Origin of the sequence: Thioclava sp. F36-7 (assembly GCF_002020075.1) — a bacterium.
GTDB lineage: Bacteria > Pseudomonadota > Alphaproteobacteria > Rhodobacterales > Rhodobacteraceae > Thioclava > Thioclava sediminum.
Window position 1 is genome coordinate 332,086 of the sequence record NZ_MPZR01000002.1, and the last position, 223,822, is coordinate 555,907.

Sequence of the window (223,822 nt, forward strand, 5' to 3'; positions counted from 1 at the left end):
TCGCCACCTCCGCTATTGAGTGACACCACGACGTTCTTCTCGTTCACGCCAAGAGATTGGGTCTGGTTGAAAATCTCGCTGGCGTGCTCCGCTACGACCTCACTGAACTTCTCCGCGTCCCCGGTCTCGATCTCCCCCTCGATCCGGATGTGCAGGTAATCCTTGAAGTCGAAACTGTCGCCCGCGCGCACGGCATCCCCAAACGCTTCCTCCCCGAAAGGGAGCACGAATTCGTCGGTAATGGGCGGTGCCCAGTAGATGTCGGCCGCCTGGGCAGTCGGCGCGAAAGCGAGAGTGCTCAGCGCGGCGAAGGCAGGGATCAGTCGTCGCATCTGGCCTCCACGAAGTGCTGCAGGCCGGTCCCGAGCCCGGAAGTGCCGAAGGTCTCGCGCACTTGGGTGATCGGGCCTTGGTAGAGGTCGGCGAAACTGGCGGCGTAGCCACAGAAATAGTCAGTGGCGATCTGTGCGTCGCAGCGTTTGGTCGCGATGCACAGCTCGACCTGATCGAAGAAATTCGCCATTTCCGATACGGCCGCGAATTGCTCCTGGCGCTTTGCGGGGGGGCGTTTCTGGAAGAGCAGGTCAAGAAATTTTTGTCGCTGCGCGGGAGGGATGCCGCCTTTGATCGCTGTGACTTTGGCTAGGGCGTCCGAGTTCTGCCACCAGAACTGCGCAAGTTCGCGGCGGGCGCTTCCTGCATATTCGAGGTCGGAAAACCTAGCCACCATCTCGAGCGAGAGATCGGCCTTCCGGTCCTCGCGCCATTGGTAGATTTGCCCGGCGGTGAAGAGGAGGGCAGCTATCGTGGCGATCCAGGAGCCCATCTCGATCTTATCCCGGATGCTCATGGCCGTGTTGGACGCGACTTCGGGCGGGGCGGTATCCGCTTCAGGCGCGTCTCTGGGCACATTGGGGGCGTCTGCGGTAGCGGGCGGCGTTTGCCCCGCGCTCACTGCGGGCATCCCGAGAAATCAAGCTCGGCCACCGGAATTTCGGTCTTCTCGTCGAGCTTTGCGACCTGCTTGCGCGCGACGCTGTCGAAACTGTCGCGCAGGCATTCGAGCTGCGCACGGGTCAACACGAGCACTGCAGCTTTGGGATTGGCGGGGATGACCGCGCCGGATTGCAACCGCGGCAGACCTTCCGAGTCGATGGCGGAATTGCGGCTCGTTCCCTGTGCGATCTCCGCTGCAGTGGGGTCGAAAACCCCGTCTTTGCAGAAGCCCACGAAGAGGATTGACGGGAATGCCCGTTGCTCGAGGTAGTCGGTTGCATGATCGCGCAGGCACTCGGCCTGATCCCATCGCAGGGCGGGACCTTCACCGGAGCTTTGGGCATAAGCGGCGCCAGTCGATGCGAGGGCGATCCCTGCGACGGCAAGGATCGGAAAGGCAGAAAACTGATACGACGCAACGAACATGACAATGATCCGAACTGAGTTGAACCATTTCAACAGGCTAGCAAATCGGAGGGATTCGGCAAAGCGCCGCCGGGGGCGAGGCGAAACATGCTCGGGCGTTGCGCGGAGCTGTCGGTTTTTGTTCGGTTTTGGTCGAAGCGCGCAAAAATGCGCTTCACAAAATCGTGAGCAATGGATCGGCCTAACTTCGAGAAACTTCGAAATTCCTATGAAAAATAGGGATTGAGGAGCCACGGCTCCGCATCGGATCACGCGACCGAGCGTCAAAGCGAAAACGAAATCACTCTCTTGTTTTGTTCCTGTTACATCCGCACACTACGCCGCGTAGCGCGGAGGCTTCGCTTGGGGCCTCAGATCCATCCAACAATGAATCCCGCTACATATGGGAGGAAGACATGAAGAATTTTGCACTCGGTGCGGCGCTTGCGTCGGCCTCGCTCATTGCGCCCTTCACGGCCAATGCAGCGACGGAAATCCAGTTCTGGCACGCCTTTACCGGCCGTCTCGGCGAGCTCGTCGATCAGCAGGTCAAGGACTTCAATGCCAGCCAGGACCAGTATGAGGTCGTGGCGACCAACAAGGGCAATTACTCGGAAACGCTGAACGCCGGTATTGCCGCGTTCCGCGCCGGTGAGCAGCCCGACATCCTGATGGTGTTCGAGGTCGGCACGGCGACGATGATGGCCGCCAAGGGCGCGATCAAGCCGGTCTATCAGGTGATGGAAGACGCGGGCGTCGACTTCAATCCCGACGATTATATCGGCGCGGTGAAGGGCTACTACACCACCACCGACGGCAAGATGCTGTCGCTGCCCTTCAACTCCTCGACGCCGGTTCTCTGGGTCAACCGCGACATGCTCGACGAGGCAGGCGTGGCCAAGGATGCGCCGCTGACCACCTGGGAAGATGTCGGCAAGGTGCTCGACCAGCTGAAGGCTTCGGGCGTCGATTGCCCGATGACCACCGCGTGGCAGAGCTGGATCCAGCTCGAGAACCTCTCGGCCTATCACAACGTGCCGTTCGCCAGCCAAGAGAACGGCTTCGCCGGTCTCGACGCCAAGCTGGAATTCAACGGCCCCGTTCAGGTCAAGCATATCCAGACGCTGGGTGACTGGGCCAAGAAGGGCGAGTTCATCTACAAGGGCCGCCGCAACGAAGGTGGTGCGGACTTCCGCGCCGGCACCTGCGCGCTCTTCACCGAGAGCTCGGCCGGTTACGCGGGCATCAAGTCCGAAGCCAAGTTCAACTTCGAGGTTCACCCGCTGCCCTATTGGGGCGACGTGGACGGTGCGCCGCAGAACACCATCATCGGGGGCGCTTCGCTCTGGGTGATGTCGGGCAAGGATGACAGCCATTACAAGGGTGTCGCCGAGTTCCTGAGCTATCTCTCCTCGCCGGAAGTGCAGGCGAAGTGGCACCAGGATACCGGCTATCTGCCGATCACCAAGGCTGCGGCTGATCTGACCCGCGAGCAGGGCTTCTATGACGCGAACCCCGGCACCGATGTGGCTGTGAAGCAGATGACCGCGAATGCGCCGACCGAGAACTCGAAGGGCATCCGCCTGGGCAACTTCGACCAGATCCGCGGCATCATCGACGAGGAACTGGAAGCTGTCTGGGCCGGTGACAAGACCGCTCAGGACGCGCTCGACAACGCGGTGGAGCGTGGCAACCAGCTGCTGCGCCGCTTCGAGCAAGCCAACCGCTAACTCAAATCCGGCCGCGGGCGGGGGAAACCTGCCCGCGGCTATTTCTATTCGAAGGCCCCGATCCCGATATGGAAAAACGCGTAACCTTCAAGGGCTGGCTCTTGCCGATGCTGCTGCTTGCGCCGCAGTTGATCGTCTCGGGCGTGTTCTTCTTCTACCCGGCGGGCGAGGCGGTGTGGCAATCGCTGTTCATCCCCGATCCGTTCGGCCTGTCGATGCAATATGTGGGCCTCGGCAATTTCGAATATCTCTTCAACGACCCCTATTACCGCGCGTCCTTCGTGACGACGGCGGTGTTCTCGACCCTCGTGACACTGGTTTCGATGATCCCGGCACTGTTCCTCGCGGTGCTGGCGGATCGGCTGGTGAAAGGGGCGGGGACCTATCGCACGCTCCTGATCTGGCCCTATGCGGTCGCGCCTGCCGTGGCTGGCGTGCTGTGGCTGTTCATGTTCAACACGCGGATCGGTGTGGTCGCCTTCTATCTCAACCAGATGGGTTACGACTGGAACCATGTGCTCAACGAGCATGAGGCGATGGGGCTTGTCGTCGTGGCGTCGGCCTGGGGGCGGATCAGCTACAACTTCCTGTTCTATTTCGCGGCGCTGCAAGCGGTGCCGAAATCGGTGATCGAGGCGGCGGCGATCGACGGGGCGCGGTTCTGGCGGCGCTTCTTCACGATCGTGCTACCGCTCTTGTCGCCCACGACCTTCTTCCTGCTGGTCGTCAACATCGTCTACGCCTTCTTCGAGACCTTCGGCGTGATCCACACGATCACCTCCGGCGGGCCGCAACAGGCCACTACGATCCTCGTCTACAAGGTCTACGCCGACGGGTTCGTCGGTCAGGATCTTGGAAGCTCCGCCGCGCAATCCGTGGTGCTGCTCGTGGTCGTGGGCTTCCTGACGGTGCTGCAATTCAAATTCGTCGAGAAGCGGGTGCATTACTGATGGCTGACATGCACAACGAACCGCCCCCGGGCATGGTGGAAAAGCGCGGCTCCGGTCTTTGGTTGACCCATGTGCTGATGATCGTGGGCGTGCTGGTGATCTTCTTCCCGATCTGGCTGGCCTTCGTGGCCTCGACCCACACGCAGCAAGAGATCGCGCAGGCGCCGATGCCGGTGATGCCGGGCTCGCACCTGATCGAGAACTATTCGGATGCGCTGTTCTCCGGGGTGAACGTACCGGTCGCGACGATGCTGGTGAACTCGCTGGTGATGGCGCTGGGGATCGCGCTCGGCAAGATCGCGATCTCGCTCTTGTCGGCCTTCGCGATCGTCTATTTCCGCTTTCCGGGGCGGCGCTTCTTCTTCTGGATGATCTTCATCACGCTGATGCTGCCGGTCGAGGTGCGGATCGTGCCGACCTACGAAGTCGTCGCGGGCTTCGGGATGCTCAACAGCTATTCCGGCCTGATCCTGCCTCTGATCGCGTCGGCCACGGCGACCTTCCTGTTCCGCCAGTTCTTCCTGACGGTGCCGGACGAGCTGGCCGAGGCTGCGCGCGTCGATGGTGCGCGTCCGATGCGCTTCTTCTTCGATATCCTGCTGCCAATGAGCCGCACGAATATCGCGGCGCTCTTCGTGATCCTCTTCATCTATGGCTGGAATCAGTATCTCTGGCCGCTTCTCATCACCACCAATCCCGAGATGAACACCATCGTCATGGGGCTCAAGCAGATGTTCCCGTCGGGCGACGATATCGCCGATTGGCCGGTCATCATGGCGACCTCGATCCTCGCGATGATCCCGCCGGTGATTGTGGTGATCTCGATGCAGAAACTCTTCATTCGCGGCCTCGTGGACAGCGAGAAATAAGGGCAGACAATGGCGACCGTTGAACTCGAAAATATCAAGAAACGTTTCGGCAAGACCGAGGTTCTGCACGGGGTCTCGATCGACATCCAGGATGGAGAATTCATCGTCATCGTCGGTCCTTCCGGCTGCGGGAAATCGACGCTTCTGCGCATGGTCGCGGGGCTGGAGAGCATCTCCGAGGGCGAGATCCGCATCGGCGAGGCCCGCGTGAACGAGCGCGAGCCGATGGACCGCGACATCGCGATGGTGTTCCAGAACTACGCGCTCTACCCGCATATGTCGGTGCGCGAGAACATGGGCTACGGGCTCAAGATCGCGGGCATGGCGAAATCCGAGATCAAGCGCCGCGTCGACGAGGCGGCAAAGCTGTTGCAGTTGTCGGACTATCTCGAGCGCAAGCCGCGCGAACTGTCGGGCGGGCAGCGTCAGCGGGTCGCGATGGGCCGCGCCATCGTGCGTGAGCCCTCGGTCTTCCTGTTCGACGAGCCGCTCTCGAACCTCGACGCCAAGCTGCGGGTGCAGATGCGTGTCGAAATCCGCGAGCTGCAGCGCAAGCTGGGCGTGACCGCGCTCTATGTGACCCACGATCAGGTCGAGGCGATGACCATGGCCGACCGGATGATCGTGATGAACGGGGGCGTGGCCGAGCAGATCGGCACGCCGCTCGAAGTCTATGAGCGTCCCGTGACGATCTTCGCGGCGCAGTTCATCGGCAGCCCGTCGATGAACATCATCGATGCCGAGGTGCGCGCCGGACAGGTGATGCTGGGCCATGTCACGCTCGGCCCGACCGATCTGCCCGATCGCCCAGTTAGCCTCGGCATTCGGCCCGAACACCTGCATCCCGACGATAACGGGCCTCTGACGCTGAATGTCACCCTGTCCGAGCCGCTGGGGGCGAATACGCTTCTGCACGGCACGCTGGAAGGGCGCGGCGAGGCGATGACAGCGGCGCTGCCGGGCGTGCATATGGAGAAGCAGGCGGTGGGGCAGGTGCGGCTTTCGGTGAACGCCGAGGACCTGCATCTCTTCGATCCGAAAACCGGTCAGCGGCTGAATTAAGCCGCCCCGATCCGGTGGCTGATCGCTTTCGCGGCCTGAGCGACCGCTTGCCCGAGCGCGGGCAGGCGGCTATCGGGAATTCGCTGTACGGGGCCGGAGACGGAGATCCCCGCCACCGCGTCACCATGTGCGTCGAAGATCGGCGCGGCGATGCAGCGCATGCCCAGCGTGCGTTCTTCATCGTCCACCGCGTAGCCCTGCGCCGTGACCCGCGCCAATTCGGCGCGTAGCGTCGGCGCATCGCCGATGGTGTGGTCATTGAAACGCGTAAAGTCGTAATCCGCGAGGAGCTGGTCGAGCCGGTCCGGGGCATAGGTGCTCAGAAGCGCCTTGCCGATGCCAGACGCGTGCAGCGGCGCGACCGTGCCCGGCGGGAAGAACGCGCGGATCGGATCATGCGTCTCCACCTGCCCGGTAAACAGCACCTGTCCCGCCCGCTCCACGCCCAGATTTGACGTCTCCCCGGTCGAGCGCATCAGATCCTGCATCAGCGGGCGCGCGCGTTCGAAGACATTGGTGCGTCGCAGGAAGGCCGAGCCGATGCGGAAGGCCGCCGGGCCGATATGCCAGTCCTGCGCCTCGGGTTCCACGAAATCGCGGGCGTGCAGCGTGGCGAGAACCCGGTGCATCGTCGCCGGAGATTGGTCCAGCTCGCGCGCGATGGCGCTCAGCGACAGCCCGCCATGCCGTGCCAGCAGGTCCAGCACGTCGAGCGCCCGGTCCAGCGCGAGGATCGTGCCCTGCGCGGGGTCGGTGTTGAAGCCTTTCGGGCGGCCCTTCCGGCGGGGCATGGTCATCGGGCGCACCTATGATCTGCGAAAAGAAAATTTCTTATGCAGTATAAAGCAAAATCTAATTTCATTGTGTGAAAAAATCAAAGCCCTGAATTTCCTACAAATTCTCGACTGACGCGGTGCAAGCGCCCAAGAGCCGTAAAAATTTCTGCGTCAGCCGCGCCATGGTAGAAACGCTTCCGACACATGGAGGAGGCGTCATGATCCATCTCAATCCCGTTTTCATTCCGGGCCCGACCAACATCCCCGAGGCGCTACGCAAAGCCGTCGATATCCCGACGATGGATCATCGCAGCCCCGGTTTCGCCGATATCATCCACCCGGCGCTGGACGGCGTGAAGAAGGTGCTCAAGACGACCACGGGCGAGGCCTTCGTCTTCCCCGCGACCGGCACCGGCGGCTGGGAGACCGCGATCACCAACACGCTCTCGCCCGGCGACAAGGTTCTGGCCTGCCGCAACGGGATGTTCAGTCATAAATGGATCGACATGTGCCAGCGTTACGGGCTGGAGGTCGAGGTGGTCAGCGTCGCGTGGGGCGAGGGCATCCCGGTCGATCGTTTCGCGAACATCCTCGGCGCCGACACGGGCCACCAGATCAAGGCGGTGCTCGCCACCCATAACGAGACCGCGACCGGCGTGACCTCGGATGTCGCGGGCATCCGGCGGGCGATGGATGCGGCAGGGCATCCGGCGCTGTTCTTCGTGGATGGAGTCAGCTCGATCGGGTCGATGGAGTTCCGGATGGATGACTGGGGCGTCGATGTCGCGGTCACTGGCAGTCAGAAGGGCTTCATGCTGCCGCCGGGCCTCGCCATCACAGGCTTTTCGCAAAAGGCGCTGGAGGCGGTCGAGGGCGCGAAGCTGCCGCGCTGCTTCTTCGACATTCGTGACATGCGCACGGGCTACGCGGCCAATGGCTATCCCTACACGCCGCCGGTGGGGATGCTGAACGGGTTGAAAGCGTCCTGCGACATGTTGCTGGAAGAGGGGCTGGGCAATGTCTTCGCCCGTCACGCCCGGATTGCGGAAGGCGTGCGCCGCGCAGTGGCGGCCTGGGGGATGGAGCTTTGCGCCGTCTCGCCCGATCTTTACTCCAACAGCGTCAGCGCGGTGCGTGCGCCGGACGGGTTCGACGCGGGCCGGATCGTGGCGCAGGCGCTGAATACTTATGGCGTGGCCTTCGGGGGCGGGCTTGGCGATGTCGCGGGCAAGGTGTTCCGCATCGGGCATCTGGGCCTGATGACCGATGTGATGGCGCTCTCGGGGCTGGCCACGGCCGAGATGGCGATGGTCGATCTCGGCCTGCCGGTGGAGCTGGGCAGCGGGGTTGCCGCAGCCCAGGCGCATTACCGCGAGACCGCCGCCACCCCTGTGCGACAAGCCGCCGCGTAAGAGCGGTCAGGTTCGGGCGCTGGCGAGCCTCCCCAGCATCGTCAGCGCCTGATCCATCTGCTCAAGCGAGACGAATTCGTCGGCCTTGTGGGCCTGCTCGATCGAGCCGGGCCCGCAGATCACCGCATCCATCCCGAGCGACTGGAACAGCCCGGCCTCGGTGTTGAAGGCGACGCAGCCTGCGTGGTTCTGACCGGTCAGCGCGAAGACCAGATCACGCGCGGCATTGTCGTCCATCGGCTCGAGCCCGACGACCTCGCCGATGGTCTCGGTGGAGATCCCGGCCTCGGGCGCGATGGCGCGCATCTCGGGCAGCAGCGTGTCTTCGACGTAGCTCGCGATCTCGCCTTTGACGAACTCCATATCGGCGGCATTGATTGGGCGCATTTCCCAGGCCAGTTCGGCGCGGGGCGCGATCACGTTATGCGAGATGCCGCCTTTCAGCGCGCCCACGTTGAGCGTCGTCTGCGGCGGGTCGAAGCGCGAGCCTTCGGGGCAGCGTTTGACAAGTTCGGCGCGCAGGCCGAAGAGGCGGTTGATGTAGCGCACCGCATATTCGACCGCGTTCACGCCCTTCTCGGGGGCGGAGCTGTGGCCCGGCAGCCCCTCGAAGCGCACGGTATATTCGCAGCAGCCCTTGTTGCCGTCGAAGACCTGCATCGAGGTCGGTTCGCCAATGATGCAAAGCCCGGGTTTGACCGGGCGTTTCGCGAGCAGCTTCACCAGTTCCTGCGCGCCCAGACAGCCGACCTCCTCGTCATGGGTGAAGGCGAAATGTATCGGACGGCTCTTCGCGGCCTCGGCCAAGAGGTCGAGCGAGCCGAGGCAGGCCGCGATGAACCCTTTCATGTCGCAGGCGCCGCGCCCGTAGAGCTTGCCGTCACGCTCGGTCATGTCGAACGGATCACTGGTCCAGTCCTGATCGGTGACCGGCACCACATCCGAATGGCCCGACAGCACCAGTCCGCCGTCGCGTGGCGCGCCCAGTGTGGCGAAGAGGTTCGCTTTGTGGCCGCTCTCATCGACCATCACTTCCACCGCCGCGCCGACGGTTTCCAGCCGGTCCGCGATATAGTGAATGATCGGCAGATTGCTGTCGGTCGAAATCGTCGGATAGGCGATCAGGTCCGAGAGGATCGCGCGGGTTGTGTCGATCCGCATGGGCTCAGTCCTTGATGAACAGTTTGCGCTCGACGTTGCACAGGGGCAGGGCGGGGCCGTCCTCGGTGATCACGATGGTCTCCGTCGTCTCCATTCCCCAGTGATCCATCCAGAGACCGGGCATGAAGTGGAAGGTCATGCCGGGTTCAAGGATCGTCTCGTCGGTGTCGCGGATCGAGACGGTGTGCTCGCCCCAATCCGGCGGGTAAGAGCAGCCCACCGCATAGCCCGCGCGGTTGGGGCGTTCGATGCCGACCTTGGCGAGTTCTACATTCAGCGCGCGCGCGATGTCGCAGGCGCGGTTGCCGGCGCGGGCGACCTCGATCCCGGCGTTCAGCCCCTCGGTCAGGGCCTCGGACGCGTCGATCATGTGTTGCGGCGGTTTGCCGAGGAACACGGTGCGGCAGAGCGGCGCGTGATAGCGGCGGTAGCAGCCCGATTGTTCGACGAAGGTCGCTTCGCCCGCTTTCAGCGCCTCGCCGTTCCATGTCAGGTGCGGCGCAGACGCGTCGGGGCCCGAGGGCAGCATCGGCACGATCGCCGGGTAGTCGCCCCAGCTGTCTTCCTCGCCCTGCACGGCGGTGCGATAGAGCTCGCCCACGAGATCGTGCTTGCGCAGCCCCGGCTCGGCCAGTTCCATCGCGCGTTCGATCACCAGTTCGGAAATTCGTGCGGCGCGGCGCATGAAGCGCAATTCCTCGTCGGATTTGATCAGGCGCTGCCAGTTCACCAGCACCGACGCGTCGAGAAGCGTGGCCTCGGGCAGTCCTTCATAGAGCGTCGCATGCGCCTTCGCGGTGTAGAAATAGGTCTCCATCTCGACACCGATCCGGGCCTTGCCGTAGCCCATGATCCGCAGGTGCGAGGCGAGGTCTTCCATCGGGTGCATGATGTCGGATTGCACCATCGCGTCGTTGTAATGGAGGATGTGCTCCTCCTCCATCCAGACGGTGCGGCGCGCGCCATTGGCATCCATGAAGCGGCCCCACCAGTAGGGCGCGCCTTCCATCGGCAGGATTACCCCCTGATGGGTGTAGAAGGACCAGCCGTCATAGCCCGTCAGCCAGAACTGGTTCGAGGGGTTGGTGATGAAGAGAATGTCGATCTCGCGTTGCGCCATCGCGGCACGCACGAGCGCGATCCGGCGGGAATATTCGAGTTCGCTGAAGTGCACGTTTTCGATCGGCATTCGGGCTTCTTTCTGCTGGCGGTATTTCGCGCAGGTTGGGGCGCGCCCCCGAGCGAGGTCAAGGCCAAAACGAAAACGTGCGACCCCCGGGAGGGCCGCACGTTCGCGTGATTTGGGGCGGTGGATGTAACCGCTTACGGAATGAGCCGCTCGATGATCAGATCGGCCGCTTCCTCGGGGCTGATCGCGGTGGTGTCGATCCGCATCTCGGCATTCTCGGGCGCCTCGTAGGGCGAGTCGATGCCGGTGAAGTTCTTCAGCTGACCGGCGCGTGCCTTGGCATAAAGCCCTTTCACGTCGCGGGCCTCGGCCACTTCCAGCGGCGTGTCCACGAAGACTTCGAGGAATTCGCCCGGCTGCATCATCGCGCGGACCATGTCGCGCTCGGAGCGGAAGGGCGAGATGAAGGCCGTGACCACGATCAGGCCCGCATCGGTCATCAGCTTCGCGACCTCGCCGACGCGGCGGATGTTCTCCACGCGGTCGGCCTCGGTGAAGCCCAGATCCTTGTTCAGGCCATGGCGGACGTTGTCGCCGTCGAGCAGGAAGGTGTGGCGGTTCATCCGCGCCAGCTTCTTCTCGACGATATTGGCGATGGTCGATTTGCCCGAGCCCGAGAGGCCCGTCAGCCAGACCACGGCGGGTTTCTGGTGCTTCATGTTGGCATGATGCGCGCGCCCGATATCGGTCGCCTGCCAGTGGATGTTCTGAGCCCGGCGCAGCGCGAAGTTGATCATCCCCGCAGCCGCCGTCTGGTTGGTCATCTTGTCGATCAGGATGAACCCGCCCAGATCGCGGTTCTCGCCATAGGGCGCGAAGGGGATCTCGCGGTCGGTGGTGATGTTGGCCACGCCGATCGCGTTCAGGTCCAGCGTCTTCGTCGCCAGATGCTCCTGCGTGTTGACGTTCACCTCGTATTTCGGCTCGTGGACGGTCGCCGAAACCGTCTGCGTGCCGATTTTCAGCCAATAGGCGCGACCCGGCACCAGTTCGGTCTCATCCATCCAGACGAGGGTGGATTCGAACTGATCGGCAACCTCCAGCGGCTCTTTCGCGGCAACGATGACCTGACCGCGCGAACAGTCGATCTCGTCGGCGAGCGTGATCGTCGTGGATTCGCCTGCCACCGCCATGTCGCGGTCGCCCTCCAAGCTGACGATCCGCGCGACCGTCGAGGTCTTGCCCGAGGGCAGCACGCGGACTTCATCGCCCGGCTTCACGGTGCCCGAGGCCACCAGCCCCGAGAAGCCGCGGAAGTCGAGGTTCGGGCGGTTCACCCATTGCACGGGCATGCGGAAGGGACGCTCCTGATCGGAGGTCACGTCCACTTCGACCGCCTCAAGGTAGGGCAGCAGCGAGGGGCCCTTGTACCAAGGGGTGTTCTCGCTCGGGCCGGTGATATTGTCGCCCTTGAAGCCCGAGATCGGGATCGGGGTGAAGCCTTCGATGCCGATGCTGTCGGCGAAGGTTTTGTAATCGGCCACGATCTCGTCGAAGGTCGCCTGATCGTAATCGACGAGGTCCATCTTGTTCACGGCCAGCACGATATGGCGGATGCCCAGTTGGTGGACGAGATAGGAGTGGCGGCGCGTCTGGGTCAGCACGCCCTTGCGCGCGTCGATCAGGATCACGGCCAGATCGGCGGTCGAGGCACCGGTGACCATGTTGCGGGTATATTGCTCGTGGCCGGGCGTGTCCGCGACGATGAACTTACGCTTCTCGGTGGCGAAGAAGCGGTAGGCCACGTCGATGGTGATGCCCTGCTCACGCTCGGCGGCGAGACCGTCGACCAGCAGCGCGAAGTCGATCTCCTGGCCTTGGGTGCCGACGCGCTTCGAGTCGGCCTCGAGGGCTGCCAGCTGATCCTCGAAGATCATCTTGCTGTCATAGAGCAGCCGCCCGATCAGCGTCGATTTCCCGTCATCGACCGAGCCGCAGGTGATGAAGCGCAGCATGGTCTTGTGTTGATGCTCCTCGAGATAGGCGTCGATATCCTGCGCAATCAGCGCGTCGGTCTTGTAGATCGGATCGTTGGTCGTCATGTCGGCTCACCTGATAGGGTGGAAATGAAGGCGCGCGTGCGGCTCGGGAGAGGAGGGCTCAGAAGTAGCCTTCCTGTTTTTTCTTCTCCATCGAGGCGCTCTGATCGTGGTCGATCGCGCGACCCTGACGCTCGGAGGTGGTGGTCAGCAGCATTTCCTGAATGACTTCCGGAAGGGTCTGCGCCTCGCTCTCGACGGCGCCGGTCAGCGGGTAGCAGCCCAGCGTGCGGAAGCGCACCGAGCGCATCTTCGGCTCCTCGCCGTCACGTAGCGGGAAGCGGTCGTCATCGACCATCAGGATCAGCCCGTCGCGTTCCACCGTCGGGCGCGGGGCCGAGAAATAGAGCGGGACGATCTCGATCCCTTCGAGGTGGATATATTGCCAGATGTCCAGCTCGGTCCAGTTCGAGATCGGGAAGACGCGGACGCTCTCGCCCTTGGCCTTCTTGGCGTTGTAGAGGCGCCAAAGCTCGGGGCGCTGGTTCTTCGGGTCCCAGCGGTGATTGGCCGAGCGGAACGAGAAGACGCGTTCCTTCGCGCGGGATTTCTCCTCGTCGCGGCGCGCGCCGCCGAAGGCCACGTCGAAGCCGTGCTTGTCCAGCGCCTGCTTCAGACCTTCCGTTTTCCACATGTCGGTATGCAGCGAGCCGTGATCGAACGGGTTGATCCCCTTGGCCTTCGCCTCGGGGTTCTGGTGCACGATCAGTTCCATCCCCGCATCCTTCGCGGCCTTGTCGCGCAGGTTGTACATCGCCTGGAATTTCCACGTCGTGTCGACATGCATCAGCGGGAAGGGCGGCGGCGACGGGTAGAAGGCCTTTTTCGCGAGATGCAGCATCACCGCGCTGTCCTTGCCGACGGAATAGAGCATGACCGGATTATCGGCTTCGGCCACGACTTCGCGCAGGATGTGAATGCTCTCGGCTTCGAGCCGCTGCAGGTGAGTCAGGGTCTTGTTCATGAGGGAGGTCTCTGTCTGAACGCGGTTTTCCAAGATATAGGCGTCGGGTTTTGCTGGATAACCCCCCAAATGGGGGGTAAATACTGCTTATGTTGGGTCAGTCCGAAAACACACTGTTGATCAACGCGCTCTTCGCGGCGGCGAGTGAGGCGGGAAAGGCTGGCTGGGTGCGCTTTCTCGAGCGGCTCTGTTCGGTGGCTCATGCCGAGGGCGCGGCGGTGCAGATTCTCGCGAACGAGGGGGAGGGCGCGGGCTGGCAAGTCGGCAGGATCGCTTTGCCCGATGCTGCGCGCCTGCACCCTATGCGCCTTGACCGGGTTTATTCGCAGATCGACCTGCCGGGCGATATCGAATGGCCCGGACCGCTCCGCGCGCTGAAAGTTGCGGCGGGGGCGGCGGGTCAAACTGTGTTGATGATCGCGCGTCCGCATCGGGATTTCCGCGCGGCCGAGGCGCTGGCGCTCTCGACACTCGCGCCGCATCTGGGGCAGGCAATGATGATCCGCGAGGCGCTCGGTGGCGAGCGAGCCCGTGCTGCGCGTGATACTGAGGCTGCCGAAGCGCTCGGCGCTGGCTGGGTGGTGCTGACGCCTGCGGGCACGGTGCTCGCATTCGACCCGCGCGTGGCGGCGGAGTTCGATGCGCAAGGCTGGTTGCGGCTACGCATGGGCGCGCGCCCGGAATTCGCCGAACCCGACGCCGCACTGCGCTTTCGTCAGAACCTTGCTGCACTTGGAGAGGGGCGGGAGGTCGTCCGACCGATCCCGCTTGGTCATGACGGGCGGGGTGTTCTCCGTCTTGCGCTGGGACAATGGCGGGGCAGTCCCGCGCTGATCGGTCATCTGCGCGACATGCCAAGGGCCGGGACGTTGCCGGTCACGCGGATCGCAGGGGCGCTCGATCTCAACCGCTCCGAGGCGCGGCTTGCGGCACTTCTGTGCGATGGGGCGAGCCTGCGCGACGCGGCCGAGCGGCTGGGCTGGACGCTGGAGACCGCGCGCTCGACCTCGAAGCAGATCTACGCCCGCGCCGGGGTCAGCGGTCAGACGGGACTGTTGCGCAAGATGTTCGGCTCGGCGCTCTGGCTGGGTTAGCCGCGTGCAAAGAAGACCGCCGCCATCACCAGCCCGACCGCGATGATGAAGCCGCGCAGCAGCGCCATATTCGTGATCCGCTTCGACAGATGCGCGCCCAGATAGCCGCCGATGGCGCTCGCGATGCCCAGCACCACGACCGCCTGCCAGTCGATCAGCCCGGCCACTGCGTAGGTCACGACCGAGACCAGCGACAGCACCGCCGAGACGAGGTTCTTCAGCCCGTTCATCGCGTGCAGATCGGTGAAACCGATCAGGCCGAGGGCGGCGAGCAGCATGATGCCCAGCCCGCCGTTGAAATAGCCGCCGTAGATCGTCACCGCCATCAGCAGGGCAAAGGCGGACACGGCGCCCATCGTGCGGCCCGAGCGTTGCAGCGCCTTCAGCAGCAACGGCCCGAAAGCGAAGGCCGCCGTCGCCAGCAGCAACAGCCACGGGACCACGCCTGCGAACAGTTTCTCGGGGGTGACCAACAGCAGCAGCGCGCCGAGAAAACCGCCGGCGACGGCCGCGATCAGGATCGTGCGCAGCGCCATCGGGCCCTTGTGGCGCAGCTCGTGGCGGAAGGCCCAAGCGCTCGACAGATAGCCGGGCAGGGCCGCCAGCGTCGCGGTCGCATTCGCGGTGATCGGCGGCACGCCGGTCCAGACGAGCGCGGGGAAGGACAGGAAGGTCCCGCCGCCCGCGACCGCATTCAAAGCGCCCGCCGCGAGACCGGCGAGCGCGAGGATCAGAAAAGACAGCATTTTTTACCGTAATCAGCCGAGGTCAGGTGCGACCGGAACGACGATCCGTCCGCGGATCTTTCCTTCGAGGAATTTCGGCGCGGTTGCAATCACGTCTTCCAGTGCGACTTCGGTCTCCATCGCGGCGAGCTTGTCCATGTCGAGATCGGCGGCCAGGCGACGCCATGCCTCGACGCGGTCCTCGATCGGGCACATCACGCTGTCGACGCCTGCGAGCGTCACGCCGCGCAGGATGAAGGGGGCCACGGAGGTCGGCAGGTTCATTGAGCCCGCCAGACCGCAAGCCGCGACGGTGCCGCGATAGGTCATCATCGACAGGACATTGGCGAGCACCTCGCCGCCGACCACGTCGACAGCCCCGGCCCAGCGTTCCTTGTTCAGCGGGCGCGGTTTGCCCGAGACATCCTCGCGCGGAACGATCGACGATGCGCCGAGGCCCTTGAGATAGGCTTCCTCTTCGGGGCGTCCGGTGACGGCGGCGACGGTATAGCCCAGCTTGCCCAGAAGCGCGGTCGCCACGCTGCCCACGCCGCCGGTCGCGCCGGTCACGACGATCTCGCCGCTCTCGGGCGTCACGCCATGCGCCTCGAGCGCCATCACGCAGAGCATCGCCGTGTAGCCCGCTGTGCCGATCGCCATCGCCTGACGCAAGGAGATCCCGTCGGGCAGTTTCACCAACCAGTCGCCTTTCAGATGGGCGCGCTCGGCCAGCCCGCCCCAATGTTTCTCGCCCACACCCCAGCCGTTCAGAACGACCCGGTCGCCCTTGGCGAAATCGGGATGCTTGCTGTTGGCGACGATGCCCGAGCAGTCGATGCCCGGCACCATCGGGAAGCTGCGAACCACGGGGCCCGCGCCGGTGATCGCCAGCGCGTCCTTGTAGTTCAGCGTCGAGTAGGCGACGTCGACGGCCACTTGGCCCTCGGTCAGATCGGGCAGGTCGATTTCCTTGAGCGCGGCGCTCTGTGTCTCTTCGGGTTTCTCGATCAGGATGGCTTTGACCATGGGGTATCCTTTCAGCTTCGGGCGAGCCGCAGGAAGCCGTCGGTGAAACGGCGCAGCGGCTCGGGGTTGCGTTGAAGTTTCGTGCGCAGGACCGCGCCTTCCCAGCCGGTCCAGAACAGCTCTGCGAGCGCGTCGGGGTCATGATCGGGGCCGATTTCGCCCACCGCTTGCGCGTCACGCAGGCAAGTCGCGGTGAGGCTCTGCCAGCGCTCGAAGACCGCGATCAGGCGGGTGCGGAACTCCTCGGGCAGGCTGCCCATCTCCTGACCGAGATTGCCGATCAGGCAGCCACGGCGAAAATCGAACCGCGCCATGCCCGCCTCGGCATCTTCCGTAAAGGCGGTGAGCCGGGCGAGGGGGGAAAGCTCCGCGCGATCGAAAGCGCGGCGGAGCTTGTCTTCGAAATAGGCGCCATAGGCGTTGATCAGGGCCGCGCCGAAGGCCGCTTTCGTCGGGAAGTAATGGTAGAAACTGCCCTTGGTCACACCGGCGGCGGCGGTGATCTCTTCAAGGGCGACGCTTGCGTAGCCGCGCTCGGTCAATTGAGCCAACCCCGCTTGGATCAGCGCCTTGCGGGCGTCCTGATCCTCCGGTTTGCGGCGCGGGCGGCCACGGCGCGATGGGGCTGGCGTAGCGGTCATGCGGAATTAATATACCATGTGGTATGATAAATCAATTGCCGCGATTTCGCCTCGGCGGTTCGGTCTTTGCTGATCTCCGGCAGCGCTCCGAACAGAAGCGCACGCTCTCCCAATCCCGGGCCCATTTCTTACGCCACGCGAAAGGGCGGCCACAGCTGGCACAGAGCTTGGTCGGCAGGTCGGATTTGCGGCGCATCTTCATGCAGAGCGATACGCGGCGGGCGCGGCCCCGGATGACCCCGAGCAAAAGAAAAAGGGGCCGCCGCCGCGACCCCTCTCTCGTCCCTCTCCCCCCGCGATCAGATCGCCGAGCTGTGCCCGGCTTTCGACAGATCATAGGCATCGAAATGGCGCGCGATCATCCGGGTCAACGGGCGTGCCTTGACCGGAATGCGCAGCCCCTCCGCGCTCACCTGAACCATGTCGCCGAAATGCTCGGCGCAGGTGGCGAACAGCGCGGACAACTCTTCCGGGTCGGCGCCGAAGTCCTGCACCAGCTCTGCCGCGCTGACTTCGAAATCGCACATCAGCGCCTCGATCAGGCGCGCACGCATCTTGTCATCCGCAGTGAACCGATGCCCGCGCGAGGTCGAGAACCGATCCGCCCGGATCGCCGCGGTATGGGCCGAGGTGGCGGGCGCGTTCTGCGCATAGCCTTGCGGGAAGCGCGAGATCGACGAGGCGCCGAGCCCGACCAGCGCTTCGGCCTGATCGTCGGTATAGCCCTGGAAATTGCGCCGCAGCTTGCCTGCCCTCTGCGCGATCGAGAGCCCGTCCGTCGGCAGGGCGAAATGGTCGATGCCGATTTCGTCATAGCCGTCGGCCACGAACAATTCGCGCGCCACTTCGAACAGCTTCAGGCGTTCCTGCGGAGTGGGCAGGTGATCCGACGGGATCATCGTCTGGCGCCGCGCCATCCACGGCACATGCGCGTAGCCGTAAAGCGCCACCCGGTCGGGGCCGAGAGACAGCAGCTTCTGCACCGAGTCCGCGATCTTCGTCGGCGTCTGATGCGGCAGCCCGTAGAGAATATCGGCGTTCAGGCTTGCGACATCGCGTTCGCGAATCATGTCGACCGCGGCCTTGGTGATCTCGTAGCTCTGATCGCGCCCGATAACGCCTTGGATTTGCGGGTCGAAATCCTGCACCCCGATCGAGGCGCGGTTCATTCCGGATTCCACCAGCGCGTCGATGCGCTTGGCGTCGATCTCATTCGGGTCGATCTCGACCGAGAATTCTGCGCCGTCGCCCATCGGCACCGCATCGAAGACCGCATCGGCGAGGCGGCGCATCATCTCGGCGGGCATCAGCGTCGGCGTGCCGCCGCCCCAATGCAGTCGCGACAGCGTGACGCCGGGCGCCAACCGCTCCTTGAAAAGGCGCAGTTCGGCCAGCAGCGTTTCGGCATAGGCGCGCACCGGTTCTTCGCTTTGCGTGCCTTGCGTACGGCAGGCGCAGAACCAGCACAGCCGTCGGCAAAACGGCACGTGCATATAAAGGGAGATCGACGCACCTTCGGGGATCGCTTCGATCCAGTGCGCGAATTCCATCGGCCCGACATCGCCCGCGAAATGGGGGGCGGTGGGGTAGCTTGTGTAGCGGGGCACCCGTGCGTCGAAGAGCCCGAGCCGGGTCAGTTGCGATTCCTGTTCCATAGGCGTATCTTTAGATGTAAGACGCGCAACAGAATTTGACCCAGATCAAGCAATATCCACATGGCACATGATGACGTTCAGCCTGCTTCGCTCGCCTGCGGAGACTGCCCGATCCAACATCGCGCTGTGTGCGCACGATGCGATGCAGACGAGCTCGAACAGCTTGAGAAGATCAAATATTACCGAAGTTTCGAGGCAGGCCAGACGATTATCTGGGCCGGCGACCAGATGGATTTCGTGGCCTCGGTCGTCTCGGGCATCGCGACTCTGACGCAGACGCTCGAGGACGGGCGCACCCAGATGGTTGGCCTTTTGCTGCCCTCGGATTTCGTGGGCCGTCCCGGGCGCAACCGCGCCGCATATAACGTGACCGCGACCACCGACATTCTGATGTGCTGCTTCCGCCGCAAGCCTTTCGAGGAGATGATGGAGCGCACGCCCCATATCGCGCAGCGCCTGTTGCAGATGACGCTCGACGAACTGGACGCGGCGCGCGAATGGATGCTGCTTCTGGGCCGCAAGACCGCGCGCGAGAAGATCGCCTCGCTGCTGTCGATCGTGGCGCGGCGCGATGCGTCGATCAACATGAGCCCCAGCGCCCGGCATATGGTGTTCGATCTGCCGCTGACGCGCGAGGCGATGGCCGATTATCTCGGGCTGACACTCGAGACGGTGAGCCGCCAGATGTCCGCGCTGAAACGCGACGGGGTGATCGAGCTGCAAGGCAAGCGCCATGTCACCGTGCCGGATATGGACCGGCTGCTGCTGGAAGCAGGCGATGACAGCGACGGCGGCTTCCTCATCTGATCGACGTCGCGATCAGCCAACTGCGCACTGCCGATAGGTAAGGGGCTTCATCGAGTCCCGCGTGATATCCTGACGCGAGAGGTAGATGCCCGTGCTCGACAGGGTCAGCACGATGTCGCGCTGCCATTTCTGACCTTCGCCGGTGAAATTCCACGTTGCCCGCACCACGCGATCGGTCGCGCTGTCGATCTCGGTGAGCTTGGCCTGCGACTCGTAGAATTGCAGGCTGTCCGGCTTCACCACCATCAGCCCCTTGTTGTCATCGCGTGAGCTGTCGCAATCGGCCTTCGTCAGCCCCCAGCGCCCGACCATGCCCTCCGGCAGCGTCGTGGGCATCGCCCCGTCTTGTTTCGGCGTCATCTCCTGACAGGCGGCGAGCAGGGCGAGGCTGGCGAGAAGGGCGGGCAGGATGATGCGGCGGGTCATTGTGGGGCTCCGGTCTTTATTTAACCAGCCAACCCGTCAGCGCGACCGGAGTTCCGCGCAGGGCAGGGATGTCGCGACAAGGTCGCGAATTCGTGCGGGTTCTGCCCCGGTTTCGGCACTGTCGTTAGGTAAATAAGGGTAGGCCCAACGAGGGAGGTCGTTATGCGTATCCTGTTTGTCAGTGTCTTCCTCGTTGCCGCTCCAGGCCTGAGTGTGGCGCAGCCGTTGTCGCAGAGTATGGCGCAATGCTCGGGCCTGTTTCACGGCGTCGGCACGATGATGTCCGACCCCGCGCGGGCGGAAAAGCTCGACCGGGCGGGGATGATCTGGCGAGGCGCGGCGATCAAGCAGGCCGAAGCTGAAGGGCGCACGGATGCCGCCAGCTGGGTCGCGGTTCATCAGCGTGAAAGCTTTGACGACTGGCGTGGGCGCGGCAAGATGGCGGCCTTCTCGCAGGACTTCCGCGACTGGGCCAGCTATTGCCGCAAGCTCGGCAAGGCGAAGGGCATAAAGACTGACCTGCACCAATGAAAACGGCGCCCCGAGAGGCGCCGTCATCCGTCCTGAAAGGTGGCGCGCTCAGTGCGCCATGATCACCGGAACCTCGGCCATCTCGAGCATGTGGCGCGTCGCTCCGCCCAGGATCGCTTCGCGGAAGCGCGAATGGCCGTAAGCCCCCATCACGATCGCATCGGCCTCGCTGTCGCTGACATGACGGTTGAGCACGTCCGACACGCGCGGCATGGTCTTGGCCAGCACCGACACCTCGGCATGGACGCCGTGACGCGCCAGCATCTGGCTGAGTTGGCCGCCGGGGTCGGAGCGCTCAGGCCCATGCGCGGGCGGGTCGATCACGGTGATATCGACCAGATCGGCCGATTTCAGGACGGGCAGGGCGGCGCGCACGGCGCGCATCGCCTCATGAGATTGATTCCACGCGATAACGACGCGCTTGGCGGGCATGTCGCCGTTATACCCGTCGGGCACCATCGCGACCGGAACCTGACCCTCGAAGAGCGCGGCTTCGACAGCGGCCTCGATTTCCGGCCCGCGGCCCTCGCCATAGGGGCGGCCCATCACGACCAGATCGGCGAAGCGGGCGCGCTGCCCGACAACGGTCGGCATCGCGCCGATTTGCGAGACGACCGCATCGACGCCCCAGCGGATATCTTCGGCTTCGAGCCGCGCGCGAACCGCGGTCTCGGCATTGCGCGCATCGTCCTGCGCGCGATCCATCGTTTCCTGCTGCACGAAGGCGGTCGCGCCCGCGTAGTAATATCCGGTCTGCGTGCGGTCCACGCCGAGGCAGAGCACGTCGAGATGGGCGTCGCGCCGCCGGGCGACGGCCACGGCGGTATCGATCTGTGTCGCGGCCGCCTTGGGATCCGTGACGATCGTGAGAAGTGTCTTGTAAGCCATGGGTCCTGTCCTTGCGCCAAAAGCGAATAAGCATGTGAGACCAGAGACTAACCCGAAGAGATCGGCCGCACTTTGACGCGGATCAAGGGACGTGCCCGTCATATCACATAACTGCGACCGAATGGCGCACTGTGATCGCGAGCATTTGATGCAGATCAAGGCATCGTGCATACCCTCGGACCACAAGGACTCCAGTCAAGCCCAGGAGGATTCTCGGTTTACGAGGGTGCCGCAGGGGCAGACCAGACGAAGGGACGCACAAAATGTGGGATTATATCAAGCTGATCGCGCTTGGCCTTGTGGCGGTTCTGGCCGCCATTGCGGCCGGCTACGCGCGCGATCTTGCCTATCAGGTGAATGCAGTCGAGGTCATGCTGGCCGCGGCCATCGCATTCATCTGGGTGCTTCGCACCATGGGGAGCCGCCAGCCGGTGGCTCAGAACGAGTATTTCGACGGCGTGGTTCGCGCCGGGGTGATCGCGACGACCTTCTGGGGTGTCGTGGGCTTCCTGGTCGCCGTCATTATCGCCTTCCAGCTGGCCTATCCGGCGCTCAATTTCGAATGGGCTCAGGGCTATCTGAACTTTGGCAAACTGCGCCCGCTGCATACGTCGGCGGTGATTTTCGCTTTCGGTGGCAACGCGCTGATCGCATCGTCGTTCTACGTGGTGCAGCGCACCTCGGCAGCGCGGCTGTTCGGTGGCAACGGCCTCGGCTGGTTCGTGTTCTGGGGCTATAACCTGTTCATCGTGCTCGCTGCGACCGGCTACATCCTCGGCGCAACGCAGTCGAAGGAATATGCCGAGCCGGAATGGTATGTCGACATCTGGCTGACGATCGTCTGGGTCGCTTATCTGCTGGCCTTCCTCGGCACGATCTTCAAGCGCAAGGAACCCCATATCTACGTCGCCAACTGGTTCTACCTGTCCTTCATCGTGACCATCGCGATGCTGCACATCGTGAACAACCTGTCGATCCCGGTCTCGTTCTTCGGTTCGAAGTCGGTTCAGGTCTTCTCGGGCGTGCAGGACGCAATGACGCAGTGGTGGTACGGCCACAACGCGGTGGGCTTCTTCCTGACCGCAGGCTTCCTGGGCATGATGTATTACTTCGTGCCGAAGCAGGCTGAACGTCCGGTCTACTCCTACAAGCTGTCGATCGTGCACTTCTGGGCGCTGATCTTCCTGTACATCTGGGCCGGTCCGCACCACCTGCACTACACGGCGCTGCCCGACTGGGCCTCGACGCTGGGCATGACCTTCTCGGTGATCCTGTGGATGCCCTCCTGGGGTGGCATGATCAACGGTCTGATGACGCTCTCGGGCGCATGGGACAAGCTGCGCACCGATCCGATCATCCGCATGATGGTGGTGTCGGTCGGCTTCTACGGCATGTCGACCTTCGAAGGCCCGATGATGTCCATCAAGGCGGTGAACTCGCTCTCGCACTACACCGACTGGACGATCGGTCACGTGCACTCGGGTGCGCTCGGCTGGAACGGCATGATCACCTTCGGCATGCTCTACTTCCTCGTGCCGCGTCTGTGGGCGCGTGAAGGGCTCTACTCGCTGAAACTGGTCAGCTGGCACTTCTGGCTCTCCACCATCGGGATCGTGCTCTATGCCGCTTCGATGTGGGTCGCCGGGATCATGCAGGGCCTGATGTGGCGCGAAGTGGACAGCCAGGGCTTCCTCGTGAACGCCTTCGCCGACACCGTGGCCGCTATGCATCCGATGTTCGTGGTCCGTGGTCTGGGCGGTGTGCTCTACCTCACGGGTGGCATCATCATGGCCTACAATCTGTGGATGACCGTCGCTCGTCAGCCGCGCGTGGAATCGCGTTCGGTTGCCGCCGTGCCGGCTGAATAAGGAGAGGAACAGATGGGACTTCTCGACAAGCACAGTGTTCTTGAAAAGAACGCCACGCTCCTGCTGATCTTCGCCTTCCTGGTCGTCACGATCGGCGGCATCGTGGAGATCGCACCGCTCTTCTACCTCGAAAACACCATCGAGGACGTCGAAGGGGTGCGGCCCTACACGCCGCTGGAGCTCACCGGGCGCGATATCTACATCCGCGAGGGCTGCTATGTCTGCCACTCGCAGATGATCCGCCCGATGCGCGACGAAGTGGAGCGTTATGGCCATTACTCGCTGGCAGCGGAGTCGCAATACGACCACCCGTTCCAGTGGGGCTCGAAGCGGACGGGGCCCGACCTCGCCCGCGTCGGCGGCCGCTACTCGGACGCCTGGCATGTGGATCACCTGACCAATCCGCAGTCGGTCGTGCCGGAATCGGTGATGCCGAAATACGGCTTCCTGCTCAATCGCATGGTCGATCCCGCGCATATCGACGAGCGGCTCTCGACCGATGCGATGGTGGGCGTGCCCTATACCTCGGACATGATCGAGAACGCCAAGGCGGACTTCGCGGCTCAGGCCGATCCGATGAGCGACTATGACGGGCTGATGGAGCGTTATCCCAACGCGACGAACGTCCGTAACTTCGACGGTCGCCCGGGCATTTCCGAGATGGACGCACTCGTCGCCTATCTGCAGGTGCTCGGCACCATGGTCGATTTCTCGACCTTCGAACCCGTGGCCAGCCGGTAAGGGGAGCTGATCAATGGACTATCACATCTTCAGGGAATTCGCGGACAGCTGGTTTCTGATCTTCATGTTCGTCTTCTTCCTGGCCGTCGTGGCCTGGGTCTTCCGGCCCGGTTCGCGCAAGACCTACGAAGATACGTCCGAGATCCCGTTCCGGCACGAAGACAAACCCGCCAATGCCTCGGAGGCCGGCGAAAGCCGGTCCTCCAAGGACTGACGGCGCCACGTTGTAAGGAGGCGTGGAGAAAATGAGCAAGAGACCAAGCAAGCACAAGCACGAGGTCGAGACCACGGGTCACCAGTGGGACGGCATCGAGGAATACAACAATCCGCTGCCCAAATGGTGGCTGTGGACCTTTTATGCCTGCATCATCTGGGGGATCGGTTACTCGATCGCGATGCCGGCATGGCCGATCTTCAAATCCGGCGCGACGCCGGGGATCATGGGCTCGTCGACCCGCGCGAATGTGCAGGCCGACATCGACAAGTTCGCCGCGGCGAACAAGCCGATCCAGGAGAAGCTCGTCTCGGTCGATCTCGACCAGATTTCGAGCGATCCCGAGCTGAACAACTACACCCAGAACGCCGGTGCGGCCGTGTTCCGGACCTGGTGCGCGCAGTGCCACGGTGCGGGTGCGGGCGGCAACTCGAAGCTGGGCTATCCGAACCTTCTCGACAGCGCATGGCTGTGGGGCGGCACGATGGAGGACATCCATTTCACCGTCACGCACGGCATCCGCAACGAGACGGACCCGGATGGCGAGGCACGTTACTCGCAAATGCCCGCTTTCGGCACGGACGAGCTTCTCGAGCCCGCGCAGATCGATCAGGTCGTGCAATACGTCCGCAAGATCTCGGGTCAGGACCATGACGAAGCAATGGCCACTGAAGGCGAGACCGTCTTCATGGACAACTGCTCGGCCTGCCATGCTGAAGATGGCACCGGCGACCAGATGCAGGGTGCGCCCAACCTGACCGACGCCGTCTGGCTTTACGGTGGGGATGTGGACACGCTGACCTACACGGTCACCAACGCCCGCTTTGGCGTTATGCCGAACTGGAACGAGCGTCTGTCGGAAGCGGATATCCGCGCCGTGGCGGCCTACGTTCACAGTCTGGGCGGCGGCCAGTAACGGTCGAAAATACAGAGATCCCGCGGGGCTTTGGTCTGGCGGGTCGCACCGGCACCCCGTCCTGTTCGCGCGTTTCCTGGGGGTGCCGGTGCCCAATTTCAGAGGGCCCCCGTTGCGGGGCCCTCTCGTTTGTCGAGGGTTACCTGCCGTCTATCTTGGGGTCATCCTTGGGCAAAACAAGCTCCGCGCTTATCTTTGCACGCCGATGTGAACGCCGATGCGAGCGGGCCGCCGGCAGGCCGGGGCGCTGATCGAGGCCCGTGGCGATCGTGAAGCTCTGCGCCCAGATCCCGATCATTTCCACATCTCCCGCAAACGTTGGCGCAGTGAGGGACGCGGTGCGCGATGGCGCTTGCGCGAGTCTATCGGGTCCGGCAGGTGCGGCCAGTTGCTTTGCGGCGGATGGAGGTTCATACGGGCGAACAGCATCAGCGTGTCGGGCGTAACTCTATCTTTCATGTCTGATCTCCTGAAGGCGGGTCAACTCTGGTCAGAATGCTTTATTTGCGCGAAGATGCGACTCAGGAAACTTTCCAACATGTAAGGTGAAATTACATATATGGACTGGCGAACCCTTCCCTCCCTGACCGCGCTGCGGGCCTTTTCGGCGTTTGCCGACACCGGGTCGGTGGCTCAGGCGGGGCGTGCGCTCAACGTGTCGCATGCGGCCGTCAGTCAGCAATTGCGGGGGCTCGAAGAGCGGCTCGGTGTGACGCTTGTCGACCGGTCGGGGCCGCGGCCTGCGCTGACGCCCGACGGTCGACGCCTTGCGCAGGCGCTGCGCGACGGGTTCGGCACAATTGCCGAAGCGGTCGCTTCGCTGAGCGACACCGCCGACTCCCGCCCGCTGCAAATCTCCACCACGCCAAGCTTCGCCTCGGCCTGGCTGTTGCCCCGGCTGCCGGACTTTCGCGAAGCCCATCCCGAGATCGGTCTGACCATCGACCCTTCGGCGACCGTCTCCACGCTTGCGCCGGGCGGGGTCGAGATGGCGCTGCGCTACGGATCGGGGGACTGGCCCGGCCTCGAGTCGCGGCTTCTGGTGCGCTCGCCCATCGTCGTGGTCGCTGCGCCTGCGCTGGTGGGGGAGGGGCGATATGACTGTCCGGCGGATTTGCGTGGCCTGCCGTGGCTACAAGAACTCGGCACCTCCGAGTCGACCGACTGGTTCGCGCGCCATGGTGTCACGCAGGATCAGGCCAAAAGCCTGACAGCGATGCCGGGGAACCTTTTGCTCGAAGCGGCGCGCGGCGGGCAGGGGGTCGCGGTGACCGCGCTGGTCTGGGTCGCAGGCGATATTGCGGCCGGACGGTTGCGGCTTCTGTTTGAAGACAGTGAGGAAAAAGGCTATTACACGGTTACGCGACCGGGCGTGAGGCGACCGGCGCTACGCCAGTTCATGTCTTGGCTCTTCAAGCAAGCGGCGCATGCCGGTGATCAGTAAAAATACCAACCAGTGAAGATTTCCTGTATGGCAGACCTGTCTTTTTGACGCAGGTCAAAGCCTTCACGACTGTGTCATACCAGAAGAGCCTGTGACGCAGAGAAATATATGAACGGAGAGAGTCGTGAGCTCCACCGAACCAGTCGATCCCCCGCCGCTTTACGCCGCCCGCGAGCCGATCTTCCCGCGCCGCGTACACGGCCAGTTCCGCAACCTGAAATGGGTGCTCATGGCGGTGATGCTTGGCATCTACTACATCACGCCGTGGATTCGCTGGGATCGTGGCCCGGAACTGCCCGATCAGGCGGTGCTTCTGGACCTCGCGAACCGCCGGTTCTTCTTCTTCATGATCGAAATCTGGCCGCATGAATTCTACTTCGTCGCGGGTTTGTTGATCATGGCGGGCCTTGGCCTGTTCCTGTTCACCTCGGCGCTGGGGCGCGTCTGGTGCGGCTATGCCTGCCCGCAGACCGTCTGGACCGACCTGTTCATTCTCGTGGAGCGTTGGGTCGAGGGCGACCGCAACGCGCGTATCCGTCTGCTGCGTCAGAAATGGAACGCCGAGAAATTCCGCAAGCGCATCACGAAATGGGTGCTCTGGCTGCTGATCGGCGTCGCCACCGGCGGGGCTTGGGTGTTCTACTTCACCGATGCGCCGACGCTGCTGACCGATCTGTTCCACGGTACCGCCTCGCCGATCGCCTATACGACAATCGCGGTGGCGACGCTCACGACTTTTGCCTTCGGCGGTTTCGCCCGCGAACAGATCTGCATCTACGCCTGCCCCTGGCCGCGCATTCAGGCGGCGATGATGGACGAAGACACGATCACCATCGCCTATCGCGAATGGCGCGGCGAGCCGCGCGGCAAGCTCAAGAAGGGCCAGCACGATCCGACGCAGGGCGACTGCATCGACTGCATGGCCTGCTTCAACGTCTGCCCGATGGGGATCGATATCCGCGACGGCCAGCAGCTTGAATGCATCACCTGCGGCCTGTGCATCGACGCCTGCAACGAGATGATGGACAAGATCGGCAAGCCGCGTGGCCTCATCGGCTACATGGCGCTGAAGGACGAGGCGAACGAGCGCTCGGGCAATCCGGTCATCAATGTCTGGAAGCACATCATGCGCCCGCGCACGATCCTTTACTTCTCGATGTGGTCGCTGATCGGCATCGGTCTGGTGGTCGCGCTGTTCATGCGCTCGCCCATCGACTTCAACGTGACCCCGAACCGCGATCCGCTCTTCGTGGTGGAGCCCTCGGGCGCGATCCGCAACATCTACACGCTGCGGCTGCGCAACAAGGCGGGCGAGGCGACCGAGTTCAAGGTCTCCGTCAAAGCCCCCGATCCGGCCGAGCAAAGCACGCTGAGCGTGTTGCTCGAAGGTCAGGACGGAAACACCGTGACGGTGCCCGCAGATGAAACCATGACCCAAAGGGTCTATATTGTCGCCGAACCCGGTTCGTCCATCGCCACCAGCGAGCGTACCGAGCTGACGATGTGGATCGAGGACATGACCAATACTGACCGCGTGTCGGAGACGACCGTATTCAACGGAAGGGTACAATGACCGAGATGGCGAAACCGCTGACCGGAAGAAAAGTGCTGATGATCGCGGTGGGCGCCTTCGGGGTGATCATCGCGGTCAACCTCGTCATGGCATGGCAGGCCGTCAGCACCTTCCCCGGCCTCGAGGTCGACAATTCCTATGTCGCCTCGCAGACCTTCAACGAAGAGAAACTGGCGCAGGATGCGCTCGGCTGGACCGTGTCGCCGGAGTATTCCGACGGCAAGCTGAGCTTCGTGATCCGCGACGAGGACGGGCTGCCCGCGAGGGTGGCCGAGTTCAAGGCGCTCGTCGGGCGCACCACCCATGTCCGCGATGACATGACGCCCGATTTCGACTATGTCGGCGGCATCTTCACCACGAAGCTCGATCTTGCACCGGGCGTGTGGCTGGTGCATCTCGACGCGAAAGCCGCCGACGGCACAGAGTTCCGCCAGCGGATTGACCTGTTCGTGAAAGGCTGAGCCGATGTCGGTGTCGCCCGCTTCTCCATCGCATAGCGAACCGTTCGAGGACGAGCATGTCTCCGCCTCGGCCTGTCCCGCCTGCATCGCGGCCCCCTCGGCCGAGCAGATGGCGAAATCCGGCGACATCAAGGGCGCGCGGATCATGCTGTCGTTGCCCACGGCGCATTGTGCGGTCTGCATCACCGATGTCGAACGCGAGTTGATGAAGCAGCCGGGTGTGAAATCGGCGCGGGTGAACCTGACGCTGAAACGCGCCTCGGTCGACGCGGCGGGCGATGTCGAACCGGCGGGGCTGATCGCGGCGCTCGACAAGATCGGCTATGAGGCGCATGAGCTCGATCCCGGCATGCTGTCCGCGACCGAGGCCGACAAGCGCGGACGGGACCTCCTGATGCGCATGGGCGTCGCGGGCTTCGCGATGATGAACATCATGATGCTCTCGATCGCGGTCTGGTCGGGGGCGGAGGACTCGACCCGCGACCTCTTCCACTGGATTTCGGCGGCGATCGCGCTGCCCACCACGATCTTCGCGGGCCAGCCCTTCTTCGCCAATGCCTGGGCGAGCTTGCGCGGCGGGCGCCTCGGGATGGATGTGCCGATCTCGCTCGCGATCCTGCTCGCGCTTGGGATTTCGCTGTTCGAGACGATGCATTCCGGCGCGCATGCCTATTTCGAGGCGGCGACGATGCTCACCTTCTTCCTGCTGGTGGGCCGCTATCTCGACTATCGCACCCGAGCTGTGGCGCGCTCGGCGGCCGAAGAACTCGCGGCGCTGGAAGTGCCCCGCGCGACCGTTCTGCGCGACGGCGAAGAGGTCACGGTGCCCGTGGGCGAACTGGTGCCCGGCGATCTGATCCGGGTGCGCCCGGGGGGGCGTATCCCCGCCGATGGCGAAGTGACCGAGGGCCAATCCGAGAGCGACCGCTCGCTGCTGACCGGCGAAAGTCTGCCCGTGCAGGTGCTGCCCGGTATGACGCTCTCCGCCGGTGAGGTGAACCTGACCGGGCCGCTGACCCTGCGCGTGACGGCAGCCGGGCGCGACAGCTCGCTGCATCGGATGGCCGATCTCGTCGCGATGGCCGAGAGCGCGAAGACCAAATACACCTCGCTCGCCGAACGGGCGGCGCGGGCTTATGCGCCGATCGTGCATATCCTGTCCTTCAGTGCGTTCTGCGCCTGGGCCTGGATCACGGGCGGCGATTTCCGGCTGGCGGTGAATATCGCCGCCGCCGTGCTGATCATCACCTGCCCCTGTGCGCTGGGGCTTGCGGTGCCTGCCGTGGTGACCGCCGCATCGGGCAAGCTGTTCCGCAAGGGCCTGTTGATCAAGGACGGCACCGCGCTGGAGCGTATGGCCGAGATCGACACGGTCGTCTTCGACAAAACCGGCACGCTGACCATGGGCGCGCCGCGCCCGCAGAACCTCTCCGATCTCTCGCCCGAGGCGCTGTCTGTCGCGATGGCGTTGGCCGAAGGTTCGAGCCACCCGCTCGCGCGTGCCCTGCACGAGGCGGCGGCAGGGCAGGGCGTTGCGCCCGCTGCGCTGAGCGATCTGCGCGAAGTTCCGGGCTACGGCGTCGAGGGCGTCTGGCAGGGGCAGCGCGTGCGGCTCGGGCGGGCGAACTGGATCGGCGCCGAGGACGGCACGACCACAGCGACCCATCTCGCGATCGGCGATGCGACCCCGATCTCGATCCGTTTCGCCGACACGCTGCGCACCGGGGCCGAAGAGGCCGTTGCCGGTCTGAAAGCGCAGGGCAAGCAGGTCTGGCTGGTCTCGGGCGATGTCGAAGGCGCGGTGAGCGATCTCGCCGCACGCCTCGGGATCGACACCTACCGCGCCGGTGCCTTGCCTGCGGAGAAAGCGCAGCTCGTGAGCGATCTCACCCAACAGGGCCACCGCGTGCTCATGGTGGGCGACGGTCTCAACGACACCGCCGCGCTGGCTGCCGCCCATGTCTCGGTATCGCCCGCCTCCGCGCTCGACGCGGCGCGCACGGCGTCGGATATCGTGCTTCTGGGCAAGGATCTCGCGCCGGTCTCCGATGCCGCCTCGATCTCGGTGCGCGCCCGCCGCCGGATCAAGCAGAACTTCGGCATCTCCATCGTCTACAACATCGTCGCCGTGCCGCTCGCGCTGACGGGGCTTGCGACGCCGCTGATGGCGGCGCTCGCGATGTCGGCCAGCTCGATCACGGTCTCGCTCAACTCGCTGCGCCTGCGCTGAAAGGAGCCCCTCATGGAGGTTCTTCTCTATTCGATTCCGATTTCCCTGCTGCTCGGCGGGATTGGCCTCGGGGCATTTTTCTGGTCGCTGAAGAACAATCAGTATGACGACCCGAAAGGCGATGCCGAGCGTATCCTGTCCGACGAGTTCGACGACCACCCGAAGCAGGACTGAGCGCCCGACGGTAAGGACAGGGCCGGGCGGCCCGACCGCCTCAGATCCGTGCCCGCTTCGCCTTGGCACAAATATCCCCGCCGGAGGCTCCTGCCGTGGCAACCCGCGCGGCGGGTGCCCTAGGGTCCGGAAAAAGGAAAAGCCGCGCTGACCAAGCGCGGCTTTTCATATTTTGCCCCTAAGGGAAGACTCTCAGGGGCCGACCACTTTGCAGTCCATAGCGCGAGACTCGAGCCTTGCACAGGCCAGTTGTGCCATGTCTTGGGTCATTCCTACGAAATTCGCCTCATAACCGGTCTTTCGGGTGGCCACTTTGCGCAAAGCTTCGCCCAAAGTGTCGCTTTCCATCAGTGCCGTGGTCAGCATGTGGCGCTCTGCAGCGAATCGCGAGCCGAACAGTCCGAGGCTGACACCCCAGTTGCGCCCACCCGAGCTGGAGACGCGGGCGACCACGCGCGGTTTCTGCTCGGGGGCCGGGGCAGGGGGGGTGAGAGCGGCGAGGATGATCTCGCTTTTGCGCTTCTCGGGGGCTGCGGCCATCTGCGCGGTCTCGGGCTGCGGGTCCGTCGACTGCACGAAGCTGGACGGGGCCTTGCCGTTTTTGTCCAGATCGAGCGTATGTGCCTCGGCCAGCTCCATCGTCTCGGGCTGCGGCTGGGTGGACTGGACGAATTTCGGGCCGTCCGACGCGCCGGGCTCGTAGGAGGCAAGCTGCACGTCGCTCGGCTCTTCGCTGCCATCCGCGCTGGCCTTGCCGGCGGCAACGGCGGCGTCATGCGCCTGCGCCTGTGCCAGCGGGGTGGCCTTGGTCACCTCGGCAGGCAGCGCCTTCGTCGCGTCCGCGACCTGAATCTCGCGCGGGTTGCGCTGCGGGCGGGGGCTTGCGGTGATCTCCGCGCCGATCCCGAGCGTGCCGGCGTCAGCCACGACGACATCTTGCGTGTCCGCAGTAGCGTCCTGCGCGCCTTCGGCCACGTCTTCGGGGATGTCGGTGCTCTCATCCACCTGATCGGCCTGCACCGCGGCGGCGAGCGCCATCGAGATCGCATCGCTATCCGCAGTCGGCGCGGTCGGGCGGATATCGGGGCGCGGGCTCTTCTTCGGCGCGAGGTTGGCCATCAACATCGGCGATTGCGCGGGCTCGATATATTGCGGGATCCGGGGGCGGTTCGTCGGCGCGTTAGTCGGTGCGCGCTTGAAGCCCAGATCCAGCAGATCGGCCATTTTCGCGTTGCGCTGCGCGGTGGAGGTGCCGCCGAAGACGGTCGCGATGATGCGCTTGTTGCCGCGTTGAGCGGAGGCGGTCAGGTTGAAGCCCGAGGCCGAGGTGTAGCCAGTCTTGATGCCGTCCGCGCCCTTATAGGCTGCGAGGAATTTGCGGTTCGTCGAATAGACGGTGCGCACTTTCGCATCCGCCGAGCGGCGCGAGAAGATGTTGTAATATTGCGGATAGTCGAAGAACAGGTGACGGCCCATGATCGTCATGTCATGCGCCGAGGACAGGTGGCCCTTGCGGGTCAGGCCGTTGGCATTGACGAAATGGGTGTTCTTCATGCCCAGCTGCCGGGCGGTGCGGTTCATCCGCGCGGCGAAGCCTTCTTCGGAGCCGCCGATGTAATCGCCAAGCGCCGCAGCGGCGTCATTGGCGGATTTGATCGCAGCGGCGCGGATCAGGTAGCGCACGGCGATCTTCTGACCGGGACGCAGACCGAGACGCGAGGGCGGCTGGCTGGCGGCGTGCTTCGTCACGGTGACGATGGAATCGAGGCTGAACTCGCCATGCTCGATCGCCTGGAAGGTGATGTAGAGCGTCATCATCTTCGTCAGCGACGCCGGATGCAGCGGCGTGTCAGCGTTCTTGGAGTAGAGAACTTCGCCCGATCGCATGTCCATGACCATCGCCGCGTAGGGCGCGGCCTGCGCAGCGATCGGCGCAATGAGTGTCAGAAGGATTACGAATAGCCCATCACGGACCCAGCGCATCAGCGTGGTCACGGCTTCACCTATTTCACTGCCTCAATTTGACCCCTTTGCGGTACCGATCTTGAGCCGGTTTCCGGGGTTTATATTAGCGGGAAGCGTAGCACGGGTCTCTCAGGCTGAAAACTCCCTATTTTCAAGCGCTTTCACTGCGACATTCATGCAATACCGCAAGATGTGGTGGGGTGCTTGCGGCGGCCTGTCTATAGGTGGTGTATTTCGGACACAGGTGCGTGAGGTCAGCGGAGCATGACGCCACGCAATGCAGGGCTCAATCGGTGATTTTTGCGATCAGATCGGGCAATGCGCCGAGGTCGGGCAATTCCGCGAAGCGCGGATGTTCCATCGGGGGCTCGGCATGCTCGAAGGCCCATGTCAATTCATGGGGCACATGCACGCCCCAGCCGCCCGCCTCGATCATCGGGATCACGTCGGATTTCAGCGAATTGCCCACCATCAGACCGTGCTCCGCCCCTTCGGCATGGCGCGCGAAAATCTCGGTGTAGACCGGGGCCTTCTTGTCCGAGACGATTTCGACCGCGTCGAACAACTCGCCCAAGCCCGACTGCGCCAGCTTTCGCTCCTGATCGATCAGGTCGCCCTTCGTCACCAGAAGGATGCGGTAGTCGTCCGACAGCGCCTCGATCGTCTCGCGCGCATGGGGCAGCAGCTCGATCGGGTGGGAGTGCATCTCCCGCCCGGCCGCGAGAATCTCCGACAGGATCGTTGCGGGCACGCGGCCTTCGCTCACTTCGATCGCGGTTTCGATCATCGACAGGGTGAAGCCTTTGATGCCAAAGCCGTAATGCGCGATGTTGCGACGTTCCGCCGCGATCAGCCGCTCTGCCAGATGATCGGGCTCCGCGTGCTCGCGCAGCAAGTCGGTGAAGCGGTCATGCGTGAGTTGAAAGAAACGCTCGTTATGCCAGAGCGTATCATCCGCATCGAAGCCAATCGCCGTGAGCCGCATCGTCCCGCCTTTCTCGCCGGAGGTGTTGAAAGACTTTTCATATGTCACGAAGACCCTATATTCCGCCAGAGCCCCTCAACGATTCCTGATGCCGGAGCGCCCTTGACCGAGCCTCTTTACATGATGTCCGACGACGACCAGGACGACAGCGACAACGATGCGTCCCTAGCGACCAAGACGCGGCCGAAGACGCAGCGTCCGCCGATGTACAAGGTCATGTTGTTGAACGACGATTACACGCCGATGGAATTCGTCGTCCATATCCTCGAGCGGTTCTTCGGTCTGAACCACGCGCAGGCGTTCGAGATCATGCTGACCGTGCACAAGAAGGGCCTTGCGGTGGTCGGTGTCTTCTCTTTCGAGGTGGCCGAGACGAAGGTGGCGCAGGTGATGGATTTCGCGCGCCGCCACCAGCACCCGCTGCAATGCACGATGGAGAAGGACTAAAGGCCGCCCAAGCGGTTCCTTGCAAATTCAGTCGCGCCCGCCTATTCGGCGGGCTCGTTTCTTTCAGAGGGTTCCCTGCATGAGCCATCCGCGACTTTCGCTCGCTCTCGAGATGCCCGAGGCGCTTCCGCCCGAGGGAGACATCGCGCTGTTCGCGCCCGTGGGCACGCTGGACCTCGGCGGTCTGCCGGTCGATCGCCTCGTGGCGATCCAGCCCGAGAAGCCCGATCATGACGTGCTCGCGCAGCGCGGCGTTCGTGTCTCGCCGAGTGCCGAGGGCAGCTATGCCGCCGCGATCATCTTCGCGCCCCGCGCCAAGGCCGAAGCCCGTGCGCTGATCGCCGAGGCCTGCCAGCGAGTGGCGCCGGGCGGGCCGATCTATGTCGACGGCGTAAAGACCGAAGGGATCGACTCGCTGCTCAAGGAGTTGCGGGGACGGGTGGAGCTGTCCGCGCCGATCGCAAAGGCCCATGGCAAGATCGCATGGTTCTTCGCAGCCCCCGACCTGCTGACCGACTGGGCGGCTCAGGATATCCACCCGGTCGAAGGTTTCGTGACCCGTCCGGGCGTGTTCTCCGCGGATGCGGTGGATGAGGGCTCGGCGCTTCTGGCGGAATGCCTGCCCGATAGCCTGCCGTCGAAAGTCGCCGATCTCGGCGCGGGGTGGGGCTGGCTCTCGGCGCAGATCCTCGCCAAGAAAGGCGTTGAACGGCTCGATCTGGTCGAGTCGGATGCGGTCGCGCTGGACTGCGCGAAACGCAACATTTCCGATCAGCGTGCACAGTTCCTTTGGGCCGACGCCACGCGCCATGCGCCGGAAGAGCGCTACACGGCCGTCGTGATGAACCCGCCTTTCCATGGGGCCGCCCGCGGGGCCGATCCGGCACTCGGTCTGGCCTTCATTCAGGCCGCACGCGGGATGCTGTCGCTCTCGGGCACGCTCTGGATGGTGGCGAACCGCCATCTGCCCTATGCCGACGCGCTCGCCGCCGCGTTCCACGAGATTGAAGAGATCACGCCGCCCAGCGGCCCGTCGACCCGTTTCCGTATCATCCGCGCTGCCAAGCCGATCCCCGCCGGGAAGACCCCGGGGAAATCGGCGGGCATGCGCGCCACAGCCGAGCCGAAACGCAGCCTTGCCCCTCGCAAGCGGCGCTAAGCTCGCCTAACCTGCCTCAACATCCACGAGGAGACACCCAATGTCCCTTTCTGTTTCCGGCAAGACCGTCATCGTCACGGGCGCAGCCCACGGTATCGGTCAGGCCATCGCGCGCCATTTCGTCGATCGCGGCGCGCAGGTGATGTTTGCCGATATCGATGAAGAAAAGCTTGCCGCCGAACTGGGCGACACGGCCAAAACCGAAGGGCCGGTGCGCTATTTCTCGGGCGATCTGTGCGAGAAGCTGGCGGTGAAGAACCTGCTCTCGGCCACGGTGGACGCGTTCGACCGGATCGACATTCTGGTGAACTGTGCGCGTACCTTCGCGCCCTGCGACCCGCTCGAGCCGTCCGTCGAGGTGCTCGATTCGATGCTGTCGCAGAACATGAAATCGGCGCTGCGGGTCAGTCAGATGACCGCCAAGCGGATGATCAAGCAGGCCGAGGATGAGGGTCGGACCGAAGGCGAGATCGGCTCGATCATCAACGTCTCGACGCTGGCCTCGAACCGTACCCAGCCCGAGCTGATGGCCTATTCGATCGCCTGCGCGGCGCAGGATCAGGCGATCCGCTCGCTCGCCGTGGCGCTTGCGCCGAAGCGGATTCGCGTAAACGGCGTCAGCTTCGCCTCGGTGATGAGCCGCTCGCTGCAGGACGCGCTGAAGGAAAACGATGACTGGCGCGAGGCGATCTGCGAAGGCACGCCGCTGGGCCGGATCGCGCCGCCGTCGGAGCTGGCAGAGACGGTGCAATATCTTGCGTCCTCGGGGGCGAGCTTCGTAACCGGGCAGATCATCAATGTCGATGGTGGGCGCAGCCTTCTGGATCGCGTGCAGGTCCCGGCCTTCTAAGGCTCAGGAACGCGCCGCGCGCCGGTCCATCGCCCAGAGTGCGCCCGCGCCGGCCACGCCCAGAAGGGCTCCGGCGGCCGCGGCCAACTCATAGCCCGCAAGCGCCGTGCCAATGGCGAAGATAGCCGCGGAGAACCCGTCGCCTGCCAGCTTTTGCAGCGCCATCAGCGAGGCCCCCGCGCCGGGCCGGTTCGACAGCAGGTCCTGCAGATAGGCCATCGGCTGGGTCAGCACGACGGCGCCGCCTATCGCGCCGGGCAGGGCGAGAAACCAGACGTAAGGCGTCGGCGCCAGCACCGGGATCAGCCCCAGATGGGTCGCGTAGAGCGCAGCCCCGATCCAGATCATCGTCGTGCGCTCGATCCGGCCCAGAACCAGCGGCAGCGCCAGCATGAAAGGCACTTCCAGCCCCGCCATAAGGCCCGCGTATAGCGCGGTATCGGCCGCGCCGCGTCCCGGCGTCGCCTCGAAGACCAGACCCATCACGACAAGATAGAGCATGATCGACCCGTTGATCGTCCCAAGCGCCACGACGCGGGCGAGGATCGGCAGGTTCGCCATCTCGTGCAGGGATTGCCGGAAAGTCAGCCCCGATTTCGGGTCGGGCCAGCGGGTCGCCCCGTCGCGCGGCCAGAACAGGAAGGTCAGCGCGAGGATCGTGGCCCCAAGCGTCAGCGTCACCGGGTAAATCGAGGTCATCGCTGCGCCTCGGTCGAAGACCACCGACCAGATCGGCAGCACCACCACCCAGGGCAGCGCGAAGAGCGCGCGCAGCGTCGAGAGGATCGCGGGGCGGTCCTCTGTGGGATGGGTGGAGGCCGCCAGCCGCGAGAGCGCGAAGAGCTGGCCGAAGATCGATGCCGAGAGCGGCAGGATCAGCGCGTTGGCGATCACGAAGACCACCCAGTTGTCGCCCGCCAGCACCAGCCCCGAGCCCACGATCAGCATCGCCGAGGTGCCAAGCGCGATGGCCCGGCGGTTCGCGCGCTGATCGGCGAGGATGCCAAGCCCGACCGAGGCGGAGACCGACAGCACCGATGCCACCATCAGAACGCCCGAATACGCACGGTCCGAGAGGCCGAACACCTTGATCGCCAGCGCCGAGACATAGGGCCCCATCGTCGCCGCATGGGCGCCGAACAGCACCAGCAAAATGGCGGCGAGGCGCAGGGCAGGATCGGAGAGGACGAGACGGATCGGACGTAGCATGTCGCCGCTTTGCGCCTTCGGGCGTCCAAGTTCAAGAGGCAGCCGCGAAGCCTTACTCGTGGAGCTACAAAGGCTTAGCGAAATGCTCGGCGAAAAACCGCCACAGCCAGGGAACGGCGGCGCTGGAACGCTAGTTCAAAAGGCAGGGCGGGAGAGGTTGTACATGTAAAAGGAAGCATCATGCTCTCGCGTCATATCGCACTGAAGTTCGACAATGTGATCCGCAATATCCTGCTGCGCGCGGAGGTTCCGCCCGCGCAGGTGACGACCCCGCGGCTGGGCCGTCTGGAAGATGCCGAAACCGCTCTGGAACAGGAGTGCGCCCGCGTCGTGCTGGCGATGCCGCAAGAAGAACGCGGGGTTCTGAGCCTCACCTACGGCCTCAGCGGGCACGCCCCGATCCCGCCGCACCGTGCCGCCGACGTGCTCGGTTGGACGCTGATCCAGACGATGACGATCGGGGAGGGCGCGATCCTGCGGTTGCGCAATGCTCAATCCGCGCGTGCCGCGTTCGAGCCGCTTCTGGAGGCTCTGCATCCGCGCCTGCTCGCGGCAGCGGACGAGATCTACGAGATGCGTCTGGCCGATGTGCCGCGCAAGCGCCGCGACAAGGTGCTCAAAAACCTCTGGTGCGATATCAGCCCGCTGGAACGCCTTGCCCTGCGCGGCTTCGGTGACGGCGAAATCCCCGAGATGGAGCGGGCGCTGGAGCGCCGCGCCGCCGGTCAGCTTCTGTGCTGAGTGCTCAGCGCCAGTCGAAGAACCCTTCGCCCGCCTGAGACAGCAGATCGCGCGCGAGGTGTTCGCCCATCGCGGCGCCTTCGTCGATATTGCCCCAGCGCTCGCCCGCGAGCGCCTCGGAACCGTCGGGACGCAGGATCTGGCCGCGCAGCCAGAGCCGGTCGCCCTCGATCAGCGCAAGCCCCGCAATCGGCGTCTCGCAAGAGCCGTCCAGCGTCGCGAGGAAGGCACGTTCGGCCAGCAGCCGCTGCTCGGTCACCAGATCATGGATCGGCGCAAGAAGCGCCTCGGCGCGGGCATCGGCCATCCGGCGCTCGATCCCGATCGCGCCCTGCGCGACGGCAGGTAGCATCTCCTCGGGGGCGATGGGCCCACGCGCCGAGTCCTCCATCCCCAGACGACGCAGCCCCGCATAGGCGAGGAAGCTCGCCGCCGCGACGCCGTCCGCCAGCTTCTTCAGCCGGGTCTGCACATTGCCGCGGAACTCGACCAGTTTCAGATCGGGGCGCACATGGGCAAGCTGCGCCCGGCGACGCAGGCTGGACGTGCCGACCGTTGCACCTTCGGGCAGGGCCATGATCGAGTCGTATTCCAGACTGACGAAGGCATCGCGCACGTCTTCGCGCGGCAGGTAGCAATCGAGCACCAGCCCCTCGGGCTGCTCGGTCGGCATGTCCTTCATCGAATGCACGGCGATATCGATGCGGCCATCGACCATGGCCTCTTCGATTTCCTTCGTGAACAGGCCCTTGTTGCCGATCTCCTTGAGCGGCTTGTCCGCCGCGATCATCGCCCGGTCGTCGCCCGTGGTCTTGATCACCACGACTTCGAAAGCGTCTTCGGGCAGACCATGCGCGGCCATCAGCCGGTCACGGGTCTCATAGGCCTGCGCCAGCGCCAGCGGCGAGCCGCGGGTGCCGATCTTGAGCGGGGATTTCGCATCGGGCATCTGTGTCATGGCTCCGGAATATCCGCGACAGATGGACCTTGCAAGAAGGCCTGCGCTTGACATGACGCCACAGGTCGCGTCGAAGGGGGCAAAGAGGAGGCGCGAGAATGACCGACAAGACGATCCTGCGAGCTTTGAAAGGCGAAGTGCTGCCGACCCCTCCGGTCTGGATGATGCGGCAGGCGGGGCGCTACCTGCCGGAATATCGCGCGACGCGGGCGAAGGCGGGCGACTTCCTGTCGCTGTGCTACAACCCCGAACTGGCCGCCGAGGTGACGCTGCAGCCGATCCGCCGCTACGGCTTCGACGCGGCGATCCTGTTTGCCGACATTCTGCTGCTGCCGCAGGCTCTGGGCGCCGATCTGTGGTTCGTCACCGGCGAGGGTCCGCGCCTCTCGACCATCACCGGGGCGGAGGGCTTCGCCAAGCTCAAGACCAAGGACGATATCCACGAGACGCTCAACCCGGTCTATGAGACCGTCTCGATCCTCTCGGAAGAACTGCCGAAAGAGACCACGCTGATCGGGTTCGCCGGCGCGCCGTGGACCGTCGCGACCTATATGATCGCGGGCCGCGGCACGAAGGATCAGGGCCCGGCCCATGCGCTGAAGGCCGAAGACCGCGAGACCTTCGTGAAGATCATCGACCTGCTGACCGTCTCGACCATCGAATACCTGTCGAAACAGGTCGAGGCCGGGGCCGAGGTCGTGAAGATCTTCGACAGCTGGGCGGGCTCGCTCAAGGGGCAGGATTTCGAGGATTTCGCCGTCGAACCCGCCTGCAAGATCATCGCCGAGATGAAAGCGCGCTTCCCGGGGCTGCCGGTCATCGCTTTCCCGCGTGAAGCGGGCGAGGGTTATATCGGCTTCCATCAGAAGACCGGCGCCGATTGCGTCGCGCTCGACAATTCGATCACGCCGGAATGGGGCGCCGAGCATGTGCAGGTGTCTGGCTGCGTGCAGGGCAACCTCGCATCCTCGCATATGGTCACCGGCGGTCAGGCGCTGATCGACGAGACGCGCCATGTCGTCAAAGCGTTCAGCAAGGGCCCGCATATCTTCAACCTCGGCCACGGGATCACTCCCGATGCCGATCCGGAGAATGTGGCCCTGATGGTCGATACGATCCGCAACGGCTGACGCGCGGTTCCGACCGAGCGCGCGCGTCCGAGCTTTCGGGCGCGCAACCATCTCTTCCTCTTGGCGAAAATATCCCGGGGTGAATTCGCGCTAGCGAAGAGGGGCAGCGCCCCTCTTTTTTCCGTTTGCGCGCCTACGCGCGCGGGTGGCCAGCGCCCCTCAATACCACTTCGCGACGGGCGGCAGGCTCATCAGAACCGCATCGGCGTTATGCCCGGTCTCGAGCCCGAATTTCGTGCCCCGGTCATAGACGAGGTTGTACTCCGCATAGAGCCCGCGATGGCGCAGCTGGGCCTCGCGGTCCTCCTCGGACCAATCCTGTACCCGGCGCTTCTCGATCAGCGGCTGGAAGGCAGGCAGGAAGCCCGCGCCCACCGCTTGTGTGAAGGCGAAATCATCCTCCCACTCACCGGTGTTCAGATCGTCGTAGAAAATCCCGCCGACGCCACGCGCTCGGCCGCGATGGGGGATGAAGAAATACTCGTCCGCCCAGGCTTTGAAATGGTCGTAATAGGTCTTGTCATGGGCGTCGCAGGCGGCCTGCATCTCGGCGTGGAAATGCGCGGTGTCTTCGTCATACTCAAGACACGGATTGAGGTCCGCGCCGCCGCCGAACCACCACGCGCCGGGCGTCCAGAACATGCGCGTGTTCATATGCACGGCGGGACAATGCGGGTTCTGCATATGGGCGACGAGGCTGATCCCCGAGGCCCAGAAGCGCGGGTCGTCCTCCATCCCCGGCACGCCGCGTGCGGCCATCGCCTTTTGCGCGCGGGGCGCCAGTTCGCCCCAGACGGTGGAGATGTTCACGCCGACCTTCTCGAAGACGCGTCCGCCGCGCATCACGCTCATCTTGCCGCCGCCATGATCCTCGCCGTTCGGCCCCTTGCGCTCGGTCGGCGTCACCTCGAACCGGCCGGGCGTCTGATGGGAAAGCGGGCCTTGCGCATGGCTGTCTTCCAGTCCCTCGAACGCCGCCACGATCCGGTCGCGCAGGTCGGAGAACCACTGGCTCGCGCGGGCCTTGCGGGCGTCGAAATCCTCAACTGTGTCAGTCATGCGTAGGGCCTCCCAAATCTCTGGCGTGATCCTTATCAGGCGCGGACGAGTGCGGGAAGGGCGCGATTGATCGCGGTCGGAAGCGGGCGTAGGCTCGACCCATCAAGGAGATAGCCCATGCGCCACGCCCTCATGCTGATCCCGCTCGTCCTGCTCGCCGCCTGCGGCACGCCGCAGGAACGCTGCATCCGCCAATCCACGACCGAGCTGCGTCGCGTCACCGATCTGGTGAGCGAGGTGCAGGGTAACATCGCGCGGGGCTACGCGTGGCAGAGCTACGAGACCACGTCGAGCCGGTGGGAAATCTGCGGCTATGACACGATCACCAAGGGAGACAAGGTGATCCAGAAGCCGCGCATGTGCCTCGAGGATTACACGGTGACGCGACAGCGCCCGATCCCGATCGATCCGGCAGCCGAGAAACGCAAGCTTGAGGCGCTGCTAAAGCGGCAGGCGGAGCTGTCCAAGACCGCCGAGGCGCAGATCGCGGCCTGCAAGGCGGCCTATCCCGAAGAGGAGAGCTGAGCGCTCAGCTCCCCGGTTTCACCTTCGCCAGCAGTTCCAGCACTTTCGGCCCAAGGGCTGCGACCACCTTCTTCACCCCTTCGGGCGAGGGGTGGATATTGTCGGGCTGCATCAGGTCGGTTTTGGCGCGCTCCTCGATCGGGGTCTCCGTGATCGGAGCGAGCAGGTTGGGTACCAGAACGGCATCGTATTTCTCCGCCAGATCGGGATAGATCGCGTCGAAATCCTGCTGGTATTTCGGTCCGAAATTCCCCGGCGCGGGCAGCCCCGCCAGCAACGCCGGAATGCCCTTCGCCTGCAGTTTCGCCAGAATGCCGTCGAGGTTCGCCCGCGCCTGTTCGGGCGGCAGCCCGCGCAGCAGGTCATTGCCGCCCAAGGCCACGATCACCGCCTCGGGCTGCGGCGTCAGCAGCCAGTCGATCCGCGACAGCCCGCCCGCCGTGGTGTCGCCCGAGACGCCCCCATTGATCACCTTCACATCCTGCCCATGACCCTGCAGCCAGCCCTGTAGCTGCGGCACCAGCCCGTCCGCCGGATTATCGAGCCCATAGCCTTGGGTCAGCGAGTCCCCCAATGCGAGGATCGACACCTCCGCCATGGCGGGCACGGCCCCCAGCGCCAGCCCTGCGGCGAGAAAACCCGCCGCGATCCGCTTGCGTATCCCCATCCGCGGCCCATATCCCTTTGAAGCAAAAGAAAGACGGCGCATGAGTGACACGATCCTTGAGTTGAAAGACGCGCGGCTTGCGCTCGATGGCAATACCGGGCCGGTCGAGATCCTCAACGGGATCGACCTGAGCATCGCGAAAGGGGAAAGCGTCGGGCTCACGGGGCCGTCTGGATCGGGCAAATCGTCGCTCCTCATGCTGATGGGCGGGCTCGAACGCGCCACCTCCGGGTCTGTCACCGCTTTGGGCCACGATCTCTCGAAACTGTCCGAGGATGCGCTGGCGCGGTTTCGTCGGGGTAATATGGGGGTGGTTTTCCAAAGCTTCCACCTCATCCCGACGATGACGGCGCTGGAAAACGTCGCGATGCCGCTGGAAATCGCAGGCGTGGAGCGCCCCTTCGAGCGCGCCGCGGCAGAGCTGGACGCCGTCGGGCTGGCGCACAGGCTCGATCACTATCCCAGCCAGATGTCGGGTGGCGAGCAGCAGCGCGTGGCCCTGGCTCGCGCGGTCGCGCCCCGGCCTGCGATCCTGCTGGCCGATGAACCCACCGGCAATCTCGACAGTGCCACGGGCGAGACGATCATCGAGCTGCTCTTCGGCCTTCAGGAAAAGCACGGCGCGACGCTGGTGCTGGTGACACACGCGCCCGAACTGGCGGCGCGCTGCGACCGCATCGTGGAGCTGCGCGACGGCGAAGTCGTGGGCGATCACATTGCAACGGGCGCCTCCGCATGAGCCTCGCGCTCTCCATCGCCCGGCGCGAGCTGCGCGGCGGCATTCGCGGCTTCTGGGTGATGCTGCTCTGCCTGATGCTGGGCGTTGCGGCGATCGCCTCCGTGGGGCTGGTGCGCTCGGCCATCGAGCGCGCGCTGTCGGATCAGGGCGCGGTGCTGCTGGGCGGCGACGCGCAATACGAATTCACCTATCGCCGCGCCAAGCCCGAGGAACTGCAATGGATTGCCGACCGCGCCACCGCGGTCTCCGAGGTGATCGACTTCCGCTCGATGCTGTCCACCGGCACCGATTCCGCCGACCGCGCGCTGACGCAGGTGAAGGCGGTGGACGGGGCCTATCCGCTGACCGGAAAGCTGCAGCTTGATCCGCCCGTCGCCTCCGATGCGCTGAAGGGGCAAGGCGGTGTGCCGGGGATCTTCCTCGATCCGATCCTCGCTGATCGGCTGGGCCTGAGCCCCGGCGATAAGGTGCAGCTTGGCGGGCAGGATTTCGTGATGATGGCGCGGATCGTGCGCGAGCCGGATTCGACCGGCACCGGGATGGGCCTTGGTCCGCATTCCATCGTCTCGCTGTCTGCCATCGAGAACACGCCGCTTCTCTCGCCGGGTTCGCTCTTCGAGACCGAATACCGCGCGACGCTACCGCCCGATACCGACCTCGCCACCCTGAAACAGCAGGCAGAGACCCGGTTCGACGGTGCAGGCATGCGCTGGTCCGACCGCCGCCGCGCCGCGCCGGGGGCGGAGCGTTTCGTGCAACGGCTGGGCTCTTTCCTCGTGCTGGTCGGGCTGGCAGGGCTGGCCGTGGGCGGCGTCGGCATCTCCGCCACCGTCGCCGCATGGATCGAACGCAAGGCCCCCACCATTGCCACCCTGCGCGCGCTTGGTGCGACCGGCAGTACGATCCGCGCGGCGTTCCTGATCCAACTTGCCGCTCTCGGCCTCGCAGGCATTCTCGCCGGACTCCTCCTCGGCGCCGGTCTCGTCCTCGGCGCCTCCGGGCTGATCGAACGCTCGCTGCCGCTGCCGGTCGAGATCGGCCTCGATCCCGGCCCGCTGGGCGAGGCCGCGCTTTACGGCGCGTTGGTCGCGATGCTGTTTGCCCTCTGGCCGCTCTCGCGCATGTCGAAGATGCGCGCGGCGACGCTTTACCGCGACACCGGCGCAGGCCGCCGCCTGCCGGGCTGGCCCACGCTTGTGCTGACGGTGGCGCTTCTGACGATCATCGTCACCGTCTCGGCGTGGTTCTCGGGCCTCTGGACGCTGACGCTGGCGAGCCTCGGCGGCATCGCCGTGGCGCTTCTGATCCTGACGCTCGCGGCGAGCCTGATCCGCTGGCTGGCGCGCCGTGCCCAGCATAGCGCCCGAGGCCGCCCCGTGCTGCGAGCAGCCCTCGCCGCGATTGGCGGGCCGCGTTCCGAAGCGCGCTCGGTCATCCTCTCGCTGGGCCTCGGCCTCTCGGTTCTGGCGGCCGTGGGGCAGGTCGATAGCGGTTTGCGCGGGGCCATCGACCGCGATTTGCCGAAGGTCGCACCCGCCTATTTCGTGATCGATATCCAGCCCGACCAGATCCAGCCCTTCACCGATCTGCTGGCGGATATGCCCGAAGTCACCAAGGTCGAAAGCGTGCCGATGCTGCGCGGCGTGATCACCAAGATCAACGGCGAGGACGCGCGCAAGACGCATGGCGAGCATTGGGTGCTGCGCGGCGATCGCGGCGTGACCTATGCCGAGACCCCGCGCGAGAAGATCACTGCGGGCGAGTGGTGGCCGAAGGATTATAGCGGCCCGCCGCTGGCCAGCTTCTCGGCCAAGGAAGCGCAGGAGATTGGCCTGAAGCTTGGCGATAGCATCACGGTGAATATTCTGGGTCGCGACATCACCGCGAAGGTGACCTCGTTCCGCGACGTGGATTTCTCGACCGGCGGGATCGGTTTCGTCCTGACCCTCGATCCGGCGGCGCTGCGAGGTGCGCCCCATACGTGGCTCGCCACGATCTACGCGCCGGCAAGCGCCGAGGCGCAGGTGATGCGCGATCTGGCGGAGCGTTTTCCCAATATCACGGCGATCCGCGTGCGCGACGCCCTGCAGCGCGTGACCGATGCGCTCTCGGCCATCGCGCGGGCGACCTCGCTGGCGGCGGGCGTGACGCTGCTCACCGGCTTCGTCGTGCTGATCGGCGCGGCGGCGGCGGGCGAACGCGAGCGAGCCTGGGAGGCGGCGATGCTCAAGACGCTCGGCGCCACGCGCGGGGCGATCCTTGCGAGCTTCGCGCTGCGTTCGGCGCTGATGGGCGCGGCTGCGGGGCTGGTTGCGATTCTGTTTGGCGGGCTCGCGGGTTGGGCCGTGGTCGATCTGGTGATGGGGGCGGAGTTCCATTTCGCGCCGATCCCCGCGCTTCTGATCGTGACGGGCGGTGTGATCGCGACGCTGGTGGCCGGTCTCGTCTTCGCGCTGCGCCCGCTTGCGGCCCGGCCTGCGGGGGTGTTGCGCGCGCCTGAGTGAGGGCGGCATTGCCTGCAAAGGTTGGTTGCCTCCGGCGGGGATATTTCGGCCAAGCCGAAGGAAGGGCGCTTTGCTTCACCTTGGTTCAAATATCCCCGCGGAGCGTCCTTCGTTCGAGGATGCGCAGGTCGCAGGTCAGCGCAGCCCGGTTTCCCGGAGCAATCCGCGCCGTTTCGCCTCGTAATAATAGCCGCGCGAATACCATTTGACCGCGCGATCTTCCGAGCCATCCGAGACCAGCCACGCGCCGCGCAGGTATTTCACCGCGTATTTCAGGTTGGTGTCGGGGTCGAGCAGGTCATGCGGCTTGCCGCGAAACCCCATGCCACGCGCGGTCTGCGGCAGGATCTGCATCAGCCCGTAATAGGGGCCGTTGCGGGCATCGGCGCGGTAGCGGCTCTCGCGCTGGACCACGCGGTGGGTGAGGCTGCGCGGAACGCCATAATGGTCCGAATAGCGGTTGATCAGAGCGCGGATTTCCGGCGTCTCGTTGCGATGGAGCGGCAGGGCATAGGCCGGTTTCGCCATCGGACGCGGCGAGCCGCCACAGGCCGCGAGAGCGCCGAGCGAGAGTAGGAAGAGGCGACGAGTCAGCATGCGGGCGCTCCGGGTGGTGGGTCGAAAGCAGCTAAGCGTCCTCCTTGCCGCTTGGGAAGGGCGGAGTTCCAGCCTCGGCGCGCTCTCGCCGATCCGCGCCCGGATCAGCGCAGGGCGCGGCGCAGGCGCAGCGCGTTGGTGACCACGAAGACCGAGGAGAACGCCATCGCGCCCGCCGCCAGCATCGGGGACAGGCCGGGCCCGCCGAAGGGCACGAGGATGCCCATCGCGACCGGGATCAGCGCGACGTTATAGGCAAAGGCCCAGAACAGGTTCTGTCGGATGTTGCGCATCACCGCGCGCGACAGTTCCAGCGCCATCGCGACGCCTTTCGGATCGCCGCGCATCAGCACGACCTCGGCGGCCTCGATGGCCACATCGGTGCCGGTGCCGATCGCGAGGCCCACATCGGCGGCCGCCAGCGCAGGCGCGTCATTAATGCCGTCGCCCACGAAGGCGACCGGGCCGATCTGGCGCAGGCTTTCGACCGCGTCGCGCTTGCCGTCGGGCAGCACCTCGGCCTCGATCCGGTCGATGCCGAGATCGTGCCCAACCGCTTCCGCAGTGGCGCGGGTGTCGCCGGTGACCATCGCCACCTGCTTGCCCGCCTTATGCAGGGCGTCGACCGCTTCGCGCGCCTCTGCCTTGATCGGGTCCGACAGCGCCATCAGCGCGACGGGGCGATCGTCGAGCGACATCCAGACCGGGGTGCGGCCTTTCGCGGCCAGCCCCTTCGCGCGTTCGGCGAAGGGGGCGATATCGGCCCCAGCTTCTTCCATCGCACCGGCATTGCCGATCCAGAGCTTGGCGCCTTCGGCTTGCGCGCGCAGCCCCTTGCCGGACAACGCCTTGACGCGCTTGACCGGCGCGTGGGCGATGCCGCGCGTCTCGGCCTCGGCGAGGATCGCCCGGGCCAGCGGATGCTCCGAGCGCGCTTCGGCGCCTGCGGCCAGCGCGAGGATTTCCGCCTCGGGCAGATCGGCGAGCGGCTCGAGATCGGTCAGGGCGGGGCGACCTTCGGTCAGCGTCCCGGTCTTGTCGAAGCCTACGACCGCGACTTCCGAGAGGCGTTGCAGCGCGTCGCCACGGCGGAACAGCAGGCCCAGTTCGGCGCCGCGCCCGGTGCCCACGAGGATCGAGACCGGCGTCGCCAGACCCATCGCGCAGGGGCAGGCGATGATCATCACCGAGATCGCCGCGACGAAGGCATGCGAAAAGCCCATGCCCGCGATCATCCAGATCGCGAAGGTCAGGAGCGACAGCGCCATGACCACGGGCACGAAGACGCGGGTGACCTTGTCGACCAGCGCCTGCACCGGCAGTTTCGCGCCCTGTGCGGCTTCGACCATCGCGATGATCCGCGACAGGACGGTGTCGCCGCCGGTCGCGGTGACGCGGTAGCTGAGCGCGGATTCGCCATTCACGGTGCCGCCGGTGATTGGATCGCCTTCGGATTTCGCGACAGGGACGGGCTCGCCGGTCAGCATGCTCTCGTCGATATGGCCCGCGCCCTCGGCGATCACGCCATCGAGTGCCACGCGCTCGCCGGGGGCGAGCAGAAGGATGTCGCCGGGCACGAGTTCCTCGATCGGGCGTTCCTCGACACCATTTTCGGTCTGCACGCGCGCGGTCTTGGGCTGCAACCCGATCAGCCGCGAGATCGCCTCGCCTGCGCGGCCCTTGGCGCGCGCCTCCAGCCAGCGGCCCAGCAGGATCAGCGTGACGATGGTCGCCGCGGCCTCGAAATAGACGCCGCGCGCACTCTCGGGCAGAAGGCCGGGCGCAAGTGTGACGAGGGCGGAATAGATAAACGCGGCGAGCGAGCCCATCGCGACGAGCGAATTCATCTCGGGCGAGCCGCGCAGCAGGGCCGGGACGCCGATGCGCAGAAAGACGCGGCCGGGGAACGCCAGCACCAGCGCGGTGAGGATCATCTGCACCCACCAGCTTGCTTCGATCCCGATCGTATTGGCGATCAGGTGATGCATGCCGGGGATCATATGCGCGCCCATCGCGAGCACGAAGACCGGTGCGGTCAGCGCGAGCGCGGTCAGGAACTGACGCTTGAGCTGGCGCGCCTCCTGCATCTGGCGCTCGGCTGCGCTGGGGCCGTTGGCCATCTCTTCTTTCAGACGGCCCGGATAGCCCGCCTGGTCGAGGGCCGATTTGAGGCTTTCGAGATCGGCAGGCCCGTCGAATTCGACATGCGCACTGCGCGCCATCAGGTTGGCCGAGGCGTTCTGTACGCCGGGTTGTGCCATGAGTGCGCGTTCGACCCGACCGGTGCAGGCCCCGCAATGCATGGCGTCGATGATAAAAGTGGCTTCGCTCATAGGGCGTTATCTGATCCTGCACGGGGCTGCGGTCAAGCGTCGCGCGACATATGCAATCAATTGAATTTGTCGTGAGGAACTGTTATATCTTCTGACAACGTAACCTTTTTCGTGGAGTACCCTCGAATGAACCTCGACCGTGCGATTTTTGCCTTTGCTGGCGTGATGATCCTGATCTCGCTGCTGCTGGCCGTTTATGTCTCGATGTACTGGCTGTGGTTCACCGCCTTCATCGGCGCGAACCTGCTGCAATCGGCGTTCACCGGCTTCTGCCCGGCTGCGATGATCTTCGGCAAGTTCGGCATCAAATCGGGCTGCGCTTTCGGTAAGTAATCGACAAAGCGGCAACGATTGGCGCTGGCCTTTTTCTGACCCGAGACCAAATTCTTGAGAGGGTGGGGCGGCTTTGCTAGCCTCACCCTTGGTTTGTCGAACGCTTTGCCGGGAGACGCCGCAGGATTTTGCAGGAGTTTGATAATGGATCGCCGCGCTTTTCTTCTCTCGCTGGCCGCCTTGCCCTTCGCAAGCCTGCCCGCCTTTGCCGCAACCGAACCCGCGCAAAGCGTCGAGACCGGGCCGGCCAAGCGCTGGCCGATCGGGTCGCAATATTATCCGACGAAAGTGGCGGTGAAGCCCGATCTGCCGGTGGGCTCGATCATCATCGTCTCGGATAAGTTCTTCCTTTATCACATCACCGCGCCGGGCGTGGCGATGCGTTACGGCGTGGCCGTGGGCAAGGATGAGCTGAAGTTCCGCGGCACCGCGACGGTGGCGCGCAAGGTCAAATGGCCGAGCTGGACGCCCACCCGCGAGATGATCGAACGCAATCCGGCCTACAAGAAATACGAGGACGGCATGAAGGGCGGGCCGCAGAACCCGCTCGGCGCGCGGGCGATGTATCTGTATCAGAACGGGCGTGACACGGCGATCCGCATCCACGGCACGACCGAACCGGGTTCGATCGGGCACGCGGTCTCGAACGGCTGCATCCGGATGGTGAACGATCATGTCATCGATCTGTTCAACAGCGTTCCCGTCGGCACGCAGGTCACTGTCTACTGATGAAACTTACCTCGATTGCCGAGGTCGCCGCGCTCGATTTCGACACGATCATCGACGTGCGCTCACCTTCGGAATTCGCCGAGGATCATATCCCCGGCGCCATCAATCTGCCCGTGCTCGACGATGAGGAGCGCGCCCGCGTCGGCACGATCTACAAGCAGGTCGCGCCTTTCGATGCCCGCAAGATCGGCGCGGCGCTGGTGGCGCAGAATGCAGCCAAACATCTGCAGGGTCCGTTAGCCGACAAGGAAGGCGGATGGCGTCCGCTGGTCTATTGCTGGCGCGGCGGGCAGCGTTCGGGGTCGTTCGCGACGATCCTGAAGCAGGTCGGTTGGCGCGTGGAGCTTGTCGAGGGCGGCTACAAGGCTTTCCGGTCGCTGGTCGTGGAGGCCGGGCTTGCCGAGATGCCCTGTCCGGTTGTGGTTCTCGACGGCAATACCGGCACCGCGAAGACCGACATCCTGAAAGCCGCGCGGGCGCAGGGTGCGCAGGTCATCGATCTGGAGGGGCTCGCCAATCATCGCGGCTCGCTCTTCGGGGCGATGGAGGGTGGCCAGTCGAGCCAGAAGGATTTCGAGTCGCGGCTGATCATGGAGATCGCGGCGCTCGATCCGACGCGGCCGGTGCTGCTGGAGGCGGAAAGCTCGAAGATCGGCGATCTGCAACTGCCCGCCGGGATCTGGGCCGCGATCAAGGACGCGCCGCGCCTGCGAGTGCGTGCGCCGCTGTCGGAGCGGGCGCAGTATCTCGCGCGGGCCTATGCGGATATCACGGCGGATGCCGATCGGCTGCTGGCGGTACTCGATCAGCTGCGGCCCTTCCAACCCGCCGAGCGGATCGCAGCGTGGCAGGCACAGGCCACGGCGGGGGAATATGCGGCGCTGGCGGGAGAACTGATGCGCGACCATTACGATCCGCGCTATGAGAAGCACCGCGCGCGCCATGTGGAACATGAGCGGGTGATCGAGGCGGAAAGCCTCGCGCCGGAGGCGATCGAAGGCCTGGCAGCGCAGGTGGTGAAAGAGGCGCAGGAGATGGCGGAGCGCTGAGGCCGTGAGCCCTCGGCGCGGGCGAATAGCCCGGGCCGCGCCCGACCCTCCCCCCGGGAGGGCGCATTGGCGATGTCATCGCGAGTAGGAATGTCGTCCGGACTTGCGTGATAAAGCGCCAAGCCACCGACCGGTCAAAGCGCCCACCCAAGGCTCGGGCGCGACCCTTTTCTCACCGCACCCGCAGGAACGCCGGACCCTCCGCAATCACCCCGATCTGCGCGGCGCGGTAGCCTGCCGCTTCCAGCTTTGCCAGAACCTCCGCAGCCTGCGCCGCGGGCACGCTGGCCAGCAACCCGCCCGAGGTCTGCGGATCGTGCAGCAGCTCCGTGCGTGGCCCCGGCGGCGCGGTCATCCGGCCTGCGCAATTGGCTATGTTTTGCGGCAAGAGCGTCGAGTGCTCGCCTGCCTCGGCCAAAGCCTCGGCCCCATCGAGCAGCGGGATCGCGGCGAGGTTCAGCTCTGCCGAGACGCCCGACGCCTCGCACAGACCCAGCAGATGCCCCGCGAGGCCAAAGCCCGTCACATCCGTCATCGCAGAGGCCACCGGCGCGAGGATCACGGAGGCCTCGGCAGAGCTGCGACCCATGCTCTCCAGCGCGCCTGCCACCACCTCGCCGGGCGCGTGTTTCGCCATCTCGGCGGCGAGGATCACGCCGGCCCCGAGGGGCTTCGTCAGGATCAGCACCTCGCCGGGCGTCGCGCCGTCTTGACCCAAAGGCCGCTCGGCTAGCCCGGTCACGGTGAAGCCCAGCGTCAGCTCCGCGCCCATCGAGGTATGACCGCCGACGAGATCGCAGCCTGCTTCCCGGAACGCCTCGGACGCGGCCCCCAGCATCTCGCGCAGAGCCCGCGCGCCCAGTTCCTCGGATTGGCGGGGCAGGGTGACCTGCGCCAAGGCCGCCTGCGGCGCCGCGCCCATCGCCCAGGCGTCGCTCATTGCATGCAGTGCCACGATCCGGCCCAACAGCCACGGGTCCTCGGTGAAGGCGCGGACGTGATCGGTGGTGAAGACCTGCGTCTGCGTGCCGCAAGACAGCACGGCGGCATCGTCGCCCGGACCGCTCAGCACATCGCCGCGCGTGGGCGCGGGCAGATCGGACAGTGCCTCGCGCAGCGCCTGACCGCCGAGCTTCGCGCCGCAGCCGCCGCACATCGGTTTGCTGCCCAGCACTTCCGCGATCCCCTGCGCGTGCTCGCGCGGCAGAGGCGGCGTCGGCATCGCGGGCAGATCATGGACCTTCGCCATGAACTTGCGGTCGATGTGGTCCTTCCAGCGCCAGAGCCATTTCCCGTTCAGCGGCAGGCCCCATTTGTCGGCCACCGCCTGCTTGCCGCCCGTGGAGATCAGCTTCAGATAATCGCGCTGAGGCTGATAGGTCTTCATCGGTCCGCCTGACGCCGCCGCGCGCAGGTTGGCGAATAGCGGCTTGGCCTCGCGCACCGCATAGACGCCCGCCTTGGGGCGCGGCGCGTGGCTGAGATGGGCGATGTCGCCTGCGGCAAAGATCGCGGGGTCAGAGCTTTGCAGCGTCGGGCCGACCGTGACGAAGCCGTCGGTCAGATCGAGCCCGGACTCGGGCAGCCAGTCAGCGGGTTTCGTAGCCCCCGTGCCTATGATGAAATCGGCCGCAGCCGCGCGGCCCCCTTCCAGAAGGAGCCGCCCTTTTTCCGCGCCGATCAGCGCCGCGTCGGTCTCGATGGTCACGCCAAGCCGCGCGCAGTGCTCCAGCATCGCGTTCCGAGCGCCGGTGCCAAGCGCACGCAGTGCCTCGGGGGCGGCCTCGTAGACCGTGACCTGCGCCTGCGGCAGCCGATGCGCGCAGGCCATCGCGAGCTCCACCCCTGCCACGCCGCCGCCGACCACGGCGATCTTCGGCGACTCGGGCGGATTGGCGGCGAAAGCGTCCCAGGCATCAGCGAAAGCGTCGAGCGGTTTCGCAGGCACGACGTGGTCGAGAAAGCCCGGAAGTTGCGGCATCTCTGCCGTGATCCCGATATCGATCGAGGCTACGTCATAGGCGATCGGCGCGCGCCCCGGCACTTCGATCAGCCGCCGCGCCCGGTCGATCCCCGTGGCGCGCCCCAGAACCAGCCGCGCGCCCGCATGCCGCGCGAGCTTCACCAGATCGAGCTGCAGCTCGTCGCGCGTGTAATGCCCCGCCACATGACCCGGCAGCATTCCCGAATAGGCCGCGGAGGGGGTTGGGTTGATCACGGTCAGCCGCACACCCGGCAACGGGTTCATCCCCCACATCCGCAGCACCAGCGCATGGGTATGACCGCCCCCGATCAGAACGATATCGCGTGTCAGGGGCAGGGCAGGGGCGGCGTGCATGGTCTCTCCTTTTCCCCTCATGCCTAGCCTTTGCGCGCGGCTTCGCCAATTCCCAATATGCCGCAGCGAAATGGGGGCAATTTTCCCGCAAAACGTCCTTGACTGGACGATCCGCTTTGCCTAGTTAGCCCCCCAGTGGCTAGGTAGCTCAGCTGGTTAGAGCACACGACTCATAATCGTGGGGTCGGGGGTTCAAGTCCCCCCCTCGCCACCACTCCTCCCCCTCTTTCGGGAGAGATGCGAAAAGGGCGCCCCGCAGGGCGCCCTTTGCTTTTGTCTCTGGCTCAACCTCAGTTCGAGGCGGTACGCAGAAGATCGGTGATCCGGCGCACGACGGCGCGGCGGTTGGCTTCCGAGGCACCTTCGGTCTGCACCTTCAGGTCCTGCTCGCCATAGCCCTGCACCACAAGGTTCTCGGCGGGGACGTCGAAATACTCGCTCAGAGCCAGCGCAACCGATTCCGCGCGACGGTCCGAGAGCGCGAGGTTGTAGGCGGCGCTGCCGACGGCGTCGGTATGGCCTTCCACGAGGAACAGCTCGCGCGGGTTCTCGTCGATGCGCTGCTGGATCGCCTGACCCAGAGCCGAAAGGGCCTGCGCCTGATCGGGCTGGATCGCGGAGGAACCGGTCTCGAAGTTGATATTCTCGACCGAGATCGCCGGGGCGAGATCGCGAACCGGGGTGATGTTGCGCACCTGCGAGAGCGTGAAGGTACGGTCGATGCCGCTCTGACGGGTCAGCGCATCGCGCAGAGCCTGCTCGTTGCTGGACGAAACCGTCGCGACGGGCTTGGGCTTGGGAAGCGCCGAGACGTCGACCGGATCGGCGCCGCGCGCGTCGTCGACCAGCAGGTACTGCGTACCGTCGGGCTGGACCAGCGTCCGCTTCAGGATCTGACGCTGGGCGTCATAGACGGTCACGATCTGGCTACCATCGGGCTTGGTCACGATCGTGCGCGACGAGCCGTCCGCGTAGTCCTGCGTACGAATCTTCGAGCCGGGCTGACGCAGCAGCGCGTTGTCGTCCTTCACCAGTTGGTAAGAACCATCGGGCTGTTGCACCACGACGCGGTCGCCCGAATTCACGGCCACTTTCGAGCCGTTGTTCAGGATCGCCCCCACGGCGAGCGCACCGAGACCCGAGAGGGCTGCGGTTTCCAGCGTGCTCAGACGGTCTTTCTTTTTCTTCTTCGACGAGTCGGTCTGCGCGGTTGCCTGCGCCTGAGCGTCGGGCTTGGCGTCGACCGAGGTCGAGAAGTCTTCGGATGCGCTGCGCGCGGTCTCTTCGGTCACCGTCTCTTCGGTGGCATTGGCGGTGTCGGTGCTGTCGGTCGGCGCGTTGAGCGCCTCGTTCTGCACGGCTTCGCCTTCGATCGCGGCTTTCGTATCGGTCAGCGCGTTCTCCAGCAGCTTCGTCGCCTTGGTGGCCGCCGTGTCTTGGCTTGCCTGCTGATCGGTTTCGGCATTTGCGGTCGTGTCCGCGCTGGTCGAGCCGTCTGCCGTCGCGTCGGCATTGGCAGCCTCTTCCGGCTGGATCACCTTCGGTTCGACTTCGGAGCCGGACCCGCCGTTGCCTTCCTGCACGACCTGCGTGTCGGAGGTGGTGTCCGTCGAAGCCTCGCCTGCAGGTTTCGCCTCGGGCTCTGCCGTCGCGGTGCTGTCCGCCTGGGCCTCCGAGTTCTGCATCGCGTTTTCGGTGGTGTCGGTCACCGGGGCAGGGGCGTCCTGCGAGGTGGTGTCGGGGCTGAGCGTGCTCGTCGCCTCGGCGTCCGTCTGGCCGTCGGTCGCGGTGGTGGCATCGGTCGAGCCATCAGCCGTTGCGGTGGTCGAGCCATCGGTTTCAGCCGTAGCGGAGTTGTCGGTCTCAGCGGTGGTCTCTGCGGTCGTATCCGCCGAGGTCGAGCCATCGGTGTTTGCGGTGGCCGAACCGTCGGTCTCTGCCGGTGCCGCAGCATCGGGCTGTGCGTCGGTCGCAGCGGCTGCGTCGGTCTCGGCAGAGGCATCGGCATTCGCATCGGTATTGGCATCCGTCGTCGCAGCGGCGGCCGCGTCGGCGTTGGCATCGGTGCCCGTGGTCTCGGATTGAGTGGTCACATCCGCGCCGCCTTCGACTGCGGCTTTCGCGCTGGCGTCGGGGGTGTCACCGCTCGCAGCCGGGTCCTGATCGGCGGGCGGGGCTGCGCCTTCGATCGCGGCTTTTGCGGCCTGATCGGCTTCGCTGTCGCTCATCGGCGCGTCGGCATTCGCCGGATCGGTGCCTGCCGCAGCTTCGGCGGAGCCATCGGCATTTGCCGCGTCGGCCTCGCAATCGGCTTTCGCCTTCTCCATCGGGGTGCCATCGGCGACCGCCTTCGCGATGCATTCAGCGGCGGCGGTATTGCTATCCTGGGCAAGCGCACTGAACGGCAGGATCGCCGGGCTCAGCGCGGCAAGGCCGGCAACGAGCGCAGTGGTCGTCTTCAACGTCTTCATGTCGTCTCCCTTTCATGCGGCATCTGGCCGCGTATCGGGGGTCCAAACGTTTCACGAGGCTGTGTGTTCCGGCGTCCACTTGGCCATCGGCGTGAATCAGCACGGGGCGGACCTGCAGGCCCGCCCCGTGATTTGGGAAGAAAAATCTGTGCCGGTGCGGCTTAGTGGGTCTTCTTGACCGCTTTCAGCTTGTCGATGCCGAGCATCTTCATCGCGGTCTTCTCGTAGAACGGCTCCGAAGTGCCTTTGCGCAGTTTGCGCATGAAATATTTCTCGAAACCGATCTTGGCGAGGTGGACCCATTTGCCCTGGCTCGACCAGTTGACGTTGCGCGGCGGAAGCTGCGGCTGGGCCACGAAGGCGATGCCGCTGTCGCCGAAATCGGCCAAGCAAATCGCGTTCCAGGTGCCGGTCTCGTCGGGCTCCTGACCGCGCACGATATTGCCGAGGTTATGCGCGGTGGCGGTGACCATCGACTCGATCATGAAGCCGGTTTTCGGCACGCCGCAGGGCACCGGGGTCGGGCCCATCGGCGGGATCGCGATGCCGACGCCGATCCCGAAGACATTCGGGTATTTCGGGTTGCGCTGGTGCTTGTCGACGATGACGAAACCGCGCGGGTTCACGAGACCTTCGAGCCCCATCACCGCCGGGATGCCACGGAAAGGCGGCAGCATCATCGAGTATTTGAACGGCATCTCGTGGGTCGCCTTGACGGAGCCGTCATCGGCGATCTCTTCGACATGCATCACGCCGTCTTCGACTTTCTTCACGCGCGACGAGGTCATCCACTTCATGTGCTTGTCGCGCATCGCGCCTTCGAGAAGACCCTTGGTGTCGCCGACGCCATCGAGGCCGAGATGGCCGACATAGGGTTCGGAGGTGACGAAGGTCATCGGCACTTGATCGCGGATCTTCGCCCGGCGCAGCGCGGTGTCGAGGATGAAGGCGAATTCATAGGCTGGGCCGAAGCACGACGCGCCTTGCACCGCGCCCACGATGATCGGGCCGGGATCTTCGCAGAAGCGCTTGAAGGCGGTGCCGGCATCCTCGGCGTGATCGACATGGCAGACCGAGTGGGTGAAGCCGTCGGGTCCGAGCCCTTCGATCTCGTCGAAGGCCAGTTCCGGCCCGGTGGCGAGCACGATGTAATCGTAGGAAACCTCGCGGCCATCCTCCAGCTCGACCTTGTTGTCATCGGGGTGCAGGCGCTTTGCCGCGACCGGAATGAACTTGATGTTCTTCTTCTTCATCGTCGGTTCGAGATCGACGGTGATGTCCTTGCGGTCGCGCCAGCCGACGGCGACCCAAGGGTTGGAGGGCACGAAGTGGTACTTCGGGTCCTTGGTAATGACGGTGATTTCGTCTTCCTTGCGGACTTGGTCACGCAATTCATAAGCCATGATTGCGCCGCCAAGACCTGCGCCGAGCACCACGATATGTGCCATTTTGTTCCCTCCCGTTACCCGGTCATCAACTTGTCACGTCTAACTCGATAGATGCAATTGTTTGAATGTGTCAAGAAGACCCGCCTTTCAAATCCTGCGACGAATCAGCCTGTGGAACAAGTCTGACGCTAACGTGAAGTGAAAAGACACTTGCGAAACAACGAAAAAGGGCCGGCGCGTGGCCGACCCTTTCCCATTCGCATCAGTAGGACTGACTTACTTCGGCGGTTCTGCCGTGATCCCCTCGACGTAGAAGGTCATCGAGTGAAGCTGATCGTCGGTCGCCATTTCGCCATCGGCGAGGAAGGCCGTGCCGTCCTGCTTGTTCAGCGGACCGGTGAAGGGATGGACCTTGCCCGAGCCGATATCTTCCTTGAGCTGCAGCGCCTCTTTCTTGACGTCGTCCGGCACGGCCGAGGAGATTTCGCCGATCTCCACCATGCCGCTGTCGATACCGCCCCAGGTGGCTTCCGACTTCCACGAACCGTCCATGACCGCACCGACGCGCTCGATGTAATAGGGCGCCCAGTTGTCGATGGTCGACGCGACGCGCGGCATCGGCGCGAAGCTCGACATATCCGAGGCCTGACCGAAGGTGATGACGTTGCCGGCTTCCTGAGCTTTCGCCTGCGGCGCGGTCGAGTCGGTGTGCTGCAGCAGCACGTCCACACCATCGGCGATCAGGGCTGCGGCCGCGTCGGCCTCTTTCGCGGGATCGAACCAGGTGTAGGCCCAGACCACTTTCATCTCGATATCCGGGTTCACCTTCTTCGCGGCCAGATAGGCGGCGTTGATGCCCTGATAGACCTCCGGGATCGGGAAGGAGCCAATATAGCCGATCTTGTTGGTCTTGGTCATGCGACCGCCGATCGTGCCCTGAATGGCGCGACCCTGGTAGAACTTGGCGTCGTAGGTGGCGACGTTGTCCGCGAGCTTGTAGCCGGTGGCGTGCTCGAATTTCACGTCGGGGAATTTCTTGGCGACGTTCATCACCGCGTCCATGTAGCCGAAGGAGGTCGCGAAGATCAGCTTGTTGCCGTCCAGCGCCAGCTGGGTCAGCGCGCGCTCGGCATCGGGGCCTTCCGGCACGTTCTCGATGAACGAGGTCTTCACCTTGTCGCCGTATTTCTCTTCGATCGCCTGACGACCTTGGTCGTGCTGGTAGGACCAGCCCATGTCGCCGACGGGGCCGACATAGATGAAGCCGATTTTCAGCGGCTCGTCAGCGGCGAAAGCCGGGACGCCGGCGCCCGCGACGACGGCCGTGGCGGCGGTGGTTTTCAAAAAGGATCTGCGGTTCATCGCGTTACTCCAAGTTGGGTGGCGGGCCTCTTGATGGGGCCCTTCGAGAGATGCCTCAGCTCGAGGCGTGGAAAGATTTGCCGAGGCTGGCAGGCGCGGCCTGCACGCCGTGGCGGTGAATGGCGGACAGGATGACCAGCACCACTATGGTGATGACATAAGGGGCCATCGAGAGGATATGCACCGGGATCGCGTAGCCTGCGGCCTGCAATTGCAGCTGCAGCGCGGTGATGCCGCCGAAGAGATAAGCGCCCAGCAGCACCCGCCACGGGCGCCAGCTTGCGAAGACGACGATGGCCAGAGCGATCCAGCCCGCGCCTGCGGTCATGCCTTCGGTCCATTGCGGCACGCGCACGAGGCTGAGATAGGCGCCGCCCAGACCGGCCAGCGCCCCGCCGAAGGCCAGTGCGGCAAAGCGCACGGCGACGACGCGGTATCCCAGCGCGTGGGCTGCGTCATGGCTCTCGCCCACCGCGCGCAGGATCAGCCCGGCGCGGGTGGAGCGCAGCACGTACCAGACCACCGCGACGAGGATCAGCGAGAGATAGACGATCCAGTCATGCGAGAACAGGATGCGGCCCAGCACCGGAATATCCGAGAGCGGCCCGAAATCGATCTTGGCCGTCGGCGGCGGGCGCACGCCCTCGTAGCCCTTGCCGATCAGCGCGCTCAGGCCCAGCCCGAACAGCGTCAGCGCAAGGCCCGTCGCGACCTGGTTCGACAGCAGCTTCTGCGTCAGGAAGGCGAAAAGCGTCGCCAGCAAAGCACCGGCGATCGCGCCCATCAGGAAGCCCAGAACCGGGCTGCCGGTCGCGACGGCGGCGGCGAAGCCTGCGACCGCGCCCATGATCATCATCCCCTCGACGCCGAGGTTGAGCACGCCCGATTTCTCGGCGACCAGTTCGCCGGTCGCGGCCAGCAGAACCGGGGTCGATGCGCCCATCAGCGTCGCCGTCAGGGTGATGATATCGATGCCGCCCACGATCATAGTGCGCCTCCATGTCCCCAGAACAGAACCGGCCCCCAGGCCAGATAACCGCCGACGAGGCCGACGACGAGCCCGGCCACAGAGGCGTAACGCTCGCGTCCATGCAGGGTGGGGCGGCGGGGCTCTTCGCTGTCGGGTCGCGCACCGATGCGGTAGATCACCGCCCGCGAGGCTCCCAGCGCCAGCTCGAACACCACCATCATCACCACGCCGATCACGACGAAGGCCCAGAACGCCTGCGCCACCGCGAGCAGGTAGTACAGGCCAAGCCCCATGACGGTGCCGCCAAGGAAGATGATCATCAGGCGTAGCGAGGGGAGTTTCTGCGTCATGCCGCGACCCTCCCGAAACGGATGCGGAAGTTGGTCAGCACATCGAAGGCCAGCAGGAAGAACAGCAGCATCCCCTGGAAGACCTGGATCGCCGCCGAGGGCAGGCCGAGCATCAGCTGCGCCATGTCGCCGCCGATATAGGTGAGCGCCATCAAGAGCCCCGCCAGCAGGATGCCGATCGGGTGCAGGCGGCCAAGGAAGGCCACGATGATCGCGGTGAAGCCGTAGCCCACGTTGAAGCTGTCGGTGATCTGGCCCGAGGGGCCGGAGACCTCGAACATGCCCGCAAGCCCCGCGAAGGCGCCGCCCATGCCAAGCCCGAGCATCACCAGCCGCGCCGGGATCACGCCCGCGAAACGCGCAGCCCGCGGAGCCTCGCCTGCGACACGGATGCGGAAACCGGTGATGTGGCGGTGCATCAGGCCATAGGTGAAGATCACCGCGATCAGCGCCGCGACGACGCCCCAATGCATCCCCGTGCCTTCGATCAGCTCGTGATTGAAGGCCGAGCGGTAGTCTTGCAGGTTGCGCGAGCCGGGAAAACCGAAGCCCTCAGGGTTCTTGAGCGGGCCGAAGGCCATATAGGCCAGCAGGTTCTCGGCCACGTAGACCAGCATCAGCGAGACGAGAATTTCCGAGGTGCCGAACAGCACCTTCAGCACCGCCGGGATCATCGCCCAGAGGAAGCCGCCAAGCGCGCCCAGCGCGATCATCGCCGGGAACAGCCAGTGGCTCTCAGCCGGGTACATCTTCAGCGCCAGCCATGCCGAGAACAGCGCGCCCATGATGTATTGCCCTTCGGCGCCGATATTCCAGATGCCCGCGCGAAAGCCCACGGCGAGCCCGCAGGCGATCAGGATCAGCGGCCCGGCCTTCACCAGAAGCTGGCCACGAAAATAGCTGGCATTGCCGCCGAAAAGCGGGTCCCAGAAGATCACGCGGATCGCCTCGACCGGGTGTTTGCCCAGTATCGCGAAGAGAATGCCGCCCGCGATCATCGTGGCGATCACGGCGAGGAGCGGCGTCGCGTAGGACCAGAATTGCGACGGGGTGGGGCGTCGGACGAGGGTGATCATACCGCGGCCTCCTGCATCCCGTGCGCACCGCCCAGCATCATGCCGATCTCTTCGATCGTCAGCCCTTGGGTCGGGCGCGAGGCGCTCAGACGGCCTTCGTTCAGCGCCGAGAAGCGGTCGGAGATTTCCATAAGCTCATCGAGGTCCTGGCTGATCGCGATCACCGCAGCGCCTTTCGCCGCGAGGTCCAGCAGCGCCTGCCGGATCGACGCGGCGGCGGCGGCATCGACGCCCCATGTCGGCTGGTTCACCACCAGCACGGCGGGGTTTTGCAGCACCTCGCGGCCGATCACGTATTTCTGCAGATTGCCGCCCGAGAGCGCGCGGGCCGCGACATGCGAACCCGGTGTGCGCACGTCGAAGGCCTGAATGATCTCATCGGCGAAGGTCTTCGCCGCGCCCTGATCGACGAAGCCGTTGCGGGTCAGCGGTTTGCGCATCGTGCCGGTGAGGATCGCGTTCTCGGTCAGGCTCATCGCGGGGACGGCGGCATGGCCCAGCCGTTCCTCGGGCGCGGCCAGCAAGCCCTTCGCGCGGCGTGGATTGGGCCCGAGGCCGGAGATGTCCTCGCCCATCAGGCTGACCGTGCCGGGGGCGGAGGGGCGCTCGCCCGACAGGGTCGCCAGCAATTCTTCCTGACCGTTGCCCGCGACGCCGCCGATGCCCAGCACCTCGCCCGCGCGCAGCTCCAGGCTCAGATCCTTCAGCGAGGGGCCGAACTGCGACAGCGGCGCGAGGGAAAGGCCCGAGACTTTCAGCACGACATCGCCCAGTTTGCGCTCGGCCCGGTCGGTGACTTTCAGTTCCGCGCCGACCATCAGCTCCGCCAGCTCGCGCGCGGTCTTTTCGCGCGGATTGCAGCTTGCCACCACCTTGCCCGCGCGCAGGATCGTCGCGCCTTCGCAAAGCGTGCGGATCTCTTCGAGCTTGTGGCTGATATAGAGGATCGCAGTGCCCTCAGCCGACAGCTTGCGCAGGGTGTGGAACAGGATCTCCACCTCCTGCGGCGTCAGCACCGAGGTCGGCTCGTCCATGATCAGAAGCTTCGGGTCCTGCAGCAGGCAGCGCACGATCTCGACGCGCTGACGCTCGCCCGCGGAGAGGTCGCCCACCAGTCGCGCGGGGTCCAGCGGTAGGCCGTAGGCAGTGGAAATCTCGCGGATACGCTTGGCAAGCTGGCGCATCGGCGGCGGGTTTTCCATGCCAAGCGCCACGTTCTCGGCAACGTTAAGCGCCTCGAAAAGCGAGAAATGCTGGAACACCATCGCGACGCCAGCGGCGCGCGCGGCGCGCGGATCGGCGGGCGCGAAGGATTGGCCCGCGAAGTGCATCGTGCCGGAATCTGGCTTCACCAGCCCGTAGATCATCTTCACCAGCGTCGATTTGCCGGCGCCGTTTTCGCCCAGCAAGGCGTGGACTTCGCCCGGACGCACCGAGAAGCCGACGCCGTCATTGGCCACGACCCCAGGATAGGCTTTCGTCAGCCCGTCGATCTTGAGCAGCTCCGTCACCCGGCGCGTTTCCCTTTCCCCGTCGCCGCTTGCGCGGCGTTCAGCTCTTTCACTAGCCCGGTCGCTACCCCAAGGGCAATGGCTTGAGGATGCTTCCCCAAGGTCGGATCGCCTATCGGGCAGGCAATGCGCGAAATTTGTGCATCCGAATGCCCGAGCGTGGCGAGGCGCTTGCGGAAGCGGACCCATTTGCTGTCCGACCCGATCAGGCCGAGCCCGCCGAAGCCATGGGCGAGCAGCCGGTGGCAAAGCTCCAGATCGAGAGAATGTGAATAGGTCAACACAAAGTGGCGGGCATCAGTGGGGGCGAGGGTGACCAGATCTGCCGGGTTCTCGGCGATCAGCGGTGTGACGCCCTCGGGGATCATATCGGGAAACCGCTCTGTCCCACTATCGGCCCAGGATAGGGCAAGGCCGGGCAGGGGGGACAGCGCGCCGATCAGCGCACGACCGACATGGCCTGCGCCCCAGACCCAGACGGGCGTAGCGGGCGGCGCGACGCGTTCGATCAGCCAGTTCTCGACCAGCAGCGGCGGTGTCTCGCCGCGATCGCGGGCGCGGGCCAGCGCGCGGGTGACGGCCAGCGGCTCGGGCGTGCCCGGCGTCAGTGGACGGGCGTGCCAATCGCCCGTGATCTGCGCAACGGTGGTCTGGTCCATCCGCTCATACCCCAGCACCACGGCCCCGCCGCAGCATTGATTCATCGCGGGGCCGAGCGGGATTTTCTCGATCCCCGTCAGCCCGCCCCGTGCCTTCGCGATGGCGGAGAATTCCAGCGCGCCGCCGCCGATCGTGCCTTCGACATGATCCGCCCAGACCAGCATCTCCGCCCCGTATTCGCGCGGGGTGGAGCCTTGGGCGCGCGCGACCACGACGCGGGTGAAGGGGCCGCGGTCTGCCGCGCGGGCGAGGGCTGCGGGATCGAGGCTCATGCGTCCCCCCTTGCCCGGTGCACGGCAGCCAGAACCGCCTCGGGCGTGGCGGGCGCCTGCAGATCGGGCCAGTTCGGGCCGCAGGATTTGCAGGCATCCTGCAGCGCGAGGAAAGCCGAGATCGCCAGCATGAAAGGCGGCTCGCCCACCGCCTTGGAGCGATAGATCGTGTCCTCGCGGTTCGGCTCGTCCCAGAGCGCGACATTGAAGACGCGCGGTCGATCCGAGCAGGCGGGGATCTTGTAGGTCGAAGGCGCATGGGTGCGCAGGCGGCCCTTGTCGTCCCAGACCAGTTCCTCGGTCGTGAGCCACCCCGCGCCCTGCACGTAGCCGCCCTCGATCTGGCCGATATCGATGGCCGGGTTCAGCGAGGCCCCCGCATCATGCAGGATGTCGGTGCGCAGGATGCGGTTTTCGCCGGTCAGCGTGTCGATCACCACCTCGGTCACTGCCGCGCCATAGGCGAAGTAGAAGAACGGGCGGCCCTGACCCTTGATCCGGTCCCAGCTGATCTTCGGCGTGGCGTAGAAGCCGGTCGAGGAGAGCGATACCCGCGCCTCGTAAGCGAGCTTCACCAGCTTCGCGAAGGGCAGGGCGTGATCGCCCGCGCGCACCTCGCCGTTGGAAAACGTCACGTCTTCCACCGCAGCGCCCGCGCTTTCGGCCATGAAACCCGCCAGCCGCGCCTTGATCGTCTCGCACGCGGCCTTCACCGCCATGCCGTTCAGATCGGCCCCGGAGGAGGCCGCTGTCGCGGAGGTGTTGGGCACCTTGTCGGTGGCCGTCGCGGTGATGCGCACATCCTCATCCGTGACGCCGAAGACCGATGCCGCGACCTGACAAACCTTGCGATGCAGGCCCTGACCCATCTCGGTCCCGCCGTGGTTCAGCTGGATCGAGCCGTCGGCATAGACATGCACCAGCGCACCCGCCTGGTTCAGCTGGGTCAGCGTGAAGGAGATGCCGAACTTCACCGGCGTCAGCGAGATGCCGCGCTTCAGGGTCGTATTGGCGGCGTTCCACTCAGCCACGCGGGCCTTGCGCGCCGCGAACTCGGCAGATTGCTCCAAACGCTCGGTGATTTCGGGCAGGATGAAATCCTCGACCGGCTGGCCGTAATGCGTGCTCTGCCCGCCCTCGGGGTCGTAGTAGTTGCGCTTGCGCAGATCGAGCGGATCGATCCCCATCACATGGGCGAGGTGATCGAGCGCGGCTTCCGTGCCGATCATGCCCTGCGGGCCGCCGAAGCCCCGGAAGGCCGTCGCGCTTTGGGTATTGGTGCGCAGCCGGTGGCTCTCGATCTTCACATTCGGCAGGTAATAAGAGCTGTCGGTATGCAGCATGGCGCGGTCGCAGACCGGCAGGCTGAGATCGGGCGACCAGCCGCAGCGGGCGAGATGGGTGAACTCGGCCGCGACGATCTTGCCCTCGGCATCTGCGCCGAGCCGATAATTGATCCGGAAATCATGGCGCTTGCCGGTGATGACCATGTCGTCGTCGCGGTCGTAGCGCATCTTGCAGGGCCGCCCGGTGGCACGTGCCACCACCGCGCAGGCGATGGCGAGCGCGTTGCCCTGGCTCTCCTTGCCGCCGAAACCGCCGCCCATCCGGCGCATCTCCACGCGGACGTCATGCATCGCGCAACCAAGCGCGTCGGCCACCTTGTGCTGGACCTCGGACGGGTGCTGCGAGGAGCAGCGGATCACCATGCCCTGATCGTCGGGCAGCGCGAGGGCGGCCTGACCTTCGAGGTAGAAATGTTCCTGCCCGCCCATGTCGAAACTGCCTTCGACGATATGCTCGGCCTGCGCGAAGCCCGCGCCGGTATCGCCGCGCGCCCATGTGACCGGGCCGCCTTCGAAATGGCTTTTGGCCTCCAGCGCTTGTTCGACGGTCAGGATCGCCGGGCGGGGCGCATAGTCGATTTTCGCCAGCCGTGCCGCCTTGCGCGCCGCATGATGGCTGGTCGCCGCGACCACAAAGATCGGCTGGCCGACGAAATGCACGATGCCCTCGGCCAGAACCGGTTCGGGCTCGGGCGCGGGCGAGGCGTTGTTGGCGAACGGCATATCCTCGGCGGTCAGAACGGCGACCACCCCCGGGGCGCTCCGCACCGCACTCAGATCGAGCGAGGCGATCTCCGCATGAGCCTCGGTCGACAGGCCGAAAGCGAGATGCAGCGTAATGCCGGGGCAGGGGATGTCATCGACGTAGCGCGCTGCGCCGGTGACGTGCAACTGCGCGGAATCGTGGGGTTTCTTCGTGCCGACGCTCATGGTTGCACCTCCAGAATGGAGAGGGCGCCTTGGGCATTGCGGACGTATCGGATCAGCATCGCCTTGGCCGCCTCCATCCGGTAGGCATCCGAGGCGCGCACGTCGGTGAGCGGCGTGAAGTCCTGCTCCAACGCGGGCAGGGCGGCCGTGATCGCCTCTTCGGTGAAGGGCTGACCTTCCAGCGCGGCCTCCAGTGCCGCGGCGCGTTTCGGGATACCCGCCATGCCACCAAAGGCGATGCGCGGCGCGCCGATCTTGTCGCCATTGCACGGGATGTTCAGCGCGCCGCAGACGGCGGAGATGTCCTGATCGAAGCGTTTCGAGAGTTTGTAACAAGCCAGATCGGGCGCGGATTTCGGGAAGCTGACGCTTTCGACGAATTCGCCGGGCGCGCGGTCCTGTTTGCCGTAGTCGAGGAAGAAGCTCTCCAGCGGAATCGTGCGGCGCGCCTCTCCCTTGCGCAGCGTTAGTTCCGCGCCCATCGCGATCAGGACGGGCGGGCTGTCGCCAATGGGCGAGCCGTTGGCGATATTGCCGCCGATGGTCGCCGCCTGACGCACCTGTTCTGAAGCGAAACGGCGGAGCAATTCGGCAAAGCTCGGGAGCGTGTCGCGGATCGCCTCGCGCAACGCGGCCAAGGTGACGCCCGCGCCGACGATATAGCGGTTGTCGGTTTCCTCGATGCTCTGCAAGTCCGTGCAGTTGTTGAGGAAGGCGACCTCTTTCAGCTCGCGCAGCTGTTTCGTGACCCAGAGCCCCACATCGGTCGCGCCCGCGATCAGCGTGGCGTCGGGATGGGCGACATACCACTCCGCCAGCGCATCCACGCTGTCGGGCAGGAAGACGTGATCGGCCTTTGGCGCGACCTCTGCCAGATCGGGCAACGTGTCGTGCATCCATGCGGGTACGGCTTCGTCCTGCGCCGCCTCGGCGGCGCGGATGATCGGCGCGTAGCCGGTGCAGCGGCACAGGTTTCCGGCAAGCAGATCGTCGTGATCGCGGCGCCCGTTGAGATGCCCCGCCGCCATCGAGGCGATGAAACCGGGCGTGCAGAAGCCGCATTGCGAGCCGTGATGATCGACCATCGCCTGCTGGACCGGGTGCAATTCGCCCTTCGGCCCGGCGACGCCCTCGACGGTGCGCAGCGCGCGGCCGTGCAGATGGGGCATCATCATCAGGCAGGCATTGAGCGGTTTGGCGCCCTCCGTGTCGGTCACAATGACCGAGCAGGCCCCGCAATCGCCCTCGTTGCAGCCCTCCTTGGTGCCGGTCAGCCCTTCGGCGCGCAGCCAGTCGAGCACAGATTGCGTCGGATCGGTAAGCGTCACCGTCCGGGTTTCTCCATTGAGAAGAAACGTGATCTCCATACGAAAAATCCGCCGCCTTACCAGTCGTCCCTGCGGTCCCCCTCGATGCGGCGTAGAACGGGACCGGCCCAGCAAAGCCGATGCGGACAGGCTTTGGCAAGGGATTCGCGGCGGTGCGTTGCCCGAAACTTGATCCGGTGATCAAGAATTGGGCGTTCAGCCGCGCTCAATGGCTTCAGCGATCTCGGCCATCTGCCTCGCGACGGTGCCCCAACCTTCATGGAAGCCCATCTCCTCGTGGCGTTTGACGCTTTCCGCGCTGCCATGCCGGGCGATGACATTGTATTCGCAGCCCTCCTCGGTCTCGATGAAGTTCAGATCTGCGGTGAAAAAGGGTTGTGCCGAAGGACGGAAATCGGCGCTTAGGCAATCGGTGAAGACGAGCCGCTTTGCCGGTTCGACGATCAGGTAACAGCCCTCGGATTCGATCTCGCCGTACTCTTCGAAGACCATCTTCGTGTAGAACGCGCCGCCTGGGCGGACGTCGAGCTTGGCGTCGACCGTCTTGCCGGGTTTCGGAGCGAAGAACTGTTTCAGCAACTCTGGTTCGGTCCAGCAGCGATAGACCGTGGCGGGGCTGGCGGCCACGCGCCGGGTCAGGGTCAGGTCGAGTTCGGTTGTCATTGCGCATCTCCCTTCGTGTCATGCTCCAAGGCCTCTGCCAGCGTATCGAGCCGGTCGAGGCGGTCCTCCCATTGCCGGCGCAAGGTGGCCAGCCAGTCTTCGGCGGCGCGGACCGGCAGCGCCTCGATCCTCGCCATGCGCACGCGACCGCGCTTCTCGGTCACGATCAGCCCGCCGTCTTCCAGCACCCGCAGGTGGCGCAGAAAACTGGGCAGCGCCATCTGATGCGGCGCGTGCAGGTCGGAGACCGAAGCGGGCCCCTGCGTCAGCCGCTCCAGCACCGCGCGGCGGGTCGGGTCGGCCATGGCGGCGAAATAGCGGTCGAGTGCCTGTGTGTCGAAATGCTTAGCCATGTGGCTAACTGTTTGCGTATTGCCGATTCGAGTCAATGGTTAGTCTGATCGCTAAGTTTTTCCCGCTTTCTGCAGCGCGCCCGACCCGCTAAATCTGGTGGCATGACCAGCCCCCGATTCATTCATCTGCGCGTCCATACCGAGTATTCCCTGCTCGAAGGCGCCGTGCCCGCCAAGAAACTCGTGAAGATGTGCGAGTCGGCGAAGATGCCCGCCGTCGCCGTGACCGACACGAACAACATGTTCGCGGCGCTCGAATTTTCCGTAACCGCGACGGGGGCGGGGCTGCAGCCGATCGTCGGCTGTCAGGTCTCGTTGGAGTTCGATCCGGCCAAGCCCGGCGAGCGTCCGCGCCTGCCCGCACCGATCGTTTTGCTGGCCCAGACCGAGCGCGGCTACGAGAACCTGATGAAGCTGAACTCGTGCCTCTATCTCGACAAGCACGGGGCGCTTATTCAGGTCACGCTGGAGGAGCTGGAGCGGTATTCCGAGGGGCTGATCTGTCTTTCGGGCGGCCCAGACGGCCCCGTCGGGCGGCTGATCCGGAATGGCGCGAAGGACCGCGCCAAGGCGCTGCTGCAACAGCTTGCCGGGATTTTCCCGAGCCGCCTCTATGTCGAATTGCAGCGCCACCCGGGCGAGGGCGGCACGCTGACCGAGGCCGAGATCGCGACCGAGCGGCCTTTCGTCGAATGGGCCTATGAGCTGGGTCTGCCGCTGGTCGCCACGAACGACGTCTATTTCCCGAAGCCCGCGATCTACGAGGCCCATGACGCGATGATCTGTATCGCGGAAGGCGCCTATGTCGATCAGATCGAGCCGCGCCGGCGTTTGACCCCGCAGCACTATTTCAAATCCGAAGGTGAGATGGTCGCGCTCTTCGCCGATCTGCCCGAAGCGGTGGAGAACACCGTCGAGATCGCGAAACGCTGCGCTTTCTCGACCTATAAGCGCGCGCCGATCCTGCCGAAATTCGCAGATGACGAGGTGGAGGAACTGCGGCGTCAGGCATGGGACGGGTTGCGCAACCGTTTGGATGTGATCCCGCATGCAGCCCCGGTCGAAGATTACGAGAAACGTCTGCAATTCGAGCTCGACATCATCGAGCAGATGGGTTTCCCGGGCTACTTCCTGATCGTTGCCGATTTCATCAAATGGGCCAAGGATCACGACATTCCGGTCGGGCCGGGGCGGGGCTCCGGTGCGGGTTCACTCGTCGCTTACGCACTGACCATCACCGACCTTGATCCGCTGCGCTATTCGCTGCTGTTCGAACGCTTCCTCAACCCCGAACGTGTCTCGATGCCGGACTTCGACATCGACTTCTGCATGGATCGCCGCGAGGAGGTGATCCAATATGTTCAGAATAAATACGGGCGCGAGAAGGTGGGCCAGATCATCACCTTCGGCGCGCTTCTGTCCAAGGCCGCCGTGCGCGACGTAGGCCGGGTCTTGCAGATGTCCTACGGACAGGTCGACAAGCTCTCTAAGCTGATCCCGGTCGAGGGCGTGAAGCCCGTCAGCATCGAGAAGGCGCTGGCCGACGAGCCGCGCCTGCGCGAGGCGGCTCGCAACGAGGAGGTCGTGGCACGGCTTCTCGACTACGCGAAGGCGATCGAAGGGCTGCTTCGGAACGCTTCGACCCACGCGGCGGGCGTCGTGATCGGCGACCGTCCGATCGACGAGTTGGTGCCGCTCTATCAGGATCCGCGCTCGGACATGCCCGCGACCCAGTTCAACATGAAATGGGTCGAGCAGGCGGGGCTGGTGAAGTTCGACTTCCTCGGCCTGAAGACGCTGACCGTGATCCGCTCCGCGATGGAGTTGATCTTCAAATCGGGCCGTCCGCTGCATGTCGATGCCGCGGGCAACCAGCTCTACGAGCCGGCCGATGGCGCGGAGAACCATATCAACGCGATCCCGCTGGACGATGAGAAGACCTACAAGCTCTACGCCGATGCGAAGACGGTCGCCGTGTTCCAGGTGGAATCGGAAGGCATGAAATCGGCCCTGCGCCAGATGAAGCCTACCTGTATCGAGGACATCGTCGCACTGGTGGCGCTCTATCGTCCGGGTCCGATGGAGAATATCCCGACCTATTGCGAGGTGAAGAACGGGCTCAAGAAGATCACCTCGGTCCACCCGACCATCGACCATATCCTCGAAGAGACCCAAGGCATCATCGTCTATCAGGAGCAGGTGATGCAGATCGCGCAGGTCATGGGGGGCTACTCGCTTGGCGGCGCGGACCTTCTCCGCCGCGCGATGGGTAAGAAGATCAAGGAGGCGATGGACGCCGAGCGCCCGAAATTCGAGGCGGGCGCGGCCAAGAACGGGGTCGACAAGAAGAAGGCCTCGGAGGTGTTCGACCTTCTGGAGAAATTCGCCAACTACGGCTTCAACAAATCCCACGCGGCGGCCTATGCGGTGGTGTCCTATTACACCGGCTGGCTGAAGGCGAACCACGCGGTCGAGTTCATGGGCGGCGTGATGAATTGCGATATTCATCTGACCGACAAGCTCGCGATCTATGCCGACGAGGTGCAGAAGAAGCTCGGGATCGAGATCATTCCGCCTTGCGTGAACCGCTCGCTTTCGACCTTCGACGTGGTCGATCAGAAGCTGGTCTATGCGCTGGGCGCGCTGAAGAATGTCGGCGCGGACGCGATGCAGATGATCGTGACTGCGCGCGGCGACGAGCCGTTCAAGGACCTCTTCGATTTCGCCCGCCGCGTCGACATGAAGCGCGTCGGTAAACGCCCGCTGGAGATGCTTGCGCGGGCAGGGGCCTTCGATCTGCTCGATCCGAACCGCAAGCGCGTCTTCGAGTCGCTGGAATCGCTGATGGCGTGGTCGGGCGCGGTGATCGAGGCGCGCGAGTCGGCGCAGGTGTCGCTGTTCGGTGAGGCGGGCGACGATCTGCCGCCGCCGCGTCTGGCCGATACCGACGACTGGCTGCCGGGCGAACGTCTGGCCGAAGAACACAAGGCCATCGGCTTCTACCTCTCGGGCCACCCGATCGAGGATTACCTGCCCGCGCTCAAGCGCAAGAAGGTGCTGAGCTGGGAAGAGGTGCAGCAAAAAGCCGTGGGCGGTCCTTTCGTGACCAAGATCGCGGGCGAGGTCGCCTCGGTGCGCGAGAAGAAATCCGCCAAGGGCAACCGCTTCGCCTTCGTGGCACTCTCGGATGCGTCGGGGCCCTACGAGGTCGCCTTCTGGTCCGAGGCGCTGGAAGCCTGCCGCGATGTGCTGGAAACCGGCAACCTTCTGGTGCTGACCGTGAAGGTCGAGGTCGACGGCGAGTCGGTGCGTATGGTCGCCACTTCGGCCCAGACCGTGGAGAAGGCGACGGCGGATGCGGGCTCGTCGGGGCTTCTGGTGCATATCGACAACAATGACGCGGTCGCCTCTGTCGCGAGCCTCGTCGAGCGCGTCGCCCGCGAAGGGAAGGTGCATTCGCGCGGTCCGATCAGCTTCATGGTCTATGACAATGAGCGCGGCTGCCGCTACCAGATCACCGCGATGCCCGAGGCGCCGGTCAATGCTCAGGTGAAAGGCGCGTTGCGCTCTTTGCGCGGGGTGAGCGAGGTCGAAGAGGTCTGAGCCTCACAGGCTGCGCGCCACCCATGCCAGTCGCAGCGCGATCGCGGCGGCAAGGGCGGTGGCGAACTCGCCCCAGCGCAGCAGCGCCACGCCGCGCAGCAGATCGGGCTCGTTGATCCCGTCGCGCACCGCACCGGAGATCATGCCCATCTCCAGCCACGCCGCCGCGCCCAGCACGGCGGTTGCCAGAAAACTCATTGAGACCAAAATCATGGCCTGCCGATGGCTGCGCAGCCGCCAGATCAGCCCGCACATCAGCGGCACGGCGAAGAACACCTGCATCGCAAGGATGCCGCTGCCCTGCCACAGCTCGAACCGGTCGAGTGTCGAACGAAGGTCGATGCCCGGGGGCCAGATCAGCAAAGCGGTGTAGATGAGCGCTTGGGCACTCACGAAAACACCGTTCAGCCCCCAGAGCGCCGCGTCCATTACCAGTGCGGCGGTTTCTGGTCGGCCAGAGGGATCGCGCTGCCGCTGTCATATTCGCGCTCGGCCTCGCGCTCCATCAGCAGGCCCAGATGGCGCTCCAGCCGTTCGATCTGACGCGCCTGCGCGGCCGCGACATCGGACAGCTCGTCCACCGTTTGCGTCAGATAGGCGATCTGTTCTTCCGCCCGTTCCAGCCGTTCCTGCATCTGCCGTTCCTATTGCTTGCCGGGGCCAGCCCCTTGGGCTACACCCTCGCGCGAGATAAGATCAGGTGCAAGCCGATGGCGAAACAGAAAAAGCAGCCCCGTCCCAAAGCAGAGGCCCCGAAGGGCTTCCGCGATTATTTCGGGACGGAGGTGACCGAGCGGGCCGATATGCTGGCGAAGATCGCAGAGGTCTATCGCACGCATGGCTTCGAGGCGCTTGAAACTTCGGCCATTGAGACGGTCGAGGCATTGGGCAAATACCTCCCCGATGTGGACCGCCCGAACGCGGGCGTCTTCGCGTGGCAGGAGGAAGATGACGGCAAGTGGCTGGCGCTGCGCTACGACATGACGGCGCCGCTGGCGCGGGTCGCGGCGCAATATCGCAACGACCTGCCGACGCCCTATCGTCGCTTCACGATGGGCCCCGTCTGGCGCAACGAAAAGCCCGGTCCGGGTCGGTTCCGCCAGTTCTATCAATGCGATGCCGATACCGTGGGCGCGCCCTCCGTGGCGGCTGACGCCGAGATTTGCGGGATGCTTTCGGACGCGTTGGAGGCCGTCGGCATTCCGCGCGGCGATTACGTCGTGCGGGTGAACAACCGCAAGGTTCTGAACGGCGTGATGGAAGTCGCTGGCGTCCTGGATCCGGCCGACCCCACGAAGTTCGAAGAGGAACGCGGCATCGTCCTGCGCGCCATCGACAAGTTCGACAAGTTCGGCGAGGAGGGCGTGCGCCTTCTGATGGGCGAGGGGCGTCTGGACGACTCCGGCGACTTCACCAAGGGCGCGGGGCTGTCCGAGGCACAGGCCGATACGGTCATGGGCTTCATGGAGGCCAAGCGCGAAGACAACGCCGCCACCGTCGCGCGGCTGCGCGAGTTGGTCGAAGGCTCGGCGCTGGGTGCGGAAGGCGTGGACGAACTCGAGCAGATCGCCTCGCTTCTCGACGCGCAGGGCTACGGCCCCGACCGCATCGTGATCGACCCCTCGGTCGTGCGCGGTCTGGGCTATTACACCGGCCCGGTTTTCGAGGCCGAGCTGACCTTCGAGATCACCGACGAAAAGGGCCGCCCGCGCCAATTCGGCTCGGTCGCAGGCGGCGGGCGCTATGACGATCTGGTCAAGCGCTTCACCGGTCAGGTCGTTCCGGCCACCGGCGTCTCGATCGGCGTCGACCGCCTTCTCGCCGCGCTCCGCGCCAAGGGCCGCATCGGCGGCTCCGCGCAGGGCCCGGTCGTCGTGACCGTGATGGATCGCGACCGGATGGCCGAATACATGGCGCTGGCCTCCACGCTGCGCGGGGAAGGCATCCGCGCCGAGGTCTATCTGGGCAACCCGAAGAACTTCGGCAACCAGTTGAAATACGCCGATAAACGCGAAAGCCCGGTGGCGATCATCCAAGGCTCGGACGAGGCAGACCGCGGCGTCGTCCAGATCAAGGATCTGATCCTTGGCGCGAAGATCGCGCAGGACGCGACGGTTGAAGAATGGAAATCCCAACCGGCGCAATTCGAGGTTCCGACCGGGGAAATGGTCGCAAAAGTGCAAGAAATCCTTGCGCGCTACGAGGCCGAGTGATGGCGGACAAGGCGCAAGCGCGGGGACAGGCAGGCCGTCTGCTGGAGCAATTCCTCAAAGCGGGTGCGGTCGAGGTTACGCCTGACATCCTGCAACCCGCCGAGGCGCTTCTCGACCTTTACGGCGAGGATATCCGCGCCCGCGCCTATGTCACCGCCGACCCGCTGCGCGGCGAGATGATGCTGCGCCCGGATTTCACCGTGCCGGTCGTGCAGGAGCATATGGCCAATGGCGCCGAACCTGCGCGCTACGCTTACGCGGGCGAGGTGTTCCGCCGTCAGGATCATCGCGGCGCCGCGCGTGCCCATGAGTATTTTCAGGCCGGGTTCGAAATCTTCGACCGCGCCGATCCCGAAGCCGCAGATGCCGAGGTTTTCGCGCTGTTCGCGGGGCTTCTCGCCAAGCTGAACCTGTCCGCCACGATCGGCGATATGGGCCTGCTGCGCGCCGCCGTCGACGGGCTCGACACGCTGCCCGAGCGCAAAGCCGCGCTCGCCCGTCACATCTGGCGTCCCAAACGCTTCCAGCATCTGCTTGCGCGCTATTCGGGGCAGGTCGAGGTGCCGAAAGCCCGCGCCGATCTGCTGACCGGCCAGCGCTCCGGCGCGCCGTGGATCGGGCTGCGCTCGCGCGAGGAGATGGAGGCGCGGATCGCCACGCTCGCCGCCGACGCTGCCGCTGCGCCGATCCCGACCGATGCGGTTGCCGCGATGGGCAAACTGGCTGAGCTGCGCTGTGCTGCAGATCAGGCGCCTGCCGCCCTGCGCGCGCTCGGCATTGAAGCGATCGAACCGGCAATCGCGCGGCTCGAAAAGCGCCTCGATGCGCTCGCCACGCGCGGCATCGACCTCGCCGCGATCACCTTCGACGCGAGCCACGGGCGCTCGACGATGGAATATTACGACGGCTTCGTCTTCACCTTCACCGCAGCCGATCCGGCACTGCCGCCGGTCGCCTCCGGCGGGCGCTACGACGCGCTGACCCGGCAACTGGGGCAGGGGCGCGAAATCCCCGCCGTGGGCGGCGTGATCCGTGCAGGGTTGATGGCCGATCTGGAGGCGCAAGCATGAGCGAGGCCATGATCAAACTCGGTGTGCCCTCCAAGGGGCGTCTGATGGAGAAGACCTTCGACTGGTTTGCGCAAGCGGGTATCACGCTCAAGCGCACCGGGTCGGAGCGCGAATATGCGGGCGCGGTCGAAGGGGCCGAGGGCGTGCAGCTCGTGCTGCTCTCAGCCGGAGAAATCCCGCGCGAACTGGCGGCGGGGCGTATCCATCTGGGCGTCACCGGTTCCGATCTCGTGCGTGAGAAGCTCGCCGATTGGGAGAGCCAGGTCGCCGATCTCGCGCCGATGGGCTTCGGTCATGCCGATCTGATCATCGCGGTGCCGGCCTGCTGGTCGGATGTGGACAGCCTCGAAGACCTCGACGCCGCCGCCCACCGCTTCCGCGCCACCCACGGCTTCCGCCTTCGGATCGCCACGAAATACCACCGCCTCGTGCGCGAATTCCTGACCCGCGAGGGCGTGGCCGATTGGCAGCTCGTCGACAGCCAGGGCGCGACCGAGGGCACCATCGCGAACCTCACCGCCGAGGCCGTGGCCGATATCACCTCGAGCGGGGAGACGCTGCGCGCGAACCATCTGAAGATCCTCTCGGACGGGCTGATCCACCAATCTCAGGCGACGCTGTTTGCCTCGCGTGCCGCCGATTGGTCGGGGCAGGAAAGCCGCCTTGCGGGTCTCGCGCAGCAGCTCGGACTGCCCGCGCCAACGCTCTGATCTTCCTCTTGGTCGAAATATCCCACGGGGGGCCGGGGGTGTGAAACCCCCGGCCTGCGCCGCTCAATAGCCCCGCGACCGGTCCACGAGATAGAGGAACGGCTCGCCCGCTTCGCCCCGCCGGATATTCTCCGCGATGACCTCCGAGGCGGTCTCAGCGCGGCTCTCGGCGGCGATATGGGGCGTCACCGTCACGTGGGGATGCGCCCAATAGGGATGCTCGGGGGGCAGGGGCTCCACGCGGAAGACGTCGAGCGTCGCATGGCCGATCTGGCCGCGATCCAGCGCTGCGAGCAGCGCGTCGTCGTCGATCAGCGTGCCGCGGCCCGGATTGATGATCCGCGCACCTTTCGGCATCTGCGCCAGCGTGTCCGCGTTCAGAAGCTCGGTGGTCTCGGGCGTGTCGGGGAGGATCGAGACGAGGATCTCGGCGCGCGTCAGCGCTTCGCGCAGCCCATCGTCGCCGCACAAGCAGCTGATCCCGGCGATGTCCTTCTTCGTGCGGCTCCAGCCGGTGACCGCAAAGTCCAGACCTGCGAGTGCTTCCGCGCAGGCCTTGCCCAAAGCGCCCAAGCCCAGCATCACCACCGAGCGGTCCCGCGCAAGGGGCGGCACGCCGCCGTCATGGCGCCAGACACCGTCCTGCTGGGTCAGCGTCGCGTCGATCCCGAGGTGATAGCGCAGCACATGGCCGGTCACGTAATCGACCATGCCGCGTTCCAGTCCCGCATCCACCATCCGGCACAGCGGCTGGGTCAGGGTCTCGTTGCCGACCACGCGCTCCACCCCGGCCCAGAGATTCAGCACGGCCTTCACGCCGGTGAGGGCGGTGAAATCCTGTACCGGTCCCTGCGGAGAATAGACGACATAGTCGACCTGCGCGGGGTCGATCTCGTCCGGCTGGACGATCTGCGCCTCGACGCCAGTGGCCGCGATGGCCTCGGTCAGCGGGCGTTCGTAACGCGCCCAGTTCTCGGGCTTGTCGGCGAAAAGGACGCGGATCATCTTTGCCTCGGTCTATGGACATGGGCGCTTTGCACCAGCCCGAAGGCCGCGAGCAGGATCATCATGGCGGTGCCTCCGTAACTCACCAGCGGCAAGGGAACGCCCACGACAGGCATCAGCCCCATCACCATCGCCATGTTGATCGCGAAGAAGAAGAAGAACGTCCCGGCGACCCCGAAACTGAGCAGCGAGGCGAAGCGGTCCTTCGTTGCCATCGCGGTATAAAGCGCAAAGCCGATGATGCCGGTGTAAAGCATCAGGAGGGAGAAGGCGCCGACGAAGCCGAACTCCTCGGCGAGCGTGGTGAAGATGAAGTCCGTGTGCTTCTCGGGCAGGAAGTTCAGGCGACTTTGCGTGCCCTGCATGAAGCCGCGCCCCGACCAGCCGCCCGAGCCGAGCGCGATCTGCGCCTGCATGATGTTGTAGCCCGCACCAAGCGGGTCGGAACCCGGATCGAGGAAAGTGTCGATGCGCTTGTACTGGTAGTCGTGCAGCAGCTGATAGTCCGTGCCGCGGCTTTCCATCACGCCGAAGACAAGCCCGACGACCAGCGCGATCACGGTGCCGAAATACCAAAATGACACCCCGGCTGCGAACATCACGAAGGCCCCGCCCAGCACCAGCATCACCGCAGTGCCGAGGTCGGGCTGGGCCAGCACGAGGAAGGTGGGCGCGAGAATGATCACCGCAGGGATGAACACCCAGAGCGGGCGCGAGACCTTCTCGACCGGCAGCCAGTCGTAATAGGCGGCCAGCAGCATCACGAGGGTGATCTTCATCAACTCGGAGGGCTGAATGCGCAGCGGGCCGATCTCCAGCCAGCGCTGTGCGCCCATGCCGATCGCGCCGAAGAACTCCACCGCGACCAGCAGCAAAAGCGCCACGAAATAGGCCAGCGCCGAGACATTGCGCCAGAACCAGACCGGGATGAAGGCGACAGTGAACATGGCGATCATACCGAGCGCGAAGCGTTTCATCTGCGGCTCGGCCCAGGTATGGATATTCCCGCCTGCGACCGAGTAGAGCATCAGAAAGCCCGCGCAGGCCACCGCCGTCAGCAGGATCACCAGCGGCCAGTTCAGATAGAAGATCTTGCGCCATCCCGTCGGGACGGTCTTGAGATTGCTCTCGAGATAGCTCATGCGCGCGACCTCGATTGCGGCTTCTGCACGGTGTCGGGGTCGACCAGATCGAGCGTTTCGTTCAGCTCCTTGGCCTTCGCGCGGGCGAAGGACGGGTAGGCATCGTCCGGGGGCAGGCCGCCCGCCAGCGCGAACAGCAACACGTCGCGCGCGATCGGGGCGGCGGCCGTCGAGCCGCCCGAGCCGTGTTCGACCACGACCGAGACCGCGTAGCGCGGATTGTCGATGGGGGCGAAAGCCACGAAGAGCGCGTGGTCGCGCCGGTTCCAGGGAAGCTGCTCGTTGCGGATCACGCCGCGGGCACGTTCGGCCTTGGTGATGTTGCGGACCTGGGAGGTGCCGGTCTTGCCCGCCATCTTCCATTCCTTCATCGCGATGCGCGAGCCGCGCGCGGTGCCGCGCGAGGAGTTCACCACCGCGGTCATCCCCTTGCGCACGCTGTCGAGATAGACCTTCTCGACGCCCAGATCGTCGGTGACGCGGATCGGTTGCTCGACCCCGTCACGGGCGCGGATCAGACGCGGCTCGACCTTTTTCCCGCTGGCGATGCGCGCCGCCATGATCGCGAGATGCATCGGCGAGGCCAGCACATAGCCCTGACCGATCGCCGCGTTCGCGGTGTCGCCGATCAGCCAGTCCTTGCCGTAACGCTCCCGCTTCCACTCCTTGGTGGGGGCCACGCCCTCCTTCACCGCCGACATCGGCAGGTCGGGCCGGACGCCCACGCCCAGACGCTTGGCCATGTCGCTCATCTTGTCGATGCCAACGCGCTGCGACAGCTCGTAGTAATAGACGTCGCAGGACTGCTCCATGCTCTTGGTCATGTTCACATGGCCGTGCCCCGCGCCCTTCCAGCAGTGGAAGCGGCGGCCCGCGATCTCGACATAGCCGGGGCACCAGATGGTTTCCTCGGGCGTCACCAGCCCCGCCTCCAGCGCGGCGAGCGCGGTGACCATCTTGTAGGTCGAGCCCGGCGGGTAGAGGCCCTGCACGGTCTTGTCGGCCAGCGGGCGGTGATCGTCCTGCGTGAGGCGCTGATAATCGGCGACCGAAATCCCACGCACGAAAAGGTTGGGGTCGAAGCTCGGTGCGGAGGCGCAGGCGAGCACGTCGCCATTGGTCACATCCATCACCACGGTCGCGGCGGATTCTTCTTCCAACCGCTGCAGCGCATAGTTCTGCAGACGATAATCGAGCGTCAGCTGAAGGTTCTCGCCGGGCTGGCCGGGTTCGCGCGACAGCTCTCGCATCTCGCGCCCGGCGGAGTTCACCTCGACACGCCGCTGACCGGCCGCGCCGCGCAGCACGCTTTCCTCTTTGGCCTCGATCCCGGTTTTCCCCAGCTGGAATTTCGGGATTAGCAGCAGCGGATCGGGGTCTTCCATCTTGCTCAGATCGTAATCCGAGACCGGGCCGACATAGCCGATCACATGGCCGAAATCCTCGCGGCGCGGATAGAGACGCGACAGGCCGACATCGGGGCTGACACCGGGCAGCGAGGGGCCGTTCACCGCGACGCGCGAGAACTCGTCCCATGTCAGGCGGTCGGCCACCGTGACCGGCGTCGTCGGCGGGCGGCGGCGGATATCGTGCAGGATGTCTTTCGTATCGCCATCGGTGATCGGGATCAGACGGCGCAACGCGGCCAGCGTCGCATCGACGTCATCGGTATCCTCGCGGGTGATGGTCACACGGTAATTCTGCTCGTTGCCCGCAAGCATGACCCCGTTGCGATCGAAGATCAGACCGCGCGCTGGCGGGATCAACCGGATCTTCACCGAGTTGCCCTCGGCCAGCAGCCGGTATTGCTTGGCGTCTTCTAGCTGCATCTTGCGCATCCGCGCTGCCAGCACGGCTACCACCGCCGCCTGCGCGCCGCCCAAGAGCAAGCCGCGTCGCGTGATGCGGCGGGTGCTGACTTCGGTCTCTTTCGGGGATCGTCTCATTCTGGGCCCCCTCACATTCGATGTCCGTAGGCGTCGACCTCGCCCGGTGCCGCGCGGCGCAGGCCGAAGGCCACCCGCGACACCAGCACCACCACCGGATAGGCGGCCAGCGTCACCAGCATCTGGAACAGCTCCAGCCCGAGGCTCGGCTGATCGACCATAGTGACCAGCAGGACGATGCGCTTCACTGCCACCATAGCGATCAGCAGCCCCGCAACCAATGCCCATTCCAGCGCGAAGGGCAGATCGCGCAGGCTTTGCTCGCGGCGGCGCAGGAATTCGGTCGCGCCGAGGACGATCAGCGCCCAGAGGCCGATGGGCCGCCAGAACATGATGTCTTCAAGCAGGAAAACCAGAACGATCAGCAGCGCCGGGGCGTATTCGGGGCGCCGCAGCACCCAGGCCAGCGTCAGGGCCAAGGTCAGGTCGGGGCCGGGCAGGCCGCCCGGCGAATGGTCGACCGGCATCAGGCGCACGAAGATCAGCACGAGGCCAATCACGACGAAGAGCGTCCGGTAGCTGAGGCGGCGGCGGGTGATGGGGTCGATCATTGGCTGCCCCCGTTGCCGTCCTCCGACCCGTCATCGGGTTCGAGCGCGCCCTCGGCGGCCTCCGAGCGCGCCTTCTCGGCGGCTTCCTGTTCGATGACCTTCGGGTCGGGCGCGATCAGCCCGCCTGCATTCTCGATCCGCTCGGCCGGGTGCGAGCGCAGCACGCGCAGGAAATCGAGCCGCTCGTAATCGGCCGCGAGGCGCACGCGCAGCCGCTTGTCGCGGCCCTGGAAGACCTGACCGACCAGCAGCCCCGCCGGGAAGACCCCGCCATCGCCCGAGGAGATCACGCGGTCGCCCGGGCGCACGCGGTCGGGATGTTCGAGGAAATCCACGAACGGGTAGGGGGAGTTGTCGCCCGCGAGGATCGCGTTCTGCCCCGAGGCCGGGATCGAGACCGGGATGCGGCTCGAGGCGTCGGTCAGCAGCAGCACCCGCGAAGTCGAGGAGCCCACGCCCGAAATCCGGCCCACAAGGCCCAGCCCGTCCATCGTGGCCCAGCCATCGACGATACCGTCGCGCTTGCCGACATTCAGCAGCACCGATTTGCGGAAGGGCGAGCCGCTATCGGCGAGCACGCGCCCCGACACGGAGGTCAGCTTCGGATCGAGCCGCACCTTGTTCTGCGCCAGAAGTTTCGCGTTTTGCTGTTCCAGCTGAACGGCGGCTTCTTTCCACGCCTTCATCTGCTGCAGCTCGCGGCGCAACTCCTGGTTCTGCTCGTAGATGCGGGAATAGGATTGGAAGCCCTCGACCATGTCGGTCAGTTTCGTGACCGGCGCCATCGCCCAATCGAAGCTGGGCACGAAGCGATCCACGAGGGCAGAGCGGAACCGCTCCATCCGCGGGCTGTCGATGCGCCAGACGAGGAAGAGCGCGAGCAACACGACGACAAGAACCGCAACGCCCAGTCGGCGCAGCGGTCCGATATAGTCTTGGTCGTCGCGATTTCTGGCCAAATCCGTCTCCGGTCAGATCACTGGCCGGGCGTGGTGCGATCCCGGCCCCGTCTCAGCTGTCGTAATCAATGACGTGGCGAAGCTGCTTTTCATATTCAAGCGCCTTGCCGGTGCCGAGGGCAACACAGTTGAGCGACTGATCGGCGATCGAGATCGAGAGGCCCGTCTGCTCGCGCAGGGCCAGATCCAGCTCGCCCAGCAGCGCACCGCCACCGGTCAGCATCACGCCACGGTCGACGATGTCGGCGGCGAGGTCGGGCGGGGTGGTCTCCAGCGCCTGCATCACCGCGTCACAGATCGACTGGACGGGCTCGGACAGCGCCTCGGCGACCTGCGCCTGCGTGATTTCGGTTTCTTTCGGCACGCCGTTCAGCAGGTCGCGACCGCGCACGTGGAGCGACATGCCGCGCCCGTCATCGGGCATCCGCGCGGTGCCGATCGTGGTCTTGATCCGCTCCGCGGTGGATTCGCCCACGAGAAGGTTCTGGTTGCGGCGCAGGTAGGAGATGATCGCCTCGTCCATGCGGTCGCCGCCCACGCGCACCGAGCGCGCATAGACGATGTCGCCCAGCGAGAGGACGGCCACCTCGGTCGTGCCGCCGCCGATATCGACCACCATCGAGCCCGTGGGGTCGGTGATCGGCATGCCGGCACCGATGGCCGCTGCGATCGGTTCTGCGATCAGGCCGGCGCGGCGCGCACCTGCCGAGAGAACCGACTGACGGATCGCGCGCTTCTCCACCGGGGTCGCGCCATGCGGGACGCAGACGATGATCTTCGGCTTCGAGAAGGTCGAGCGCTTGTGCACCTTGCGGATGAAATGCTTGATCATTTCCTCGGCGCTGTCGAAATCCGCAATGACGCCATCGCGCATCGGGCGGATCGCTTCGATCGAGCCGGGGGTCCGGCCGAGCATCAGCTTGGCGTCTTCACCGACCGCCAGCACCTGCTTTTTGCCGTCCTTGACGTGATAGGCGACCACCGAGGGTTCGTTCAGCACGATCCCCTTGCCTTTGACATAGACCAGCGTGTTCGCCGTCCCGAGGTCGATCGCCATGTCCGAGGAGAAGATCCCACCAACCATATTACGCCTGTCCCATCCCAAATTTCTTAGAAACACCGCGACTCGCGCCAAGCCACGGCCCGCGCCTCGTATAGTCAAAGCGGCCCTTACGGGGAAGCGGATTTGCGCCACAGGCAAGCCCCCCCTGCGGTTATCCGCTGAGGCTAGGCCAAGGGATTGACCTTTTTCAACATTTTGGGCGGATTTCGCCCGGAAAAATTGCTTGAAATTACAGATATGCGATACGTCACGAAATCGTGCTGAAATCGGGGAATTCGCGGGGGCTGGATTGAAAACGGGCAGCCCTTCGCGGGCTGCCCGAAAGCTGTGCAATTTGTGGTCGGCTCAGAGCTTGTAGCTCACCGTTTTCACATCCGCGTCGGGCGCGGTTTTCTGGCTGCGGAAGCGCAGGCGGTTGAGCGCGCCGACATAGGCCTTCACGCTGGCGAGGATCGTGTCGGTGTCCGACGCCGCCCCCGTGCCGATCCGCCCGTCTTCTTCGAGGCGGACCGAAACGGTCGCCTGCGCGTCGGTGCCTTCGGTCACGGCATGCACCTGATAGAGCTTCAGCTTCGCTTGCGTCGGGTAGATTTCCTTGACGCAGTTGAAGACCGCATCGACCGGGCCGTCGCCTTGGCACTTGCTGGATTTCTCCTCGCCGTCGACGAGCATCTTCAGCTCGGCTTCCTGCCCGTCCGAACCGCAGACGACGCGCAGCCATTTCACCTGCAGGTAGTCATCGGCCGTGTTCGCGGCGCTGTCGGTCATCAGCGCGATCAGGTCCTCGTCGTAGATTTCCTTCTTGCGGTCGGCCAGCGCCTTGAAGCGAACGAAGACGTCCTTGAGCTGGTTGTCGCCCAGCTCGTAGCCCAGATCCTTGAGCTTCGCGCGCAGCGCGGCGCGGCCCGAGTGTTTGCCCATCGCGATATTCGCCTCGTTGAGGCCGATATCGGCGGGCTTCATGATCTCGAAGGTCTCGACATTCTTCAGCACGCCATCCTGGTGGATGCCGCTTTCGTGCAGGAAGGCGTTCTTGCCGACGATCGCCTTGTTGAACTGCACCGGGAAGCCCGAAACCTGCGCCACGCGGCGCGAGATGTTCATGATCTTCGTCGTGTCGATATGGGTCTGGTAGGGCATGATGTCCTGACGGACCTTCATCGCCATCACGACCTCTTCGAGCGCGGTGTTGCCCGCGCGCTCGCCCAGACCGTTTATCGTGCATTCGATCTGACGCGCACCGGCATCGACCGCGGCCAGCGCGTTCGCCGTCGCCATGCCCAGATCGTTGTGGCAGTGGGTCGCGAAGATGATCTCGTCGGCGCCCGGCACACGCTCGAGCAGCATCCGGATCAGATCGGCGGATTCGGTCGGCGCGGTATAGCCTACCGTGTCGGGGATGTTGATCGTGGTTGCACCCGCCTTGATCGCGATCTCGACGACGCGGCAGAGGTAGTCATGCTCGGTCCGGGTCGCGTCCATCGGCGACCACTGCACGTTGTCGCACAGGTTGCGCGCGTGGCTGACGGTCTCGTGGATGACGTCGGCCATCTCGTCCATCGTCAGGTTCGGGATCGCGCGGTGCAGCGGCGAAGTGCCGATGAAGGTGTGGATGCGCGGCGATTTCGCGTGCTGCACGGCCTCCCAGCAGCGGTCGATATCGGGCAGCTTGGCGCGGGCGAGCCCGCAAATGGTCGAGAACTTGGCGCGTTTCGCTATATCGCTGACGGCTTCGAAATCGCCCTCGGAGGCGATGGGGAAGCCGGCTTCGATGATGTCGACGCCCATTTCGTCGAGCAGATCGGCGATCTCGAGCTTCTCGTCATGGGTCATCGTCGCGCCCGGCGATTGCTCGCCATCACGCAGGGTCGTGTCGAAAATCAGAACGCGGTTTTTGTCGATCATGGTCTGGGCCATCTGCTAGTCTCTTTCGTCTTGGCTCTTAGCGTTACTTGGTCCCGAAGGCCAGCATTGCGCGGTGGCTTTCGGAAGTTGTCCGGGCGCTGGTTACCCCTGAGCGTTCGCGCCCGAAGGCACGCTCAGAGGCTGCTAAGAAGAAGGAGACCACGGGGCATCGCGCCTTGGGCGAGAGCCCCGGCTGCGGTGAGTTGAATATGCTTAACCCGTGTCATGGGGGGCACTATAGGCGCCAAGTGATAAATGAAAAGAAAAAAAGGAACCGCTCGCGGCGGGGGCGCGTAGCCTTTTGGCGCATATGACGGAGGACAAGGTGGCGGGTCAGGCAATCGTGATCGGAGATACGGGCGGGATCGGTTCGGCGATCCGGGCAGAGCTGGAAGCGCGCGGCTTCGCGGTGAAGGGGTTGTCGCGGTCGCGCGATGGATTCGTTGTGACGGATGAGCGTTCGGTCGAGGCGGGGCTGCGCGGGATCGACGGGTCGGTAGATCTGATCTTCGTGGCCTCCGGCGCGCTTGGCACGCCAGAAAAGGCGCTGTCGCAGCTCACGCCCGACGAATTGCAGAACCAGTTCGCCGTGAATGCGATGGGCCCGGCGCTGGTGCTGAAACATGCGGCCCGCCTATTGCCCCGCGATAAGCCTGCGCGGTTTGCGGCGCTCTCGGCGCGGGTCGGCTCGATCGGGGATAACGGCTTGGGCGGCTGGTATAGCTATCGGACCTCGAAAGCGGCACTGAACCAGCTGCTGCACGGCGCGGCGATCGAACTGGGGCGCTCTCACAAGCAGCTCGTGGTCGCGGCGCTGCATCCCGGCACGGTCGACACCCCCTTTACCGCCGATTACCCGCGCGACAAGCTCGCCCCGGAAGACGCGGCGCGCCGGTTGTTGGATGTACTGGACGGGCTGACGCCCGCGCAATCGGGCGGCTTTTACGATTACGCAGGCAAGGAGATCCCATGGTAACCCGAAACGCCATCGTCACCGGCTCCGCGCGCGGGATCGGCCGCGCGATCACCGAGGCGCTGCTGGATCGCGGCTGGCAGGTCGCGGCGCTCGATCTGGATATCGACCCGCTGGAGGCGCGCGAAGGGTTGCAGGCGATCCGCTGCGATCTGGGGCGCGGAGACGATATTCGTGCGGCCGTCGCGGAGGCCGGGTTCGAGACGCTCGACCTGCTCGTGAACAATGGCGGGCCAGCCAATCCCGAATGCGGACCGCTGGAGGACCTGACGCTGGAGGCGTGGCACAGGTGGATTGACCCGCATCTGACGGGAACGTTCCTGATGACCCGCGATGCTTTGCCAGCCTTGCGCAAGGGGCAGGGGGCGGTGGTCAACATGGCCTCGACCCGCGCGCTGCAATCCGAGCCTGACACTTTCGCCTATGCGGCGGCGAAGGGCGGTGTCACCTCGCTGACCCACGCAATGGCGGTGAGCCTCGGGCCGGAGGTGCGGGTCAACGCGATTGCCCCCGGCTGGATCAATTCGAGCGGCGAGGCCTTGGGCGAAGAAGATCACGCGCAGCATCCGGTGGGCCGGGTGGGCGACCCGAAGGATATCGTCGAGGCCGTGCTCTACCTCGCGGATGCAGGCTTTGTGACGGGCCAGGTGTTGGTCGTCGATGGCGGCATGACCCGGAAGATGATCTATGACTAAGCTGATCGCGGTGCTGGGCGACCAGCTGAGCCATGATGGCGCAGCTTTGCGCTGCGGCGACAAGGATGCGGATGTGGTCGTGATGGCTGAGGTGCGCGAAGAAGCGACCTATACTGGCCATCACAAGCAGAAGCTCGCCCTGACCTTCGCCGCCATGCGCCGCTTCGCCGACGAGTTGGGGCGCGACGGCTGGCAGGTCCGCTATACGAAGCTTACCGATGACGACAACGCGGGCTCGCTGGTGGGTGAATTCGCGCGCCGCGCCGAGGAAGAGGGGGCCGAGGAGGTGGTGACGCTCGCGCCCGGCGAATGGCGGCTGCGTCACGCCTTCGAGAGCGCGCCGATCAAGATCCGGCAACTGCCTGACGACCGCTTCATCTGCTCCGAGAAACGCTTCGCCGACTGGGCCGAGGGGCGCAAGGAATTGCGGATGGAGTGGTTCTACCGCGAGATGCGCCGCGAGACGGGCCTTTTGATGGAGGGCGACGATCCGGCAGGTGGTGAGTGGAACTTCGACAAGGAGAACCGCAAGCCCGCCCAGCCCGACCTGTTCCGTGAGCCCGCGCCGACCTTCCGCAAGGATGCGCTGGTGCAGGAGGTGCTCGATATGGTCGAGGCGGAGTTCCCCGACAATTTCGGATCGCTCGACGAATTCAACTGGCCGGTCAGCCGCGCGCAGGCCGAACGCGCGCTGGAGCATTTCATCACTCATAACCTGCGCGATTTCGGCACCTATCAGGACGCGATGCTGGCTGAGGACCGGCTGCTGCACCACTCGATCCTGTCGTCGAGCATCAATCTCGGGCTGCTCTCTCCGCTGGAAGTCTGCAAGGCCGCGGAAGAAGCTTACAAGGCGGGCGATGCGCCGATCAATTCGGTGGAAGGGTTCATCCGGCAAATCCTCGGCTGGCGCGAATATATGCGGGGCATCTACTTCCTTGAGGGGCCCGATTACACCTCGCGCAATGCGCTGCACCACAAGCGCGACCTGCCGTGGTTCTACTGGTCGGGCGAGACCGACATGGCCTGCATGAAAGCCGCGATCGGGCAAACCCGCGATCTGGCCTATGCCCATCATATCCAGCGTCTGATGGTGACGGGCAATTTCGCGCTGCTGGCCGGGATCGACCCGCGCCAGGTGCAGGACTGGTATCTCGCCGTCTATATCGACGCCTATGAATGGGTGGAGGCGCCGAACACGGCGGGGATGAGCCAGTTCGCCGATGGCGGGGTGGTGGCCTCGAAGCCCTACATTTCCTCGGGCGCCTATATCGACAAGATGTCGGATTACTGCGCGGGCTGCGCCTATGACGTGAAGGCGAAGGACGGGGAGAAAGTGTGCCCGTTCAACAGCTTGTACTGGCATTTCCTCGACCGGCATCGCGACCGCTTCGAGGGCAATCCGCGCATGGGACTCGTCTATCGTAACTGGGACAAGCAGAAGAAAGAGACGCGCGACGCCAAGCTGAAGACCGCGGAGGCGGTGCTCGCGAAGCTCGACAAGGGCGAGGCGCTGTAGCGCGCCTGCCCAGCAAAGCGGATCAGTTCGCGGAAGGCTCTGTCGCCGCCGGTTCGTTCGCCGGGGCAGGCGGAGTCTCGGCGCTGGCATCGGGCGTGGGCTGCGTCGCAGGCGCGCTGGTATCCTGCAGCTTGTCGTTCGACCATTCGCCGCTTGCGACATTCCCGGAGGCATAGGTCATCGTGCCTTGCCCTTCGCGTTTGCCATTCGAGAAGCTGCCCACATAGGTGTCGCCATTGGCATAGGTCGCGCGGCCTTGCCCGTCGATCGCGCCGTTGCGCCACTCGCCCTCATAGGTGAAACCATCGGGCATGGTCAGCTTGCCGGTCCCGTCGCGCTGGCCGTTCTTGAAGGCGCCCTCATAGGTCGTGCCATCGGCATAGCGCGCGATGCCCTGGCCCTCGCGCTGCCCGTTCACCCAGTCGCCCTCGTAGCTGTAGCCGTCCGGGTAGGTCATCTTGCCCTTGCCGTCATTGCGCGCGTTCTTGAACTCACCCTCATAGACGAGCCCGTTCGCGTAGCGCGCGGTGCCGGTGCCCTGAATGACGCCATGCGCCCAGCCGCCCTCGTAGCTGGAGCCATCGGGATAGGTGATTTTGCCCTGACCGTCGGGCAGGTCGTTCTTGAAGCTGCCCTCATAGACCGAGCCGTCGGGGTACTGCACCTTGCCCTTACCCTCGATGCGGCCTTCCTTCCATTGGCCGGTATAGACATAGCCGTCCTTGCCGCGGAACGTGCCGGTGCCGTGGCGCTTGTCGAGCAGGAATTCCCCCTCGTAAGTATCGCCATTGGCATAGGTGACCTTGCCCGAGCCGTGGCGCTTGCCGTTGACCATCTGACCTTCGTAGACATCGCCATTGGGTTGGGTCAGCTTGCCGCGGCCGTTCATCTGGCCGGCTTTCCAGTCGCCGACATAGGTCAGCCCGTCCGCCATCGTCAGCGTGCCGGTGCCGTCGCGCTGGCCATGCGCCATCTGGCCCTCATAGGTGGAGCCGTCGGGATAGGTGATCTTGCCGTTGCCCTGCTTGACGCCGCCCAGCCAGTCGCCCTCGTAGCGATAGCCGTTCGCGCTCTCCAAGGTGCCCTTGCCGTCATGCATCGCGTTGCGGAACTGGCCCTGATAGACCGAGCCGTTCGCGTAATGCGCGGTGCCGGTGCCGGTGATCTGACCGTTGAGCCAGTCGCCCTCGTAGGTGCCGCCATCGGCGAAGGTGATCTTGCCCTTGCCGTTGGGTTTGCCGTGGTCGAACTCGCCCTCGTAGATCGAGCCGTTGGGGAAGCGCGCGCGGCCCTTGCCCTTGATCTCGCCCATCACCCATTGGCCTTCGTATTCGTAGCCCGAGGGCAGCTTGTAGCTGCCATAGCCGTCCTGCTTGCCATCGGTGAAGGTGCCCTCATAGAGGCCGCCGTCATCGTATTGCTTGGTGATGACCTCTTGCGCCGGCGCGATCTGCGCGGTCCAGCCGATCAGAACTGCCAATGTCGCGATGCGAAGCTGCGCGCCTGCCATGCGTGCCCCCTGATGGTGCTGCCTGTGCTCCGGTCTCGCGAGCGCGTGGATTCGCGCTCTGCCGTGCTTGGGGAAAGGTTAATTGCGCGGGGGTAGCCTGACAAGCGGGCAGGGCGGTCCGTGTCGGGGGCGCGGAAGGGAAGGGGCGGCAAATGCAGGGCAGCCATCCCCTTTTCACCCCAGCGTTTTCTGCTAAATGAGAGGGCGATAACAGCCCCGAGGACGCTTATGGCCGATCGTTTCCGCCTCACCATGGCCCAGCTCAACCCCACCGTGGGCGCGCTGGAGGCCAATGCCGAGAAGGCCTTCGCCGCTTGGGAAGAGGGCAAGCGCGCGGGCGCCGACATGGTCGTGCTGCCCGAGATGTTCCTGACCGGCTACCAGACGCAGGACCTGATCGCGAAGCCCGCTTTCGTGCGCGACGCGGTCGCCGCGATGGAGGCGCTGGGTGCGCGCATCACCGATGGTCCGGCGCTGGGCATCGGCGGGCCCTACTGGACCGAGCAGGGGCAGTATAACGCCTATTGGGTCTGGAAAGACGGTGCGCTGGTCGCGCGGATGCTCAAGCACGATCTGCCGCATCACGGGATTTTCGACGAGTATCGCATCTATGATACCGGTCAGATCTCGGGGCCCTACGCGATCGCCGGCGTGCGGGTCGGGACGCCTATCTGCGAGGATGCGTGGCACCCCGACGTGGCCGAGACGCTGGCCGAGACCGGAGCCGAGATCCTGATCGTGCCGAACGGTTCGCCCTATCACCGGGGCAAGCTTGACGTGCGGATGACCCATATGGTTGCGCGCGTGGTCGAGGCCGGGCTGCCGCTCGCCTATCTCAACTCTGTCGGTGGGCAGGACGATCAGGTCTTCGACGGGGCGAGCTTCGTGCTGAACCGGCATGGCCAGCTGGCCGCGCAATTCGCACCTTTCGACGAGATCATCGACCATGTCGATTTCGAGCGTGATGACGAGGGCTGGGTCTGCATCGCGGGCCGCGACGATCCGCAGCCTTCCGAATGGGAGCAGGATTACCGCGCCATGGTCGAAAGCCTTGGCGATTACCTGCGCAAGTCGGGCTTCTCCAAGGTCGTGCTCGGCCTGTCGGGCGGGATCGATTCCGCGCTGGTGGCGACGATCGCGGCGGATGCGCTGGGGCCGGAGGCCGTGCATTGCGTGATGCTGCCCTCGGAATACACCTCGCAGGGCTCGCTTGATCACGCCGCCGATCTGGCAAAGCGGCAGGGGATGCGGCTCGATACCGTGCGGATCGACGGTGCGCGCGATGCGGTCTCGGATGCGCTTGCGCATCTGATGGAGGGCACGAAGCCCGACGTGACCGAGGAAAACATCCAATCGCGCCTGCGCGGTGTGATGCTGATGGCGCTGTCGAACAAGTTCGGCGAGATGCTTCTGACCACCGGCAACAAATCCGAGATGGCCGTGGGCTATGCCACGATCTATGGCGACATGGCCGGCGGCTACAATCCGATCAAGGATCTCTACAAGACCCGCGTTTTCGAGACCTGCCGCTGGCGCAATACGAATTACCGCGACTGGATGAAGGGTCCGGAAGGCGAGGTGATCCCGCGTGAGATCATCGACAAGCCGCCCTCCGCAGAGCTACGGCCCGACCAGAAGGACGAGGACAGCCTGCCACCCTATCCGGTGCTCGATGGCATCCTCGAAGGTCTGGTGGAGCGCGACGCCTCGGTCGCCGATCTCGTGGCCGAAGGCTACGAGCGCGAGACGATCAAGAAGGTCGAGCATCTGCTCTATATCTCGGAATGGAAGCGCCACCAGTCCGCGCCGGGCACGCGCCTGTCGAGCAAGGCGTTCTGGCTAGATCGCCGTTATCCGATCGTCAATCGCTGGCGCGACCACGGCTGAGCGCGGCGTTCGCGCTGCCGCTCAGTCTGCGTCGCTCCACGTCAGACGTGCGACGCGGGGGCGGGTGACGATGAAATTGTCGAACGAGATCGCGTCGTGGAAGCCGACGAAATGCTTGGTCGGATCCTCGCCGATTGACGTCAGATAGGCCTTGTAGGCTTCCGACAACTTGAAGGGGAGGTCATAAGCGTAGGAGGTCTCCACGATGAGCGCCTGATCGCCCGCCGCGAGGACCGGAATGCGATCCGCCTCGAGATCGAGCGCCTCTTGCGTGTAGCTTTGCGCCAGACCGGTCGCGTAGGAATCGTCCAGCTTCACCTTTTTTGCGTCGCTGCCTTCGGTGGGATCGTTGCAGGCGTGTCCCAGATCAAGTGGATCGTCCCAGCAACTCACCAAGGTCACACGCATCCAACTACGCGACGGGTCGCTATTGCCGGTCGCAAAATCGTAGACCTGCTTGATGCCTGCGACGAATTTCGGACCGATTGGATCCCGTTCGCGCGAGATCAGGTCCGAGACCGTTACATTGGCCCGTGTCGCGGCACCGCGAATTTTGAACACGTCATACATTTCGATCGACAGGATCAGCCAGCCCGACAGCATGATGAAGGCCATCAGCCCTTCGATCGGGATGGATCCGGTCTCGTCGTCGCGGAGGCGGCGGAGTAAATTGCGCATCTTTGCCATGACCATCGCTCAGGTCCCTCCTGCAGCAGAGGCGACTGCCGGTTCGATCACGATCGCGGTCGTTGCCACCAAGGCATAATCGCCATCCGCGCCGACCGGCGATGCTTCGAGGAAAGCTTGCGCAATGAAATCTTCCAGCAGCATCGGCTTTTCGCGCAGGCAGACCCGCACGAGGATCAGTTGATCCGGGGCGGCGGATTCCAGCGTGCCGGCGGGTGGTGGCTTGGTTACGTCCGAGAAATCCTCGCAGCGCACCGGGTGATTGGCGATCGATGAGGTCCAGTTCGTCTTGTCGACCTGAAACATCTCGACCGAAACCCGGTTCATGCAGCTGCTCCCGAAGAAGCCCGCCTGTTTGCAGATTTCGTGGCGCAGCGTTTTCTCGTCGATGCTGGAGTAGTTCCCGATGCGGATGATCCGGCTCGTGGCTTCGGTCGCGCGGGTCAGCAGGGTCTGCTTGATGAAGATCACGCCCAGCTCGATCCCGGCGAACATGAAGAAGATCAGGAACACGATCCAGAGCAGGGCGGGGATCGTCACCGCCCCGTCCTCCGCCCTCAGGAAGGCTCGTTTATGTGTCAGCCTCAGTGCCATGCTCTGCGCTCTCCGGTCAGTTCGTCAGGCGCAGGGTCGAGATCTGCGTCGCGATCGAGGAAAATGCATCCGCGAGATTGGCGGAGTCGACGTCGTACTGATAGCTCGGACCCGAACTGCAGTCGGCGAGCGCCGTCTTGCCGCTCTGCGGTGCATCCACGGCTACGGTGAAGACGATGATGTCCTTGCTTTTCCCGGCCTGGCACACGTCGTGCAGGTTCTTGTCCTTCTCCGAGAACATCGAGGAGATCGCCATCTCGTCGTAGATCGAAGCCACGGATTCTTGCGGGTCTAGGCGCTGGCGCGGCGGCAGAAGGAAGGTCTGGATCACATATTGCAGCGTCCATCCCTTGCTCCAGACGGTGCGCCAGTCGATCGCATGCAGGTCGCGATGCTCGAACTGTTCTTCCTGGTACCAACCGTAATCGCAGTATTCGCGGCCCCAACGGTCGGTCGTGCAATATCTTCCATAGACCCACTTCGTGGTGGTCGCGCCGATGTCCTCCGGCGCGTACCAGTTGCGATCCGCGAAGGAATAATAGGGGGGCTCGCCCAGATTCGCGCGGTCCTGCGAGAACCAGTACATGTGCGACATCGTCGTGCTGTCGTCATTGAAGGCCGTCGAACTGTCGACAGAGAACAGGCCGGAATCGCCCGTCCGATACTGCATCCGCATCGAGAAGGTGCGTGTGTTCTGACCGTCGGTCATCAGGATCATCACCTTCATCGAGCGTTCGTCGATGCTCTGACCGGTCGCGGGATAGGGCAGGGGGCGGTCGTCCACATCAGCGGAGATCGTCCCGTTTTGGACCAGAGCAGCCGAGACCGGTTTGGCCGAAGGGTCGAGCAGCGCGAAGCCCCAGCGAGCGCCGATGTCGATCGCTGTGTCACCTCCTGCACGCAGCGACGCAATCTTGTTCACGACGTCGTTCTGGTTGTCCTCGAAGGCCATGACGTCGGAATAGCTGTGATCGTAGCAGTTCTCGCCGGAGTTGCTGAGGTATTTCCGGACATACATGTTCTGGCCGATGAAATCGTAGCTCCAGCCATACATGGTGCGCTGCAGGCCGGTGGTCGGCAGGCTCACGCTGTTGAACCCCTGAAGCTGCACGTCTGCGCAGGTGTTGTAGCTGTGATCGGACGACAGGTTGTAGACCGAGGCCAGAGCCGGGCCGAGCGAGACCTGCTGATTGTACGGCACGATCGAGATCGAAAGGCGTCCGGAAGGCGCGCCCGGGGGTTGGACATTGTCGAACATCTTGTTGGTGAAATTCGTCGCGGCATCGCGCAGCGAGGCGATCTTCGTCTCGCCATAGTAGGAGCCGGAATCCGTCTGGCCCATGGAGCCGGAGACATCGAGCACCATTGAGATTTCGACATTGCCGATGGATTCCTCGGCTTGGGCCTGGGTGTTCGAGCGGAAGGATTTGACGCCGAAGCCGATCAGGTCACCGAAGATCGTCGGCATGTCGTCCTGCGCGGTCATTGCCACGCGGCGGTATTCCTTCTGCTGGCCCTCTTCGACCACGGGTTCAATATTGAGATAGTCGAGGCCGCTGGTGGAGAGGTAGTCTTTCGCCACGGTCGCGGGATCGAGCGTCTGATCCAGATTGGCCGCGGCGAGCGCGGCTCGGTCGAGCGAACTTTGGATAAGCGTACGGCGTTCGTCTTGGCGGACGAAATCAATCGCAATGCCGCCAATGACCATCAGCACGATCAAAACCTGCAGGCTGAAGATGAAAACCGCTCCATCCTCATCCTGCGCGAACCGCCCCATTCGGGCGCGCGCGGCTTCGATACGGCGTGCCAAGCCGTTTTGTTCGGTTTTGTCCCTCATCCCCGACCTCCTTCTCCATTTCAGATGGCATCGCCGCCAGCGGAGAAAACTCACAAAAATCACCGTGTGAAACTGCATAATTCCTGCGGCGAAATTAAGGCAAAAGAGTGTCTAACTTCATGGAATTGTTGTGCTTTAAATATGGAATGCCGCAGCGGGTGTGAAATAGTTTCCCAATCGGCCACCAATCTGAGGGGCTTCTGACGCTGGGCGTCGTCTTAGAGACTGAGTCGTTTAAACTAGGTTAACTCGCCTCAAGGGGCGGATTTCTCACCTTCGGCTGACGCGAAGTTTTCACCACCCGAGGGGCCGAAAGCTGTGGGTAGCTCAGCGGGTCCTCTCGACTCTGCCGCACATGGAGACAATATAGAGAGCATGAGCCTGCCACCCGGATTTCTCGACGAATTGCGCAGCCGTTCCTCGATCGCTCAGGTCGTGGGGCGCAAGGTCATTTGGGACATGCGCAAGTCGAACCAGGCCAAGGGCGACATGTGGGCGCCGTGCCCCTTCCATCAGGAAAAATCGGCCTCGTTCCATGTCGATGACCGCAAGGGCTATTACTACTGCTTCGGCTGTCATGCGAAGGGCGACGCGCTGAGCTTCGTGCGCGAGACCGAGAATGTCAGTTTCATGGAGGCGGTGGAAATCCTCGCCCGCGAGGCCGGGATGCAGATGCCCGCGCGCGATCCGATGGCGCAGGAGAAGGCCGATCTGCGCACCGAACTGGCCAATGTGATGGAAGAGGCGGTGAAGTATTTCCGCCTCCATCTGAACACGCAGGCCGGGAGCGCCGCGCGCGACTATCTGGCCGGGCGCAGCCTGAACAAACCCGCCGTGGACCGCTTCGAGATCGGCTTCGCCCCGCCCGGCTGGCAGGGGCTGCGCGATGCGCTCAAGGCGAAGGGGATTTCCGACGAGCTGATCAAGGGCGCGGGGCTTGCGAAGGACAGCCAGAAGGGGCGCGAACCTTTCGACGTCTTCCGCAACCGTATCATCTTCCCGATCCGCGATCCGCGCGGGCGCTGCATCGCCTTCGGCGGGCGGGCGATGGATCCGAACGATCCGGCGAAATATCTCAACTCGCCCGAGACCGCGCTATTCGACAAGGGGCGCTCGCTCTATAACCATGGCCCCGCGCGCGAAGCCTGCGGCAAGGGCGCGCCGCTTGTGGTTTGCGAAGGCTATATGGATGTGATCGCCATGGTCGAAGGGGGCTTCGGCGGGGCGGTCGCACCGCTGGGCACCGCGATTACCGAGGATCAGCTGCGCCTGATGTGGCGCATCCATGACGAGCCGATCATCGCGCTCGATGGCGACACGGCGGGTCTGCGCGCGGCGCTGCGGGTGATCGATCTGGCGCTGCCGCTGCTGGAGGCGGGGAAGGGCGTGCGTTTCGCGATCATGCCGCCGGGGCTCGACCCGGATGACGTGATCCGCAAGCAGGGCCGCGAGGCGATGGAGACGATCCTCGCCGAGGCAAAGCCGATGGTCTCGCTGCTCTGGCAACGTGAGACTGAGGGGAAAGTCTTCGACAGTCCCGAGCGCCGGGCGGCCCTGGACAAGAGCCTGCGCGCCGCGATTGCGCGCATTCAGGATCCCTCGATTCGCGGCCATTACGGGGACAAGATCAAACGCCTGCGCTGGGAGCTGTTCGGCACCGGTCCGCAGGCTGGCCCACAGGGCGGCGCGCAAGGATCCCGCGGGGGCTTCACGCCGGGCGGTTTCGGCCCCGGCGGCAAGCGCGGCAAGGGCCGCTTCGGTGCGCCGCCGCCAGCCTTGCCCGAGACGCGCTCCTCGCTTCTGGCGACCGCGCCGAGCGACGTGGCCGAGCATCTGCGCGAGGCGATGATCCTCGGCATCTGCGTCACCCACCCGGCGCTGATCGCCGAATTCGAGGCGGAACTGGAGGCCGTGCCGCTGCGCGACGCGACGCATGATCAGCTGCGCCACCGGATGCTCGCCCATGTTGCCGCGCCCGCCCCGGAAATCGCGAAAAACCTTTACGCGGAAATGGCGGCCGACCTTGAAAAACTGTTGAACCTGCCCCATTTGCGCTCTGCCCCTCCGGTTCGCAACGCTGAGAACCTCGATTTGGCGCGGATGTGCCTGACCGAGGAACTGGCCAAGCTGGACGCCGCTCGCGCCGTGCGCGAAGAGGTCGCCGATGCGATGGAGGATCTGGCGGGGCTTGCCGACGAAGGCGTGACATGGCGTCTGGCGCAAGCAGCATCGCTTCGCCATCGTGCAGAGAGATCGAAACTGGAGGACTCCTCCGATATGGGCGAAGATCAAGCGGCGCTGTCCGCAACGCTTCAGGCCATGATCGACGGGGAAATCTGGCGTAAGAAACATTGAGCCGGATGGCTGCGGGCCAACGGATTACGGAAAAGCGAATTGTTGCGGACACATTCAGAATCAACTTTCTGTCCACAGCCCTCGCGCCCCTGTGATTCGCCGCCGCGATTCGATACACAGACGAGATATGATTCGCTTTCGTCATAGCTTGAGCCCAACCAAGCCCTGACCGAGGAGCCCACATGGCCGCCAAAGACATCGACGACAATAAATCCGACACCCCGAGCGACGACGCGACGTCCTTCGATATGAGTCAGGCCGCCGTGAAGCGGATGATCGCCGAGGCGAAGGAACGCGGGTTCATCACCTATGACCAGCTCAACAAGGTGATGCCGCAAGATCAGGTCTCGGGGGACCAGATCGAAGATGTCATGTCGATGCTCTCGGAAATGGGCATCAACGTCATCGAAGCCGAAGAGGCCGATGAGGAAGAAAGCAGCAGCCAGGGCGGCGAAGTCGCGACGACGGCTTCGGGGTCGCGCGAAGTCGCGGTCTCGACCACCAGCTCGGAAACGCTCGATCGTACCGATGACCCGGTGCGGATGTATCTGCGCGAGATGGGCTCGGTTGAGCTGCTGTCGCGCGAGGGCGAAATCGCGATCGCCAAGCGCATCGAGGCTGGCCGCAACACGATGATCGCGGGCCTCTGCGAGAGCCCGCTGACCTTCCAGGCCATCACGATCTGGCGCGACGAACTTCTCAACGAAGAGATTCTGCTGCGCGACGTGATCGACCTCGAGACCACCTTCGGCAACTCGCTCGAAGGGGTCGAAGGCGAAGAGGAAGAGATCGCACCGCCCACCGTCGGAGCCGAGGCGACGACAGAGGGCAGCAAGAAGTCCGAGGATAGCGGCAATTCGGAGCCTGAGCTCGACGCGGACGGCAACCCGATCCAATCCGACGATGACGACGAGGACGAAGGCGCGAACCTTTCGCTCGCCGCGATGGAAGCCGCGCTGAAGCCGCGTGTTCTCGAGACGCTCGAACTGATCGCGCGCGACTATGCTCAGCTTGCCGAAATGCAGGACCTGCGGATGTCGGCGACGCTGAACGAGGATGGCTCCTTCTCTGTCACCGAGGAAGCCGCCTATCAGAAGCTGCGCTCCGAGATCGTCGAGCTGGTGAACTCGCTTCACCTGCACAACAACCGGATCGAAGCGCTGATCGACCAGCTCTACGGCATCAACCGCAAGATCATGTCGATCGACAGCGGCATGGTGAAGCTCGCCGATCAGGCGCGCATCAACCGTCGTGAGTTCATCGAAGAGTATCGCGGCTACGAACTGGACCCCAGCTGGTCCGAGCGGATGCAGGCGAAGTCGGGCCGCGCTTGGCAGTCCCTGTTCGAGCGTTCCGCCGACAAGGTGGAAGAGCTGCGCGGGGAGATGGCTCAGGTCGGACAGTATGTCGGCGTCGACATTTCCGAATTCCGCCGCATCGTCCAGCAGGTCCAGAAGGGCGAAAAAGAAGCCCGTCAGGCCAAGAAAGAGATGGTCGAGGCGAACCTGCGTCTCGTGATCTCGATCGCGAAGAAATACACCAACCGCGGCCTGCAATTCCTCGATCTCATTCAGGAAGGCAATATAGGTCTCATGAAGGCCGTGGATAAGTTCGAGTATCGTCGCGGCTACAAGTTCTCGACCTATGCGACGTGGTGGATCCGTCAGGCAATCACCCGCTCGATCGCGGATCAGGCGCGCACCATCCGTATCCCGGTCCACATGATCGAGACGATCAACAAGCTGGTCCGCACCGGTCGCCAGATGCTCCACGAGATCGGCCGCGAGCCGACGCCGGAAGAACTGGCCGACAAGCTGCAGATGCCGCTCGAGAAGGTCCGCAAGGTGATGAAGATCGCCAAGGAGCCGATCTCGCTCGAGACGCCGATCGGCGACGAAGAAGACAGCCAGCTTGGCGATTTCATCGAGGACAAGAACGCCGTTCTGCCGCTCGACTCCGCCATTCAGGAGAACCTGAAGGAGACGACGACACGGGTTCTGGCCTCGCTCACCCCGCGCGAGGAGCGGGTTCTGCGGATGCGCTTCGGCATCGGCATGAACACCGACCACACGCTCGAAGAGGTGGGTCAGCAGTTCTCGGTCACCCGCGAACGTATCCGTCAGATCGAGGCGAAGGCGCTGCGCAAGCTCAAACACCCGAGCCGGTCGCGCAAGATGCGTTCGTTCCTCGACCAGTAATAGCATTCGATCAGGACGCCCCCGGTTTCGGGGGCGTTTTCATGTCATCCGGGGGAGGGAGCATGAAAGTCTTCACTACGTTCGTGGCTGTAGCCCTTCTGGTCGCTGGGTCCGCCAGCGCCGCCGAGCGCGCGCAATTCTACATTCCCGACAAGCCCGCCAAGCTGGTCTATCTCTTCACTTGCGAAGGGGAGAGCCAGGAGGCGATCGCCGAGAATTGGGAGAAGGCCAAGGCCGTCTTCGCCAGCGATCATCAGGCCGAGGCCGCGCGTCTGGAGGCGAAAACCACGGCGCAGCGCGAGTCCGGCCACGCCCCGAGCCAAGAGGCGATCGACGCCCATAACGTCGAATTCAACGCGCATAAAGCCGCGGTCGAAGCCGATCTTGCTCCGCTGGGCTGCAAGATGAACGGTCTCGTTCACGTGCCGTGACGGAGGGCGGTCCGCTTGCATTGCTGCGTCAAGGCGGCGGCCCCTAAACCGCATATTTCGCACATTTCTTGAGCATTTCGGGGGGTGGAACGGCTTTTTCGTCCCTCAAGTTGCTGGAAAGTTTGAAATTCCCCTGATCGTGTTATCGTCACCTTGCGGACAATTGGGGTGTTCGTTGGGGGGAGTTAAATGCGGCTGCGCAATTACGCGCCAGCCCTGCTGAAACCGTTCAATGACGAGTTAACGCGAAAGTTTCTGTTCGCTTTGCTTTTCGTGGATGCAGTGCTGCTGGCTATTTTCATCACTTACAACGTCTTGGGGCTCAATCATGGCGACGGGCTGATCGCCGAACAGTTCTGGCGGTTCGATATCGGTCTAGACCTCAGCTTTTCCGAGAATTTCGGGTTCTTCAAATGGACCGCGATCATGGTGTTTATGCTCGCGTCGTTCCTGAAAAAGCCGAACGCCACGAGCGTGTTCATATTCGCCGTCTTCGCCATTCTGCTTGCCGATGACAGCAAGCAGTTGCATGAGCATGCGGGCCGTTTTTTGAGAGAAGGGGCATTTGCGCAAATCGTCTCCGATCCCCATGCCGCGCAGGCGATCGGAGAGCTCGTCTATCTTGCGGGGCAGGGTCTCATCGTGGTCGCACTTCTCTGGCTCGCTTATCGCCTCGGGGCGCCGGAGCAGCGCCTCTATGTGCTTCGCTTTTCCGCTTCGATCTTCGGTCTCATCATCTGTGGAGTGGGGTTCGACGCCATCCATAGCGTGTTCGAGGGCGCTCCGCTCTCATGGCTTCTCGGCTTGATCGAAGATGGCGGTGAGATCATCTTCGCCTCCATCGCCTGCGGCTACGGTTTCAGTTACCTGCTCGCGCAGTTCCAGAGTGCCGAGGTTTCCCACGCGTAGTGGCGGCCTAATTCGTGTGGCGCGCGTGGGCGAAAGGCATTGCCTGTCGCATTGCGGCGGTCCAAATTGAGGCGACCCAATAACCGGAGATACCATGTTCAAGTTTGCGCCTGCCTTGCTCGCCCCTCTCGTTCTCGCTGCCTGTCAGGTCGGCACGATGCAATCGGGCACGCCGCGCATGGATCAAGCAGGCACCTGTTTCCTCTATGTGCAGGAAGAGGCAGGCGGCACCTATTCGGTGGTCTCGGGCGTGGGCGACGGCACGCCGCAACCCAAGGCCATGGTCAAGCGCGGGCTAAGCGGCGCGCAGGCCGATGCGGTGTGGGCGAAAGAGCGCAAGATCATGGACATCAACCCCGAATGCCTCGCGATCGTCGCGACGGATCGCTCCGAGGCGCGTCCCGCGCCGAAAAGCTGATGCATCGCCGGTTCGAGATCGCAACATCGGGCCCGGGTCTTTACGAATTCACGCGTGACGTGGCGGCTTGGGTCGCGGGCGCTGATGCGGAGGAGGCGTTGCTCACGCTGTTCATCCGTCACACCTCGGCCAGTCTCGCGATCCAGGAAAATGCCGACCCGGAAGTGCGCACCGATCTGAAGGAATTCTTCCATCGGCTCGTGCCGCCCACGACCGATCCCAGCATGTCCTACCTGACCCATACCTATGAGGGGCCGGACGACATGCCGGCCCATATCAAATCGGCGCTTTTGCCGGTCAGCTTGCAGATTCCTGTCATTTCGGGGCGTATGGCGCTCGGAACGTGGCAGGGAATTTACCTTTTCGAACATCGCGGCCGCGCGCATCGCCGCGAGGTCATGGCGCTCCTGCGCTGAGTCTCATTCGCCACAGGCAACCGCCACATCTGGGGTCGAAAGATTTTTCCTACCCAAACCATCGACGCTAGGCTAAGGTCTTGTGGATAAGAGGGGCATGCAGACCCTATCGTGAGGCGGGACAACGAACGGGGGAAAGCGAATGCGCTGCCCATTTTGCGGAAATGTCGATACTCAGGTGAAAGATAGCCGTCCGGCGGAAGATCACGTCGCGATCCGGCGACGTCGGTTCTGCCCGGCCTGCGGCGGTCGTTTCACCACTTACGAACGCGTCCAGCTGCGCGACCTCGTGGTGATCAAGACCTCCGGCAAGCGTGAGGATTTCGATCGCGACAAGCTCGAACGCTCGATCCGGATCGCGATGCAGAAGCGCCCGGTCGAACCCGAGCGGATCGACCAGATGATCTCCGGCATCGTGCGGCGTCTGGAAAGCATGGGCGAGACCGACATCTCCTCGAAGGTGATCGGCGAGATCGTGATGGAGACGCTCGCGCGGATCGACACGGTCGGCTATGTCCGGTTCGCCAGCGTTTACAAGAACTTCCAGGAAGCGGACGACTTCGACAAGTTCGTCTCCGAATTGCGTCCGCCGGGAGCGGGCGACCCCGAGTGACCGAAGAAGACCGGCGGTTCATGTCGATGGCCCTGACGCTCGCGCGCCGGGGCCTTGGCAATGTCTGGCCGAACCCGGCCGTGGGCTGCGTGATCGTAAAAGAGGGCCGCGTCGTCGGGCGCGGCTGGACCCAGCCGGGCGGGCGGCCCCATGCGGAAGTGCGTGCGCTCGCGCAGGCGGGGGAGGCGGCGCATGGCGCCACGGCCTATGTCACGCTGGAGCCTTGCGCCCATTACGGCAAGACGCCGCCCTGCGCGATGGCGCTGCGCGAGGCCGGGGTGGCGCGTGTCGTCTCGGCGATGGAAGACCCCGATCCGCGCGTTTCGGGCGGCGGTCATGCGATGCTGCGCGACGCGGGGATCGACGTGGAAACCGGGCTCATGGAGGCGGAGGCGCGCGATCTGCAGGCGGGGTTTCTCAGCCGTGTGACCCGCGCGCGGCCGTGGCTCGCGCTGAAGCTTGCGAGCAGTTTCGACGGGCGTATCGCGACCTCGACCGGCGAGAGCCAGTGGATCACCGGGCCGCAATCGCGCGCGCTGGTCCATGCGATGCGCGCTGAATTCGACGCGGTGATGGTGGGCGGCGGGACCGCGCGGGCCGACGATCCGCTGCTGACCGTGCGCAGCTTCAAGCCGCTGCGCCAACCTCTGCGGATCGTGGCATCGGCGATGCTGGATTTGCCGCGCAAGCGGCTTGCCGGGTCGCTGGACGTCGCGCCGCTCTGGCTGATCCATGGGGCTGATGCTCCCGATGAAGCGAAAGTTTACTGGCGCGAGGTGGGCGCGGAGCTGATCGAGGTGGCCGAGACAGTTGGCGGCGGTCTCGATCCGCTGGCGCTGATGGAGGCTCTGGCCGGGTTCGGCCTGACCCGCGTGTTCTGCGAGGGCGGCGGTAAGTTCGCGGCCTCTCTGATCAATGCCGGGCTGGTGGACGAGCTGATCGGCTTCACGGCGGGCATGGTGCTGGGCGCGGATGGTCGCGCCGGGGTCGGCGATGTGGGGCTGAGTGCGCTGGCCTCTGCGCCGCGCTACACGCTGGTCGAAAGCCGCCCCATCGGCGACGACCTGCTTCACCGCTGGCGGCGCCAGAGCCACGCGTAGGACGCGAACACGCCTTGCAGCTTTGCACCGATCCGGTTGAGCGGCCCACGCGGTAGGGCGCGGCCCTCGCTCAGACGATCCAGCGCGACCTCGACCGGGCAGGGCAGCCCGCTGACCGGGTCGAGATAGCGGGGATAGGCGATCAGCGTGGCATGGGTGAGCTGCAGCAGATCGGGGCGCGCCGTTCTGCGCGCCGGAACAGACCCGAGATCGCGCGTGAGCCCCCAGCCTGCATAGAAGGGTGTGCCGAGGGTGGTGACGGCTTTGCCGCGCAAGAGCGCCTCGAAGCCGAGGCCGGAAGTCATCGTCCAGACCTCGTCGACCGCATCGATCAGCGCAGCGGTGTCGGCTTCGGGCAGGATCAGATCGGCATATGTCTCCGCTACGTCATCGGGTACGACGCCGGAACGCAGACCAGCGACGACATCGGGGTGAGGTTTGAAAAGGATAACTGCGTCGGGGTTTTCGACCCGGGTTCTCTCCAAAAGCATCGCATTTGTGCAAGTTTCCCCCGCGCCGAGCCGGATTGAGGCATCGTCTTCGACCTGACCGGGCACGAGGATCTTATGGCCTTGGGGTAGTTTGGGAAGCGCGCCGCCGAGATTGTATTTCGTCAGACCTTCGGTCGTGATCCGTTGGATGAGCTTGCGCGCCCGCACCTCGCCGCCCGGCGGCAGAGGCCGCGCGATCAACGCCTCCAGATCACTGGGATGGGTCGGGTCGTAGAAGATGCCAGTGCGATCCGCGATCAACGAGAGCGGCGGGACGAGTTCGGCGCCGAGGCCGCGTGAGCGCAGAAACCCGTCTTCGACGCGGATAGGGTCGCGGTCGTCGTCTGGGGCCGCGCGCGTGGCCCAGTAGAGAAAGGGCCGAGCAGGGTCGGGTGTCTCGCTGAACCGCAGCGACCCGTGATGTCCGAAGAACTTGCGCAGATGCGGGCGTTTCCACAGCGACATGCCGCCCGCGACGTAGCCCTGCCGATCCTCGCGATAGGCGCGGGTTTCGGCCTCGAGCTGATCCACCGCCTCCTCGAAGCTGCACAGGCGCTTGCGGCAAGGATCGTACCAGATCGGCGCGAGGATATGCGACACCGCGAAAATCTGCGCGCGGGTCAGGCTGCGCGATCTGCGGGGTGCGGGGTTTTCGTCCTGCGTGAGCCCCCATCCCCCATAGAACGGTTGGCCGAAGACGCGCGGCTTGTGGCCTGCGAGGATCGCCTCGTAGCCCATGAGCGACGACACGGTATAAACCGCGATCGCGCCTTCGAGCAGGGTCCATGGTGAGACCGGCGCGTCGTAAATCTCGGAATTCGCATCGCAATCTTCCGGCCCGTAATGGCCGCCCCGCAGCCCGGCGCGGGTTTCGGGATGGGTCTTGATAAGGATGTGCGCGCCGGGGTTTTCGATCCGCGCATAGGCCAGCATTTCGCGGAACGTGGCGGCGCTCGCCCCGCCGTGGGTGATCGAGGCATCGTCCCGCGTCTGGTCGATCACCAGAACATAGCCGGGATCGGGGACGGGCAGGTCCGGGTCGAAATCGTTGTATTTCGAGAGCTCCGAGGTTTTCAGCCGGGCGATCCCGTCGCGGGCCCGCTGCAGGACGGCGCTATCGTCGAGCGGCTCGGTCGCGAGGAGATGTTCGAGCCGCGAGGGCTGGGCGCTGTCGAAATGCACGCCCATCGGGTCGAGGATCAGGCCCAAAGGTGGCGCGCCGGTCCGGCCCGGGCGGATCGAGCGCAGAAACGCATCCTCCACCCGGATCAGCGGCACGCCGCGCTTGGCGGCCACCGCCTCGCCACGTGCCGCATAGGGCGAGCGGCCCCAGACCATCACGCCATCGTCGGGGCAGGGCAGGCCGAGGCGCGGCGCATGGCCCGCTGCTCGCAAAATCTCGCGCAGGCGCTTCTGGCGCAGCACACCGCCATTGTAGAAAAAAAGCCGCCGGGGGATCGCCCCGGCGGCCTTGTGGTCACTGTCGCGGGGCATCAGTTCCCGGCGAGCGTATTGAGCGTGTTGACCGTACCCAGCGGCTGGGTCAGAGCCGAGAGCGTCTTCTGCCACTGCACGAAGGGCGCCTCGGTGACATAGACCGTGTCTCCGTCGCGGATCGCGAAATCGCGCGCCATGAACATGCCGTTGGGCTGGGTCAGGTCGAGCACGTAGATCATGCGCTGATCGCCGACGAGGTCGGTGCGACCAAGCACCTTCATCGCGATATCGGCCGGCTCGTTGCGCAGCACGAAGACGCCGGTCGGATCGGCGAGGTTCGACTGCAAGCCGCCCACCGTTGCGATGGCCTCCAGCGCCGAAAGCGTCTGGGTCTCGAAGGGCACGCGGGCCTGCTTGCCGGTTGCGCCGAGCGAGGTGAAGGCGCGCTGGTCCTTCTCGACGAGGATCACGTCGCCATTGCGCAGCGCGATGTCCATCTTGGGGTTCTCGTAGAGATCCTTGAGCCAGATCGAGCCCGACATGCCGCCGCGCGTCACGGTGATCTTGGCGACCTCGGGGGGGATCGCCACGCCGCCCGCCTTGGCGATCATCGCCGAAAGCGTCCGGGTCGGCCGCTCGATCGGGTAGACGCCCTGGCCGTTGATCGCACCCATGACCGACACCGTCGCGCCATCGCCTGCCACGCGGGTCACGAGAACCTGCGGGTCCGGCGTTTGCGCGTCGAGCTTGGTGGTGATGATGCGGCGCAGCCCGTCGGGCGTGTTGCCAGCGGCTTTGATGCGGCCCGCATAGGGAACGAAGATGAAGCCCGCGCCATCGACCTGCACCTCTTGCAGCTGGGTCGCGTTGGCGCCTTTGCTGGCGAGCAGCCCGTCATCGACGTTCTCCCAGATCGTCAGCGAAAGCGTGTCGCCCGGGCGGATCGTATCGGAGCCGATCTGGCCGGCATTGATGAAACTGGAGGTAAAGCCGAGCGCCGGTTGCACGGCGGTTGCGCGGGTGACGAAGTCGTTCACCTTGACGACGAAGGCATCGCCCTGGCGCATCACGGAGCCCGCGAAGAGTTCGCGCTTGTTGGGGCCGGAGCGCGGAAGACCACAAGATGCGGTCAAAAGCGTGGCGGAAAGGCCCGTCAAAACGGCCCTACGGGAAGGGGTCATGGTCACTGCTCGAGCTCCTCGTTCGGGATGCTGCTTATCGTTTTGCGACCAAGCTACCGAAGCCTCGGGAAAAAAACGAGAAAAATTATCGTACCACCTGCAACTGTTGCCGTGGGGCCGCGTTGCCTGCGACCAGCGCATCATAGGGATCTTCGGCGGCCAGCATCATGTCGACCACCTGTCGCAGCAGGGCGCGGCGTCCGCGCGCGGAGTAGAAGCCGCCCGGCACCTGGCTCGTTTCCAGAAGGTAGTGACGGTAGTCGCGATAGGCGCGGCTGTCGGGGCGGGCCGGGCTTGCGAAGAAAGCCTCGAGCGGTTGCGCGGAGGTGAATTCCGGCTTGTCGAAGATCGCACGACCCAGCGATTTCAGCGGCAGCCCGCGCCACAGCGCCTGCTGCGCGGCGGTCGAATTGACCGTGACGGCGGAGCGCGCCTGCGCCAGAAGCCCGGCCAGCTTGCCGCCGCGCACGAAATGCACGCGCGACGCCAGGCCATGCGCGCGGGCGGCCTTGCGGATCGTTTCGCGTATCGGGGCGCGCCCGTCTTCGAGCGGATGGGCCTTGAAGACGAGGTGATGATGGGGCGGCGCGCCTTTCGCGAAATTCTCCATCACCAGATCAATGAACTCGGTCTGGCTGGTGAAAGGTGAATGCATCCGGAAGCTGGAATCGTGTTCCAGCTGCAGCAGCACCAGATGATAGGGGAAGCCGCCATGCCGGATGCGCCGCGTCGCGAGTCTGCGCTCCAGCATATGCAGCGGCATCAGCAGCAGGCGGCGCAGCCAGAGGCGGAATTCCTGAAACACGGTGATGTCGCGATGCGGCCGGAAGCGGCGATAGGGGCCGGGGCGGAGCATCACGAAAAAATGGTAGAGCGCGCCGTAGAAAACGTGGTGGCGCATATCGCCCCAGCGGGGCGGCGCATCGGGAAACTCGATCTCGGATTGGGCAAGCGCGGTGCGCATCTGCGCCACCGACATCTCCATCAGCCGGGAATGCCCGTTCGAGCCGCCGCGCTCGTAGGTCACCCAATAGGGGCGGACGTACCCCTCTTCGAAGACATGCACGCACAGGCCCATCGCCTTCGCGACCTCAACCGCCTGCGCATGGATCGGGCGGGTGTCGCCATAGAGCACGAGATCGGTGACGCCTTTCTCCGCGATCAGGGCGCGCAGGTGATCGGCCCAATCCTCCGGCGGGGCGTCGAAACGCAGGTAGGAGGCGCGGTCGAACCAGAAGACCTCATCCCCGCGATTGAAGCCCACGCGCCAGACCGTCGCCCCCGCCTGCCTGAGCATCGCGCCGAGCTGATGAAAGAAGGGGCCGTGGGGCCCCTGCAGCATCAGGAAGTGGCGATTTTCGAAACGGTTCATCCAGTCGTGGGTCCTTGGCCTGCATCCGTGATTGCGCAGGATGCGCGCGAAGTCACGGAGTTTGTGGGGTAATCCCTTAAATATTGGACAATTTTAGGGCAGGCGCTGTGCGGGGCTGCGCAGAGTGTGACGGGACGGCGAGGCGCTCATCTCTTGCGAAGGCGCGCCCTGCGGGCTAGCTAAGGTCCGAAATCTGAGGGGATATGCCATGTTCACCGGGATCGTGACCGATATCGGAGAAATTCTGGAGCTGGAGCAGCGCGGCGATCTTCGCGCGCGGATCGGCACAAGCTATGACGTGGGCAGCATCGAGCTGGGCGCGTCCATCGCCTGCGACGGCTGCTGCCTTACCGTGATCGCCACGGGCTCTGAGCCGAAAAACTGGTTCGACGTGGAAATCTCCGCCGAGAGCCAGGCCAAGACCAATATCGGCGGCCGCGGCAACGATGCCAGCGGCGGCTGGCAGGTGGGCCAAAAGATCAATCTCGAACGCGCGCTGAAAGTGGGCGACGAGCTGGGCGGCCATATCGTGTCGGGCCATGTCGATGGCGTGGCCGAGATCGTGGCGATGGTGGATGAGGGCGACAGCACCCGCTTCACCTTCCGCGCACCGGAGAGCCTCGCGAAATACATCGCGCCGAAAGGCTCTGTCGCGCTGAACGGCACCTCGCTGACCGTGAACGAGGTCGATGGCGCGACGTTCGGCGTCAACATCATCCCGCATACCAAGCAAGTCACCAACTGGGGCCATGCCAAGGCGGGCGACCGGATCAATCTCGAGATCGACACGCTCGCGCGCTATGTCGCGCGGCTGCAGGAGTGGAACGCATGACCACCGACGGCAAACCCCTGACCCCGGTCGACAAATCCGGCACTCATGACGTGCCCGGTGAGGTCGAGGAAAGCCTGCGCCACGTGATCGCGCCCGCCGAGGACATTATCGCCGAGGCGAAGGCCGGGCGCATGGTGATCCTCGTCGATCACGAGGATCGCGAGAACGAGGGCGATCTGTATATTCCGGCCGAGAAATGCACCCCCGAGGCGGTGAACTTCATGGCGACCTACGGGCGCGGGCTGATCTGCCTGCCGCTCACCTCCGATCGCGTCGACCAACTGGGCCTTGCGCCGATGGTGCGCGCCAATTCGATGCGCCACGAGACCGCCTTCACCGTCTCGATCGAGGCGCGCGAGAACATCACCACCGGCATTTCCGCCCATGACCGGGCGCAGACGATCAAGGTGGCGATCGACCCGAGCAAGGGGCCGCAGGACATCGCTTCGCCCGGCCACATCTTCCCGCTGCGTGCGCGCGACGGTGGCGTTCTGGTGCGCGCGGGCCATACCGAAGCGGCCGTGGACGTGGCGCGTCTGGCCGGGCTCAAGCCCGCTGGCGTGATTTGTGAGATCATGGGCGATGACGGTCACATGCTGCGCCTGCCGGGGCTGATCGAGTTCGGCAAGAAACACGGGCTGAAGATCGGTACGATCTCGGATCTGATCGCCTATCGCCGCCGTCACGACAATCTCGTGCGCGAGGGCCTGCGCCAGATGGTCACGTCGAGCCATGGCGGTGAGTGGGAGATGCGTGTCTTCACCGATATGGCCGAGGGCGTCGATCACATCGTTCTGGTGAAGGGCGATATTTCCACGCCCGAGCCGGTTCTGGTGCGCACCCATTCGCTCAACATTCTCGACGACGTGCTGGGGATCGGCCCCGGTCCCGCCGACGAGGTGCGCCGCGCGATGGAGATCGTGGCCGAGGAAGGCCGCGGCCTCGTCTGTTTGTTCCGCGACCCGTCGAACCGCCTTCTGCGCGAAGAGGATCAGGGCCCGCGTACGATCAAGCAGATCGGTCTGGGCTCGCAGATCCTATCCTCGATGGGGCTGCATGACATGATCCTTCTCACCGACAATCCGCAGACGAAATATGTAGGCCTCGACGCTTATGGCCTGCGCATCGTCGGCACACGCCCGATCACGGAGTAAGACATGGCCGGAATCTCGCATTACACGCTCGACCTGCCGAAATTCGACAGCGCACCGCGGCTGCTGATCGTGGTCGCGCCGTATTACAAGGATATCGCGGACAATCTGATCGCGGGCGCGAAAGCCACGGTCGAAGAAGCAGGGGCCCATGTCGACGTGATCGAGGTGCCCGGCGCCCTGGAAATCCCGACCGCGATCGCGATGGCCGCGCGCATGGCTGATTACGACGGGTTCGTGGCCCTTGGCTGCGTGATCCGCGGCGAGACCACCCATTACGACACCGTCTGCAACGACAGCTCGCGCGGGCTGACGCTGATGGGGCTCGAAGGGATTTGCATCGGCAACGGCATTCTGACGGTCGAAAATTACGAGCAGGCGGCCGTGCGCGCCGACCCTGCCGATCAAAACAAAGGTGGCGGTGCGGCGGCTGCGGCCTTGCATCTCATCTCATTGTCGCGCAAATGGGCGCGCCGGACGAAGGGTATCGGGTTCAAACCCGCCGAATCCTTCCGTATCGCCGGCGACACTGACGGATCGAACAACGCATGACCGACGACGCCTCCTCCGACGCGCCCCAAGACGCCCCGAAACCGCGCAAGCTCACCCAAGAGGAGAAGCGCCAGATGAAATCCGCCTCGCGTCTCTACGCGGTTCAGGCGCTGTTTCAGATGGAAGCGGCCGGGCAGGGCGCCGACAAGGTGCGCCGCGAGTTCGAGGATTTCCGCTTTGGCGCCGTGGATGAAGACGGCACCGAAATGGCCGAGGGCAATCTCGACCTGTTCCGCCGTCTGATCGACGATGCGGTGACCTGGCAGGCGAAGATTGACCAGGCGACCGACCGCGCGCTGGTGGCGAAATGGCCGATCGACCGGATCGACCCGGTGCTGCGCGCGCTTTTCCGCGCCGCCGGGGCCGAGCTGATCACCCCCGCGACACCCCCGCGTGTCGTCATCACCGAGTTCGTCGATGTGGCCCGCGCATTCTTCCCCGAAGGCAAAGAGCCGAAATTCGTCAACGCGGTGCTCGATCACATGGCGCGCGCGCTGCAGCCCGACGCGTTCTGAGCGCGCTCACTCGCGACACCATGCCACGGGCAAACACCCGCTTATCTCTCAATCGCCGCCCGTTTCCCTGTTTGAAACTTGGGAATATGTACTAGATTGTGAGGTAAGCAGGAGGATTTTTCATGCCCGAACTGGTCCGGCTCTACATCAAGAACGTCGTCATCGGCTTCTTCATCGCGCTCGCCTTCGTTGGCCTTCTTCTCGGCTTCAATGTCGGCAATCTTCGCCACCTGATCTTCACGTCCGATATCGGCTATATCGCGATGGCGCTGCTGGTCGTGTTCAACACGATCGTCTTCTCCGGCGTGCAATTCGCGATCGCGGTGATGCGCATGGCTGAGGATGACGACAGCTCCGGCGGCGGTAAGCGCGACGGCATTCCCACCGATATGGCGGCCGAGCATCTGGCGATCCCGGTTCCGGTCGATACGCCCAAGTCGCGCCAGCAGATGCAGTTGCGCCGCTGACCGCATCCACCTCCCGAGACGACAAAAGCCCCGACCGATCCGGCGGGGCTTTTTGCTGTCTTGCGATGGGTAGAGTGACGGAAACCGCAGCAGACGTGTAGACGAGAGTTCCCGGAGACCTGAAAAGTCAGGTGGGCGCCAGATACCGAGGCCAGGACCCCGGCAGAGCCAGCTCCCTCAGGAATGGTATAGGCCACTGGAAAAGGGTCTTTCACAGAAAGAGCAGTAACCGTCAGACCCCCAGATAGGGGTGAAATCGGGTTCCGACAAGGGGGGAGAATGAACAGCGCCACTCGAGCGTCCTAGGTGCGGCGGAGAAGGGCGCGCGTGCAGGGCGACTGGACTTTTGTTCACACTTCGTTCATGTTTGTCCGCATGACGCAGATTCCGCTTTCCGAACTTCAGCCGGGCCAGGTGCTTGCGCGTGGCACGGCCCGCGCGCTGTCCGAGCTGGGGCTCGACAGCTTGCCGGAAATGGTGCTGCGCCCAAGGCTGCGCGCCGATCTTATGGCGATCGACCGGAAGGGCGAAATCTGGATCGTGGAGTGCAAGTCGAGCCGCGCCGATTTCACCTCGGATCGGAAATGGGACGGCTATCTGGACTGGTGCGACCGCTATTTCTGGGCGGTGGACCAGGATTTCCCCACGGATCTTCTGCCCGAGGGGACGGGGTTGTTCATCGCGGATGGCTACGGGGCCGAGATGATCCGCGAGGCGCCGCTGTCCAAGCTTGCGCCGGCGCGGCGCAAGGCGCTGACGCTCGATTTCGCGCGCGCGTCGGCACGGCGGTTGCAGCGGCTGTGCGATCCGGGCGCGATTCCGCCCGGATTTTGAGGCTCAGCGCTTCTTGCCCTTGCCGCCCTTGCTCATTTCGCGTGCGGCTTCGGCGGCGGCCTGCAGTTCTTCGGCGATTTCCATCGCCTCGTCGGGATCGAAATCGAGCGGCAGCTCGACGCCTTCGCCCTCGACATAGATCCGCACCATCCCGAGCGAGGTCGGGCCGATTTGAAGATTCGCGGAGATGTCGCTTTCCTTGTCGATGCTCATCGAAAACTCCTGAGAGGTTGGATGGAAAATGCACCTAACCCCCGTGACGTGCGCAGGCAAGACTTGGTGCGAATTTCTCGTCATCGGACACTTGCATTCCGCGCGCGAGGGGGCTAAATCCCGCGCCAGTGCCGCCTTAGCTCAGTTGGTTAGAGCGCTGGATTGTGGATCCAGAGGTCCCCCGTTCAAGCCGGGGAGGCGGTACCATCCCCCCCCCTTCAGATACGTTAATCGGTGGTATTTCGCCGCGCGCGCTGGACTTTTCCGTGCAATGATCAATCTTGTTTTCTCAAACGCAGCGGAGGCTTCATGCCTGTTTACACTGATTACGAACTGCCGGAGACGCTGGTCAGCTATTGCGACAAGTCGAATGTCGCGCTGACCATTGCCGCGGCCGATCGTGAGGATGTGCCGCTTGTCTACGTGAATCAGGCGTTTCTCAATCTGACCGGCTATTCCGCTAAAGAGGTGCTGGGGCAGAACTGCCGCTTCCTGCAGGCGGGGGCCGCGACCGAGGAAGAACGCTCTGCGATGCGGGAGTTCATCGACGACGAGGACATCTCCGCGGGCCGTTTCCGCGTCACCAACAGCCGCGCGAATGGCGAAACCTTCCAGAATTTCGTCTTCATGACGCGTCTGCGCGAACCCAATGGAGAGACGCGCTTGTTTCTCGGGTCGCAGTTCGACCTCACTTCCGCGGCAGAACGTCAGAACGTGAAGGTCGACATCGCTGCGCATGACGAGAGCCTGCTGCGCAATGCCGACGATCTCGCCGCGATGTCGCGCGGATTCGGTCTCGCGATGATCGGCTCTGCGAAGGTTCTGTCGGAGAGCCTCTCCACGATGGCCACGATTATCTACCGCGAGGGCTAAGAATGGCTGCGGCCACGGTTATGTGTTCAGTACTATGTCAAATGTTATTGCAGGGCCCTGAGGCTAGTGACACCGATCTCCGGATGAACTGCAAAGAGAACTATAGAGAAGGGCGCGCAGGCCGCGCCCTTTTGGACGCGCGCTGCGCGGATCGGCGGGCCGTGCAGTGACGGACGCCCTCGAGGATCTATACGTTGTCGGCATCGGCGCCTCCGCTGGTGGGCTTGAAGCGCTTCGCGATTTGCTGGAGCCCGCGCGGGTGGATGACCCCAGCGCCTATGTCGTAGTTCAGCATCTCGATCCGAACCACGAGTCGCTTCTGGCGGAATTGCTCGGCCGGTCGACCTCGCTCGAAGTGCTTCAGGCCGAAGATGGCGCGAAGCTGGAGGCCGGGCATGTCTACACGATCCCGCCGGGTTACGGGCTGGAGGTCGAAAACGGGCGTCTGAAGCTTTCGGAATTCGCCCAGCCCCGTGGTCTGCGCCGTCCGATCGACGATTTCTTCGTGTCGCTGGGGCAGGACCTCGGGCGCCGCGCGGTCTGCGTGATCCTCTCGGGCACTGGCACGGACGGGTCTGTCGGGCTGCGGGCGGTGAAAGAGCATGGCGGCTTCTGCATCGCGCAGGATGCCACGGCGCGTTATGATTCCATGCCGAATTCGGCGGTCGCGACCGGGATGGTTGACGTGGTCAGCGCGCCCTCTGACGTGATCGCGCGGATCACCGAATTCCGCAATGTCGACCCGGATCAGGTGAACACGGCGCCGCCGGTTTCCGGAACGCTGGATGAAATCTGCGCGGCGCTGAACCGTCTGACGGGGCATGATTTCGCGCAATACAAGCGTTCGACACTCGAGCGTCGGATCCAGCGCCGGATGCAGGTCGTGGGTATTCTGCACCCGCGCGAATATCTCGAACGGCTCGAACGCGAAGAAGACGAGCCTCTGGCGCTGCTCGGCGACCTGCTGATCAATGTCACCCGCTTCTTCCGGGACAGCGCGCATTTCGAAGCGCTCAACGAGACGGCGATCAAGCCGATGGTCGAGAAGGCCGACGATGGCGGCGCGCTGCGCATCTGGGTGCCGGGCTGTTCAAGCGGCGAAGAAGCCTACACGCTGGCGATGCTCATCGACCGGGCGATCCATGCGAGCGACAAGGAGATCGATTTTCAGATCTTCGCCACCGATATCGACGAGCGGATGCTCGCGATCGCGCGTGAGGGGCGCTATCCGGTCTCGGTCCTGCTCGACCTGCCCGAAAGGTACCGCGATCTCTACACGATCGGGCGTGAGGGCAATTTCCAGATCACCGCCGCGCTGCGTGACCGGGTGCGCTTCTCGCCGCATTCGCTGATCAAGGACCCGCCGTTCTCGCGGCTCGATCTGGTGTCGTGCCGCAATCTGCTGATCTATTTCGGAGAGAAGTTGCAGGCGCGGGCACTGCCGATCTTCCATTACGCGCTCAATCCGGGCGGCGTTCTCTTCCTCGGCCCATCCGAGACGATCGGGCGGCATGAGGAACTTTTCGATCCCATAGATGGCGCGATGCGCATCTTCCGCAGCATAGGGCCCCGGTCTCCTTATCCGACCGAACTGCCGATGCGCTCCGACCCTCATGCGCGACTTGCGCCACTCCGACCGAAGACGACTGACAGAAGAACCAAAGACTGGAACACGACCTTGGCCAGTAATCGTATCCTCGATCTTTATGCGCCCGCGACGCTGAATGTCGATCGCGACGGGGCGATCCTCGCCGCGACAGGGCGCTTGGGCAAGTATCTTGAGATCGACCCGTCCGAAACCGGGCAGGGCTATGCACAATCGCTCGCGCGCGCGGGCCTGCGCGAGGCGCTCTCCGCCGTGATCCGCGAGTCGGCGGAGCTTGGCACGCGCAAGATCGTGCGCGATGTCGAAGTGATCTCGGAAACCGGGCGGCAGCGTGTCGATGTGCTGGCTGATCCGCTCTCCGACGATACGCTGCTGATCGTCTTCCGCGACCGTGGCCCGTTCGAAGCGTTGGACGAATATGATTTCGACGAGATCGCGCCGTCGGAAAGCCATGTGCAGGTGCTCGAGGCCGAGTTGCGCGCGACCCGCAACCGCCTGCGCACGACGGTCGAAGAGCTGGAGACCGCCAACGAAGAGCTGAAATCCTCGAACGAGGAAATGATGTCGATGAACGAGGAGTTGCAATCGACAAACGAAGAGCTCGCGACGGTCAATGACGAACTCAAGACCAAGGTCGAGGAGCTTTCGACCGCGAATGCCGATCTGCGCAACATCTTCGATTCCAAGCTGCATGCGCTGGTGACGGTCGATCGCAAGCTGCGCCTGCGCAACTTCACCGATGGCGCGAGCGAGATGATCCGCCTGCGCGGCAGCGATCGCGGACGTCCGCTCGACGACATTCAGAACCTGCTCGACACGCCCGAGGTGATGATCGAATTGATTAATACGATCCTTGAAGGCGAATTGCCGCGGCCGCGCCGGGTCAAGTCCACCGAACTCGGCAAGGTCTGGTCGCTCTCCGCGACGCCGTATCTGAATTCGCGTGGCGAGGTGGAAGGCGCGACGCTCGTCTTCACCGACATCACCGAGGCGTTGCGCCTCGAAACCGAGCTGACGCTGAAGGGCGAGCGGCTGCAACTCGCACTGGAGATCGCGCAGATCGGGGTCTGGTCGATTATCGAGCCGAGCGGAGACGTTGAAATCGACGAATCCGTCGCCGCCTTCTTCGAACTCGACGCGGCCGGTACCTATCCGATCGCGCGGTTCTTCGAACGTGTCGCAGAGCATGACCGTGCCCGAGTCGAACAGGCGGTGCGCGAGGCCCGCGACAACGGTTCTGAACTGGAAGTCGACTACGAGCTCGACCTCCCCTCCGGCACGAAGCGCCATCTGCGCGCGACGGGCCGGATGATGGGCGAAGGCAAGGAGCACCGCCTGCTGGGGCTCAGCGTCGACATCACCGCCGATGAAGAGGCGGCGCAGATGCGCGAGCTGATGCTGCGCGAGATGAACCACCGGGTGAAGAACCTGTTCTCCATCGTCTCGGGCATGCTGCGCATCGCGGGGCGTTCGGCGGCCAGCCCGCGCGAGTTGGTCGAGGATGTGGGCCAGCGGATCAACGCGCTGGCGCGCTCGCATGATCTGGCACGCACCCGAACCTCTGGTGCGGCGATCCCGCTGCGCGAGGTGATCGAGACGACTCTGGCCCCTTATGACGACCCGTCGAACTTCCTGATCGATGGGCCGGATGTTGATGTTCCGACGCATCACCTGACTGCTCTTGCGCTGATTTTCCACGAATGGAGCACTAATGCCGCTAAATATGGGGTATTGGGGCCGCGAGAGGGTGATCTCGAGATCACATGGTCGATGGAAAACGACGATACCGTGATACTTTCGTGGAACGAGCGGTACCGTGAAGCGTTGCAACTCGACACGAACAAACAGGGCTTCGGCTCGACGTTGGTCGATATTTCCGCAAGCCAGATATCGGCGCGGGTCGACACGCGTCAGACACCGGAAAGCCGTTGCAACAGGATTATCTTCGCGCATGAAATCGATGGCGACGCTGACTGAGAAAGCACCGAGCGAGGTGCTCCTTGTCGAAGATGAAGCCGTCGTCGCGCTTGATCTTCAGTTCATGCTCGAGGATCTCGGGATGGAGGTCTGGGGACCGTGCGCCACCGTGCGTGCGGGGCTGGACCTGGTCCGAGATCGTTTGCCCGGCGCTGCGATCCTCGACGTGATGCTGGCCGATGGCGAAGTCTACGAACTGGCCGATCATCTTCACAAGGCGGGCGTGCCGCTCCTGTTCCATTCCGGCCATGCCGAAGCCAATCAGCTACGCGAGCGCTATCCCGGCGCGGCTGTCTGCCCGAAGCCCGCGCTCCCCTCGGAGATCGAGGCGAAGCTCGCGAATTGGTTCATTCCGTCTGAGTGAGATCGTCCAGCTGGGACTGATCGATCCGTGCCAGCAGGTCGCGCGTGGCGTGGCTGACATGGTGGTCGCGGTGACGCAGCGCATAGAAGGGCCGCGGCGCGAGGTGCAAATCCCAGTCCCGGACTGTTCCAAGGCTTAGCGACCGCGCGACGACATGGGCCGAGAGTATGGTGATCCCGGCCCCTGCCTCGACCGCGCTCAGCACCGCCTCGTTCGAGGGCAGGACCAGCGCGGCTGAGAGCGCGCGCGGCGCGACACCCAGATCGGCGAGGGCCGCTTCCGCGGTAGAGCGCGTGCCAGAGCCCGGCTCGCGCAGCACCCAACTCGCCGCGCTCAACGCCCGCGCATCCAGCTTGCCGGGGGGCGGCGCGGCACTGACCAGCATCAGCCGATCCGCCCCGATCTGAACCCGCTCCAGCTTCGCATCCTCGACATCGCCTTCGACAAGCGCGAGATCGTGCAGGCCCGCGCGCAGACGCTCTGCCGCTTCCTGCGTGTTGCCGATCTCCAGCGTGACCTCGATCCCCGGGCGGGCTTGCCGGAAAGCGGCGAGGTAGGGCGGCAGCCAGTAGCCCGCGATGGTCTGGCTGGCGATCAGGCGGATATGCCCGCGTTCGAGGCCGCGGGTCTCGGCGAGCATCGCCTCCGCCTCGGCAAACCGTGCCAGCACCGCGCGCGCCTCGGGCAGAAAGGCGCGGCCTTCCTCGGTCAGCGAAATCCCCCGCCCGATCCGGTCGAACAGCGCGATCTCATGACGCGCCTCAAGCGCCGCGATGGCGGCTGAGGCCGTCGATTGCGTCATGTTCAGCCGGGCCGCAGCGCGGGTCATGTGCTGCTCTTCCGCCACCGCGACGAATACGCGGAGTTGTTCGGGGGTCATGCATGTCTCCGGCTCTATTGATCGACAAAAACGATCATATCGACAAAAACATTTCGTTTGAAGAATGAATTGGCGCGGGCAAATACAGGACAAGACTTGACGATAGGAGGCCGCCGTGCCGCACCATTCGACCCTTGCCTGCAGCCTTTCCCGCCCGCGGCTTGCGCTTCGCGCGTTCGCGCCGGGGCTTGGGTTGAGCATCGGCGTCGCCGCGCTCGCGGCCTTGGGCGGTTTGGCGGAGCACGCGCTGTTCGGCGCGGCATGGCTGGAACCGCTGGTGTTGGCGATCCTCATCGGTGCGGTGGTGCGCTCCCTCTGGACGCCGCCTGCGCGCTTCGATGCCGGTATCCGTTTCGCGGCCAAGACGGTGCTGGAGATTGCGATCGTGTTGCTTGGCGCCTCGGTGAGTGCGCAGACGCTTCTGTCGGTGGGGCCGGGGCTTCTGGGCGGCATCGTGGCGGTAGTCGCGCTGATGGTGCCCGCGGCCTACCTGCTGGGGCGGGCCCTGCGCCTACCGGCCCGCATGGCGCTGCTGATCGCTTGCGGCAATGGCATCTGCGGGAACTCCGCCATCGCCGCCGTCGCCCCGGTGATCGACGCCGATAGCGACGATGTCAGTGCCGCAATCGCGTTCACCGCCGTGCTGGGCGTCGCGGTGGTGCTGTTGCTGCCCGTCGTCGGTCATGTCGGAGGTATGAGTGTGAACGGCTATGGCATCCTGTCGGGGATCACGGTCTACGCGGTGCCGCAGGTTCTGGCTGCCGCCTCGCCGATGGGGGCCGCCGCAATTCAGCTCGGCACTCTGGTGAAGCTGGTGCGTGTCCTGATGCTGGGGCCGATCACGGTGGTTCTGTCGCTTCTCGCGCCGCATCTGCCGACTGATGGGCGCTCTGCCGCGCCGGAGGGCCGCGTACGGCGCGGGCTGATGCCGCCGCTCTTCATCCTCGGGTTTCTCGGGATGATCGTGCTGCGCTCCGCCGGGGCACTGCCGGAGGAGGCTCTCGCGCCGATGGGGCAGGTGGCGTCCATCCTGACGGTGATCGCGATGGCCGCGCTGGGGCTTGGCGTCGATGCGCGGGCGGTGGCAGCCGCCGGGCCGCGTGTGATCGCGACGGTGACGCTGTCGCTGGTGATGCTGGTGGGCGCAGGTCTCGGGCTTGTGACCTTGCTTTCCGCCTGAGCGTGAACGCTGAATGACAGCGCGATCCGGGGCCTTTCGCAATTTCGCACGGCCCCCTGTGCGGGCGGCCTGTGTTGATCCTCGCGACCCAGAGGATATGTGGGATGGGACGAAAACGTTAGCAGGCTAACTTTATTCCCGAGGCCCCCATGTCCGACCGCGCCGCTCTTACATCCGTACCCACCGAAGCCGCCCGCCGCGACCGTGCCGAGTTGACGCGCACGATGATGCTGCTGGCGCGGTCGGTGCGCGCGATGTTCGACGCGCAGGCGCGGGATATGGGCCTGACCTTTGCGCGGGCGCAGGCGATTCTGGCGATCTCGCGCGACGAGGGACTGAAGCAGACTCAACTGGCAGAGACACTGGCGATCGAAACGCCGACGCTGAACCGGACCCTCGATGGGCTGGAGAAGCTCGGTTTCGTGGAGCGCCGCGCCGATCCCGACGACAAACGCGTCCGCCAGATTTTCCTCACCGAACATGCCCGCGCAAATGCCTCCGAGATCGAGACCTTCGTCGAGGCGCTGCGCGCGAAACTCTACGACGGTATCGACGCTGACGAGGTCGCCCGCGCCCGCAAGACGATGGAGCGGATGCAGGCCAATCTCGAGAGGATGCGCGGCCAATGAATTTCCAGATTCGCGACATCAACGGCCCGGATGCGCGTCCGACGGCCGCCGAACCGGTATCGCCGCGCGAGCGCGTGCGGCCCGAGGCGGCTCCGGTCAAAGTGGCCGAGGTCGCGCAGAACGAGGCCGCAGAGGCGGAGACCGTCGAGACGGAGGCCGCGCCCCAGCCCGCCGCGCCTTCGGAGCCCGACCATTCCGCAGGCAAGCGGATCGTCTATGCCAGCGCCGCCGTCTTCGTGGCCCTGTCGCAGTCGCTTGCGACCGGCTTCGTCTCGGCCAATCTGCCGCAGCTGGCGGGCGATCTGCACGCAACCACGAACCACACTTATTGGGTGATGGCCGCCTTCATGGCGCCGCGCGCCTCGATGCCGCTGATGCTGATCCGCATCCGCGACCAGTTCGGTCTGCGCCGCTTCGCCGAGGTCGGTATCGTCTGCTTCGTGCTGGCGATGGTGCTCAATCTCTGGGTGGACGATCTGCATTCCGCGGTCATCGTGGCCTTCCTGAGCGGCTGTGCCGCCGCCCCGTTGTCGAGCCTCGGCTTTCTTTACATGCTGGAGGCCATACCCGCCGCTCAGCGCCTCAAGGTCGCGATCCCCGCCGTGCTGACGATGATCATGGTGGGCAGGCCCTTGGCGCGGGTGCTGCTGCCCGAACTCACCGCGAATGCCAGTTGGCACGCGGTGAGCCTGTTCCAGATGGGCATGGCGCTGGTGGCGCTGGCACTGATCTTCGCGCTGCCACTGACGCCGCGCCCGTTGCAAAAGGTTCTCAAGCCGCTCGATTTCGTCTCCTTCAGTCTGCTCGCGGTTGGCTTCGGCGCGTTCACCAGTGTCTTCATGTTCGGTGCGCTCGACTACTGGACGCAGACCGAATGGCTGGGCGTGGCGCTCGTCGCTGCGATCGTGATGGTCGCGGGCGCGGTGCTGATCGAAATGCAGCGGGCTAATCCGCTGATCGATTTTCATTGGCTGCTAAGTCCGCCGATCCTGCACCTGGCGGGGACCCTGCTGGTGTTCCGTATCGCGCTGGCCGAACAAAGCGCGGGCGCCGTCGGTTTCCTGCGCACGATGGGGCTGCAGCCCGGGCAGGAGCAACTGCTGTTCGGGATCATCGCGCTGTCGATGCTGGCCGCGACCGGTGTCCTGATGCTGACCAATAGCGGAGCGCGCGCGCCGCTGTTCCACGGGATTGCGCTGGTGCTGATCGCGGCAGGGGCGTGGCTCGACTCGCAATCGACCGCGCTCACCGGGCCCGAGCAGATGTATCTCAGCCAAGCGATGATCGGCTTTGCCGGTATCCTGTTCCTGCCGCCAGCGATGGCGAAAGGGTTGGGAGCTGCCTTCGCGAAGGGGCCGCACTACCTGCTGAGCTTCGTCGTGCTGTTTCTGGCCACGCAATCCATCGGCGGGGTTATCGGCTCCGGTCTGTTCCGGAGCTTGGTGGTCGACCGCACCGCCTATCACATGGCGCAGCTTTCGCCGCAGATATCGGCCGACAACCCGATGTTGAGCCAGACCCTCGCGCAGAGTGCCGCATCGCTGGGCAGCCAGACTGCGGATGCCGGGGCGCGGGCAGGGGCCGCGCTGTCTTCCGTCGCCTCTACGGTGCAGCAGCAGGCAACCATTCTCGCCTATGACGATGCGTTCCGCGCCGTGTTCTGGTTCGCGCTGGCGGCCTTGGCCGGGCTGATCGCCCATGTCGCCCTGCACCGAAGCTGGCCCCTCCCGCGCCTGCGCCTCACGCCCTCCACCCCTGTTTCTACGAGTTGATCCGATGTCACAGACCCGCCGCTATCTCGCTTCCGCCCTGATCCTTCTCATTGCGCTCGCCGGTGTCGCGACCGTGCTCTATGCATGGCGCCTGCCGCCGTTCCGCTCTGACGTTGCCTGGACCGACAATGCCTATCTGCAAGGCAAGGTCACCCCGATCTCTGCGCAGGTCGCGGCCGAGGTCACGGCGGTGCCGGTCAGTGATTTCGAAGAGGTCAAGAAAGGCGACGTGCTGGTGCGGCTGGATGATCGTGCGTTGAAAGCGGCGGTGGAGCAGGCGCAGGCTGCGCTGGAGACGGCGAAGGCCGCGCAGTCGAACGGGGCGCAGGCGGTGAATTCGGCGAAGGCGACGCTCGAGGCGAAGCAGGCTTCGCTCGCCTCGGCGAAAGCAGCGCAAGCCACGGCGCAGACCGCGCGCGACCGGGCGTCGAAGCTGACGAAGAAAAGCTATGTCTCGCAATCGGATGCCGATCAGGCGCAGCTTACGCTCGATCAGGCGAAGGCGGGCGCACAGGAGGCGCAAAGCGCCATCGACGTAGCCGAGCAGGCGGTGCAGACGGCACAGTTGAACAAACGCTCGCTCGCCGCGAAGACCGATGCGGCTCAGGCCGCGCTGGATGCGGCGCAGGTGGCGCTCGATCACGCGGTGATCCGTGCGCCCGAGGATGGGCGGTTGGGCCAGGTCTCGGCGCGAGTCGGCAAATTCGTCAGCGCCGGGAGCACACTGGTCTCGCTCGTGCCCTCCGATCTCTGGTTGATCGCGAATTACAAGGAGACCCAGCTTGCGGGACTGCAGATGGGCGAGCCTGTGACCTTCACCGTCGATGCGCTGGGAAAGACGCAGTTCAAAGGCCATATCGAGCGGTTCTCGCCCGCGACGGCGGGGCAGTTCAGCCTGTTGTCGGGCTCTAATGCGACCGGGAATTTCATCAAGATCGCACAGCGTGTGCCGGTCCGGATCGCGATCGACCCCGATCAACCGCAGGCCCAACGACTGGCCCCGGGTCTGTCGGCCGAGGTCAGTGCCCCGCAGCACGGATCGTGATCCGCCGTCAGCTATGCGGAAGGCGCAGCGCGGCTATGTCGAATAAGCTGTTTCTGCGGCGCAGCATTTGTGCGAAAAAGATTTCAACGCAGCGAACAAATCGTTGCAACAGTTCCTGAGGCTCTCTCCTCCTCCCTGAGCCTCGGAAATTGGCGGTGGCCTCTCTCCTCCTCCCTGAGGTCACCGCCTCCTCCTCCCCTTAGATGACCGACATGCGCCACCAAGCGGCGCCGTTTTCAATCGTGAAAACGCGTTCGAGCTGTTGTTCGGCGCGACCACATGAAGGTCCGGTTGGAATAGTTGGTCAGCGTGATTCCGGCGGCGAAGTGAAGCCGTCCTTCCTCGAGCGAAGGGGGCTGCGATTTGTGGCCGTCGTTTGGGTCGAGAGAGCGCAGCTCTGGAGACGTCGCGTCGCCGCCGCGTGTTACCAAGCCGAGCAGACGTCGATTTCACGGCCTGAGCGGCCAGAGAAACCTAAAATAATTCAGTTCTACTGAGAAAAGTGGCTGGGGCGGTAGGATTCGAACCTACGGTGCGCGGTACCAAAAACCGGTGCCTTACCACTTGGCTACGCCCCAACGTGGGGGGGTATGTAGCCAAGTGGGCGCGGGGCTTCAAGAGGAAAATCCGACAAATTTCGATTGCGCGTCACGCGCCGCTACGGCAAGCGAGATGGCATGGAAAATTGCGATGTTTTAGTGCTTGGCGCAGGGGCTGCCGGGCTGATGGCCGGGATCGAGGCGGCGCGGCGCGGGCGCTCGGTGCGGGTGCTCGACCACGCGCGGCGCCCAGGCGAGAAGATTCGAATCTCTGGCGGCGGGCGGTGCAACTTCACCAACCGTCTCCTGACCCGGCAAAACGCGACCGAACGATTCCTGTCGCGCAATCCCCGCTTCGCGCTCTCCGCGCTGTCGCGCTACACGCCCGCGGATTTCATCGCGCGGCTCGATGCGGCGGGGATCGCCTGGCACGAGAAGCATCTCGGACAGCTCTTCTGCGACGGGAAGGCCACGCAGATCATCGACCTGCTGCTGCGCGATCTGCGCGCGGCAGGCGGCGTGCTGTCGCTCGAGACGGAGATCGAGCGGGTGGAACGCGCGGGCGACGGCTTCCTCGTCACAACCTCGCAGGGCCCGATCCGCGCGGCTTCGGTGATTGTCGCGACGGGCGGCAAGTCGATCCCGAAGATGGGCGCGTCCAGCCTCGGCTACGAGATCGCGCAGACCTTCGGCCTCGATATCGTGGAGACTCGGCCCGCTCTGGTGCCGCTGACCTTCGCCGAGCAAGATCTGGCGCGCACCGCGCCGCTGTCGGGTCTCGCGCGGCCCGTCGATCTGCGCCTCGGCAAGACGCATTTCGCCGAGGATCTGCTGTTCACCCATCGCGGGCTGTCCGGCCCGGCGATCCTGCAAATCTCCAGCTATTGGCGCGAGGGTGACACGCTCAAGGTCGATCTCGCGCCGGGCAATGACATCGCGGCGGCCCTGTCGGAGCAGCGCGACGCGGCGGGCCGGCAGGCGCTGCACAATGCGCTCGCGCGGCATCTGCCGGAGAAGCTCGCGCATTTCGTGGTGGCGGAGGCGAAGCTATCGGGGCGGCTGGCCGAGCAATCGAACAAGGACCTCGCCAAGCTCGACGATCAGATCCATCGCTGGCAGGTGCGGCCGGTCAGCTCGGAAGGGTATCGCACGGCGGAGGTCACGCTAGGCGGCGTGTCGACCGATGCGCTCGATGCGAAGACGATGGAGGCGAAGCAGGTGCCGGGGCTCTATTTCATCGGTGAAGTTGTCGATGTGACCGGCTGGCTGGGCGGTTACAACTTCCAATGGGCCTGGGCCTCGGGCTGGGCTGCGGGGCAGGTGGCCTGACCACGCGCCTCTTCCTCTTGGAAGAAATATCCCCGAGGGGCCCGAAGGGTGGGGGCAGAGCCCCCTCCCTCTTAAGTTATGTCGCCCTCCGGCGACGGAGGCAGAGCCCCCTCCCTCTTAAGTTTTGTCGCCCTCCGGTGACGGGGGCAGAGCCCCCTCCCGGATCGATTTCTATGCCGTCAGGGCTTACCGCCCGACCGCCACGTAATCCTCGAAGCCCGCCTTCCTGACGTCCTTCTCGGCGTAGATGTTGCGCAGGTCGGCCATGCGCGCGGTCTCCATCGTCGTGGCGATCTTCTGCAGATCCAGCGCGCGGAACTCGTTCCACTCGGTCAGGATCACGACGCAATCGGCCTTCTCGGCTGCCGCATAGGCATCGTCCATCCAGGACACGCCCGGCAGCAGCGCCTCGCCCTCGCGCTTGCCCTGCGGGTCGACCACGCGGACCTTCGCACCGCCGCCCACCAGTGCGGGCACGATGGTGAGTGCAGGGGCCTCGCGCATGTCGTCGGTGTTCGGCTTGAAGGTCACGCCATAGATCGCGATCGTCTTGCCATTGACCGAGCCGCCGCAGAGATCGACGACCTTCTCGATCATCCGGCGCTTGATGTCGTCATTCACCTTGATGACCGTCTCGACGATCTCCATCGGGCAGGAATAGTCCTGACCGATCCGCGCGAGCGCCGCAGTGTCCTTCGGGAAGCACGAACCGCCGTAGCCCGGGCCCGCATGGAGGAACTTGTTGCCGATCCGGCCGTCGAGCCCCATGCCGCGCGAGACCTGCTTGATATCCGCGCCGGTCTTCTCGCAGAGCCGCGCGATCTCGTTGATGAAGGTGATCTTCGTCGCCAGAAACGCGTTGGCCGCGTATTTGATCATCTCGGCGGTTTCCAGATCGGTATAGAGGATCGGGAATTCGCGCAGGAAGAGCGGGCGGTAGATCTCGCCCATCACGGCCTCGGCCTTCTCCGAGGTGGTGCCGACGACGACCCGGTCGGGCCGCATGAAATCGTCGATCGCCGCGCCTTCGCGCAGGAATTCGGGGTTCGAGGCCACGTCGAATTCGATGTCGGGGCGGGTTTTGCGCACGACCTCGGCAACCTGACGGTTGGTGCCCACCGGCACGGTCGATTTCGTCACGATCACCGCATAGCCGGTCATCGCGTTTGCGATCTCCTCGGCAGCGGCCATCACATAGGTCAGATCCGCATGGCCATCGCCGCGCCGCGTCGGCGTGCCCACCGCGATGAAGACGGCATCGGCACCGGCGACCGCGGCCTTGAGATCGGTGGTGAAGGTCAGGCGTCCGCCTTCCACGTTCTTCACCATCAATTCGTCGAGCCCCGGCTCGTAGATCGGCACGCGGCCGCCCTCGAGCATTTCGATCTTCGCGGGGTTCTTGTCGACGCAAACGACCTCATGGCCGAAATCGGAGAAACACACCCCCGAAACAAGGCCAACATAGCCCGTGCCGATCATCGCGATTTTCATATTCTCGTCCTTGCCTGTGCTGTGTCGGTGCCTTGATTCCCGGGCGGCGAAATTGCAAGCCGGTTCCGGACAAGTTCTCGTAATTCTTCTCAGAATCCGCGTCGCTCCAGAAGCGCGGAATGGTTGCCTGTGCCGCGTTAGACACGAATTCTGGGCATTTCATGCAAGAAAAGTGCCAAAGTGCAACAGTCTTCGCCTCTGCGTGAATGGGCCGTGTATTTCACTCTTTGCAATCCCGGGAAGCTGTGTAAGTCTCGCCGGGAAGCTGCCAGAAAAGTCCGGCGGCTCCCTACGGTAATGACGGAGATTACTATGAAAAAGATCGCTACCATCGCCCTGGCCCTCGGCCTCACCGGTTCGACCGCTTTTGCTGGCGGCTACACCGCTCCGGTCGTCGAGCCCGAGCCCGTTGTGGTTGAGCAGTCGTCGTCCTCGAACGCCGGCATCATCATCCCGGTTCTGCTGCTGCTCGGCGTTGCTGTCGCAGCCTCGAACAACTAATTTCGGGTAACACCGAATTGGAAGGGGCCGGACGTACGCGTTCCGGCCTTTTTCATTTCCGGAGATACGGGGTAGGGCCTGACGCTCCGGGGACAGGAAAAACCCGCGCTTGGCGCGGGTTTTTCTTTTGCGGGAAGGAGCGGATTTGCCATGCGTCGAGTGCCGCTGCTGTGGCCGCACGACAGGTCCCGTCATCTCGCGAAAAGCAAAACTGGACGTTGGGGGCATCCGCCGGGTAAATCCGCTTTGGACCGCGTGAGAGGGAGACCCGCATGAGCCAGAGATTTACCCGCCGTGAGAGTTTCGCCCTTGCCGCCGGTGCCGCCGCCTTGGCCGCGCCGCCTGTGCTGGCCGCGGAGCCCGAGGTCACGCTGCGCCTGCATCAATTCCTGCCGCTGACCAGCTTCGTGCCCGCCCATATCCTCACCCCTTGGATCAAGGCAGTCGAGGAGGCGTCGCAGGGCCGGGTGCGCATCCAGCATTACCCCTCGATGCAGCTTGGCGGGAAGCCGACCGATCTTATCGATCAGGTCACTGACGGGGTTGTCGACATTGTCTGGACGCTGCCGGGCTACACGCCGGGGCGGTTTCCGCGCACCGAGGTGATGGAGCTTCCCTTCCTGGTCGCCGAGGCCGAGGCCGCGTCTGCTGCGCTGTGGGAGCTGGCGCAGGCGGAGATGGTCGATACGGATTTCCGCGACATTCACCTGCTGGGGACCTGGGTGCACGGGCCGGGCGTGATCCACGCGAACAAATCCGTGCGCGCGATCCCCGATTTCGAAGGGCTGAAGCTGCGCGGCCCGTCGCGGGTCACGACGAAGCTGCTCGAGCATTTCGGCGCGACGGCTGTCGAGATGCCGGTCCCGGCTGTGCCCGAGGCGCTCTCGCACGGGACGATCGACGGGGCGCTCTTGCCTTGGGAGGTCTCGGCCTCGCTGCGGATCGACGAGCTGGTCCATCACCACACGCAATTTGCAGGCCCCTCGATCTACACGGCGAGCTTCATTCTCGCGATGAACAAGGACCGCTACGCCGCGCTTGACCCCGATCTGCAGGCCGCGATCGACAGCGTCTCGGGCGTTGAGTTCTCGGCGCAGGCGGGACACCTGCAGCAGGCCGAGGATATCCCCTCGCGTCAGGTCGCGATGGATCTGGGCAATGAGATCATCACGATCCCGGCCGAGGATACGTCGATCTGGAAAGACGCGTCGCAGCCGGTGATCGACGCATGGGTTGCCGAGATGGAAGAAAAGGGTGTGCCGGGTGAAGAGTTGCTGAGCTCTGCCCGCGCCTTGATCGAGAAACATTCGTTCTGAGGATGAGGCGCGGTGAGCTGGTTCGTGGGCGCCGATCTGATCCGCATCGCGCTGATCGTGGCGGTCCCGGCGCTCGCGCTTCTGCCACTCTGACGCAGCTCCGCAAAAGAGCGGTGATTTCTGCGCGCTTCTGTGCGAGCATGATGCCGAGGAGGACCGCCCATGACCGAGATTACCAGCGATTTCAAAGGGCAGACCGTGATCTGCACCTTCGAGATGACGCCCGCCACAGCCGATGAGTTGATGGAGAAGCTGCAAGCCGCCTATTCCGAGGTGATCTCGAAAGCGCCCGGTTTCATCGGCGCGGGCCTGCATATGAACGACGCGCGCACGCGGATCGCGACCTATTCGAAATGGAACGAGCGGGGCGACTATCAGGCGATGCTGCGCAGCCCCGAGATGATCTCGCGCAACCGCGTGATCTACACGCTGTGCCGCAATTTCGAGCCGGTGATGTACGAGGTCTCGGCCGATTTCTGACGGGCGGGCGTGCGGATTGCTGCGCTGCCGAAATAGGCGCGTGAGGAGGGAACTTCAGGGCGCGCCTCGCGTTGATGTGAAAAGACATATCGGAGTGACATCATGGAAAGCGTTCTGCAAGCAATCGGCACGGTCGGGCTGATCCTTCTCGTGCTCGCAGGTCTTCTGGCGGGCTGGATCGCGAGCGTCGTCTCGGGTGGGCGTCACAAAGCCGCCTATCTGGCGATCGGCGTGGTCGGCGCCCTCATCACCCCCTTCATCGTGGCTCTTCTGGGCGGGGCGGTGCTGGCGGCGGGCGGGCTGCTTGCGATCATTGCCATCGCGCTTGTCGGCGCAGTCATCGTGCTGGTCATCGGCAAGATGATCCTCGACTGACGCGGGCCGCGCGGATTAGGGCGAAGGCCCACCGCGCGCCAGCCACCATCCCAGCTTCAGGTAGGCGAACCCTTCGCGGGCGCGGGCCTTCGCGCTCGCCCGGTGCGGCGGACAGTCCGCGCGCGCCCGCAGCCCCATCTGCCGCGCGATCATCACCGCGCGCGGCGCGTGATAGGGATCGGTGACGATGATCACCTCGTCGCTCTCCAGATGCGCCCGGGCGAAGCCGATATTCTCGTAAGTGCTGGTCGAGCGATCTTCGAGAGAGATCGCCTCAGCCTCCACGCCTTCCGCGCGCAAGATCCGGGACATCACCTCCGCCTCGCTCGGCGGATGCCGCCCGACACCCCCGCAACAAATCACCCGCTCCGCCGCGCCTTCGTGCCAGAGCGCCGCCGCATGACGGGTGCGCCGTTGCAAGCTGGGTGAGGGGAGGCCATCTGCCCAAACCGCTGCACCAAGGATCAAAATCGCTCTCATTTCGTTGAGCTAAAGGTCCACACCGCCGGCGACAAGGCTGGCAGTCGTGTTATGATCACGAAAAAGGGAGGGTAACATGCGTTTCATTTTTCTTGCCGCGCTGCTGGCTGCCGCGCCTGTTTTGGTCGAGCCCGCTTTCGCCGAGCCGGTCAATATTCGCCCCGACGTCATGTCCGTCACGGTCGACACTGCCAAGGGCCCGGTCGAGATCAAGCGGATTCAGGATAACGAGAACAAGCTCGAGGGCGATTGGGCCAAGACCTCGCGCCCCTGTCCGAGCTTCTGCATCCAGCCGATGATCCCGGCCCCCGGCGTGACCCCGGTAGGGGAGCTGGAGATGCTGGAGTTTCTCAAGGATCCCAACGTGGTGGTCGTTGACGGGCGGGTGACCCGCGACTTCGAGGGCGGCGCGATCCCCGGTGCGATCAACATCCCCTATATGGAAGCGCCCGACCGTCTGGGCGAGCTTGGCTGCCAACCCGATTTCGAGGGCTTCATCTGCGACGGAGAGGACGTGAAATCGGTCGCGCTTTACTGCAACGGCCCGTGGTGCGGCCAGTCGCCCACTGCCGCACGCCGCATGATCGAAGCCGGTTTCCCGGCGGAAAAGATCTATTACTACCGCGGCGGGATGCAGCAATGGCGGCTGCTGGGCCTGACGGTCAGCGGGGGCTGATCCCTATTTGTCGGGTTCCGCGCAAGGGTAGGCCTCGCCATCGGGTAGCCGACAAAGCGCGTCGAAGAAGCTGCTGGAAAGCCGATCATAGCTGAGCATTCTGTGTTCCCGGTCGCGGGACTCGAGATAATCGCTGCACGACGCGAGGTAGTATAGCTCGCGTCGTTCGTCATTCGCGTACCACTGGGTGAAAGCGGCGCTGGCCGCGCTGATGAGATCGTCCGAGCGGCCCATTTCTGTCTCGAAGGCTGCGGCGATGTCGTCCTGCATCGGCCATCCTGCAAGCGCGTCCCAGGCGTCGGGCATCCCGGCTTCGCGCAGATCCCAAGCCACAGCGAGGCTGAAGGTCGTCGCATCCGCCTCCATCGCGAAGATCGCGCGGGCATTTTCCTTCATCGACAGGTTCGGATCGGGACAGGAGCCGTGGAATTTCTGCTCCAGATGGCGCAATTCATGAATCAGAACTGCCTTTTGCAGGGCGGGTGCCATGTCGGTGGCGATCACGAGTCGGGAGGAGCGCGGCTCAAAATAGCCACGTGCGTCGTGCAGCGTGTCGGCGAGACACAGCTCGCCAGCGTCTTGAAAGAGCGCGACATGCAGGCTCGGCCAGCGGTCGAGGGCGGGGCGCAGCTGTGTGACGAGCGCTGCGATTTCGGGTGGCTTATCGAAGGGTGGGGCGGCGCAAGTGAGGATCTGGGCGTGCGCCGGTCCGGTCATCACACCGAGCCAGGCGCTCAGGACGATGTGCCGGACGAGCCTCACCGCCCCTTCTTCCGCTTCACGCCCCCGCGCTGACCCGGCCGTCCCGCAGTCGACCGGCCCTGCGCCTTGACGGCGGCCTCGCTTGCAGCCTCCACCGCCGATTGCCGCGCGAGCGGGTCGTCGTGGACGGCGAGGTCCACCGCTTCCAGACGTTTCACCTCGTCGCGCAGGCGGGCGGCTTCCTCGAATTCCAGATCCTCGGCGGCCTTGCGCATCTTGGCGCGCATGTCATCCAGATGCGCCTGCAGGTTTGCACCGGGCTTGACCGCATCGACCTTGGCGGTGACGCGCGACATGTCGGTGTCGCCCTGATAGAGCCCGGCCAGAACGTCATCGACATTCTTCTTGATCGTCTCGGGCGTGATGCCGTGTTCTTCGTTATAGGCGATCTGCTTGGCGCGGCGACGGTCGGTCTCGTCCATCGCGCGCTGCATCGAGCCGGTGATCCTGTCGGCATACATGATGACGCGGCCCTCGGAGTTCCGCGCGGCGCGGCCGATGGTCTGGATCAGCGAGGTCTCCGAGCGCAGGAAGCCTTCCTTGTCGGCATCGAGGATCGCGACCAGCCCGCATTCGGGAATGTCCAGACCCTCGCGCAGCAGGTTGATCCCGATGAGCACGTCGAAGGCGCCCAAGCGCAGGTCGCGCAGGATTTCGATCCGCTCGATCGTGTCGATGTCAGAGTGCATGTAGCGCACGCGAACGCCCTGTTCGTGAAGGTATTCGGTCAGGTCCTCGGCCATGCGTTTGGTGAGCGTGGTGACCAACGTGCGATAGCCGCGCGCCGCGACGGTGCGGATTTCGTCGAGCACATCGTCCACCTGCGTCTCGACCGGGCGGATCTCCACGACCGGGTCCAGAAGGCCCGTCGGGCGAATGACCTGTTCGGTGAAGACGCCGCCGGTCTGTTCCAGCTCCCACGCGGCGGGGGTGGCCGAGACGAAGACCGATTGCGGGCGCATCGCGTCCCATTCCTCGAATTTGAGCGGGCGGTTATCCATGCAGGACGGCAGGCGGAAGCCGTGTTCGGCCAGCGTGAACTTGCGCCGATAGTCCCCGCGATACATGCCGCCGATCTGCGGCACGGTGACGTGGCTCTCATCGGCGAAGACGATGGCGTTGTCGGGGATGAACTCGAAGAGGGTGGGCGGCGGCTCGCCGGGCGCGCGGCCGGTGAGGTAGCGCGAATAGTTCTCGATCCCGTTGCAGACACCAGTCGCCTCCAGCATCTCCAGATCGAAATTCGTGCGCTGTTCGAGGCGCTGCGCCTCCAGCAGTTTGCCTTCCTCTTCCAGCTGCTTCAGCCGGAGCGCCAGCTCCTTGCGGATGCCCTTCGCGGCTTGCTGCAGGGTCGGGCGCGGCGTGACGTAGTGGCTGTTCGCATAGATGCGGATCTGATCGAAGCTGTCGGTCTTCGCCCCGGTCAGCGGGTCGAATTCGGTGATCGCCTCCAGCTCCTCGCCGAAGAAGGAGAATCGCCAGGCGCGGTCCTCCAAGTGGGCGGGCCACAGATCGACCGTATCGCCCTTCACCCGGAAGGCGCCGCGCTGGAAGGCCGCATCGAGTCGCTTGTATTGCTGCGCCACCAGCTCGTTGATGAACTTGCGCTGCTCGATCAGATCGCCGGTCTTGAGGTCCTGCGTCATCGCCGAATAGGTCTCGACCGAGCCGATACCGTAGATGCACGAGACCGAGGCGACGATGATCACGTCGTCACGCTCCAGAAGCGCCCGGGTGGCCGAGTGGCGCATCCGGTCGATCTGCTCGTTGATCTGCGATTCCTTCTCGATATAGGTGTCCGAGCGCGGCACATAGGCTTCGGGCTGGTAGTAGTCGTAGTAGGAGACGAAATATTCCACCGAGTTGTCGGGGAAGAAGCTCTTGAACTCACCGTAGAGCTGCGCGGCCAGCGTCTTGTTCGGCGCGAGGATGATCGCGGGGCGTTGGGTTTCCTCGATCACCTTGGCCATAGTGAAGGTCTTGCCCGTGCCGGTCGCCCCGAGCAGCACCTGATCGCGTTCGAGCGCCTCGACGCCCGAGGATAGCTCCGCAATCGCGGTCGGCTGGTCGCCGGCCGGGTTAAACTGAGTCTGCATCACGAACCGCTTGCCGCCTTCCAGCTTGGGGCGGGTGAGCACGTCGGGGCGTTCGGAGGGCAGATTGGTATTGTTGTGAGGCATCGCGCAGACCTTTTGCTTGCTCCCCAAAGTTGTCCTCTTTTCGTTCGCATTCAAGGGTTTGCGAAAGGCGTTACGGAAGGCTTAACGCAGAGTTTCGAATCGTCTATATTTAACAGGGGCTTGCGTCTCTGTTTGGCTTGAATTCATGGCGGGTCGCGCGCATCTTGCCTTTTGCAAGCAGCATCAGACTGCCGGCCGGCGCACCACCCCCACCCCTTGCTCCCCAGCCGGTCGGCAGTTCCTCAACTTGCGGGGGGCCTTCGGTATCCTCCCGGCGCGGCGGGCGGCGGCGTCATCGAAGGGTCCGGCATGCCATGCACAATCGTCGCGCATCTTTCGCCTTTGCGCTCCGGGGCTTGCGATTTGGCTCAGATGCACTAAGAAAAGTCAGAGGTATCGCAGAGGAGTTTGCCCATGCGCGCGCGCATCTACCAACCCGCCCGCAACGCCATGCAATCGGGCACCGCGAAGACGCGGTTCTGGTATCTCGACTATGTCGCCTCCGACGCGCGTGAGATCGACCCGCTGATGGGTTGGACCAGCTCCAACGACACGCAGGCCCAAGTGCGGCTGCGCTTCGAGACCCGCGAGGCGGCGGAAGCCTATGCCAAGGAAAAAGGCATCGATTACGTCGTGACGGAGCCGCATAAGCGCGCCCCGAATGTCCGTGCCCGCGGCTATGGCGAGAACTTCGCGACCGACCGCCGCGCGAACTGGACGCACTGAATACCTGCGCCAGCGGCGAAAGCTGTCCCGGCTAAGGGGGAGCTTTTCCGCACCGCGACCCCGCGCATTCCACGTGAATGAAGCTGGCGCGTCAGGCTGCGTTTCGGTTTCCTCCAGCTTTCCAACCTGTGCCACCGACGGTCTCGCGCAGGTTCGAACGTGGTTCGAATTTCCGACGTAGCTCTGCGTTCCATCCAAAGAGCCCGTCGCTTTGTTCCTTGGCATTATCGCGCTCACGATCTTCGACGTTTGAGCAGAGTTTTTCCGAGCCTGCTCGCGCTCAGGAACGGTGACTTCGCTGCAGTGTTCTCTGTCTGCCGGCTGACGGTCGGCGCATGAAATGCAAGGAGAACACTATGACCTACACCATCAAGTCGATCGCTCTCGCAGGTATTCTGGCCACTGCCGCGCCCGTTGCGGCCCTGGCTCAGGCTGACGTATCCACCGGAACGGACGCTGGCGCATCGGTCTCGGCGCAGGCTGCAGGCGCTGATGTCGGCGCAAGCGCGGATATGGGCGCATCGACGGACGCCGCAACGACTGCGGGCTCGAATGGTGGAATGGGCCAAGATGGGTCGGTGAAGACCTATGGTCAGCTCGTCGCGGACCTTCAGGCCAATGGCGCTGCGTCCACCGACCAGTTCGCCGATTATGAAGTGGGAACCGATGGCGAAGCCAAGATCGTCGCTCTGTCCGATCTGAAGGGTAAAGGCGCTGAGAATGGCTCCGCGGCACTCGAGAACGCAATGGGCGCCGACGTGGATGCCGATTACAGCCAGCTTCCGTCCAGCGTCTTCGATGGCACCGACTACACGCCCGAGGATGTCGCTGCCGCGTATATCAACGCCGAAGGCAATCTGATCGTCGTGGTCGACAACAACGCCTGATCACCTGCGACGATACATGATCCCGAAGCCCCCTGTCCTCCGCGGCAGGGGGCTTTTTTGTGCCTGACATCTACTGATAATGCAGGGCGTCAATCGGATCGAGCCGGGCTGCCCGCCGCGCGGGAAAGTAGCCGAAGACCATCCCCACCACGGCGGAGAAGCCGAAGGCGAGGGCGATGACGTCCAGGCTGGGCGAGAAGGGGATCGCCATGATCTGCGCCGCGACATAGGCGAGGCCGAGGCCGCAGAGGATCCCGATGATCCCGCCCAGAACCGACAGCACCACCGCCTCGACCAGAAACTGCATCAGGACCTGATGCGCCTGCGCGCCGACCGAGAGGCGGATGCCGATCTCGCGGGTGCGTTCGGTCACCGAGACCAGCATGATGTTCATGATCCCGATCCCGCCCACGAGCAGGCTGACCGCCGCGACGGAGGAGAGCAGGCCGGTAAGAACCGAGTTGACCGAATTGAGCATCGAACTCAGTTCGGCCATGTCGAAGACCGAGAAATTGTCGTCTTCACCGATGGCGATGCGGCGGCGCTCGCGCATCAGGGCCTCGATATCGGAGGTCGCCCGTTCCACGGAGGCCGTCCGGGCCACCTGAAGCGAGATTGAAGAGACGTCCTGACTGCCCATCAGCCGCCTTTGCACCGTTCGGACCGGCATCAGCACGAGGTCGTCCTGATCCTGCCCGAAGGACCCGGCGCCCTTGGATTTCAGCACGCCGATCACCTCGCAGGAGATCGACTTGATGCGGATCTTCTCGCCGGTCGGATCGGTCGCGCCGAACAGGGTTGTCCGCACGGTCTCGCCGATGATGCAAAGATTGGCGCCGCTGCGGTCCTCCGCCGGGGTGAAGCTGCGCCCGAGCGCGATCGTCCAGCCGCCGATCTCGAGATAGGGCGACGTCGTGCCGGTGATCGATGTCGTGCGATTGTTGTTGCCGAAGACCGCCGTGGCTGCGGTCGAGACGACAGGCGCGACGGCCGAGAGGCTGCTCAGGTCCTCCAGCGCTTCTGTATCCGAAAGCTTGAAGGGCGGGGCGGTATCGCGCGATCCGGGCCCCATCATCCGCGCCCCCGAGCGCAGGACCAGCACATTCGTGCCAAGCGATTCCACATTGGCCGAGACCTGTTCGGAGGAGCCTTGCCCGACGGTCACCATCGCGATGACGGCGGCAACCCCGATCACGACACCCAGCACGGTGAGAAAGGACCGAAGCGCGTTGCGGATGATCGCTGTCAGCGCGAGGCGGATGGTTTCCCAGAGCATCACAGGGCTCCTTCGTGCATCTTCTCGTCGCGTACGACGCGGCCATCGGTGAAGACGACGAGACGGGAGGCATAGGCGGCCATGTCCTCCTCATGCGTGACCATCACGATGGTCAGCCCGGACTCGCGGTTGAGGTCCTGCATCAGGTTCATGATCTCGACGCTGCGTTTGGTGTCGAGGTTGCCCGTGGGCTCGTCGGCAAGCATCACCATCGGCTCGCCCGCAAGCGCCCGCGCGATGGCGACGCGTTGCTGCTGACCGCCCGAGAGCTGCGACGGCGTGTGATCCTCGCGCCCCTCGAGCCCGACCCGCGCCAGAGCCTGACGGGCCCGCGCCACACGTTCGGCCTTGCGCATTCCCTTATAGATCAGGGGAAGCTCGACATTTTCCAGCGCGGTGGTGCGCGGCAAGAGGTTGTAGCCCTGAAAGACGAAGCCGAGGTAGTGCCGGCGCAGAAGCGCGCGTTGATCGCGGTTCAGGGTCGCGACCTCGACACCGTTGAACAGGTAGTTGCCCGCGGTCGGCCGGTCGAGACAGCCGATGATGTTCATCGCGGTCGACTTTCCTGACCCCGAGGGCCCCATGATCGCAAGGAATTCCCCCGGTTCGACGCGAAGATCGACGCCATCGAGGGCGCGCACGAGGGTTTCGTCGTGGCCATAGTGGCGCTCGATTCCGCGCAGCTCGAGAAGCGGCTCACTCATCGCGACATATCCCGCTGATCGGTGATGACCTGATCGCCGACGGCCAGATCGCCCGCGGTGACGATCGTGAACTTGCCGTTCGTCGCCCCCGGCGTGACCGCCACTTCGACGGGGGTGCCGTCGCGAAGAACCCAGACGGATTTTCCGCTCGCGGTGCCGCTCTCCGAACTCGGTCGGCTCGGCATCACGAGGCCGACGAGCCCGCTCGCGCCATTGCCCGCATCTTCGACCTCTTGCGGGGGCGCGTAGCGCAGCGCCGCATTCGGGATCAGCAGCGCGTCCTTGGCCTCGTCCACGGTGATCGTCGCAGTCGCGGTCATGCCGGGGCGCAGGAGAAGATCGGCATTGTCGACCGCCAGCACGCCCTTGTAGGTCACGACATCGTCGGTGGTCTCGGGAGCGTAGCGAACCTGCGTGATCGTCGCCGGGAAGGAGCGACCGGAATAGGCGTCGACGGTGAATGTCGCGTCATTGCCGACCGCGACCTGACCGATATCCGCCTCGTCGATATCGACCAGCAACTGCATCCGGCGCAGGTCCTCGGCCAGCGTGAACAGGGTGGGCGCGGACAGCGAGGCGGCCACGATTTGACCGGCCGAGACATTGCGGTCCAGAACGACGCCGTTGATCGGGGAGCGGATGACCGATTTCTCCAGATCGTCCTTCTCCAGGGCAAGATTCGCCTCGGCCAGCGTCAGTGACGCTTTCGCGGCCTGAACCGAAGCTACGGCGCGATCGCGCTCCGCGATATAGGTGACGAAGGTGCTATGGGTCGAGACACCGCGCCGGTCCAGCTCGGCCTGAGTCTCATAGAGCGCCGTCGCTTCCGTCTGGGTGGCCTCGGCCTGCGCGAGCTGCGCCTTGGCGGCCGCAAGCGCGGCTTCGGCATTGGCGACCTGCGCCTTGAATTTCGTGTCGTCGAGCCGCGCGAGGACCTGACCCACTTTGACCTCGTCGTTGTAATCGACGTCGATGCTATCGAGCGTGCCCGACAGCTCCGAAGAGACCTCAACCTCCGTCGTAGGCTGCACCGTGCCGGTCGCGGTGACCGTGACGGTCAGATCGCCGCGCGTGACGGCTTGCGTCACATAGCTCGTGCCCGTGGTGTCACCGGAGGGCGCAAGCCAGAGCCACGCTCCGATCGCGATCACGACGGCACCCGCGCCGAAAGCCCAGAGTCGCCAAGGGCGTCCGCTCTTCGCAGTGGACAGCATTTTTTCGATTTCGTCGCGGCTCTGGCTTGGCATAGGTCTTCCGTTCCGGTGTCTCTTCCCGCAGGGCAGGGCAGGTTTACTACGTGCCGGAGCATGAACCCCGTCGCCCGCTATGGCTTTGCTCTAGAACAAGAAAGGAAAAAGAAACGCGCTTGTGATCGTCGGAATGATGAATTTGTGACCTGTCTTCGCCCTCGACGCGGAAAGCCTGCGCAGGAGAGTGTCAAAGGACGGTGCGTGTGAGGGTCTGGATCACCGTCTGAGAATAGCCGTCAGCTTCCACGGTGCTCATCTCCAGATCGAAGCGGCTGCGGCTCCCGTCGGGCGCGAGGACCGTGAGGTCGTCGATATCCGAGGCGCGCTCCATCTGGTGACGCGCATATTTCGCGCCGCGCAGGTTCGGCGGCAGCTTCGCGTTGATGAGCCCCGCGATCTCGTCCGCGCCGGTCAGCACGCCGAAGGGAGAGGCGGTCGACCAAACCCCGTCGGGGTGAAACAGCTTTGCGGCCGCCGCACCGTCGCGCCGGTCCACGCAATCCAGAAAGCGCATCAGCAGCGAGCGCTCGGAATGTCTGGCGGCGTAATGGGTGTGAAGCAGACGGTGCGCGGTCGGGGAGTTCGGCGCACCCAGTTCCGAGGCATAGAGCGCCTGCACATCCGCATTCTCATAGGAGCGACGGCGCGGTGCCTTCGCGTCGACGCTGTAGATCGCCTTGGCGCGTTTTTGCAGAATATGCGGGTCCATGGATTTCGGCTCGCCGCCGCCGCCGAGGCAGCCGCCGACGCAGGCCATGACCTCGATCGCGACATAGTCGTCGCGCCATGCCTCGTCTTCGAGCATGCGCTGGGCCGACGCGATCCCGTTGCACACGGCCACGGTGCCGACGCCGGGAATGGTCGCGGTCTTCACGCCCTCACGGACGCCGCGCAGCGCCTCCCATTCCAGCGGCAGATCGTGCTCGACCCCTTTGAAATGCGCAGCCGTGCGGACCATCGCCTCCATGACCCCGCCGGAGGCGCCGAATATCTGGGCGGCCCCGGTGCTCTCGCCCAGCGGGCTGTCGAATTGCCCGTCCTCGGAGAGCGCCCCGAACGGGATCCCGCGCGACCGGATCATCCGCGCCAGTTCGCGGGTGGTGAGCACATGATCCACATCGCCGGAGACGCCGGGGCGCTGGGCTTCGTCCTTCTTGGCGGTGCAGGGCATCACGCTCACGACATAGGGCTCGGCTTTGCCGTCCGCGAAATCGGGCCCGAGCGCGCGTGCGAAGCGGCCCCGCTTGGCAATCGCGCCGTGCATCTGCTGCGGGGATTTGGTCGTGCTCAGATGCGGCAGAAGATCGGGACGGTTCAGCTCGACCCAATTCACCCAACCCGGACAGCAGGAGGTGAACAGCGGCAGCTCCGTCCCGGCTTTGAGCCGCGACAGAAGTTCGGTGCCTTCCTCCATGATCGTGAGATCGGCGGCGAAATTGGTGTCGAACACGTAATCGAACCCCAAAAGCCGCAGCGCATTGATCAAACGCCCCGTGCTGACAGTGCCAGACTCCAGCCCGAATTCCTCGCTGATGGCGATGCGGGTCGCCGGGGCCACCTGAACCACGGAGACGCGCCGATGGGCGTCGAGCGTTTGCAGCACCGCGTGCCAATGCGGCGCCTCGATCAGCGCGCCGACAGGGCAGACAAGCGTGCACTGGCCGCAGGAGATGCAATTGGTCTGCGACAGCGGCACGTCGAAGACCGTGACAGGGCGGCGGTCGAACCCGCGATTGGCGAACCCGATGACATTCTGGTTTTGGACGGCGTCGCCGCAGACCTCCGCGCACAACCCGCATTCGATGCATTTCGACAGATCGCGCCAGATGCTGGGGGAGGTGTGATCGGTCGCGAGTTCTTCCGAGGCGGCAGGCGCCCCGGCGGGCATCTTCGGCCAACGCTCCTCCCACTGGTTCTCATGGACGAGACGCTGGAGCTGGCACGCCCCGTTCACCTCGCAGCGCATGCAGTCATTGGGGTGACGCGCGAGCAGCCATTGGGCATCGGCTTTCCGAAAGGCCGCCAGCGCCTCGGTGTCCGTCGCAACGACATCGCCCTCCTTCGCAAGGGTGCGGCAGGCCGGTTGCGGATTATGGCTGCCCTCGATCTCCACGAGGCACATGCGGCACACGGCATGGGCGGGCAAGCCGGGGTAATAGCACAGGGTCGGGACATGGATGCCAGCCTGCTTCGCCGCCTCCAGCAAGCTGGTGCCCTCATCGACTTCGACGTGCCGCCCGTTGATCGTAAGCGTGATCATGCGAAGGGACCTCCCATCGTCGCAGTATAGCAGAGGCATGGCTCGCGGCAGAAGTCCCGCCTTCGGCCCGCCCGTAGTCGCGTCCTTTCCAGCAGTTTCCCAATTTTCGGGCCAGCTGTGCTACACTGAAAGCCGATGGTGCTCGAAAGGACGACGTAAATGGCCCGAGCCACCCGGATATTTCAGCCCGCCTCACACTGGGGTCTCGGCAGCTACTGGCAGGGCGAGTGCCCGCCTTGGATCGCGCTCGTCGTGGTGCTGATCGGCGGACGGTTGGCTGTCGCCGAGCTGTGGCAAGCTTTGTCGTCGCCGCTCTCGATGCCGTTTTTCGCGTTGCTGTTCCTCGCGGATATGACACTGGCGCTGTGGCAGCTGGTGGGCGCGTGGCGCAGCCTGTCGCATTGGATCGATGCGCGGGCGCGGGGCCATGTGCTGCTCGCGGGGCGCGTGGCGGTGGTGGCGGTCGCGGTGGTGACGGTGACCCATGCGCTCGATCAGGCCGCGCGGCAGACAGCGGCCTTGGTGCCGGCCGCCTATGCCGGGCCGCAGCCGCTGGAGGTGCGCAACGGCGTCGCTTATCTGACCGGCGATATCGGCTACGATCTTCTGGCGCGGTTCGAGGCAACCCCGGCGACGGGCGTCGCGGCGGTCGATCTCGACAGTGCCGGCGGGCAGGTTTTCGCCGCGCGGGCGCTGGCGCAACGCGTGCTGGCGCGGGGGCTGAGCACGCAGGTGACGAAACGCTGCTATTCCGCCTGCACGTTGATCTTCATGGCAGGCGCGCATCGCGATCTTGGGCCGGAGGGCACGCTGGGCTTTCACGGCTATAGCTTGAAAGCCTACCCGCTGCCGATAGACGTCGCGAAAGAGGAGGCGATCGACCGGGCCTTCCTGCGCGATCGGGGCGTGAGTGCCAGCTTCTCCACGCGCGCCTTCGCGACACCGCATCGCGATATCTGGCGCCCGGACCGCGAAGTGCTCGCCGCCGCCGGTGTGCTGCGCGACTAAGGCTCGGCCTCGACGTCGCTCTGGTGCCATGCCGGAAATCCCGCTAGTTTTCAGTGATGAAAACCCTCCTCTCAGCTCTGTTTTTCTGTGTCCTCGCGGGGGCGCTGAACGCGCAGCCTGCGCGGGCGATGATCGGGCCTCCGGCGCCCGATCTGCGCTGCACCGAGGACGGGCGCCGCTGCATCGGGTTGAAAGATTATTTCGCCGATACCTGCGGGCTTATCGAAAACGCGGCGCAGGAGGCAGGGATCGACCCGGGCTATTTCGCGCGGCTTCTCTGGCGCGAAAGCCGGTTCGATCCGGCGGCAATCAGCCCGGCCGGGGCACAGGGGATCGCGCAATTCATGCCCGGCACGGCGCGGCTGCGCGCGCTTGCCGACCCGTTCAACCCGGCCGAGGCGATCGAAGCCTCGGCGCGCTATCTGGCCGAGATGGCGACGCGCTTCGGCAATCCCGGCCTCGCGGCGATCGGCTATAACGGCGGCGAGGACCGTGCGGCGGGGTTCATCGCGAAGACCGGTGGGCTTGCGGGCGAGACCCGCGCCTATGTGCGCGCGATCACCGGCCATTCCGCGGAGGATTGGCGCGACACGCCGCCCGAGGAGGTGGATTTCCGCCTCGATGGCGATACGCCGTTTCTCGTGGCCTGCACCACATTGGCGAAGGGCAGGGCGATCCGGGAGTTCCGCGATCCGGTTCCGCCTTGGGGCGTCATCGTGGCCGCCGGGCGCACCCAGCGGTCGGCTGAGGTCTTCGGGAAACGAGCCGCGGCGCGTCATTCCGGCGCGATTGGGGACGCCAAGCTGCGCTTCGTGCGCGCGGTGCTGCCGGGTTTTGGGCGGCGCGCGCAATACACGGCGCAAGTCCCGGCAGGTTCGCGCAAGGAGGCGCTGGCGACCTGCGAGAAAATCCGCGGACAGGGCGGGTTCTGCAAAGTCATCCGCAACTGAGGCGTTTTCGCGCTGGAGGCTGGCGCGCGCCGCGCCTAATCTGCCGCCGACACGGATGAGGGTGCCCCATGGAAGACACGATCGAAATCGCGCGCGAAACCCCGCTGGGCGCGGATCTTGCAGAGCTTCACGCCCGCCACGCGGCGGCGATGCATGAAGATACGCCGCCCGAGTCGATCCATATGCTGCCGCCAGATGCGCTGGCTGCGCCCGGCATTTCCTTCTTCGTGATGCGTCAGGCGGGGCGCCCGGTGGGCATGGGCGCGCTGAAGCGCATCGCGCCCGATGAGGGCGAGATCAAATCGATGCATATCCTCTCCGAGATGCGCGGGCGGGGGCTCGCACGGCGGATGCTGGAGCAGCTGATCGCCGCGGCGCGAGACGAAGGTATGGCGCGGCTCTATCTCGAGACCGGATCGCAGGACTCCTTCGCCCCGGCGCGCCAGCTTTACCTGCGCGCGGGCTTTGCGGAATGCGGGCCCTATGTCGGCTACCAGCCCGATCCGAATTCCGTCTTCCTGATGCGCGCGATCTGAACTTGCACCACGCGCGCCGATCGCGCATTTAGGGGCCACGCGGTCCCTTAGCTCAACTGGATAGAGCAGCTGACTTCTAATCAGCAGGTTGAGGGTTCGAGTCCTTCAGGGATCGCCAAAATCCTCGCTTCTTGCGACGCGGCCTCCGCCTGCGACTTATTCAACCTCATTGTCCGAAAACAAGGAAACGCGGTCTGAATCGCGGCAAGCTTCTGTCACGCCCGGATGTCACAGACATGCGGCGGAGCTACCATGGAGGTTCAAAATGCGTATTTTTCTTCTTGTTCTGCCTGCGGCGCTGAGCGTTGCCGCCTGCAACCCGACGCCGGGTCCCTATGCGAACGGTCCCTATACCGGTCCCGGCCCCGGCCCGCGCACCACCTACAGCTATGACAGCATCGAATATGGCCGCATCGTTTCGGTGCAGCCGGTCACGATGCGCCGCACCAATGACGGCGACCAGATCGTCGGCGCGGTCACGGGCGGCCTCGTCGGCGCGGTGATCGGGCACCAGTTCGGCTCCGGAACCGGCAAGGACGTGATGACCGGCGCGGGCGCGATCGCGGGCACAATTATCGGCAGCAATATCGCCAGCCAGGGCGGCACCTACACGTCCTATGCGTGGACCGTGCGGCTCGACAATGGTGGCTCGATTACGGTCATCCAGATGTCGAACCAGTTCCGCGTCGGCGACAGGGTGAGCGTCGTGCGTAGCGGCAATCAGGTCTACCTGCGATAGTGCTGGTGGGCACAGGTTCGGGTGAGGGGGCAGGCTTGCTTTGCGCCTTCACTTGGGCCTGATCCGAAGAGCGCGCAGGGCGTTCAGGATCACTGCGACGTCGATCGCCTCTTGCAAAATGGCGCCCTCCACAGGCGTGAGGTAGCCATAGGCGGCCGCGATCATGCCGAGCACCGAGAGGCCGATCCCGGCGGCGACGCTCTCAAAGGCGATCCGCCGCGAGGAAGCGGCGATTTCAATGCCCGCGCGCAACTGATCGATCCGGTCGACGAGAAGCACGACATCGGCCGCTTCCGCTGAGGCGGCGGCCCCGCGCGCGCCCATGGCGACGCCGACATCTGCCGCGGCGAGCGCGGGCGCGTCGTTCACGCCGTCGCCCACCATCATGACCGGCCCGTGTTTGCGCTCGGAAAGCACGAGGAGAACCTTTTGGTCCGGTGTGAGGCCCGCGCGCAGCCCGTCGAGGCCGAGCCCCTCGGTCACGCGTTCAGCCACATCCGTCCGGTCGCCGGTGGCGAGCAGAATCCGTTCGATCCCCTCGTGACGCAGCCCGTCGAGCATGGCGCCCGCATCGTCGCGCAGTGGATCGGCCATCACCAGATGCCCGGCCATACGCCCGTCCACGGCAACGGCGACGAGAACCGCCCCGGCAGCCATCGTCGGGTGGTCCCCCGGTTTGCGCCCGACGCGTGCCGCCACGAAGTCGTCGCCACCGACGATGACCTTGCGCCCTTCGACATGGCCCACGACACCTTCGCCTGCGATTTCCGCCACATCCGACGGGACGGGCAGGGTGAAGCCGCGTTCTTTCGCGGCGGTGACGATCGCCTGTGCCACCGGGTGTTTCGAGGCCTGATCGAGGGCTGCGGCAAGGCGCAAAATCTCATCCTCCTCCATCCCGTCGTGACTGTCGATCGACACGATCTGCGGGCGGCCTTCGGTCAGAGTGCCGGTCTTGTCGAGGACCAGCGTGCCGATGCGCGCCATCGTCTCGAGCGGTCCTGCGCCCTTGATCAGCACGCCGTAATGCGCCGCGCGCGAAAGGCCCGCCACCAGAGCGACCGGCACGGCGAGGATCAGCGGGCAGGGCGTGGCGACCACGAGCACGGCGACGGCCCGGATCGGGTCTCCGGTGAACCACCACGCCGCGAAGGCGATGGCGAGCGTGACCACGAGAAACCCCAGCGACCAGCGATCCGCGAGGCGCGACATCGGGGCCTTGGAAGCCTGCGCTTCCTCGACCAGCCGGACGATCCCGGCATAGGTGCTGTCCTTTGCGGGCCGCACCGCCATCAGATCGAACGCCTCGCCTGCGTTGGTCGAGCCGCTCATGACGTCGGCCCCATGCGCCAAACGAACCGGCAGAGACTCCCCGGTCAGTGCCGAGGTGTCCAGAAAAGCTGTCTCGGAGGCCAATGTCCCGTCCACCGGCACCACGTCGCCTTGATGGATCAGCAGCCGATCCCCGGGGGCGATTTCGTCGAGGGGGATATCCTCCAGCCCGCCATCGCGATGCCGCGTCGCGGTCCGTGGGACACGCGAGAGCAGGTCGTGCATTTCGCGCCGGGCGCGGCCCTCGGCGAAGCTCTCAAGAAAGGTGCCGCCGGAATACATCACCGCGACCACCGCCGCGGCGAGGGTCTCGTCGAAGACAAGCGCGGCAGTCATCGAGAGCGCGGCCACGATATCCAGACCGACTTCGCCGCGGCGGAGGCTGCGAGAGATCTCAAAAACAAGCGCGGCAAGGGTGGGCACGACGCCAACGATCCAACTGGCTTTCGCCAAGGCGTCCGCGCCAGCCGCCCAGAAGGCGAGGCCCACCACCAGCGCCGCTACGGCGAGCGCGAGGAGGGCGAGTTTCAGACGGTCGGTTCCGCGCTGTTCCATCCGGTCTGTGGTCCTTCTGCACGTCTCACGGTCGATGGCGCCTCACATCTCCAAAGCGTGCGCGCCGTCACCGTGATAGCGCATCCCCGCAATCGGTCCAGCCTCCAATTCGGTTTCGCGAATGTGCTTCGGTCAGCGCAAAGGCGCGCGGCTGCGATCCGGAGTGAAGACGAGCGCGATCACAGCGATCAAACCCGCCACGAGCATGTAAAGCGCGGGGGCGGTGACCATGCCGGTCGCGGCGATGAGGCTCGTGGCGATCATCGGGGTGAGGCCTCCGAAGATGCCGAGGCCGATATTGAAGGCGACGGAATAGCCTGACAGCCGGTCGCGCTCGGGGAACATCTCCGCGAACAGGGCGGGGCCGGAGCCCAGCGGCACGGCCAACAGGAGGAAGGTCACGGCATGTGCTACGACCACGGGCAGCAATGCGCCGCCCGACACGAGCATCCATTCGTGCAGCGGCCATGCGACCAGCGCCAGCAGTCCGATCGCCAGAGCGATCCAGACCCGGCGCGGCACCCACCGGTCGCCCACGATCGCCGCCAGCGGCATCGCCGGGATCACGAGGACCGTCATCGCGGTGTTGATCAGCAGGGCCGTGTCCCGCGGCATCAATCCCTGACCCGACAGCCATTCCGGAAGATAGACGAAGGCGATGTAGTAGCAGGTGCCGTAACTGGCCGCGAAGGCCACCGCCAAAAGCGTTTCCCTGCGGTTCGTCGTGAAGGCTTCGAGCAGGGGCGATGTGTCGTCGCGCCCCGCCTGATGCTGCTGGAAATGCTCTGATGTGTGCAGGTTGCGGCGGATCAGGATCGCCACCGTGCCGAGGAGCGCGCCTCCGAGGAAGGGCAGGCGCCATGCCCAATCCGCGAGTGTCTGCGGATCGAAGAGGTTCGTTACGAGCGCCGCCGCCCCGACCCCCAGTAGCGAGCCCGACATGGAGCCGATATTGGCCCAGCTCCCTGTCAGGCCGCGTTTCTTCAGGGGTGCGGTTTCGACGAGATAGGTCGCCGAGGACGAGAACTCACCGCCGACCGACAGGCCCTGCAGCAGCCGCACCAGAACCAGAAGCGCCGGCGCCAGAACGCCGACCTGCGCATAGGTCGGCAATATGCCCAGAAACAGCGTCGGCATCGCCATCATCACGACCGAAATCTGCATCGTGCGTGCGCGCCCATAGCGGTCGCCGAACCACCCGAACACAGCCGCGCCAAGCGGACGCATCAGGAAACCGGCCGCGAAAATCCCGTAAGTCGCGATCAGGCCCGCGGTCGGGTCGTTGGACGGAAAGAAGACCGGGGCTATGACGCCTGCAAGATAGCCGTAGAGCGCGAAATCATACCATTCGACCACGTTGCCGATGAAACCGGCCATGATCCGATGCCGAAGCTCCGCCGGTTTGGGGGTGGTTTCGTCCGGTGTCATCGCCGAGCCTCGCGATTTTTCTGCTATCTCCGCGACATACGTAGCCTTTTCTTCGAGTTGGGCGCAAATCGCGACACCCGAAACCCAAATCGCAGGGCCATCTCCGCGCCCGGCGGTCTCACGACATCTGCGCTACCATGGTCAGATCGAGATCCAACGCCGCGACCAATCCTTCTGGCGTGAATTCGCGCGAGAAGCTGCCGCCAAGCGAGGTGGATACGGTAAGCCGGCAAAGCGACGTGCCGAACCCTTTGTTTTCGTCCTTGCCGGATCCCGCTTCGGTGATGCCAGGCTCTTTCCATGCGAGCCTGAAGCGCCCGTCCTCGATCTCCGCGCTAATCTCGACGCCGTGGCCGCTCTGCGACAGGCCCCCATATTTCACCGAATTCGTCGCGAGCTCGAAGAGAACGAGGGTCAGCGGCGTGATCGCAGCAGGGCGCACCTGAATATCCGGAAGCGAGGTCTGAACGCTCGCCCCTTCGCTGAAGGGTTTCAGGATCGTGCTGACGAGATAGGAGAGCGGCATGCCATCGGGTTGTTCACCCGAAGGGTCGTTCACGGTCATCGAGTTGAGCGACGCGATCGCGTGAAGGCGGCTGCGCATCTCGTTACTGAGTTGCTCTGCGCTGTCCGCCTGCCTGGCGGCCACGGCAATCAGGGACGCCGCCACGGCGAAGGCGTTGCCGACCCGGTGGCGCATCTCGGACAGGAGCAGTCTCTGCTGCTCCGCCAGTTGATGCTGCAAGGTGATGTCGCGCGCGATCTTCGACGCGCCGACGACTTGGCCATCGGCATCGCGCACGGGCGAGACGGTCAGAGACACCGGAACGGGGCTGCCGTCCTTGCGCTGGCGGATCGTTTCGTAATTGGCGATCCGCTCTCCGCGCCGCAGACGGGCGATGAAATCGACCTCCTCATCCATCCGGTCGTCGGGAAAGATGATCGTGATCGGCTGACCGATGGCTTCTTTGGCAGTGTAGCCGAACAGGTTTTCCGCGCCGCGATTCCAGCTCAGGATGATGCTGTTGAGGTCCTTGGTGACAATCGCATCTTCCGAGCCTTCCACAATCGCAGCCAAATGCTGTTGGATGCTTTCTGGTGAGTCCATGACTGGTCTGGCCTCCGTGCTCCTCGGGGGACACACATACTAAAAGGTGCATATCAAGTATAGCCCATCGCGGCCGGGTCGGGTGCGCGCGCGATGGCTTTGAAAAATCACGTCATTTCGCCGGGGTAAGCGGCGGCGCGCTCACGGTCGTTCCAGAACGAAATCCGGAACGATGCCGCAGGAGGAGATGGCCGCCTGCGCGTCTTCGCCGCCGAAGAAGCCATATCCCGCGATTAGGGCAGAGCGGATTCCGGTCGCCTGTGCGCCGAGAATGTCGGTGTGCAGGCTGTCGCCCACCATCAGCACGCGCGCGGGATCGACCGGACCGAGACGTGCGAAGGCGATGTCGTAGATATTGTTGAAAGGCTTGCCGTAGAACTCCGGCGCCACACCCGTCGCATCGGCGAGCCTATGCGCGAAGTGACCCGGCTCCTGCGAGAACCCGACCTCACGGGGCGCGACGATATCGGGATTGCCGACCCAGACCGGGCGCGGGTTGTCGCGGAGGGTCGCTTCGAGCAGGCTCTGCCGCTCTTCGGTCCAGTCCGCCGCGCCGATCAGCAGAAACCCTTCGGCCGCGTCATAGGCAGCACGGTCTTCGGCGAGCCATGTCACGTCGAACTGATCCAGCTCGTCATCGCTTGCCGTCTCGCTCGCCATCAGGCCCCATGCGCGGGAAGGGGTGGAGCGCAGCGCCGCGACAATGGCGGTGCGGCTGGTGACGACGTCCTCGGGCGCGAAGGCATAGCCGAGCCGCGTGTATTTCCGCATCAGGCCGTCATGCGGAACACCGGCAGCGTTCGACACGACCATCACCCGCTTGCCCGCCGCTTGCAGCGCCGCGACGCGCTCGGGCGTGCCTTCGATCGCCGTCTCGCCGATATTGAGCACGCCGAACGCATCGAGCAGGAAGACGTCGAACAGATCGGCAAGCTCCGAGAGGTCGCGCGCCATCTGGCTTTTCGTACCCGCGCTGGGGGAGGGCAGTCGGTGGCGCGCGCGTTCATAGGCTGCGAGCGCTTCCTGCGCGGTCATTGTCATCAGAAAATCGTCCCTTGCACCTTCGCCGATATCCGTTCGCTTACCACTCCTGCGGCAAGGATCACCAGCAGGTTCAGGCGTGCGGCGCGCTGGCATTCCTGCCCTTCTCAGAGGCGTCACTTCGCGAGCAACACCTCCACGGCGTTCTCGCGCAGCGCCTCTTTCAGATCGGCGGGCGGCGCGCGGTCCGCCACCACCGAGGCGAGCGCGCCTAGCGTGGCGGCGCGGGTGAAGCCGTGAATGCCGAATTTCGACCCGAGGATCAGCAGCATTCCGGCCTGCGCCTGCGCGAGCATCACGCGTTTGATCGCGGCGAAGCCCGGAATGGTCTCGGACACGCCCTCGATCGAGAGCGCCGTGGCCCCGATCACTGCGCGGTCGACGTGATGGCGCGACAGGAATTCGAGCGTCTCTTCGCCCACGACCGCCGATTCCGTCGGCAGGTAATTCCCCGGGGCAAGGATCACCTCCGCCCCCTCGCTACCGCCCAGAAGCATCGCGATGGGCAGGGAATTGGTGATGACGCGGCAGGGCGTGCCTGCCATGGCGAGAAACCGGGCCATCTGCTGCGTGGTGGAGCCGGAATCGATCATCAGCGTCTCGCCGGGGGCTACCTGTGCTGCGGCCATGCGCCCGATCCGCTCGCGTTCCTGAAACTGGTCGCGTTCGCGCTCGTCCAGCGTCGGATAGTGACCCGGATGGGGGCGCGAGGCCCCGCCATGCGCGCGGTCGATCAGCCCCTTCTCCTCAAGCGCATCGAAATCGCGCCGGATCGTTTCGGTCGAGACCCCGAACCGCGCCGCGAGTTCCGAGATGCGCAGGTGGGGGCGCAGCTTCAACTCGAACAGGATCTGCTCGCGCCGGTCGCGTTTGCGCAGTCGCTGTCCCTCTTGTTTCACGCTCGCATCCATCGCTTTTCCTGAAGGTGATAAAGCTCACCTAATTCTAAAATTGATGTGGCCTATGTCGCATAAATTCAAGAAAAATGTTGCGAAAACCACATTTTGATGCAGTTTAACGGGGTAGAACCGCGTGGCCGTGGAGGGCATCCGAAGCCGAACGCGGGATTTGGGAGAGCGCATGATCTATTTCCTGATCAATCTCGCGGGCGCGGTGGCGCTGCTGCTTTGGGCGGTTCGTTTGATCCGCACCGGGGTCGAGCGCGCCTTCATGGCCTCGCTGCGCCAGTTCCTGCGTCGCACGGCAGGCACGCGGATCAGTGCGATGGCGGCGGGGACGGGGGCGGCGATGCTGCTGCAAAGCTCGACCGCCGTCGCGATCCTGACTGCTGGTTTCGCCGCGAGCGGGACATTGGCTGCCGTGTCGGGTGTGGCGCTGGTGCTGGGCGCCGATCTGGGCTCGTCCATCGTGGCGCAGATCCTGCTCTCGCCGATCCATGTTCTCGTGCCCGCGCTCCTCGTGATCGGGGTGACGCTGTTTCTCAAATCAAAAGCCCGGCGACCGCGCCAAGCGGGGCGCATCTTCGTGGGGCTCGCGCTGGTCCTGCTCTCGCTGGGTCTGATCGGCGAGGCGACGGCGCCCCTGCGCGACAGCGAACTGGTAGACGCGGTGCTGACCCGGCTGGGCAGCGATCTCGTCTCGGCTTTCGTGCTCGGGGCTTTGTTGACATGGGCGATGCATTCCTCGATCGCGGCGGTCTTGATGTTCGTGACCTTCGCGGGCCAGGGCCTTTTGCCGGGGACGGGCGCTGCGGCGATGGTGCTGGGTGCGAACCTCGGCGGGGCGATCATCCCGGTGATGCTCACGCTGTCCGCCGATCCGATCCCGCGCCGCATCATGGTCTCGAATTTCGTCCTGCGCGGGGGCGGGGCCGCGCTGGTGCTTATCGGTCTGATGGCCTTCCCGCATGCGCTCGATTATCTGGGTGCGACGACGGCGCGGCAGGTCATCAACCTGCATCTGGTCTTCAACCTCGGCGTCGCGATCCTGTCGCTGCCGCTGATCCCTGGGGTGTTGCGCCTTGCCGAGGCGGTCGTGGTCGAGCGCAAGGACCTGTCGCCTTCCCGGATCACTGCGCTCGATGAAAAGGGGCTGGGGGACGCGGGCCATGCCCTTGGCAATGCCGCGCGCGAGTTGCTGCGCATGGGCGAGCAGGTCTTGGAGATGCTGCAGCCGGCGCTCGGACTTTTCGTTCGCTGGGATCCGGAGGTCGCCGGCCGCATCAAGCGCAACGAGAGCGAAGTCGACCGGATGCATTACGAGATCAAGCTTTATGTCGCGCGGCTCAATGAGACGCGGCTGAGCACCGAGCAATCCCGGCGCGCGATGGAGATCGCGATGGTGGCGAACCATCTCGAAGATGCGGGCGATCAGATTTCGACCAATCTCGTCGATCTCGCCCAGCGCATCCACGAACGCGGTCTGACTTTCTCGGAAGAGGGGCTGCGGGAGCTGACCGATTTCCACGACCGCGTCACCTCGAACACGCGTCTGGCTCTGAACGTCCTGATGTCGGGGGAGATCGACGATGCGCGCCAGCTCGTGGAGGAGAAAGACCGCACCCGCGCCGCCGAGGCCGATTTGCAGGCAGCCCACCTTGCCCGGCTGCGCGCGAATAACAGCGCCTCTATCGAGACCACGAATATCCATCAGGAAACCGTGCGCGCGCTGAAGCAGATCAACACGGACGTGACCTATGTCGCCTATCCGATCCTCGAACAGGCAGGCGATCTGCGCGCGACGCGCCTGACCGGGTGAACCAAGCGGATAGGGATGTGGGGACGTGGTTGCTGTCTGAGATCAGCTTGCCTGCCCCGAAAGCTGCAGCAGCTCCTCCCGAAGTCTGAGCGCGAGCGGCGAGAGCGGGCGGCGGCGCAGGCCCAGCAGGTAATAGGACGACACCCGAAATTCCTGCTGGGTGCGCAGAACCGCGAAGCCCGCGTTGACGGGCTCGCGGATAAGAAGCTGCGCGACCTCTTCCGAGACGGCGGCCACGGCGTCGCTTTGCGCGAGATAGGCGATGGTGAACAGCAGCGACGGGCTGTTCACGCAGTCGCGCGGCTCGGACAGGCCCAGCGCTGCGAAGGCCTCGAAGGTCGCCTCGCGGATTGGCGCGCCGCGCTGCTGCAGGATCCATTCGTAATCCCCCAGTTCGGTCATCGTGACGAAGGGCGAGCGGGCCAGCGGGTGATTTGCGCGCACGAGAAAGACGATTTTCTCGTCGCGCATCGGTGTGATGTCGAAAAGCTCGCTGTCGAACTCGGGCAGAACCCGGGCGAGGATGAAGTCCATCTCTCCCGCCGCGAGATAGCCCAACAGATCGCGTGACGGCAGAACCTCCACGGAGATATCTGTCTCCGGGGACGAGCGTTTGACGGCGCGGATGGCGGGCACGAGATAGCCCACCGCAGGGCCGGTCACCGCGCCGATCCGCACCCGCCCGGCATGGCCGCTGCGCAGCGCCTCGATGTCGGAGCCCATGCTCTCGAGTTCGCGCAGAACGGCCCTGGCGCGGCGCAACACGGCCAGCCCGATCTCTGTCGGCTCCATCCCCTTGGGCATCCGGTTGAACAGCGGCGCGTCGACCCGACGCTCCACCTCGGCCAGCATCCGGGACGCGGCCGGCTGCGTCATGGCGCAGCTTTCAGCGGCGAGCTGGAGTTGCCCGGACTCGGCTACCGCCCGGATCAGCCGCAGCTGCGCCGGTTTCAGCATCAGGTGAGAAAGGGGCATATCACTTTCGGTATGCAGATTGCGTTGAATGTAATTTTATCATCATGCTCCCACATTGCTAGTGTTTCTCCCACGCCCGGTATCGGGCTGCGCGAGGAGGACAGACGGGTCGCGCACCGTCACAGGGAGGACACCATGAAAATCAAAACCGCCGCCGCAGTGCTGGCGATCGGCACCGCTTTGCTCGGTTCCGGGGCTTGGGCCGAAACCGTAGGCATTTCGATGCCGACCAAATCGTCGGCTCGCTGGATCTCTGACGGCAACTCGATGGTCGAACAGTTCCAGGAAGCTGGCTACGACACTGACCTGCAATATGCGGAAGACGATATTCCGAACCAGCTCGCTCAGGTCGAGAACATGATCACCAAGGGCGTGGACGTTCTGGTGATCGCGGCGATCGACGGCACGACGCTGTCGAACGCACTGGCCAACGCGAAGGCCGCCGATATCAAGGTCATCGCGTACGACCGCCTGATCCGCGACACCCCGGATGTCGACTATTACGCGACCTTCGACAACTTCAAGGTTGGCGTGGAGCAGGCCAATTCGCTGGTGCAGGGGCTCAAGGAGCGTTTCCCCGACACCAAGCCGTGGAATGTCGAGCTGTTCGGCGGCTCGCCGGACGATAACAACGCCTATTTCTTCTATAACGGCGCGATGTCGGTGCTGCAGCCGCTCATCGACTCGGGCGATGTCGTGATCCCGTCGGGCCAGATGGGCATGGACACGGTCGGCACGCTGCGCTGGGACGGTGCCGTCGCACAGTCGCGCATGGATAACCTTCTTTCGGCCAATTACACCGACAAGCAGGTGCAGGGCGTGCTCTCACCCTATGACGGGCTGTCCATCGGCATCCTGTCCTCGCTCAAGGGCGTGGGCTATGGCTCGGGCGACATGAAGATGCCGATCGTCACCGGTCAGGACGCTGAAGTGCCGTCGGTGAAATCGATCCTCGCGGGCGAGCAGTACTCGACCATCTTCAAGGACACCCGCGAACTGGCGAAAGTCACCGTCGGCATGGTCAACGCGATGCTCAAGGGCGGCGAGCCCGAGATCAACGACACCGAGACCTATGACAACGGCGTCAAGGTGATCCCGTCCTACCTGCTCCAGCCGGTGCCGGTAGACAAATCGAACTGGGAAAAGGTTCTGATCGGCTCCGGTTACTACACCAAGGATCAGATCGAGTAAGCCGGGCCTCCCCGCCTTGCCACTCGCTGGTCGCCCTTCGGGGCGGCCAGTCCCCCAACTCGATTTGACGCCGGAGAGGTCGGATGACCACCCTTCTTGAAATGCGCAACATCACCAAGACCTTTCCTGGTGTGAAAGCGCTCGACGACGTCTCGATCGCGGTCCGTGACGGTGAAATCCACGCGATCTGCGGCGAGAACGGCGCGGGAAAATCGACCCTGATGAAAGTGCTCTCAGGCGTCTATCCCGCCGGCAGCTACGAGGGCGAGATCGTCTATGACGGCGCCGCTGCCGAATTCCGCGACATCCGCGACAGTGAAGATCGCGGCATCATCATCATTCACCAGGAACTGGCGCTCGTGCCGCTGCTGTCGATTGCCGAGAACATCTATCTGGGCAATGAACGCGCCCAGAGCGGCGTGATCAACTGGCAGGAAACCTTCCAGCAGACCGAAGGCCTGCTGAAGAAGGTCGGGCTGCGCGAGGCGCCGGGCACGCTGGTGGACAGCCTCGGCGTGGGCAAGCAGCAACTTGTCGAGATCGCGAAGGCGCTGTCGAAGAACGTGCGCCTCTTGATCCTCGACGAGCCGACCGCGGCGCTGTCGGAATCCGACAGTCAGGCGCTGCTGGATCTGCTGCTGGAGCTGAAGGCGCAGGGCGTCACCTCGATCATCATCAGCCACAAGCTGAACGAGGTGAAGCGCGTGGCCGACAGCGTGACCGTGATCCGCGACGGCGCCACGATCTCCACCATAGACGCGCGCGGTGGCGATCTCACCGAGGACCGCATCGTGCGCGACATGGTGGGCCGTGACATGGCGCATCGCTTCCCCGACCGGACCCGTCGTGCGGGCGAGGTGCTGTTCGAGCTGAAGAACTGGAACGTGCGCCACCCCGAACATCGCGACCGCCAGATGATCCGCGACCTGTCGATGCATGTGCGCGCTGGCGAGGTGGTCGGCATCGCCGGGCTGATGGGGTCGGGCCGCACGGAACTTGCCATGAGCGTCTTCGGACGCAGCTACGGGCGCGATATCTCGGGCGAGGTGCTGATCCACGGAAAGCCCGCCGATGTCTCGACCGTCGACCGCGCCATCGCGGCGGGGCTCGCCTATGTCACCGAGGACCGCAAGAGCCTCGGGCTGATCCTCGAAGAGACGATCCAGCGCAACACCAGCCTCGCCAATCTCGGCGCGGTGGCGAAGAACGGCGTCGTCGAGGACTTCCGCGAAACTGAAGTGGCCGAGAAATACCGCCGCGACCTGAATATCCGCACGCCCTCGGTCTTCCAGAAGGTGATGAACCTCTCGGGCGGCAACCAGCAGAAGGTCGTGCTCGCGAAATGGCTCTTTACCGAGCCGGAGGTGCTGATCCTCGACGAGCCGACGCGCGGCATCGATGTCGGCGCGAAATACGAAATCTACGGGATCATCAATGAACTGAGCGCGGCCGGGAAGGCCGTCATCATGATCTCTTCGGAGATGCCGGAACTTCTGGGCATGTCCGACCGGATCTACGTGATGAACGAGGGCAGCTTCGTGGGCGAGTTGAACGCCGACGAGGCGAGCCAGGAGCGCATCATGTCCTTGATCGTTAGGGAATAGGGAAAGTCATGGACCAGATCGAACAAGCAAATTCCGAGCCTTCGGGAGGCCTTGGGATCGGCGCCTACATCGCGCGCCACATCCGCGAATACGGACTGCTGTTTGCGTTGATCGCGATCATGCTGTTCTTCCAGATCGTCACGGGCGGCACGCTGCTCAAGCCGGTCAACATCACCAACCTGTTCCTGCAGAACAGCTACATCATCATCATGGCGCTGGGCATGTTGCTGGTGATCGTGGGGGGCAATATCGACCTCTCGGTCGGCTCGGTCATGGGCTTCATCGGGGCCTTTGCCGCGGTGCTGATCGTGTCGATGGACCTGCCGGTCGCGGTTGCGATCCCGGCGTGCCTCGTGATGGGCATGGCGATCGGCGCGGTGCAGGGCTATTTCGTGGCCTATTGGAAAATTCCGTCCTTCATCGTGACGCTGGCGGGGATGCTGGTATTCCGCGGGCTGTCGCTCTGGCTGCTCGAAGGCCAGTCGATCGGCCCCTTCCCGAAATCGTTCCAGGCACTGTCGACCGGGTTCATCGCCGACCCGTTCGGCGTGGGCCGTCCGAACATGCTGGCACTGGCGGTCGGTGTCGCGGCTGTGGTGCTGCTCGTGTGGCTGGGCCTGCGGGCGCGGTCCCGCGATGCGCGCTACGGGATTGAAGGCGAACCGCTTGGCCTCTTCGTGCTGCGCAATGCGATCGTCGCCGTGGCGCTTCTCTTCGTGACGTGGAAGCTCGCATGGTTCCGTGGCCTGCCGAACGTGCTGCTGTCGATGGTGATCCTGACAATCATCTATGTGTTCGTGACCGAACGCACCACGCTGGGCCGCCGGGTCTACGCAGTGGGCGGCAACTCCAAGGCGGCCAAGCTGTCGGGCATCCGCACCGAGCGGCTGACCTTCCTGACCTTCGTGAACATGGGCCTTCTGGCCGCGCTCGCCGGTCTCGTCTTCGCGGCACGCCTGAACACCGCCACGCCGAAAGCAGGCTTTGCGGTGGAGCTCGACGTGATCGCGGCCGTGTTCATCGGGGGCGCCTCCATGTCGGGCGGTTCCGGCAAGATCATCGGCGCGGTCGTCGGCGCCTTCATCATGGGCGTGATGAACAACGGGATGTCGATCCTCGGGATTGGCATCGATTACCAACAGGTCATCAAGGGACTCGTGCTGCTCGCCGCCGTCTTCTTCGATGTCTACAACAAGAACAAGGAAGCCTGAGATGTTGCTCTCGCAATTGACCCTTGCCGACGGATCGCGCGCCGTGGCCGTGCGCGACAACGGCCCCGCGCATCTGGTTCCGGGTGTCACCTCGACCCGCGATCTGGCGCTGGCCGCCATCGCCGCCGGGCACGATCTGGCTGCCGAGATCGCCGCGCGCGGGCAGGGGGACGAGGTGGACCTGGAGGCCGCCTATGCCGAGGGGCGGATGCTGGTGCCGCTCGATCATCCCGATGCCGCGCATCTGCATCTGACCGGGACGGGGCTGACCCATCTGGGCTCCGCCTCCACTCGCGATGCGATGCACACCAAGGTCACCGAGGAGATGACCGACAGCATGAAGATGTTCCGCATGGGGCTGGAGGGCGGAAAGCCCGCCGCTGGCTCGGTGGGTGTCCAGCCCGAGTGGTTCTACAAGGGCAACGGTCTGGCGGCAGTCGCGCCGGGCGCTGCGCTGACCTCGCCGAGCTTCGCGCTCGATGGCGGCGAGGAACCGGAGGTCGCGGGGCTTTACGTCATCGCGCCCGACGGGCAGCCGGTCCGCGTGGGCTTCGCGCTGGGCAACGAGTTCTCCGATCATGTGACCGAGCGCGGGAACTATCTGTGGCTTGCGCATTCAAAGCTGCGCCCGGCGAGCTTCGGCCCCGAGATGCTGGTGGGCGATCTGCCGGATAGCGTCGAGGGCACCAGCCGCATCCTGCGCGATGGCGAGGCGCTATGGGAAAAGCCGTTCCTGTCGGGCGAGGCGAACATGTCCCACTCCATCGCCAATCTCGAACATCACCACTTCAAATACGCGCCCTTCCGCGATCCGGGCGATGTGCATGTGCATTTCTTCGGCACCGCGACGCTCAGCTTCGCCGACGGCATCAGCGCTGCGCCGGGGGACGTGTTCGAGATCGAATGCCCACAGTTCGGTCTCGCGCTCCGCAATCCGCTCGTCCGCAATTCCGACGCGTCGGCCCCCGTGGCCGTCGCCAGCCTCTGAGGTCCGATATGGCTTTCACACCCGCCCCTTGGCCCCGCAAACTGCGCTCGCAGGAATGGTATGGCGGCAATACGCGCGACACGATCTATCACCGCGGCTGGATGAAGAACCAAGGCTATCCGCATGACCTGTTCGACGGGCGCCCGATCATCGGTATCCTCAACACATGGTCCGATTTGACGCCTTGCAACGGGCATCTGCGCGAGTTGGCCGAGAAGGTGAAGGCGGGCATCTGGGAGGCTGGTGGCTTCCCGGTCGAAGTGCCGGTCTTCTCGGCCTCGGAGAACACGTTCCGCCCGACTGCGATGATGTTTCGCAACCTCGCAGCGCTCGCGATCGAAGAGACGATCCGCGGCCAACCGATGGACGGCGCGGTGCTGCTGGTGGGCTGCGACAAGACCACGCCGTCGCTGATGATGGCGGCGGCGAGCTGCGATATTCCATCCATCGTCGTGACCGGCGGGCCGATGCTGAACGGCTATTTCCGGGGCGAGCGCGTGGGCTCGGGCACGCATCTGTGGAAATTCTCCGAGGCCGTGAAGGCGGGCGAGATGACGCAGGACGAATTCCTCGAAGCCGAGGCCTCGATGTCGCGATCCTCGGGCACCTGCAACACGATGGGCACGGCTTCGACGATGGCGAGCATGGCCGAGGCGCTCGGCATGGCGCTGTCGGGCAATGCCGCGATCCCGGCGGTGGACAGCCGCCGCCGCGTGATGGCGCAGCTTTCGGGTCGGCGCATCGTTCAGATGGTGAAGGACGATCTGAAACCCTCCGACATCATGACCAAGCAGGCTTTCGAGAACGCGATCCGCACCAATGGCGCGATCGGAGGCTCGACCAATGCGGTGGTGCATCTGCTCGCGCTGGCGGGGCGCGTCGGCGTGGATGTCACGCTCGACGACTGGGACCGCTGCGGGCGCGACGTGAAGACCATCGTGAACCTGATGCCGTCGGGGAAATACCTGATGGAAGAGTTCTTCTACGCAGGCGGTCTGCCGGTCGTGCTGAAACGTCTTGGCGAGGCGGGGCAGCTGCACAAGGATGCGCTGACCGTGTCCGGCGGGGCGATCTGGGACGAGGTCAAGGACGTCGTGAACTGGAACGAGGACGTGATCCTGCCCGCCGACAAGCCGCTGACCGATCAGGGCGGCATCGCGGTGGTGCGCGGCAATCTCGCGCCGAAAGGGGCGGTGCTCAAACCCTCTGCGGCGAGCCCGCATCTGCTGACCCATCGCGGTCGCGCGGTCGTCTTCGAGGACATCGACGACTATAAGGCGAAGATCAACGACGACGCGCTCGATATCGACGAGACCTGCGTGATGGTGCTGAAGAATTGCGGCCCCAAGGGCTATCCCGGCATGTCCGAGGTCGGAAACATGGGCTTGCCGCCGAAAGTGCTGAAGAAGGGCATCACCGATATGGTCCGCATCTCGGATGCGCGGATGTCAGGCACCGCTTACGGAACGGTGGTGCTGCATACCTCGCCCGAGGCGGCCGCCGGTGGCCCGCTCGCGGTCGTGCAGAACGGCGACATGATCGCGCTCGACGTGCCGAACCGGAGCCTGACGCTCGAAATCTCGGACGCGGAACTGGCCGAGCGCCTTGCCAAGTGGCAGCCGAGTCATGAGCGGCCGGACGGTGGCTACGCGTGGCTGCATCAGGCGCATGTGATGGGTGCCGATACCGGGGCGGATCTCGATTTCCTCGTCGGCTGCCGGGGCAACCCGGTCGGAAAGGACAGTCATTGATGAAACTCGCGCTCGTCGGCATCGGCAAGATCGCTCTGGATCAGCACGTGCCCGCAATCGCTGCCAGCTCCGATTGGGAACTGGCCGCGACGGTCTCGCGGCATGGGACGGTCGAGGGGGTGCCCGCCTATACGCAGATCGAGGAGATGCTCTCCGCCCATCCCGAGATTGAGGTGGTGAGCCTCTGCCTGCCGCCCGTGCCGCGCTTTCTGGCTGCGCGCGCAGCGCTTGAAGCCGGGCGGCACGTGATGCTCGAAAAGCCGCCCGGGGCCACCTTGGCCGAGGTGCATACGCTTGAGGCGATGGCCTCTGCGCGGGGCCTCACGCTGTTCGCGACATGGCATTCGCGCATGGCCCATGCGGTGGCCGCCGCCAAGGCGTGGCTGTCCGATCGCAAGGTTCAGTCGGGCCGGATCACATGGCGCGAGGATGTGCGCAAATGGCATCCCGGACAGGATTGGGTGTTCGAACCCGGCGGCATGGGCGTCTTCGATCCTGGCATCAATGCGCTTTCGATCCTAACCGAGATTCTACCCGCGCCGGTTCACCTGACCTCGGCGGAGCTGGAATTTCCCGCCAACCGACAGGCCCCCATCGCCGCGCGGCTGAATTTCACCGGCGAAATTTCCGCCGATTTCGACTGGCGGCAGGAAGGCCCGCAGACCTGGGATATCGCGCTGGAAACCGATGCCGGACCGATAGCGTTGCGGCTTGGCGGCAACGTTCTTGAGATCGGCGGCACGAAAGCCGAGGGTGCCGAGAGCATCATGGAAGAATACCCCGCACTCTATGCCCGCATGGCGGAGCTGGTGCGGCAAGGCGCATCCGACGTGGATCTCGCGCCGATGGTGCATGTGGCCGACGCGTTCCTGCTGGGCCGCCGCACCGCTGTTGAAGACTTCGAATTCTGAAGGATACCAAATGACCTATACCCCGCATGGCAAGCATCTGATCGCAGGCGATTGGGTAAAGACAGAGACCCGTTTCAACTCTGACCCGGCGCACGGGCCCTCGCATGAGTTCTGCATGGGCACGGTCGAGATGGTGAATGCCGCCTGCGAAGCGGCCGAGGAGGCGTTCTGGGACTATGGCTATTCGAGCCGCGAGACCCGCGCCAAGTTCCTCGAGACGATTGCCGACGAGATCGAGGCGCGCGGCGAGGCGATCACCGAAATCGGTACGCAGGAAAGCGGCCTGCCCGAAGCGCGTCTGAACGGCGAGCGCGGGCGCACCACCGGCCAGCTGCGGATGTTTGCAGAGCATATCCGCAAGGGCGACTATCTGGATCGCCGCCACGACAAGGCGCTGCCCGATCGCCAGCCGCTACCGCGCCCCGACCTGCGGATGATCCAACGTCCCATCGGCCCGGTCGCGGTGTTCGGCGCGTCGAACTTCCCGCTCGCGTTTTCGACGGCGGGCGGCGACACGGCCTCGGCGCTGGCGGCGGGTTGCCCGGTCGTGGTGAAGGGGCATCCGGCTCATCCCGGCGCCGGAGAGATCGTGGCCGAAGCGATCAAGGCCGCCGTCGAGAAATGCGGAATGCCCAAGGGGGTGTTCAGCCTCGTCCAAGGCGGCTCGCATGATGTGGGGCAGGGGCTGGTGCAACACCCGCTGATCAAGGCGGTGGGCTTCACCGGCAGCTTGGGCGGCGGCAAGGCGCTTTACGACCTTTGCGCGCAGCGTCCCGAGCCGATCCCCTTCTTCGGCGAACTGGGCTCGGTCAACCCGATGTTCATGCTGCCCGAAGCGATCAAAGCGCGCGGTGAGGATCTGGGCGTGGGCTGGGCGGCCTCGCTGATGATGGGGGCGGGCCAGTTCTGCACCAATCCCGGCATCGTGGTCGTCAGGGAAGGCACCGAGGGCGAGAGTTTCGTGAACGCGGCCCTCGCAGCGCTCGAGGCCGGTGGCTCGCAGGTCATGCTGACCGACGGCATCGCCGAAGCCTATACCAAGGGCGCCGCGCGGTTCGAGGAAGCTGGCGGCGTTCAGCAATTGCTCACTCAGGTCTGTGACCGGCGCGAGGCTAAGCCCTACCTGTTCCGCGTCTCCGCCGCCGACTGGCTGGAGAACGAGGTTCTCTCTGAGGAGGTGTTCGGCCCGCTTGGTCTGATCGTGACGGTCAAGGATGACGACGAGATGGTGAAGGTCGCGCGCAGCTTCTCGGGGCAGTTGACCGCGACGCTGCATATGGATGACGGCGATGCGGCGCTGGCCGGACGGCTGCTGCCAGTGCTGGAGCGCAAGGCGGGCCGGGTGCTCGCGAATGGGTTCCCGACCGGCGTGGAGGTCTGCGACGCGATGGTCCATGGCGGGCCGTATCCGGCGTCCACGAATTTCGGCGCGACCAGCGTCGGCACGCTCGCGATCCGGCGTTTCCTGCGGCCCGTTTGTTTCCAGAACATTCCCGAGAACCTCTTGCCCGAAGACCTGCAGGGGTGAGAGGCTTCCGCAAATTGCGGGAGGATTCATATGAGCGTGTTTGACGACAGGGTTTGCGAACTGGGGGAGGGGCCGTTCTGGCATCCCGAGCGCAGTCAGTTCTTCTGGTTCGATATCCTGAACCGCAAGCTGCTGACGCGCGATGCCAGCGGGCCGCTCGAATGGCAGTTCGAGGGCATGGCCTCGGCGGCAGGCTGGGTAGATCGCGAGCGGATGATCCTCGCGACCGAGACCGGCCTGTCGCTGTTCCATATCGGCGAGGGCACTCTGGAGCCGCTCGTCGAAGTGGAGGCCGACGATCCCGGCACCCGCTCGAATGACGGGCGGGCGGATCGGCAGGGTGGCTTCTGGTTCGGCACGATGGGCAAAGAGGCCGAGCGCGGGCGCGGCACGATCTATCGCTATTACCGGGGTGAGCTGCGCCATCTCGTCTCGGGGATTTCGATCCCAAATGCGATCTGCTTCACGCTCGATGGTCGCACGGCTTACTACGCCGATACGCCCAGCCATAAGGTCTGGTGCCAGCCACTGGATGCGGAGGGCTGGCCCGAGGGCGAGAGCCGGCTGTTTCTCGACCTCTCGTCCGAGGGCCTCTACCCTGACGGGGCAGTGGTCGATGCAGAGGGTGGCCTCTGGTGCGCGCTTTGGAGTTCGGGGCGGGTGGCCCGTTTCGATGCGGAAGGCCGCATGACCCATCATCTCGATCTTCCGGGGAAGAACAGCACCTGTCCGGCCTTCGGGGGCGCGGATATGCGCGACGTGCTGGTCACGAGCGCGCTGGAGGGCATGACCGACCCCGATGCGGATCAGGGGCTGTCCTATCTGCTGCGCGCGCCGGTCGTCGGTGTGCCCGAGCCGCGCGTGATCTTGTAACTTTTGTCGCGAGTCAGCTCGTGCGGCGTTCGCTCGCCGCACGCCGACTCTGAGTCGCGAGGGCAGGGCAATCCGGCCTTCGCGACCGCTTCGTGACACCGAAACCGTCACAAAAACCGCCTGCAGGCTGTCATTTTCTCGGCGAAATTTACGTAGGGGGCGCCGTATGCGCCCCATGCCTCGCGGCCTTGCGATAATGGCGTGATCGCCGGAGTCGTGTGAAAGGCCCTATGGAGCTTCCGTTTTCGGGGTTTCTTGCCCAAGGCGTGTCGTGATCCAGAAGCCCCTAAAAACGCCAGATTATCACGCCCTGTCACGCCATCGCGACTGTTACATAGCTGTCAAAAAGCCCCGTCATGAGTGCACCCAGCGGACGGGACGAGTTTCGTTACCGCGTTCATAGCTTCCGAATTCTGACAGCGAGGACTGTTCAATGTTCATCACCCGCCTCACCCTCACCGCCGCGATCGCCGGTGCGACGCTGGCTTCGGCCGCCGCGGTGCAGGCCGCCGACATCTCCGGCGCCGGCGCGACCTTCCCCTATCCGATCTACTCGGCTTGGGCGAAAACCTACAAAGAGAAGACGGGCACGGGCCTCAACTACCAGGCCATCGGCTCGGGCGGCGGCATCAAGCAGATTGAATCCCGCACCGTGACCTTCGGCGCGTCCGACAAGCCGCTGGGCGGCGACGAGCTGGAGAAGAACACGCTGGTTCAGTTCCCGACCGTCATGGGCGGCATCGTTCCGGTCGTGAACGTCGAAGGCATCAAGCCGGGCGAGCTGGTTCTCGACGGCGAGACGCTGGCGAAGATCTACGAAGGCAAGATCACCAAGTGGAACGATCCGGCCATCGCCAAGCTCAACGAAGGCGTGAAGCTCCCCGACGCGGCGATCGCCGTCGTCCACCGTTCGGACGGTTCGGGCACCACCTTCAACTACACCTATTACCTCGCCTCGGTCGATGAGACCTGGAAGAACGACATCGGCGTCTCGACCGCTGTCGAATGGCCGGTGGGCCTTGGCGCCAAGGGTAACCAGGGCGTGGCTGCGAACGTCGATCAGACCAAGAACTCGATCGGCTATGTCGAATATGCCTACGCGCTGCAGAACAACATGACCTACACGGACATGATCAACAAAGCAGGCAAGAAAGTCGCGCCGAAGGCCGAAGCCTTCGCCGCAGCCGCCGCCAATGCCGACTGGTCGAGCCAGCCGGGCTTCGGCGTCATCCTCGCCAACCAGCCGGGCGACAAGACCTGGCCGATGACCGCGGCGACCTTCATCCTGATGCACAAGGATGCCAAGGACGGTGCGGCTTCGACCGAAGCGCTGAAGTTCTTCGACTGGGCCTATGCGAACGGTGGCGATGCTGCCGCCAAGCTGGACTACATCCCGATGCCCGAAAACGTCGTGGCTCAGATCAAGAAGGAATGGGGCCAGATCAAAGGCAAGGACGGCAAAGCTGTCTGGTCGATGAACCACTGATCCTTCCTGCCATAAACACCTTCGGGGGAGGGCTGCATCTGCGGCCCTCCCTTTCTGCGATTTTGAGTGGAGTGCGCGATGACGGCGACAAGCGATTACGACAGCGGCGTGAAGAGCACGCGCCCGGTGGCCCAGTCCGACCGGATATTCGGCTCTTTGACGCTGGCCGCCGCGGTGGTGGTGCTGCTGGTTCTCCTGGGCGTGTTCGCCTCGCTCGTCATGGGGGCGTGGCCGGCGTTTAAGGAATACGGGCTGCCGTTCCTGTGGACGGCGAAATGGAACCCGGTGACCGACAAGTTCGGCGCGCTGGCGCCGCTTTACGGCACGGTCGTCACCTCGATCATCGCGATGGTCATCGCGGTGCCGGTGGGGCTTGGCATCGCGATTTTCCTGACCGAGACCTGCCCGCGCGTGCTGCGCCGACCCTTGGGGATCGCGATCGAGCTGCTCGCGGGCATCCCCTCGATCATCTACGGCATCTGGGGCCTCTTCGTCTTCGCGCCCTTCATGCAGAGCTATATCCAGCCTTTCCTGATCGACACGCTGGGCCATGTCCCGGTGATCGGCACCCTCTTCGCGGGCCCGCCCTACGGGATCGGGATGCTGACCGCGGGGCTGATCCTCGCGATGATGATCCTGCCCTTCATCGCCTCGCTCGCGCGCGACATCTTCCAGACGGTGCCGCCGATGCTGCGTGAAAGCGCCTACGGCATGGGCATGACCCGCTGGGAGGTGAACCGCCATATCGTGATCCCGCATGTGCGCACCGCGCTGGTGGGCGGCATCATGCTGTCGCTCGGCCGCGCGCTGGGCGAGACGATGGCCGTGACCTTCGTGATCGGCAACGCGCATCGCATCTCGGGCTCGATCCTCGCTCCGGGCACCACGATCTCGGCGGCGATCGCCAACGAATTCACCGAGGCCACGACGCCGATCTACACCTCGTCGCTGATCGCGCTGGGCCTCGTTCTGTTCATCCTTACCTTCATCGTGCTTGCCGCAGCCCAGTGGATGCTCAAGCGCATGAAGCAAAAGTCGGGAGCGTAAGACATGGCTTCGATGACCCGCAGAAAGACCGTCAACGCGGTGATGATGACGCTGTCCACGGGGGCGGCGGCGCTTGGCCTGTTTGTGCTGGCCGTGATCCTGCTCTACCTGCTCTACAAGGGAGCGAGCGCGCTGAACCTTTCCGTCTTCACCCAAGACACGCCCTCGCCGATGGAGCCGGGGGGCTTGCGCAATGCGATCCTCGGCTCGTTGATCATGTCGGCGATCGCGGTGGCGATCGGGACGCCGATCGGCATCCTCGCCGGGACCTACATGGCCGAATACGGGCGCTATGCGAAGCTGTCGAAGGTGATCCGCTTCGTGAACGACATCCTGCTGTCGGCGCCTTCGATCATCGTGGGCCTCTTCGTCTATCAGGTGCTCGTCGTCAGCCTCGGGCATTTCTCGGCGCTCGCGGGCTCGGTCGCACTGGCGATCCTCGTGATCCCGATCGTCGTGCGCACCACCGAGGACATGCTGCGCCTCGTGCCCGACCAGCTGCGCGAGGCGGGGCTTGCGATGGGTTGGCCGCGCTGGATCGTGATCCGCACGGTCGCCTACAAGGCGGCGATGGCGGGGATCGTGACCGGCGTGCTGCTGGCCATCGCCCGGATTTCGGGCGAGACCGCGCCGCTTCTCTTCACGGCGCTGTCCAACAATTTCTTCAGCCTCGATTTGACGCAGCCTATGGCTTCGCTGCCGATCACCATCTTCCAATTCGCGCTCTCGCCCTATGACAACTGGCAAGCCCTTGCCTGGGCTGGCGCGCTTCTCATCACCGTCGCGGTGCTGGCGCTGTCGATTGTCGCCCGCCTCGTCACCTCCAAGAAGGAGAAACACTGATGGATACCCTCATTCGCGACCGCTCGCCGATGACCTTCGACGGGGTCGATCCTGCGCCGAAACCGCGCATCTCGATCAAGAACCTCGATTTCTTCTACGGTGATTTCAAAGCTCTGAAATCGATCAATCTCGACCTGCCCGAGAACCGTGTGACGGCTTTCATCGGCCCGTCGGGCTGCGGCAAGTCCACGCTCTTGCGCGTGCTCAACCGGATGTATGATCTCTATCCGAAGCAGACCGCGACGGGGGAGGTGCTGCTCGATGGCGAGAATATCCTTGGCAAGAAGGTCGATCTGAACCGGCTGCGCGCGAAAGTGGGTATGGTGTTCCAGAAACCCACGCCCTTCCCGATGACGATCCACGAGAATATCGCTTTCGGCCTGCGCCTTGCGAATTACGCGAAATCCGAGATCGACGACCGGGTGCAGGCGGCGCTGAAAGGGGCGGCGCTCTGGGACGAGGTGAAGGACAAGCTGCAAAGTTCGGGCCAGTCGCTCTCGGGCGGCCAGCAGCAGCGCCTGTGCGTCGCGCGCACCATCGCGGTGGAGCCGGAGGTGATCCTGCTCGACGAGCCGGCTTCCGCGCTCGATCCGATCTCGACCGGCAAGCTGGAAGAGACGATCCACCAGCTCAAGGAGCAGTTCACCATCGCCATCGTGACCCACAACATGCAGCAGGCGAGCCGCGTCTCCGACCGCACCGCCTTCATGTATCTGGGCGAGCTGATCGAAGAGGGCGAGACCGCGCAAATCTTCACCCGCCCGCGGGTCGAGCGCACCTCGGATTACATCACCGGGCGGTTCGGCTGACCGAACTGCTGCCTTGTTCTTGCAGGGACGCGGGCGTAGAACGCGGCCAGTATTCAGCGGAGTGGTGACATGGCTTTGAACAGACGGCGTCTTCTGCAACTCGGTGCGGCTTCGATGGCGCTGGCGGCCAGCCCGCGCGGTGCGATGGCCGCGTTCGATCCCAAGCCCACGGGCTGGCGCAGCTTCGAGCTGGTCACCAAGGTCAGCCTGCCCGGCGGTGGCGAGACGGCGCAGCTTTGGGTGCCGGTACCTTCCGTGCATGGCGACGGCTGGATGAAGCCTGGCGCGGTGAACTGGGAAAGCGATGCGGACGAGGTGCAGATCGTGAATGCGTCCGACACCGGCACGCCGATGGTGCATGCGGTCTGGGGCGCCTCCGACGGCCCGCGTACGCTGACCCTGACCGCGCAGGCGCAGACGCAGGACTTCGTGGTCGATCTGAGCAAACCGGGCGACGTGGAGCCGCTGGACGAGGTCGAGCGTGCGCGCTTCACCGCCGCGACCAAGCTGCTGCCGACCGACGGGATCGTGAAGCAGACCGCCGACTCGATCACCCGCGGGAAGACCGGCGATCTGGAGAAAGCCCGCGCGATCTACGAGTGGATCGTCGAGAACACCGTGCGCAACCCGAAGACGCCGGGCTGCGGTCTGGGCGATATCTCTTTCATGCTGACCTCGGGCGACCTGTCGGGCAAATGCGCCGATCTCAACGCGCTCTTCGTCGGGCTGTCACGTGCTGCCGGTCTGCCTGCACGTGACGTCTACGGTATCCGCGTCGCGCCCTCGCGCTTCGGCTACAAGAGCCTCGGTCTGAAATCCGAAGATGCCACCGGCGCGCAGCATTGCCGCTCGGAAGTCTGGCTGAGCGGCTTCGGCTGGGTGCCTGCCGACGCGGCCGATGTGCGCAAGGTGATGCTGCAGGAAGGCGAGGGCCATCTGGGGCTCAAAGATCCCAAGGTGGTCGACGTGCGCGCGAAGCTGTTCGGCGCATGGGAAGGCAACTGGGTTGGCTATAACTACGCGCATGACGTGGACCTGCCGGGGTCGGACGGGCCGGAGCTGCCCTATCTGATGTATCCGCAGGCCGAGATCGACGGCAAACGCCGCGATTATCTAGACGCCAAGGACTTCACCTATCAGATCACCGCGCACGAACTGTCGGCCTGAAGTCTCTCGTATCGGTGACAATCGCGCACTTTCCCTTGGCGCCCTGCGGCGCTAAGGGCGTTTGCAGGAGGTGCGCCAGATGCGTGTTTTCATAAACGGGTTCGGACGGATCGGTCGCTCGGTGCTGCGCGCCTGGGCGGAGGCACCTGCGCGCTGGCCGGGGCTCGAGATCGTGGGCGTCAACGATATCGAAGCGCCCGAAATGCTCGCTTACCTCTTCGAATATGACAGCGTGTTTGGCCCGTGGCGCGGGAGTGTCACGCTGGAGCCGGGCGCGCTGGTGATCAACGGCACCCGGATCGCGCTGCACCGGGCGGATGATATCTCCACGCTCGATCTGTCGGATGTCGATCTGGTGATGGAATGCACCGGCCGCGCCGACAGCCCGCAGATCGCGGGGCAGGGGATCGCGGGTGGCGCGTCTCGCGTACTGATTTCCGGACCTGCGAAAGCGGCCGAGATCACGGTGGTTCTGGGCGCCAATGACGCGGCGCTGAACGGGCAGAAGATCGTCTCCAACGCCAGCTGCACGACAAACGCTCTGGCGCCGCTTGCGCGGCTGATCGACGCGGAATTCGGGATCGGCACCGGTTCGATGACGACGGTGCATTGCTATACCGGCTCGCAGCCCACGGTCGACAAGCCTCGGGGCCCTATGGAGCGCTCGCGCGCGGCGGCGCTCTCGATGGTGCCGACGACGACCTCCGCGGGCAAGCTGATGGAAGAGGTGCTGCCCGACCTCGCCGGTCGCCTGATTGCGCAGGCGGTGCGGGTGCCCACGGCCTCCGTCTCAGCGGTCGATTTGGCGGTGACGGTGAAAAAAACCGCTACGGTCGAGCAGGTCAACGCGGTGCTGCAAGGCGCGGGTGGCGTGATCGGCACGACCGGGAAACCGCTCGTCTCCACCGATCTGCGCGCGCGCCCCGAGAGCATCGTCATGGCGCTGCCCGAGACGCGGGCGACCCAGCATGGGCTGATCCGGGTCTTCGGCTGGTATGACAACGAGTGGGGCTTCTCCAACCGCATGCTCGATATGGCGCTGCGGATGGGCTGACATGAAAAAGCCCCGCCGGTTGGGCGGGGCTTCGTGTCGTGTTCGCTTGGGCGCGGATCAGTTCCGGTTGCCCATGAATTGCAGCAGGAACATGAACAGGTTCAGGAAGTCCAGGTAGAGCTGCAGCGCGCCGATGATGGCGGCCTTGCCCATGAACTCCGAGTCGCTGGCTGCGAGCTGCAGATAGGTGTTCTTGATGTTCTGCGTGTCGTAAGCCGTGAGGCCCGCGAAGATCAGAACGCCGATCACTGAGATCGCGAAGGCCATCGCCGAGGAGGCGAGGAAGATGTTCACGATCGAGGCGACAATCAGGCCGATCAGACCCATCATCAGGAACGAGCCCATCGCGCTCAGGTTACGCTTCGTGGTGTAGCCGTAAAGTGAAAGACCCGCGAAGGAGATCGCCGTCACGAGGAAGGTCTGCGCGATCGAGATGCCGGTATAGGCGGCGAAGATGAAGCTGATCGACAGCCCCATAAGCGCGGCATAGACGAAGAACACGATCTGCGCCGTGCTGGTCGACATCTTGTTGATCATCGCGCCGAAGGCGAAGACGATCGCCAGCGGAGCCAGCATCACAACCCATTTGAGGCCCGAGCCGAAGATCGCGGCAACGAGCGCCGGGTTCGTACCCACACCAAACGCCACGGCCCCGGTCACCAGCATCGCCAGCGACATAAGCCCGTAGACCTTGTTCATATGTGCGCGAAGACCCTCGTCAATCGCAGCCTGACGCGTGCCCGCCTGGGGGGTCCGCATCGTTTCGAAATCAGCCATCAGCACCTCCAACTATATCTCCCGGTCGTCCCTCGGACCGGTTTCGGTACCGATATTGGCAGAGCAGCCCCGAAATTCAAGATTTGGGGCTGCCTGAAAATGCGCCCTTTCACACTGTTTTCACGTCTTTTGTCTCAGCGGCCCGCGCGCCAGTGATCGGGGGCGTCCCAAATCCGGCGCCGTGCCTCGAATGCGGCCTCGGTCTTGCTCAGCCCGAGGTCGTCGAGAAGCCTTGAATCAAGGCGCTCGAGCGCCCGGCGCGACCGGTGATAGGCGGCCATGCGAGCGAGGGTCGCAAAGAGGCCGCGCCGGGCGGGACGGGCAGGGGCGCAGCAGGCGGCGTTGCGCCGGGTCAGGAAGGTCATCGTCTCATCCTCCGTGGCAGATCGTTCCTGCAATGAAAGATGGCGCAAGTTTATTGATGATGAAAACGAATGATTGTGCTATTGAGCATCACGAAACGTGATGGATGGGTGGCATGGCGCAAAACCTCGATATCGCGGCGCTGCGGGCGCTTCTCACGGTCGCCGAGACCGGGTCGGTGACGCAGGCGGCGCGACTTCTGAACCTGACGCAATCGGCGGTCTCGATGCAGATCCGTCGCTTGGAGGAGGCGCTCGACAAGGGGCTCTTCGACCGGGCGAACCGCAAGATGGCGCTGACCCGTGCGGGGCGCTCGCTGCTGGACCACGCCCGCCGCATCTGTGCCGAGAACGATGCGGCGCTGGCGCGACTGCGCGCGGCGGATGCCGAGGTGACCGTGCGGTTCGGTCTGCCCTATGATCTGGTCAGCCCGCAAATGCCGGGCCTGCTGCGCGCGATGGCCGAGCAATGGCCGATGGTGCGCCTTCAGCTTGTCTCGCGCCGTTCGTCGGTGCTGCGCCGGATGTTCGATGCGGGGGAGCTCGATATTATCCTGACCACCGAAGACAAGCCCGGACACGAGGCCGAGGTGCTGGCTTCCGATGACCTGGTCTGGATCGGCGCGCAGCTCGGGCGGGCCTTTTGCGAGCGCCCGCTGATGCTGTCGATCGAGGAAAGCTGCGCCTTCTATGACGCGGCACTGGAGGCGCTTGAATCGGTCGGGATCGAGGCGAAATCCGCTTTCGAGGGACAATCCGACGAAATGGCGAGCGCAACGGTGGCGGCCGATATGGGCGTCGCGGTGCGGCTGTCGCGATATATCCCGCTGGGCTGCGTGGCCCTGGGGCCCGAGAGCGGCCTGCCGGCGATCGGCCGCTCTCGCATCTGCTTCTATGACACGGGACGATTGACCGGCGATCCGGTCGATGCGTTTCGCGCCATGCTCCGCGAGGCCTATGCCTGAGCGCCGATCTCGATGACCAGCTTGCCGGTGGAGCGGCGCGCGCGCAGATCCTCCAGCGCGTCGGGGATCTGCTCCATCGGATAGGTCGCGCCGATATGCGGGTTGAGGCCGCCCTGCGCGAACCAGTCGAAGAGCCGCGCCATCGAGCCGGTCAGCACCTGCGGGTCGAGCTTGAGATAGCCGCCCCAGTAGAGCCCGTGGATCGCGATATTCTTCACCAGCGCGTGGTTGAGCGGCAGCTTCGGCTGGCTGCCGCTGGCGAAGCCGATCACGAGGTAACGCCCGCCGGGCTTCAGCGCGCGGAACGCCGCTTCGCCCGCCGGGCCGCCGATCGCGTCATAGACCACGTCACAGCCGCCAAGCGCCTTGATGGCCCCCTTGAGGTCGTCGCTCTCGCTGTCGAGCGTCTCATCGGCCCCGGCGTCGCGCGCGATTTGCTGCTTCGCCTCGCCGCGCGCGCAGGCGATCACCCGTGCGCCCATCTTCTTGCCGATCTCGACCGCGGTGAGGCCGACACCACCAGCCGCGCCCAGAACCACCAGCGTCTCGCCCTCGGCAAGCGCTGCGCGCGTCTCCAGCGCCACATGGCTGGTCCCGTAGGCGATCTGGAAGGCCGCAGCCTGCGCGTAGCTCATCGCGTCCGGCATTGGGGTGCAGCGGGTTTCCGGGAAATTTCCCGACTCGGCCAGCCCGCCTTGTCCTGCGAAGACGGCGACGCGGGTGCCCGGGGTGAGGGTGCAGCCCTCGCCTGCCGCGATGACCTCTCCCGCGAGCTCCATCCCGAGCGTGAAGGGCGGGGTGGGGGTGTCTTGATATTTCCCCTCGATCATCAGCAGGTCGGCGAAGTTCAGGCCGCAGGCCCGGATGGCCACCTGCACCTCGCCCGGCCCCGGCGCGGGCAGGGGGATTTCGGTCAGCTCGGGGCGTTGCCCGGGGGCGGTCTGAACATAGGCGCGCATCGAATGCTCCGGCAGGTTGTGTCTTGAGGCGGGTCGGCCAAGCGGTTGGACCCTTCGTTGCCCGTGATAAACCGCGCGAGAGATCAGGACCAGCCCGCACATTTGGCGCCGGAAGCGACCCCGCGGCAGGTCCGATCCGCGGGTTGACGCGCGAATCAATCCCTCGTGAAAGACCGGTTAGCGCCACCATCTTCCCCTACGGCACCTGAGTCGTTGATTTGCAAATCGCAAAACACGCGGAAGGCGAATAGCGGGCGACCTATCCTTTAGGTTAGGTGTGCTGCGGAAAGCCGCAAATTCCCTGTCTTTTTAGACAGGTTTGCGATTTTACCCGCGCAGGCCACACTCAGCGCACGGTAGTTTGCGGGTGAAATTGGCTTAAAGGGGAAAGAGTATGAAGCATCCGGTTGATGTCCACGTGGGCAAGCGGATCCGGCACCGGCGCTGGATGATTGGGATGACCCAACAACAGCTTGCGGACAAAGTTGGGATCAAATTCCAGCAGATTCAGAAATACGAAACCGGGATGAATCGCGTCTCGGCGTCGCGTCTCTGGGATATCGCGGATGCGCTCGAGGTTCCGATCTCGTTCTTCTTCGAGGGTCTCGCGGAAGACAGCGGGATGCAACCGGAAGTGGCGGGGGATATCCTGTCCGACAAGGAGGCGCTCGCACTCGTGCGTTCCTATTACGCGATCCCGGAGGCGCAGCGCCGCCGGCTGTTCGAACTGGCCAAGGTTCTGTCCGACGCGGCCTGAGCGCCATGCAGACGAGTTTAGGCGCAACTGGCGACCGAATGTGGGGCGGTCGGCAGCTTGACCCGGAGAAGGGGGGCGGTTACCGCTCCCCTTATCTCATTTCTGGGGGGCGGTTGCGGTGACGGCACGGCCCGGGGAGGACACCGATGCTTGATCTCGACACCGATACCCGTGCGGCGCTCGCCGTGCTGGCCAATGACCTTGCCGATTGCGCCCGTCGCGAGACCCTGGCGCAGTTCCGGCCCGTGGGCGGGATCGGCGCGGATAACAAGCTCGAAGGCGGTTTCGATCCGGTGACCGAGGCCGACCGCTCCGCCGAGGCCGCGATGCGCGCCCTGATCGCGGAACGCCGCCCGCAAGACGGCATCTACGGTGAAGAACATGGGGTGACCCGTGGCGAGAGCGGCCTGACCTGGGTGCTCGACCCGATCGACGGCACGCGCGGCTACCTGTCGGGTACGCCGACCTGGGGCGTGCTGATCGCGCTATGCGCCGAGGAAGCGGATGGCCCCGGCGCGCCTATGATGGGCGTGATCGACCAGCCCTATATCGGAGAGCGTTTCACCGGCGGCTTCGGCCGCGCGACGCTGGAGGGGCCGCATGGCGGGCGCGATCTCGGCGTGCGCAGCGGGCGCGGGCTCGACAGCGCGACGCTTTTCACCACCTTCCCCGAAGTCGGCACGCCCGACGAAGGCGCGGCCTTCGCGCGGCTTTCGCAACAGGTGCGGCTGACACGCTACGGGATGGATTGCTACGCCTATGCGCTGCTCGCCGCCGGCCAGATCGATCTGGTCGTCGAGGCGGGGCTGCAGCCCTATGACGTCGCGGCCCCCATCGCCGTGATCGAGGCGGCGGGCGGCCTTGTCACCAACTGGCAGGGCGGTCCGGCCCATCGCGGCGGGCAGGTGCTTGCTGCGGCGTCGCCCGAGATCCACGCAGCCGCGCTCGACGTGCTGAACGGCTAACCTCTTCCTCTTGGCAAAAATATCCCGGGGGGCTTGCGCAGCAAGCGGGGGCAGCGCCCCCTCCACCCTCAGTCCTTGCGCTTGCGGAACAGCTTCTCGCGTCCGATCCGGTCCAGCAGTTCGCGCGTGGCTTCCGTGCCGAAATGCTGACGATGGGCGAGGTCGGGCAGGCGGTTCGAGATCTCGCGGCCCAACTCCTCGGGAAGCAGCGAGAGCGTCGCCTCCGAGACCATCAGGCTCTCCACCGGGATGCCCTCGGCATAGATGATCTCGTGCCGGTCGAAGACCAGCGCGTAGTAATCGACGAAACCGCCCTCGCGCTGCCAGACATTCTCGCCATCGACGAGATGCTTGGCCTGCACGAGGATTTCCGACGTATCGCCCAGCTTGTGCGCGCCGCGGCGATAGAGGAACACGCGGTGATGGGGCGAGATCACCAGGTCGCCTTCATTGCCCAGCACGCCTGCCGAAATCACGACCGGCGCGAAAGATCCCAGTGCCCGCATCGTCGCTTTCGCCACCAGCTTCACCGGTTGCGGGCCATTGTCGCGAGTCAGCACGCGTGCGCCCGGCGTGAGTTGCTCGATCGGCATCTGCGCGCCGCCCGCGAGCGTGATCATCGTGCCGGTGGTGAAGGCCACGCAGACGAGGTCCGACAGCAGCGCCTCGCCGGGATCCTCGCTGGCTTCCAGCAGCGTGTAATCGAAGCGCGCCGCCATCGGCGAAAGCGGCAGCGCATAGAGCGCGCCAGTGGCGTCGTGCTGGATCATCAGGATATCGACCGTGTCGCCCTCGGGCGTGATCAGCAAATGCCGCGCGATCAATGCGAGCGCATCGCCCGGCGCGCCGATCTCGGAGCCTGTCGCCACGATCGGCGCGGCCCCTTGCTGGGCCAGCACGAGGCGGCGCGGTTTGGCGGCACGATGAAGCTGATAGATGTCGCCGGGTTCGCAGTCTTCGGCAAGACCGAGCGCGTCGCCATGATTGGCCCCGGAGGTCACCCAGATATCCTCGGCCTCGAAGACGTGAACGATCTGGCTCGGGTTGGACACGCGCTCTCCCTCGCCCTGCCGGGCCGTCTGAAACTGATGGATCGCATCGGCTTACCGCGGGCCGCTCCCGATGGTCAAGCGGCGACAGCGCGCTTGTCCTCCCCCGCGCGCAAGCTACTGTCCGAGGCGAAGCTGGCAGGGCGGCGCGCGGTGTTTCGTGCGAAGGTCCCCGCCAGATCACGCCGGAGAATGACAGTAAAGGAGAGGGCGCGATGGATCTTGGGATCAAGGGCCGCAAGGCGATCGTATGTGCGGGGTCGAAAGGGCTTGGACGGGGCTGCGCGATGGCGCTGGCGCAGGCGGGCGTCGAGATCGTGCTGAACGCGCGGGGTGCCGATGCGCTGGCCGCGACCGCGAACGAGATCATGGCTGCGACCGGGGTGACCGTGACGCCCGTGGCCGCCGACATCACCACGCCCGAGGGGCGCGCGGCGGTGCTGAGCGAAGCGGGCGAGGTCGACATTCTGGTGACCAATGCGGGCGGCCCGCCTCCGGGCAACTGGCGCGACTGGTCGCGTGACGATTTTATCGCGGCGCTCGACGCGAACATGCTCGCGCCGATCGCGATGATGCAGGCGGTTCTGCCTGCCATGATCGAGCAGCGCTGGGGCCGGGTGGTCAACATCACCTCGCAATCCGTCCGCGCGCCGATCGCGCAGCTCGGCCTGTCGAACTCCGCGCGCTCTGGCCTGACGGGCTTCGTTGCGGGCACCTCGCGGCAGGTCGCCGAATATGGCGTGAACATCAACAATCTGCTGCCGGGCCTGCACGCGACCGACCGCGCGGTGTCGCTCGATACGGCGGCGGCGAAGACGAAGGGTATCTCGGTCGAGGAGGCGAAGGCTGAGCGCGAAGCGACGATCCCGGTGCGCCGCTACGGCACGCCCGAGGAGTTCGGCGCGACCTGTGCCTTCATGTGTTCGGCTCATGCGGGTTTCATGGTCGGGCAGAACGTGATGCTCGACGGCGGGCTGAACAACATCTCGATCTAAGCCGGACCTGCCGGTCTGCCGGGCTTGCTTGGGGGGCGGGGGGCTGTTATCTCCCGCCCTGCATTGCCTGACACTTTCGGTCGAGATTTCGCTACATGAGCGCACAATTACCCCCTCCGCGCCTCGAAGTTCGCGCGCTTGGCCGCGTGTTCGACGGGCGGGCCGTCGTCGATGACGTGTCCTTCGCGATCCCCGCGGGGCAGGTGACCTGCCTGCTAGGGCCTTCGGGCTGCGGCAAGTCGACGACGCTGCGGCTGATCGCGGGCGTCGACATGCAGGATACGGGCGAGATCTACGTCGATGGCAAGCTGATCTGCGACACGGTGTTCCGTATCCCGCCCGAACAACGCGCGATCGGGTTGATGTTTCAGGACTTCGCGCTGTTTCCGCATCTGACGGTGGCCGAGAATATCGCCTTCGGCCTCAAGGGCGATGCGGCGGCGAAGCGCGCCCGCGTGACGGAACTGCTCGAGAAGGTGCGGCTCACGCGGCATCGCGACAGCTATCCGCACGGGCTTTCGGGCGGCGAGCAGCAGCGCGTGGCACTGGCGCGTGCGCTTGCGCCCCGGCCGCGTATCCTCTTGATGGACGAGCCTTTCTCGGGACTGGACGAGCGCCTGCGCGACGATATCCGCGACGAGACGCTGGCGCTTCTGAAAGAGGAAAACACGGCCGTTCTGCTGGTCACGCATGAGCCGCATGAGGCGATGCGGATGGCCGATGAGATCCTGCTGATGCGCGGCGGGAAAATCGTGCAGCGCGGTGCGCCCTACAACCTTTACAACGCGCCGGTGGATCGCGCGGCGGCGGCGTTCTTCTCGGATGTGAACGTGCTCAAGGGGCAGGTGAAGGACGCGCTGACCGAGACCGCATTCGGCGATTTCCTGACGCCGGGCCACGCAGACGGGACCGAGATCGACATCGTGATCCGCCCGCAGCATCTGAAGATCGATTTCGACCGGGCAGGGCGCGGCCCGGCCCCGACGCCGCAGGACGGCACGCCCGCGCGTGGCGTCGTCGAACGCGCGCGCTTCTTGGGCCGCGAGAGCCTCGTCGAGTTTCGGATGGATTTCGACGGCACGATCCTGCGCGCCAGTGTTCCCAACGTCTTCCTGCCGAAGCCCGGCACGCCGATGTGGTTGATGATCCGCCGCGATCGCTGCTTCGTCTTCCCGGCGAAAGAGGCCGGCGTTTAAGCGCTCAGCGGTCTTGCCGCCCCGCGCGTCCGCCCCGGCGCTTTCGCAGTTGCGGCGCGCGCTCGGGCAGCTCCGCCATCACTTCGCGGCGCGCCTCGGGCGTCATCCGCGACCATGCGCCGATTTCTTCCATCGTGCGGTAGCAGCCGATGCAGATCCGCGCCTCGGGGTGGATCTGGCAGAGCTTGACGCAGGGGCTCTCGATCTCGGCGCGTTTCCAGATGTCGTCGGTGTTTTGCGGATCGTTCATGCCGCCCCCAGATAGCGCAGCCGATCCAGCGCGCCTTGCAGGATGAAGCTCGCCGCGACGTGGTCGATCGCCTCGGCGCGTTTGGCGCGCGACATGTCGGCCTCCAGCATCGCGCGTTCGGCGGCGACCGTGCTCAGCCGCTCGTCCCAGTAGCCGATCGGCAGATCGGTGAGGCGGCTGAGGTTGCGGGCGAAGGCGCGGGTCGATTGGCAGCGCGCGCCCTCGGTTCCGTCCATGTTCTTCGGCAGGCCGAGGATCAGGCCCTTCAGCTCGCGCTCCGCCACGATCTTCAGGAGCGCCTCGGCATCGACGCCGAATTTCTTGCGTTTGATCGTCGAGAGCGGCGTCGCGACCGAGCGCAGCCCGTCGGACACCGCGACGCCGATGGTCTTGGTGCCCAGATCGAGCCCCGCGACTCCGCCCATGCGCGGGATCGCTTCGGCGAACTCTTCGATCGTCTCGCAGATCATTCCGCCACACCTGCCGATTTCGCGGCTGCCTCGACCTGAGCCAGCGCGTCCGGGTTGTCGGCCAGCGCCTTTTGCGCCTCGCCCCAGGCTTCCTTGGCGCGTGCGTTCTCGCCCAGAGTCGCGAGCGACGAGATCACGCGGGCCCATTCCTGCGGCGTGCCGCCGTCGGTGGTCAGCCGGTCAAAGAGACCGTCGACCATGCCCTGGATCATCTGCTGGCGCTCCTCGGGCGTCATGGACTGCGCGTCCTTCATCTGCTGGGCGCTCGGGCCGGGGAGGGCGGGTGCCGCTTGCGGTGTGCTCTGCCCCGCGGAGGCGCCGCCCATATCCTTGAGCGCCTGACCGGCCGGGGCCTGATGGGCTGCGTCGATCTTCGCCATGTCTTCCGGGCGCGAACCGAATTTGCTCTTCGCTTCGCCATAGATCGCATCGGCGCGGTCGACCTCGCCGATCATGCGCAGCGACGAAATCAGACGTGCCCAATCATCCGCGCTACCACCTTCCTGTGCGAGCCGGTCGTTCAGCCGTTCTACCATCGAGCGGATCATGTCCTGACGGGCCTCGGGCGACATGTCCGCAGCTGCCGCGACATCGGCCTGCGACGGGCCGGGGGCGCCGCGCGGTCTGGGCGGGTTGTAGTCCTTCTCGCCCGCGAGCCATGCCAGGTCGTTAATGTTCTGCCGCATCATCGGCACCCAGGGGTCGCTATTCTCCGAGTTGCGCAACGCGCTGTCCCAGAAGCGGAACGCGCGGTCGGCACGCCCGTTCTGCAGCATCATCAGGCCGACATAATAGAGCGACAGCCCGTTCTTCGGATCCATCGTCAGTGCGGTCGCGAAGACTTTCTCCGCCTCGGGGGTGATTATTCCGCCTGCCGCCACGGCCATCATGTCGCCCAGTTCGGCGTAATCCTGCGCCGTCGCAGAATCTCCCTTGGTCGCGACGAGACGCTGCTGCGCCTTCCATGCGGCATCGAAGTTGCCCAGAGTCGCCTCGTTGCGTGCCAGCAGTTCGAGACCTTTCGGATCGTTGGGCTTTTTCGCCACGGCTTCGCGCAGCTTCTTCATCAGTGCGAGGAATTGCGGATCCGGATTGGATTGGGGGGCGGTCGCGCGGGCTTTTGCCATTTTCTCGGCTTCGGCCTGCGAGGGGCGGCTGTCGTAGAGCTTGTCCGCATCTGCAAGACGCACACCGATAGGCTGGTCCTCGTACCCGTCCTGCCCCACGTAATCGTAAAGTGCGAATGCCCCGCCGAAAATCACGACGACGCCGAGCACGACCGCGATAGTCGCCCCTTTCGGCGCGCGGCCCAGATCGGAGCCTGCCTGCGCCTTGCGGTCGGCCTCGAGCATCCGGCGCGAAATTTCCAGCTTCGCGCGGTCGGCTTCCTCGCGAGAGGTGACGCCGCGTTCGACGTCGCGCTCCAGATCGCGCAGCTGGTCGCGATAGACCTGCACGTCATACGAGGCCGCAGGGGCCATCTCGTCCTCGCCGCGCCCACGCAGCAGCGCAAGGGCGAACAAAAGCGCGATGACCGCAACGAGCGCGGCGGCGATAATCCAGAACAGCATGGCGTCTCCTCATCCTTCGTTCCCCATTTAGGCGAGATGACGCCGCGCCGAAAGGGTCTAGCGCGTGAATGGAACTCGATGTCGCAGGCCCATGTCGCTTTTTTCCCTGCGATGCCGCAACAGGGGGGCTTTCGTCCGCCGCCCCGGTCCATCACAAAGGCGAAAGAGTCGAGACTGCTCGGAGGCGCGCTCATGAAACGCTATTCGATGTTTGCCGTTGCACGTGAGGCGATGCGCTTCCATCGCGGCTGGGAACGAGCATGGCGCTCCCCCGAGCCGAAGAAACGCTATAAGGTCATCGTCGTTGGGGCGGGCGGGCATGGCCTCGCCACTGCCTATTACCTCGGTAAGGTGCATGGCATCACCGATGTCGCGGTGATCGAGAAAGGCTGGCTGGGTGGCGGCAATACGGGCCGCAACACCACGATCATCCGCTCGAACTACCTGCAGGATCCCTCGGCGGCGATCTACGAGAAAGCCCGCGCGCTCTACGAAGATCTGAGCCAGGATCTGAACTACAACGTGATGTTCTCGCCGCGCGGCCTTCTGATGCTGGGCCAGACCGAGCACGAGGTGCGCGGCTACAAGCGCACGGTGCACGCCAACCGCCTGCAGGGCATCGACACCGAATGGATCGGGCCGCAGCAGGTCAAGGATCTCGTGCCGATCATCAATATCGACGGGCCGCGCTACCCGGTGCTGGGCGCGCTGCTGCAAAAACGCGGCGGTACGGCACGGCACGATGCGGTGGCTTGGGGCTATGCGCGGGCCTGTTCCGACATGGGCATGGATATCATCCAGAAATGCGAAGTGACCGGCGTGCGCACCGAAGGCGGCAAGGTGCAGGGTATCTCGACCAGCAAGGGCGAGATCGACTGCGAACAGCTCGCCATCGTCGTCGCGGGACACTCCTCGGTCATGGCCGAGATGGCGGGCTTCCGTCTGCCGATCGAGAGCGTGGCGCTGCAGGCCTGGGTGTCCGAGCCGATCAAACCCTGCATGGATGTGGTCGTGATGGCCAACACGGTGCACGGCTACATGTCGCAATCCGACAAGGGCGAGATGGTGATCGGCGGCGGCACGGACGGGTTCAACAACTACACCCAGCGCGGCTCGTGGCACCATGTCGAGGAAACCACCCGCGCGCTGGTGGAGACCTTCCCGATCATCTCGCGCCTCAAGATGCTGCGCCAATGGGGCGGCATCGTGGACATGACCGGCGACCGCTCGCCCATCCTGTCGAAAACTCCGGTCGAGGGCATCTTCGTCAATTGCGGCTGGGGCACCGGCGGGTTCAAGGCGATCCCGGGCTCGGGCTATGGCATGGCCGAACTGATCGCGCGCGGCCACTCGCCGCTGACCGACCAATTCGGGCTCGGCCGTTTCAAGGAAGGCCGCTTCATCGACGAAAGCGTCGCCGCAGGGGTGGCGCACTGATGACCTCCCTTACTTCTTCCTCTTGGCTCAAATATCCCGGGGGTCGCCGATGGGGCGCCATTGGTTCGAGATCCAATCGGCGACGGGCAGAGCCCCCGGCGCTCTCCAACTGCGAGGTGCATCCCAAATGCTGACCCTCACCTGTCCCTGCTGCGGCGTCATCGCCGAGGAAACCGAATTCGCCCCGGGCGGCGAGGCGCATCTCAAGCGCTTCGGGCCGGGCTCGTCGGATGACGAGTTCGAGGGCTACCTGTTTGCCCGCAAGAACCCCAAAGGCGTCCATTTCGAGCGCTGGCGGCATGCCTATGGCTGCGGCAAGTGGTTCCTGGCTGCGCGCGACACCAACACGCTCGAGGTTTTCGCCACCTACAAGGCGCAGACCACCGAGCCCCCCGCCGATGTGAACGCGAAGATCAAAGCGAAACGCCCCGACTGGGAGGGCTATAAATGAGCACGCGTCTTTCCAAGGGTGGTCGTCTGATCGACCGCGCGAAACCGCTCGCCTTCACCTTCAACGGCAAGCCGATGCGCGGCTTTGCGGGCGATACGCTGGCCTCGGCGCTCTTGGGCGGCGGTCAGGTCATGGTGGGCCGGTCGTTCAAATATCACCGCCCGCGCGGCATCGTGGCGTCTGGCGCGGAAGAGCCGAACGCGCTCGTCGGTCTGGGCCGTAACGCGCGGTTCGAACCCGATCAGCGCACCACCACGACCGAGCTGTTCGAAGGCGCCGAGACCACGAGCCAGAACCACTGGCCGTCGCTCGACTTCGATATCGGCGAGATCAACAACACCTTCTACAAATTCCTGCCCGCAGGTTTCTACTACAAAACCTTCATGGCGCCGCGGGCTGCGTGGAAGCACCTGTTCGAGCCGATCATCCGCAAATCGGCGGGCTTGGGCGGCGTGCCGAAAGAGGCCGACCCGGATCGCTACGAACAGGTCTATGCCCATTGCGACGTGCTCGTCGTGGGTGGCGGTGTGGCGGGTCTTGCCGCGGCGCTCAAGGAAGGTCGCGCGGGCAAGCGCGTCTGGCTGATCGAGCAGACCCCGAACTGGGGCGGGCGCACCCCGGTCGATGGCGGTCAGATCGACGGTCACGACGCGCAGAGCTGGATCGACAGCGCGCTGGTCGAACTGTCCTCGATGGAGAACGTCACGATGCGCACCCGCCTGATGGCGGCGGGCCTGCACGATCATGGCTATGTCATCGGCTACGAGAACCTCGCCGACACCACCCCCGGCGATGGCCGTCCGCGCCACCGCCTCTGGCGCATCCGTGCGGGCCACACGATCACCGCGACCGGCGCGATCGAACGCCCGCTGGCCTTCGCGGGCAACGACGTGCCCGGCGTGATGCTGGCCTCGGCGGTGCGCGACTACATCGTGAACTGGGCCGTTTCGCCCGGCGATCGCACGGTGCTCGTGACCAACAATGACGACGCCTACCGCACGGCGCTCGCGATCCTCGATGCGGGGCTGACGGTCTCGGCCGTGGTCGATGCGCGCGAGGAAACCCATGGCGCGCTGCCCGAAGCCGTGAAGGCGCGCGGCGTGCGTGTCCTCGAAGGGCGCGGGATCGCGAAAGTGCTGGGCCGCAAGGGCGTCTCCGGCGTCGAGATCTGCGCACAGGCAGGCGAGGGCGGTGCGGTCGAGATGATCGACTGCGATTGCGTCGCGATGTCGGGCGGCTGGTCGCCGGTCGTGCACCTGTGGTCCCATTGCGGCGGCAAGCTGACCTGGGACGATGCGCGCGCGATGTTCCGTCCCGATCCCAACCGTCCGCCGACCGGCGCGGACGGGACCGGCATGGCGACGGTCGTGGGGGCCGCCAATGGCGATCTGACGCTCTCCGAGGCGATGGGCGGTCTGGGTATCGGCGCGGCGTCCGAGGAAGAAGCGCCGCTCGCCCCGGTCTGGATGATGCCCGCAGGCGCGCCCGACGCGCTGCGCTTCAAGAGCTTCCTCGACTACCAGAACGACGTGAAGGTCTCCGACGTGCAACTCGCTGCGCGCGAGGGCTACGAGTCGGTCGAACATACCAAGCGCTACACCACGCTCGGCATGGCGACCGATCAGGGGAAACTGAGCAATATCAACGGGCTCGCGATCCTCTCGGATGCGCTTGGCCAACCGATCCCGGCCACTGGCACCACCACCTTCCGCCCGCCCTACACGCCGATTTCGCTCGGCGCTGTGACGGCGGAGGCCAAGGGCGAGCTGTTCCAGCCGCTGCGCCGCACCCCGATCCAGTCCTGGCACGAGGCCAAGGGCGCGCATTGGGAACCGGTCGGCCATTGGCGTCGCCCCTATTGCTACCCGAAATCGGGCGAAAGCCATCGCGACGCGGTCAATCGCGAGATCACCAATACCCGGAAGAATGTCGGGATGCTCGACGCCTCGACGCTGGGCAAGATCGTGGTGAAAGGGCCGGATGCGGGGAAATTCCTCGACATGCTCTACACGAACATGATGTCGACCCTGCCGGTGGGCAAATGCCGCTACGGGCTGATGTGCAACGAGAACGGCTTCCTGATGGATGACGGCGTCGTGGCGCGGCTCGACGAGGATACGTGGCTGTGCCACACGACCTCGGGCGGGGCCGATCATATCCACGGCTGGATGGAAGACTGGCTGCAATGCGAGTGGTGGGACTGGAAGGTCTACACCGCGAACCTGACCGAGCAATACGCGCAGATCGCCGTCGTCGGTCCGAAATCGCGCGAGCTGCTGGAGCGCTTGGGCGGCATGGATGTCAGCAAGGAGACGCTGCCCTTCATGAAATGGACCGAGGGCAAGCTGGGCACGTTCGACGCTCGCATCTTCCGCATCTCCTTCTCGGGCGAGCTGAGCTACGAGATCGCGGTGCCCGCGAGCCAAGGCCTCGCGCTGTGGAAGGCGCTCATGGCCGAGGGCGAGGCGCTTGGTGTGATGCCCTACGGCACCGAGGCGCTGCACGTGATGCGCGCGGAGAAGGGCTTCATCATGATCGGCGACGAGACCGACGGCACGGTGATCCCGCAGGATCTGGGGCTGAACTGGGCGCTCTCGAATAAGAAGACCGACTATCTGGGCAAGCGCGCGCAGGAGCGATCCCACATGACCGACCCGAACCGCTGGAAGCTGGTCGGCCTCGAGACGCTCGACGGATCGGTGATCCCCGATGGCAGCCACGCGCCCGCCGACGGGTTCAACGACAACGGTCAGCGCAACACGCAGGGCCGCGTCACCTCGACCTATTACTCGCCGACGATTGGCAAGGGCATCGCGATGGGGCTGGTACTGAACGGGCCCGACCGTATGGGCGAGGTGATCGAGTTCACCGGCGAGGGCGAAGACATGGTCAAGGCGCGGATCGTCGATCCGGTCTTCTACGATAAGGACGGGGAGAAGCAGAATGTCTGAGGCCGTCAGCGCCCTTTCGGGCCAGACCCACGAAGGTTTCGTCACCGTGTCCGAGGCCGGGCTGGTGGGCATGATCTCCATCCGCACCGATCTGGAGGCCAAGGGGCTCGCCAAGGCGCTCAAGGCCGAGGGGCTACCCGTCCCCGGCCCGCGCCGGATCGAGACTGTCGACGGGCGCTCCATCGCCTGGATGAGCCCGGATGAACTGTTGCTGATCTGCGCTCATGACGAGGCGCCCGCGCTGACCGATCGGCTGGCCAAAGCGCTTGCCGGGGATCACGCGCTGGTCGTCAACGTCTCGGATGCCCGCGCAATGTTTACCATTCGTGGGGACAAGGCGGATCAGGTGGTGATGAAGCTCTCGCCCGCCGATATCGCGACCCTGCCCGAAGGCGAAATCCGCCGCTCCCGCACAGCGCAAGTCGCGGCCGCGTTCTGGCGCTCCGGGGAAAGTGAAATCTCACTCATATCTTTCCGCTCTGTTGCCGGCTATGTTATGGGACTGCTTGAAGTTTCCGCCCGCGAGGGCAGCGATCTCTTTTAACATCAGGGCGTTGGTCTTGCATTAATCGGGCCGCTTCGTGCCCGATTAATTTGTCGAGGCCATATGTTCCGTCCATTTCTTTTCGCAGCTTTCGTCGTCTTTTCCGCTGGCCCGGTGCTGGCAAATCCCGAGCAGCCGAAGCTGCCGCGCGGGACGCAGGTGATGCGTTGCACCTTCGAGACCGGCCATCTGTCGAATTCGACACCCGGCGAGGTCGATCTGCTGAAAATCCCGGGCGGGGAATGGAAGGTCTATGACACGTTCCTCCATCATTTCGACTTGCCGTTGCAGCCGGTGCAGGTGCTTGTCGACAATCCAAAGCGCACGACGTTTGGCTGGAAGGTCGACAGGCTCAAGACCAAGCGCAACAAGTACACCCCGCGCGTCGAGTTTCGCGTGACCCGTTTGAAGGCGAGCGGTAAGGCCTCGATCGCGGTGCGCCCGCGGGGCTATCGGTCTGAGACGGCTTGGGGCTCCTGCGAGCCGATCCATGCGATCCGAGCCGGGGCAGGGGGCGCCGCCTCTTCGTCGTAGAATTCCGACAAGACATCGCAATCAGAGGCGGGCGCCCCTGAGCGTCCGTCATCTGTCGAACGTGCAGAGGGTGTTTGGCGGCACGTCTGGCCGTTGCCGACTTCTGGATGCGCGCGGACACGTTTTGCGACGCCGCGAGACGGAGGTTCAGCCCTCTAGGGTGACCCTCGTCCCTCGAGCTTCATGCGCGAGCTCGTCGCTCAGGGCACAAGGACGTCCTCGGACGCCGCCAAATCTGGGTGCTGCGTCCTGAGTGCGACGCGCGTTTCGCTGGCTTTGCGACGCGCGGCTGTCAGCTCCGCCATCGCCTGTTGGTCGTCGATGCGTCCGAGATCGGCGCCGCCGAATTCATAATCGAACGGGACGTCGTGAAGCTCAGGATCAACCTGGAAAATAATATCGTTAACCGCAAAGCTGTTTTTGCGATAGCCTTCCTCAATTGAGAGAGACAGGGATATCAGATGTCGACTGTTGAAGGGCGACATGAAGAAGTTTCGCGTAAGTGCCGGGAAAATGAGCCCGATTGTCGAGCTGTAGTATATTTCGAGGAACATGAGATCGACTTGGCGTTTCGCGGCGTTTTCGGGAAGCGTTTCGACCCAGTTCTGATACTCGGGAAGAAACGTCCTGTATGTCTTGCGGTCGAACGCTTTGCCCGGAACGATCAGCAGGCGTTTGACTTGCCAGCGTAGATTGTTCCTTCCGTCCTCGCCCAGCTTGTCGATGAACACGGCACGCAACAAGTCGGTTTGGTGGCCGCGCAGGATTACCATCCTATCCTCGAGGCATTCATGCAGCCCGTGAGCGACTTCTCGGGTCAGCTTTTTCTTGAACCCGAGCGCGGCATGGAATTCGGCTTCGAACCGCGAAACATCCTCTTCAGAGACCTTGATATTCCGCTTGTCGTGGATTTCATGGGCGACCTGCAGGACCTTCGCGAGTGTTCCAGCGATCGTTGCGTCGATCCTGCTCGCGTAATTATGGATATGGGTGAAAAATTGGTCGAAGCCCGCGAGGTTCGTGCGCGATATCGAAGCGAGCAAACGGCTATCCTGCCCTCCCGATAACGGGAGGGCAGTTTTGAAATTGGCGTTAATCTCTCCGATAACCTTAGAGGTTCGTTGAATTATTTCTCCGTAAATATCGTCATGCGATCGATCCGTCGTGAAATCCTCGTCGCGGGGCCAAAAGCGAGTTTCGGAGAAGTCATTGAGATTGAGATAGAAATTCGGATTACCGCGACGGACATCCTTATCGTAAGTGTGGAACAGGCTGTAATTGCCTTCGCCGCGCTCGATGAGAGAATGGTCGTATAGCGGATGAGGTGTTGTGTCGCGCTCGATGCAAAGGGCAAGGCTCGACGCGACCTGTCGTTCTTCACGGTCATAGACCATGCCATTCATGCCGACTGCGTCACTGTAAAATCGCTTTGAAGCGCCTTTGGCAATAAATACATTATACCGACCGGAAACATAAAAGAGCCAGTCTTCGAAATCCTCGAAGAAGCTATCGCGATCCAAATCGAGTGACAGGATTTTATGGGTGCCCTTCACCAACGTCTCGTTATCGACTCCGATACCGATGAAAAGGCCGATCACACGGCCCTTGGCATCTTCCAGCTTCGAAACGCATACTCCGTCGCCGACATGAAGGTGCCAGCCGCCGAAACTGTAACGCTTCAGGATCGTGTCCGTAATCTCACGTTGTGTCAGGAGATATTGCCAGCGCGAAATTTTCTCGAAATTGATGCCTGCTTTCGCGCAGTCGGACTCCGCTCTAATCGTCGTCATTCACAAATCTTTCTGAAAATTATGAATAGATTAAGATGCTGATAAAAATCGTTACGATCCTATAATCCCGGACGGTCTTGTCAATGTTGCCCATAGGGCGGTCGACAAGAAACAGGGGCCTCCGTGTTCCCAATGACGTTCTGGACCTGATCTTTCCAACAAATAAAAACGCGCGCCGGGGCGGGGCCTCGGCGCGCGTTCTGTTCAATGCAGGAAAGATTACTCCAGTTCGACCAGCAGATCCTTCGCGTCGATCTGGGCGCCCGGCGAGACATGGATCGCCTTCACCGTGGCTTCGCGGTCGGAATGGATGCCCGTCTCCATCTTCATCGCTTCGATGGTCAGGAGCATATCTCCCGGCTTCACCTTCTGGCCGACATTGACCGCGATCGAGGCGATCGAGCCCGGCATCGGCGCGCCGATATGGTTCGCATTGCCCGCCTCGGCCTTCGGCTTCGCCGCCGTCGTCGCCTTCACCGCGCGGTTCGGGACGCGCACGGCGCGGGGCTGGCCGTTGAGTTCGAAATAGACCTTCACCTCGCCCAGCTCATCGGTCTCGCCGGTGGTGAGATAGCGGATTTCCAGCGTCTTGCCGGGGTCGATCTCGGCGGAGATCTCGTCCTGCGGCTCCATCCCGTAGAAGAAGACCGGGGTCGGCAGGGTACGCACCGGGCCATAGGCTTCGTGGCGGCTCGCGTAATCGGTGAAGACCTTGGGATACATCAGGTAGCCCGCGAGATCCTCATTGTCGATTTCGCGCCCGTCGAGCTGATCGGAGACCTCCTTGCGGGCGGCTTCCAGATCGACCGGGGGCAGGTTCTTGCCCGGGCGCTCGGTCGAGGGATGCTCGCCCTTGAGCACCTTCTTCACAACACCCTCGGGCCAGCCACCGGGCGGTTGGCCGAGATTGCCGCGCATCATGTCGATGACCGAATCCGGGAAGGAGACATCCTTGGCCGGGTCGAGCACGTCTTCTTTCGACAGGCCCTGCGCGACCATCATCAGCGCCATGTCGCCCACGACTTTCGAGGACGGCGTGACCTTCACGATATCGCCGAAGATCTGGTTGGCATCGGCATAGGCCTGCGCCACCTCATGCCAGCGCTCTTCCAGCCCCAGCGAGCGCGCCTGCGCCTTGAGGTTGGTGAACTGGCCGCCGGGCATCTCGTGCAGATAGACCTCGGAAGCCGGGGCCTCGAGGCCGCTCTCGAAGGCCGCATATTGGTGGCGCACGGCCTCCCAATAGTTCGACATCATGCGGATCGCGTGGATATCGAGGCCGGTATCGCGCTCGGTATGGGCCAGCGCCTCCACGATCGAGCCGAGGCAGGGCTGCGAGGTGCCGCCCGAGAACGCGTCCATCGCCGCATCCACCGCATCGACGCCCGCATCTGCCGCCGCGAGAATGGTCGCGCCCGCGATTCCGCTCGTGTCATGCGTGTGGAAGTGGATCGGGATATCGACCTCTTCCTTCAGCGCCGCGATCAGCTTGCGGGCGGCGGCGGGTTTCAGAAGCCCCGCCATATCCTTGAGACCCAGCACATGCGCGCCCGCGGCCTCCAGTTCTTTCGCCATGCCGATATAGTATTTCAGGTCATATTTGGCGCGGTCGGGATCGAGGATATCGCCGGTGTAGCAGATCGTGCCTTCGCAGATCTTGCCGCTCTCGATCACCGCATCCATCGCGACGCGCATGTTCTCGACCCAGTTCAGCGAGTCGAAGACGCGGAACACGTCGACGCCGCTTTCCGCCGCCTGCTTCACGAAGAACTGCACCACATTGTCGGGGTAGTTCGTGTAGCCCACGCCGTTCGAGGCGCGCAGCAGCATCTGCGTCAGGATGTTGGGCATCTCTTCGCGGATGTCGCGCAGGCGCTGCCACGGGCATTCCTGCAAGAAGCGGTAGGCCACGTCGAAGGTCGCGCCGCCCCAGCATTCGACCGAGAACAGGTCGCTGAGGTTCGAGGCATAGGCGGGCGCGGCCTTGATCATGTCGATCGAGCGCATCCGGGTCGCCAGCAGCGACTGGTGCCCGTCGCGCATCGTGGTGTCGGTCAGCAGCAGCTTCTTCTGCGCCTTCATCCAATCGGCGACGGCTTTCGCGCCCTCTTTCTCGAGCAGGTTCCGGCTGCCCGGCTTTGCCTCATCCTTGTAGGCGGGCAGGCGCGGCGGTTTCGCCTCGGCATGGGGCTTGTTGCGGCCCGCGGTCTCGGGGTGACCGTTGACGGTGATATCCGCGATATAGGTCAGGATCTTGGTGCCCCGGTCGCGGCGCTGCTTGAAGTCGAACAGCTCCGGCGTCGTGTCGATGAACTTCGTCGTGTAGCTCATGTCGAGGAAGGTCGGGTGCTTGAGCAGGTTGATGACGAAGTCGATATTCGTGCTCACCCCGCGGATCCGGAATTCACGCAGGGCGCGGTCCATCCGGCGGATCGCCTGATCGGGATCCTGCGCCCAGGCGGTGACCTTCACCAGAAGCGAGTCGTAATAGCGGGTTATGACGCCGCCCGCATAGGCCGTGCCGCCATCGAGGCGAATGCCGTTGCCGGTGGCCGAGCGATAGGCGGTCAGGCGGCCGTAATCGGGGATGAAGTTGTTCTGCGGATCCTCGGTGGTCACGCGGCATTGCAGCGCGTGGCCCGAAAGCTCGATCTCGTCCTGAGATTTGGCGCGGATGGCCTCGGCCAGCGTCGCGCCCTCGGCGATCTTGATCTGGGCCTGCACGATGTCGATGCCGGTGACCTCTTCGGTCACGGTGTGCTCGACCTGAACGCGCGGGTTGACCTCGATGAAGTAGAACTTGTCCGAGTCCATATCCATCAGGAATTCGACCGTGCCGGCACATTCATAGCCGACCGCCTGACCGATCTTCAGCGCGAGCTGGCAGACCTCTTCGCGCTGCTCGTCCGAGAGATAGGGGGCAGGGGCGCGTTCGACGACCTTCTGGTTGCGCCGCTGCACGGTGCAGTCGCGCTCGTAGAGGTGATAGAGATTGCCATGCGTGTCGCCCAGCAGCTGCACCTCGACGTGGCGCGCGCGGATGATCATCTTCTCGAGATAGCCCTCGCCATTGCCGAAGGCGGCTTCGGCCTCGCGACGGCCCTCGCGGACCTTCTCGACCAGTTCTTCCTCACCGAGGATCGGGCGCATGCCGCGACCGCCGCCGCCCCAGCTGGCTTTCAGCATCAGCGGGTAGCCGATCTCGGCGGCTTCTTTCTTGATCGCGTCGAAATCCTCGCCCAGCACTTCGGTCGCGGGGATGACCGGCACACCGGCCTTGATCGCCACGCGACGCGCCGAGGCCTTGTCGCCAAGCGCGCGCATCGTTTCGGCCTTCGGGCCGATGAAGGTGATGCCGGCGGCGTCGCAGGCTTCGACGAAATCGGGGTTTTCCGACAGCAGGCCATAGCCCGGGTGGATCGCATCGGCACCGCTTTCCTTGGCGACGCGGATGATCTCTTCGATGGAGAGATAGGCGCCGACGGGCGAAAGGCCTTCGCCGATGCGATAGGCTTCATCGGCTTTGAAGCGGTGCAGGCCCAACTTGTCCTCTTCGGCGTAGACGGCGACCGTCTTCTTGCCCAGCTCGTTGGCGGCGCGCATCACCCGGATGGCGATCTCGCCACGGTTGGCCACGAGGATCTTGTTGAACATAGCGTTCTCCCTGTTGTCGAAAGTGGCCGCTACGGTACAGTTGCCGCGCCGCAGCGCAAGGGCCTACCTGCAAAGTTGGGCAAATTTACTGACCAAACCGCTCGGGTTTGCAAAGTCACGCTACGCGACCGCAGGTCCGTCCCGGCCCGTCTGGGATTGACTAGACCGGCGCTCTGGGCAAGGTGGGGCGCATGATCGATCTGCGCCCGGTTGGATATATCATCGGAATGCTGACATCCGTGCTGGGGCTGACGATGCTTATCCCGGCGGCGGTGGATTTGGGTTATGGCGCAGCGCATTGGCTGGTCTTCGTCGAAAGCGCGGTGCTGACGACGACGGCGGGGGCGCTGCTGGCGCTGGCCTCGCGTGACGGGCTGGCCCGGACGCTGTCGATCCATCAAAGCTTTCTGCTGACCTCGCTCGTCTGGCTGACGCTGCCCTTCTTCGGAGCGCTGCCTTTCATGCTCGGCGTGCCGCATCTGTCGCTGGTCGATGCCTATTTCGAGGCGATGTCGGGGCTGACCACGACCGGCACCACAGCGATTCCGCATCTCGACGGGTTGCCGCCGGGGGTGAACCTCTGGCGCGGGCTGCTGCAATGGCTGGGCGGTCTGGGGATCATCATCGTCGCGATGATCTTCCTGCCGGTGATGAAGGTCGGCGGGATGCAGTTCTTCCGCTCGGAAGGGTTTGATACGCTTGGGAAAATCCTGCCGCGCGCGATGGATATCTCGACCGCGCTGATCCGCATCTATGTCGGGCTGACCATCGCCTGCGCGCTGACCTATCTCGGCCTCGGGATGAAGGGGTTCGACGCGATCATGCATGCGCTCACCACGATGAGCACGGGCGGCTTCTCGAATTACGACGCCAGCTTCGCCACCTATAAGGGCGCGCCGGAATACGCGGCCTCGGTCTTCATGGCGCTGGCGGCGATGCCGTTCATCCGCTTCGTGCAGGTGATGCGCGGCGACACGATGCCGCTCTGGCGCGACCCGCAGGTGCGCGCCTTCCTGCGCTGGATGGGCTATGCGATTGCGATCATCGTGCTTTACCGGATGATCCGCCATGAGGCGTCCTTCTGGCCGACGCTGCGCGAGGTGACGTTCAACGTGGTCTCGACCTTCACCGGCACGGGCTATGCCTCGGAGGACGTCACCCAATGGGGGCATCTGGCCTTCACGATCCTGCTGATTTCCGGGCTGATCGGGGGCTGCACGGCCTCCACCGCTTGTTCGGTCAAGGTGTTCCGCTACCTGATCCTTCTCGAAGCGATCAAGGCGCAGATCCAGCGGCTCTACTCGCCGCACCGTCTGCTGAAAGTGCAATATGACGGCCGCCCGGTCGAGGATAGCGTCGTCAACTCGGTGATGGCCTTCTTCTCGCTGTTCATCCTGATATTCGGGATGCTGATCATCGCGCTGACCTTCACCGGCCTCGGAACCGAGACGGCGATGACTGCCGCTTGGACCTCGATCGCCAATATCGGGCCCGCATGGGGGCCCGAGATCACCGCGAACGGCTCGGTCGCGGATTTCCCTGACAGCGCGAAATGGCTGATGAGTGCGGCAATGTGCCTCGGGCGGCTCGAATTGATGAGCGTGCTCGTGCTGTTGCTGCCGCGCTTCTGGCGGGGCTGATCACTTCCAGCAGGATATCTGCACCACCATCCCGTCCGCGATCTGCTGCAGGTCTTCCGGGTCGCGATTGGCCGAGATGCCTGCGGCTTTCGGGGTGAAACCGTTGTCCGACAGGCCCGGCGCCATCGCCTTCGCCTGCAGCGCAACAGTCAGGTTGTCGGGCAGCACCCGGTTCGCGTCGCCGCCCGAGGGCAGCAACATCCCCACGACCGCGCCGGAGCCGTCGAGCACCGGCCCGCCCACGTCGCCCGCGCGGGTCTGCGCCTCGATCCGGGCCTGACTGTCTTGCCCCTCCAGCCCCTTGAGCGCGGAGAGCGTGCCAAAATTGAGCACCGGCGCGGAGAGCGCTTCGGGATAGGAGAAGCCCGCCACCGCCACCTTGCTCCCGGCCATCGGGGCATCGGGGTTGAATTTCGCGACTTCCTTCGGCGCCAGCGTGTCTTTCGGGGTCAGAACCGCATAGCCCTTGGTGCCGCCGTCGAAGCTGAGCGAGGCGGGGTGATCCTCGATGGTGATCCGTCCGCATTGGTCGAGCCCCTCGGCGGCGGTCAACACATGGCCATCGGCATCGATAAAGAAGCCCGAGCGCGAGAAGATCGGCGCGCGTTTCTCGATCCCCGCCATCAGGGCGGCCCGCGTCACCGACATCGGCTGGCCGAGTGTCGCGTCGAGCGACGAGGTGCCGATGGGCGTGAAGCTCTTTTTCATCGCGTCGAGTACGCGGGTCCTGCGCGTGTCGTCCCCGGCGGGCCAGACCAGCGTGAAGCCCTTGATCTGCCCGCGCGAGAGTTCCGCATGGGTGTAGGACTGCACCGCGGTGTTCTGGCCTTCGATGGTGAAGCTGTTGCCGCGAATGTTGCGGTCACCGCCCGTCGGCACGATTTCGAGCGTCTGCATCGCGTCATAGAGGCCCCGCAGCCGGGCCGCATCGCCGGGCTGCGAGATCAGCAAAACCTGCACGCCGCTGCCATCCTTGGGCGCGTAATTCACGAAGGGCGCGTTGTAGCGGTCGAATTTCACCAGCCCCATCGGCAGGTCGATCCGGATGCCGGCCTGATCTTCGGTCACGGTCTGCAGCCCCAGCGCCGCGCGCTCGGAGGCAACCTTGTCCAGAAGCGCCGCCTGCTGGGTCGAGGACAGCACGCCCGTGGGCTCGTAATCGTTCTTCATCTGCCAGTCGGCGATCGAATTGCGGGTGCCGCGGCCGAAAATCCCGTCGATCGCGCCTTGATAGCTGCCTTCCCATTCCAGCGCGGTTTGGATGTCGCGCTTGGTCTGCGGATCGAGCGCAGCTTCCAATCGGCGCGAATCCCGTAGAGTCTCCACAGGTTCGGGCGCGGGGGGGACCTCTTGCGGGGCGGCGGCTGTGGTTGTGGTGTCGGGGCTCACCGGCTCTGGCGCGGTGGCGGTGTCTTGTGCGGACGTGTCCGGGGGCGTGGCCTGGCCATCCGTTTGCGCGGTCGCATCCGGCCCGTCCAGCGGCTCCACGTCGATCGGGGCGGGCATCGGCGCGCCGCGCACGTCGCTTTGGGTGTCGGCTTGTGGGGCGGGCTGTTCGGGCGCCTGCGCGGGGGCGTTCAGGGTCGCGCCGACCGGCCAGAACTGCTGGCGGAAGTTGTTGCCATCGGCCACGAAACTGTCGCGCGGGATCAGCCCCTCGCGGCGCAGAACCCGGCGGCGCGCATTCGCCTCCGCATCATCGGCAAAGGGGCCAAGCGCGATCGCATACCAGCCGGAATCGAGCCGGAAACCGGTGGTGTCGGGGAACATGCCTGCCCAGTCGCGGGCGCGCGCTTCGGCTTGGGCAAGCGAGCTTTTCGCCTCGATCTGCACCCAGGCTTCGGCCCAGGCCGTGCCGGTCCAGACCATGCCGGTGAGGCTCGCTCCGACGACGATCGAAACTGTCCGTGAAAGTGCCCGCATTGCTGCCCCCGTAATACCTGATTTTCCCTCGACCTTAGCGCAACGAGGGGCGAGGTCACCCCCCAAACGCCCCCGACGGGGTCATGAAATCCGCCGTTGTGGGGCGGGGGCCGCAGCATTGCATGTCGAGTTGCGCAGATCGTCCGCCCTAATCCTTGCAGGGCGTTGACGCCCCCGCGCCCCTTGCCTAGAGAGAAGGCGCTTCAACGGAAGGTGCGAAATATGGCAAACCCGGACGCCCCGAAATCCTTTCAGGAAATCATCCTGCGCCTGATGAGCTATTGGGCCTCGAAAGGCTGCGCGGTGATGCAGCCTTATGACATGGAAGTGGGGGCAGGCACCTTCCACCCGGCGACGACGTTGCGCGCGCTCGGCTCCAAGCCGTGGGCGGCCGCCTACGTCCAGCCCTCGCGCCGTCCGACCGATGGCCGCTATGGCGAGAACCCGAACCGCCTGCAGCACTACTATCAATATCAGGTGCTCATAAAACCGAGCCCGCCGGACCTGCAGGAACTCTATCTCGGCTCGCTCCGCGCGATCGGGATCGACACCGAACTGCACGATATCCGCTTCGTGGAAGATGACTGGGAAAGCCCGACGCTCGGTGCGTGGGGGCTTGGCTGGGAGGTCTGGTGCGACGGTATGGAAGTCAGCCAGTTCACCTATTTCCAGCAGGTCGGCGGCCATGACTGCAAGCCGGTCTCGGGCGAGCTGACCTACGGGCTCGAGCGTCTGGCGATGTATGTGCTGGGCATCGATCACGTCATGGACATGCCCTATAACGACCCGTCCGCGCCGATCGCGCTGAAATACGGCGACGTGTTCCGCCAGACCGAGCAGGAATATTCGCGCTGGAATTTCGACGTGGCCGATACCGAGACGCTGCTGCGCCATTTCGAGGATGCCGAGGCCGAATGCGAACGTATCCTCGCCTCGCCCGAAGCCGACGATGCGGGCCGCAAGATCATCATGGCGCATCCGGCCTACGACCAGTGCATCAAGGCGTCGCATCTCTTCAACCTGCTCGACGCGCGCGGCGTGATCTCGGTCACCGAGCGTCAGGCCTATATCGGCCGGGTCCGCGCGCTGGCCAAGGCCTGCGCCGACGCTTTCGTGCAGACTGAAGCAGGCGGGGCGGCCACGACCGAAGCCAACGAGGCTGTCGCGTGAATGGTAAGCTCATCGGAGGCGGCATCGTGGTAATCGCGCTCGTCTTCGGCGCGGTGGTCTATTATTCGCAGGAATACGGCTATTACGACGAGATCGCGCCGGGCTCCGACGCGGCGAAAGTCTCGCTGATGGAGCTGGACGGCACGACGCAGGACCAGCTGCAGGCCGAGGGCTACAAGGGGATCGACGCGGACAGCTCGCCCCTGCGCTACCGGGCCTGCTTCGACACCGATCTGTCGATTGCAACGGCGACCGAGACCTACGAGGTCTATGAACGACCGACCCCGCTGATCGGCCCGAAATGGTTCGACTGCTATGATGCGAAAACCATCGGCGCGGACCTCGAGGCAGGCCGCGCGGTGGCCTTCCTGTCGCAACACAATATCCACCCCGGCGTTGACCGCGTCGTGGCTCTTTATCCCGATGGCCGGGCCTATGTCTGGCACCAACTGAACGACGAAGCGGAGAAATGACATGCCCGATCTTCTGATTGAACTGTTCTCCGAAGAAATCCCCGCGCGGATGCAGCCGAAAGCCCGCGAGGATCTGAAGAAACTGATCACCGATGGCGTGGTCGAGGCGGGCCTGACCTATGCCTCCGCCGGCGCTTTCTCGACCCCGCGCCGCCTGACGCTGACCGTCGAGGGGCTGACCGCCAACTCGCCGACGCTGCGCGAAGAGCGCAAGGGTCCGCGCACCGACGCGCCCGAGAAGGCGATCGAGGGCTTCCTGCGCTCGACCGGGCTGAGCATGGATCAGCTCGAGGCGCGCGACGACAAGAAGGGGCAGGTCTATTTCGCCGTGATCGAAAAGCCGGGCCGCCCCGCGACCGAGATCGTGGCCGAGGTGCTGGAGAAGACGATCCGCAACTTCCCGTGGCCGAAATCGATGCGCTGGGGCGAGGGCTCGCTGCGCTGGGTGCGCCCGCTGCATTCGATCCTCGCGATCCTGACCGACGAGGCCGGCGCGACCGTCGTGCCGCTCGACGTGGACGGCATTAAGGCGGGCGACACCACGCGCGGCCACCGTTTCATGGCGCCCGATGTGCTTCAGGTCTCGGGCTACGAGAGCTACGCCAAGCAGTTGAAAGCCGCCAAGGTCATGCTCAACCCCAACGAGCGTGCCGAGGCGATCGACCACGATGCCGCGCAGATGGCCTTCGCCAAGGGCTGGGAAGTGGTGCCGGACAAGGGCCTTCTGGCCGAGGTCTCGGGCCTCGTCGAATGGCCCGTCACGCTGATGGGCGAGATCGACGGCGAATTCCTCGACCTGCCGCCTGAGGTGCTTCAGACCTCGATGAAAGAGCATCAGAAATTCTTCTCGGTGAAGAACCCCAAGACCGCCCGGATCGAAGGCTTCGTGACCGTCGCCAACCGCGAGACCGCCGATCACGGCGCGACCATCCTCGCGGGCAACCAGAAGGTGCTCTCGGCGCGTCTGTCGGATGCCAAGTTCTTCTGGGAAAACGACCTGCGCACCGTTCAGGCGCACGGGCTCGAAGGTATGGGCGCGGGGCTCGACGCCGTGACCTTCCACAATAAGCTGGGCTCGCAGGGCGACCGCATCCGCCGCATCGAAAACCTCGCGCGCGAAATCGCGCCCTTGGTCGGCGCGAAGCCCGATCTCGCCGCAGAGGCCGCCCGCGTCGCCAAATCCGATCTACGCTCGGAAATGGTCTATGAGTTTCCCGAGCTGCAGGGCGTGATGGGCCGCTACTATGCGCAAAAGGCGGGACTGTCCGACGCCGTCGCCGATGCCTGCCGCGACCACTACGCGCCGCTGGGCCCGTCCGATGCGGTGCCGTCCGAGCCCGTCTCGGTCGCCGTCGCGCTCGCCGACAAGATCGACACGCTGACCGGCTTCTGGGCGATCGACGAGAAACCCACGGGGAGCAAAGACCCCTTCGCACTGCGTCGCGCGGCGCTGGGCGTGATCCGGTTGGTGCTGGCGAATGATCTGCGAATTGAGGTTTCCAAAACGATCCGTGTCGGTCTCGCGCTGAACGCCGCAGTTGACACCGTGACTACCCGAGACGACCTCCTCTCCTTCTTCCACGACCGCCTCAAGGTTCACCTGCGCGATGCGGGCATCCGTCACGACGTGATCGACGCCGTGCTCGCCATGCCGGGCAGCGACGATCTCACCCTCGTGGTCAAACGCGCCGAGGCGCTGTCGGACTTCTTCAAGACCGACGATGGCGAGAACCTGATCCAGGGCTTCAAGCGCGCGAATAACATTCTCACGCAGGCCGAGGAAAAGGATGGGGTGGAATACAGCTTCGGCGCCGATCCGAAATTCGCGGAAACCGACGAGGAAAAAGCCCTCTTTGCCGCGCTCGACGCCGCCGAGGCCAAGATCGCCCCGGCGATGGCAGACGAAGATTTCGCCGCCGCGATGTCCGCGATGGCGGACCTGCGCGCGCCGATCGACGCCTTCTTCGAAGCGGTGCAGATCAACGCCGACAACCCGATCCTGCGGCGCAACCGTCTGAACCTGCTTTCGCGCATCCGGCAGATCTGTCTCGATGTGGCCGACCTCACCAAGATCGAAGGCTGATCCTTCCTCTTGGTGTAAATATCCCCGCCGGAGGCGCCCCCACGGCGCCTCCTGTCGCAAGGCCGAAACAGGGCGGGCCAGTGACGCCACGTCTTCTGTCCGAATGTCACACTTGCGAGGGCGGGGAATCAGCCTATCCTGCGTCGAGAGAGAAGGCGCGCTGCAATGCAGAAACCCGTTGAAAACGCTGATTTTGTGACCCTTACGCCCACGGCGTCGGTCGATAAGGCGCGTCACGGCTGGCGTGCGAAATGCCTTCAACGGCTGATCCGGCTCGACCTTCCCGTCCCGAAAACCGTTGCTTTGCCCGCCGAAACCGTGCGCGCGATCGCGTCGGGACAGGTTTTCGACATGGCCGCGATCGCGGATTGCTTCGGGCCGCAGATGCTGGTCTCGGTGCGGCCGAGCCCGGAAAATCCCGAATGGGGCGGGCCGGGCACGGTGCTCAATGTCGGCATGAATGACGATATGCATGCGGTGCTGTCGAACACGCATGGCAGCGAGGCCGCCGACGCGCTCTATCTGCGCTTCGTGCAGCTTTACTCGATCCATGTGGCGCGGCTCGATCCGGACATGTTCCAGCAGGAACCCGGGCCGGGCGCGCTGGAAGCCGCGCTCGACGCCTATGAAGAGGAAACCGACGAGCGGTTCCCGCAATCTGGCGCCCAGCAGCTCGCCGAGGTGCTGCGCTCCATGGCGCGGGCCTGGGAGGGCACGACGGCGCGGCTCTTGCGGCAGGCCAAGGGCGCGCCGCCCGATGCGGTGCTGGGGCTCCTGGTGCAGGAGATGGCGCTGGGGATCGGGCCGGGCCTGTCGGGCTCAGGCACGATGCAATTCGTCGATAGCGTCACTGGCGCGCCGCAGATCACCGGGCGGTTCCGCGGCCAGAGCCAGGGCCGCACCAGCGCGGTCGAGACGCTTTATCTCACGCGGGACCCGCGCGGGGCCTCGCTGGAAGAAGCCGATGGCCGCGTCTTCGACACGCTGAAGGATTACGGCGCGCGCTGCCGGGTGAAGCTGCGCGAAGAGATGCAGATCGAGTTCACCATCGAGAGCGGCAAGGTCCATGTGATCGACGCGGTGCGGGTGCCGCGCTCGTCGCGGGCTGCCGTGCGCATCGCGGTGGCGCTGGCCAATGACGATGTGATCTCTCGCGAGGATGCGCTGCTGCGCGTCGAGCCGCGCGCCATCACCGAGCTTCTGCACTATCAGGTCGATCCGCGTGCGCCGCGCGACGTGCTGGCGCGCGGGATCGCGGCCTCTCCGGGCGCGGCCACCGGCAAGATCGTGTTCTCGGCCGCCGCCGCGCAGGCCTCTGCGGCACGCGACGAGCCCTGTATCCTCGTGCGTCGCGAAACCTCTCCCGAGGATATCCGCGGGATGCATGCAGCCGTCGCCGTGCTGACCGAACGTGGGGGGATGACCTCCCACGCGGCGGTGATCGCGCGCGGTCTGGGCCTGCCCTGCATCGTCGGCGCCGAGATCGAGATCAACAGCCGCGAGCGCCAGTTCCGCGGCCCCAAGGGGCGGCTCTTCCGCGAGGGCGATACGATCACGCTCGACGGGACCAATGGCGAGGTGCTGGTGGGGACGGCGGAGATGCTCGCGCCCGCGCTGGATGACGGGTTCCGCACGCTTCTGAGCTGGGCCGATCTGGTGCGCGATATCGGCATCCGCGCCAATGCCGACACGCCGGAGGATGCGCGCACTGCGCTGATGTTCGAGGCGGACGGGATCGGGCTGTGCCGGACCGAGCATATGTTCTTCGACGAAGACCGTCTGACGGTGATGCGCGAGATGATCTTCGCCGACGGGCCGGAAGATCGCCGCGCCGCCCTCGACCGCTTGCTGCCGATGCAGCGGGACGATTTCGGCGCGCTGTTCGAGCTGATGAAGGGCGAGCCGGTCTGCATCCGTCTCTTCGACCCACCGCTGCACGAATTCCTGCCGCATGACCGCGAGGGGATGCGCGAGTTGGCCGAGGCGCTGGACCGTCCGCTGTCCGAGGTCACGCGCCGGGTGGAGGCCCTGTCCGAGTTCAACCCGATGCTGGGGATGCGCGGCGTGCGCTTGGGCGTGACCGTGCCCGAGATCTACGACATGCAGGCCCGCGCGATCTTCGAGGCCACCGTGGAGGCGCTCCGTCGAGGCGCCGAGGTGGTGCCGGAGATCATGATCCCGCTCGTTTCCGCCTCGCGCGAGGTGGAGATCGTGAAAACTCGGGTCGATGCGGTCGCCGCCGCCGTGCGCACCGAGACCAAGGAAGATTTCACCTACCGCCTCGGCGTAATGGTGGAGACGCCCCGTGCGGCCCTGCGCGCCGGTGAGATCGCCGAACACGCGGCCTTCCTGTCCTTCGGGACCAATGACCTTACTCAGATGACCTACGGGCTCTCCCGCGACGATGCGGGGCGCTTCATGTCGACCTATGTGAACCAGCAGGTCTATAGCGAAGACCCGTTCCATATCCTCGACGTCGAAGGGGTAGGGGAGTTGCTGCTGATCGGGGCTGCGCGCGGACGCTCCGCCCGGCCCGATGTCACGATCTCGGTCTGCGGCGAACATGGCGGAAATCCCGAATCAATCGCCTTCTGCCGGGCGGCGGGATTCGATTATGTCTCCTGTTCGCCTTTCCGGGTGCCGGTCGCTCGTCTCGCCGCTGCCCATTTCGCACTCCTTGCGCCGCGTGGACGATCCTTTCCCTAGAGGTAAGGTCACAGAGGCGAAAATTTGGCCGTTTTTCTCAAATACCATTGGCAAATCTTCGCGCGTCGCGATATGCGATTCGACAGGGACATAGCACGCAAATCACCGTGCATTTTGGCAAGATTCCGCCGTGACTCCGTAGGGGGTCGCGCATTTTTTCGTGAAAACCTAGACATGGATAGCTCGCTCGGGTAAGCGATGCGCCGTCGCGGCTCAATGGGGGGTGCGCGGCGATTGACCTTATCGGAAGAAAACCATGTCACTGCTGAAAAGCTGGACGGGGGGTGCTGCCATCCTCCTCGCCCTCGCCGGAGGCTTGCGTGCCGAAGTCACGGTAAGCCAGTCGAACGACCCCACTGAGGTCGCCGAACAAGGACTGATGTCGGTCCTGTGGACGGAGCGCTCCGCGATGAGCGCGATCGACAAACGACGCGTCACCGCGCTCACCATGGCGCCGGAACGCTCGAAAAAACATGCGACTCTGCCGGAAGTCCTTTCGGCCAAGTGGCTGGCCGCGCAACCCGCTGCCAAGGGTGGCGAGCAGTTCCAATGCCTCTCGCAGGCGCTTTACTTCGAAGCGCGTGGCGAAGGCGTGAAGGGCCAGCAGGCCGTCGCCGAGGTCATCCTGAACCGTGTCGACGATCCGCGCTTCCCCGGTTCGATCTGCGGCGTTGTCCATCAGGGCAATTCGCGCGCCTGCCAGTTCAGCTGGTATTGCGACGGTCGCTCCGACACCGTCCGCAACAAGGGCGCCTACGCCGAAGTCGCGAAAGTCGCCCGGGCGATGATCGATGGCGCGCCGCGCTCGCTGACCGATGGGGCGACCTACTTCCACACGCGCGCCGTGCGCCCGAGCTGGTCGCGCCGCTTCGCGAAAACCGCGTCGATCGGCCATCACATCTTCTACGCCAACCCGGTGCGCACCGCCTCGAACTGAGGCTATGCTTTCAGGGGCCCGCGTCGCGGGCAGGCGATGAAATGACGGTTGAGGGTGGGCTTCGGTCCGCCCTTTTTCTATGCTCGACATGACTGAAAAATTCCCGAGGCGCGCATGAGTTCCGATATTTCCCTCGCCTTCTCGCATCCCGAAGCGCGGGCGGCGGCCTCTGCGCCGACCGACCCCCGCGATCGCATCTCGCTGCGCGACCATGTGGTGGAGGCCGATATCGGCGCCTTCCAGCAGGAGCGCGGCCATACGCAGCGCCTGCAATTCAACGTGGTGGTGGAGGTGCGGCCAACGCCGGAGCCGCTCGAGGACGACGTAGATCGCATCCTCTCCTATGACCGGATCACCGAGGCGATCGCGGCGGAACTCGCCGAGGAACGGGTGAATCTGCTGGAGACGCTCGCAGCCGGCGTGGCAGAGCGTATCCTCGCCAGCCCGCAAGCGATGCGCGTCTTCGTACGGATCGAAAAGCTCGACCGCGGCCCCGGTGCGCTCGGCGTCGAGATCGTGCGTTCCCGTGCCTCCGTCCCGGTCAAAAGCGTCGATGAGAGCGGGGTGGAGGAAAGCCTGCACCCGGTCGTCGCCTATTTGTCGAACGCGGCCATCGACGCGCCGGACCTCGCGGCGCGGCTCGACGTGCTCCAGGAGACGGGCCATCCGGTGATCCTCGCCGTGGGGCTGCCCGATAGCGCCGTGCCCGAAAGCGGCCAGGGGCCCACGCAGCGCCGCATCGATCTTCTCGCGATCGAGCAGAACGCATGGCGGCTCGCGGCGCGCGACCCGCGCTGCGTTGTGGTGGCGACCCGCACCGAGATCGACTGGGCGATGCGCCACGGCCAGATGGTCGTCTGGGCGCCCTCCAAGATCGTGCTGGACGCGACCGACGGCCCGAAAAGCCCCGCGCGCGACGCGATGGCGCTGGCACTGTGGCTAGCCGAGCAGATGGCCGCGACCAGACTGGAAGTTCACGGGACTGTTTCAGCCCCGGCAGGAAGCCGCGTGCCGGTCGAGACGCGCCCGCTCTGAACGGCTTGAACTCTCGGGCGCAATCGGGTGAATGGTGCGCATGGAGAAGCTCTATTATCGACCCGTCGCCCGAACCGACTCCGCCCGTCCCGACACGGCCCTGACCCTCGCGGGGGGCTGGTGCTGGTTCGATGAGGTGGAGATTCTGCGCCGCGATGGCGAGCCAGAGATCATCCCCGCAGCCCATCTGCCCGAAGAGGTGATGGAGCGGCTGTGCACCCCGCGCACGCCGGTCGCCGGGATCACGCTCGATGCGCCCCGGATCATGGGCATCCTGAACGTCACACCCGACAGCTTCTCCGATGGCGGGCGCTTCGACGTCGAGGACGCCGCGATCGAGCGCGCGGTAGCGCTGCGCAAGATGGGTGCCGACATTCTCGACATCGGTGGCGAGTCGACGCGTCCCGGCGCCACGGAAGTCGAGGAAGACGAAGAGATTGCCCGCACCGCGCCCGTGATTGCCGCGCTGCGCGATGCCGATTTCGACGCGCCGATCTCCATCGACACCCGCAAGTCGCTAGTCGCTGATCAGGCGCTGGAGGCGGGGGCCGCGATGCTCAACGACGTCTCCGCGATGGAATTCGACCCGGCCATGGTCGAGGTCGCGCAGGTCTCCGGCGCGCCGATCTGCCTGATGCATGCGCAGGGCCTGCCCGAGACGATGCAGGACGATCCGCGCTACACGGATGTTCTGCTCGACGTCTATGACTATCTCGAAGACCGCATCGCGCTGGCCGAGGATTACGGCATTGCGCGCGAGGCGATCATCGCCGATCCGGGTATCGGCTTCGGAAAAACCGCGCAGCACAATCTCGCCCTGATCCGCGGCCTCAGCCTGTTTCACGGGCTGGGCTGCCCCGTGCTGCTCGGCGTGTCGCGCAAACGCTTCATCGGGGCCGTGGGCGGCGCCGAGGAGGCCGATAGCCGCGCCCCCGGCACTTTGGCCGTGACGCTCGCCGGGCTCGATCAGGGCATTCAAATTCACCGCGTCCACGATGTGGCCGAGATCGCCCAAGGCATCCGGCTCTGGGACGCGATCAAAAGAGGTTTTGAGGAATGAGCAGGAAGCTTTTTGGCACTGATGGTGTCCGCGGCGAGGCCAATTCCGGCAACATGACCGCCGAGATGGCGCTGAAACTGGGCGCTGCGGCGGGCCGCTATTTCCGGCAGGACGACTCGCGCGGCCACCGCGTGGTGATCGGCAAGGACACGCGGCTCTCGGGCTACATGTTCGAGAATGCGCTGACGGCGGGGCTGACTTCGACCGGGATGAACGTGCTGCTGCTCGGCCCAGTGCCGACGCCCGCCGTGGGCTACCTGACCCGTTCGATGCGCGCGGATATGGGGATCATGATCTCCGCCAGCCACAATCCGGCCAAGGATAACGGGATCAAGTTCTTCGGTCCCGACGGGTTCAAGCTCAGCGACGAGGCCGAGACCGAGATCGAGGCGATGCTGGACACCGAGATCCGCCTCGCACGCCCCGAGAATATCGGCCGCGCCAAGCGGATCGACGACGGTCTGGGGCGCTATGTCGAATATGCCAAGACCACTTTCCCGAAGCTGCGCAAGCCCGACCTGAAGGTGGTCGTCGATTGCGCCAATGGGGCGGCCTATCGTGCGGCGCCGGCGGTTCTGTGGGAGCTTGGCTGCGAAGTGATCCCGGTCGGCGTCTCGCCCGACGGGCGCAACATCAACGATGGCTGCGGCTCGACCCATGTCAGCACCTGCGCCGAGGCCGTGGTGGCGCATGGCGCCGATCTCGGGATCTCGCTCGACGGCGATGCGGACCGGGTGATGATCATCGACGAGACCGGCCATGTCGCCGATGGCGATCAGATCATGGCGCTGTTTGCGAAACGCTGGGCTGAATCCGGTCAGCTTTCGGGCGGTGCACTCGTGGCGACCGTGATGTCCAATCTGGGGCTCGAGCGCTTCCTTGAAGCCGAGGGGCTGCGGCTCGAGCGCACCAAGGTCGGCGACCGCTACGTGGTCGAGCGGATGCGCGAAGGCGGCTTCAACCTGGGCGGCGAGCAGTCGGGTCATATCGTCATGACCGACTACGCCACGACCGGCGACGGCCTAATGGCAGGGCTGCAGTTCCTCGCCGCGATGGTTGAGACCGGGCTGCGCGCCTCCGACCTCGTGCGGCAATTCGAGACTGTGCCGCAAATGTTGAAAAACGTAAGGTATCAGGCCGGGCAGGAGCCTCTGAACGCCGATAATGTTGCAAAAGCGATATTGGACGCGAAGACCCGTCTGAACGGTCAGGGCCGTCTTCTGATCCGCAAATCCGGCACCGAGCCGCTGATCCGCGTGATGGCTGAATGCGAGGACGAGGGCCTGCTGGAAGCGACCGTCGACAGCATCGTCGCCGCCGTCGAGGCCGAAACCGCGTAAGGGGGGTCTGCCCCCGTCGCCGTAGGGCGACAATCAACCGAGAATGAGGGGGCTCTGCCCCCGGCCTGCGGCCGTCCCCGGGATATTTTGAAAGAGCGAAGTAGAGGGGGCGTCGCGCCCCCTTTTTTTCTTACCCGCCGAAGAGGCCCAGCCCCAGCCAGATCAGGGCGACCGCTTCGAACACGGTCCAGAGCACGCCGACCCAGCGCCAGAATGTCGGGCCGGCCTCCGCGCGCCAGACCGAGCGGGTCAAACCGATCAACACAGCGATCCGGTAGATCCCCGCGGCCACAGCGAAGCTTCCGAAGAACGCGCCAAGATGGCCCGGCGAGATCAGCGCGGTGAACAGCGCCAGGATCACGATCAGCGGCACCACCACCAGCGCGGGTCCGTAATTCCCGGCCCAGAACGTATCTCCCGGTGCGAGCCGCCCGGCGAAGAGATCGCCGAACCATCTCGGGGTGAAGAATTTTGCGCGCTCCTCGAAGATCGCTTCGAGTTCCTCGTGGTCGGGTTCGGCCATCTGCTTCCCTTTCAATTCGCGGAACTGTGACAAGAAACCCGTAGCCCCGCAAGGCGACGCGCTGCCGCGGTCAGCGTCTGGAGTGACCAAAACGTGACTGAACTTCAAGGCCTTCCGCCGCTTTGGAGCAATGGAGGGGCGATATTTACCGGAGGTGCGTCATGGACCAATCATCCATTTTTCCCACATCAGATTTCTGGCCGCTCGCGATCGGCTTCCTATCGCTCTCGATCAACTATTTCGTCCAGGGCGGCGCGGCCGTCGCGAACGGCCCGAGCTGGTCCGGCGACCCGCTGGCGCAGGAGCGAACCTTGGGGCTTTGGGGCATCTTTCTCGGCGGGTTCGGCCAACTTTTGACCGGCATCTACCTGATGATCGGCCTGACATGGTTTCCGGTCTTCGCCAATGCCGCGCCGCTCTACATGGCGGCTGTCGCCTTCTCGCTCTACGGCATCCACTGGTTCGTCATCGGCCTGCGTCGCTACACCCATTCCGATCCCGGGCCCGAGGCGTGGATGGCGATCCCGCTGTTCGGGTTGAGCGCGATGGGCACGATCTCGTTCTGGGGCAATGGCGACATCCCCGCCGCGATCCTCTTTATCGGCCTGATGCTGATCTATCTCGCCGAATTCGGCGCGCGTTGGACCAAAAGCGAGACGGCGGAAAAAGCGGGCGGCGTGTTCCAGCTGCTCACCGGCGTGTGGCTGTTCTACCTCGCTTGGGGCGTGACGATGAACATGGCCAACGGCGCCAGCTACTGGGTGTAACCCCCGCAAAAAAGAACCCCCGGCGCATAGGCCGGGGGTCCGATCTCGTCGCTGTCGTGCAGATCAGTTGCGCGACTTGTCGACCATCTTGCCCTTGGAGATCCAGGGCATCATGGCGCGGAGCTTCTCGCCGACTTGCTCGATTTCGTGCTCGTCGTTGATGCGACGGGTCGCCTTGAAGAAGGGCTGGCCGACGGCGTTTTCCTGCATGAAGTCACGCACGAATTTGCCGGTCTGGATGTCGGTGAGGACGTCCTTCATGCGCTTCTTGGTTTCCTCGTAGGGAAGGATGCGCGGACCCGAGACATACTCGCCATATTCGGCGGTGTTCGAGATCGAGTAGTTCATGTTCGCGATGCCGCCTTCATAGATCAGGTCGACGATCAGCTTCACTTCGTGGAGGCACTCGAAATAGGCCATTTCCGGCTCGTAACCGGCTTCCACGAGGGTCTCGAAGCCCATGCGGATCAGCTCGACGAGGCCGCCGCAGAGAACCGCTTGCTCGCCGAACAGGTCGGTTTCGCATTCCTGACGGAAGTTGGTCTCGATGATGCCCGAGCGGCCGCCACCGATGGCCGAGCAGTAGCTCAGCGCGATGTCCTGCGCCTTGCCGGTCGCGTCGTTCTCGACCGCGAAGAGGCACGGCACGCCGCCGCCCTTGGTGTATTCGCCGCGCACGGTGTGACCCGGGCCTTTCGGCGCCATCATGATCACGTCGATGCCGGGCTTCGGCTCGATCAGGCCGAAATGCACGTTCAGGCCGTGGGCGAACGCGATCGCCGAGCCGTCTTTCAGGTTGTCATGGACGTACTTCTTGTAGGTCTCGGCCTGAAGTTCGTCGGGCATGGTGAACATGATCACGTCGCACCAGGCAGCCGCTTCGGCGATACCCATCACCTGCAGGCCTTCGGCTTCGGCTTTCGCTTTCGAGGGCGAGCCGTCGCGCAGCGCAACGGCCACGTTCTTCGCACCCGAGTCGCGCAGGTTCAGCGCGTGGGCGTGGCCCTGCGAGCCGTAGCCAAGAATGGCGACTTTCTTGTCCTTGATCAGGTTCACATCGCAATCGCGATCGTAATAGACGCGCATGGCGTTCCTCCTTCTTTTCTGAGGCTGAGAATAGAACGTTCTGCGCGAATATGCGTTCAGAAGTTGAGCGTAATCGCTAAAGAGGATAAAAGTCATTCGCGCTTTTTGGTAAAATCGGAAAAATCATGCAGATCGACGATACGGACCGACGGATATTGCGTCAGATGATGGCGGAGCCGGGTCTCCCCTCGGCCGAACTGGCCGAGCGCGCCGGCGTCACGCCCGCGACCTGTTGGCGTCGGATCGAGAAGCTGCGCGAAGGCGGGGTGATCCGCGGGGAAGAGGCGCTGATCGACTGGCACGCGCTCGGCTGGGCGGTCGAGGTTTCCCTGCGCTTCACCTTGGATAAGACCAACCCGCGCGCTTTCGACGAATTCACCGCCGCCGCGCGCGAGGTCCCGGAAGTAATTGAAATCCAAAGCTTCCTCGGCTCCACCGATATGCGCCTGCAGGTCATCGCCCGCGACGTGGCGCATTATCAGGAGATCTACCGCAACCGCATTCTGACCCTGCCGCATATCGCCGAACTCGACGCCCTGATGCTGATCTCGACGATTAAATCCAGCGCGGAGCTGCCGATATGAGCCTCGATCTCGACGATTTCGACCGCCAGCTGCTGCGGGCGCTGAGCCGCGATTCCACGCAGAGCGCGGGCGCGTTGGGACGCAAGCTCGGGCTCTCTCAGCCCGCAACATGGCGCCGAATCCGTCGGATGCAGGAGGCGGGTGTGATCGCGGGGCGCCGCGTGATCGTCGACCCCGAGGCGCTGGGGTTCGGCGTGACGGTCTTTCTGGGCGTAAAGCTCGCCGCGAAAGGTCGTGTCAGCCTTGAGGATTTCGAACGCGCAGTGACCGCGATCCCGGAGGTGCAACTCGTGCAGCACGTCCTCGGGCTCTTCGATTACCGGCTGCGCGTCACTGCGCGCGATCTGCCCGATTTCGAACGGGTTTTGCGGCGTCGGATCATGACCTTGCCCGGTGTCGGGCAGGTCGAGGCGAATGTGCTGCTCAACGAAGAACGTCGTCCCGGTCCCTTGGGGTGATTCATTACAGTTGAAAAATTGGGCAAATTGCGCGTGAAATGGGCGCAGCTGCCGTTGTGCCTTGGTCAAAGCCAAATCTGCGCGTGCAAGGCATGGACCGCTCCGTCGGTGCGGTTTTGGATCGGGAGGGAGGGACCGATGTTCGACGCGAAAATTCAGACCAAAGCTGCGGTAGAGATGCAGCGTTCGCGCGGCGTGGCGCGGGCCGGTTTCTCCGGTGCGCGGCTGACCGGTCTTCATCAAAGCGGGTCCGCGAAAGCCATTCTGCCGCGCGTTCCGGGCGCGGCAGAAGTGGTTTTCCTGAATACTTCCGGTGGCTTGGCCTCTGGAGACCGGCTTTCCTACAAGACCGATCTGGAAGATGGCGCGAAGCTCGTGGCGACGACCCAAGCCGCCGAGCGCGCCTATCGCGCCGATGGTGATCAGGCGCTGGTCGAGGTGCATCACACTGTCGGCGCCGGGTGCCATCTCGATTGGCTGCCGCAGGAGACGATCCTGTTCGATCGCTCGAAGCTTGCGCGCGACACGACGATTTCGCTGGCCGCCGATGCGTCCTGCTTGATGCTCGAGGCGGTGGTTCTGGGCCGGATCGCAATGGGCGAGCGGGTGCGGGACTTGCAGTTTTTCGACATGCGCCGGATCGATCGCGCCGGAAAGCCTGTGTTTTTCGAGCCCTTCTTGCTGAATTCCAACATTTTGGCCAAGGGCGCGCGCAGCGCAGTGCTGGGCGAGGCACGCGCTTTCGCGACGCTCGTCCTGTGCCAGCAAGGTGCGGAAGACGCGGTGGAGCCTCTGCGCGCGGTGCTCGATGAGCCGGGCGTCGAGGGCGCGGCTTCGGGCTTCGACGGGAAATGCGTCATCCGGCTTCTCGCGCGGGACGGCTGGCCAATGCGGCGACAAATTCTACGACTTTTCAATACATTGCGACGCGGTGAAGCGGCGCCGCGCGTGTGGCAGATCTGAGGGAATACGATGAACCTGACACCGAGGGAAAAGGACAAGCTGCTGATCAGCGTTGCTGCGATGGTTGCGCGCAACCGGCTGGAACGCGGCGTGAAGCTCAATCACCCGGAAGCCATTGCAATCATTTCGGATTTCGTCGTCGAGGGGGCCCGCGAAGGTCGCTCCGTCGCCGATCTGATGGAGGCGGGGGCAGGGGTGATCTCGGCCGATCAGTGCATGGAGGGCATCCCCGAGATGATCCATTCCATTCAGGTCGAAGCGACCTTCCCGGACGGCACGAAGCTCGTCACCGTCCATCATCCGATCCGCTGAGATAAGCTCAGCTTATACAGACCGACCCGAAATAAGTTTTTCTAATGAAAGGCCGTCCGATGAAATTTGTAGCCGCTCTCGCCGTCCTCGCGCCCACTGCCGCGCTGGCCCATCCCGGCCACAGCGCGGGGAGCACATGGTTCTTCCACGACGGTCCGCTGATCGGGCTCCTTGCGCTCGCAGCGGTCGCCTATGTCGGGCCGGAACTGGCGCGCGCCCTGCGTCGCAACAAGGAGTGAGCCGATGATCCCCGGAGAAATCCTGCCCGCGGCGGGCGAGATAACGCTGAATGAGGGCTGCGAGGCGATCACGCTGATGGTCGCCAATACGGGCGACCGCCCGGTGCAGGTCGGCTCGCATTACCATTTCGCGGAGACCAATCCGGGGTTGGAGTTCGACCGGGACGCCGCACGCGGCTACCGTCTGGACATCGCGGCCGGAACGGCGGTGCGGTTCGAGCCGGGCCAGAGCCGCGAAGTGCGGCTGGTGCCCTATCGCGGCTCGCGCGAAGTCTATGGATTCAACCAGAAAGTTATGGGGGCGCTCTGATGCCGGCCACGATCTCGCGTAGCACCTATGCCGATATGTTCGGTCCCACCACCGGCGACCGGGTGCGGCTCGCCGATACCGATTTGATCATCGAGGTCGAGCGCGACCTGACCACCTATGGCGAGGAGGTCAAGTTCGGCGGCGGCAAGGTGATCCGCGACGGCATGGGGCAGAGCCAGATTTCCCGCGCGGGCGGCGCGGTCGATACGGTCCTCACAAATGCGCTGATCGTGGACCACTCGGGCATCTACAAGGCGGATGTCGGCCTGAAAGGCGGGCAGATCGTGGCGATCGGCAAGGCGGGCAATCCCGACACGCAGCCGAATGTCGACATCATCATTGGGCCGGGGACGGAAGTTATTGCCGCGGAAGGGAAAATCCTGACCGCTGGCGGGTTCGACGCGCATATCCATTTCATCTGCCCGCAGCAGATCGAGGATGCGCTGGCGTCGGGGATGACGACGATGCTGGGCGGCGGCACGGGCCCCGCGCATGGCACGCTGGCCACGACCTGCACGCCGGGGCCTTGGCACATCGCGCGGATGCTGCAGAGCTTCGACGCGCTGCCGGTCAACCTCGCGCTGTCGGGCAAGGGCAATGCCTCGCGCCCCGAGGCGCTGGTCGAGATGGTCGAGGGCGGCGCCTGCGCGCTGAAACTGCACGAGGATTGGGGCACGACGCCGGGCGCGATCGATTGCTGCCTGTCGGTGGCCGACGACATGGACGTGCAGGTGATGATCCACACCGACACGCTCAACGAGAGCGGCTTCGTCGAGAATACGCTCGCCGCGATCAAGGGACGTACGATCCACGCCTTCCACACCGAAGGCGCGGGGGGCGGCCACGCGCCGGACATCCTGAAGGTGGTGAGTGCGCCGAATGTGATCCCGTCTTCGACCAACCCGACGCGGCCCTATACCGGCAACACGATCGAAGAGCATCTCGATATGCTGATGGTGTGCCATCACCTCGACAATAAGGTGCCCGAGGATGTGGCCTTCGCCGAAAGCCGCATCCGGAAAGAGACGATTGCGGCCGAGGATATCCTGCATGACATGGGCGCGATGTCGATCATCAGCTCGGACAGTCAGGCGATGGGGCGCGTGGGCGAGGTGATCATTCGCTGCTGGCAGACGGCGGACAAGATGCGCAAACAGCGCGGGCGGTTGCCGGAAGAGCAGGGCGACAATGATAACGTGCGGGTGAAGCGGTTCATCGCGAAATACACGATCAACCCGGCGATCACCCATGGGATGAGCCAGCATATCGGCTCGATCGAGGTGGGTAAGCGTGCCGATCTGGTGCTGTGGAACCCGGCCTTCTTCGGCGCGAAGCCCGATATGGTGCTGATCGGCGGGTCGATCGTCTCGGCGCAGATGGGCGATCCGAACGGGTCGATCCCGGCGCAGCCGTTCTACACGCGCGACATGTTCGGCGCGCTGGGTGGCGCGCGGCATGCGAGTTCTGTCACCTTCGTCAGTCAGGCGGCGCAGGCCAACGGGCTGGCGGCGAGCCTGGGGCTGCAGAAACAGACGCTCGCCGTCGAGGGCACGCGCGGCATCGGCAAGGCGCAGATGATCCACAATGCGGCGACGCCCGAGATCGACGTGCATCCCGAGACCTATGAGGTGCGCGCGGATGGCGAATTGCTGACCTGTGCACCGGCGGAGGTTCTGCCTCTGGCGCAGCGTTACTTCCTCTTCTGAGGAAGGCGTCAGCCGCCGGATACGAGGCGCAGCCCCACGTTGACGGGTCTGTCCCGAACGAGTTCGGGCAGGCGGTGCCGCGTCGGATCATGCGGTCGGGTCTGCAGCGTGCGGGTCACTTTCTCGCGCTGAAAGGCCGGGTCGGCGCGGATTTCGGGCGGCAGCAGGCGCGGCTCCAGCACCTGGCGGCGGCTGGTGACGATCTCCACCTTCGTCCAGCGGCCGAGACAGGGCATGTCGGGCTGGGTAAGATAGGCTTCGCGCAGCTCTGCCTCGCGGCGTTTGAGTTGTGCGATCTGCGCGCGGATCTGGGCCAGCTCGTCCGCGGGAGTGCGCGGTTCGAAGCAATGGTGGAACATTGAAAGACTCCTTTGCTGCAGAGCAGTCTGCGGTCGGAGGTTTGAGAAAGCGTTAAGGGGAGCCGAGAGAATGAGCGATTATCCCAAGGCCGAAAAAGTAGCGCCGAAAGGTGCCTGGCAGGCGGCGGTCGATTATGTGGCGCTGGATTACGAGGGGCGGTTTCTGCGCCGCAAACGGCTGGTTGCGGGCTCGGGCGCGGGATTTCTGGTGGATCTGCCGGAGGTGACGAACCTCACGGGCGGCGAGGCCTTCGTGCTGGAAGACAGGCGGTTCATCGAGGTGCGCCCGGCGCTGGAGCCGGTGCTGGTGGTGAGGGGCGATCTGACGCGGCTGGCCTGGCATATCGGCAACCGTCATACGCCGTGCCAGATCGAGGCGGAGCGGCTGGTGATCCGGGCCGATCATGTGCTGGAAGCGATGCTGAAGCAGCTGGGGGCGGAGGTTTCGCCCGCGGTCGAGACCTTCCAGCCTGAGGGCGGCGCCTACGGGATGGGGCGCACGATGGGGCATGAGCACGGGCATTCGCGTCACCATGGGCATTCCCATTCGCATGACCACGACCATTCGCACAGCCACGACCATCACCACGACCATGCCTGATCCGACCGCCTCCCTCTCGCTGATGCAATGGCTCTCCCCGGCCTTTCCGACCGGGGCGTTCGCCTATTCGCACGGGCTGGAGCAGGCGGTGGCGGCGGGCGAGATCGGGGACGCGGCGGGGTTCGCGATTTGGCTGGGGGATGTGTTGGAGCATGGCGCGGGCTGGTCGGATGCGGTGCTGCTGGCCTGCGGGCTGCGCGGCGGCGATCTCGACGAGCTGGACGCGTTGGGCCGTGCGATGGCGGGCTCGGCCGAGCGGCTGCGCGAGACGGCGGAGCAGGGGGCGGCCTTCACGCTGGCGCAGGCGGGGTTGCGGGGCGTCGAGCTGCCGCCGCGGATCTTGCCGGTCGCACTGGCGGAAGCGGCCCGGAATTTGGATATGCCCGCCGCGCAGGTGATTTCACTTTTCCAACATTCTTTCGCGTCGAACCTGGTCTCGGCGGCGATCCGGCTTGTCCCTTTGGGGCAAATCGCGGGACATACGGTTCTGAGCGAGCTGCACGGAAAAATCGCCGAGATCGCGGCACGCGCGGCGCAGGCGGAACTGACTGACCTGAGCTTCAGCGCCTTTCGCGCCGAGGTTTCGGCCATGAAACACGAGACGCTCGATGTGCGTCTCTTCAAGACTTGAGGTGAGGATATGGGCAACGGACCTTTGCGCGTGGGAATTGGCGGACCGGTGGGCGTGGGCAAGACCACGCTGACCGAGCAGCTGGCGCGGGCCTTGGCGTCGCGCGTGTCGATGGCGGTTGTGACGAACGACATCTATACGCGCGAGGATGCCGAGGCGCTGATGCGCGCGCAGGTGCTGCCGGGCGAGCGTATTCGCGGCGTCGAGACGGGGGGCTGCCCGCATACGGCGATCCGCGAGGATGCGTCGATCAATCTGGCGGCCATCGCCGATCTGACCGCGAAACTCCCAGATCTGGAACTGGTACTGATCGAGAGCGGCGGCGACAATCTGGCCGCGACCTTCTCGCCCGAGCTGGCCGATCTGACGATCTATGTGATCGACACGGCGGCGGGACAGGACATCCCGCGCAAGCGGGGGCCGGGGCTGACGAAGTCGGATCTTCTGGTGGTGAACAAAGTGGACCTCGCGCCGCATGTGGGGGTCGATCTGGCGCAGCTCGAGGCGGATACGCAAACCGCGCGTGGGTCGAAACCCTATGTCATGGCGCGACTGCGCCAAGGTGCGGGCATCGAGGAGATCGTCGCGTTTCTCGAGCGCGAGGGTGGTTTGGCGCTGAAAGCGATTCCGGCCTGATGACGAAATAGTTGCTCATTAATTGGGCAAAAACTTACGAATTGTGCGAAAACTTCGGCAGGCCCGCCCATTCGGCGGGTTTTTTGCTGCGTGGAGCCGGAAATTTTTGCCGCATCGCAGCGCGAGGGATTGGATGTCGGAGGCGCTCGGCTGTGCGCCCCTGGTCGGAGGGATGGCCTCGACCGTTACCAATAGTGGAGGTTCGGCACCTGCAGAATGAGCCCATCAAGGGCCGCGCAGGGTCGACGCTAACGAGGGAAATGAAATGATCAATCGGCGTAAACTTATGATGTCTGCGGCTCTGGCCGGGGCCATGTCGATGAGCGGGGGCATTGCCTTCGCGCAGGAGGACGACAAGATCAAAGTTGGCGTTCTGCACTCGCTGTCGGGCACGATGGCGATCTCGGAAACCACGCTCAAGGACACGGTCCTGATGCTGGTCGAAGAGCAGAACAAGAAAGGCGGCATCAACGGCAAGATGCTCGAGGCGGTCGTGGTCGACCCGGCTTCCGACTGGCCGCTGTTCGCCGAAAAGGCGCGCGAGCTGATCACCGTGGACAAGGTCGACGTGATCTTCGGTTGCTGGACCTCGGTGTCGCGTAAATCGGTTCTGCCGGTCCTTGAGGAACTCAACGGTCTGCTGTTCTACCCGGTGCAGTACGAGGGCGAGGAAAGCTCGCGCAACGTGTTCTACACCGGTGCGGCCCCGAACCAGCAGGCGATCCCGGCGGTCGACTACTTCCTCGAGGAACTCGGCGTCGAGAAATTCGCGCTGCTGGGCACCGACTATGTCTATCCGCGCACCACGAACAACATTCTCGAAGCCTATCTGCAGGACAAGGGCATCGCGAAGGAAGATATCTTCGTGAACTACACCCCCTTCGGTCAGTCGGACTGGTCGAAGATCGTCTCCGACGTGAAGGCGCTGGGCGCGGACGGCAAGAAGGTCGGCGTGATCTCGACGATCAACGGCGACGCGAATATCGGCTTCTACAAGGAACTCGCAGCTTCCGGCATCACCGCCGAGGACATCCCCGTCGTGGCCTTCTCGGTCGGCGAAGAGGAACTGTCCGGTCTGGGTGAGGCGGATCTCAAGAACCTCGTCGGTCAGCTGGCCGCGTGGAACTACTTCGAGAGCGCCGACACGCCCGAGAACGCGGCCTTCATCAAGCAGTGGCACGCCTTCACCGGCGACGACAGCCGCGTGACCAACGACCCGATGGAAGCCACCTATATCGGCTTCAACATGTGGGTGCAGGCGGTCGAGCAGGTCGGCTCCACCAATGTCGACGAAGTCATCGCCGCGATGCCGGGGCAGGAATTCCCGAACCTCACCGGCTCCACCGCGAAGATGCTGCCGAACCACCACCTGACCAAGCCGGTCCTCATCGGCGAGATCATGGAAGACGGTCAGTTCGACATCATCTCGCAGACCGATCCCGTGCCGGGCGACGCCTGGACCGACTTCCTGCCGGAATCGGCGGTGCTCAAGTCGGATTGGCCGGGTCTCGATTGCGGCATGTACAACACCGAGACCGAAACCTGCGTTCAGAAGAAATCGAACTACTGATCGTGTCTTGGCCGGGAGGGGTGCGCCTCTCCCGGCCGTTTCATCCTAAGGGGACGGGATGCGCAAGTTTTTGATCGCGCTCGGGATTGTTCTGGCATTGGCTCTGCCGGGGCTGGCGCAGGACGCGGGCGACGCGCCGCAGGCGGAGGCCACGCAAAGCGAAGCCACGGGGCTGCGCGCCGTTCTTCAGGACTATGCCAAGCAGATCGCCAAGCCGTCGCGCCGCACTATCGGCCCGGTCATCGAGGCGGTCGCCGGTTCGGGCGAGGGGGCCTCGCGCTTCCTGCAGGCCTGGTCCGACAAGCGCGTCGGGCTGCGCGAAAGCGACGGCGCCTTCTTCATCGTGAAGAAATCCGGCAGCGAATACGAGCTGAGCGATCCGGTCACCGGAGAGCCTGCAGGCACCGCGCCGAAATCCGACATCAAGGAAGTGAAGCCGAATTCCGGCGTGCGGGCCGAGATCGGTGTGGCGCTGGTGCGGTTTCTGCTGAGCGATCCCGATCCGAAGAAACGCCGCGAGGCGCTGACCGCGATCGACCGCAACGGCGAGGCCTCGCATCTGGAGCCGCTGCGCGCCTCGATCCCCGACGAGCCCGATCCCGCGATCAAGGCGGAAAAACAGCGGCTGGAACGCCTGCTGACGATCCGCTTCGGCAAGGATGCCGAAGAGCGCGTCGCCGCGATCGACAGTTTCGGGGCCGATCTGGGGCTGGATTTCCGCGCCACGCTGAACCCGCTGGTGGCGACGACCCGCAAGGTGTTCGAGGGCGCGCCGGAGGGCAATGTCGCGGAAACGCTCAAGCCGGGCCGCGATATCCCCGAGGATGAGGCCTATGCGATGCTGGTCTCGGCCGATATGGCGCCCGCGCGGATTTCGGCATCCGAGATGCAGCAGGCTTTGGCCGCGCATGTCGAGAACGGTCAGGTGGGCGGGCTGCCGCTGGCCGCGATGGCCGATCCGGCCAAGCGCGAGGAGGCCTATGCGACGCTGGCCGCTGCTGGCGAGGTGCCGACGCGGCTGACCGATGCAGAGGCTGAGAAACTCGTCGCAGATCACCAATTCGCCGATATCTATGCCGAGCCAGACCCGGAAGTGACCACCGCCGCCGAGGCCGCACTGACCCGGGTGAGCCGCACGGTGGCGGGGATGCAGACGGTCGATCTCGGCCTCGATGCGCTCTCGCTCGCCTCGATCTATTTCCTCGCCGCCATCGGGCTTGCGATCACCTTTGGGGTGATGGGCGTGATCAACATGGCCCATGGCGAGTTCATCACGATGGGCGCCTATACGGGCTATGTGGTGCAGCTCTTCGTGCCCGATTACACGCTGTCGATCCTGATCGCGCTGCCTCTGGCCTTCGCGATCACCTTCGGCGCGGGCGTCGCGATGGAGCGGCTGGTGATCCGGTACCTTTACAAACGCCCGCTGGAGACGTTGCTCGCGACCTTCGGCATCTCGATCGCGCTGCAGCAGCTGTTCAAGAATATCTTCGGGACCCAAGCGCGTCCGCTGACCTCGCCGCCTTGGCTGGAGGGGGCGTGGACGCTCAACGACGTGGTGTCGATCAGCTATATCCGCATCGCGATCTTCGTCTTGGCGCTCGTATTTCTCGCCCTCTACCTCTGGGTGATGCGCAAGACCCGCCTCGGGCTGGAGGTCCGCGCGGTCACGCAGAACCCGTCGATGGCGGCGTCTATGGGCATCAACCCGGATCGCATCAACATGCTGGCTTTCGGGTTCGGCTCGGGCATCGCCGGGATCGCGGGCGTGGCGATCGGGCTTTTCGCGAAAGTCACCTCCGAGATGGGGCAGGACTATATCGTGCAGAGCTTCATGACGGTCGTGGTCGGCGGCGTCGGCTCGATCTTCGGCACGCTGGCGGGCGCGACCCTGATCGGCGTGCTGCAAAAGGGGATCGAATGGCTGAACCCGTCGAACACGCTCGCGGCGCAGACCTACATGATCCTCTTCATCATCATCTTCATCCAGTTCCGCCCGCGCGGCATCATCGCGCTCAAGGGTCGGGCCGCGGGGGATTGAGCATGGCACAGACCCTTATCCCTTCCTCTTGGTCCAAATATCCCGCGGGGGCGCGGGGGTGCGAAACCCCCGCCGCAACATCGGAGGTCCGCGCATGAAATCCGGATTTCTCGCCAAGAACCCCTCCGTTTTGTGGTTCCTGCTGATCCTCGCGGTCTTCACGCTGGGCGTCACTTTCCTCTCCCACGCCTACGGGCCGGGGGCGATCTCGACCTCGATGGTCAAGACGCTGGGCAAGACGCTGTGCCTGTGCCTGATCGCCATCGCGATGGATCTGGTCTGGGGCTATACGGGCATCCTGTCGCTCGGCCATTTCGCCTTCTTCGGTCTGGGCGGTTACATGATCGGCATGTGGCTCATGTATGAGCGCACCCGCGACATCGTGCTGAAATCGGCGGGTGAGTTCCCGATGACCCCGCAGGAGGTCAATGATGCGATCGGCACGCAAATCTTTGGCGTGGTGGGTGGATCGGACTTGCCTGCGATCTGGACCTTCGCGGGCAACCTGCCGATGCAACTGCTGTTCGTGGTGCTGGTGCCGGGGCTGCTGGCGCTGATCTTCGGCTGGCTCGCGTTCCGCTCGCGCGTGACGGGCGTGTATCTGTCGATTCTGACGCAGGCGATGACGCTCGCGCTGTCGCTCTACCTCTTCCAGAACGAGAGCGGGCTGCGCGGCAATAATGGTCTTTCGGGGCTGCAGAACATTCCGGGCGTAAGCGCGGGGCAGGACCATCTGTCGATCTGGTTCCTCTGGGCCTCGGCTCTGGCGCTGGGTCTGGGCTATGTCGCGGCGTCGCTGATCGTCTCGGGCAAATTCGGCTCGGTCATTCGCGGCATCCGCGACGACGAGGCGCGGGTGCGCTTCCTTGGTTATTCGGTCGAGGGCTACAAGCTGTTCGTCTTCACCCTGACAGCGGTGATCGCGGCCATTGCGGGGGCGCTCTATTACCCGCAGGCGGGGATCATCAACCCGGGCGAGATGGCGCCCATCGCGTCGATCTACCTCGCGGTCTGGGTCGCGATTGGCGGGCGCGGGCGGCTCTATGGTGCGGTGATGGGGGCGGCCTTCGTTTCCATCGTCTCGAGCTGGTTCACCGGGGGGCGCGTGCCCGATCTGCCGCTGGGTTTCTACACTATCGACTGGGTCGACTGGTGGCAGGTGCTGCTGGGGCTCGCCTTCGTGCTGGTGACCTTGTTCGCCCCGAAAGGGCTGTCGGGGCTGATCGATCTGTTCGAGGGCATCCGCCGCCCGAACCGCCATGGCGCGCCGCTCGGGCCGGATAAGGGCTCCTTCCGGGAAGAGGAGGCGCAGGAATGAATGTTGCGATCAAACCGGGGGCAGGATCGCAGACCCTGTTGGAGGTCTCGGGCATCTCCGTCAGCTTCGACGGGTTCAAGGCGATCAACAATCTCAGCTTCAATATCGGCCCGACCGAGCTGCGCGCGGTGATTGGGCCGAACGGGGCGGGCAAGACGACCTTCATGGATATCGTCACCGGCAAGACCCGGCCCGACGAGGGCTCGGTGTTGTGGGGGGAAAGCTCGACCAACCTGCTGCGTTTGAACGAGGCGAAGATCGCGCGGATCGGGATCGGGCGGAAATTCCAGAAGCCCACCGTGTTCGAGGATCAGACCGTCACCGAGAACCTGATGATGGCGCTCAAGGCCAATCGCAGCCCCTTCGCGGTGCTGGGCTGGAAGGCCGGCGATGCCGATCGTGCGCGCGTCGAAGAGATCGCGGCGCAGGTGGGCCTCGCCGATCAACTGCCGCGCAAATCGGGCGAGCTGAGCCACGGGCAGAAGCAATGGCTGGAGATCGGGATGCTCTTGGCGCAGGAGCCGAAGCTGCTGCTGGTCGATGAACCCGCGGCGGGGATGACCTTGGCCGAGCGCGAGCAGACGACTGCGCTGCTGGTCGATCTGGCGCGCGATCATGCCGTGGTCGTGGTCGAGCATGACATGGAATTCGTGCGCCGTCTGAACTGCAAGGTGACGGTGCTGCATGAGGGGTCGGTTCTGGCGGAAGGCTCGCTCGACCATGTGACCGCCGACAAACGCGTGATCGAGGTGTATCTTGGCCGCTGATCTGACAAAACCCGCGATGCTGAAGACCGAGGGGCTGACGCTCCATTACGGCGGCAGCCAGATCCTGCACGGGATCGACATGGTGGCCCGCGCGGGCGAGGTGACCTGCATCATGGGCACCAACGGCGTGGGCAAGACCTCGTTGCTGAAGGCGATCTCGGGGACGCATCTGCGTTCGGGCGGGTCTGTCACGCTCAATGGCGCCGAGATGGGCCGCGTGCCGCCGCAGGCGATGGCGAAGGCGGGGCTCGGCTATGTCCCGCAGGGCCGGATGATCTTCCCGCTGTTGACGGTGCGCGAGAATATGGAGACGGCTTTCGCCTGCCTACCGAAATCCGAGCATGTCATCCCGGATGAGATTTACGAGCTCTTCCCGATCCTGAAGGACTTCCTCAATCGCCGGGGCGGGGATCTCTCGGGCGGGCAGCAGCAGCAATTGGCGATTGCCCGCGCGATGCTGATGAAGCCGAAGCTGTTGTTGCTGGACGAGCCCACCGAGGGCATCCAGCCCAACATCATCCAGCAGATCGGGCGGGTGATCGCCTACCTGCGCGAGAAGGGTGATATGGCGATCGTGCTGGTCGAGCAGTATTTCGACTTCGCGCATGATCTGGGCGATAGCTTCTACGTGCTCAAGCGCGGCGCGGTCGCGATGGAGGGGACGAAAGAGACCCTGACGCGCGAGGCATTGCGCGAGGTGGTCAGCGTCTGAGGCGGACGGCGCAGCCCGCTCCGCGCCTTCGCGAGGTTCGTGCCTCATCGCTGTCCGTTGCCTGAACACGGCTGCGAGGCCCTGTCTTTTATCTAATTGCCCGACTCGCCCCTTTGGGCGCATCCTTTCCGCAAGGTCAGGTCTGTTTGGACGTAAGGCCGGACCTCAGGGAGAGGCGCGCCGGGAGGGGCGCGTCTGTTAGGGAGGGAGAAACCCATGAAACGCGTTCTTATTCTGGCCGCGCTTGGCGCGCTGGCCAGCTCTTCGGCTGTGGTTGCTCAGGAGGTCTCGGTGGAGCGGGGCAAACTGGTCTCGATCACCTCGGGATGCCACGACTGCCACACGGCCGGGTATAACGAGTCCGGTGGAAAGATCGACCCGGAGGCGGCGCTCAAAGGCGTGCCACTTGGCTGGCAGGGGCCGTGGGGCACGACCTACGCGGTCAATTTGCGCCTCGAGATCAAGGACATGGACGAGGACGGTTTCGTGGAATACGCGAAGACCTTCGACGCCAAGCCGCCAATGCCGTTCTATAACGTGCATGCGATGCCCGAAAGCGATCTGCGCTCGCTCTACCAATATATCAAATCGCTTGGAGACCCGGGGGAGCCGATGCCCGAGGCCTTGCCGCCCGGGGAGGCCCCGACGACGCCCTATATCGTGATGGCGCCGCCGATGATGCCGAAATAGGGCGGCGCGGTTTGCACCATCGGCCCGAATGATCGGCATCAATTCCGAGATCCGCACGCAGCTGCTATCCTGTCAGGAGAGGAGGCGTGATGATCCGAGCCATCGTCATAGGGCTTGCACTGTTATGTCCGGCAGCGGTCGGGGCCTGTCCCGCGCCGCTGCCTATGTCCGTGCCCGATGCGGTGACGGAAGCGCTCGCCGCGTGGATCGAGGCGCATAGCGACTACACGGTGCCCCAAGGCACGCCTGCGCTCTTCATGTGCCAGAGCGGGGAGGTCATCACCTATGAGGGGCACGACCTTCTGGTCGATTCCGATCTGCGCGCGGCCTATGATCTGGTGGAGGATCGAATCTTTCTCGTCGGGCCTTGGTCCGAAGACGATCCGATGCAGCTTTCCTCGCTGTTGCATGAGTTGATCCATCGCGCTCAGTTCCATGCGCGCGACTGGCCCTGTCCGGCGGCGGCCGAGCCGGAGGCCTACCGTCTGCAGGAGGCGTGGCTGGCCGAGCGGGGAATCGATCCGGGCTTTGAATGGGTCGAGATTTACCTGCATGCGCGCTGTCCCTCGGACCGTCACCCGTAGAACGCGCATTCGCGAGATCGCAAAAGGTTCCCAAGATTACATTCCTGTAAGCGGATTGTTGCCAACCCGCTGATGCGCGGCGAAATTCTCCTTCGGCGAAGGGGGTATTCGGGGCTATGGAGGAGGTAACGAAGACGCAACAATTCGACATCGACAGTGATCGCCCATGCTCTCCATCTCTGACCTCGCGGGCCGTGCGGCCCCCCTCTCGCTTGTTTTGATCGCGGCGCTGACCGTCTCGGCCTGCACCCCGACCAGCGGCGACAGGATGGGCTTTGCCAGCGCGCGCGATCAGGCGGGTGCCGTCAACCTCGAACGCCGCGCCTATGCGGTCGAAGTGGCCAAGCAGATGCGCGCCAAGCGCCAGCGCGTCTGGTGCGTGCCGTTTGCGCGCAATGCCTCGGGCATCGACATTCGCGGCAATGCCAAGACCTGGTGGTCGCAGGCCAAGGGGCTCTATGCGCGCGGTCACCAGCCGAAGGTCGGTGCGGTGATGGCGTTCTCGGCGACCGGTCGTAATCCGCTTGGCCATATCGCGGTGGTCTCGGGCGTCGACTCGCCGCGTCAGATCCGGGTCGATCATGCGAATTGGGAGCGCAACAAGGTGTCGCTTGACATGGTCGTGGTGGATGTCTCGGAAAAGAACGACTGGAGCCGCGTGCGCGTCATGAGCAATCCCGGCGCGCTGGGCCGCGTCTATCCGATCACCGGGTTTATCTCGAAAGGCTGAGGCCGAAGGGGGGCTGAAACGAGGGCTCAGCCCTCGCTGGTCAGCCGCTCGGCCTTCTTGCGCACCAGCACGCTGCGCAGGTCGTGCATTGTCAGCAACAGCGTATCCGTGATCTCTTCGAGCTGGGCGTCGGTCGCCTTCGACTGCGCCCATTGCGTGACGAGATTGAGGTGATCGACCGCGCGCAGGATGTCGTCGACATCGCGCTGGGCGAGCACCTCGCGGCGATGCGCGATCCACGCCTCTATCTCGGCGCGGTCTTCCTCGGTCAGAACCCGGTCGCCCTGCGGTTTGATCTCGCCATTGCGGATGTTGATATTGGCGATCGGGTCCATTTCGATCCGGCGCTGACGGTTCTCGGTATCGACGCGAAACACCGTCGCGCCGTTTTCCTTCACCCGGAAGTAATACTCGGGCAAGTCAGTCATTCGCCAGTCTCCCTCGGCCGTTCCGCCTTATGACAGCCCTTCGCAGAAGGCCTTGATCCGGGCGCAGGCCTCGGTCAGGGCCGCGTCCAATGTAGCGTAGCTGATGCGGAAATTCGGTGAAAGCCCGAAGGCCGCGCCGAAGACCACGGCGACGTTGTTTTCCTCCAGCAGCGCATTGGCGAAATCTTCGTCGCTCTCGATCTTGCGCCCGCCAGCGGAGGTCTTTCCGATGCAGTCCTTGATCGAGGGGTAGACGTAGAACGCGCCCTCGGGCGTCGGGCAGGAGATGCCGGGGCAGGCGTTGAGCCCGGCCACCACCAGATCGCGCCGCCGCTTGAAGGCGGTGCGGAAGGTGTCGATGAAATCCTGCGGGCCGTTGAGCGCCTCGACGGCAGCCCATTGCGAGATCGAGCAGGGGTTCGAGGTGGACTGGCTCTGCACTTTGCGCATCGCCGCAATCAGCTCTTTCGGGCCCGCCGCATAGCCGATCCGCCAGCCGGTCATCGCATAGGCCTTGGAGACGCCGTTGACCGTCAGCGTGCGATCATAGAGCGCGGGTTCGACCTGCGCGGGCGTGGTGAATTCGAACCCGTCGAAGGTGAGATGTTCATACATGTCATCGGTCATCACCCAAACATGCGGGTGGCGCATCAGCACATCAGTCAGCGCCTTGAGCTCCTCGCGCGAATAGGCCGCGCCCGAGGGGTTCGAGGGCGAGTTGAACAGGAACCATTTGGTGTTCGGCGTAATCGCGGCTTCCAGCGCCTCGGGGCTGATCTTGTAGCCCATCGCGGGATCGCCCTGAACGAAGACAGGCGTGCCGCCGCCGATCAGCACCATATCCGGGTAGCTGACCCAGTAGGGGGTCGGGATCACTACCTCGTCGCCGGGATTGAGCGTCGCCATCAGCGCGTTGAACAGCACCTGCTTGCCGCCCGAAGAGACAGAGACCTGCTCGGGCGTGTAGCTGAGGCCATTCTCGCGGGCGAACTTGGCGCAGATCGCCTGTTTCAGCTCGGCGATGCCGTCGACGGCGGTGTATTTGGTCTTGCCTGCGTCGATCGCGGCTTTCGCGGCGTCCTTGATCGACTCGGGCGTATCGAAATCGGGCTCGCCCGCCGAAAGGCCGATCACATCGCGGCCTTCGGCGCGCAATTCGGCCACCTTCCCGGTCATCGCGACCGTCGGCGAAGGTTTCACCCGTGCAAGCGTGTCGGAAAGGAATGCCATCGCGTCGCCCTTGATTTGTAACTCGTTCGGCAAACTTCTAGGCTCGGCACCAGAAGCGTTCAAGCGAAAGCGGGAGAGAGACATGGTCGACGATTGGTATGGCGAGGCGAGCGCAACGTTCGGCGACCGGCTTGCTGGCGCGCGCGAAGCGGCAGGGTTGAGCCAGGAGGATCTGGCGACGCAGCTGGGCGTCCGGCTCGAGACGCTGCAGGCCTGGGAAGAAGACGTGCTGGAGCCGCGCGCGAACCGGCTGCAGATGCTGTCTGGAATGCTCAACGTGACGCTGATGTGGCTGCTGACCGGATCGGGCGAGGGGCTTGACGGCCCGCCCGAACAGGGAGAAGACGCAAAAGCGGAACGCGCCCTCGTGCGCGAAATCCGGGAAGTGCGGTCCGGGCTCGAAGATCTCGATGTGCGGCTGGCACGGCTGGAGAAGCGCTTGGTGGCAGGAGAGAGTTGATGACAGAGACGCGAGAGGCGCGGCTGAAACGGATGAAGATGCGCAGCTGGCGGCGCGGGATCAAGGAAATGGACCTGATCCTCGGGCCTTACGCCGATGCGTGCCTGCCCGATCTGGATGCCGCCACTCTCGATCTCTATGACGAGCTTCTCGAAGAGAACGATCAGGACCTGTATCCGTGGGTCTCGGGCGCACAGCCTTGCCCGCCGAAATACCTCGAATTGCTGTCCGTAATCGGCCAATTCGCCCGCGAACGGCACATAACGAAAACCTGAAAACGGCGCGGAAGCCCCGGATTTCAGAGGGTTTTTCGCGAATTTTCGAAGAATTCGGGCCGCTTAACG

209 protein-coding genes and 4 tRNA genes (1 of these 213 cut by a window edge) are annotated in these 223,822 nt (G+C 64.6%); 127 read left to right on the top strand and 86 right to left on the bottom strand.

The features are described from left to right. From BMI89_RS04455 to BMI89_RS04465, 3 genes are all read right to left on the bottom strand, one after another. On the bottom strand, nt 1-332 hold the 5' end (the start) of the coding sequence (locus BMI89_RS04455) for a hypothetical protein (protein ID WP_078569987.1). It extends 1,276 nt beyond the left edge of the window; 332 of the gene's 1,608 nt are visible here — the first part of the coding sequence; the start codon lies at nt 330-332; its stop codon lies off the left edge, out of view. After that, the gene (locus BMI89_RS04460; protein ID WP_143593816.1) at nt 320-850 is read right to left on the bottom strand and encodes a hypothetical protein; all 531 of its coding nucleotides are present in this window, start codon (nt 848-850) and stop codon (nt 320-322) included. Before BMI89_RS04460 ends, BMI89_RS04455 begins: the two co-directional genes overlap by 13 nt. Nucleotides 851-951: 101 nt before the next feature. Beyond that, nucleotides 952-1,455: a hypothetical protein gene (locus tag BMI89_RS04465; protein WP_168176771.1), complete on the bottom strand. Its 504-nt coding sequence runs from the start codon at nt 1,453-1,455 to the stop codon at nt 952-954. Between the two features lie 362 nt (nt 1,456-1,817). On the opposite strand from BMI89_RS04465, the gene ugpB reads away from it, so the two are divergent. The 4 genes from ugpB to ugpC all read left to right on the top strand — a co-directional run bounded on the left by ugpB (nt 1,818) and on the right by ugpC (nt 6,012). After that, nucleotides 1,818-3,131: a sn-glycerol-3-phosphate ABC transporter substrate-binding protein UgpB gene (ugpB, locus tag BMI89_RS04470; RefSeq protein ID WP_078569990.1), complete on the top strand. Its 1,314-nt coding sequence runs from the start codon at nt 1,818-1,820 to the stop codon at nt 3,129-3,131. A gap of 68 nt (nt 3,132-3,199) precedes the next feature. Beyond that, nucleotides 3,200-4,081 (top strand): sn-glycerol-3-phosphate ABC transporter permease UgpA, encoded by an 882-nt coding sequence (ugpA, locus tag BMI89_RS04475; protein ID WP_078520423.1) that lies wholly within the window; start codon nt 3,200-3,202, stop codon nt 4,079-4,081. Nucleotides 4,082-4,113: 32 nt separating this feature from the next. After that, nucleotides 4,114-4,950, top strand: a complete 837-nt coding sequence (ugpE, locus tag BMI89_RS04480; protein ID WP_078549764.1) for a sn-glycerol-3-phosphate ABC transporter permease UgpE — start codon at nt 4,114-4,116, stop codon at nt 4,948-4,950. 9 nt (nt 4,951-4,959) lie between these two features. Continuing rightward, on the top strand, nt 4,960-6,012 hold the full coding sequence (ugpC, locus tag BMI89_RS04485; protein ID WP_078569991.1) for a sn-glycerol-3-phosphate ABC transporter ATP-binding protein UgpC: 1,053 nt from the start codon (nt 4,960-4,962) through the stop codon (nt 6,010-6,012). Here the strand turns inward: ugpC and bhcR are convergent. After that, entirely contained in the window at nt 6,009-6,809 is an 801-nt protein-coding gene (bhcR, locus tag BMI89_RS04490; RefSeq protein ID WP_078569992.1) for an HTH-type transcriptional regulator BhcR, read from the bottom strand. The genes ugpC and bhcR overlap by 4 nt on opposite strands. Before the next feature lie 197 nt (nt 6,810-7,006). Between bhcR and bhcA the strand changes: the two genes are divergently transcribed. Beyond that, nucleotides 7,007-8,200, top strand: coding sequence for an L-aspartate--glyoxylate aminotransferase BhcA (gene bhcA / locus BMI89_RS04495; RefSeq protein ID WP_078569993.1), 1,194 nt, complete (start codon nt 7,007-7,009; stop codon nt 8,198-8,200). Between the two features lie 6 nt (nt 8,201-8,206). Here bhcA and argE read toward each other — a convergent pair whose 3' ends face one another. The 4 genes from argE to cysD all read right to left on the bottom strand — a co-directional run bounded on the left by argE (nt 8,207) and on the right by cysD (nt 13,586). Continuing rightward, nucleotides 8,207-9,361 carry an acetylornithine deacetylase gene (argE, locus tag BMI89_RS04500; protein WP_078569994.1) on the bottom strand — a complete coding sequence of 385 codons (1,155 nt, stop codon included), beginning with the start codon at nt 9,359-9,361 and terminating at the stop codon, nt 8,207-8,209. Between the two features lie 4 nt (nt 9,362-9,365). Next, on the bottom strand, nt 9,366-10,550 hold the full coding sequence (locus BMI89_RS04505) for a M24 family metallopeptidase (protein ID WP_078569995.1): 1,185 nt from the start codon (nt 10,548-10,550) through the stop codon (nt 9,366-9,368). Nucleotides 10,551-10,684: 134 nt separating this feature from the next. Further along, complete coding sequence (gene cysN / locus BMI89_RS04510) at nt 10,685-12,592, bottom strand: sulfate adenylyltransferase subunit CysN (protein WP_078569996.1); 1,908 nt, start codon at nt 12,590-12,592, stop codon at nt 10,685-10,687. Between the two features lie 58 nt (nt 12,593-12,650). After that, a complete protein-coding gene (gene cysD / locus BMI89_RS04515; protein WP_256365665.1) occupies nt 12,651-13,586 on the bottom strand; it encodes a sulfate adenylyltransferase subunit CysD in 936 nt (311 codons plus the stop codon). 83 nt (nt 13,587-13,669) lie between these two features. Here cysD and BMI89_RS04520 point away from each other — a divergent pair, with 83 nt between their 5' ends. Further along, nucleotides 13,670-14,647, top strand: a complete 978-nt coding sequence (locus BMI89_RS04520; protein WP_143593818.1) for a hypothetical protein — start codon at nt 13,670-13,672, stop codon at nt 14,645-14,647. On the opposite strand, the gene BMI89_RS04525 is transcribed toward BMI89_RS04520, so the two are convergent. The 5 genes from BMI89_RS04525 to hemN form a co-directional block, all read right to left on the bottom strand. After that, a complete protein-coding gene (locus tag BMI89_RS04525) occupies nt 14,644-15,393 on the bottom strand; it encodes a sulfite exporter TauE/SafE family protein (protein ID WP_078569998.1) in 750 nt (249 codons plus the stop codon). The genes BMI89_RS04520 and BMI89_RS04525 overlap by 4 nt on opposite strands. Before the next feature lie 12 nt (nt 15,394-15,405). Further along, nucleotides 15,406-16,398 (bottom strand): MDR family oxidoreductase, encoded by a 993-nt coding sequence (locus BMI89_RS04530; RefSeq protein ID WP_078569999.1) that lies wholly within the window; start codon nt 16,396-16,398, stop codon nt 15,406-15,408. A gap of 11 nt (nt 16,399-16,409) precedes the next feature. Continuing rightward, nucleotides 16,410-17,039 carry a TetR/AcrR family transcriptional regulator gene (locus tag BMI89_RS04535; RefSeq protein WP_078570000.1) on the bottom strand — a complete coding sequence of 210 codons (630 nt, stop codon included), beginning with the start codon at nt 17,037-17,039 and terminating at the stop codon, nt 16,410-16,412. Nucleotides 17,040-17,070: 31 nt separating this feature from the next. Further along, nucleotides 17,071-17,241, bottom strand: a complete 171-nt coding sequence (locus tag BMI89_RS04540) for a DUF2256 domain-containing protein (RefSeq protein ID WP_078570171.1) — start codon at nt 17,239-17,241, stop codon at nt 17,071-17,073. Nucleotides 17,242-17,338: 97 nt separating this feature from the next. After that, nucleotides 17,339-18,694, bottom strand: a complete 1,356-nt coding sequence (gene hemN, locus BMI89_RS04545; protein WP_078570001.1) for an oxygen-independent coproporphyrinogen III oxidase — start codon at nt 18,692-18,694, stop codon at nt 17,339-17,341. 60 nt (nt 18,695-18,754) lie between these two features. Here hemN and BMI89_RS04550 point away from each other — a divergent pair, with 60 nt between their 5' ends. Further along, a complete protein-coding gene (locus BMI89_RS04550) occupies nt 18,755-19,501 on the top strand; it encodes a transcriptional regulator FnrL (RefSeq protein ID WP_078570002.1) in 747 nt (248 codons plus the stop codon). Nucleotides 19,502-19,513: 12 nt separating this feature from the next. Here the strand turns inward: BMI89_RS04550 and BMI89_RS04555 are convergent, their stop codons facing one another. Beyond that, a complete protein-coding gene (locus BMI89_RS04555) occupies nt 19,514-19,927 on the bottom strand; it encodes a hypothetical protein (RefSeq protein WP_078570003.1) in 414 nt (137 codons plus the stop codon). A gap of 162 nt (nt 19,928-20,089) precedes the next feature. Here BMI89_RS04555 and BMI89_RS04560 point away from each other — a divergent pair, with 162 nt between their 5' ends. Then, a complete protein-coding gene (locus BMI89_RS04560; RefSeq protein ID WP_078570004.1) occupies nt 20,090-20,458 on the top strand; it encodes a hypothetical protein in 369 nt (122 codons plus the stop codon). Nucleotides 20,459-20,506: 48 nt separating this feature from the next. Here BMI89_RS04560 and BMI89_RS04565 read toward each other — a convergent pair whose 3' ends face one another. Beyond that, nucleotides 20,507-21,346, bottom strand: coding sequence for a universal stress protein (locus BMI89_RS04565; RefSeq protein ID WP_078570005.1), 840 nt, complete (start codon nt 21,344-21,346; stop codon nt 20,507-20,509). Between the two features lie 263 nt (nt 21,347-21,609). Between BMI89_RS04565 and ccoN the strand changes: the two genes are divergently transcribed. The 4 genes from ccoN to ccoP are packed head-to-tail and all read left to right on the top strand — an operon-like array spanning nt 21,610 to nt 25,085. Then, entirely contained in the window at nt 21,610-23,214 is a 1,605-nt protein-coding gene (gene ccoN / locus BMI89_RS04570; protein WP_078520406.1) for a cytochrome-c oxidase, cbb3-type subunit I, read from the top strand. Between the two features lie 12 nt (nt 23,215-23,226). Continuing rightward, nucleotides 23,227-23,955: a cytochrome-c oxidase, cbb3-type subunit II gene (gene ccoO, locus BMI89_RS04575; RefSeq protein ID WP_078520405.1), complete on the top strand. Its 729-nt coding sequence runs from the start codon at nt 23,227-23,229 to the stop codon at nt 23,953-23,955. A 13-nt stretch (nt 23,956-23,968) separates the two neighbouring features. Beyond that, the gene (locus BMI89_RS04580; protein WP_078520404.1) at nt 23,969-24,169 is read left to right on the top strand and encodes a cbb3-type cytochrome c oxidase subunit 3; all 201 of its coding nucleotides are present in this window, start codon (nt 23,969-23,971) and stop codon (nt 24,167-24,169) included. A gap of 31 nt (nt 24,170-24,200) precedes the next feature. Then, nucleotides 24,201-25,085 carry a cytochrome-c oxidase, cbb3-type subunit III gene (gene ccoP, locus BMI89_RS04585; protein ID WP_078570006.1) on the top strand — a complete coding sequence of 295 codons (885 nt, stop codon included), beginning with the start codon at nt 24,201-24,203 and terminating at the stop codon, nt 25,083-25,085. 139 nt (nt 25,086-25,224) lie between these two features. Here the strand turns inward: ccoP and BMI89_RS20820 are convergent, their stop codons facing one another. Together BMI89_RS20820 and BMI89_RS20825 are read right to left on the bottom strand one after the other, a co-directional pair. Then, on the bottom strand, nt 25,225-25,383 hold the full coding sequence (locus BMI89_RS20820) for a hypothetical protein (protein ID WP_168176772.1): 159 nt from the start codon (nt 25,381-25,383) through the stop codon (nt 25,225-25,227). Next, nucleotides 25,380-25,544: a hypothetical protein gene (locus BMI89_RS20825; RefSeq protein ID WP_165756934.1), complete on the bottom strand. Its 165-nt coding sequence runs from the start codon at nt 25,542-25,544 to the stop codon at nt 25,380-25,382. Before BMI89_RS20825 ends, BMI89_RS20820 begins: the two co-directional genes overlap by 4 nt. 100 nt (nt 25,545-25,644) lie before the next feature. Here BMI89_RS20825 and BMI89_RS04590 point away from each other — a divergent pair, with 100 nt between their 5' ends. From BMI89_RS04590 to ccoS, 5 genes are all read left to right on the top strand, one after another. After that, a complete protein-coding gene (locus BMI89_RS04590; protein ID WP_078570007.1) occupies nt 25,645-26,529 on the top strand; it encodes a LysR family transcriptional regulator in 885 nt (294 codons plus the stop codon). Nucleotides 26,530-26,653: 124 nt separating this feature from the next. Continuing rightward, on the top strand, nt 26,654-28,102 hold the full coding sequence (ccoG, locus tag BMI89_RS04595; RefSeq protein WP_078548267.1) for a cytochrome c oxidase accessory protein CcoG: 1,449 nt from the start codon (nt 26,654-26,656) through the stop codon (nt 28,100-28,102). After that, entirely contained in the window at nt 28,099-28,563 is a 465-nt protein-coding gene (locus tag BMI89_RS04600; protein WP_348638848.1) for a FixH family protein, read from the top strand. Before ccoG ends, BMI89_RS04600 begins: the two co-directional genes overlap by 4 nt. 4 nt (nt 28,564-28,567) lie before the next feature. Continuing rightward, nucleotides 28,568-30,793, top strand: coding sequence for a cation-translocating P-type ATPase (locus BMI89_RS04605; RefSeq protein ID WP_078570008.1), 2,226 nt, complete (start codon nt 28,568-28,570; stop codon nt 30,791-30,793). Between the two features lie 12 nt (nt 30,794-30,805). After that, nucleotides 30,806-30,967, top strand: a complete 162-nt coding sequence (ccoS, locus tag BMI89_RS04610; RefSeq protein ID WP_078520399.1) for a cbb3-type cytochrome oxidase assembly protein CcoS — start codon at nt 30,806-30,808, stop codon at nt 30,965-30,967. Nucleotides 30,968-31,159: 192 nt separating this feature from the next. Here ccoS and BMI89_RS04615 read toward each other — a convergent pair whose 3' ends face one another. Beyond that, nucleotides 31,160-32,962: a D-alanyl-D-alanine carboxypeptidase family protein gene (locus BMI89_RS04615; protein WP_348638849.1), complete on the bottom strand. Its 1,803-nt coding sequence runs from the start codon at nt 32,960-32,962 to the stop codon at nt 31,160-31,162. Between the two features lie 256 nt (nt 32,963-33,218). Then, nucleotides 33,219-33,917, bottom strand: a complete 699-nt coding sequence (locus tag BMI89_RS04620; protein WP_078570173.1) for an HAD family hydrolase — start codon at nt 33,915-33,917, stop codon at nt 33,219-33,221. 120 nt (nt 33,918-34,037) lie between these two features. On the opposite strand from BMI89_RS04620, the gene clpS reads away from it, so the two are divergent. The 3 genes from clpS to BMI89_RS04635 all read left to right on the top strand — a co-directional run bounded on the left by clpS (nt 34,038) and on the right by BMI89_RS04635 (nt 36,373). Then, the gene (clpS, locus tag BMI89_RS04625; protein WP_078520398.1) at nt 34,038-34,364 is read left to right on the top strand and encodes an ATP-dependent Clp protease adapter ClpS; all 327 of its coding nucleotides are present in this window, start codon (nt 34,038-34,040) and stop codon (nt 34,362-34,364) included. 79 nt (nt 34,365-34,443) lie between these two features. Beyond that, nucleotides 34,444-35,523 (top strand): class I SAM-dependent methyltransferase, encoded by a 1,080-nt coding sequence (locus BMI89_RS04630; RefSeq protein WP_078570009.1) that lies wholly within the window; start codon nt 34,444-34,446, stop codon nt 35,521-35,523. 40 nt (nt 35,524-35,563) lie between these two features. After that, nucleotides 35,564-36,373, top strand: a complete 810-nt coding sequence (locus BMI89_RS04635) for an SDR family oxidoreductase (RefSeq protein WP_078570010.1) — start codon at nt 35,564-35,566, stop codon at nt 36,371-36,373. A gap of 3 nt (nt 36,374-36,376) precedes the next feature. Here the strand turns inward: BMI89_RS04635 and BMI89_RS04640 are convergent, their stop codons facing one another. Then, nucleotides 36,377-37,582, bottom strand: a complete 1,206-nt coding sequence (locus BMI89_RS04640; RefSeq protein ID WP_078570011.1) for a hypothetical protein — start codon at nt 37,580-37,582, stop codon at nt 36,377-36,379. Nucleotides 37,583-37,762: 180 nt separating this feature from the next. Between BMI89_RS04640 and BMI89_RS04645 the strand changes: the two genes are divergently transcribed. After that, the gene (locus BMI89_RS04645) at nt 37,763-38,323 is read left to right on the top strand and encodes a hypothetical protein (RefSeq protein ID WP_078570012.1); all 561 of its coding nucleotides are present in this window, start codon (nt 37,763-37,765) and stop codon (nt 38,321-38,323) included. Between the two features lie 4 nt (nt 38,324-38,327). Here BMI89_RS04645 and hemC read toward each other — a convergent pair whose 3' ends face one another. Continuing rightward, nucleotides 38,328-39,281 (bottom strand): hydroxymethylbilane synthase, encoded by a 954-nt coding sequence (gene hemC, locus BMI89_RS04650; RefSeq protein WP_075774169.1) that lies wholly within the window; start codon nt 39,279-39,281, stop codon nt 38,328-38,330. 98 nt (nt 39,282-39,379) lie between these two features. On the opposite strand from hemC, the gene hemE reads away from it, so the two are divergent. Beyond that, nucleotides 39,380-40,411, top strand: coding sequence for a uroporphyrinogen decarboxylase (hemE, locus tag BMI89_RS04655; RefSeq protein WP_078570013.1), 1,032 nt, complete (start codon nt 39,380-39,382; stop codon nt 40,409-40,411). 159 nt (nt 40,412-40,570) lie between these two features. Here hemE and hemF read toward each other — a convergent pair whose 3' ends face one another. Further along, nucleotides 40,571-41,470, bottom strand: a complete 900-nt coding sequence (gene hemF, locus BMI89_RS04660) for an oxygen-dependent coproporphyrinogen oxidase (RefSeq protein ID WP_078570014.1) — start codon at nt 41,468-41,470, stop codon at nt 40,571-40,573. Nucleotides 41,471-41,587: 117 nt separating this feature from the next. On the opposite strand from hemF, the gene BMI89_RS04665 reads away from it, so the two are divergent. Next, entirely contained in the window at nt 41,588-41,995 is a 408-nt protein-coding gene (locus BMI89_RS04665) for a hypothetical protein (RefSeq protein WP_078570015.1), read from the top strand. A gap of 4 nt (nt 41,996-41,999) precedes the next feature. Here BMI89_RS04665 and BMI89_RS04670 read toward each other — a convergent pair whose 3' ends face one another. Further along, a complete protein-coding gene (locus tag BMI89_RS04670; RefSeq protein WP_246831968.1) occupies nt 42,000-42,662 on the bottom strand; it encodes an arylesterase in 663 nt (220 codons plus the stop codon). Nucleotides 42,663-42,702: 40 nt separating this feature from the next. Between BMI89_RS04670 and BMI89_RS04675 the strand changes: the two genes are divergently transcribed. Together BMI89_RS04675 and BMI89_RS04680 are read left to right on the top strand one after the other, a co-directional pair. Then, a complete protein-coding gene (locus BMI89_RS04675; protein WP_078570017.1) occupies nt 42,703-43,401 on the top strand; it encodes an ABC transporter ATP-binding protein in 699 nt (232 codons plus the stop codon). Further along, entirely contained in the window at nt 43,398-45,905 is a 2,508-nt protein-coding gene (locus tag BMI89_RS04680; protein WP_078570018.1) for an FtsX-like permease family protein, read from the top strand. The genes BMI89_RS04675 and BMI89_RS04680 overlap by 4 nt, the downstream gene beginning before the upstream one ends. Before the next feature lie 135 nt (nt 45,906-46,040). On the opposite strand, the gene BMI89_RS04685 is transcribed toward BMI89_RS04680, so the two are convergent. Then, entirely contained in the window at nt 46,041-46,502 is a 462-nt protein-coding gene (locus BMI89_RS04685) for a lytic transglycosylase domain-containing protein (protein ID WP_078541963.1), read from the bottom strand. A 104-nt stretch (nt 46,503-46,606) separates the two neighbouring features. Then, nucleotides 46,607-48,835 carry a heavy metal translocating P-type ATPase gene (locus tag BMI89_RS04690; protein ID WP_078570019.1) on the bottom strand — a complete coding sequence of 743 codons (2,229 nt, stop codon included), beginning with the start codon at nt 48,833-48,835 and terminating at the stop codon, nt 46,607-46,609. Nucleotides 48,836-48,961: 126 nt separating this feature from the next. On the opposite strand from BMI89_RS04690, the gene BMI89_RS04695 reads away from it, so the two are divergent. The 3 genes from BMI89_RS04695 to mnmH all read left to right on the top strand — a co-directional run bounded on the left by BMI89_RS04695 (nt 48,962) and on the right by mnmH (nt 50,946). After that, nucleotides 48,962-49,168, top strand: a complete 207-nt coding sequence (locus BMI89_RS04695; protein WP_078520385.1) for a DUF2892 domain-containing protein — start codon at nt 48,962-48,964, stop codon at nt 49,166-49,168. A gap of 144 nt (nt 49,169-49,312) precedes the next feature. Beyond that, nucleotides 49,313-49,897, top strand: a complete 585-nt coding sequence (locus BMI89_RS04700; protein ID WP_078520384.1) for a L,D-transpeptidase — start codon at nt 49,313-49,315, stop codon at nt 49,895-49,897. Next, nucleotides 49,897-50,946 carry a tRNA 2-selenouridine(34) synthase MnmH gene (mnmH, locus tag BMI89_RS04705; RefSeq protein ID WP_078570020.1) on the top strand — a complete coding sequence of 350 codons (1,050 nt, stop codon included), beginning with the start codon at nt 49,897-49,899 and terminating at the stop codon, nt 50,944-50,946. The genes BMI89_RS04700 and mnmH overlap by 1 nt, the downstream gene beginning before the upstream one ends. Nucleotides 50,947-51,118: 172 nt before the next feature. Here the strand turns inward: mnmH and selD are convergent, their stop codons facing one another. Next, on the bottom strand, nt 51,119-53,284 hold the full coding sequence (selD, locus tag BMI89_RS04710) for a selenide, water dikinase SelD (protein ID WP_078570021.1): 2,166 nt from the start codon (nt 53,282-53,284) through the stop codon (nt 51,119-51,121). A 137-nt stretch (nt 53,285-53,421) separates the two neighbouring features. Between selD and BMI89_RS04715 the strand changes: the two genes are divergently transcribed. Further along, a tRNA-Met gene (locus BMI89_RS04715) sits at nt 53,422-53,498 on the top strand. Nucleotides 53,499-53,574: 76 nt separating this feature from the next. Here BMI89_RS04715 and BMI89_RS04720 read toward each other — a convergent pair. The 12 genes from BMI89_RS04720 to BMI89_RS04775 form a co-directional block, all read right to left on the bottom strand. Next, entirely contained in the window at nt 53,575-55,755 is a 2,181-nt protein-coding gene (locus BMI89_RS04720) for an OmpA family protein (RefSeq protein ID WP_078570022.1), read from the bottom strand. Between the two features lie 161 nt (nt 55,756-55,916). Continuing rightward, nucleotides 55,917-57,203, bottom strand: coding sequence for an FAD/NAD(P)-binding oxidoreductase (locus BMI89_RS04725; protein ID WP_078548235.1), 1,287 nt, complete (start codon nt 57,201-57,203; stop codon nt 55,917-55,919). Nucleotides 57,204-57,419: 216 nt separating this feature from the next. Beyond that, nucleotides 57,420-58,505 (bottom strand): BMP family ABC transporter substrate-binding protein, encoded by a 1,086-nt coding sequence (locus BMI89_RS04730; RefSeq protein WP_078570023.1) that lies wholly within the window; start codon nt 58,503-58,505, stop codon nt 57,420-57,422. Between the two features lie 55 nt (nt 58,506-58,560). Further along, nucleotides 58,561-59,493, bottom strand: a complete 933-nt coding sequence (locus tag BMI89_RS04735; protein WP_078520378.1) for an ABC transporter permease — start codon at nt 59,491-59,493, stop codon at nt 58,561-58,563. After that, on the bottom strand, nt 59,490-59,825 hold the full coding sequence (locus BMI89_RS04740) for a hypothetical protein (RefSeq protein ID WP_078570024.1): 336 nt from the start codon (nt 59,823-59,825) through the stop codon (nt 59,490-59,492). Before BMI89_RS04740 ends, BMI89_RS04735 begins: the two co-directional genes overlap by 4 nt. After that, nucleotides 59,822-60,901, bottom strand: a complete 1,080-nt coding sequence (locus BMI89_RS04745) for an ABC transporter permease (protein WP_078570025.1) — start codon at nt 60,899-60,901, stop codon at nt 59,822-59,824. The genes BMI89_RS04740 and BMI89_RS04745 overlap by 4 nt, the downstream gene beginning before the upstream one ends. Next, nucleotides 60,898-62,412 (bottom strand): ABC transporter ATP-binding protein, encoded by a 1,515-nt coding sequence (locus BMI89_RS04750; RefSeq protein WP_078570026.1) that lies wholly within the window; start codon nt 62,410-62,412, stop codon nt 60,898-60,900. The genes BMI89_RS04745 and BMI89_RS04750 overlap by 4 nt, the downstream gene beginning before the upstream one ends. Next, complete coding sequence (xdhC, locus tag BMI89_RS04755; RefSeq protein WP_078570027.1) at nt 62,409-63,344, bottom strand: xanthine dehydrogenase accessory protein XdhC; 936 nt, start codon at nt 63,342-63,344, stop codon at nt 62,409-62,411. Before xdhC ends, BMI89_RS04750 begins: the two co-directional genes overlap by 4 nt. Then, nucleotides 63,341-65,620: a xanthine dehydrogenase molybdopterin binding subunit gene (xdhB, locus tag BMI89_RS04760; protein WP_078570028.1), complete on the bottom strand. Its 2,280-nt coding sequence runs from the start codon at nt 65,618-65,620 to the stop codon at nt 63,341-63,343. The genes xdhC and xdhB overlap by 4 nt, the downstream gene beginning before the upstream one ends. After that, the gene (xdhA, locus tag BMI89_RS04765) at nt 65,617-66,987 is read right to left on the bottom strand and encodes a xanthine dehydrogenase small subunit (protein ID WP_078570029.1); all 1,371 of its coding nucleotides are present in this window, start codon (nt 66,985-66,987) and stop codon (nt 65,617-65,619) included. The genes xdhB and xdhA overlap by 4 nt, the downstream gene beginning before the upstream one ends. Before the next feature lie 156 nt (nt 66,988-67,143). Then, on the bottom strand, nt 67,144-67,611 hold the full coding sequence (locus BMI89_RS04770; RefSeq protein WP_078570030.1) for an SRPBCC family protein: 468 nt from the start codon (nt 67,609-67,611) through the stop codon (nt 67,144-67,146). Next, complete coding sequence (locus tag BMI89_RS04775; RefSeq protein ID WP_078548217.1) at nt 67,608-67,964, bottom strand: metalloregulator ArsR/SmtB family transcription factor; 357 nt, start codon at nt 67,962-67,964, stop codon at nt 67,608-67,610. Before BMI89_RS04775 ends, BMI89_RS04770 begins: the two co-directional genes overlap by 4 nt. Before the next feature lie 102 nt (nt 67,965-68,066). Here BMI89_RS04775 and dnaE point away from each other — a divergent pair, with 102 nt between their 5' ends. Then, nucleotides 68,067-71,567 (top strand): DNA polymerase III subunit alpha, encoded by a 3,501-nt coding sequence (gene dnaE, locus BMI89_RS04780; protein WP_078548215.1) that lies wholly within the window; start codon nt 68,067-68,069, stop codon nt 71,565-71,567. 3 nt (nt 71,568-71,570) lie between these two features. Here the strand turns inward: dnaE and BMI89_RS04785 are convergent, their stop codons facing one another. Then, nucleotides 71,571-71,996: a hypothetical protein gene (locus BMI89_RS04785; protein ID WP_078570031.1), complete on the bottom strand. Its 426-nt coding sequence runs from the start codon at nt 71,994-71,996 to the stop codon at nt 71,571-71,573. Beyond that, a complete protein-coding gene (locus tag BMI89_RS04790; protein ID WP_078548211.1) occupies nt 71,996-72,202 on the bottom strand; it encodes a SlyX family protein in 207 nt (68 codons plus the stop codon). Before BMI89_RS04790 ends, BMI89_RS04785 begins: the two co-directional genes overlap by 1 nt. Before the next feature lie 75 nt (nt 72,203-72,277). On the opposite strand from BMI89_RS04790, the gene hisS reads away from it, so the two are divergent. The 3 genes from hisS to hisG are packed head-to-tail and all read left to right on the top strand — an operon-like array spanning nt 72,278 to nt 75,560. Then, complete coding sequence (hisS, locus tag BMI89_RS04795) at nt 72,278-73,780, top strand: histidine--tRNA ligase (RefSeq protein ID WP_078570032.1); 1,503 nt, start codon at nt 72,278-72,280, stop codon at nt 73,778-73,780. After that, the gene (locus BMI89_RS04800; RefSeq protein ID WP_078570033.1) at nt 73,780-74,850 is read left to right on the top strand and encodes an ATP phosphoribosyltransferase regulatory subunit; all 1,071 of its coding nucleotides are present in this window, start codon (nt 73,780-73,782) and stop codon (nt 74,848-74,850) included. Before hisS ends, BMI89_RS04800 begins: the two co-directional genes overlap by 1 nt. Beyond that, nucleotides 74,847-75,560 (top strand): ATP phosphoribosyltransferase, encoded by a 714-nt coding sequence (gene hisG, locus BMI89_RS04805; protein WP_244176591.1) that lies wholly within the window; start codon nt 74,847-74,849, stop codon nt 75,558-75,560. Before BMI89_RS04800 ends, hisG begins: the two co-directional genes overlap by 4 nt. A gap of 63 nt (nt 75,561-75,623) precedes the next feature. On the opposite strand, the gene BMI89_RS04810 is transcribed toward hisG, so the two are convergent. The 7 genes from BMI89_RS04810 to BMI89_RS04840 form a co-directional block, all read right to left on the bottom strand. Next, entirely contained in the window at nt 75,624-76,565 is a 942-nt protein-coding gene (locus tag BMI89_RS04810; protein WP_078570034.1) for a glyoxylate/hydroxypyruvate reductase A, read from the bottom strand. After that, nucleotides 76,562-77,707, bottom strand: coding sequence for a rod shape-determining protein RodA (rodA, locus tag BMI89_RS04815; RefSeq protein ID WP_078570035.1), 1,146 nt, complete (start codon nt 77,705-77,707; stop codon nt 76,562-76,564). The genes BMI89_RS04810 and rodA overlap by 4 nt, the downstream gene beginning before the upstream one ends. Next, complete coding sequence (mrdA, locus tag BMI89_RS04820) at nt 77,704-79,653, bottom strand: penicillin-binding protein 2 (RefSeq protein WP_078570036.1); 1,950 nt, start codon at nt 79,651-79,653, stop codon at nt 77,704-77,706. Before mrdA ends, rodA begins: the two co-directional genes overlap by 4 nt. A gap of 11 nt (nt 79,654-79,664) precedes the next feature. Further along, nucleotides 79,665-80,204 (bottom strand): rod shape-determining protein MreD, encoded by a 540-nt coding sequence (locus tag BMI89_RS04825; protein ID WP_078520364.1) that lies wholly within the window; start codon nt 80,202-80,204, stop codon nt 79,665-79,667. Continuing rightward, complete coding sequence (gene mreC, locus BMI89_RS04830) at nt 80,201-81,163, bottom strand: rod shape-determining protein MreC (RefSeq protein ID WP_078548201.1); 963 nt, start codon at nt 81,161-81,163, stop codon at nt 80,201-80,203. The genes BMI89_RS04825 and mreC overlap by 4 nt, the downstream gene beginning before the upstream one ends. A 52-nt stretch (nt 81,164-81,215) precedes the next feature. Then, nucleotides 81,216-82,247 carry a rod shape-determining protein gene (locus BMI89_RS04835; RefSeq protein ID WP_038064670.1) on the bottom strand — a complete coding sequence of 344 codons (1,032 nt, stop codon included), beginning with the start codon at nt 82,245-82,247 and terminating at the stop codon, nt 81,216-81,218. Between the two features lie 324 nt (nt 82,248-82,571). After that, entirely contained in the window at nt 82,572-84,131 is a 1,560-nt protein-coding gene (locus BMI89_RS04840) for a 2-isopropylmalate synthase (protein WP_078520589.1), read from the bottom strand. 310 nt (nt 84,132-84,441) lie between these two features. Here BMI89_RS04840 and BMI89_RS04845 point away from each other — a divergent pair, with 310 nt between their 5' ends. Genes BMI89_RS04845 through BMI89_RS04855 form a run of 3 tightly spaced genes read left to right on the top strand, consistent with a single transcriptional unit; the run spans nt 84,442 to nt 87,318 of the window. Then, on the top strand, nt 84,442-85,107 hold the full coding sequence (locus tag BMI89_RS04845; protein WP_078570174.1) for an SDR family NAD(P)-dependent oxidoreductase: 666 nt from the start codon (nt 84,442-84,444) through the stop codon (nt 85,105-85,107). Then, nucleotides 85,101-85,799 carry an SDR family oxidoreductase gene (locus tag BMI89_RS04850; protein ID WP_078570037.1) on the top strand — a complete coding sequence of 233 codons (699 nt, stop codon included), beginning with the start codon at nt 85,101-85,103 and terminating at the stop codon, nt 85,797-85,799. The genes BMI89_RS04845 and BMI89_RS04850 overlap by 7 nt, the downstream gene beginning before the upstream one ends. Next, the gene (locus tag BMI89_RS04855) at nt 85,792-87,318 is read left to right on the top strand and encodes a cryptochrome/photolyase family protein (RefSeq protein WP_078570038.1); all 1,527 of its coding nucleotides are present in this window, start codon (nt 85,792-85,794) and stop codon (nt 87,316-87,318) included. The genes BMI89_RS04850 and BMI89_RS04855 overlap by 8 nt, the downstream gene beginning before the upstream one ends. A 22-nt stretch (nt 87,319-87,340) precedes the next feature. Here BMI89_RS04855 and BMI89_RS04860 read toward each other — a convergent pair whose 3' ends face one another. Then, the gene (locus tag BMI89_RS04860) at nt 87,341-88,828 is read right to left on the bottom strand and encodes a 2-isopropylmalate synthase (protein ID WP_078570039.1); all 1,488 of its coding nucleotides are present in this window, start codon (nt 88,826-88,828) and stop codon (nt 87,341-87,343) included. Nucleotides 88,829-89,056: 228 nt separating this feature from the next. On the opposite strand from BMI89_RS04860, the gene BMI89_RS04865 reads away from it, so the two are divergent. Beyond that, nucleotides 89,057-90,715 carry an NAD+ synthase gene (locus BMI89_RS04865; RefSeq protein WP_078570040.1) on the top strand — a complete coding sequence of 553 codons (1,659 nt, stop codon included), beginning with the start codon at nt 89,057-89,059 and terminating at the stop codon, nt 90,713-90,715. Nucleotides 90,716-90,736: 21 nt separating this feature from the next. Here the strand turns inward: BMI89_RS04865 and BMI89_RS04870 are convergent, their stop codons facing one another. The 3 genes from BMI89_RS04870 to BMI89_RS04880 are packed head-to-tail and all read right to left on the bottom strand — an operon-like array spanning nt 90,737 to nt 93,833. After that, nucleotides 90,737-91,393, bottom strand: a complete 657-nt coding sequence (locus tag BMI89_RS04870; protein ID WP_143593819.1) for a hypothetical protein — start codon at nt 91,391-91,393, stop codon at nt 90,737-90,739. 18 nt (nt 91,394-91,411) lie between these two features. Beyond that, on the bottom strand, nt 91,412-91,996 hold the full coding sequence (locus BMI89_RS04875; RefSeq protein WP_143593820.1) for a hypothetical protein: 585 nt from the start codon (nt 91,994-91,996) through the stop codon (nt 91,412-91,414). Nucleotides 91,997-92,012: 16 nt separating this feature from the next. Beyond that, nucleotides 92,013-93,833, bottom strand: a complete 1,821-nt coding sequence (locus tag BMI89_RS04880; protein WP_078570042.1) for a TadE/TadG family type IV pilus assembly protein — start codon at nt 93,831-93,833, stop codon at nt 92,013-92,015. Between the two features lie 375 nt (nt 93,834-94,208). Between BMI89_RS04880 and dnaG the strand changes: the two genes are divergently transcribed. The 8 genes from dnaG to ribD all read left to right on the top strand — a co-directional run bounded on the left by dnaG (nt 94,209) and on the right by ribD (nt 102,273). Continuing rightward, entirely contained in the window at nt 94,209-96,188 is a 1,980-nt protein-coding gene (dnaG, locus tag BMI89_RS04885; RefSeq protein WP_078570043.1) for a DNA primase, read from the top strand. Nucleotides 96,189-96,370: 182 nt separating this feature from the next. Further along, nucleotides 96,371-98,386, top strand: coding sequence for an RNA polymerase sigma factor RpoD (rpoD, locus tag BMI89_RS04890; RefSeq protein ID WP_078548183.1), 2,016 nt, complete (start codon nt 96,371-96,373; stop codon nt 98,384-98,386). A 62-nt stretch (nt 98,387-98,448) separates the two neighbouring features. Beyond that, a complete protein-coding gene (locus tag BMI89_RS04895) occupies nt 98,449-98,817 on the top strand; it encodes a hypothetical protein (protein WP_078570044.1) in 369 nt (122 codons plus the stop codon). A 189-nt stretch (nt 98,818-99,006) separates the two neighbouring features. Beyond that, nucleotides 99,007-99,726: a hypothetical protein gene (locus BMI89_RS04900; protein WP_078570045.1), complete on the top strand. Its 720-nt coding sequence runs from the start codon at nt 99,007-99,009 to the stop codon at nt 99,724-99,726. Nucleotides 99,727-99,820: 94 nt separating this feature from the next. After that, on the top strand, nt 99,821-100,144 hold the full coding sequence (locus tag BMI89_RS04905) for a hypothetical protein (protein WP_078570046.1): 324 nt from the start codon (nt 99,821-99,823) through the stop codon (nt 100,142-100,144). Further along, nucleotides 100,144-100,560, top strand: a complete 417-nt coding sequence (locus BMI89_RS04910) for a secondary thiamine-phosphate synthase enzyme YjbQ (protein WP_078570047.1) — start codon at nt 100,144-100,146, stop codon at nt 100,558-100,560. Before BMI89_RS04905 ends, BMI89_RS04910 begins: the two co-directional genes overlap by 1 nt. 142 nt (nt 100,561-100,702) lie before the next feature. Continuing rightward, complete coding sequence (gene nrdR, locus BMI89_RS04915) at nt 100,703-101,173, top strand: transcriptional regulator NrdR (protein WP_075774214.1); 471 nt, start codon at nt 100,703-100,705, stop codon at nt 101,171-101,173. Beyond that, the gene (ribD, locus tag BMI89_RS04920) at nt 101,170-102,273 is read left to right on the top strand and encodes a bifunctional diaminohydroxyphosphoribosylaminopyrimidine deaminase/5-amino-6-(5-phosphoribosylamino)uracil reductase RibD (RefSeq protein WP_078570048.1); all 1,104 of its coding nucleotides are present in this window, start codon (nt 101,170-101,172) and stop codon (nt 102,271-102,273) included. Before nrdR ends, ribD begins: the two co-directional genes overlap by 4 nt. Here ribD and BMI89_RS04925 read toward each other — a convergent pair. The 3 genes from BMI89_RS04925 to BMI89_RS04935 all read right to left on the bottom strand — a co-directional run bounded on the left by BMI89_RS04925 (nt 102,243) and on the right by BMI89_RS04935 (nt 106,754). Further along, on the bottom strand, nt 102,243-104,258 hold the full coding sequence (locus tag BMI89_RS04925) for a capsular polysaccharide biosynthesis protein (RefSeq protein WP_078570049.1): 2,016 nt from the start codon (nt 104,256-104,258) through the stop codon (nt 102,243-102,245). The two genes, ribD and BMI89_RS04925, sit on opposite strands and share 31 nt — an antisense overlap. Next, nucleotides 104,258-105,382: a polysaccharide biosynthesis/export family protein gene (locus tag BMI89_RS04930; protein ID WP_078570050.1), complete on the bottom strand. Its 1,125-nt coding sequence runs from the start codon at nt 105,380-105,382 to the stop codon at nt 104,258-104,260. The genes BMI89_RS04925 and BMI89_RS04930 overlap by 1 nt, the downstream gene beginning before the upstream one ends. Nucleotides 105,383-105,467: 85 nt before the next feature. Beyond that, complete coding sequence (locus BMI89_RS04935; RefSeq protein ID WP_078570051.1) at nt 105,468-106,754, bottom strand: capsular biosynthesis protein; 1,287 nt, start codon at nt 106,752-106,754, stop codon at nt 105,468-105,470. Between the two features lie 208 nt (nt 106,755-106,962). On the opposite strand from BMI89_RS04935, the gene BMI89_RS04940 reads away from it, so the two are divergent. From BMI89_RS04940 to BMI89_RS04965, 6 genes are all read left to right on the top strand, one after another. Further along, entirely contained in the window at nt 106,963-107,586 is a 624-nt protein-coding gene (locus BMI89_RS04940) for a riboflavin synthase (RefSeq protein ID WP_078570052.1), read from the top strand. Further along, nucleotides 107,583-108,740: a 3,4-dihydroxy-2-butanone-4-phosphate synthase gene (gene ribB, locus BMI89_RS04945; protein WP_078520343.1), complete on the top strand. Its 1,158-nt coding sequence runs from the start codon at nt 107,583-107,585 to the stop codon at nt 108,738-108,740. The genes BMI89_RS04940 and ribB overlap by 4 nt, the downstream gene beginning before the upstream one ends. Before the next feature lie 3 nt (nt 108,741-108,743). Then, on the top strand, nt 108,744-109,289 hold the full coding sequence (locus BMI89_RS04950) for a 6,7-dimethyl-8-ribityllumazine synthase (RefSeq protein WP_078570053.1): 546 nt from the start codon (nt 108,744-108,746) through the stop codon (nt 109,287-109,289). Between the two features lie 74 nt (nt 109,290-109,363). Continuing rightward, on the top strand, nt 109,364-109,804 hold the full coding sequence (gene nusB, locus BMI89_RS04955) for a transcription antitermination factor NusB (protein WP_232621793.1): 441 nt from the start codon (nt 109,364-109,366) through the stop codon (nt 109,802-109,804). A gap of 122 nt (nt 109,805-109,926) precedes the next feature. Beyond that, a complete protein-coding gene (locus BMI89_RS04960) occupies nt 109,927-110,271 on the top strand; it encodes a hypothetical protein (RefSeq protein WP_078541924.1) in 345 nt (114 codons plus the stop codon). Between the two features lie 375 nt (nt 110,272-110,646). Then, nucleotides 110,647-111,105: an MmcB family DNA repair protein gene (locus BMI89_RS04965; protein WP_078520588.1), complete on the top strand. Its 459-nt coding sequence runs from the start codon at nt 110,647-110,649 to the stop codon at nt 111,103-111,105. A 3-nt stretch (nt 111,106-111,108) separates the two neighbouring features. Here the strand turns inward: BMI89_RS04965 and BMI89_RS04970 are convergent, their stop codons facing one another. After that, on the bottom strand, nt 111,109-111,318 hold the full coding sequence (locus BMI89_RS04970) for a DUF6324 family protein (RefSeq protein ID WP_078520339.1): 210 nt from the start codon (nt 111,316-111,318) through the stop codon (nt 111,109-111,111). Nucleotides 111,319-111,448: 130 nt separating this feature from the next. On the opposite strand from BMI89_RS04970, the gene BMI89_RS04975 reads away from it, so the two are divergent. The 4 genes from BMI89_RS04975 to BMI89_RS04990 all read left to right on the top strand — a co-directional run bounded on the left by BMI89_RS04975 (nt 111,449) and on the right by BMI89_RS04990 (nt 116,138). Further along, nucleotides 111,449-111,525 (top strand) — tRNA-His (locus BMI89_RS04975). 102 nt (nt 111,526-111,627) lie between these two features. Further along, nucleotides 111,628-112,191, top strand: coding sequence for a PAS domain-containing protein (locus BMI89_RS04980; RefSeq protein ID WP_078570054.1), 564 nt, complete (start codon nt 111,628-111,630; stop codon nt 112,189-112,191). Nucleotides 112,192-112,357: 166 nt separating this feature from the next. Next, entirely contained in the window at nt 112,358-115,774 is a 3,417-nt protein-coding gene (locus tag BMI89_RS04985; RefSeq protein ID WP_078570055.1) for a CheR family methyltransferase, read from the top strand. Continuing rightward, nucleotides 115,749-116,138 (top strand): response regulator, encoded by a 390-nt coding sequence (locus BMI89_RS04990; RefSeq protein ID WP_210402025.1) that lies wholly within the window; start codon nt 115,749-115,751, stop codon nt 116,136-116,138. Before BMI89_RS04985 ends, BMI89_RS04990 begins: the two co-directional genes overlap by 26 nt. On the opposite strand, the gene BMI89_RS04995 is transcribed toward BMI89_RS04990, so the two are convergent. Further along, a complete protein-coding gene (locus BMI89_RS04995) occupies nt 116,122-117,018 on the bottom strand; it encodes a LysR substrate-binding domain-containing protein (RefSeq protein ID WP_078570056.1) in 897 nt (298 codons plus the stop codon). The two genes, BMI89_RS04990 and BMI89_RS04995, sit on opposite strands and share 17 nt — an antisense overlap. A gap of 115 nt (nt 117,019-117,133) precedes the next feature. On the opposite strand from BMI89_RS04995, the gene BMI89_RS05000 reads away from it, so the two are divergent. From BMI89_RS05000 to BMI89_RS05015, 4 genes are all read left to right on the top strand, one after another. Continuing rightward, complete coding sequence (locus tag BMI89_RS05000; protein WP_078570057.1) at nt 117,134-118,198, top strand: putative sulfate exporter family transporter; 1,065 nt, start codon at nt 117,134-117,136, stop codon at nt 118,196-118,198. Between the two features lie 149 nt (nt 118,199-118,347). Further along, complete coding sequence (locus tag BMI89_RS05005; protein ID WP_078570058.1) at nt 118,348-118,827, top strand: MarR family transcriptional regulator; 480 nt, start codon at nt 118,348-118,350, stop codon at nt 118,825-118,827. Then, nucleotides 118,824-120,599: a hypothetical protein gene (locus BMI89_RS05010; RefSeq protein ID WP_078570059.1), complete on the top strand. Its 1,776-nt coding sequence runs from the start codon at nt 118,824-118,826 to the stop codon at nt 120,597-120,599. The genes BMI89_RS05005 and BMI89_RS05010 overlap by 4 nt, the downstream gene beginning before the upstream one ends. 4 nt (nt 120,600-120,603) lie before the next feature. Next, nucleotides 120,604-121,644: an HlyD family secretion protein gene (locus BMI89_RS05015; RefSeq protein WP_078570060.1), complete on the top strand. Its 1,041-nt coding sequence runs from the start codon at nt 120,604-120,606 to the stop codon at nt 121,642-121,644. Between the two features lie 503 nt (nt 121,645-122,147). Here BMI89_RS05015 and BMI89_RS05020 read toward each other — a convergent pair. Next, nucleotides 122,148-122,222, bottom strand: a tRNA-Gln gene (locus BMI89_RS05020). A gap of 99 nt (nt 122,223-122,321) precedes the next feature. On the opposite strand from BMI89_RS05020, the gene BMI89_RS05025 reads away from it, so the two are divergent. Then, nucleotides 122,322-123,512 carry an NAD(P)/FAD-dependent oxidoreductase gene (locus tag BMI89_RS05025; RefSeq protein ID WP_078570061.1) on the top strand — a complete coding sequence of 397 codons (1,191 nt, stop codon included), beginning with the start codon at nt 122,322-122,324 and terminating at the stop codon, nt 123,510-123,512. A 186-nt stretch (nt 123,513-123,698) separates the two neighbouring features. Here the strand turns inward: BMI89_RS05025 and BMI89_RS05030 are convergent, their stop codons facing one another. Then, nucleotides 123,699-125,003 (bottom strand): UDP-glucose/GDP-mannose dehydrogenase family protein, encoded by a 1,305-nt coding sequence (locus tag BMI89_RS05030; protein WP_078520330.1) that lies wholly within the window; start codon nt 125,001-125,003, stop codon nt 123,699-123,701. A gap of 312 nt (nt 125,004-125,315) precedes the next feature. Between BMI89_RS05030 and BMI89_RS05035 the strand changes: the two genes are divergently transcribed. The 4 genes from BMI89_RS05035 to BMI89_RS05050 all read left to right on the top strand — a co-directional run bounded on the left by BMI89_RS05035 (nt 125,316) and on the right by BMI89_RS05050 (nt 127,675). Then, nucleotides 125,316-125,504 carry a hypothetical protein gene (locus tag BMI89_RS05035; protein ID WP_172976163.1) on the top strand — a complete coding sequence of 63 codons (189 nt, stop codon included), beginning with the start codon at nt 125,316-125,318 and terminating at the stop codon, nt 125,502-125,504. A gap of 272 nt (nt 125,505-125,776) precedes the next feature. Next, nucleotides 125,777-126,820, top strand: a complete 1,044-nt coding sequence (locus BMI89_RS05040) for a TRAP transporter substrate-binding protein (protein ID WP_078570062.1) — start codon at nt 125,777-125,779, stop codon at nt 126,818-126,820. Nucleotides 126,821-126,982: 162 nt separating this feature from the next. Continuing rightward, complete coding sequence (locus BMI89_RS05045; RefSeq protein ID WP_078520328.1) at nt 126,983-127,300, top strand: antibiotic biosynthesis monooxygenase; 318 nt, start codon at nt 126,983-126,985, stop codon at nt 127,298-127,300. A 102-nt stretch (nt 127,301-127,402) separates the two neighbouring features. Then, a complete protein-coding gene (locus BMI89_RS05050; protein ID WP_078570063.1) occupies nt 127,403-127,675 on the top strand; it encodes a hypothetical protein in 273 nt (90 codons plus the stop codon). Between the two features lie 15 nt (nt 127,676-127,690). Here the strand turns inward: BMI89_RS05050 and BMI89_RS05055 are convergent, their stop codons facing one another. Next, nucleotides 127,691-128,155 carry a YdcF family protein gene (locus BMI89_RS05055; protein WP_078570064.1) on the bottom strand — a complete coding sequence of 155 codons (465 nt, stop codon included), beginning with the start codon at nt 128,153-128,155 and terminating at the stop codon, nt 127,691-127,693. 76 nt (nt 128,156-128,231) lie between these two features. On the opposite strand from BMI89_RS05055, the gene BMI89_RS05060 reads away from it, so the two are divergent. Next, entirely contained in the window at nt 128,232-128,831 is a 600-nt protein-coding gene (locus tag BMI89_RS05060; protein ID WP_078541906.1) for a rhodanese-like domain-containing protein, read from the top strand. A gap of 3 nt (nt 128,832-128,834) precedes the next feature. Here the strand turns inward: BMI89_RS05060 and BMI89_RS05065 are convergent, their stop codons facing one another. Continuing rightward, on the bottom strand, nt 128,835-129,593 hold the full coding sequence (locus BMI89_RS05065; RefSeq protein ID WP_078570065.1) for a DUF6782 family putative metallopeptidase: 759 nt from the start codon (nt 129,591-129,593) through the stop codon (nt 128,835-128,837). Then, the gene (gene uvrB / locus BMI89_RS05070) at nt 129,590-131,773 is read right to left on the bottom strand and encodes an excinuclease ABC subunit UvrB (RefSeq protein WP_078549752.1); all 2,184 of its coding nucleotides are present in this window, start codon (nt 131,771-131,773) and stop codon (nt 129,590-129,592) included. Before uvrB ends, BMI89_RS05065 begins: the two co-directional genes overlap by 4 nt. Nucleotides 131,774-132,187: 414 nt before the next feature. Here uvrB and BMI89_RS05075 point away from each other — a divergent pair, with 414 nt between their 5' ends. Then, a complete protein-coding gene (locus BMI89_RS05075; RefSeq protein WP_078520323.1) occupies nt 132,188-132,499 on the top strand; it encodes an ETC complex I subunit in 312 nt (103 codons plus the stop codon). 356 nt (nt 132,500-132,855) lie between these two features. After that, nucleotides 132,856-133,386 carry a hypothetical protein gene (locus BMI89_RS05080; RefSeq protein ID WP_078570066.1) on the top strand — a complete coding sequence of 177 codons (531 nt, stop codon included), beginning with the start codon at nt 132,856-132,858 and terminating at the stop codon, nt 133,384-133,386. Between the two features lie 70 nt (nt 133,387-133,456). Here the strand turns inward: BMI89_RS05080 and BMI89_RS05085 are convergent, their stop codons facing one another. From BMI89_RS05085 to BMI89_RS05100, 4 genes are all read right to left on the bottom strand, one after another. Next, nucleotides 133,457-134,662, bottom strand: a complete 1,206-nt coding sequence (locus tag BMI89_RS05085) for an ABC transporter permease (protein WP_078570067.1) — start codon at nt 134,660-134,662, stop codon at nt 133,457-133,459. Continuing rightward, on the bottom strand, nt 134,662-135,366 hold the full coding sequence (locus BMI89_RS05090; protein WP_078541903.1) for an ABC transporter ATP-binding protein: 705 nt from the start codon (nt 135,364-135,366) through the stop codon (nt 134,662-134,664). The genes BMI89_RS05085 and BMI89_RS05090 overlap by 1 nt, the downstream gene beginning before the upstream one ends. Beyond that, on the bottom strand, nt 135,363-136,580 hold the full coding sequence (locus tag BMI89_RS05095) for an efflux RND transporter periplasmic adaptor subunit (RefSeq protein ID WP_246831969.1): 1,218 nt from the start codon (nt 136,578-136,580) through the stop codon (nt 135,363-135,365). The genes BMI89_RS05090 and BMI89_RS05095 overlap by 4 nt, the downstream gene beginning before the upstream one ends. 223 nt (nt 136,581-136,803) lie before the next feature. Then, nucleotides 136,804-138,876 (bottom strand): [FeFe] hydrogenase, group A, encoded by a 2,073-nt coding sequence (locus BMI89_RS05100; protein ID WP_078570069.1) that lies wholly within the window; start codon nt 138,874-138,876, stop codon nt 136,804-136,806. 159 nt (nt 138,877-139,035) lie between these two features. Between BMI89_RS05100 and BMI89_RS05105 the strand changes: the two genes are divergently transcribed. From BMI89_RS05105 to BMI89_RS05125, 5 genes are all read left to right on the top strand, one after another. After that, nucleotides 139,036-139,884, top strand: a complete 849-nt coding sequence (locus BMI89_RS05105; protein WP_078570070.1) for a hypothetical protein — start codon at nt 139,036-139,038, stop codon at nt 139,882-139,884. A gap of 56 nt (nt 139,885-139,940) precedes the next feature. Then, entirely contained in the window at nt 139,941-140,834 is an 894-nt protein-coding gene (locus tag BMI89_RS05110) for a transglycosylase SLT domain-containing protein (protein ID WP_078570071.1), read from the top strand. A 68-nt stretch (nt 140,835-140,902) separates the two neighbouring features. Further along, nucleotides 140,903-141,370, top strand: a complete 468-nt coding sequence (locus BMI89_RS05115) for a GNAT family N-acetyltransferase (protein WP_078570072.1) — start codon at nt 140,903-140,905, stop codon at nt 141,368-141,370. A gap of 41 nt (nt 141,371-141,411) precedes the next feature. Continuing rightward, nucleotides 141,412-141,488: transfer RNA gene (locus tag BMI89_RS05120), tRNA-Arg, on the top strand. A 147-nt stretch (nt 141,489-141,635) separates the two neighbouring features. After that, complete coding sequence (locus BMI89_RS05125; protein ID WP_078570073.1) at nt 141,636-142,109, top strand: glycine zipper 2TM domain-containing protein; 474 nt, start codon at nt 141,636-141,638, stop codon at nt 142,107-142,109. Nucleotides 142,110-142,157: 48 nt separating this feature from the next. On the opposite strand, the gene BMI89_RS05130 is transcribed toward BMI89_RS05125, so the two are convergent. From BMI89_RS05130 to BMI89_RS05150, 5 genes are all read right to left on the bottom strand, one after another. Then, on the bottom strand, nt 142,158-143,996 hold the full coding sequence (locus BMI89_RS05130; protein WP_078570074.1) for a heavy metal translocating P-type ATPase: 1,839 nt from the start codon (nt 143,994-143,996) through the stop codon (nt 142,158-142,160). Nucleotides 143,997-144,128: 132 nt separating this feature from the next. Next, a complete protein-coding gene (locus BMI89_RS05135; RefSeq protein WP_210402138.1) occupies nt 144,129-145,424 on the bottom strand; it encodes an MFS transporter in 1,296 nt (431 codons plus the stop codon). A 118-nt stretch (nt 145,425-145,542) separates the two neighbouring features. Beyond that, nucleotides 145,543-146,532 carry a PAS domain S-box protein gene (locus BMI89_RS05140; protein WP_078570075.1) on the bottom strand — a complete coding sequence of 330 codons (990 nt, stop codon included), beginning with the start codon at nt 146,530-146,532 and terminating at the stop codon, nt 145,543-145,545. Between the two features lie 141 nt (nt 146,533-146,673). Further along, nucleotides 146,674-147,573: an HAD-IIA family hydrolase gene (locus BMI89_RS05145; RefSeq protein ID WP_246831970.1), complete on the bottom strand. Its 900-nt coding sequence runs from the start codon at nt 147,571-147,573 to the stop codon at nt 146,674-146,676. Between the two features lie 116 nt (nt 147,574-147,689). Then, nucleotides 147,690-148,484, bottom strand: coding sequence for a DeoR/GlpR family DNA-binding transcription regulator (locus BMI89_RS05150; RefSeq protein WP_078570077.1), 795 nt, complete (start codon nt 148,482-148,484; stop codon nt 147,690-147,692). Between the two features lie 169 nt (nt 148,485-148,653). Between BMI89_RS05150 and BMI89_RS05155 the strand changes: the two genes are divergently transcribed. Then, nucleotides 148,654-150,291 (top strand): Na/Pi cotransporter family protein, encoded by a 1,638-nt coding sequence (locus tag BMI89_RS05155; RefSeq protein WP_078570078.1) that lies wholly within the window; start codon nt 148,654-148,656, stop codon nt 150,289-150,291. A 42-nt stretch (nt 150,292-150,333) separates the two neighbouring features. On the opposite strand, the gene BMI89_RS05160 is transcribed toward BMI89_RS05155, so the two are convergent. Then, on the bottom strand, nt 150,334-151,266 hold the full coding sequence (locus BMI89_RS05160; RefSeq protein ID WP_078570079.1) for a LysR family transcriptional regulator: 933 nt from the start codon (nt 151,264-151,266) through the stop codon (nt 150,334-150,336). Nucleotides 151,267-151,401: 135 nt separating this feature from the next. Here BMI89_RS05160 and chvE point away from each other — a divergent pair, with 135 nt between their 5' ends. The 14 genes from chvE to BMI89_RS05230 all read left to right on the top strand — a co-directional run bounded on the left by chvE (nt 151,402) and on the right by BMI89_RS05230 (nt 167,729). After that, nucleotides 151,402-152,457 (top strand): multiple monosaccharide ABC transporter substrate-binding protein, encoded by a 1,056-nt coding sequence (gene chvE, locus BMI89_RS05165; protein WP_078570080.1) that lies wholly within the window; start codon nt 151,402-151,404, stop codon nt 152,455-152,457. 83 nt (nt 152,458-152,540) lie between these two features. Further along, nucleotides 152,541-154,061 carry a multiple monosaccharide ABC transporter ATP-binding protein gene (gene mmsA, locus BMI89_RS05170; protein WP_078520306.1) on the top strand — a complete coding sequence of 507 codons (1,521 nt, stop codon included), beginning with the start codon at nt 152,541-152,543 and terminating at the stop codon, nt 154,059-154,061. An 8-nt stretch (nt 154,062-154,069) separates the two neighbouring features. Continuing rightward, complete coding sequence (mmsB, locus tag BMI89_RS05175; RefSeq protein ID WP_078520305.1) at nt 154,070-155,272, top strand: multiple monosaccharide ABC transporter permease; 1,203 nt, start codon at nt 154,070-154,072, stop codon at nt 155,270-155,272. Nucleotide 155,273: 1 nt separating this feature from the next. Beyond that, complete coding sequence (araD1, locus tag BMI89_RS05180; protein ID WP_078570081.1) at nt 155,274-156,260, top strand: AraD1 family protein; 987 nt, start codon at nt 155,274-155,276, stop codon at nt 156,258-156,260. Between the two features lie 8 nt (nt 156,261-156,268). Beyond that, nucleotides 156,269-158,011: an L-arabinonate dehydratase gene (gene araD, locus BMI89_RS05185; RefSeq protein WP_078570082.1), complete on the top strand. Its 1,743-nt coding sequence runs from the start codon at nt 156,269-156,271 to the stop codon at nt 158,009-158,011. After that, nucleotides 158,011-158,922, top strand: coding sequence for a Gfo/Idh/MocA family oxidoreductase (locus tag BMI89_RS05190; RefSeq protein WP_078570083.1), 912 nt, complete (start codon nt 158,011-158,013; stop codon nt 158,920-158,922). Before araD ends, BMI89_RS05190 begins: the two co-directional genes overlap by 1 nt. Before the next feature lie 10 nt (nt 158,923-158,932). Further along, nucleotides 158,933-160,450, top strand: coding sequence for an aldehyde dehydrogenase (NADP(+)) (locus BMI89_RS05195; protein WP_078570084.1), 1,518 nt, complete (start codon nt 158,933-158,935; stop codon nt 160,448-160,450). Between the two features lie 24 nt (nt 160,451-160,474). Further along, nucleotides 160,475-161,323, top strand: coding sequence for an SMP-30/gluconolactonase/LRE family protein (locus tag BMI89_RS05200; protein ID WP_143593822.1), 849 nt, complete (start codon nt 160,475-160,477; stop codon nt 161,321-161,323). A gap of 433 nt (nt 161,324-161,756) precedes the next feature. After that, the gene (pstS, locus tag BMI89_RS05205; protein WP_078570086.1) at nt 161,757-162,809 is read left to right on the top strand and encodes a phosphate ABC transporter substrate-binding protein PstS; all 1,053 of its coding nucleotides are present in this window, start codon (nt 161,757-161,759) and stop codon (nt 162,807-162,809) included. A gap of 78 nt (nt 162,810-162,887) precedes the next feature. Continuing rightward, the gene (pstC, locus tag BMI89_RS05210; protein ID WP_078570087.1) at nt 162,888-163,856 is read left to right on the top strand and encodes a phosphate ABC transporter permease subunit PstC; all 969 of its coding nucleotides are present in this window, start codon (nt 162,888-162,890) and stop codon (nt 163,854-163,856) included. Nucleotides 163,857-163,859: 3 nt separating this feature from the next. Next, nucleotides 163,860-164,699, top strand: a complete 840-nt coding sequence (gene pstA, locus BMI89_RS05215; RefSeq protein WP_078570088.1) for a phosphate ABC transporter permease PstA — start codon at nt 163,860-163,862, stop codon at nt 164,697-164,699. Between the two features lie 29 nt (nt 164,700-164,728). Continuing rightward, the gene (gene pstB / locus BMI89_RS05220) at nt 164,729-165,508 is read left to right on the top strand and encodes a phosphate ABC transporter ATP-binding protein PstB (RefSeq protein WP_075776999.1); all 780 of its coding nucleotides are present in this window, start codon (nt 164,729-164,731) and stop codon (nt 165,506-165,508) included. A gap of 69 nt (nt 165,509-165,577) precedes the next feature. Continuing rightward, nucleotides 165,578-166,675 (top strand): transglutaminase domain-containing protein, encoded by a 1,098-nt coding sequence (locus BMI89_RS05225; RefSeq protein WP_078570089.1) that lies wholly within the window; start codon nt 165,578-165,580, stop codon nt 166,673-166,675. A 79-nt stretch (nt 166,676-166,754) separates the two neighbouring features. Then, complete coding sequence (locus BMI89_RS05230) at nt 166,755-167,729, top strand: glyceraldehyde 3-phosphate dehydrogenase NAD-binding domain-containing protein (protein ID WP_078570090.1); 975 nt, start codon at nt 166,755-166,757, stop codon at nt 167,727-167,729. A gap of 57 nt (nt 167,730-167,786) precedes the next feature. Here the strand turns inward: BMI89_RS05230 and BMI89_RS05235 are convergent, their stop codons facing one another. Beyond that, a complete protein-coding gene (locus BMI89_RS05235; RefSeq protein WP_078541880.1) occupies nt 167,787-168,506 on the bottom strand; it encodes a Bax inhibitor-1/YccA family protein in 720 nt (239 codons plus the stop codon). 134 nt (nt 168,507-168,640) lie between these two features. Next, entirely contained in the window at nt 168,641-168,871 is a 231-nt protein-coding gene (locus BMI89_RS05240; RefSeq protein ID WP_078570091.1) for a DUF1127 domain-containing protein, read from the bottom strand. 113 nt (nt 168,872-168,984) lie between these two features. On the opposite strand from BMI89_RS05240, the gene BMI89_RS05245 reads away from it, so the two are divergent. Then, the gene (locus BMI89_RS05245; protein WP_168176773.1) at nt 168,985-169,833 is read left to right on the top strand and encodes a LysR family transcriptional regulator; all 849 of its coding nucleotides are present in this window, start codon (nt 168,985-168,987) and stop codon (nt 169,831-169,833) included. Here BMI89_RS05245 and BMI89_RS05250 read toward each other — a convergent pair. Next, on the bottom strand, nt 169,824-170,792 hold the full coding sequence (locus BMI89_RS05250) for an NADPH:quinone oxidoreductase family protein (protein ID WP_078570093.1): 969 nt from the start codon (nt 170,790-170,792) through the stop codon (nt 169,824-169,826). The two genes, BMI89_RS05245 and BMI89_RS05250, sit on opposite strands and share 10 nt — an antisense overlap. A gap of 394 nt (nt 170,793-171,186) precedes the next feature. On the opposite strand from BMI89_RS05250, the gene BMI89_RS05255 reads away from it, so the two are divergent. Both BMI89_RS05255 and BMI89_RS05260 read left to right on the top strand, forming a co-directional pair. After that, nucleotides 171,187-171,549 carry a helix-turn-helix transcriptional regulator gene (locus tag BMI89_RS05255; RefSeq protein ID WP_078541876.1) on the top strand — a complete coding sequence of 121 codons (363 nt, stop codon included), beginning with the start codon at nt 171,187-171,189 and terminating at the stop codon, nt 171,547-171,549. A gap of 146 nt (nt 171,550-171,695) precedes the next feature. Further along, nucleotides 171,696-172,514: an inositol monophosphatase family protein gene (locus BMI89_RS05260; RefSeq protein ID WP_078548079.1), complete on the top strand. Its 819-nt coding sequence runs from the start codon at nt 171,696-171,698 to the stop codon at nt 172,512-172,514. A 68-nt stretch (nt 172,515-172,582) separates the two neighbouring features. Here BMI89_RS05260 and BMI89_RS05265 read toward each other — a convergent pair whose 3' ends face one another. Continuing rightward, nucleotides 172,583-173,566 (bottom strand): Hint domain-containing protein, encoded by a 984-nt coding sequence (locus tag BMI89_RS05265; RefSeq protein WP_078570094.1) that lies wholly within the window; start codon nt 173,564-173,566, stop codon nt 172,583-172,585. Between the two features lie 212 nt (nt 173,567-173,778). On the opposite strand from BMI89_RS05265, the gene BMI89_RS05270 reads away from it, so the two are divergent. Both BMI89_RS05270 and BMI89_RS05275 read left to right on the top strand, forming a co-directional pair. Further along, nucleotides 173,779-174,558, top strand: a complete 780-nt coding sequence (locus tag BMI89_RS05270; RefSeq protein WP_078570095.1) for an SDR family oxidoreductase — start codon at nt 173,779-173,781, stop codon at nt 174,556-174,558. Between the two features lie 95 nt (nt 174,559-174,653). Continuing rightward, nucleotides 174,654-175,754, top strand: a complete 1,101-nt coding sequence (locus BMI89_RS05275) for an ABC transporter ATP-binding protein (RefSeq protein ID WP_078570096.1) — start codon at nt 174,654-174,656, stop codon at nt 175,752-175,754. A 4-nt stretch (nt 175,755-175,758) separates the two neighbouring features. Here BMI89_RS05275 and BMI89_RS05280 read toward each other — a convergent pair whose 3' ends face one another. The 3 genes from BMI89_RS05280 to ccmI are packed head-to-tail and all read right to left on the bottom strand — an operon-like array spanning nt 175,759 to nt 178,045. Next, entirely contained in the window at nt 175,759-176,004 is a 246-nt protein-coding gene (locus BMI89_RS05280; protein ID WP_078548071.1) for a DUF1289 domain-containing protein, read from the bottom strand. Continuing rightward, nucleotides 176,001-176,474 (bottom strand): Holliday junction resolvase RuvX, encoded by a 474-nt coding sequence (gene ruvX, locus BMI89_RS05285; RefSeq protein ID WP_078520288.1) that lies wholly within the window; start codon nt 176,472-176,474, stop codon nt 176,001-176,003. The genes BMI89_RS05280 and ruvX overlap by 4 nt, the downstream gene beginning before the upstream one ends. After that, a complete protein-coding gene (gene ccmI / locus BMI89_RS05290; protein ID WP_078570097.1) occupies nt 176,471-178,045 on the bottom strand; it encodes a c-type cytochrome biogenesis protein CcmI in 1,575 nt (524 codons plus the stop codon). Before ccmI ends, ruvX begins: the two co-directional genes overlap by 4 nt. A gap of 192 nt (nt 178,046-178,237) precedes the next feature. On the opposite strand from ccmI, the gene BMI89_RS05295 reads away from it, so the two are divergent. The 5 genes from BMI89_RS05295 (at nt 178,238) to BMI89_RS05315 (ending at nt 183,962) form a co-directional block, all read left to right on the top strand. Then, nucleotides 178,238-179,482, top strand: a complete 1,245-nt coding sequence (locus BMI89_RS05295; RefSeq protein ID WP_078570098.1) for a sarcosine oxidase subunit beta family protein — start codon at nt 178,238-178,240, stop codon at nt 179,480-179,482. Nucleotides 179,483-179,609: 127 nt separating this feature from the next. Further along, nucleotides 179,610-179,933 carry a sarcosine oxidase subunit delta gene (locus tag BMI89_RS05300; RefSeq protein WP_078570099.1) on the top strand — a complete coding sequence of 108 codons (324 nt, stop codon included), beginning with the start codon at nt 179,610-179,612 and terminating at the stop codon, nt 179,931-179,933. Further along, nucleotides 179,930-182,884: a sarcosine oxidase subunit alpha family protein gene (locus BMI89_RS05305; protein ID WP_078570100.1), complete on the top strand. Its 2,955-nt coding sequence runs from the start codon at nt 179,930-179,932 to the stop codon at nt 182,882-182,884. The genes BMI89_RS05300 and BMI89_RS05305 overlap by 4 nt, the downstream gene beginning before the upstream one ends. Next, nucleotides 182,877-183,428 carry a sarcosine oxidase subunit gamma family protein gene (locus BMI89_RS05310; protein WP_078570101.1) on the top strand — a complete coding sequence of 184 codons (552 nt, stop codon included), beginning with the start codon at nt 182,877-182,879 and terminating at the stop codon, nt 183,426-183,428. The genes BMI89_RS05305 and BMI89_RS05310 overlap by 8 nt, the downstream gene beginning before the upstream one ends. A 63-nt stretch (nt 183,429-183,491) precedes the next feature. After that, a complete protein-coding gene (locus BMI89_RS05315; RefSeq protein WP_078570102.1) occupies nt 183,492-183,962 on the top strand; it encodes a hypothetical protein in 471 nt (156 codons plus the stop codon). 200 nt (nt 183,963-184,162) lie between these two features. Here the strand turns inward: BMI89_RS05315 and BMI89_RS05320 are convergent, their stop codons facing one another. After that, a complete protein-coding gene (locus BMI89_RS05320; protein ID WP_078570103.1) occupies nt 184,163-185,752 on the bottom strand; it encodes a hypothetical protein in 1,590 nt (529 codons plus the stop codon). A gap of 219 nt (nt 185,753-185,971) precedes the next feature. After that, complete coding sequence (locus BMI89_RS05325; RefSeq protein WP_078570104.1) at nt 185,972-189,406, bottom strand: pyruvate carboxylase; 3,435 nt, start codon at nt 189,404-189,406, stop codon at nt 185,972-185,974. A 191-nt stretch (nt 189,407-189,597) separates the two neighbouring features. Here BMI89_RS05325 and BMI89_RS05330 point away from each other — a divergent pair, with 191 nt between their 5' ends. Next, nucleotides 189,598-191,046 carry a TrkH family potassium uptake protein gene (locus BMI89_RS05330; protein WP_078520279.1) on the top strand — a complete coding sequence of 483 codons (1,449 nt, stop codon included), beginning with the start codon at nt 189,598-189,600 and terminating at the stop codon, nt 191,044-191,046. Here the strand turns inward: BMI89_RS05330 and BMI89_RS05335 are convergent, their stop codons facing one another. Next, nucleotides 191,047-192,969 carry a trypsin-like peptidase domain-containing protein gene (locus tag BMI89_RS05335; protein ID WP_078570105.1) on the bottom strand — a complete coding sequence of 641 codons (1,923 nt, stop codon included), beginning with the start codon at nt 192,967-192,969 and terminating at the stop codon, nt 191,047-191,049. It abuts the gene before it with no gap. Between the two features lie 222 nt (nt 192,970-193,191). Between BMI89_RS05335 and BMI89_RS05340 the strand changes: the two genes are divergently transcribed. The 8 genes from BMI89_RS05340 to glmM all read left to right on the top strand — a co-directional run bounded on the left by BMI89_RS05340 (nt 193,192) and on the right by glmM (nt 203,773). After that, nucleotides 193,192-194,139 carry a glycine--tRNA ligase subunit alpha gene (locus BMI89_RS05340; RefSeq protein ID WP_078570106.1) on the top strand — a complete coding sequence of 316 codons (948 nt, stop codon included), beginning with the start codon at nt 193,192-193,194 and terminating at the stop codon, nt 194,137-194,139. After that, the gene (locus BMI89_RS05345) at nt 194,136-194,612 is read left to right on the top strand and encodes a DUF6446 family protein (RefSeq protein WP_078570107.1); all 477 of its coding nucleotides are present in this window, start codon (nt 194,136-194,138) and stop codon (nt 194,610-194,612) included. Before BMI89_RS05340 ends, BMI89_RS05345 begins: the two co-directional genes overlap by 4 nt. Before the next feature lies 1 nt (nt 194,613). After that, nucleotides 194,614-196,695 (top strand): glycine--tRNA ligase subunit beta, encoded by a 2,082-nt coding sequence (gene glyS / locus BMI89_RS05350; RefSeq protein ID WP_078570108.1) that lies wholly within the window; start codon nt 194,614-194,616, stop codon nt 196,693-196,695. Nucleotides 196,696-196,860: 165 nt separating this feature from the next. After that, nucleotides 196,861-199,401 (top strand): putative PEP-binding protein, encoded by a 2,541-nt coding sequence (locus BMI89_RS05355; protein WP_078541859.1) that lies wholly within the window; start codon nt 196,861-196,863, stop codon nt 199,399-199,401. Between the two features lie 256 nt (nt 199,402-199,657). Next, nucleotides 199,658-200,338: a cell wall hydrolase gene (locus tag BMI89_RS05360; RefSeq protein ID WP_078541858.1), complete on the top strand. Its 681-nt coding sequence runs from the start codon at nt 199,658-199,660 to the stop codon at nt 200,336-200,338. 114 nt (nt 200,339-200,452) lie between these two features. Then, entirely contained in the window at nt 200,453-201,373 is a 921-nt protein-coding gene (locus BMI89_RS05365) for a dihydroneopterin aldolase (RefSeq protein WP_078570109.1), read from the top strand. Between the two features lie 40 nt (nt 201,374-201,413). Next, nucleotides 201,414-202,433 (top strand): dihydropteroate synthase, encoded by a 1,020-nt coding sequence (gene folP / locus BMI89_RS05370; protein ID WP_078520580.1) that lies wholly within the window; start codon nt 201,414-201,416, stop codon nt 202,431-202,433. Beyond that, a complete protein-coding gene (gene glmM, locus BMI89_RS05375) occupies nt 202,430-203,773 on the top strand; it encodes a phosphoglucosamine mutase (protein ID WP_078570110.1) in 1,344 nt (447 codons plus the stop codon). Before folP ends, glmM begins: the two co-directional genes overlap by 4 nt. A gap of 130 nt (nt 203,774-203,903) precedes the next feature. Here the strand turns inward: glmM and BMI89_RS05380 are convergent, their stop codons facing one another. Then, on the bottom strand, nt 203,904-204,296 hold the full coding sequence (locus BMI89_RS05380; protein WP_078520270.1) for a hypothetical protein: 393 nt from the start codon (nt 204,294-204,296) through the stop codon (nt 203,904-203,906). Nucleotides 204,297-204,457: 161 nt separating this feature from the next. Here BMI89_RS05380 and BMI89_RS05385 point away from each other — a divergent pair, with 161 nt between their 5' ends. After that, entirely contained in the window at nt 204,458-205,063 is a 606-nt protein-coding gene (locus BMI89_RS05385; protein WP_078548034.1) for a hypothetical protein, read from the top strand. Nucleotides 205,064-205,126: 63 nt separating this feature from the next. Here the strand turns inward: BMI89_RS05385 and ilvC are convergent, their stop codons facing one another. Continuing rightward, nucleotides 205,127-206,245, bottom strand: coding sequence for a ketol-acid reductoisomerase (gene ilvC, locus BMI89_RS05390; protein WP_281478199.1), 1,119 nt, complete (start codon nt 206,243-206,245; stop codon nt 205,127-205,129). Nucleotides 206,246-206,274: 29 nt separating this feature from the next. Between ilvC and BMI89_RS05395 the strand changes: the two genes are divergently transcribed. From BMI89_RS05395 to ureC, 7 genes are all read left to right on the top strand, one after another. Next, entirely contained in the window at nt 206,275-206,733 is a 459-nt protein-coding gene (locus BMI89_RS05395; RefSeq protein ID WP_078570111.1) for an Lrp/AsnC family transcriptional regulator, read from the top strand. Next, nucleotides 206,730-207,191 (top strand): Lrp/AsnC family transcriptional regulator, encoded by a 462-nt coding sequence (locus tag BMI89_RS05400; RefSeq protein ID WP_078520267.1) that lies wholly within the window; start codon nt 206,730-206,732, stop codon nt 207,189-207,191. The genes BMI89_RS05395 and BMI89_RS05400 overlap by 4 nt, the downstream gene beginning before the upstream one ends. 177 nt (nt 207,192-207,368) lie before the next feature. Beyond that, nucleotides 207,369-208,154, top strand: coding sequence for an urease accessory protein UreD (locus BMI89_RS05405; RefSeq protein ID WP_348638851.1), 786 nt, complete (start codon nt 207,369-207,371; stop codon nt 208,152-208,154). 9 nt (nt 208,155-208,163) lie between these two features. After that, nucleotides 208,164-208,466, top strand: coding sequence for an urease subunit gamma (locus BMI89_RS05410; RefSeq protein ID WP_075776945.1), 303 nt, complete (start codon nt 208,164-208,166; stop codon nt 208,464-208,466). Between the two features lie 59 nt (nt 208,467-208,525). After that, the gene (locus BMI89_RS05415) at nt 208,526-208,705 is read left to right on the top strand and encodes a hypothetical protein (RefSeq protein WP_134330715.1); all 180 of its coding nucleotides are present in this window, start codon (nt 208,526-208,528) and stop codon (nt 208,703-208,705) included. 4 nt (nt 208,706-208,709) lie between these two features. After that, on the top strand, nt 208,710-209,015 hold the full coding sequence (locus tag BMI89_RS05420; RefSeq protein WP_078520264.1) for an urease subunit beta: 306 nt from the start codon (nt 208,710-208,712) through the stop codon (nt 209,013-209,015). After that, nucleotides 209,015-210,721: an urease subunit alpha gene (ureC, locus tag BMI89_RS05425; protein WP_078570113.1), complete on the top strand. Its 1,707-nt coding sequence runs from the start codon at nt 209,015-209,017 to the stop codon at nt 210,719-210,721. The genes BMI89_RS05420 and ureC overlap by 1 nt, the downstream gene beginning before the upstream one ends. 8 nt (nt 210,722-210,729) lie before the next feature. Here the strand turns inward: ureC and BMI89_RS05430 are convergent, their stop codons facing one another. Continuing rightward, the gene (locus BMI89_RS05430) at nt 210,730-211,080 is read right to left on the bottom strand and encodes a hypothetical protein (protein ID WP_078570114.1); all 351 of its coding nucleotides are present in this window, start codon (nt 211,078-211,080) and stop codon (nt 210,730-210,732) included. A 70-nt stretch (nt 211,081-211,150) separates the two neighbouring features. Between BMI89_RS05430 and BMI89_RS05435 the strand changes: the two genes are divergently transcribed. From BMI89_RS05435 to BMI89_RS05485, 11 genes are all read left to right on the top strand, one after another. Then, nucleotides 211,151-211,681 carry an urease accessory protein UreE gene (locus BMI89_RS05435; RefSeq protein ID WP_078570115.1) on the top strand — a complete coding sequence of 177 codons (531 nt, stop codon included), beginning with the start codon at nt 211,151-211,153 and terminating at the stop codon, nt 211,679-211,681. Further along, nucleotides 211,674-212,312 (top strand): urease accessory UreF family protein, encoded by a 639-nt coding sequence (locus BMI89_RS05440; protein ID WP_078570116.1) that lies wholly within the window; start codon nt 211,674-211,676, stop codon nt 212,310-212,312. Before BMI89_RS05435 ends, BMI89_RS05440 begins: the two co-directional genes overlap by 8 nt. 9 nt (nt 212,313-212,321) lie before the next feature. Beyond that, nucleotides 212,322-212,948, top strand: coding sequence for an urease accessory protein UreG (gene ureG / locus BMI89_RS05445; RefSeq protein WP_078570117.1), 627 nt, complete (start codon nt 212,322-212,324; stop codon nt 212,946-212,948). Between the two features lie 289 nt (nt 212,949-213,237). Continuing rightward, nucleotides 213,238-214,518 carry an urea ABC transporter substrate-binding protein gene (gene urtA / locus BMI89_RS05450; protein WP_168173992.1) on the top strand — a complete coding sequence of 427 codons (1,281 nt, stop codon included), beginning with the start codon at nt 213,238-213,240 and terminating at the stop codon, nt 214,516-214,518. Between the two features lie 58 nt (nt 214,519-214,576). Next, nucleotides 214,577-216,559: an urea ABC transporter permease subunit UrtB gene (urtB, locus tag BMI89_RS05455; protein WP_078570118.1), complete on the top strand. Its 1,983-nt coding sequence runs from the start codon at nt 214,577-214,579 to the stop codon at nt 216,557-216,559. A gap of 94 nt (nt 216,560-216,653) precedes the next feature. Next, entirely contained in the window at nt 216,654-217,877 is a 1,224-nt protein-coding gene (gene urtC / locus BMI89_RS05460; protein WP_078570119.1) for an urea ABC transporter permease subunit UrtC, read from the top strand. Beyond that, the gene (urtD, locus tag BMI89_RS05465) at nt 217,874-218,644 is read left to right on the top strand and encodes an urea ABC transporter ATP-binding protein UrtD (protein ID WP_078548007.1); all 771 of its coding nucleotides are present in this window, start codon (nt 217,874-217,876) and stop codon (nt 218,642-218,644) included. Before urtC ends, urtD begins: the two co-directional genes overlap by 4 nt. A gap of 16 nt (nt 218,645-218,660) precedes the next feature. Continuing rightward, nucleotides 218,661-219,356: an urea ABC transporter ATP-binding subunit UrtE gene (gene urtE, locus BMI89_RS05470; RefSeq protein WP_078570176.1), complete on the top strand. Its 696-nt coding sequence runs from the start codon at nt 218,661-218,663 to the stop codon at nt 219,354-219,356. A 216-nt stretch (nt 219,357-219,572) separates the two neighbouring features. Beyond that, entirely contained in the window at nt 219,573-220,046 is a 474-nt protein-coding gene (locus tag BMI89_RS05475; RefSeq protein WP_078570120.1) for a c-type cytochrome, read from the top strand. An 89-nt stretch (nt 220,047-220,135) separates the two neighbouring features. Next, nucleotides 220,136-220,630, top strand: a complete 495-nt coding sequence (locus tag BMI89_RS05480) for a DUF6647 family protein (protein ID WP_143593824.1) — start codon at nt 220,136-220,138, stop codon at nt 220,628-220,630. Between the two features lie 166 nt (nt 220,631-220,796). Then, nucleotides 220,797-221,360, top strand: a complete 564-nt coding sequence (locus BMI89_RS05485; protein WP_078570122.1) for a CHAP domain-containing protein — start codon at nt 220,797-220,799, stop codon at nt 221,358-221,360. 26 nt (nt 221,361-221,386) lie between these two features. Here the strand turns inward: BMI89_RS05485 and BMI89_RS05490 are convergent, their stop codons facing one another. Both BMI89_RS05490 and BMI89_RS05495 read right to left on the bottom strand, forming a co-directional pair. Beyond that, nucleotides 221,387-221,788: a hypothetical protein gene (locus BMI89_RS05490; RefSeq protein WP_078570123.1), complete on the bottom strand. Its 402-nt coding sequence runs from the start codon at nt 221,786-221,788 to the stop codon at nt 221,387-221,389. 27 nt (nt 221,789-221,815) lie between these two features. Beyond that, nucleotides 221,816-223,018 (bottom strand): pyridoxal phosphate-dependent aminotransferase, encoded by a 1,203-nt coding sequence (locus BMI89_RS05495; RefSeq protein WP_078570177.1) that lies wholly within the window; start codon nt 223,016-223,018, stop codon nt 221,816-221,818. Between the two features lie 82 nt (nt 223,019-223,100). On the opposite strand from BMI89_RS05495, the gene BMI89_RS05500 reads away from it, so the two are divergent. Further along, nucleotides 223,101-223,478, top strand: coding sequence for a helix-turn-helix transcriptional regulator (locus BMI89_RS05500; RefSeq protein WP_078541836.1), 378 nt, complete (start codon nt 223,101-223,103; stop codon nt 223,476-223,478). Beyond that, a complete protein-coding gene (locus BMI89_RS05505) occupies nt 223,478-223,753 on the top strand; it encodes a succinate dehydrogenase assembly factor 2 (RefSeq protein ID WP_078570124.1) in 276 nt (91 codons plus the stop codon). The genes BMI89_RS05500 and BMI89_RS05505 overlap by 1 nt, the downstream gene beginning before the upstream one ends. Nucleotides 223,754-223,822: the final 69 nt, after the last annotated feature.

Excerpts from the sequence above, each read along its gene's own strand:
- ccoO (WP_078520405.1), top strand. The coding sequence starts at position 23,227 with ATGGGACTTCTCGACAAGCACAGTGTTCTTGAAAAGAACGCCACGCTC.
- BMI89_RS04790 (WP_078548211.1), bottom strand. The coding sequence starts at position 72,202 with ATGCAGGAACGGCTGGAACGGGCGGAAGAACAGATCGCCTATCTGACG.
- BMI89_RS05080 (WP_078570066.1), top strand. The coding sequence starts at position 132,856 with ATGACCTACACCATCAAGTCGATCGCTCTCGCAGGTATTCTGGCCACT.
- ugpE (WP_078549764.1), top strand. The coding sequence starts at position 4,114 with ATGGTGGAAAAGCGCGGCTCCGGTCTTTGGTTGACCCATGTGCTGATG.
- hemE (WP_078570013.1), top strand. The coding sequence starts at position 39,380 with ATGACCGACAAGACGATCCTGCGAGCTTTGAAAGGCGAAGTGCTGCCG.
- BMI89_RS05250 (WP_078570093.1), bottom strand. The coding sequence starts at position 170,792 with ATGCGCGCCTATGTTCAGACCGCCCCCGGGCAACGCCCCGAGCTGACC.
- BMI89_RS04905 (WP_078570046.1), top strand. The coding sequence starts at position 99,821 with ATGTTCAAGTTTGCGCCTGCCTTGCTCGCCCCTCTCGTTCTCGCTGCC.
- BMI89_RS05320 (WP_078570103.1), bottom strand. The coding sequence starts at position 185,752 with ATGACGACGATTAGAGCGGAGTCCGACTGCGCGAAAGCAGGCATCAAT.
- BMI89_RS04900 (WP_078570045.1), top strand. The coding sequence starts at position 99,007 with ATGCGGCTGCGCAATTACGCGCCAGCCCTGCTGAAACCGTTCAATGAC.
- ugpA (WP_078520423.1), top strand. The coding sequence starts at position 3,200 with ATGGAAAAACGCGTAACCTTCAAGGGCTGGCTCTTGCCGATGCTGCTG.
- glyS (WP_078570108.1), top strand. The coding sequence starts at position 194,614 with ATGCCCGATCTTCTGATTGAACTGTTCTCCGAAGAAATCCCCGCGCGG.
- BMI89_RS05415 (WP_134330715.1), top strand. The coding sequence starts at position 208,526 with ATGAAATTTGTAGCCGCTCTCGCCGTCCTCGCGCCCACTGCCGCGCTG.
- BMI89_RS04910 (WP_078570047.1), top strand. The coding sequence starts at position 100,144 with ATGCATCGCCGGTTCGAGATCGCAACATCGGGCCCGGGTCTTTACGAA.
- BMI89_RS04550 (WP_078570002.1), top strand. The coding sequence starts at position 18,755 with ATGGCACATGATGACGTTCAGCCTGCTTCGCTCGCCTGCGGAGACTGC.
- mmsA (WP_078520306.1), top strand. The coding sequence starts at position 152,541 with ATGACCACCCTTCTTGAAATGCGCAACATCACCAAGACCTTTCCTGGT.
- BMI89_RS04645 (WP_078570012.1), top strand. The coding sequence starts at position 37,763 with ATGCTCTCGCGTCATATCGCACTGAAGTTCGACAATGTGATCCGCAAT.
- BMI89_RS05480 (WP_143593824.1), top strand. The coding sequence starts at position 220,136 with ATGATCCGAGCCATCGTCATAGGGCTTGCACTGTTATGTCCGGCAGCG.
- hemN (WP_078570001.1), bottom strand. The coding sequence starts at position 18,694 with ATGGAACAGGAATCGCAACTGACCCGGCTCGGGCTCTTCGACGCACGG.
- BMI89_RS05310 (WP_078570101.1), top strand. The coding sequence starts at position 182,877 with ATGTCTGAGGCCGTCAGCGCCCTTTCGGGCCAGACCCACGAAGGTTTC.
- mmsB (WP_078520305.1), top strand. The coding sequence starts at position 154,070 with ATGGACCAGATCGAACAAGCAAATTCCGAGCCTTCGGGAGGCCTTGGG.
- BMI89_RS05340 (WP_078570106.1), top strand. The coding sequence starts at position 193,192 with ATGGCAAACCCGGACGCCCCGAAATCCTTTCAGGAAATCATCCTGCGC.
- BMI89_RS04825 (WP_078520364.1), bottom strand. The coding sequence starts at position 80,204 with ATGATCGACCCCATCACCCGCCGCCGCCTCAGCTACCGGACGCTCTTC.
- BMI89_RS05035 (WP_172976163.1), top strand. The coding sequence starts at position 125,316 with ATGAAAAAGATCGCTACCATCGCCCTGGCCCTCGGCCTCACCGGTTCG.
- BMI89_RS04770 (WP_078570030.1), bottom strand. The coding sequence starts at position 67,611 with ATGACAACCGAACTCGACCTGACCCTGACCCGGCGCGTGGCCGCCAGC.
- BMI89_RS04690 (WP_078570019.1), bottom strand. The coding sequence starts at position 48,835 with ATGAGCGAAGCCACTTTTATCATCGACGCCATGCATTGCGGGGCCTGC.
- ccoP (WP_078570006.1), top strand. The coding sequence starts at position 24,201 with ATGAGCAAGAGACCAAGCAAGCACAAGCACGAGGTCGAGACCACGGGT.
- BMI89_RS05190 (WP_078570083.1), top strand. The coding sequence starts at position 158,011 with ATGAAACTCGCGCTCGTCGGCATCGGCAAGATCGCTCTGGATCAGCAC.
- BMI89_RS04875 (WP_143593820.1), bottom strand. The coding sequence starts at position 91,996 with ATGGCACTGAGGCTGACACATAAACGAGCCTTCCTGAGGGCGGAGGAC.
- argE (WP_078569994.1), bottom strand. The coding sequence starts at position 9,361 with ATGCGGATCGACACAACCCGCGCGATCCTCTCGGACCTGATCGCCTAT.
- BMI89_RS04525 (WP_078569998.1), bottom strand. The coding sequence starts at position 15,393 with ATGCTGTCTTTTCTGATCCTCGCGCTCGCCGGTCTCGCGGCGGGCGCT.
- BMI89_RS04565 (WP_078570005.1), bottom strand. The coding sequence starts at position 21,346 with ATGGCTTACAAGACACTTCTCACGATCGTCACGGATCCCAAGGCGGCC.
- BMI89_RS05100 (WP_078570069.1), bottom strand. The coding sequence starts at position 138,876 with ATGATCACGCTTACGATCAACGGGCGGCACGTCGAAGTCGATGAGGGC.
- BMI89_RS04535 (WP_078570000.1), bottom strand. The coding sequence starts at position 17,039 with ATGACCGCTACGCCAGCCCCATCGCGCCGTGGCCGCCCGCGCCGCAAA.
- hemF (WP_078570014.1), bottom strand. The coding sequence starts at position 41,470 with ATGACTGACACAGTTGAGGATTTCGACGCCCGCAAGGCCCGCGCGAGC.
- hemC (WP_075774169.1), bottom strand. The coding sequence starts at position 39,281 with ATGACACAGATGCCCGATGCGAAATCCCCGCTCAAGATCGGCACCCGC.
- BMI89_RS04810 (WP_078570034.1), bottom strand. The coding sequence starts at position 76,565 with ATGATCCGCGTCCTTTTCGCCGACAAGCCCGAGAACTGGGCGCGTTAC.
- ccmI (WP_078570097.1), bottom strand. The coding sequence starts at position 178,045 with ATGCTGTTCTGGATTATCGCCGCCGCGCTCGTTGCGGTCATCGCGCTT.
- clpS (WP_078520398.1), top strand. The coding sequence starts at position 34,038 with ATGATGTCCGACGACGACCAGGACGACAGCGACAACGATGCGTCCCTA.
- BMI89_RS05245 (WP_168176773.1), top strand. The coding sequence starts at position 168,985 with ATGGCGCAAAACCTCGATATCGCGGCGCTGCGGGCGCTTCTCACGGTC.
- araD (WP_078570082.1), top strand. The coding sequence starts at position 156,269 with ATGGCTTTCACACCCGCCCCTTGGCCCCGCAAACTGCGCTCGCAGGAA.
- BMI89_RS04775 (WP_078548217.1), bottom strand. The coding sequence starts at position 67,964 with ATGGCTAAGCATTTCGACACACAGGCACTCGACCGCTATTTCGCCGCC.
- ruvX (WP_078520288.1), bottom strand. The coding sequence starts at position 176,474 with ATGATCTGCGAGACGATCGAAGAGTTCGCCGAAGCGATCCCGCGCATG.
- bhcA (WP_078569993.1), top strand. The coding sequence starts at position 7,007 with ATGATCCATCTCAATCCCGTTTTCATTCCGGGCCCGACCAACATCCCC.
- nrdR (WP_075774214.1), top strand. The coding sequence starts at position 100,703 with ATGCGCTGCCCATTTTGCGGAAATGTCGATACTCAGGTGAAAGATAGC.
- BMI89_RS04740 (WP_078570024.1), bottom strand. The coding sequence starts at position 59,825 with ATGACGCAGAAACTCCCCTCGCTACGCCTGATGATCATCTTCCTTGGC.
- rpoD (WP_078548183.1), top strand. The coding sequence starts at position 96,371 with ATGGCCGCCAAAGACATCGACGACAATAAATCCGACACCCCGAGCGAC.
- BMI89_RS04590 (WP_078570007.1), top strand. The coding sequence starts at position 25,645 with ATGGACTGGCGAACCCTTCCCTCCCTGACCGCGCTGCGGGCCTTTTCG.
- chvE (WP_078570080.1), top strand. The coding sequence starts at position 151,402 with ATGAAAATCAAAACCGCCGCCGCAGTGCTGGCGATCGGCACCGCTTTG.
- BMI89_RS04840 (WP_078520589.1), bottom strand. The coding sequence starts at position 84,131 with ATGATCGACAAAAACCGCGTTCTGATTTTCGACACGACCCTGCGTGAT.
- ureC (WP_078570113.1), top strand. The coding sequence starts at position 209,015 with ATGCCGGCCACGATCTCGCGTAGCACCTATGCCGATATGTTCGGTCCC.
- BMI89_RS04845 (WP_078570174.1), top strand. The coding sequence starts at position 84,442 with ATGACGGAGGACAAGGTGGCGGGTCAGGCAATCGTGATCGGAGATACG.
- BMI89_RS05255 (WP_078541876.1), top strand. The coding sequence starts at position 171,187 with ATGAAGCATCCGGTTGATGTCCACGTGGGCAAGCGGATCCGGCACCGG.
- BMI89_RS20825 (WP_165756934.1), bottom strand. The coding sequence starts at position 25,544 with ATGAAAGATAGAGTTACGCCCGACACGCTGATGCTGTTCGCCCGTATG.
- BMI89_RS05330 (WP_078520279.1), top strand. The coding sequence starts at position 189,598 with ATGATCGATCTGCGCCCGGTTGGATATATCATCGGAATGCTGACATCC.
- BMI89_RS20820 (WP_168176772.1), bottom strand. The coding sequence starts at position 25,383 with ATGATCGGGATCTGGGCGCAGAGCTTCACGATCGCCACGGGCCTCGAT.
- BMI89_RS05435 (WP_078570115.1), top strand. The coding sequence starts at position 211,151 with ATGAGCGATTATCCCAAGGCCGAAAAAGTAGCGCCGAAAGGTGCCTGG.
- BMI89_RS04835 (WP_038064670.1), bottom strand. The coding sequence starts at position 82,247 with ATGGTTGGTGGGATCTTCTCCTCGGACATGGCGATCGACCTCGGGACG.
- BMI89_RS04640 (WP_078570011.1), bottom strand. The coding sequence starts at position 37,582 with ATGCTACGTCCGATCCGTCTCGTCCTCTCCGATCCTGCCCTGCGCCTC.
- BMI89_RS05155 (WP_078570078.1), top strand. The coding sequence starts at position 148,654 with ATGATCTATTTCCTGATCAATCTCGCGGGCGCGGTGGCGCTGCTGCTT.
- BMI89_RS05495 (WP_078570177.1), bottom strand. The coding sequence starts at position 223,018 with ATGGCATTCCTTTCCGACACGCTTGCACGGGTGAAACCTTCGCCGACG.
- BMI89_RS05005 (WP_078570058.1), top strand. The coding sequence starts at position 118,348 with ATGTCCGACCGCGCCGCTCTTACATCCGTACCCACCGAAGCCGCCCGC.
- BMI89_RS05505 (WP_078570124.1), top strand. The coding sequence starts at position 223,478 with ATGACAGAGACGCGAGAGGCGCGGCTGAAACGGATGAAGATGCGCAGC.
- BMI89_RS04735 (WP_078520378.1), bottom strand. The coding sequence starts at position 59,493 with ATGATCGTGGGCGGCATCGATATCATCACCCTGACGGCGACGCTGATG.
- BMI89_RS04990 (WP_210402025.1), top strand. The coding sequence starts at position 115,749 with ATGAAATCGATGGCGACGCTGACTGAGAAAGCACCGAGCGAGGTGCTC.
- BMI89_RS04745 (WP_078570025.1), bottom strand. The coding sequence starts at position 60,901 with ATGATCACCCTCGTCCGACGCCCCACCCCGTCGCAATTCTGGTCCTAC.
- BMI89_RS04670 (WP_246831968.1), bottom strand. The coding sequence starts at position 42,662 with ATGGGGATACGCAAGCGGATCGCGGCGGGTTTTCTCGCCGCAGGGCTG.
- araD1 (WP_078570081.1), top strand. The coding sequence starts at position 155,274 with ATGTTGCTCTCGCAATTGACCCTTGCCGACGGATCGCGCGCCGTGGCC.
- BMI89_RS04680 (WP_078570018.1), top strand. The coding sequence starts at position 43,398 with ATGAGCCTCGCGCTCTCCATCGCCCGGCGCGAGCTGCGCGGCGGCATT.
- BMI89_RS04800 (WP_078570033.1), top strand. The coding sequence starts at position 73,780 with ATGGCGGACAAGGCGCAAGCGCGGGGACAGGCAGGCCGTCTGCTGGAG.
- BMI89_RS05400 (WP_078520267.1), top strand. The coding sequence starts at position 206,730 with ATGAGCCTCGATCTCGACGATTTCGACCGCCAGCTGCTGCGGGCGCTG.
- BMI89_RS04730 (WP_078570023.1), bottom strand. The coding sequence starts at position 58,505 with ATGAACCGCAGATCCTTTTTGAAAACCACCGCCGCCACGGCCGTCGTC.
- glmM (WP_078570110.1), top strand. The coding sequence starts at position 202,430 with ATGAGCAGGAAGCTTTTTGGCACTGATGGTGTCCGCGGCGAGGCCAAT.
- ccoN (WP_078520406.1), top strand. The coding sequence starts at position 21,610 with ATGTGGGATTATATCAAGCTGATCGCGCTTGGCCTTGTGGCGGTTCTG.
- BMI89_RS04785 (WP_078570031.1), bottom strand. The coding sequence starts at position 71,996 with ATGGACGCGGCGCTCTGGGGGCTGAACGGTGTTTTCGTGAGTGCCCAA.
- BMI89_RS05335 (WP_078570105.1), bottom strand. The coding sequence starts at position 192,969 with ATGCGGGCACTTTCACGGACAGTTTCGATCGTCGTCGGAGCGAGCCTC.
- dnaG (WP_078570043.1), top strand. The coding sequence starts at position 94,209 with ATGAGCCTGCCACCCGGATTTCTCGACGAATTGCGCAGCCGTTCCTCG.
- uvrB (WP_078549752.1), bottom strand. The coding sequence starts at position 131,773 with ATGCCTCACAACAATACCAATCTGCCCTCCGAACGCCCCGACGTGCTC.
- hisS (WP_078570032.1), top strand. The coding sequence starts at position 72,278 with ATGGCGAAACAGAAAAAGCAGCCCCGTCCCAAAGCAGAGGCCCCGAAG.
- ureG (WP_078570117.1), top strand. The coding sequence starts at position 212,322 with ATGGGCAACGGACCTTTGCGCGTGGGAATTGGCGGACCGGTGGGCGTG.
- BMI89_RS05440 (WP_078570116.1), top strand. The coding sequence starts at position 211,674 with ATGCCTGATCCGACCGCCTCCCTCTCGCTGATGCAATGGCTCTCCCCG.
- BMI89_RS05130 (WP_078570074.1), bottom strand. The coding sequence starts at position 143,996 with ATGGAACAGCGCGGAACCGACCGTCTGAAACTCGCCCTCCTCGCGCTC.
- BMI89_RS04700 (WP_078520384.1), top strand. The coding sequence starts at position 49,313 with ATGGATCGCCGCGCTTTTCTTCTCTCGCTGGCCGCCTTGCCCTTCGCA.
- urtB (WP_078570118.1), top strand. The coding sequence starts at position 214,577 with ATGCGCAAGTTTTTGATCGCGCTCGGGATTGTTCTGGCATTGGCTCTG.
- BMI89_RS04665 (WP_078570015.1), top strand. The coding sequence starts at position 41,588 with ATGCGCCACGCCCTCATGCTGATCCCGCTCGTCCTGCTCGCCGCCTGC.
- BMI89_RS05125 (WP_078570073.1), top strand. The coding sequence starts at position 141,636 with ATGCGTATTTTTCTTCTTGTTCTGCCTGCGGCGCTGAGCGTTGCCGCC.
- BMI89_RS05305 (WP_078570100.1), top strand. The coding sequence starts at position 179,930 with ATGAGCACGCGTCTTTCCAAGGGTGGTCGTCTGATCGACCGCGCGAAA.
- ccoS (WP_078520399.1), top strand. The coding sequence starts at position 30,806 with ATGGAGGTTCTTCTCTATTCGATTCCGATTTCCCTGCTGCTCGGCGGG.
- BMI89_RS05355 (WP_078541859.1), top strand. The coding sequence starts at position 196,861 with ATGCAGAAACCCGTTGAAAACGCTGATTTTGTGACCCTTACGCCCACG.
- BMI89_RS04860 (WP_078570039.1), bottom strand. The coding sequence starts at position 88,828 with ATGGCAGGCGCGCAGCTTCGCATCGCGACATTGGCAGTTCTGATCGGC.
- xdhA (WP_078570029.1), bottom strand. The coding sequence starts at position 66,987 with ATGGAGATCACGTTTCTTCTCAATGGAGAAACCCGGACGGTGACGCTT.
- urtD (WP_078548007.1), top strand. The coding sequence starts at position 217,874 with ATGAATGTTGCGATCAAACCGGGGGCAGGATCGCAGACCCTGTTGGAG.
- BMI89_RS05050 (WP_078570063.1), top strand. The coding sequence starts at position 127,403 with ATGGAAAGCGTTCTGCAAGCAATCGGCACGGTCGGGCTGATCCTTCTC.
- ugpB (WP_078569990.1), top strand. The coding sequence starts at position 1,818 with ATGAAGAATTTTGCACTCGGTGCGGCGCTTGCGTCGGCCTCGCTCATT.
- BMI89_RS04855 (WP_078570038.1), top strand. The coding sequence starts at position 85,792 with ATGACTAAGCTGATCGCGGTGCTGGGCGACCAGCTGAGCCATGATGGC.
- BMI89_RS05045 (WP_078520328.1), top strand. The coding sequence starts at position 126,983 with ATGACCGAGATTACCAGCGATTTCAAAGGGCAGACCGTGATCTGCACC.
- BMI89_RS05485 (WP_078570122.1), top strand. The coding sequence starts at position 220,797 with ATGCTCTCCATCTCTGACCTCGCGGGCCGTGCGGCCCCCCTCTCGCTT.
- BMI89_RS05095 (WP_246831969.1), bottom strand. The coding sequence starts at position 136,580 with ATGCTGTCCACTGCGAAGAGCGGACGCCCTTGGCGACTCTGGGCTTTC.
- ilvC (WP_281478199.1), bottom strand. The coding sequence starts at position 206,245 with ATGACTTTTATCCTCTTTAGCGATTACGCTCAACTTCTGAACGCATAT.
- BMI89_RS05030 (WP_078520330.1), bottom strand. The coding sequence starts at position 125,003 with ATGAAAATCGCGATGATCGGCACGGGCTATGTTGGCCTTGTTTCGGGG.
- BMI89_RS05225 (WP_078570089.1), top strand. The coding sequence starts at position 165,578 with ATGGCTTTGAACAGACGGCGTCTTCTGCAACTCGGTGCGGCTTCGATG.
- BMI89_RS05085 (WP_078570067.1), bottom strand. The coding sequence starts at position 134,662 with ATGCTCTGGGAAACCATCCGCCTCGCGCTGACAGCGATCATCCGCAAC.
- BMI89_RS05235 (WP_078541880.1), bottom strand. The coding sequence starts at position 168,506 with ATGGCTGATTTCGAAACGATGCGGACCCCCCAGGCGGGCACGCGTCAG.
- BMI89_RS04960 (WP_078541924.1), top strand. The coding sequence starts at position 109,927 with ATGCCCGAACTGGTCCGGCTCTACATCAAGAACGTCGTCATCGGCTTC.
- BMI89_RS05360 (WP_078541858.1), top strand. The coding sequence starts at position 199,658 with ATGTCACTGCTGAAAAGCTGGACGGGGGGTGCTGCCATCCTCCTCGCC.
- BMI89_RS05115 (WP_078570072.1), top strand. The coding sequence starts at position 140,903 with ATGGAAGACACGATCGAAATCGCGCGCGAAACCCCGCTGGGCGCGGAT.
- BMI89_RS05105 (WP_078570070.1), top strand. The coding sequence starts at position 139,036 with ATGGCCCGAGCCACCCGGATATTTCAGCCCGCCTCACACTGGGGTCTC.
- BMI89_RS04600 (WP_348638848.1), top strand. The coding sequence starts at position 28,099 with ATGACCGAGATGGCGAAACCGCTGACCGGAAGAAAAGTGCTGATGATC.
- BMI89_RS05160 (WP_078570079.1), bottom strand. The coding sequence starts at position 151,266 with ATGCCCCTTTCTCACCTGATGCTGAAACCGGCGCAGCTGCGGCTGATC.
- xdhB (WP_078570028.1), bottom strand. The coding sequence starts at position 65,620 with ATGAGCGTCGGCACGAAGAAACCCCACGATTCCGCGCAGTTGCACGTC.
- pstA (WP_078570088.1), top strand. The coding sequence starts at position 163,860 with ATGGCTTCGATGACCCGCAGAAAGACCGTCAACGCGGTGATGATGACG.
- pstS (WP_078570086.1), top strand. The coding sequence starts at position 161,757 with ATGTTCATCACCCGCCTCACCCTCACCGCCGCGATCGCCGGTGCGACG.
- BMI89_RS04605 (WP_078570008.1), top strand. The coding sequence starts at position 28,568 with ATGTCGGTGTCGCCCGCTTCTCCATCGCATAGCGAACCGTTCGAGGAC.
- BMI89_RS04725 (WP_078548235.1), bottom strand. The coding sequence starts at position 57,203 with ATGGCACATATCGTGGTGCTCGGCGCAGGTCTTGGCGGCGCAATCATG.
- ribB (WP_078520343.1), top strand. The coding sequence starts at position 107,583 with ATGACCACCGACGGCAAACCCCTGACCCCGGTCGACAAATCCGGCACT.
- BMI89_RS04870 (WP_143593819.1), bottom strand. The coding sequence starts at position 91,393 with ATGCGCAATTTACTCCGCCGCCTCCGCGACGACGAGACCGGATCCATC.
- nusB (WP_232621793.1), top strand. The coding sequence starts at position 109,364 with ATGAAATCCGCCTCGCGTCTCTACGCGGTTCAGGCGCTGTTTCAGATG.
- bhcR (WP_078569992.1), bottom strand. The coding sequence starts at position 6,809 with ATGACCATGCCCCGCCGGAAGGGCCGCCCGAAAGGCTTCAACACCGAC.
- BMI89_RS05325 (WP_078570104.1), bottom strand. The coding sequence starts at position 189,406 with ATGTTCAACAAGATCCTCGTGGCCAACCGTGGCGAGATCGCCATCCGG.
- BMI89_RS04965 (WP_078520588.1), top strand. The coding sequence starts at position 110,647 with ATGACGCAGATTCCGCTTTCCGAACTTCAGCCGGGCCAGGTGCTTGCG.
- BMI89_RS05365 (WP_078570109.1), top strand. The coding sequence starts at position 200,453 with ATGAGTTCCGATATTTCCCTCGCCTTCTCGCATCCCGAAGCGCGGGCG.
- BMI89_RS05145 (WP_246831970.1), bottom strand. The coding sequence starts at position 147,573 with ATGACAATGACCGCGCAGGAAGCGCTCGCAGCCTATGAACGCGCGCGC.
- BMI89_RS04895 (WP_078570044.1), top strand. The coding sequence starts at position 98,449 with ATGAAAGTCTTCACTACGTTCGTGGCTGTAGCCCTTCTGGTCGCTGGG.
- BMI89_RS05240 (WP_078570091.1), bottom strand. The coding sequence starts at position 168,871 with ATGACCTTCCTGACCCGGCGCAACGCCGCCTGCTGCGCCCCTGCCCGT.
- BMI89_RS04980 (WP_078570054.1), top strand. The coding sequence starts at position 111,628 with ATGCCTGTTTACACTGATTACGAACTGCCGGAGACGCTGGTCAGCTAT.
- urtE (WP_078570176.1), top strand. The coding sequence starts at position 218,661 with ATGCTGAAGACCGAGGGGCTGACGCTCCATTACGGCGGCAGCCAGATC.
- BMI89_RS04540 (WP_078570171.1), bottom strand. The coding sequence starts at position 17,241 with ATGAAGATGCGCCGCAAATCCGACCTGCCGACCAAGCTCTGTGCCAGC.
- BMI89_RS04505 (WP_078569995.1), bottom strand. The coding sequence starts at position 10,550 with ATGCCGATCGAAAACGTGCACTTCAGCGAACTCGAATATTCCCGCCGG.
- folP (WP_078520580.1), top strand. The coding sequence starts at position 201,414 with ATGGAGAAGCTCTATTATCGACCCGTCGCCCGAACCGACTCCGCCCGT.
- BMI89_RS05380 (WP_078520270.1), bottom strand. The coding sequence starts at position 204,296 with ATGGCCGAACCCGACCACGAGGAACTCGAAGCGATCTTCGAGGAGCGC.
- BMI89_RS05260 (WP_078548079.1), top strand. The coding sequence starts at position 171,696 with ATGCTTGATCTCGACACCGATACCCGTGCGGCGCTCGCCGTGCTGGCC.
- BMI89_RS04940 (WP_078570052.1), top strand. The coding sequence starts at position 106,963 with ATGTTCACCGGGATCGTGACCGATATCGGAGAAATTCTGGAGCTGGAG.
- BMI89_RS05195 (WP_078570084.1), top strand. The coding sequence starts at position 158,933 with ATGACCTATACCCCGCATGGCAAGCATCTGATCGCAGGCGATTGGGTA.
- BMI89_RS04880 (WP_078570042.1), bottom strand. The coding sequence starts at position 93,833 with ATGAGGGACAAAACCGAACAAAACGGCTTGGCACGCCGTATCGAAGCC.
- BMI89_RS04555 (WP_078570003.1), bottom strand. The coding sequence starts at position 19,927 with ATGACCCGCCGCATCATCCTGCCCGCCCTTCTCGCCAGCCTCGCCCTG.
- BMI89_RS05280 (WP_078548071.1), bottom strand. The coding sequence starts at position 176,004 with ATGAACGATCCGCAAAACACCGACGACATCTGGAAACGCGCCGAGATC.
- urtA (WP_168173992.1), top strand. The coding sequence starts at position 213,238 with ATGTCTGCGGCTCTGGCCGGGGCCATGTCGATGAGCGGGGGCATTGCC.
- BMI89_RS05075 (WP_078520323.1), top strand. The coding sequence starts at position 132,188 with ATGCGCGCGCGCATCTACCAACCCGCCCGCAACGCCATGCAATCGGGC.
- BMI89_RS05315 (WP_078570102.1), top strand. The coding sequence starts at position 183,492 with ATGTTCCGTCCATTTCTTTTCGCAGCTTTCGTCGTCTTTTCCGCTGGC.
- BMI89_RS05490 (WP_078570123.1), bottom strand. The coding sequence starts at position 221,788 with ATGACTGACTTGCCCGAGTATTACTTCCGGGTGAAGGAAAACGGCGCG.
- BMI89_RS05295 (WP_078570098.1), top strand. The coding sequence starts at position 178,238 with ATGAAACGCTATTCGATGTTTGCCGTTGCACGTGAGGCGATGCGCTTC.
- BMI89_RS04970 (WP_078520339.1), bottom strand. The coding sequence starts at position 111,318 with ATGAGCATCGACAAGGAAAGCGACATCTCCGCGAATCTTCAAATCGGC.
- BMI89_RS05015 (WP_078570060.1), top strand. The coding sequence starts at position 120,604 with ATGTCACAGACCCGCCGCTATCTCGCTTCCGCCCTGATCCTTCTCATT.
- BMI89_RS05270 (WP_078570095.1), top strand. The coding sequence starts at position 173,779 with ATGGATCTTGGGATCAAGGGCCGCAAGGCGATCGTATGTGCGGGGTCG.
- BMI89_RS05475 (WP_078570120.1), top strand. The coding sequence starts at position 219,573 with ATGAAACGCGTTCTTATTCTGGCCGCGCTTGGCGCGCTGGCCAGCTCT.
- BMI89_RS05140 (WP_078570075.1), bottom strand. The coding sequence starts at position 146,532 with ATGGACTCACCAGAAAGCATCCAACAGCATTTGGCTGCGATTGTGGAA.
- mrdA (WP_078570036.1), bottom strand. The coding sequence starts at position 79,653 with ATGAGACGATCCCCGAAAGAGACCGAAGTCAGCACCCGCCGCATCACG.
- BMI89_RS05135 (WP_210402138.1), bottom strand. The coding sequence starts at position 145,424 with ATGACACCGGACGAAACCACCCCCAAACCGGCGGAGCTTCGGCATCGG.
- BMI89_RS04925 (WP_078570049.1), bottom strand. The coding sequence starts at position 104,258 with ATGCCCCGCGACAGTGACCACAAGGCCGCCGGGGCGATCCCCCGGCGG.
- BMI89_RS04620 (WP_078570173.1), bottom strand. The coding sequence starts at position 33,917 with ATGCGGCTCACGGCGATTGGCTTCGATGCGGATGATACGCTCTGGCAT.
- BMI89_RS04995 (WP_078570056.1), bottom strand. The coding sequence starts at position 117,018 with ATGACCCCCGAACAACTCCGCGTATTCGTCGCGGTGGCGGAAGAGCAG.
- BMI89_RS05385 (WP_078548034.1), top strand. The coding sequence starts at position 204,458 with ATGGACCAATCATCCATTTTTCCCACATCAGATTTCTGGCCGCTCGCG.
- xdhC (WP_078570027.1), bottom strand. The coding sequence starts at position 63,344 with ATGAGCCTCGATCCCGCAGCCCTCGCCCGCGCGGCAGACCGCGGCCCC.
- BMI89_RS04695 (WP_078520385.1), top strand. The coding sequence starts at position 48,962 with ATGAACCTCGACCGTGCGATTTTTGCCTTTGCTGGCGTGATGATCCTG.
- dnaE (WP_078548215.1), top strand. The coding sequence starts at position 68,067 with ATGACCAGCCCCCGATTCATTCATCTGCGCGTCCATACCGAGTATTCC.
- BMI89_RS05040 (WP_078570062.1), top strand. The coding sequence starts at position 125,777 with ATGAGCCAGAGATTTACCCGCCGTGAGAGTTTCGCCCTTGCCGCCGGT.
- pstB (WP_075776999.1), top strand. The coding sequence starts at position 164,729 with ATGACCTTCGACGGGGTCGATCCTGCGCCGAAACCGCGCATCTCGATC.
- BMI89_RS04865 (WP_078570040.1), top strand. The coding sequence starts at position 89,057 with ATGGCCGATCGTTTCCGCCTCACCATGGCCCAGCTCAACCCCACCGTG.
- BMI89_RS05275 (WP_078570096.1), top strand. The coding sequence starts at position 174,654 with ATGAGCGCACAATTACCCCCTCCGCGCCTCGAAGTTCGCGCGCTTGGC.
- BMI89_RS04580 (WP_078520404.1), top strand. The coding sequence starts at position 23,969 with ATGGACTATCACATCTTCAGGGAATTCGCGGACAGCTGGTTTCTGATC.
- urtC (WP_078570119.1), top strand. The coding sequence starts at position 216,654 with ATGAAATCCGGATTTCTCGCCAAGAACCCCTCCGTTTTGTGGTTCCTG.
- ugpC (WP_078569991.1), top strand. The coding sequence starts at position 4,960 with ATGGCGACCGTTGAACTCGAAAATATCAAGAAACGTTTCGGCAAGACC.
- BMI89_RS05110 (WP_078570071.1), top strand. The coding sequence starts at position 139,941 with ATGAAAACCCTCCTCTCAGCTCTGTTTTTCTGTGTCCTCGCGGGGGCG.
- BMI89_RS05300 (WP_078570099.1), top strand. The coding sequence starts at position 179,610 with ATGCTGACCCTCACCTGTCCCTGCTGCGGCGTCATCGCCGAGGAAACC.
- BMI89_RS04850 (WP_078570037.1), top strand. The coding sequence starts at position 85,101 with ATGGTAACCCGAAACGCCATCGTCACCGGCTCCGCGCGCGGGATCGGC.
- BMI89_RS05405 (WP_348638851.1), top strand. The coding sequence starts at position 207,369 with ATGCAGCGTTCGCGCGGCGTGGCGCGGGCCGGTTTCTCCGGTGCGCGG.
- BMI89_RS05010 (WP_078570059.1), top strand. The coding sequence starts at position 118,824 with ATGAATTTCCAGATTCGCGACATCAACGGCCCGGATGCGCGTCCGACG.
- BMI89_RS05500 (WP_078541836.1), top strand. The coding sequence starts at position 223,101 with ATGGTCGACGATTGGTATGGCGAGGCGAGCGCAACGTTCGGCGACCGG.
- BMI89_RS05395 (WP_078570111.1), top strand. The coding sequence starts at position 206,275 with ATGCAGATCGACGATACGGACCGACGGATATTGCGTCAGATGATGGCG.
- BMI89_RS04675 (WP_078570017.1), top strand. The coding sequence starts at position 42,703 with ATGAGTGACACGATCCTTGAGTTGAAAGACGCGCGGCTTGCGCTCGAT.
- BMI89_RS04685 (WP_078541963.1), bottom strand. The coding sequence starts at position 46,502 with ATGCTGACTCGTCGCCTCTTCCTACTCTCGCTCGGCGCTCTCGCGGCC.
- BMI89_RS05230 (WP_078570090.1), top strand. The coding sequence starts at position 166,755 with ATGCGTGTTTTCATAAACGGGTTCGGACGGATCGGTCGCTCGGTGCTG.
- BMI89_RS04460 (WP_143593816.1), bottom strand. The coding sequence starts at position 850 with ATGAGCATCCGGGATAAGATCGAGATGGGCTCCTGGATCGCCACGATA.
- BMI89_RS05410 (WP_075776945.1), top strand. The coding sequence starts at position 208,164 with ATGAACCTGACACCGAGGGAAAAGGACAAGCTGCTGATCAGCGTTGCT.
- BMI89_RS04950 (WP_078570053.1), top strand. The coding sequence starts at position 108,744 with ATGGCCGGAATCTCGCATTACACGCTCGACCTGCCGAAATTCGACAGC.
- BMI89_RS04930 (WP_078570050.1), bottom strand. The coding sequence starts at position 105,382 with ATGACCCCTTCCCGTAGGGCCGTTTTGACGGGCCTTTCCGCCACGCTT.
- pstC (WP_078570087.1), top strand. The coding sequence starts at position 162,888 with ATGACGGCGACAAGCGATTACGACAGCGGCGTGAAGAGCACGCGCCCG.
- rodA (WP_078570035.1), bottom strand. The coding sequence starts at position 77,707 with ATGAGCTATCTCGAGAGCAATCTCAAGACCGTCCCGACGGGATGGCGC.
- BMI89_RS05090 (WP_078541903.1), bottom strand. The coding sequence starts at position 135,366 with ATGAGTGAGCCGCTTCTCGAGCTGCGCGGAATCGAGCGCCACTATGGC.
- hisG (WP_244176591.1), top strand. The coding sequence starts at position 74,847 with ATGAGCGAGGCCATGATCAAACTCGGTGTGCCCTCCAAGGGGCGTCTG.
- BMI89_RS04630 (WP_078570009.1), top strand. The coding sequence starts at position 34,444 with ATGAGCCATCCGCGACTTTCGCTCGCTCTCGAGATGCCCGAGGCGCTT.
- BMI89_RS05025 (WP_078570061.1), top strand. The coding sequence starts at position 122,322 with ATGGAAAATTGCGATGTTTTAGTGCTTGGCGCAGGGGCTGCCGGGCTG.
- BMI89_RS04635 (WP_078570010.1), top strand. The coding sequence starts at position 35,564 with ATGTCCCTTTCTGTTTCCGGCAAGACCGTCATCGTCACGGGCGCAGCC.
- BMI89_RS04720 (WP_078570022.1), bottom strand. The coding sequence starts at position 55,755 with ATGAAGACGTTGAAGACGACCACTGCGCTCGTTGCCGGCCTTGCCGCG.
- cysN (WP_078569996.1), bottom strand. The coding sequence starts at position 12,592 with ATGACGACCAACGATCCGATCTACAAGACCGACGCGCTGATTGCGCAG.
- BMI89_RS05055 (WP_078570064.1), bottom strand. The coding sequence starts at position 128,155 with ATGAGAGCGATTTTGATCCTTGGTGCAGCGGTTTGGGCAGATGGCCTC.
- BMI89_RS04560 (WP_078570004.1), top strand. The coding sequence starts at position 20,090 with ATGCGTATCCTGTTTGTCAGTGTCTTCCTCGTTGCCGCTCCAGGCCTG.
- BMI89_RS04530 (WP_078569999.1), bottom strand. The coding sequence starts at position 16,398 with ATGGTCAAAGCCATCCTGATCGAGAAACCCGAAGAGACACAGAGCGCC.
- BMI89_RS04935 (WP_078570051.1), bottom strand. The coding sequence starts at position 106,754 with ATGAACCGTTTCGAAAATCGCCACTTCCTGATGCTGCAGGGGCCCCAC.
- BMI89_RS05420 (WP_078520264.1), top strand. The coding sequence starts at position 208,710 with ATGATCCCCGGAGAAATCCTGCCCGCGGCGGGCGAGATAACGCTGAAT.
- selD (WP_078570021.1), bottom strand. The coding sequence starts at position 53,284 with ATGCACGCCGCCCCTGCCCTGCCCCTGACACGCGATATCGTTCTGATC.
- BMI89_RS05430 (WP_078570114.1), bottom strand. The coding sequence starts at position 211,080 with ATGTTCCACCATTGCTTCGAACCGCGCACTCCCGCGGACGAGCTGGCC.
- BMI89_RS05060 (WP_078541906.1), top strand. The coding sequence starts at position 128,232 with ATGCGTTTCATTTTTCTTGCCGCGCTGCTGGCTGCCGCGCCTGTTTTG.
- mnmH (WP_078570020.1), top strand. The coding sequence starts at position 49,897 with ATGAAACTTACCTCGATTGCCGAGGTCGCCGCGCTCGATTTCGACACG.
- BMI89_RS05150 (WP_078570077.1), bottom strand. The coding sequence starts at position 148,484 with ATGGATGCGAGCGTGAAACAAGAGGGACAGCGACTGCGCAAACGCGAC.